Annotated in this window: 216 protein-coding genes, 2 pseudogenes and 1 riboswitch (2 of these 219 cut by a window edge); of the genes and pseudogenes, 111 read left to right on the top strand and 107 right to left on the bottom strand. The window is 68.8% G+C overall.

Translation table 11 applies throughout. The annotated features are described in order from the left end of the window. The 12 genes from FOH10_RS11805 to FOH10_RS11750 all read right to left on the bottom strand — a co-directional run. Positions 1–569, bottom strand: partial view of an O-methyltransferase gene (locus FOH10_RS11805; RefSeq protein ID WP_143980736.1) — the 5' portion only. 100 nt of this gene lie to the left of the window's left edge; 569 of the gene's 669 nt are visible here — the first part of the coding sequence; it begins with the start codon at positions 567–569; the stop codon falls past the left edge of the window. A gap of 47 nt (positions 570–616) precedes the next feature. Continuing rightward, a complete protein-coding gene (locus FOH10_RS11800; protein WP_143980735.1) occupies positions 617–2338 on the bottom strand; it encodes an urease subunit alpha in 1722 nt (573 codons plus the stop codon). Then, positions 2338–2649 (bottom strand): urease subunit beta, encoded by a 312-nt coding sequence (locus FOH10_RS11795; RefSeq protein WP_143984032.1) that lies wholly within the window; start codon positions 2647–2649, stop codon positions 2338–2340. Before FOH10_RS11795 ends, FOH10_RS11800 begins: the two co-directional genes overlap by 1 nt. A gap of 2 nt (positions 2650–2651) precedes the next feature. Then, on the bottom strand, positions 2652–2954 hold the full coding sequence (locus tag FOH10_RS11790) for an urease subunit gamma (protein WP_029930591.1): 303 nt from the start codon (positions 2952–2954) through the stop codon (positions 2652–2654). Between the two features lie 72 nt (positions 2955–3026). Further along, the gene (locus FOH10_RS11785; RefSeq protein ID WP_143980734.1) at positions 3027–3473 is read right to left on the bottom strand and encodes a PaaI family thioesterase; all 447 of its coding nucleotides are present in this window, start codon (positions 3471–3473) and stop codon (positions 3027–3029) included. Between the two features lie 48 nt (positions 3474–3521). Continuing rightward, positions 3522–3824, bottom strand: coding sequence for a hypothetical protein (locus FOH10_RS11780; protein ID WP_143980733.1), 303 nt, complete (start codon positions 3822–3824; stop codon positions 3522–3524). A gap of 181 nt (positions 3825–4005) precedes the next feature. Beyond that, positions 4006–5160, bottom strand: a complete 1155-nt coding sequence (locus FOH10_RS11775; protein WP_221937954.1) for a DUF418 domain-containing protein — start codon at positions 5158–5160, stop codon at positions 4006–4008. A gap of 192 nt (positions 5161–5352) precedes the next feature. Continuing rightward, complete coding sequence (locus FOH10_RS11770; protein WP_143980731.1) at positions 5353–6036, bottom strand: hypothetical protein; 684 nt, start codon at positions 6034–6036, stop codon at positions 5353–5355. 103 nt (positions 6037–6139) lie between these two features. Next, a complete protein-coding gene (locus FOH10_RS11765) occupies positions 6140–7330 on the bottom strand; it encodes a thioredoxin family protein (RefSeq protein ID WP_186000801.1) in 1191 nt (396 codons plus the stop codon). 115 nt (positions 7331–7445) lie between these two features. Next, entirely contained in the window at positions 7446–8180 is a 735-nt protein-coding gene (locus FOH10_RS11760; RefSeq protein WP_143980729.1) for a hypothetical protein, read from the bottom strand. Next, complete coding sequence (locus FOH10_RS11755) at positions 8177–8572, bottom strand: hypothetical protein (RefSeq protein ID WP_143980728.1); 396 nt, start codon at positions 8570–8572, stop codon at positions 8177–8179. The genes FOH10_RS11760 and FOH10_RS11755 overlap by 4 nt, the downstream gene beginning before the upstream one ends. Positions 8573–8660: 88 nt before the next feature. Beyond that, positions 8661–9368 (bottom strand): hypothetical protein, encoded by a 708-nt coding sequence (locus FOH10_RS11750; RefSeq protein WP_244961904.1) that lies wholly within the window; start codon positions 9366–9368, stop codon positions 8661–8663. Between the two features lie 230 nt (positions 9369–9598). Between FOH10_RS11750 and FOH10_RS11745 the strand changes: the two genes are divergently transcribed. The 7 genes from FOH10_RS11745 (at position 9599) to FOH10_RS11715 (ending at position 18083) form a co-directional block, all read left to right on the top strand. Next, positions 9599–10006, top strand: coding sequence for a BlaI/MecI/CopY family transcriptional regulator (locus FOH10_RS11745; RefSeq protein WP_029930603.1), 408 nt, complete (start codon positions 9599–9601; stop codon positions 10004–10006). A 50-nt stretch (positions 10007–10056) separates the two neighbouring features. Continuing rightward, positions 10057–10998, top strand: a complete 942-nt coding sequence (locus FOH10_RS11740; protein ID WP_029930604.1) for a M56 family metallopeptidase — start codon at positions 10057–10059, stop codon at positions 10996–10998. Then, positions 10991–12613: a DEAD/DEAH box helicase gene (locus FOH10_RS35555; RefSeq protein WP_308212879.1), complete on the top strand. Its 1623-nt coding sequence runs from the start codon at positions 10991–10993 to the stop codon at positions 12611–12613. The genes FOH10_RS11740 and FOH10_RS35555 overlap by 8 nt, the downstream gene beginning before the upstream one ends. 394 nt (positions 12614–13007) lie before the next feature. Continuing rightward, the gene (locus FOH10_RS11730; protein ID WP_143980727.1) at positions 13008–14444 is read left to right on the top strand and encodes a GuaB1 family IMP dehydrogenase-related protein; all 1437 of its coding nucleotides are present in this window, start codon (positions 13008–13010) and stop codon (positions 14442–14444) included. Positions 14445–14738: 294 nt separating this feature from the next. Continuing rightward, positions 14739–16109: a hemolysin family protein gene (locus FOH10_RS11725; protein WP_143980726.1), complete on the top strand. Its 1371-nt coding sequence runs from the start codon at positions 14739–14741 to the stop codon at positions 16107–16109. Continuing rightward, a complete protein-coding gene (locus tag FOH10_RS11720; protein ID WP_143980725.1) occupies positions 16102–17166 on the top strand; it encodes a hemolysin family protein in 1065 nt (354 codons plus the stop codon). Before FOH10_RS11725 ends, FOH10_RS11720 begins: the two co-directional genes overlap by 8 nt. Continuing rightward, positions 17163–18083, top strand: coding sequence for a 3-methyladenine DNA glycosylase (locus FOH10_RS11715; RefSeq protein ID WP_244961903.1), 921 nt, complete (start codon positions 17163–17165; stop codon positions 18081–18083). Before FOH10_RS11720 ends, FOH10_RS11715 begins: the two co-directional genes overlap by 4 nt. On the opposite strand, the gene FOH10_RS11710 is transcribed toward FOH10_RS11715, so the two are convergent. Beyond that, entirely contained in the window at positions 18046–18636 is a 591-nt protein-coding gene (locus FOH10_RS11710) for a DUF4386 family protein (protein ID WP_143980724.1), read from the bottom strand. The two genes, FOH10_RS11715 and FOH10_RS11710, sit on opposite strands and share 38 nt — an antisense overlap. A gap of 299 nt (positions 18637–18935) precedes the next feature. Here FOH10_RS11710 and FOH10_RS11705 point away from each other — a divergent pair, with 299 nt between their 5' ends. The 3 genes from FOH10_RS11705 (at position 18936) to FOH10_RS11695 (ending at position 21964) form a co-directional block, all read left to right on the top strand. Next, the gene (locus tag FOH10_RS11705) at positions 18936–20513 is read left to right on the top strand and encodes an LVIVD repeat-containing protein (RefSeq protein ID WP_143980723.1); all 1578 of its coding nucleotides are present in this window, start codon (positions 18936–18938) and stop codon (positions 20511–20513) included. 56 nt (positions 20514–20569) lie between these two features. Next, the gene (locus FOH10_RS11700) at positions 20570–21163 is read left to right on the top strand and encodes a DUF305 domain-containing protein (RefSeq protein WP_143984028.1); all 594 of its coding nucleotides are present in this window, start codon (positions 20570–20572) and stop codon (positions 21161–21163) included. Between the two features lie 78 nt (positions 21164–21241). Continuing rightward, positions 21242–21964 (top strand): PaaI family thioesterase, encoded by a 723-nt coding sequence (locus tag FOH10_RS11695; RefSeq protein ID WP_143980722.1) that lies wholly within the window; start codon positions 21242–21244, stop codon positions 21962–21964. Here FOH10_RS11695 and FOH10_RS11690 read toward each other — a convergent pair whose 3' ends face one another. Further along, positions 21965–22600: an HD domain-containing protein gene (locus FOH10_RS11690; protein ID WP_143980721.1), complete on the bottom strand. Its 636-nt coding sequence runs from the start codon at positions 22598–22600 to the stop codon at positions 21965–21967. An 85-nt stretch (positions 22601–22685) separates the two neighbouring features. On the opposite strand from FOH10_RS11690, the gene FOH10_RS11685 reads away from it, so the two are divergent. After that, entirely contained in the window at positions 22686–23645 is a 960-nt protein-coding gene (locus FOH10_RS11685; RefSeq protein WP_244961902.1) for a GlxA family transcriptional regulator, read from the top strand. On the opposite strand, the gene FOH10_RS11680 is transcribed toward FOH10_RS11685, so the two are convergent. Continuing rightward, the gene (locus FOH10_RS11680; RefSeq protein ID WP_143980719.1) at positions 23642–24178 is read right to left on the bottom strand and encodes a DM13 domain-containing protein; all 537 of its coding nucleotides are present in this window, start codon (positions 24176–24178) and stop codon (positions 23642–23644) included. The genes FOH10_RS11685 and FOH10_RS11680 overlap by 4 nt on opposite strands. A gap of 189 nt (positions 24179–24367) precedes the next feature. Here FOH10_RS11680 and FOH10_RS11675 point away from each other — a divergent pair, with 189 nt between their 5' ends. Both FOH10_RS11675 and FOH10_RS11670 read left to right on the top strand, forming a co-directional pair. Further along, positions 24368–25837 (top strand): hypothetical protein, encoded by a 1470-nt coding sequence (locus tag FOH10_RS11675; protein WP_186000800.1) that lies wholly within the window; start codon positions 24368–24370, stop codon positions 25835–25837. A 45-nt stretch (positions 25838–25882) separates the two neighbouring features. After that, positions 25883–26467 carry a TetR/AcrR family transcriptional regulator gene (locus FOH10_RS11670; RefSeq protein WP_143980718.1) on the top strand — a complete coding sequence of 195 codons (585 nt, stop codon included), beginning with the start codon at positions 25883–25885 and terminating at the stop codon, positions 26465–26467. 70 nt (positions 26468–26537) lie between these two features. Here the strand turns inward: FOH10_RS11670 and FOH10_RS11665 are convergent, their stop codons facing one another. Continuing rightward, complete coding sequence (locus FOH10_RS11665; RefSeq protein ID WP_244961901.1) at positions 26538–27062, bottom strand: MarR family winged helix-turn-helix transcriptional regulator; 525 nt, start codon at positions 27060–27062, stop codon at positions 26538–26540. A 160-nt stretch (positions 27063–27222) separates the two neighbouring features. Between FOH10_RS11665 and FOH10_RS11660 the strand changes: the two genes are divergently transcribed. The 3 genes from FOH10_RS11660 (at position 27223) to FOH10_RS11650 (ending at position 31300) form a co-directional block, all read left to right on the top strand. Then, complete coding sequence (locus tag FOH10_RS11660) at positions 27223–29274, top strand: MMPL family transporter (RefSeq protein ID WP_143984026.1); 2052 nt, start codon at positions 27223–27225, stop codon at positions 29272–29274. Beyond that, on the top strand, positions 29249–29782 hold the full coding sequence (locus FOH10_RS11655; RefSeq protein WP_143980717.1) for a TspO/MBR family protein: 534 nt from the start codon (positions 29249–29251) through the stop codon (positions 29780–29782). Before FOH10_RS11660 ends, FOH10_RS11655 begins: the two co-directional genes overlap by 26 nt. A gap of 63 nt (positions 29783–29845) precedes the next feature. Then, positions 29846–31300 carry an SDR family oxidoreductase gene (locus FOH10_RS11650; protein ID WP_143980716.1) on the top strand — a complete coding sequence of 485 codons (1455 nt, stop codon included), beginning with the start codon at positions 29846–29848 and terminating at the stop codon, positions 31298–31300. A gap of 84 nt (positions 31301–31384) precedes the next feature. Here the strand turns inward: FOH10_RS11650 and FOH10_RS11645 are convergent, their stop codons facing one another. The 3 genes from FOH10_RS11645 to FOH10_RS11635 are packed head-to-tail and all read right to left on the bottom strand — an operon-like array spanning position 31385 to position 34060. Beyond that, positions 31385–32674 carry an acyl-CoA dehydrogenase family protein gene (locus FOH10_RS11645; protein ID WP_143980715.1) on the bottom strand — a complete coding sequence of 430 codons (1290 nt, stop codon included), beginning with the start codon at positions 32672–32674 and terminating at the stop codon, positions 31385–31387. 10 nt (positions 32675–32684) lie between these two features. After that, positions 32685–33317, bottom strand: a complete 633-nt coding sequence (locus tag FOH10_RS11640) for a TetR/AcrR family transcriptional regulator (protein WP_143980714.1) — start codon at positions 33315–33317, stop codon at positions 32685–32687. Continuing rightward, positions 33314–34060 (bottom strand): SDR family NAD(P)-dependent oxidoreductase, encoded by a 747-nt coding sequence (locus tag FOH10_RS11635; protein ID WP_143980713.1) that lies wholly within the window; start codon positions 34058–34060, stop codon positions 33314–33316. Before FOH10_RS11635 ends, FOH10_RS11640 begins: the two co-directional genes overlap by 4 nt. 182 nt (positions 34061–34242) lie before the next feature. Here FOH10_RS11635 and FOH10_RS11630 point away from each other — a divergent pair, with 182 nt between their 5' ends. The 3 genes from FOH10_RS11630 to FOH10_RS11620 all read left to right on the top strand — a co-directional run bounded on the left by FOH10_RS11630 (position 34243) and on the right by FOH10_RS11620 (position 38190). After that, positions 34243–36432 carry a malate synthase G gene (locus FOH10_RS11630; protein WP_143980712.1) on the top strand — a complete coding sequence of 730 codons (2190 nt, stop codon included), beginning with the start codon at positions 34243–34245 and terminating at the stop codon, positions 36430–36432. Between the two features lie 389 nt (positions 36433–36821). After that, complete coding sequence (sigK, locus tag FOH10_RS11625; RefSeq protein ID WP_143980711.1) at positions 36822–37478, top strand: ECF RNA polymerase sigma factor SigK; 657 nt, start codon at positions 36822–36824, stop codon at positions 37476–37478. After that, a complete protein-coding gene (locus tag FOH10_RS11620) occupies positions 37471–38190 on the top strand; it encodes an anti-sigma factor (RefSeq protein ID WP_143980710.1) in 720 nt (239 codons plus the stop codon). Before sigK ends, FOH10_RS11620 begins: the two co-directional genes overlap by 8 nt. 237 nt (positions 38191–38427) lie before the next feature. Here FOH10_RS11620 and FOH10_RS11615 read toward each other — a convergent pair whose 3' ends face one another. Next, positions 38428–39438 (bottom strand): fused (3R)-hydroxyacyl-ACP dehydratase subunits HadA/HadB, encoded by a 1011-nt coding sequence (locus FOH10_RS11615; protein WP_186000799.1) that lies wholly within the window; start codon positions 39436–39438, stop codon positions 38428–38430. A 284-nt stretch (positions 39439–39722) separates the two neighbouring features. On the opposite strand from FOH10_RS11615, the gene FOH10_RS34785 reads away from it, so the two are divergent. The 6 genes from FOH10_RS34785 to FOH10_RS11590 all read left to right on the top strand — a co-directional run bounded on the left by FOH10_RS34785 (position 39723) and on the right by FOH10_RS11590 (position 45458). Then, a complete protein-coding gene (locus FOH10_RS34785) occupies positions 39723–39872 on the top strand; it encodes a hypothetical protein (RefSeq protein WP_158453179.1) in 150 nt (49 codons plus the stop codon). Positions 39873–39925: 53 nt separating this feature from the next. Next, a complete protein-coding gene (locus FOH10_RS11610; protein ID WP_244961898.1) occupies positions 39926–40471 on the top strand; it encodes an HNH endonuclease in 546 nt (181 codons plus the stop codon). 34 nt (positions 40472–40505) lie between these two features. Next, positions 40506–40772 (top strand): WhiB family transcriptional regulator, encoded by a 267-nt coding sequence (locus tag FOH10_RS11605; protein WP_039813340.1) that lies wholly within the window; start codon positions 40506–40508, stop codon positions 40770–40772. 182 nt (positions 40773–40954) lie between these two features. Beyond that, a complete protein-coding gene (locus tag FOH10_RS11600) occupies positions 40955–42631 on the top strand; it encodes a VWA domain-containing protein (RefSeq protein WP_186000798.1) in 1677 nt (558 codons plus the stop codon). A gap of 57 nt (positions 42632–42688) precedes the next feature. Then, the gene (locus FOH10_RS11595; RefSeq protein WP_143980707.1) at positions 42689–43102 is read left to right on the top strand and encodes a DUF7144 family membrane protein; all 414 of its coding nucleotides are present in this window, start codon (positions 42689–42691) and stop codon (positions 43100–43102) included. A gap of 151 nt (positions 43103–43253) precedes the next feature. Next, a complete protein-coding gene (locus tag FOH10_RS11590) occupies positions 43254–45458 on the top strand; it encodes a WD40 repeat domain-containing serine/threonine protein kinase (RefSeq protein WP_143980706.1) in 2205 nt (734 codons plus the stop codon). Positions 45459–45601: 143 nt separating this feature from the next. Here the strand turns inward: FOH10_RS11590 and gcvP are convergent, their stop codons facing one another. The 7 genes from gcvP to FOH10_RS11555 form a co-directional block, all read right to left on the bottom strand. Continuing rightward, complete coding sequence (gcvP, locus tag FOH10_RS11585) at positions 45602–48439, bottom strand: aminomethyl-transferring glycine dehydrogenase (protein WP_143980705.1); 2838 nt, start codon at positions 48437–48439, stop codon at positions 45602–45604. A 155-nt stretch (positions 48440–48594) separates the two neighbouring features. Then, positions 48595–48687: riboswitch (glycine riboswitch) on the bottom strand. Between the two features lie 98 nt (positions 48688–48785). Continuing rightward, complete coding sequence (locus FOH10_RS11580) at positions 48786–49349, bottom strand: MerR family transcriptional regulator (RefSeq protein WP_029930634.1); 564 nt, start codon at positions 49347–49349, stop codon at positions 48786–48788. A gap of 183 nt (positions 49350–49532) precedes the next feature. Then, on the bottom strand, positions 49533–50006 hold the full coding sequence (locus FOH10_RS11575) for a bifunctional nuclease family protein (protein ID WP_029930635.1): 474 nt from the start codon (positions 50004–50006) through the stop codon (positions 49533–49535). Between the two features lie 306 nt (positions 50007–50312). Next, on the bottom strand, positions 50313–51074 hold the full coding sequence (gene ftsR / locus FOH10_RS11570) for a transcriptional regulator FtsR (RefSeq protein ID WP_085996412.1): 762 nt from the start codon (positions 51072–51074) through the stop codon (positions 50313–50315). Between the two features lie 44 nt (positions 51075–51118). Further along, positions 51119–51583 (bottom strand): oxoglutarate dehydrogenase inhibitor Odhl, encoded by a 465-nt coding sequence (gene odhI / locus FOH10_RS11565; RefSeq protein WP_029930637.1) that lies wholly within the window; start codon positions 51581–51583, stop codon positions 51119–51121. A gap of 191 nt (positions 51584–51774) precedes the next feature. Next, positions 51775–52173, bottom strand: coding sequence for a glycine cleavage system protein GcvH (gene gcvH / locus FOH10_RS11560; RefSeq protein ID WP_143980704.1), 399 nt, complete (start codon positions 52171–52173; stop codon positions 51775–51777). A 59-nt stretch (positions 52174–52232) separates the two neighbouring features. Next, the gene (locus FOH10_RS11555; RefSeq protein ID WP_029930639.1) at positions 52233–52844 is read right to left on the bottom strand and encodes a CDP-alcohol phosphatidyltransferase family protein; all 612 of its coding nucleotides are present in this window, start codon (positions 52842–52844) and stop codon (positions 52233–52235) included. 156 nt (positions 52845–53000) lie between these two features. Between FOH10_RS11555 and FOH10_RS11550 the strand changes: the two genes are divergently transcribed. The 3 genes from FOH10_RS11550 to FOH10_RS11540 all read left to right on the top strand — a co-directional run bounded on the left by FOH10_RS11550 (position 53001) and on the right by FOH10_RS11540 (position 57157). Next, positions 53001–54695 (top strand): GMC oxidoreductase, encoded by a 1695-nt coding sequence (locus tag FOH10_RS11550; protein WP_143984024.1) that lies wholly within the window; start codon positions 53001–53003, stop codon positions 54693–54695. Positions 54696–54760: 65 nt separating this feature from the next. Next, positions 54761–56134 carry a DUF2252 domain-containing protein gene (locus FOH10_RS11545; protein WP_143984023.1) on the top strand — a complete coding sequence of 458 codons (1374 nt, stop codon included), beginning with the start codon at positions 54761–54763 and terminating at the stop codon, positions 56132–56134. Positions 56135–56269: 135 nt separating this feature from the next. After that, positions 56270–57157 carry an NERD domain-containing protein gene (locus FOH10_RS11540; RefSeq protein WP_244961892.1) on the top strand — a complete coding sequence of 296 codons (888 nt, stop codon included), beginning with the start codon at positions 56270–56272 and terminating at the stop codon, positions 57155–57157. A gap of 12 nt (positions 57158–57169) precedes the next feature. Here FOH10_RS11540 and FOH10_RS11535 read toward each other — a convergent pair whose 3' ends face one another. Next, positions 57170–57850, bottom strand: coding sequence for a phosphatase PAP2 family protein (locus FOH10_RS11535; RefSeq protein WP_244961890.1), 681 nt, complete (start codon positions 57848–57850; stop codon positions 57170–57172). A gap of 516 nt (positions 57851–58366) precedes the next feature. Beyond that, a complete protein-coding gene (locus FOH10_RS11530; RefSeq protein ID WP_143980702.1) occupies positions 58367–60295 on the bottom strand; it encodes an acyl-CoA dehydrogenase family protein in 1929 nt (642 codons plus the stop codon). A 68-nt stretch (positions 60296–60363) separates the two neighbouring features. Between FOH10_RS11530 and FOH10_RS11525 the strand changes: the two genes are divergently transcribed. Beyond that, the gene (locus FOH10_RS11525) at positions 60364–61830 is read left to right on the top strand and encodes a threonine/serine exporter family protein (protein WP_143980701.1); all 1467 of its coding nucleotides are present in this window, start codon (positions 60364–60366) and stop codon (positions 61828–61830) included. Positions 61831–61949: 119 nt separating this feature from the next. Here FOH10_RS11525 and FOH10_RS11520 read toward each other — a convergent pair whose 3' ends face one another. Then, the gene (locus FOH10_RS11520) at positions 61950–62135 is read right to left on the bottom strand and encodes a hypothetical protein (protein WP_039813309.1); all 186 of its coding nucleotides are present in this window, start codon (positions 62133–62135) and stop codon (positions 61950–61952) included. A gap of 180 nt (positions 62136–62315) precedes the next feature. Between FOH10_RS11520 and FOH10_RS11515 the strand changes: the two genes are divergently transcribed. Beyond that, positions 62316–63203, top strand: a complete 888-nt coding sequence (locus tag FOH10_RS11515; protein ID WP_029930647.1) for a helix-turn-helix domain-containing protein — start codon at positions 62316–62318, stop codon at positions 63201–63203. After that, on the top strand, positions 63193–63399 hold the full coding sequence (locus FOH10_RS11510; protein ID WP_143980700.1) for a DUF397 domain-containing protein: 207 nt from the start codon (positions 63193–63195) through the stop codon (positions 63397–63399). The genes FOH10_RS11515 and FOH10_RS11510 overlap by 11 nt, the downstream gene beginning before the upstream one ends. A 48-nt stretch (positions 63400–63447) precedes the next feature. Here FOH10_RS11510 and FOH10_RS11505 read toward each other — a convergent pair whose 3' ends face one another. The 3 genes from FOH10_RS11505 to FOH10_RS11495 form a co-directional block, all read right to left on the bottom strand. Beyond that, entirely contained in the window at positions 63448–64176 is a 729-nt protein-coding gene (locus FOH10_RS11505; protein WP_143980699.1) for a TetR/AcrR family transcriptional regulator, read from the bottom strand. 46 nt (positions 64177–64222) lie between these two features. Beyond that, positions 64223–65449, bottom strand: coding sequence for a cytochrome P450 (locus FOH10_RS11500; protein WP_039813304.1), 1227 nt, complete (start codon positions 65447–65449; stop codon positions 64223–64225). Positions 65450–65538: 89 nt separating this feature from the next. Continuing rightward, positions 65539–66900 (bottom strand): sugar transferase, encoded by a 1362-nt coding sequence (locus FOH10_RS11495; protein ID WP_244961889.1) that lies wholly within the window; start codon positions 66898–66900, stop codon positions 65539–65541. Between the two features lie 671 nt (positions 66901–67571). Between FOH10_RS11495 and FOH10_RS11490 the strand changes: the two genes are divergently transcribed. Genes FOH10_RS11490 through FOH10_RS11475 form a run of 4 tightly spaced genes read left to right on the top strand, consistent with a single transcriptional unit; the run spans position 67572 to position 71282 of the window. After that, positions 67572–68816 (top strand): class I SAM-dependent methyltransferase, encoded by a 1245-nt coding sequence (locus FOH10_RS11490; RefSeq protein ID WP_143980697.1) that lies wholly within the window; start codon positions 67572–67574, stop codon positions 68814–68816. A 5-nt stretch (positions 68817–68821) separates the two neighbouring features. Then, entirely contained in the window at positions 68822–69604 is a 783-nt protein-coding gene (locus tag FOH10_RS11485; RefSeq protein ID WP_029930653.1) for a sugar phosphate nucleotidyltransferase, read from the top strand. Then, positions 69601–70245: a PIG-L deacetylase family protein gene (locus FOH10_RS11480; RefSeq protein ID WP_143984021.1), complete on the top strand. Its 645-nt coding sequence runs from the start codon at positions 69601–69603 to the stop codon at positions 70243–70245. Before FOH10_RS11485 ends, FOH10_RS11480 begins: the two co-directional genes overlap by 4 nt. After that, a complete protein-coding gene (locus tag FOH10_RS11475) occupies positions 70245–71282 on the top strand; it encodes an NAD-dependent epimerase/dehydratase family protein (protein ID WP_143980696.1) in 1038 nt (345 codons plus the stop codon). Before FOH10_RS11480 ends, FOH10_RS11475 begins: the two co-directional genes overlap by 1 nt. Here FOH10_RS11475 and FOH10_RS11470 read toward each other — a convergent pair. Continuing rightward, a complete protein-coding gene (locus tag FOH10_RS11470) occupies positions 71257–71820 on the bottom strand; it encodes a dTDP-4-dehydrorhamnose 3,5-epimerase family protein (RefSeq protein WP_143980695.1) in 564 nt (187 codons plus the stop codon). The genes FOH10_RS11475 and FOH10_RS11470 overlap by 26 nt on opposite strands. Positions 71821–71909: 89 nt before the next feature. Here FOH10_RS11470 and FOH10_RS11465 point away from each other — a divergent pair, with 89 nt between their 5' ends. Both FOH10_RS11465 and FOH10_RS11460 read left to right on the top strand, forming a co-directional pair. After that, complete coding sequence (locus tag FOH10_RS11465; protein ID WP_244961888.1) at positions 71910–72926, top strand: methyltransferase domain-containing protein; 1017 nt, start codon at positions 71910–71912, stop codon at positions 72924–72926. A gap of 81 nt (positions 72927–73007) precedes the next feature. Next, entirely contained in the window at positions 73008–73631 is a 624-nt protein-coding gene (locus tag FOH10_RS11460) for an MspA family porin (protein WP_039813291.1), read from the top strand. A gap of 95 nt (positions 73632–73726) precedes the next feature. On the opposite strand, the gene FOH10_RS11455 is transcribed toward FOH10_RS11460, so the two are convergent. The 5 genes from FOH10_RS11455 to FOH10_RS11435 form a co-directional block, all read right to left on the bottom strand. Beyond that, positions 73727–74566: a glycosyltransferase family 2 protein gene (locus FOH10_RS11455; protein WP_143980693.1), complete on the bottom strand. Its 840-nt coding sequence runs from the start codon at positions 74564–74566 to the stop codon at positions 73727–73729. Between the two features lie 57 nt (positions 74567–74623). Further along, a complete protein-coding gene (locus tag FOH10_RS11450; RefSeq protein ID WP_244961886.1) occupies positions 74624–75955 on the bottom strand; it encodes a polysaccharide pyruvyl transferase family protein in 1332 nt (443 codons plus the stop codon). Positions 75956–76166: 211 nt separating this feature from the next. Then, a complete protein-coding gene (locus FOH10_RS11445) occupies positions 76167–77300 on the bottom strand; it encodes a serine hydrolase domain-containing protein (RefSeq protein WP_143980692.1) in 1134 nt (377 codons plus the stop codon). Positions 77301–77384: 84 nt separating this feature from the next. Continuing rightward, complete coding sequence (locus FOH10_RS11440; protein ID WP_244961884.1) at positions 77385–78875, bottom strand: serine/threonine-protein kinase; 1491 nt, start codon at positions 78873–78875, stop codon at positions 77385–77387. A gap of 155 nt (positions 78876–79030) precedes the next feature. Then, complete coding sequence (locus FOH10_RS11435) at positions 79031–79825, bottom strand: SGNH/GDSL hydrolase family protein (RefSeq protein WP_143980691.1); 795 nt, start codon at positions 79823–79825, stop codon at positions 79031–79033. A gap of 330 nt (positions 79826–80155) precedes the next feature. On the opposite strand from FOH10_RS11435, the gene FOH10_RS11430 reads away from it, so the two are divergent. The 13 genes from FOH10_RS11430 (at position 80156) to FOH10_RS11370 (ending at position 96825) form a co-directional block, all read left to right on the top strand. After that, entirely contained in the window at positions 80156–81214 is a 1059-nt protein-coding gene (locus tag FOH10_RS11430; RefSeq protein WP_244962067.1) for a glycosyltransferase family 4 protein, read from the top strand. Next, on the top strand, positions 81211–82368 hold the full coding sequence (locus tag FOH10_RS11425) for a glycosyltransferase family 4 protein (RefSeq protein ID WP_143980690.1): 1158 nt from the start codon (positions 81211–81213) through the stop codon (positions 82366–82368). The genes FOH10_RS11430 and FOH10_RS11425 overlap by 4 nt, the downstream gene beginning before the upstream one ends. A gap of 619 nt (positions 82369–82987) precedes the next feature. Then, the gene (locus tag FOH10_RS11420) at positions 82988–84262 is read left to right on the top strand and encodes a lipopolysaccharide biosynthesis protein (RefSeq protein WP_143984017.1); all 1275 of its coding nucleotides are present in this window, start codon (positions 82988–82990) and stop codon (positions 84260–84262) included. Further along, entirely contained in the window at positions 84259–85266 is a 1008-nt protein-coding gene (locus tag FOH10_RS11415) for a CgeB family protein (protein WP_143980689.1), read from the top strand. The genes FOH10_RS11420 and FOH10_RS11415 overlap by 4 nt, the downstream gene beginning before the upstream one ends. An 81-nt stretch (positions 85267–85347) precedes the next feature. Beyond that, entirely contained in the window at positions 85348–86727 is a 1380-nt protein-coding gene (locus FOH10_RS11410) for a hypothetical protein (protein ID WP_143980688.1), read from the top strand. After that, entirely contained in the window at positions 86718–88028 is a 1311-nt protein-coding gene (locus tag FOH10_RS11405) for a Wzz/FepE/Etk N-terminal domain-containing protein (protein WP_143980687.1), read from the top strand. Before FOH10_RS11410 ends, FOH10_RS11405 begins: the two co-directional genes overlap by 10 nt. Then, positions 88025–89383: a glycosyl hydrolase family 28-related protein gene (locus FOH10_RS11400; RefSeq protein WP_143980686.1), complete on the top strand. Its 1359-nt coding sequence runs from the start codon at positions 88025–88027 to the stop codon at positions 89381–89383. The genes FOH10_RS11405 and FOH10_RS11400 overlap by 4 nt, the downstream gene beginning before the upstream one ends. After that, entirely contained in the window at positions 89380–90711 is a 1332-nt protein-coding gene (locus FOH10_RS11395) for a GNAT family N-acetyltransferase (protein ID WP_186000797.1), read from the top strand. The genes FOH10_RS11400 and FOH10_RS11395 overlap by 4 nt, the downstream gene beginning before the upstream one ends. Beyond that, positions 90711–92042: a glutamate-1-semialdehyde 2,1-aminomutase gene (locus FOH10_RS11390; protein ID WP_143984016.1), complete on the top strand. Its 1332-nt coding sequence runs from the start codon at positions 90711–90713 to the stop codon at positions 92040–92042. The genes FOH10_RS11395 and FOH10_RS11390 overlap by 1 nt, the downstream gene beginning before the upstream one ends. After that, entirely contained in the window at positions 92039–93184 is a 1146-nt protein-coding gene (locus FOH10_RS11385) for a glycosyltransferase (RefSeq protein WP_143980684.1), read from the top strand. The genes FOH10_RS11390 and FOH10_RS11385 overlap by 4 nt, the downstream gene beginning before the upstream one ends. Before the next feature lie 46 nt (positions 93185–93230). Next, complete coding sequence (locus tag FOH10_RS11380; protein ID WP_143980683.1) at positions 93231–94856, top strand: HNH endonuclease signature motif containing protein; 1626 nt, start codon at positions 93231–93233, stop codon at positions 94854–94856. Positions 94857–95206: 350 nt separating this feature from the next. Then, positions 95207–95947 (top strand): SDR family NAD(P)-dependent oxidoreductase, encoded by a 741-nt coding sequence (locus FOH10_RS11375; protein ID WP_039814019.1) that lies wholly within the window; start codon positions 95207–95209, stop codon positions 95945–95947. A gap of 14 nt (positions 95948–95961) precedes the next feature. Further along, positions 95962–96825: an amidohydrolase family protein gene (locus tag FOH10_RS11370; protein WP_186000796.1), complete on the top strand. Its 864-nt coding sequence runs from the start codon at positions 95962–95964 to the stop codon at positions 96823–96825. Here FOH10_RS11370 and FOH10_RS11365 read toward each other — a convergent pair. Beyond that, the gene (locus FOH10_RS11365; RefSeq protein ID WP_186000795.1) at positions 96810–97370 is read right to left on the bottom strand and encodes a Uma2 family endonuclease; all 561 of its coding nucleotides are present in this window, start codon (positions 97368–97370) and stop codon (positions 96810–96812) included. The genes FOH10_RS11370 and FOH10_RS11365 overlap by 16 nt on opposite strands. A 371-nt stretch (positions 97371–97741) precedes the next feature. On the opposite strand from FOH10_RS11365, the gene FOH10_RS11360 reads away from it, so the two are divergent. Further along, a complete protein-coding gene (locus tag FOH10_RS11360; protein ID WP_143980680.1) occupies positions 97742–99754 on the top strand; it encodes an SDR family oxidoreductase in 2013 nt (670 codons plus the stop codon). A gap of 104 nt (positions 99755–99858) precedes the next feature. On the opposite strand, the gene FOH10_RS11355 is transcribed toward FOH10_RS11360, so the two are convergent. Continuing rightward, positions 99859–100512, bottom strand: a complete 654-nt coding sequence (locus tag FOH10_RS11355) for a cutinase family protein (protein WP_143980679.1) — start codon at positions 100510–100512, stop codon at positions 99859–99861. Positions 100513–100781: 269 nt separating this feature from the next. Here FOH10_RS11355 and FOH10_RS11350 point away from each other — a divergent pair, with 269 nt between their 5' ends. Beyond that, positions 100782–102185, top strand: a complete 1404-nt coding sequence (locus tag FOH10_RS11350; protein ID WP_143980678.1) for a WS/DGAT/MGAT family O-acyltransferase — start codon at positions 100782–100784, stop codon at positions 102183–102185. A 13-nt stretch (positions 102186–102198) separates the two neighbouring features. On the opposite strand, the gene FOH10_RS11345 is transcribed toward FOH10_RS11350, so the two are convergent. The 3 genes from FOH10_RS11345 to FOH10_RS11335 all read right to left on the bottom strand — a co-directional run bounded on the left by FOH10_RS11345 (position 102199) and on the right by FOH10_RS11335 (position 105281). Beyond that, the gene (locus FOH10_RS11345; RefSeq protein ID WP_143980677.1) at positions 102199–103137 is read right to left on the bottom strand and encodes an alpha/beta fold hydrolase; all 939 of its coding nucleotides are present in this window, start codon (positions 103135–103137) and stop codon (positions 102199–102201) included. A gap of 85 nt (positions 103138–103222) precedes the next feature. After that, positions 103223–104125 carry an expansin EXLX1 family cellulose-binding protein gene (locus FOH10_RS11340; protein ID WP_143980676.1) on the bottom strand — a complete coding sequence of 301 codons (903 nt, stop codon included), beginning with the start codon at positions 104123–104125 and terminating at the stop codon, positions 103223–103225. Positions 104126–104282: 157 nt separating this feature from the next. Then, positions 104283–105281, bottom strand: coding sequence for a zinc-binding alcohol dehydrogenase family protein (locus FOH10_RS11335; RefSeq protein ID WP_039814092.1), 999 nt, complete (start codon positions 105279–105281; stop codon positions 104283–104285). A gap of 168 nt (positions 105282–105449) precedes the next feature. Between FOH10_RS11335 and FOH10_RS11330 the strand changes: the two genes are divergently transcribed. Then, entirely contained in the window at positions 105450–106442 is a 993-nt protein-coding gene (locus tag FOH10_RS11330; RefSeq protein WP_143980675.1) for a TIGR03557 family F420-dependent LLM class oxidoreductase, read from the top strand. Between the two features lie 24 nt (positions 106443–106466). On the opposite strand, the gene FOH10_RS11325 is transcribed toward FOH10_RS11330, so the two are convergent. The 11 genes from FOH10_RS11325 to FOH10_RS11275 all read right to left on the bottom strand — a co-directional run bounded on the left by FOH10_RS11325 (position 106467) and on the right by FOH10_RS11275 (position 116210). Next, entirely contained in the window at positions 106467–107282 is an 816-nt protein-coding gene (locus FOH10_RS11325) for a TetR/AcrR family transcriptional regulator (protein ID WP_143980674.1), read from the bottom strand. Next, positions 107279–107809 carry a TetR/AcrR family transcriptional regulator gene (locus FOH10_RS11320; RefSeq protein WP_143980673.1) on the bottom strand — a complete coding sequence of 177 codons (531 nt, stop codon included), beginning with the start codon at positions 107807–107809 and terminating at the stop codon, positions 107279–107281. The genes FOH10_RS11325 and FOH10_RS11320 overlap by 4 nt, the downstream gene beginning before the upstream one ends. Before the next feature lie 110 nt (positions 107810–107919). Next, entirely contained in the window at positions 107920–108555 is a 636-nt protein-coding gene (locus tag FOH10_RS11315) for a hypothetical protein (protein ID WP_143980672.1), read from the bottom strand. Between the two features lie 30 nt (positions 108556–108585). After that, a complete protein-coding gene (locus FOH10_RS11310) occupies positions 108586–109533 on the bottom strand; it encodes an MlaD family protein (RefSeq protein ID WP_052373733.1) in 948 nt (315 codons plus the stop codon). Beyond that, positions 109530–110546: an MlaD family protein gene (locus FOH10_RS11305; protein ID WP_143980671.1), complete on the bottom strand. Its 1017-nt coding sequence runs from the start codon at positions 110544–110546 to the stop codon at positions 109530–109532. Before FOH10_RS11305 ends, FOH10_RS11310 begins: the two co-directional genes overlap by 4 nt. Next, positions 110543–111463 (bottom strand): MCE family protein, encoded by a 921-nt coding sequence (locus FOH10_RS11300; protein ID WP_081872961.1) that lies wholly within the window; start codon positions 111461–111463, stop codon positions 110543–110545. Before FOH10_RS11300 ends, FOH10_RS11305 begins: the two co-directional genes overlap by 4 nt. Continuing rightward, positions 111464–112477, bottom strand: coding sequence for an MCE family protein (locus tag FOH10_RS11295; RefSeq protein ID WP_244961882.1), 1014 nt, complete (start codon positions 112475–112477; stop codon positions 111464–111466). Then, entirely contained in the window at positions 112474–113481 is a 1008-nt protein-coding gene (locus tag FOH10_RS11290; protein ID WP_029932344.1) for an MCE family protein, read from the bottom strand. Before FOH10_RS11290 ends, FOH10_RS11295 begins: the two co-directional genes overlap by 4 nt. Beyond that, complete coding sequence (locus FOH10_RS11285) at positions 113478–114506, bottom strand: MlaD family protein (protein WP_143980670.1); 1029 nt, start codon at positions 114504–114506, stop codon at positions 113478–113480. The genes FOH10_RS11290 and FOH10_RS11285 overlap by 4 nt, the downstream gene beginning before the upstream one ends. A gap of 2 nt (positions 114507–114508) precedes the next feature. Next, complete coding sequence (locus FOH10_RS11280) at positions 114509–115378, bottom strand: MlaE family ABC transporter permease (protein WP_029932342.1); 870 nt, start codon at positions 115376–115378, stop codon at positions 114509–114511. A 1-nt stretch (position 115379) separates the two neighbouring features. Then, entirely contained in the window at positions 115380–116210 is an 831-nt protein-coding gene (locus FOH10_RS11275) for an MlaE family ABC transporter permease (RefSeq protein WP_029932341.1), read from the bottom strand. Positions 116211–116417: 207 nt separating this feature from the next. Between FOH10_RS11275 and FOH10_RS11270 the strand changes: the two genes are divergently transcribed. After that, a complete protein-coding gene (locus FOH10_RS11270; RefSeq protein ID WP_143980669.1) occupies positions 116418–117350 on the top strand; it encodes an alpha/beta hydrolase fold domain-containing protein in 933 nt (310 codons plus the stop codon). Between the two features lie 206 nt (positions 117351–117556). Here the strand turns inward: FOH10_RS11270 and FOH10_RS11265 are convergent, their stop codons facing one another. The 4 genes from FOH10_RS11265 to FOH10_RS11250 are packed head-to-tail and all read right to left on the bottom strand — an operon-like array spanning position 117557 to position 120315. Next, on the bottom strand, positions 117557–118732 hold the full coding sequence (locus tag FOH10_RS11265; protein WP_143980668.1) for an NAD(P)/FAD-dependent oxidoreductase: 1176 nt from the start codon (positions 118730–118732) through the stop codon (positions 117557–117559). Next, on the bottom strand, positions 118729–118914 hold the full coding sequence (locus FOH10_RS11260) for a rubredoxin (protein ID WP_029932338.1): 186 nt from the start codon (positions 118912–118914) through the stop codon (positions 118729–118731). The genes FOH10_RS11265 and FOH10_RS11260 overlap by 4 nt, the downstream gene beginning before the upstream one ends. After that, the gene (locus tag FOH10_RS11255) at positions 118910–119095 is read right to left on the bottom strand and encodes a rubredoxin (protein WP_143980667.1); all 186 of its coding nucleotides are present in this window, start codon (positions 119093–119095) and stop codon (positions 118910–118912) included. The genes FOH10_RS11260 and FOH10_RS11255 overlap by 5 nt, the downstream gene beginning before the upstream one ends. Further along, on the bottom strand, positions 119095–120315 hold the full coding sequence (locus tag FOH10_RS11250; protein ID WP_143980666.1) for an alkane 1-monooxygenase: 1221 nt from the start codon (positions 120313–120315) through the stop codon (positions 119095–119097). Before FOH10_RS11250 ends, FOH10_RS11255 begins: the two co-directional genes overlap by 1 nt. Positions 120316–120421: 106 nt before the next feature. Here FOH10_RS11250 and FOH10_RS11245 point away from each other — a divergent pair, with 106 nt between their 5' ends. Then, positions 120422–121018, top strand: a complete 597-nt coding sequence (locus tag FOH10_RS11245; RefSeq protein WP_029932336.1) for a TetR/AcrR family transcriptional regulator — start codon at positions 120422–120424, stop codon at positions 121016–121018. A gap of 204 nt (positions 121019–121222) precedes the next feature. Beyond that, the gene (locus FOH10_RS11240; RefSeq protein WP_143980665.1) at positions 121223–123616 is read left to right on the top strand and encodes an MFS transporter; all 2394 of its coding nucleotides are present in this window, start codon (positions 121223–121225) and stop codon (positions 123614–123616) included. Between the two features lie 373 nt (positions 123617–123989). Here the strand turns inward: FOH10_RS11240 and FOH10_RS11235 are convergent, their stop codons facing one another. Together FOH10_RS11235 and FOH10_RS11230 are read right to left on the bottom strand one after the other, a co-directional pair. Next, positions 123990–125123: a nitric oxide synthase oxygenase gene (locus tag FOH10_RS11235; RefSeq protein ID WP_244962066.1), complete on the bottom strand. Its 1134-nt coding sequence runs from the start codon at positions 125121–125123 to the stop codon at positions 123990–123992. Positions 125124–125346: 223 nt separating this feature from the next. After that, on the bottom strand, positions 125347–126747 hold the full coding sequence (locus tag FOH10_RS11230) for an ABC1 kinase family protein (protein ID WP_244961880.1): 1401 nt from the start codon (positions 126745–126747) through the stop codon (positions 125347–125349). Positions 126748–126986: 239 nt separating this feature from the next. Here FOH10_RS11230 and FOH10_RS11225 point away from each other — a divergent pair, with 239 nt between their 5' ends. Continuing rightward, positions 126987–128537 carry an acyl-CoA carboxylase subunit beta gene (locus FOH10_RS11225; RefSeq protein ID WP_143980663.1) on the top strand — a complete coding sequence of 517 codons (1551 nt, stop codon included), beginning with the start codon at positions 126987–126989 and terminating at the stop codon, positions 128535–128537. Between the two features lie 65 nt (positions 128538–128602). Here FOH10_RS11225 and FOH10_RS11220 read toward each other — a convergent pair whose 3' ends face one another. Beyond that, positions 128603–130003 carry a lipase family protein gene (locus FOH10_RS11220; RefSeq protein ID WP_244961876.1) on the bottom strand — a complete coding sequence of 467 codons (1401 nt, stop codon included), beginning with the start codon at positions 130001–130003 and terminating at the stop codon, positions 128603–128605. A gap of 220 nt (positions 130004–130223) precedes the next feature. Here FOH10_RS11220 and FOH10_RS11215 point away from each other — a divergent pair, with 220 nt between their 5' ends. Next, complete coding sequence (locus tag FOH10_RS11215; protein ID WP_143980662.1) at positions 130224–131348, top strand: baeRF2 domain-containing protein; 1125 nt, start codon at positions 130224–130226, stop codon at positions 131346–131348. 29 nt (positions 131349–131377) lie between these two features. Beyond that, positions 131378–131569, top strand: a complete 192-nt coding sequence (locus tag FOH10_RS11210) for a hypothetical protein (protein ID WP_143980661.1) — start codon at positions 131378–131380, stop codon at positions 131567–131569. 484 nt (positions 131570–132053) lie between these two features. Here the strand turns inward: FOH10_RS11210 and FOH10_RS11200 are convergent, their stop codons facing one another. From FOH10_RS11200 to FOH10_RS11170, 7 genes are all read right to left on the bottom strand, one after another. Then, complete coding sequence (locus FOH10_RS11200) at positions 132054–132866, bottom strand: RNA polymerase sigma factor SigF (RefSeq protein ID WP_143980660.1); 813 nt, start codon at positions 132864–132866, stop codon at positions 132054–132056. Next, the gene (locus FOH10_RS11195) at positions 132856–133287 is read right to left on the bottom strand and encodes an ATP-binding protein (RefSeq protein ID WP_051037248.1); all 432 of its coding nucleotides are present in this window, start codon (positions 133285–133287) and stop codon (positions 132856–132858) included. Before FOH10_RS11195 ends, FOH10_RS11200 begins: the two co-directional genes overlap by 11 nt. Positions 133288–133551: 264 nt before the next feature. Then, complete coding sequence (locus tag FOH10_RS11190) at positions 133552–134232, bottom strand: PAS and ANTAR domain-containing protein (protein ID WP_143980659.1); 681 nt, start codon at positions 134230–134232, stop codon at positions 133552–133554. A gap of 87 nt (positions 134233–134319) precedes the next feature. Then, positions 134320–134640, bottom strand: coding sequence for an STAS domain-containing protein (locus tag FOH10_RS11185; RefSeq protein ID WP_244962065.1), 321 nt, complete (start codon positions 134638–134640; stop codon positions 134320–134322). Positions 134641–135281: 641 nt separating this feature from the next. Further along, on the bottom strand, positions 135282–135539 hold the full coding sequence (mbp1, locus tag FOH10_RS11180) for a microaggregate-binding protein 1 (protein WP_143984012.1): 258 nt from the start codon (positions 135537–135539) through the stop codon (positions 135282–135284). Positions 135540–135626: 87 nt separating this feature from the next. Then, on the bottom strand, positions 135627–136133 hold the full coding sequence (locus tag FOH10_RS11175) for a DUF6328 family protein (RefSeq protein WP_143984011.1): 507 nt from the start codon (positions 136131–136133) through the stop codon (positions 135627–135629). An 11-nt stretch (positions 136134–136144) separates the two neighbouring features. Continuing rightward, entirely contained in the window at positions 136145–136600 is a 456-nt protein-coding gene (locus tag FOH10_RS11170; protein ID WP_143980657.1) for a ChaB family protein, read from the bottom strand. Between the two features lie 100 nt (positions 136601–136700). On the opposite strand from FOH10_RS11170, the gene FOH10_RS11165 reads away from it, so the two are divergent. Beyond that, positions 136701–138212 (top strand): FAD-dependent oxidoreductase, encoded by a 1512-nt coding sequence (locus FOH10_RS11165; protein WP_143984010.1) that lies wholly within the window; start codon positions 136701–136703, stop codon positions 138210–138212. A 108-nt stretch (positions 138213–138320) separates the two neighbouring features. On the opposite strand, the gene FOH10_RS11160 is transcribed toward FOH10_RS11165, so the two are convergent. Next, a complete protein-coding gene (locus FOH10_RS11160) occupies positions 138321–139514 on the bottom strand; it encodes an RNA-guided endonuclease InsQ/TnpB family protein (protein WP_186000791.1) in 1194 nt (397 codons plus the stop codon). Positions 139515–139870: 356 nt separating this feature from the next. Here FOH10_RS11160 and FOH10_RS11155 point away from each other — a divergent pair, with 356 nt between their 5' ends. From FOH10_RS11155 to FOH10_RS11140, 4 genes are all read left to right on the top strand, one after another. Further along, positions 139871–140236, top strand: coding sequence for a hypothetical protein (locus FOH10_RS11155; protein ID WP_228807664.1), 366 nt, complete (start codon positions 139871–139873; stop codon positions 140234–140236). 78 nt (positions 140237–140314) lie between these two features. After that, positions 140315–140752, top strand: coding sequence for a hypothetical protein (locus tag FOH10_RS11150; RefSeq protein WP_143980656.1), 438 nt, complete (start codon positions 140315–140317; stop codon positions 140750–140752). Further along, on the top strand, positions 140752–141072 hold the full coding sequence (locus FOH10_RS11145) for a hypothetical protein (protein ID WP_143980655.1): 321 nt from the start codon (positions 140752–140754) through the stop codon (positions 141070–141072). The genes FOH10_RS11150 and FOH10_RS11145 overlap by 1 nt, the downstream gene beginning before the upstream one ends. 154 nt (positions 141073–141226) lie before the next feature. After that, positions 141227–141532: a hypothetical protein gene (locus FOH10_RS11140; protein WP_085996423.1), complete on the top strand. Its 306-nt coding sequence runs from the start codon at positions 141227–141229 to the stop codon at positions 141530–141532. Between the two features lie 181 nt (positions 141533–141713). Here FOH10_RS11140 and FOH10_RS11135 read toward each other — a convergent pair. After that, positions 141714–142600: pseudogene (locus FOH10_RS11135) on the bottom strand (helix-turn-helix domain-containing protein). A gap of 87 nt (positions 142601–142687) precedes the next feature. Continuing rightward, positions 142688–142918, bottom strand: a complete 231-nt coding sequence (locus FOH10_RS11130; RefSeq protein ID WP_029932310.1) for a DUF397 domain-containing protein — start codon at positions 142916–142918, stop codon at positions 142688–142690. 316 nt (positions 142919–143234) lie between these two features. Here FOH10_RS11130 and FOH10_RS11125 point away from each other — a divergent pair, with 316 nt between their 5' ends. From FOH10_RS11125 to FOH10_RS11115, 3 genes are all read left to right on the top strand, one after another. After that, complete coding sequence (locus tag FOH10_RS11125; RefSeq protein ID WP_228813851.1) at positions 143235–144056, top strand: SAM-dependent methyltransferase; 822 nt, start codon at positions 143235–143237, stop codon at positions 144054–144056. Positions 144057–144241: 185 nt separating this feature from the next. Next, a complete protein-coding gene (locus tag FOH10_RS11120) occupies positions 144242–144454 on the top strand; it encodes a hypothetical protein (RefSeq protein WP_039813970.1) in 213 nt (70 codons plus the stop codon). Positions 144455–144553: 99 nt separating this feature from the next. Further along, the gene (locus FOH10_RS11115; RefSeq protein WP_029932308.1) at positions 144554–144847 is read left to right on the top strand and encodes a hypothetical protein; all 294 of its coding nucleotides are present in this window, start codon (positions 144554–144556) and stop codon (positions 144845–144847) included. Positions 144848–144920: 73 nt separating this feature from the next. On the opposite strand, the gene FOH10_RS11110 is transcribed toward FOH10_RS11115, so the two are convergent. Both FOH10_RS11110 and FOH10_RS11105 read right to left on the bottom strand, forming a co-directional pair. Then, positions 144921–145706, bottom strand: coding sequence for a GntR family transcriptional regulator (locus FOH10_RS11110; RefSeq protein WP_143980654.1), 786 nt, complete (start codon positions 145704–145706; stop codon positions 144921–144923). A gap of 158 nt (positions 145707–145864) precedes the next feature. Next, positions 145865–146206: a winged helix-turn-helix transcriptional regulator gene (locus FOH10_RS11105; protein WP_029932306.1), complete on the bottom strand. Its 342-nt coding sequence runs from the start codon at positions 146204–146206 to the stop codon at positions 145865–145867. Between the two features lie 81 nt (positions 146207–146287). Between FOH10_RS11105 and FOH10_RS11100 the strand changes: the two genes are divergently transcribed. Then, positions 146288–147019, top strand: coding sequence for an SDR family oxidoreductase (locus FOH10_RS11100; RefSeq protein WP_143984007.1), 732 nt, complete (start codon positions 146288–146290; stop codon positions 147017–147019). A gap of 191 nt (positions 147020–147210) precedes the next feature. Continuing rightward, on the top strand, positions 147211–147516 hold the full coding sequence (locus FOH10_RS11095; protein ID WP_143980653.1) for a hypothetical protein: 306 nt from the start codon (positions 147211–147213) through the stop codon (positions 147514–147516). Between the two features lie 9 nt (positions 147517–147525). On the opposite strand, the gene FOH10_RS11090 is transcribed toward FOH10_RS11095, so the two are convergent. Both FOH10_RS11090 and FOH10_RS11085 read right to left on the bottom strand, forming a co-directional pair. Continuing rightward, positions 147526–148869, bottom strand: a complete 1344-nt coding sequence (locus tag FOH10_RS11090; protein ID WP_143980652.1) for an oxygenase MpaB family protein — start codon at positions 148867–148869, stop codon at positions 147526–147528. Positions 148870–148872: 3 nt separating this feature from the next. After that, entirely contained in the window at positions 148873–149892 is a 1020-nt protein-coding gene (locus FOH10_RS11085) for an oxygenase MpaB family protein (RefSeq protein ID WP_221937953.1), read from the bottom strand. Positions 149893–149957: 65 nt separating this feature from the next. Between FOH10_RS11085 and FOH10_RS11080 the strand changes: the two genes are divergently transcribed. Beyond that, complete coding sequence (locus FOH10_RS11080; protein WP_228813845.1) at positions 149958–150608, top strand: TetR/AcrR family transcriptional regulator; 651 nt, start codon at positions 149958–149960, stop codon at positions 150606–150608. A gap of 40 nt (positions 150609–150648) precedes the next feature. On the opposite strand, the gene hpnE is transcribed toward FOH10_RS11080, so the two are convergent. Next, positions 150649–152019, bottom strand: coding sequence for a hydroxysqualene dehydroxylase HpnE (gene hpnE, locus FOH10_RS11075; RefSeq protein ID WP_143980651.1), 1371 nt, complete (start codon positions 152017–152019; stop codon positions 150649–150651). 603 nt (positions 152020–152622) lie between these two features. On the opposite strand from hpnE, the gene FOH10_RS11070 reads away from it, so the two are divergent. After that, on the top strand, positions 152623–152826 hold the full coding sequence (locus tag FOH10_RS11070) for a hypothetical protein (RefSeq protein ID WP_143980650.1): 204 nt from the start codon (positions 152623–152625) through the stop codon (positions 152824–152826). Positions 152827–153626: 800 nt separating this feature from the next. Here FOH10_RS11070 and FOH10_RS11065 read toward each other — a convergent pair. Next, complete coding sequence (locus FOH10_RS11065; protein ID WP_143980649.1) at positions 153627–155255, bottom strand: Clp protease N-terminal domain-containing protein; 1629 nt, start codon at positions 155253–155255, stop codon at positions 153627–153629. 95 nt (positions 155256–155350) lie between these two features. Between FOH10_RS11065 and FOH10_RS11060 the strand changes: the two genes are divergently transcribed. From FOH10_RS11060 to FOH10_RS11035, 6 genes are all read left to right on the top strand, one after another. Further along, positions 155351–156877: a Clp protease N-terminal domain-containing protein gene (locus FOH10_RS11060; RefSeq protein WP_143980648.1), complete on the top strand. Its 1527-nt coding sequence runs from the start codon at positions 155351–155353 to the stop codon at positions 156875–156877. Positions 156878–157343: 466 nt separating this feature from the next. Then, on the top strand, positions 157344–158699 hold the full coding sequence (locus FOH10_RS11055; RefSeq protein ID WP_143980647.1) for a toll/interleukin-1 receptor domain-containing protein: 1356 nt from the start codon (positions 157344–157346) through the stop codon (positions 158697–158699). 72 nt (positions 158700–158771) lie between these two features. Then, entirely contained in the window at positions 158772–159155 is a 384-nt protein-coding gene (locus tag FOH10_RS11050; protein ID WP_143980646.1) for a TIR domain-containing protein, read from the top strand. Then, entirely contained in the window at positions 159152–159616 is a 465-nt protein-coding gene (locus FOH10_RS11045; protein ID WP_143980645.1) for a RipA family octameric membrane protein, read from the top strand. The genes FOH10_RS11050 and FOH10_RS11045 overlap by 4 nt, the downstream gene beginning before the upstream one ends. Continuing rightward, entirely contained in the window at positions 159613–159918 is a 306-nt protein-coding gene (locus FOH10_RS11040) for a DUF7701 domain-containing protein (protein ID WP_143980644.1), read from the top strand. The genes FOH10_RS11045 and FOH10_RS11040 overlap by 4 nt, the downstream gene beginning before the upstream one ends. Before the next feature lie 209 nt (positions 159919–160127). Next, complete coding sequence (locus tag FOH10_RS11035; RefSeq protein ID WP_143980643.1) at positions 160128–162953, top strand: TIR domain-containing protein; 2826 nt, start codon at positions 160128–160130, stop codon at positions 162951–162953. Between the two features lie 89 nt (positions 162954–163042). Here FOH10_RS11035 and trxA read toward each other — a convergent pair whose 3' ends face one another. Beyond that, the gene (gene trxA, locus FOH10_RS36135; RefSeq protein ID WP_342355921.1) at positions 163043–164506 is read right to left on the bottom strand and encodes a thioredoxin; all 1464 of its coding nucleotides are present in this window, start codon (positions 164504–164506) and stop codon (positions 163043–163045) included. Positions 164507–165644: 1138 nt separating this feature from the next. Here trxA and FOH10_RS11020 point away from each other — a divergent pair. Continuing rightward, positions 165645–166526 carry an IS3 family transposase gene (locus FOH10_RS11020; RefSeq protein ID WP_143980641.1) on the top strand — a complete coding sequence of 294 codons (882 nt, stop codon included), beginning with the start codon at positions 165645–165647 and terminating at the stop codon, positions 166524–166526. Then, positions 166439–166830: pseudogene (locus FOH10_RS36260) on the top strand (tyrosine-type recombinase/integrase). The gene FOH10_RS11020 and the pseudogene FOH10_RS36260 overlap by 88 nt, the downstream one beginning before the upstream one ends. Positions 166831–167009: 179 nt before the next feature. On the opposite strand, the gene FOH10_RS11005 reads toward FOH10_RS36260, so the two are convergent. After that, a complete protein-coding gene (locus FOH10_RS11005) occupies positions 167010–168179 on the bottom strand; it encodes an acyl-CoA dehydrogenase family protein (protein WP_143980639.1) in 1170 nt (389 codons plus the stop codon). A 137-nt stretch (positions 168180–168316) separates the two neighbouring features. Between FOH10_RS11005 and FOH10_RS11000 the strand changes: the two genes are divergently transcribed. Both FOH10_RS11000 and FOH10_RS10995 read left to right on the top strand, forming a co-directional pair. Beyond that, positions 168317–168904: a TetR/AcrR family transcriptional regulator gene (locus FOH10_RS11000; RefSeq protein ID WP_029932297.1), complete on the top strand. Its 588-nt coding sequence runs from the start codon at positions 168317–168319 to the stop codon at positions 168902–168904. Between the two features lie 100 nt (positions 168905–169004). Next, the gene (locus FOH10_RS10995) at positions 169005–169427 is read left to right on the top strand and encodes a DUF7144 family membrane protein (RefSeq protein WP_143980638.1); all 423 of its coding nucleotides are present in this window, start codon (positions 169005–169007) and stop codon (positions 169425–169427) included. Between the two features lie 7 nt (positions 169428–169434). On the opposite strand, the gene FOH10_RS10990 is transcribed toward FOH10_RS10995, so the two are convergent. The 3 genes from FOH10_RS10990 to FOH10_RS10980 form a co-directional block, all read right to left on the bottom strand. Next, positions 169435–170400, bottom strand: a complete 966-nt coding sequence (locus FOH10_RS10990; RefSeq protein ID WP_143980637.1) for a DUF389 domain-containing protein — start codon at positions 170398–170400, stop codon at positions 169435–169437. Between the two features lie 10 nt (positions 170401–170410). Then, a complete protein-coding gene (locus FOH10_RS10985) occupies positions 170411–170617 on the bottom strand; it encodes a hypothetical protein (protein WP_039813945.1) in 207 nt (68 codons plus the stop codon). Positions 170618–170770: 153 nt separating this feature from the next. Further along, on the bottom strand, positions 170771–173284 hold the full coding sequence (locus tag FOH10_RS10980) for a winged helix-turn-helix domain-containing protein (protein ID WP_143980636.1): 2514 nt from the start codon (positions 173282–173284) through the stop codon (positions 170771–170773). A gap of 268 nt (positions 173285–173552) precedes the next feature. On the opposite strand from FOH10_RS10980, the gene FOH10_RS10975 reads away from it, so the two are divergent. Together FOH10_RS10975 and FOH10_RS10970 are read left to right on the top strand one after the other, a co-directional pair. Further along, positions 173553–174650 (top strand): AI-2E family transporter, encoded by a 1098-nt coding sequence (locus FOH10_RS10975; RefSeq protein WP_143980635.1) that lies wholly within the window; start codon positions 173553–173555, stop codon positions 174648–174650. An 86-nt stretch (positions 174651–174736) separates the two neighbouring features. Continuing rightward, entirely contained in the window at positions 174737–175111 is a 375-nt protein-coding gene (locus tag FOH10_RS10970; protein ID WP_143980634.1) for an SHOCT domain-containing protein, read from the top strand. 75 nt (positions 175112–175186) lie between these two features. Here FOH10_RS10970 and FOH10_RS10965 read toward each other — a convergent pair whose 3' ends face one another. The 3 genes from FOH10_RS10965 to FOH10_RS10955 all read right to left on the bottom strand — a co-directional run bounded on the left by FOH10_RS10965 (position 175187) and on the right by FOH10_RS10955 (position 177412). After that, positions 175187–175846 (bottom strand): GAP family protein, encoded by a 660-nt coding sequence (locus tag FOH10_RS10965; RefSeq protein WP_143980633.1) that lies wholly within the window; start codon positions 175844–175846, stop codon positions 175187–175189. A 244-nt stretch (positions 175847–176090) separates the two neighbouring features. Next, entirely contained in the window at positions 176091–177035 is a 945-nt protein-coding gene (gene ligD / locus FOH10_RS10960; protein WP_143984004.1) for a non-homologous end-joining DNA ligase, read from the bottom strand. 188 nt (positions 177036–177223) lie between these two features. Next, on the bottom strand, positions 177224–177412 hold the full coding sequence (locus FOH10_RS10955) for a hypothetical protein (protein WP_143980632.1): 189 nt from the start codon (positions 177410–177412) through the stop codon (positions 177224–177226). A gap of 157 nt (positions 177413–177569) precedes the next feature. Here FOH10_RS10955 and FOH10_RS10950 point away from each other — a divergent pair, with 157 nt between their 5' ends. Beyond that, positions 177570–177998 carry a LapA family protein gene (locus FOH10_RS10950; RefSeq protein WP_143980631.1) on the top strand — a complete coding sequence of 143 codons (429 nt, stop codon included), beginning with the start codon at positions 177570–177572 and terminating at the stop codon, positions 177996–177998. 9 nt (positions 177999–178007) lie between these two features. Continuing rightward, complete coding sequence (locus FOH10_RS34775) at positions 178008–178163, top strand: DUF6131 family protein (RefSeq protein ID WP_085996422.1); 156 nt, start codon at positions 178008–178010, stop codon at positions 178161–178163. Here the strand turns inward: FOH10_RS34775 and FOH10_RS36045 are convergent. Further along, positions 178160–178291, bottom strand: a complete 132-nt coding sequence (locus FOH10_RS36045) for a hypothetical protein (protein WP_255056090.1) — start codon at positions 178289–178291, stop codon at positions 178160–178162. The two genes, FOH10_RS34775 and FOH10_RS36045, sit on opposite strands and share 4 nt — an antisense overlap. On the opposite strand from FOH10_RS36045, the gene FOH10_RS10945 reads away from it, so the two are divergent. After that, on the top strand, positions 178290–179204 hold the full coding sequence (locus FOH10_RS10945; RefSeq protein ID WP_143980630.1) for a 2-hydroxyacid dehydrogenase: 915 nt from the start codon (positions 178290–178292) through the stop codon (positions 179202–179204). The genes FOH10_RS36045 and FOH10_RS10945 overlap by 2 nt on opposite strands. A 31-nt stretch (positions 179205–179235) precedes the next feature. On the opposite strand, the gene FOH10_RS10940 is transcribed toward FOH10_RS10945, so the two are convergent. Then, positions 179236–179829 (bottom strand): Rv1733c family protein, encoded by a 594-nt coding sequence (locus tag FOH10_RS10940; RefSeq protein WP_143980629.1) that lies wholly within the window; start codon positions 179827–179829, stop codon positions 179236–179238. 95 nt (positions 179830–179924) lie between these two features. Next, positions 179925–181385 carry a carboxylesterase/lipase family protein gene (locus FOH10_RS10935; RefSeq protein WP_143980628.1) on the bottom strand — a complete coding sequence of 487 codons (1461 nt, stop codon included), beginning with the start codon at positions 181383–181385 and terminating at the stop codon, positions 179925–179927. Positions 181386–181509: 124 nt separating this feature from the next. Between FOH10_RS10935 and FOH10_RS10930 the strand changes: the two genes are divergently transcribed. From FOH10_RS10930 to FOH10_RS10915, 4 genes are all read left to right on the top strand, one after another. Further along, positions 181510–182301, top strand: coding sequence for an SAM-dependent methyltransferase (locus FOH10_RS10930; RefSeq protein WP_143980627.1), 792 nt, complete (start codon positions 181510–181512; stop codon positions 182299–182301). 20 nt (positions 182302–182321) lie between these two features. Continuing rightward, positions 182322–183113 (top strand): M50 family metallopeptidase, encoded by a 792-nt coding sequence (locus FOH10_RS10925; RefSeq protein WP_143980626.1) that lies wholly within the window; start codon positions 182322–182324, stop codon positions 183111–183113. 145 nt (positions 183114–183258) lie between these two features. Then, entirely contained in the window at positions 183259–184068 is an 810-nt protein-coding gene (locus FOH10_RS10920; RefSeq protein WP_143980625.1) for an SAM-dependent methyltransferase, read from the top strand. Between the two features lie 41 nt (positions 184069–184109). Further along, complete coding sequence (locus FOH10_RS10915; RefSeq protein ID WP_244961874.1) at positions 184110–185390, top strand: sensor domain-containing diguanylate cyclase; 1281 nt, start codon at positions 184110–184112, stop codon at positions 185388–185390. Positions 185391–185397: 7 nt separating this feature from the next. Here the strand turns inward: FOH10_RS10915 and FOH10_RS10910 are convergent, their stop codons facing one another. Continuing rightward, positions 185398–185952, bottom strand: a complete 555-nt coding sequence (locus FOH10_RS10910) for a TetR/AcrR family transcriptional regulator (RefSeq protein ID WP_039813926.1) — start codon at positions 185950–185952, stop codon at positions 185398–185400. Between the two features lie 53 nt (positions 185953–186005). Further along, entirely contained in the window at positions 186006–186797 is a 792-nt protein-coding gene (locus tag FOH10_RS10905) for a phosphatidylethanolamine N-methyltransferase family domain-containing protein (protein WP_143980623.1), read from the bottom strand. A gap of 133 nt (positions 186798–186930) precedes the next feature. Between FOH10_RS10905 and FOH10_RS10900 the strand changes: the two genes are divergently transcribed. Then, positions 186931–187917 (top strand): TY-Chap domain-containing protein, encoded by a 987-nt coding sequence (locus tag FOH10_RS10900; protein ID WP_039813920.1) that lies wholly within the window; start codon positions 186931–186933, stop codon positions 187915–187917. Positions 187918–188002: 85 nt separating this feature from the next. Here FOH10_RS10900 and FOH10_RS10895 read toward each other — a convergent pair whose 3' ends face one another. Then, the gene (locus FOH10_RS10895) at positions 188003–188908 is read right to left on the bottom strand and encodes an oxygenase MpaB family protein (RefSeq protein ID WP_186000790.1); all 906 of its coding nucleotides are present in this window, start codon (positions 188906–188908) and stop codon (positions 188003–188005) included. Between the two features lie 61 nt (positions 188909–188969). On the opposite strand from FOH10_RS10895, the gene FOH10_RS10890 reads away from it, so the two are divergent. Then, positions 188970–189683, top strand: a complete 714-nt coding sequence (locus FOH10_RS10890; RefSeq protein ID WP_143980621.1) for a TetR/AcrR family transcriptional regulator — start codon at positions 188970–188972, stop codon at positions 189681–189683. Here the strand turns inward: FOH10_RS10890 and FOH10_RS10885 are convergent. The 3 genes from FOH10_RS10885 to FOH10_RS10875 all read right to left on the bottom strand — a co-directional run bounded on the left by FOH10_RS10885 (position 189656) and on the right by FOH10_RS10875 (position 192237). Then, positions 189656–190507, bottom strand: a complete 852-nt coding sequence (locus FOH10_RS10885) for a hypothetical protein (RefSeq protein WP_143980620.1) — start codon at positions 190505–190507, stop codon at positions 189656–189658. The genes FOH10_RS10890 and FOH10_RS10885 overlap by 28 nt on opposite strands. Before the next feature lie 75 nt (positions 190508–190582). Continuing rightward, positions 190583–190771: a ferredoxin gene (locus FOH10_RS10880; RefSeq protein ID WP_143980619.1), complete on the bottom strand. Its 189-nt coding sequence runs from the start codon at positions 190769–190771 to the stop codon at positions 190583–190585. After that, positions 190768–192237, bottom strand: a complete 1470-nt coding sequence (locus FOH10_RS10875) for a cytochrome P450 (protein WP_143980618.1) — start codon at positions 192235–192237, stop codon at positions 190768–190770. The genes FOH10_RS10880 and FOH10_RS10875 overlap by 4 nt, the downstream gene beginning before the upstream one ends. A gap of 92 nt (positions 192238–192329) precedes the next feature. On the opposite strand from FOH10_RS10875, the gene FOH10_RS10870 reads away from it, so the two are divergent. After that, positions 192330–192980: a TetR/AcrR family transcriptional regulator gene (locus FOH10_RS10870; RefSeq protein ID WP_039813911.1), complete on the top strand. Its 651-nt coding sequence runs from the start codon at positions 192330–192332 to the stop codon at positions 192978–192980. Between the two features lie 7 nt (positions 192981–192987). On the opposite strand, the gene FOH10_RS10865 is transcribed toward FOH10_RS10870, so the two are convergent. Continuing rightward, positions 192988–193872, bottom strand: coding sequence for a hypothetical protein (locus FOH10_RS10865; RefSeq protein ID WP_228813843.1), 885 nt, complete (start codon positions 193870–193872; stop codon positions 192988–192990). 109 nt (positions 193873–193981) lie between these two features. Between FOH10_RS10865 and FOH10_RS35535 the strand changes: the two genes are divergently transcribed. The 3 genes from FOH10_RS35535 (at position 193982) to FOH10_RS10855 (ending at position 195907) form a co-directional block, all read left to right on the top strand. Further along, positions 193982–194278, top strand: coding sequence for a hypothetical protein (locus tag FOH10_RS35535; protein WP_244961872.1), 297 nt, complete (start codon positions 193982–193984; stop codon positions 194276–194278). Beyond that, positions 194167–194976 (top strand): pyridoxal-phosphate dependent enzyme, encoded by an 810-nt coding sequence (locus tag FOH10_RS10860; protein ID WP_244961871.1) that lies wholly within the window; start codon positions 194167–194169, stop codon positions 194974–194976. Before FOH10_RS35535 ends, FOH10_RS10860 begins: the two co-directional genes overlap by 112 nt. Before the next feature lie 76 nt (positions 194977–195052). After that, the gene (locus FOH10_RS10855; protein ID WP_143980617.1) at positions 195053–195907 is read left to right on the top strand and encodes an NAD-dependent protein deacetylase; all 855 of its coding nucleotides are present in this window, start codon (positions 195053–195055) and stop codon (positions 195905–195907) included. Positions 195908–195963: 56 nt separating this feature from the next. On the opposite strand, the gene FOH10_RS34770 is transcribed toward FOH10_RS10855, so the two are convergent. Further along, positions 195964–200094, bottom strand: coding sequence for a BTAD domain-containing putative transcriptional regulator (locus FOH10_RS34770; protein ID WP_186000789.1), 4131 nt, complete (start codon positions 200092–200094; stop codon positions 195964–195966). Between the two features lie 295 nt (positions 200095–200389). Between FOH10_RS34770 and FOH10_RS10845 the strand changes: the two genes are divergently transcribed. Further along, a complete protein-coding gene (locus tag FOH10_RS10845) occupies positions 200390–201268 on the top strand; it encodes an alpha/beta fold hydrolase (protein ID WP_143980616.1) in 879 nt (292 codons plus the stop codon). Here the strand turns inward: FOH10_RS10845 and FOH10_RS10840 are convergent. Next, a complete protein-coding gene (locus FOH10_RS10840) occupies positions 201265–201852 on the bottom strand; it encodes a TetR/AcrR family transcriptional regulator (RefSeq protein WP_143980615.1) in 588 nt (195 codons plus the stop codon). The genes FOH10_RS10845 and FOH10_RS10840 overlap by 4 nt on opposite strands. A gap of 98 nt (positions 201853–201950) precedes the next feature. Here FOH10_RS10840 and ilvD point away from each other — a divergent pair, with 98 nt between their 5' ends. Both ilvD and FOH10_RS10830 read left to right on the top strand, forming a co-directional pair. Beyond that, on the top strand, positions 201951–203834 hold the full coding sequence (gene ilvD, locus FOH10_RS10835; RefSeq protein ID WP_143980614.1) for a dihydroxy-acid dehydratase: 1884 nt from the start codon (positions 201951–201953) through the stop codon (positions 203832–203834). A 143-nt stretch (positions 203835–203977) separates the two neighbouring features. Next, complete coding sequence (locus FOH10_RS10830) at positions 203978–204568, top strand: hypothetical protein (protein ID WP_221937952.1); 591 nt, start codon at positions 203978–203980, stop codon at positions 204566–204568. Between the two features lie 84 nt (positions 204569–204652). On the opposite strand, the gene FOH10_RS10825 is transcribed toward FOH10_RS10830, so the two are convergent. The 3 genes from FOH10_RS10825 to FOH10_RS10815 form a co-directional block, all read right to left on the bottom strand. Beyond that, a complete protein-coding gene (locus FOH10_RS10825; protein WP_143980613.1) occupies positions 204653–206614 on the bottom strand; it encodes an MFS transporter in 1962 nt (653 codons plus the stop codon). Positions 206615–206797: 183 nt separating this feature from the next. Continuing rightward, entirely contained in the window at positions 206798–208297 is a 1500-nt protein-coding gene (locus FOH10_RS10820) for a hypothetical protein (protein ID WP_143980612.1), read from the bottom strand. A 155-nt stretch (positions 208298–208452) separates the two neighbouring features. After that, positions 208453–209073 (bottom strand): LysE/ArgO family amino acid transporter, encoded by a 621-nt coding sequence (locus FOH10_RS10815; protein ID WP_244961869.1) that lies wholly within the window; start codon positions 209071–209073, stop codon positions 208453–208455. Between the two features lie 73 nt (positions 209074–209146). On the opposite strand from FOH10_RS10815, the gene FOH10_RS10810 reads away from it, so the two are divergent. From FOH10_RS10810 to FOH10_RS10790, 5 genes are all read left to right on the top strand, one after another. Then, positions 209147–210055: a LysR family transcriptional regulator ArgP gene (locus tag FOH10_RS10810; protein ID WP_143980611.1), complete on the top strand. Its 909-nt coding sequence runs from the start codon at positions 209147–209149 to the stop codon at positions 210053–210055. A gap of 165 nt (positions 210056–210220) precedes the next feature. Beyond that, positions 210221–211441, top strand: coding sequence for an AI-2E family transporter (locus FOH10_RS10805; protein WP_143980610.1), 1221 nt, complete (start codon positions 210221–210223; stop codon positions 211439–211441). Between the two features lie 101 nt (positions 211442–211542). Then, positions 211543–212628, top strand: coding sequence for an S-(hydroxymethyl)mycothiol dehydrogenase (locus tag FOH10_RS10800; RefSeq protein ID WP_143980609.1), 1086 nt, complete (start codon positions 211543–211545; stop codon positions 212626–212628). After that, a complete protein-coding gene (locus FOH10_RS10795; protein ID WP_143980608.1) occupies positions 212628–213254 on the top strand; it encodes an MBL fold metallo-hydrolase in 627 nt (208 codons plus the stop codon). The genes FOH10_RS10800 and FOH10_RS10795 overlap by 1 nt, the downstream gene beginning before the upstream one ends. 43 nt (positions 213255–213297) lie before the next feature. Beyond that, positions 213298–213567 (top strand): helix-turn-helix domain-containing protein, encoded by a 270-nt coding sequence (locus FOH10_RS10790; RefSeq protein WP_039818523.1) that lies wholly within the window; start codon positions 213298–213300, stop codon positions 213565–213567. 40 nt (positions 213568–213607) lie between these two features. Here the strand turns inward: FOH10_RS10790 and FOH10_RS10785 are convergent, their stop codons facing one another. After that, positions 213608–214708: a glutamate--cysteine ligase 2 gene (locus FOH10_RS10785; RefSeq protein ID WP_143980607.1), complete on the bottom strand. Its 1101-nt coding sequence runs from the start codon at positions 214706–214708 to the stop codon at positions 213608–213610. Between the two features lie 201 nt (positions 214709–214909). On the opposite strand from FOH10_RS10785, the gene FOH10_RS10780 reads away from it, so the two are divergent. Then, a complete protein-coding gene (locus FOH10_RS10780; RefSeq protein ID WP_143980606.1) occupies positions 214910–215245 on the top strand; it encodes a TfoX/Sxy family protein in 336 nt (111 codons plus the stop codon). A gap of 3 nt (positions 215246–215248) precedes the next feature. Here FOH10_RS10780 and FOH10_RS10775 read toward each other — a convergent pair whose 3' ends face one another. Then, positions 215249–215854 (bottom strand): TetR/AcrR family transcriptional regulator, encoded by a 606-nt coding sequence (locus tag FOH10_RS10775; protein WP_143980605.1) that lies wholly within the window; start codon positions 215852–215854, stop codon positions 215249–215251. Positions 215855–215956: 102 nt separating this feature from the next. On the opposite strand from FOH10_RS10775, the gene FOH10_RS10770 reads away from it, so the two are divergent. The 3 genes from FOH10_RS10770 to FOH10_RS10760 all read left to right on the top strand — a co-directional run bounded on the left by FOH10_RS10770 (position 215957) and on the right by FOH10_RS10760 (position 218402). Continuing rightward, positions 215957–216826: an alpha/beta fold hydrolase gene (locus tag FOH10_RS10770; RefSeq protein ID WP_186000788.1), complete on the top strand. Its 870-nt coding sequence runs from the start codon at positions 215957–215959 to the stop codon at positions 216824–216826. Positions 216827–216991: 165 nt separating this feature from the next. Beyond that, positions 216992–217504 (top strand): L,D-transpeptidase, encoded by a 513-nt coding sequence (locus FOH10_RS10765; RefSeq protein ID WP_143980603.1) that lies wholly within the window; start codon positions 216992–216994, stop codon positions 217502–217504. A 178-nt stretch (positions 217505–217682) separates the two neighbouring features. After that, on the top strand, positions 217683–218402 hold the full coding sequence (locus FOH10_RS10760; protein ID WP_029932252.1) for a Mut7-C RNAse domain-containing protein: 720 nt from the start codon (positions 217683–217685) through the stop codon (positions 218400–218402). A gap of 28 nt (positions 218403–218430) precedes the next feature. Here the strand turns inward: FOH10_RS10760 and FOH10_RS10755 are convergent, their stop codons facing one another. Beyond that, a complete protein-coding gene (locus tag FOH10_RS10755) occupies positions 218431–220506 on the bottom strand; it encodes an alkyl/aryl-sulfatase (protein ID WP_244961865.1) in 2076 nt (691 codons plus the stop codon). 46 nt (positions 220507–220552) lie between these two features. Between FOH10_RS10755 and FOH10_RS10750 the strand changes: the two genes are divergently transcribed. Then, a complete protein-coding gene (locus tag FOH10_RS10750; RefSeq protein ID WP_143980602.1) occupies positions 220553–221134 on the top strand; it encodes a TetR/AcrR family transcriptional regulator in 582 nt (193 codons plus the stop codon). Here FOH10_RS10750 and FOH10_RS10745 read toward each other — a convergent pair whose 3' ends face one another. Both FOH10_RS10745 and FOH10_RS10740 read right to left on the bottom strand, forming a co-directional pair. After that, positions 221135–222157 (bottom strand): alpha/beta hydrolase, encoded by a 1023-nt coding sequence (locus FOH10_RS10745; RefSeq protein ID WP_143980601.1) that lies wholly within the window; start codon positions 222155–222157, stop codon positions 221135–221137. It abuts the gene before it with no gap. A 110-nt stretch (positions 222158–222267) separates the two neighbouring features. Continuing rightward, the gene (locus FOH10_RS10740) at positions 222268–223029 is read right to left on the bottom strand and encodes an SDR family NAD(P)-dependent oxidoreductase (protein ID WP_143980600.1); all 762 of its coding nucleotides are present in this window, start codon (positions 223027–223029) and stop codon (positions 222268–222270) included. Positions 223030–223182: 153 nt separating this feature from the next. On the opposite strand from FOH10_RS10740, the gene FOH10_RS10735 reads away from it, so the two are divergent. Beyond that, complete coding sequence (locus FOH10_RS10735) at positions 223183–224379, top strand: MFS transporter (RefSeq protein ID WP_143980599.1); 1197 nt, start codon at positions 223183–223185, stop codon at positions 224377–224379. A 54-nt stretch (positions 224380–224433) separates the two neighbouring features. On the opposite strand, the gene FOH10_RS10730 is transcribed toward FOH10_RS10735, so the two are convergent. Further along, the gene (locus tag FOH10_RS10730) at positions 224434–225936 is read right to left on the bottom strand and encodes a flavin-containing monooxygenase (RefSeq protein ID WP_143980598.1); all 1503 of its coding nucleotides are present in this window, start codon (positions 225934–225936) and stop codon (positions 224434–224436) included. A 208-nt stretch (positions 225937–226144) separates the two neighbouring features. On the opposite strand from FOH10_RS10730, the gene FOH10_RS10725 reads away from it, so the two are divergent. Next, on the top strand, positions 226145–226724 hold the beginning of the coding sequence (locus FOH10_RS10725; RefSeq protein WP_143980597.1) for an AIM24 family protein. It continues 812 nt past the right edge of the window; only the first 580 of its 1392 coding nucleotides appear in the window; it begins with the start codon at positions 226145–226147; its stop codon lies off the right edge, out of view.

Here is a 226724-nt window from a genome sequence, read left to right as displayed (position 1 = left end):
CAGAATTCGATCACCTCGCGACTGGCGCGAATAGCGGGATCGGCCGAATCCCCGTCCGCCACCCCACCGTCGCGCACCACATTGTCGACCATGATCACCGCGCCCGGCCGGGTCAGCCGCAGCGCCCAGCGCACATAGTTGGCGTTGTTGACCTTGTCGGCGTCGATGAACACCAGATCGAAGGCTTCGGGCCGCTCGTCGGCCAGCACGGGCAGGTTGTCGAGGGCCGCGCCGACCCGGATGTCGACCCGGTCCCCCACACCCGCGCGGTCCAGATTCTCCCGCGCCACCCGCGCATGCTCCGGATCGTATTCGAAGGTGACCACCTGCCCGGACTTGCCGACCGCCCGCGCCAGCTGAATCGTGCTGTATCCGCCGAGCGTCCCGATCTCCAGCACCCGCCGCGCGCCCGTGGACAGCGCGGTCAGGCGCAGGAACGCACCCTGCGGCGGCGAGACGTCGATGGGTGGGAGCCCGGCGGCCGCATTGGCCGCCAGCACATCCGCGTCCCGGTCTCCCACCAGGGTGTCCACGAGGTAGCGATCGACGTCCGTCCAGTCTGCGCTCATGTCCGTAGTCTGCCACCGGAACGCGGTCCGGCGCTGCGCCGAGAACGCTAGAACAGGAAGTAGCGCTGGGCCATCGGCAGCTCGACGGCCGGATCCTCCGCCCACACCTCGCCGTCGATACGCACCGTGAACGTGTCCGGATCGACCTCGATGCGCGGCATGGCGTCGTTGTTGGGCAGATCCGCCTTGGTGCGGCGGCGCACATTCGCGACCGGCACCAGCCTGCGGTTCACCCGCAGCCGGTCCGCGAGACCGTCCTCGATCGCGGCCTCCGATACGAAGTGCAGCGAGGTGCCCGCCGCCACGGTCGGCGACGCGCCGAACATGGGGCGCGGCAGCACCGGCTGCGGGGTCGGAATGGAGGCATTCGCGTCACCCATGGCGGCCCAGGCGATGGCCCCGCCCTTGAGCACGGCGTGCGGGCGCACACCGAAGAAGGCGGGCTCCCACAGCACCAGATCGGCCAGCTTGCCCACCTCCACCGAACCGATCTCGTGATCGAGGCCGTGCGTGACCGCCGGACAGATGGTGTACTTCGCGATATAGCGCCGCACCCGGTTGTTGTCGGCGGCGCCGTCGCCGGGCAGCGCGCCGCGCCGCTTCTTCATGACGTGCGCGGTCTGCCAGGTGCGCATCACCACCTCGCCGATGCGGCCCATGGCCTGCGCGTCGCTGCCGATCATGGAGATCGCGCCCAGATCGTGCAGCAGATCCTCGGCGGCGATGGTGGAGGGCCGGATCCGGCTCTCCGCGAAGGCCAGATCCTCCGGAATCGACGGGCTCAGGTGATGGCACACCATCAACATGTCGAGGTGTTCGTCGAGGGTGTTGACCGTGTGCGGCCGGGTCGGATTGGTCGAGGACGGCAGCACATTGAGATAGGAGGCGACCGTGATGATGTCGGGCGCGTGCCCGCCGCCCGCCCCCTCGGTGTGATACGAGTGGATGGCCCGCCCGCCGATGGCGGCGAGGGTGTCCTCCACGAATCCGGCCTCGTTGAGCGTGTCCGAGTGCAACGCCACCTGCACGCCGGAGGCGTCGGCCACGGTCAGGCAGGCGTCGATGGCGGCCGGGGTGGTCCCCCAGTCCTCGTGCAGTTTGAAACCGCCCGCGCCGCCGCGCAATTGCTCCCACATGGCCTCGGCGCGCACGGTATTGCCCTTGCCCAGCAGCAGGATGTTCACCGGCCAGGAGTCGGTGGCCTCCAGCATGCGGCCCAGATGCCACGCGCCCGGGGTGACGGTGGTGGCCTTGGAGCCCTCGGCGGGGCCGGTGCCGCCGCCCACCATGGTGGTGATGCCGCTGGCCATGGCCTCGTCCAGCAGCTGCGGGCAGATGAAGTGCACATGGCAGTCGATGGCGCCCGCGGTGACGATGCGGCCGTTGCCCGCGATGATCTCGGTGGACGGACCCACCACCAGATCGGGATGCACCCCGCTCATGGTGTCGGGATTGCCCGCCTTGCCGATGCCACAGATGCGGCCGTCGCGAATCCCGATATCGGCCTTGATGATTCCCCAGTGGTCGACGATCACCGCGCCGGTGATGACGGTGTCCGGGGTGCCCTCGGCGCGGGTGGCGCGGGCCTGGCCCATGGATTCGCGCAGCACCTTGCCGCCGCCGAAGACCGCCTCGTCACCGGCGAGTCCCGGTCCGCCGCTGCGGTCCTCGGTGATCTCGATGAACAGATCGGTATCGGCGAGGCGGATGCGGTCGCCGACGGTGGGTCCGAACAGTTCGGCGTAGCGGGCGCGGGACAGTTCGGTCATCAGGCATCCAGCTTTCCGGGTGGGGTGAGACTGATTCCGTGCACCTCACGGGTCCCGCCCAGCGGCACCAGCGAAACCCGCTGGCCCAGGCCGGGTTCGAAGCGCACCGCGGTGCCGGCGGGGATGTCGAGGCGGCGGCCGTGCGCGGCCGCGCGGTCGAATTCCAGGGCCGCGTTCGCCTGCGGGAAGTGCACATGCGATCCGACCTGCACCGGCCGGTCGCCGGTATTGACCACATCCACCTCGATGCGGTCGGCACCCGGGTTGATCTCGATCGTGCCCTCGGCACAGTGGTATTCGCCGGGAATCATCGTCATCCGATCGGGTGGTGGACGGTGACGAGCTTGGTGCCATCCGGGAAGGTGGCCTCCACCTGCACGTCGTGGATCATCTCCGGCACTCCCGCCATGACGTCGTCGCGGGTGAGCACGGTGCGCCCGGACGCCATGAGTTCGGCCACGCTGCGCCCGTCCCGCGCGCCCTCGAGCACATGGTCGGTGATGAGCGCGACCGCCTCCGGATGGTTGAGCTTGAGTCCGCGCGCCTGTCGCCTGCGGGCCAACTCGGCCGCGTAACTCAGCAGCAGGCGTTCCTGCTCATGCGGCGACAGTCGCATTCGGGCTCCTCACCGAGGTCGTGGGCGGATCGTCGGTCATTCTGACACGCCCCGTATTACCCGGATGTTTCGTCAGTCCCGCGCGGCGAGATTCTGCAACCGCACCTGCCCGCGCGCCACCGTCCGCTCCTGCTCATCGGTGATCACCACGACCCACAGTTGCTGCGACCGCCCCCGGTGGATCGGCGTCGCGACCCCGCGCAGCGTCCCCTCGCGCACCGCCCGCAGGAAGTCGGTGTTGTTGTTGACCCCGACCACGGTCCCCTTCTCCCCCAGCCACACGCTCGCGGCCACACTGGCGAGGGTTTCGATGACGGTGCAGTACACGCCGCCGTTCACGATCCCGGCGGGCTGGAACTGCTGCGGCGTCACCACCCACTCCGCGCTCACCCGATCCCCGGTCAACTCGGTGAACTTCAGCCCGATGAGATCGGTGAAAGTGCCCTCGCTGAACCGGTTCATCAACTCGGGCGTCACATCCGCCATGGACTGCACCGACGAGAAATCTTGCTGCGTCATGCCCTCACCCTGGCACCTCGCCGCCGCCGGGGCGGCACCGGGGGCCGATCACGGGCGCGACCGCCGCGGGCGAGCCTTCTTGCCGCGCAGCACCGTATCGGTGGCGACGGCCAGCGGGTCCCAGTCGCTCCCCCGATCGGGCAGCTGATCCGTATTGCCGAAGACGGCTCCCGCGCGGATGTCGGCGAACAGGTCGCGATCCAGCACCGCACCGGCCGCGCCGACGCCGACGCCGGAGAGCATGACGCCCTCCACGCCCGGACCCCAGCCGAGACTGGCCCCGGCCAGGTAGAGGCCGGCGATTTCGGTGCGGGGGCCGGGACGCAGCGGACCGATCTGAGCCAGGTTCATCTCGATGCCGTAGGCACACAGACGAAGCGGCGGGTTCCCGGTGACGACCATCATCGAGAACCCGCCGCGGTGTTAGGTCGGGGGTCACTGCAGCCCTCAGGACACTCGCTCGACCCTAACGCCGGTTACGAGTGTAGGTCAGGCTTACCTAACAAATCAAGTCCTCTCGTCGACATCGGTGTCATTCGCGGGCGAGCTTGCGGTACGACCAGGTCCAGAGCAGCTCGAACGGGCCGCGCGGGAAGAACCGCAGCCAGAGACAGGCGAAAGCGATCAGCACCGCCGATACGCCGAGGAAGGCCGCCCCGGTGAGCAACAGCGGATCCAGCACCGCCACCTCCGGACGGGTCAGCACCGTACGGCTGGCGATGACGCCGAGAATGTTCTGTAACAGGTAGCAGCTCAACGCCATTCGACCGACGCACGAGAGTGGCCGCCCCACCGGGCCCGGCCGCTCCCTTCGCACGAAGTACTCCGCTACCAGGGCGAGCAGTGCCAGCGCCACCCCGGCCGCCGAACCGTAGCGACCGAACACGGCCAGCTGCGGGGGAACCATCGAGGTGATGCCGATCAGGAAGTCGATGGGCAGCGCGATGCCGAACCCGAACAGCATGATCGCGTAGCGCAGTGCGCGACGCTCCGGGCCGAAGATCCCCATCCGGTAGAGGTTCGCGCCGAGGAGGAACAGTCCGAGACCCAGGAACAGGACCAAGGGGAACTCCGAATGCAATCCGAAACCCGGCCCGAAGTTCTCGAAGCTCACGGCGACCGTTTCCCAATAGCCCGCGCCGACCGGGCCGCCGGGCCGCAGACCGGTCATCTCGCCTTCGCGTGGGATGCGCACATCGGCGGCCCGCATCGACGCGACGATCGGCAGCAGCGCGCAGTGGACGGCCAGAAAGCCGACGGTCAACCACCACCGCACCCGTTCCCGAGCCAGTAGCAGGTAGGCGATCACCAGCCCGATCACCGCGTAGATGCGCAGCACGTCGAAGGTGACCACGAAGATGTAGTTCAACGCGCCGTCGGCGAACAGCAGCGCCGCACGAATCGGGTACTTACCCGGCCAGGGCTTGCCCGCGCGCACGGCGGTCTGCCGCTGGATCTCCAATCCGATGCCGAACATGATGGTCAGCAGGCCGAGAAACTTTCCGTTGGGCAGCCACTGCCAAAACGACGTCCACCACCCCGAGCACCCGCGCCCACCCGCGACGATCGCGGCCGCGGTGAACAGCCAGATGTTACTGGCGAAAGTCCCGAGAATGGCGATTCCCCGGAGCACGTCGAGTGCGGGTAGGCGCCGCGGGTACGACGCGATCGGCACGGCTTTACCCACGATCGTCACCAGCTGGCGAAGAGCAGGAAGAACATCGCCAGCGGGCTCAGCACGATGGCGGCCACGACGGCGGCGATCACGGCCCGACGACGCCAATTCGGCGCGGCCACTTGGTTGTTCATCCGAGTTCACTGTCCTTTCGTCATACGGTCGGGCACTGCCCCGGACCGTCGGCGACGGCCGGAGCGGTGGTCACCGCGGCAGTGGGAGGACCTGGAAGGCCCAGACCACCAGGGGGCGCACCGCATGCCCGATCGGTTCGGGCAGAGAGCGGAGGAAGGATTCCGCATACTCCGGCAACGGTGTCGGCGGTTGCGCGGGCGGCTGCGTCGGACTGGGCGCGGACTGCGGGGCGGGGCGCGGCGCCGGGCGGGGAGTGGTGCGCGGGCCGGGCCGCGGCTTACCGTGTCGATCCACTCCGGCCCGGTTGTAGCCATCCCTGCCGTAGCCCTGCCGATCGAAACCCTGCCGGTCGAAGCCCTGGCGATCGAGCCCCCTGCCATCGAACCCCTTGCGGTCGTATCCGTAGCGGTCGACACCGTGCCGGTTGTAGCCGTCCCGGTCGTAGCCGTCCTTGTCCCGGCCGTTCTTGTCGTAGCCGTCGCTGTCCCGACCGTTCTTGTCGAGGCCGTTCCGGTCCGGGCCGTCCTTGTCGACGCCACGGGCCTCGCCCCCGTTCGCCTCCTGCCCGGGCTTGCCACGGTCGGTGCCGTCGGCGCGCTGTTCACAGCCCGCGGCCGCGCCGGGACACGATCCCGAGGCCGGATCGGCGGCCGCCACACCCGCGACGAGCCCGTGTCCGGCCAGCATGCCGGTGACCGCGACGGCGGACAGGAGGGCGGATTGGCGCTGTCGTTTTCTCTGCGTTTCACTCACGGAATTAATTGTTCCAAAATTGCAACGCGATCGGCAATGCAAATTTGGGACATTCTGGGTGATTATTGCAACACATATCGCGTGCCGATCGGCCGCGGCGACATCAGGAACGGTCGAGCTCGACGGCGGCCCCGAGCAGGGCCGTGATGTCCCGTTCCGAGCGGACACCCACGAACCGCAGCACCTCCCGGCCACCGGCGAAGGCGATGACCGTGGGCACGCTGCGCGAGTCGAAACGCTCGGCCCACGGCGATCGGTCGATATCGACCACCACACCGGTGACCCGCCCGGAGAATCCCGCCACGACCCGTTCGAGGATGGGCTTCAGGTGCCTGCACGGCCCGCACCAGGTCGCGGTCAGTTGCACCAGCACCGGCACCCCCTCGGCGAGGACGGCGTCGAACTCGGCCGCGTCGGTGATCGACCGCAGACCGGCGAGGCCGGACGACTCGGGCGCCTCCGCCCCGCCGACATCCTCGGCGACGGCCAGCTCCGCCGCCGTCGCCGCCAGTTCCGCGGCCCCGGCGCGAATGCCGTTGACCTGGCGGCCCGCGGCTAGCAGGCGGCCGAGATCCCGCGGCGACAGCGGTGCGGGATCGAACTGCTCCAGTTCGATCGAGCGCAGCTGGGGTACGCCGAGCAGCGCGTCGATCCAGTCCGCGTCGATCCGCTCGGGCTTGACATACAGTGCGGTCACACCGGTCTCGGCCAGTCCGGCGAGGTGTTCTGCCCGCAGCGCGCGGCCGGTGATTCGAACCTCCTCCAGCTCCGGAGCCGCGGCCAGCGCGGCCAGCCGGGCACCGGTGAGCGCCGGACCGGCGATGTCGACCGTGAAGGGATTCTTCGCGGCGACCGCGTCGAAGACACCGTCGTCGATCCGGTCACCGCGAATCTCGATCACGGAGACGGAGGCACCGGGCAGGCGGAGGTCGGGACCGATGTGCGGCGAATCCAGCTCCAGGGCGAACATGTCCGTGGTCCAGTCCAGCGCTCGCATTCCCGCATCGGTGAACTCCCCACACAGGCTCAGGTGGTAGATATCGGTCATGGTCGCGACCACGCCGAGCAGTTCGTCGTCGACGCCGGTCAGCAGCATGGTCGCGAAGGCGTCGCGGCTCACCCGGGCCAGATCGGTGGGGCGGCAGCGGTCGGCGGTGAAGATCAACAGCGCGTTGTCGGGGATGTCCACGGTGCCGCGGCCGGTGATGTCGTAGCGATCGAGCGGCTCACCGGTTTCCTCGTCGGCGATGACACATTCGATGCCCCCGGGCAGCCCGAGTTCCGGGAATCGCATTCGTCGCATGGTGTATCAGACCCTTCCTGTCGACCACTCATGCTCCGGCACCACCCCGCCCGATGCAACCTGTTTTTGCAACAAACTGTGTGAACATTGCAACGCTTGGCTGATTTCAGCGCACCGCACGCTCGGATTCGCCGACCACCCGCCCGTACGCGATGTGCCCGATCAGACCGGACAGCGCGTAGAGCACGATCATGGCCACCGACAGCTGCCAGCCCACGATGTCGCGCGGCGCGGCGAGAACACCGGGCGCGATATGGCTGCCGATGCGCAGCAGACTCTCCGACACCCCGAGCAGCGCGGCCAGTCCGAGCGGGATCAGCGACAGCCGCATACCGCGCGGTAGGCGCGCCGCCACCACCGACAGCAGTACCGCCAGATTCGCCACCAGCACCAGACCGGCCGCCACATACGAGTACACCTGCGCCGCCCCGCCCAGGTAGCCGACATATTTCGTCTGGGTACGCGGCGCGTCGGACACGGCCCACAGCACCACCATCACCATGCCGCCGGCAGTGAAGACGCGGACGATCCACGGCCGCAGATCCTCCCGCCCCCATGCCCGCGCCACCACCGTGAACAGGTATGCACCGGCCGCGACGATCAGCAGATCACCGACCAGATCGGTGAAGTTCGTCAGGTAGGTGCCCGCGAAGGAGTCCTGCGGCAGCCAGTCCCGCTCGAGCAGCAGCGGGTGTCGCAGTACGATGCCGGGCAGGAGCAGACTCAGCGCGATCGTGAACGGCCGCGACCCGTGCCGGGTACGCCATACGGTGAGCCGCAGCGCGATGGTGGCCAGGGCGACGACGCAGGCGAGGAGGTACTCGACCACACCGGCGCTCATGTGAGCAGTCCTTCCCCGAGGTCGCGCCGCCAACGGCGGCGTTTCGGCGGCGAATCCCCGGTCTCACGCTCGGCGTGCACGCGCTCCCTCTCCCGTCGGGCCAGTTCCTCGAGTAGTTGCAGAGCCGACGCGGTGCGCAGCGGTTCACTGGCCGCCGCGCGCAGGGCCTCGTCGCGGGTGAGCAGTCCGGCCGCGACGAGCCCGTCCACCGGGTTCGCACCGTAGGCGCGGGCGAAGTCGATCACGGTTTCGGCGACCGGTGGATCGCTCTCGCGCAGATGGCGTCCGACCCGGTTGTTGCCGATACCCATCCGCGCCGCGATGGCGCGCTCGCTGTCACCATCCGCGATATCGTCTCGCCACCGAAGGAACCGCTCCATACGCTCGCTCACGGGTCATAGTATTGCAGAGTTGGGACACCGCAGGTAGGAGGGCGGATCCGCGCCCGATTGAGGCGTCGGTTCGGTAGCGGCGGGCGCGTCACCTGATGAAGCAGGTTTTACGGACCGGCAGCCCGCGTTCCTCGAGGGCGGCCAGCAGGTGCTGGCCGCGGCAGGCCCCCATGGTCGAGGAGGTGCCCGCGAGGGCCGGGACGTAGGTGGCCGCACCGACGATGGATTCGCCGACCAGGGTCCAGAACCGGCGGGCAGGGAGAGCGGCGCAGCGCGCCAAGGCCTGCTGAACGAGGTCGAGGGCGGGTTCGAGGCGGTGCGCGAGCCAGACGTACAGCGCCCGGTCGCAGGGCAGCGTGACCACGCCGCGCTCACCGTCCAGGCCGTCGCCGTCGACGACGCGAATCGTGGTGTCGGCCAAGCCAGCCCAGTCGATGCCGCCGTCGTTGTCGGTGTGGATCCAAAGGTTCTCCAGACCCGGATCCCAGGCACGGCCCTCGGCCACCAGCAGGGCCACCACCCGGCCGACCACGGCATGGATGAGGGCGGTGGCGACGACCTCGGCGGCGATGTCGGCGTTCGTCATCTCGGCGGCGTGGCGGCGGTACATGAGTTCGATGCGGCCCTCGCGAACACCGTCGGTCAGGCGCCACCAGCGCCGCTTGCCCTGATCGGCCATGGCCGCCACGGCGTAGACACGCGGGTGTTCCGGTTGCAGGGCGCGCAGCCGAGCGCAGGTCCGCTCGAAGACGAGCTGGGAATCACGCAGCGGGCATACGGTCATGGGTTCGGGCACGCGAACCTCCTCCTCCGTGAACAAACAGGCCGAATCGAAAAGATAGGTTAGGCTTACCTAGTTAGAGAATGCAATGCTCGAAGCCGTAATGCCAGTAGTTCGGCGCCGTCGTGCGCATGGGACGCGGTGCGACACAGGGCGAGCCGGTATGACCAATACCACACCGGCTATCACCCGGTTACGACAACCTGTAGTACGCGTGCGCGTCGTTGACTCCGTAGAATCGGGGAATGGCAGGTCTTGGTGAACTCGAGAAAGCGGTCATGGACCAACTGTGGTCGGCCGATGAACCACAAACGGTGCGGCAAGTCCACGAAGCTCTCGCGCAGCGCCGCGAACTCGCGTACACCACGGTGATGACGGTGCTCCAGCGATTGGCGAAGAAGAGCCTGGTGGTGCAGCAGCGCGACGACCGCGCACACCGCTACGCCCCCGTGCATACTCGCGACGAACTCGTGGCCTCGCTCATGGTGGACGCATTGCAGCAGGCCGACGAAGTAGGTAGCCGCCGCGCGGCTCTCGTACACTTCGTCGAACAGGTCGGTAAGGATGAGGCTGCCGCATTGCGGGACGCACTCGCTAAGCTCGAAGCGAACGAGGCAGCACGCGGGAAGCCGACCGACGATACGGGAGTCTGATCGCCGCACCTGCCTCGGCGCCTAGCCCCCACAACGTAGTGAGCTGAGGAATGGATGTAACCGCGCCGGTTTTCGCCGGTCTCGCGTTGTTTCTGGCGGGACCGGCTCCGGCGCTGCTCAGCAGAGCCACCTGGCCGTATCGCAATCCCCGTGCGGCACTGGTGCTCTGGCAGGCCATCGCGCTGGCCGCCGTGCTCAGCGCCTTCGGCTCCGGGCTGGCCATCGCCAGCCGACTGCTGGTGCCGGGCCCGGACGGGCGGCCCACCACGTCGCCCTACGCCGAGATCGATGTGCTGGGGCTGCCGCTGTGGCTGGCCTATGTCACCGTCTTCGCGCTGACCCTCATGATCGGCGGTCGGCTCATCTGGTCGGTGATCCGCGTCGGCATCCACACCCGCCGCCGCCGCGCCCGCCACCGCATGCTCGTCGACCTGCTCGATCAGCCCAGCGTGCAGCGCAAGGCCGCGGATATCCGGGTACTGGCCGCCGCCGAGCCGATCGCCTACTGCCTGCCGGGCATCCGCCAGCGCGTGGTGCTCTCGCAGGGCACCGTGACCAATCTCTCCGATGCGGAGCTCACCGCCATCGTCAGCCATGAGCGCTCGCATCTGCGCGCCCGCCACGACCTCGTGTTGGAGGCGTTCACCGCCGCGCATGAGGCGTTCCCGCGGGTGGTGCGCTCCAAATCCGCGCTCGATTCGGTGAAGCTGCTCATCGAACTGCTGGCCGACGACTCCGCCGTGAAGGTCACCGGGGCGACGCCGCTGGCGCGCGCACTGGTGGCCTGCTCGAATTCGGTTGCCCCGCAAGGTGCGATGGCCGTCGGCGGACCCACCACGCTGATCCGCATTCAGCGCCTCGCCGGACCGCTCGGCAGCGTGCGCGAGGCCGCCGCCGCGTACCTGGCCGCCGCCGCCATCCTGGTGGTGCCCACCCTCGCGGTCGCCATTCCGTGGCTCACCGAGCTGCACAGGCTGCTGATCAGTGCCTGACCCCGCCGCGTCCGACGACACCGCCGCCCGGGATCGAAATCCGGGCTTCGCGCGGGCCGAGGAGACCGTGCGTTACGCGGTCGTCTCCCGGCCGCTGACCTTCGCCGATCTGGGTCTGCCGCCGGTGCTCGTGCACGCGCTGCGCCGCGACGGGATCGAGCGGCCGTTCCCCATCCAGGGTGCGGTGATCCCGGATGTGCTGGCCGGACGCGATGTGCTGGGCCGGGCCGCCACGGGTTCGGGCAAAACGCTCGCCTTCGGTGTACCGATGCTGGTTCGACTGTCCGGGGCACCCGCCCGTCCCGGCCGTCCACGCGGTGTGATCCTCGCGCCCACAAGGGAATTGACGCAGCAGATCGAAGCCGCGCTGGACGAACCCGCCCTGTCGCAGGGCATCCGCCTCGCCTCCGCCGTCGGCGGCCTGCCGATCAAACGCCAGGAGGAGCGCCTCGCCCGCGGCGTCGACCTGCTCATCGCCACCCCCGGCCGCCTCACCGACCTGATCGGCCGCCGCGCGGCGGACCTGTCCGAGGTGCGCGCGATCACCGTGGACGAGGCCGACCACATGGCCGAACTCGGCTTCCTCCCGCAACTCACGGCCGTCCTCAACCGGATCCCCGAGGACGCGCAGAAACTGCTGTTCTCCGCCACCCTGGACCAGGCCGTGGACGGACTGGTCGCGCGCTACCTGCGAGATCCCGTGCGGCACACGGTCTCCGGGCGGCCCGGGGAAACCGCGCGGGGCGACCTTCCCCCACACCATTTCCCGGGCACCGGCGACGAAGGTCGCGCGGTGGGCGCGTCGGATACACCGAACCCCCCAGGTGAGGAAGCCGATTCCGCGGCCGCCGTCGCCGCCCAGGAGACGGGCGACGCCCCCCTGCCCGGACGATCGCGAGCGACGGACGACATTCGGGTACCGACCGGCCGTCCCGGTGACCGTGCGGTCGGCCATTACGCCGTGCGGGTGCGCCGCGGCGACAAGTACGCGGTCGTCGCCGAGATCGCCGCCCGCGCGGGTCGCACCCTGCTGTTCGTGCGCACCCAGTACGGCGTCGACAAACTCGCCCGCCGCCTGCGCGAGGCGGGCGTCGCTGCCGCCGCGCTGCACGGCGGCAAGGCGCAGAACCAGCGCACGCGCACCCTGGCCGCCTTCGCCGACGGCACCGCCCCGGTGCTGGTCGCCACCGACGTGGCCGCGCGCGGCATCCATGTGGACGGCATCGATCTCGTCGTGCACGTCGATCCGCCGGCCGACCCGAAGGACTACGTGCACCGTGCGGGCCGCACCGCCCGCGCGGGCGCGACCGGCACCGTGGTCACCATCGTCACCCCCGCCGACCAGGAGCCGTGGGCCGCGATCGTGTCCGCGGCGGGCGTTTCCGTCACCGATATCGACGCCCGCCCCGGTGACCGCCGCCTGGCCGAACTCATCGGCGCGCGCCGCCCGTCCGGCGTCCCGGTCCCGGACCCGGCCTCGCACATCGAACCCGAAACCACCGCACCCCAACAGGTTTCACCCGGCGAGCCGCGCCGCCCCCGCCCCACCTCGCGCTCGGGCAGTCGCGTCCACACCAAGAAGCGCAAGCCCGGGTCCGCTCGCCGGAGCCGCTGACGGCACCGGCGCGAGCGCCATACCTGCGGTGACGGACGCGCCGTTCCGGGTGCGTCGTCGCCACGCCCGGCAGCACCCCCGCTCGCCCGGCCCTCCGCGCCCCACACCACCACCCCACCCGGGTGGGTCGTTCAGGGTGTCGCGGCGGCGGTCGCACGAATCGTCACGAACCGAGCACCGACACCGGCCGGGGCGGCGACCCGCGCGTCGCCGATGCGATCCGCGACGTGTCACATGGCACAGCCGGAAACGCGACCATCACCCGGTACACTGGACCGCTGCATGTGTGACATCAGGTTGAAGCACCGCCAGCGTGATTTGTGCCCCAAACCTGCCTCCGTAGCATGGCCACGACCGCAAATCCCGACGTCAAACCTATGAGGCGAACAGAACCGTGCAGTTCCTCCCCGGGCATAACCCGCCCTACGACTTGACCTACGACGATGTCTTCCTCGTCCCCAGCCGGACGGATGTGACGTCGCGATTCGATGTCGACCTGTCCACCAGCGACGGGACCGGCACCACCATTCCCGTCGTCGTCGCCAATATGACGGCCGTCGCGGGCAAGCGTATGGCCGAGACCGTGGCGCGCCGCGGCGGACTGGTGGTGCTGCCGCAGGATCTGCCGATCCCGGCCGCCGCCGAGACCATCGGTTTCGTGAAGAGCCGCTCGCTCACCGCCGACACGCCGGTGGTGCTGAGCCCGGAGCATTCGGTGTCCGACGCGCTCGGCCTCATCCACAAGCGCGCACACGGCGCGGTCGTGGTGGTCGAGGACGGCAAGCCGGTCGGTGTGGTCACCGAGAGCTCCTGCGCCGACGTGGACCGCTTCGCGCGGCTGCGCACCGTCGCCGACACCGATTTCGTCACCGCCGACGCCGCCACCTCGCCGCGCGACATCTTCGATCTGCTCGAGCACAACCACTCGACCATCGCCGTGCTGGTCAACGGCGACGGCAGCCTGGCGGGCGTGATGACCCGCACCGGCGCCGTCCGCACCGGCATCTACCAGCCCGCGGTCGACGCGCACGGCAAGCTGCGCATCGCCGCCGCCGTCGGCATCAACGGCGATATCCCGGCCAAGGCCAAGGCCCTGGTCGACGCCGGCGCCGACGTGCTGGTCATGGATACCGCGCACGGCCACCAGGGCAAGATGCTGGAGGCGCTGCGCTCGGTCTCCGGACTGGATCTGGGCGTGCCGATCGTGGCGGGCAACGTGGTCTCCGCGGCGGGCACCCGCGACCTCATCGAGGCGGGCGCGGACATCATCAAGGTCGGTGTCGGCCCCGGCGCCATGTGCACCACCCGCATGATGACCGGCGTGGGCCGCCCGCAGCTGTCGGCCGTGGCCGAATGCGCCGCCGCCGCCAAGGAATTCGGCAAGCACGTGTGGGCCGACGGCGGTGTCCGCCACCCGCGCGACGTGGCCCTGGCGCTCGCGGTCGGCGCGGCCAACGTGATGGTCGGCTCCTGGTTCGCGGGCACCTACGAATCGCCCGGCGATCTGCGCATCGACCGCGACGGCAACCGCTACAAGGAGAGCTTCGGCATGGCGTCCAAGCGCGCCGTCGCCGCCCGCACCGCCGCGGACTCCGCCTTCGACCGCGCCCGCAAGGCGCTGTTCGAGGAGGGCATCTCCTCCTCGCGCATGCGGCTGGATCCCGAGCGTCCCGGCGTGGAGGATCTGCTCGACCACATCACCTCCGGTGTGCGCAGCTCCTGCACCTACGCGGGCGCGAGCAACCTGGCGGAGTTCCACGAGCGCGCCATTCTGGGCGTGCAGTCGGCGGCCGGTTTCGCCGAGGGACGCCCGCTGCCGTCCGGCTGGTGACAGCGCGCCCACGCACCTGAGCCGGGTGGTTCCGGAGACGAACTCCGGGACCACCCGGTTTCGCGCGTCCGACGCGCTCACCGGCCCGTGCTGCCGGTAGCATGAGGGCAGCCGGGGTCGCCGCGGCGGCGATCTCGCATATCCGCACCGGCCCCGCACCCCGTATTCGATCTGCGAAAGGAACCAGTTGTCACCCGCGTCCGAGGGCGCCGCTCAGGAGGGCTCGTCTACCGAGCCGGGTGACAAACCCGGCGCCATCGCTCTCCCAGCACCGACTGCTCGGTGGTGCTGACCGTGTCCACCGTGTTCACCCTGCTCGCTCTGCTCGGCTTCCTGGCGTTGACCGCCGGGACGGCCTTGTTCGTGGCCGCCGAGTTCTCGCTCACCGCTCTGGAACGCTCCACCGTGGAGGCGCACGCCCGCGAGGGCGACCGCCCGGCCCGGCAGGTGCGCCAGGCGCATCGCACCCTGTCGTTCCAGCTCTCCGGCGCACAGCTGGGCATCACCATCACCACGCTGATCACCGGCTATATCGCCGAGCCGGTGCTGGCGCGGCTGCTGGAACCGCTGTTCACCGCCATCGGCCTGAGTTCGGGTATCGCGCACGGCATTTCGCTGGCGCTGGCGCTGATTCTGGCCACCTCGCTGTCCATGATCTACGGCGAGCTGGTGCCCAAGAACATCGCCATCGCCGCACCCTTGGAAACCGCGCGCTTCACCGCCGGGCCCATGGTGGCGTTCTCGGCCGTCTTCCGGTGGATGATCAATTTCCTGAACGGCACCGCGAACTGGGCGGTGCGCCGGATGGGCATCGAACCGGCCGAGGAGCTGCGGTCGGCGCGCTCACCGCAGGAACTGGGGTCGCTGGTGCGCACCTCGGCCCTGCACGGCGCGATCGACCAGCGCACCGCGCAGGTGGTGGACCGGTCGCTGCGTTTCGGTGAACGCTCCGCCGAGGAGCTCATGACCCCGCGCGTGAAGATCGAAACCCTGGACCAGGACGACACCATCGCCGACCTCATCGCCGCCGCGGGCCGCACCGGCTATTCGCGGTTCCCCGTCATCGACGGCGATCTGGACAACACGCTCGGCATCGTGCACATCAAACAGGCGTTCCTGCACCCGGTGCGGGCCCGGCGCAGCATCCGGCTGAAGTCCATCGCGCAGCCGGTGCCGATCGTGCCCGCCTCCCTGGACGGCGACGAGGTGCTCGAACGCGTGCGCGCCGACGGTATGCAGGTGACCCTGGTGGTCGACGAGTACGGCGGCACCGCGGGCATCGTCACCATGGAGGATCTCATCGAGGAGATCCTCGGCGATGTGCGCGACGAGCACGACGAGGAGGAACTCGACGTGCGCCGCACCGCCGCGGGCTGGAACTGCTCGGGCCTGCTGCGCATCGACGAGGTCTCGGCCACCACCGGATACCACGCGCCCGAGGGCGAGTACGAGACCCTGGGCGGGCTGGTGCTGACCCAGCTGGGCCGGATACCGGCGGCCGGGGACGAGGTGCTGCTCCCCCACTCCGACAACGCCTTCGAACCGCACACCCGCGGCGGCTGGATCGCCAAGGTGGAGCGGATGGACGGCCATCGCATCGACCGCGTGCTGCTGCGCCCGGTCGACGCCGAGGGCCTCGCGAACTGGGAGCAGCGACATGGGTGATTGGCTCGCGGTCCTGCTCACCGTCTTCCTGCTGCTCGGCAACGCCTTCTTCGTCGGCGCCGAGTTCGCGCTCATCTCCGCCCGCCGCGACCGGCTGGAAGCCCTTGCGGCACAGGGCAAGCGCAGCGCCACCACGGTGATCGAGGCGGCGCAGAATCTGTCCATGATGCTGGCGGCGGCGCAACTGGGCATCACCATCTGCTCCATTCTGCTGGGCCGGGTCGGTGAACCCGCGGTGGCGCATCTGCTGGAGCGGCCGTTCCACCTGATCGGCGTCCCGGATCAGCTGCTGCACCCGATCGCCTTCGCCGTGGCGCTCACCGTCGTGGTGGTGCTGCACATCCTGCTCGGCGAGATGATCCCGAAGAACATCGCCCTGGCCGGGCCGGAACGGATGGCGCTGCTGCTGGTTCCGGTGCATCTGATGTGGCTGCGGCTGGCGCGTCCGCTCATCGCGCTCTACAACCTGGCGGCGAATCTGACGCTGCGGGCGCTGCGCATCGAACCCAAGGACGAACTCGACGCCACCGTCTCCTCGGTGGAGTTGGCGGAGATGTTCGGCGAATCCCACTCCGAGGGGCTGCTGGACGAGGAGGAGCATCGCCGCCTCACCCAGGCGCTCGGCTCCAGCGACCGCCTGGTCGCCGATGTGATGGTGCCGCTGGCCAAGGTGCGGTCCGCCCCGCTGCGCGGCGACGGCACCACCCTCGGCGATATCGAATCCGCGGTGGCCGAGACCGGCTACTCCCGCTACCCGGTCCGCGCCACCGACGGCTCGCTGGTCGGCTACCTGCACGTCAAGGATGTCCTCGACCTGGTCGCCGACGACAAGGCCGGACCCGACACCCCGATCCCGCGCACCGATATCCGGCCGCTGCCCAGCGTGAGCAGCGGGGCCACCCTGTTCGAGGCGCTGGCCCGGTTGCGGCGCACCAACTCCCACCTCGGCCGGGTGGTGGACGGGCGCGGCACCACGGTCGGCATCGTGGCCCTGGAGGATCTGGTGGAGGAATTCGTGGGCACCGTCCGCGACGCCACCCACCGGCTCGCGGAATGAGCATGTCGGACGGTGAACTACGGGTGCTCGGGCCGCGGATCCTGCCGCGAACCGAGTGGCGCGACCGCGCCGCCGCCCACCGGGACCGGGTGGACGCGCTGATCGGGCCGTATCTGCGGCAGCGGGCGGCCGGTTCCACCCATCCGGTGATCGACTTCCTGTTCACCTATTACGGGCACAAGCCCGCGCAGTTGAAGCGATGGCATCCGGGCTACGGGGTGGCGCTCGCCGATGCCGTCGAGTACGCGGATTACCGCGGCTACCAAGGGATTCCACTATCCGCACCGGACGGTGACGGCACCGCGTGGACCGCGGCCCCCGCCTTTCTCGCCAAGCGCCGCGACACCATCGCCTTCGTCGCCGACCTGCTGGCGGCGACCGCCGCCCGCCCCGCCCAACTGTCCTGCTTCGGCCTGCACGAATGGGCCATGGTGTACCGCACCGACGACATCCGCCACCAGCAGGTCTCGCTGCGCCTCGGCACCGCGGGCACCGACGCGGTCGTCGAATCCATGCAACTGCGCTGCACTCACTTCGACGCCTACCGCTTCTTCACCCCGGACGCCGCCCCCCGCAACGCCGAACACCTCACCCGCGCCGACCAGATCGCCCGCGAACAACCCGGCTGCCTGCACGCCAACATGGACCTCTACAAGTGGGGCTTCAAACTCACCCCGCTCATCGACTCCGACCTCCTCTTCGACTGCTTCGCCCTGGCCTGCGCCGCCCGCGAACTCGACATGCGGGCCAGCCCCTACGACCTCACCACCTACGGCTACACCCCGATCCCCATCGAAACCCCGTCCGGCCGCGCCGAATACGTCCGCCAGCAGGCCCAGATCGCCCAGCGGGCCGAAACGCTGCGGACCAGGCTGACGGCTACCTGTCGAACGCTCCTGACAGCGGCCGATCGGTGAGCCGCCGGGCCGTCAGCGGCGCGAGGGCGATCGCCAGACCGATACCGGTGACGGGCAGCAGATCGAGGGTCAGGCTCGGCAGCAGGAAGCCGACCGCCACTACGAGCGGGCTCCAGCGGGGTAGCAGGCGGTGGTGGGCGAGCAGCGCGGCGAGGACGATCAGCCCGATGAAGAACAGTTGCGGGCCAACGGTGTAGACGGCGGGTCGAATGCCCGGCAGATCGGCGAAGTCGTCGGCCCGGCGGGACAGGTCGGCCTTGTCGGCGGCCAGCGCCGCGAGGGCGATATCGGCGCAGAACTGGACCACGGCGGCGGTCAGACCGATCAGAGTGGCTGCCGTCGTGGCGGCGCGCACGCGTGATCGGGGTAGCAGCCGAGCCATGGCCAGCACGATCGGGACGAACAACAGCATGCCGAGCAGTCCGGCCAGGTGAGCCGCCTGCCAGTCCGGTCCGGGGCCGTACTGGCCATCGGCGCGACCGATCAGACGCAGCACGCCGTAGCCGGAAATACACAGTGACGCGGAAACCAGCAGCGCTCCAAAGAATTTCACCGCAGTATCGTGACAGCTCGATTGCGCCGCGACCTCCGGGAAAACCCCGGTTCGACACCTGAGAGTGCACCGCTGCGGTCCCGGCCGCACGACCGCTGCCACGCTCTGCCGGCTATACGGCACCTCCCACAGCACGAAGGAGTCGACGGTGGGCTGACCGGAGTCGCCAATCCTCGCCAAACCCTACCGGTCGGTCAGATTGTCCATTAACTTATGACCGTATCCGGGGCCACAGTCCGCACTCGCGTGTGCCCCGAATCACTGACACTGATGTCCGGGAGAAGGTCGGGGTGACCGCAATGTCGCGGTGGACGAATGTGCGTCGGTCCAAGCCTGTCGTCGTGGTGGCGGCGGCGCTGCTGGCGGCGGCCGTGCTGCCGATCGGGGGTGCGTCGGCGGATCTGCAATCCGATATTCAGAATGCGGTGCGGGAGTTCCTCGATGTGGGGCGCACCGCCGTGCCGCGTGCCGACTGCGGGCCGGGGGCCATGCCGGAGCCCGGATTGCAGGGCGATGTTCCGGCCGCCGATCGCAGCAGCGGACGCAGCGCGCAGGGGTACCGGTGCAATATGACCTTCGTCGGCGGGTACGTCGGGCGGGGGGCGGGGATCACCTCGGCCACCTTCGAGCACTGCTCGTACACCGGGTCGTTCTTCCCCGGCAATATTCTCGGGCCGTCGCAGGGCGTGCAGGTGCTCGACGTCTCCGATCCGACCAACCCGGTGGTGACCGCCACCCTCACCGAACCGGCCATGCTGGCCGGGACGTGGGAGTCGCTCAAGGTCAATGCGGAGCGGAAGCTGTTGGTGGGCACCGGGGTTCCGATCGGTGAGGGTGCGGGGTACCTGTCGGTCTACGACATCTCCGACTGCGCGCATCCGCGCCTGCTGAATCCGGGACCGGGCACGAATCTGCTCATGCCGCTGCCGATCACCACGCACGAGGGCGGGTTCTCCCCCGACGGGCGCACCTACTGGGCCTCCGGTATCGCGCCCGGCTTCGTGAGCGCCATCGACCTGACCGACCCCGCGAACCCGCATGTCATCTGGCAGGGCCTGACCGGTATCGAGGCGCACGGGTTCGGCATCAGCCCAGACGGCAATCGCATGTACCTGTCCGCGCTCGGCGGTTTCACCGTGCTCGATATCAGCGCCGTGCAACGCCGCGACCCGAATCCGCAGGTACCGCATCTGGGCCGGGTGTTCTGGACCGACGGCTGGGCGACCCAGCACAGCGTGCCGGTCACCTACGACGGACACCCGTTCCTGTTCACGGTGGACGAAGGCGGTTCCGGCGGTGTGAAACTCATCGACATCGCCGACGAGACCGCGCCGACGGTAGCCGCCAAGATCAAGCTGGAGATCAACCTGCCGCAGCATCAGGATTCCCTCGTCGCGTCGTCGATGGGCGGTTCGGTGTTCTCCTACGACGCCCACTACTGCGCCGCCGACCGGCCCGCGAATCCCACCGCGCTGGCCTGCGGCTGGGAGTCCTCCGGCATCCGGGTCTTCGATGTGCGCGATCCGTTCGCCATTCGCGAGATCGCCTACTTCAACCCGCCCGCCCGCACCGGCCGCAATCTGGAGCTGTGGAACTCCCCGCACGCGCTGGCCTCGCTGATCGGCGTGCCCGCCATGGAGTTCCCGTCGGCGGCGCGCGCCATCCTGGAGGGGCAGTTCGACCTCGGGCAGGCGCTGTCGCAGCGCTCGGGCATGCTGGCCTTCGGCGACCTGTCCACCGACTGGTGCTTCGCCCCGCCGGAGTGGCACGGCAGCCACCTGTGGACCAGCTGCAACGACAACGGGTTCATGGTGTTGCAACTCGACGAGCGCGTGTACACCCCGCCCGCCGATCAGCAGTCCGTGGTCGGCTCGTGAACCGGCTGCGTGCCGTCGCCTACGTGGCGGCGGCGCTGCTGCTGGTGGCGATCGGTATGGCGCTGCGCCCCAGCCTGATTCCCGACGACCGGACCGCACCCCCGGTCCTGGATCCGGTCGAGATCGGGTTCACCCGGGATATGCTGACCCACCACGAACAGGCGCTGCTCATGGTGCAGCGCCTGGATCCGGCCGCCGATCCGGTGATTCGGCAACTGGCGCAGCAGATCTCCGACACTCAGCGGGTGGAGATCGGCACCATGCTGGGCTGGCTGCGGCTGGCCGACGTCTCCCCCGGCGGTCGCGAGCCGATGGCTTGGATGCACGACGGCGACACCACTGCCGCCCATCATCATTCGACCGCCCCCACCACCACGGCCACGAATTCCGACGGACTCATGCCCGGTATGGCCACCTGGGGCGAACTCGACGCCCTCGCCGCCGCTCGCGGGGCCGACGCCGAAACCCTGTTCCTGCAACTGATGCTGCGCCATCATCTGGGCGGCGTCACCATGGCGAAGGCCGCCGACGAACTGCTCACCTCGGGCCCGGTGAAAGAGGCGGCGCGGGCGATGATGACCGCCCAGAACCAGGAGGCGGGCATCATGACCATCATGCTGGCCCAGCGCGGCGCACAACCACTGCCCTGACTCCGCGCCCCACCGGCCCGTCGGTATCGTCGATAGCGTTCGACGGCCCACCGGGGCCGGGAGAGGTTGATCGAGAGCATGGCCCAGCCGCAGACCCTCACCATTCCGGAACATATCCACGGCTATCCGCGGGTGGCGTTCGGCGGCTATGTCGCGGGCATGCTGGCCCGGCACGCCGGGGCCGATACGGTCCGGGTCGACTTCCGCCGGGCGGTACCGGTCGGCGCGCCCGTCACCATCGCCGCCGACCCCGACCGCACCGCGCTGTCCGACGCCGACGGCCTGCTGCTGGCCGAGGCCGCGCCCGCGGCGCTCACCCTCGCTCCACCGGACGCGCCGTCCTGGTCGGAGGCCAAACGCGCCACCGAAGCGGCGCTGTCCTCTCCCGATCGCCAGGTCACCGACTGCTACGGCTGCGGCGTGCTGTGCGAACCCGGCCACGGACTGCGGCTGTTCCCGTGGGCCACCCCCGACCGCCGGGTCATGGCCGCCGCCTGGACGCCCGATCCGGGCCTGGCCGACGAGCACGGGGAGCTCCCGCCCGAAGTGGTCTGGTCCACCCTGGACTGCCCCGGCGGCATCGCGGCCTGGGTGTTCCAGGGCATGGGCCAGGGCGCGGTCACCGCGGCCCTGACCGCCACCCAGACGCAGCCCGTCCTCGCCGGCGCCGAATACATCGCCTACGCCTGGGCCCAGCACCGGGACGGCCGCAAACACACTGTCGGCGTGGCACTGTCGACCCCGGACGGGCAGCCGTGCGCGGTCGCCGAGGCGCTCTGGGTCGCCCCGCGCACCGCCTGATCACTCCGGCCAGGCCGAGCCCTCGATCACCGCGACGAAGTTCGTTCGCGTGAAGCCCGGCGAGAACCGTTCCAGCACATCGGCTTTCACATTGCCGAAGGTGGTGGCCGGACGGTGCGCGATGCCGTCGGTGAAGGCGGCCAGGATGCGTCGTTTGAATTCGGGCCGCGGATGCGCGGCCACCACCGCGGCCCGCTGCTCGGCGCTGATGTCGTGATAGCCGATGCCGAGCACATCCAGTTCGACTCCCGCTGTCACCAGCGCGATCTCGGGTGCCATGCGGGTCGGGATCTCCGGGGTGGTGTGCAGTGCGATGGCGGTCCACACCAGATCGGCGCGCTGGTCGGCGATCCCGTGGGCGTGCAGGAATTTGCGCGCCTCGTCCGCGCCGTCGATCTCGAACCGCTGGTCGTCGGTGCGGTAGCGGTCGGTGAGGCCGAGATCGTGGAACAGTGCGCCGATGTAGAGCAGTTCGGCGTCGAAGTCGAGGCCGCGGCGGCGGCCCTGGAGCGCGCCGAACAGGAATACCCGCCGGGAGTGATCGTAGATCAGCGGCGCGGCGGCGTCGCGGACGAGTTCGGTGGCCTCGCGGGCCAGGGCGCTGTCGGGGATGGCGATATCGGCGATCGTGGTCATGGATCGAGCTTCGCCCGTCCGCCCGCACCGCCACCATGGCCATCCGGCCGCGAACCCCTCGGATTCGGCCATTAAGCTCGCGGGGGTGAGCCGCACGATCGCGGTGGCGGTGTACGACGGCGTCCGCCTGCTGGACGCCACCGCCCCGATGGAAGTCTTCAGCACCGCACTGGCATTGGGCGGCGGATACGAGCTCGTGCTGTGTTCGCCGGACGGCGGTCCGGTCACCACCTCGGCGAGGACGAGTCTCACGGCGCACACCTCCTACGCCGATGTCCGGGGCGCGCACACGGTGCTGATTCCGGGCTCCGCGCGGTTGCCGCAGGCTCCCGCACCGCCCGAACTAATTTCCGCCATACCGGATTTCGCCGCCGGTGCGCGCCGGATCGCGTCGGTGTGCACCGGCGCCTTCGCCCTCGCGCAGGCGGGCGTGCTCGACGGCCGCCGCGCCACCACACACTGGCGGCACGCCGCCACGCTCGCTCGCGCGCACCCGCGGGTGACGGTGGAGCCGGACGCCATCTACGTGCGCGACGACACGGTCTACACCTCGGCCGGTGTCAGCGCCGGTATCGATCTGGCGCTGGCACTGGTGGAGGCCGACGAGGGTGCGGAGCTGGCCCGGGATGTGGCGCGGGACCTGGTGGTCTTCCTACAGCGGCCGGGCGGGCAATCCCAGTTCTCGGTGGCCGCGCGGCTGCCCCGCCCCCGCCACGATCCGCTGCGCGCCCTGCTCGACGACGTCCTCGCCGATCCCACCGCCGACCATTCCCTGCCAGCCATGGCCGACCGCGCCGCCCTCAGCGTCCGGCATCTGACCCGGCTGTTCCGCGAACATCTCGACACCACCCCGGCCGCCTTCGTGGAAGCGGTCCGGCTGGAGGCGGCGCAGACCCTGCTGGAATCGGGCGAATCCATCGCCCGCACCGCCCACCGCTGCGGCCTGGGCAGCGAGGAATCACTGCGCCGCGCCTTCCTGCGCCACCTCGGCGTCACCCCCTCGGCCTACCGCACCCGCTTCCGCACGGCGCTGCACCGGGCCTAGGCGGTGCGCAACTCCGCCGCACCGAAGGACACATTGAACCGGTCGCACCAGATCGACACGCTCCGCAGTGTCGACAGGTCGACGTCGGCGGGAATCTCGTAGTTCTGACTCCCCTTGTTGCCCTTCAGATTTCCCAGACTCACGAACGCGCCGTCGTCGAAGACACCCCACCCGTCACGCCCGGGCAGCACCGGGGCGTCACTGAGCCACACGAACAGCGCGGGCCCGTCCGAGGTGTCGAGGTCCTCCAGCCGCAGCACGCGCTGACCGTTGCCCAGGTCGAGCACCCGCAGCGTGCCGCTGGTGGCGTGCTCGTGCGAGATGAACTCGCCGGTGTAGAGCGTGCGCGGCCGCGCGGGCGTCGCACCGGGGGTGACCGGGGCGTTCACCGTGGGCGCCGCCTCCTCGACCGTGGTGTTGGTGAACAGCCGCCAGGGCTGGAACAGCGCCAGCCCGATACCGAGCGCGACCACCAGGACCGCCACCACCGCCCAGGCGATGGGGGATCGAGTGAGCCTGCGTACCGACACCATGTTTCATCCTCCGAGTTCCGTGTTCGCCGTCGCTGTCTCGATTCAACCTGGTCCGCGTGGCCTGGTCGCCCCGCCGGGACACACCGTCACACCTTCGTCACACCTCACGCGAACCCACTCTTAGAAACCGTTGCGTAGCTACGTTACCGTAGCTACCCTGAGGGCGTTCCCCCCGAAAGGATTCCGGCGATGTCCGCTGCCCTCCCTCTCTCCATCGACTGGACCGCTACCCGCGGCACCTCATGCACCACCTTGACCACCCACGTCTGGACCGCACCGCCGCTGCGACGCGGTGAACCCCTACACGACAAGGCCTTCGCCGCACTGCGCGCACTGGAAGCCGATTACGTCCGGCTGCTGCCCTGGTTCTCTTCGCCGAAACTGTCGGTGCCCGAGCTGTATCCGCCCGTCGACGGCCACACCTCCTGGGACTTCGCGCAGCTCGACCAGTTCATGGACGACTGCCTGTCGGCCACCGCGGGACGGCCCGTGGTGGCGAACTTCGCGACCATCCCCACCTGGATGTTCCACACCGCGCAACCCGTCGCGCCGCAGGATGATCCGGCGGCAATCCACTGGGATTACGAGCAGGGCACCGAATTTCGCGACCCCACCCTCACCGAGGTCGCCGACCACTTCGAGCGCATCGGCCGCTGGTATCTGGCGGGCGGATTCACCGATCAGTTCGGCGTACGCCACACCTCCGGGCGCCGGCACCGATTCGCCTACTGGGAGGTGCTCTGCGAACCCGATATCGGTCACCGGCTGTCACCGCAGGTCTACACCCGCCTCTACGACGCGGTGGTGGAGCGGCTGCGGGAACTCGATCCCGAGATGAAGTTCGTCGGGCTGTCACTCAGTCCGGTGACACAGGATCCGGAGTACTTCTGGCATTTCCTGGATCCCGCGAACCACCGGGCCGGCATTCCGGTCGACGCCGTGTCGTATCACTTCTACGCCACCCCGGATATCCTCGATCCCACCAGCGCCGAACGGAATCCGCCGTTCGAGGAATGGCGCGGCACCTTCTTCGCCCAGGCGGAGGGGTTCATCACCCAGGTGCTGCTGATCGATTCCATACGCCGCAGACTGTCTCCGCACACGAAGACCTTCATCAACGAGATCGGGTCCTTCGCACCGGACGTGATGAGCACCGAACCCGATATCCCCCAGGACTATTGGACACTCGGCGGTGCGGTGATCGCATACCTGTGGTCGCGGCTGACCGAGCTGGGCATCGATATCGTCGGCGTGGCCGAGTTCATGGACTATCCGGGCATGATCGCGGGAACGTCACTGCTGGACTGGAACACCGGCGAACCCAACGCCCGCTACCGGGTGCTCCAGCTTCTGCTGGAGCATTTCGGTCCGGGCGACGAGCTGTTCGACACCGCGATCGGACACCCCATGGCACCGGAGGGCCGCCTGCACGCGCGAGCCTTCCGGACCGCGGCCGGTGAGCGGAAGGTCCTGCTGGTGAACAAGTACCCCGATCCGATCGCGGTCCGCTGCACCGCACCCGACCGGCCGCGGTCGATGGCGGTCGTGGACACCGGGACCGGTGCGGGCCCGGCCGCCGTCCGCGACAATCCGGGTGACGTCCTGGAGCTCGGCCCGTACGCGACCGCGGTCGTCACCCTGGCCACCACCGCCGACTAGTCTGCATCGGAACGTACCTCCCGACCCGACGAAGGACCGACAACCATGCCGAGCACGCGCGGCCGCCGCAGCGACGCCGAGGTGGTGGCGGCGATTCGCACCGCCGTCATCGAGGAGTTCGACGAGGTCGGCCTCGGCAGGCTCACCATGGAACGCATCGCCCAGCGCTCCGGCATCGCGAAAACCTCGCTGTACCGGCGCTGGGACAGTCCGCAGGCGGTATTGCTGGATGCCGTCCGCTCCGCATTCCCGCACGAGACGGTCTCGGCCACCGACGATCTCCGCCACGATCTGATCGCGGCACTGAAACTGCTGGTCGACTGGATGGATACGCCGACGGCGCGCGCCGTCGCGGCGATTCTGCTGGACCGCGCCCGCTATCCGGAGCTGGCCGAGGCCGTCTACTCGGATGTCTTCGAGCCCGCGGGCGGCCGCTTCACCAGCACGGTCCTGCATCACTACGCGCGCATCGGGCGAATCGATCCGGCGCGGCTCACCCCCGTGGTCCTCGATATCGGTGAGGCGCTGGTACTCAAGATCGCGTTCGACACCGGCGCGCTGCCCGGCGAGCGGACCCTCGCCGATATCGTCGACCAGGCCATCCTGCCCGCCGTCGGACTCACCCCCTGAGCCCGGACGGGGCCTTGACTTCAGCTGGACCTGATGATCGGGTTGTCGCTTGCCGGTGTCCGGGCGCTGTTCACCGGGCCGCCGGATCGGTCACGGCGTCGAAATGCGCACGCAGAGCGTGGATTACGGCGGTGAGCACGCGGTGGGTGGCGTACAGGTCGGCGTCGGAGAACTCGGCCATGGCCGCGCGGGTGCGCTGGCCGAGTGGCAGGAAGAAGTTCTCGGCGGCCGCGCGGCCGGAGTCGTCGTGGTGCAGGATCACTCGGCGACGGTCACTCGGGTCGTCGGCGCGGCGCAGATAGCCGGATTCACTCAGCCGCTCCACCAGGTAGGTGACCGCGGGTGAGGACATGCCCATGAGCTTGCCGAGCTGGCCGGGGGTGAGCGGGCGATCGGCGAATTCGGCGGTGGCGACGTGCAACAGCGCCCGAAAGTCGTTGGGGCGCAAGTTCTCCGATCGCGCGAAGGCATGGCCCAGCTGCTCGGACACGGCGGTCAGGGCGCGCAGGTCCGCGCCGATCTCCGTCTCCAGCGCCGCACGGTCCTCCGCCGCGGCCGATCCGCGCGGGATGGCGGTCGAATCGCTCTCACTCACGGAGTCAGCCTAAACCGCTCACCAGTTCTCTCGATTGCTTAATAATTAAGAATCTGAGATATTTGGTCGAGTGGGTATCTGGGATCGCTACGCGACACTGGTCACGGCACGCCGGTCATGGCTGTTGCCGATACTGCTCATCGCCGTCGGCGGAGCGCTCATGGCGGGTATCGGCAAGAACGACACGGCGGGCAGCGCCCCGCAGTCACTGCCCGCGAGCGCGGAATCCGCCCGCGCGGACCGGGCACTGGAGCAGTTCCCGGATGCGGACACCGCCGCCGCCATCGCCGTGGTGACCCGCGCCGACGGCGGCGCGCTGACCGAGTCCGATCGGGCCGCGGTAGCCGATGCGGTGGCCCGCACGACCGCCTCCGGCGCGCCCCCGGCCGATGCGCTCGTCCCCGCCCCCGACGGCGCGGCCGTTCTCGCCTCGATCCCGGTGCCCGCCGACCTGAGCGGCACGGAGCTCTCCGACCGCGTCGATCGGCTGCGCCAGGACGCCCGCGCCGGACTGCCCGACGACCTGGTCCTCGAGGTCACCGGCGGCCCCGCTTTCGCCGCCGACATCTCCGACTCCTTCGCGGGCGCGAACACCACGCTGCTGGCGGTGACCGCGAGCGTGGTCGCCCTGCTGCTCATCCTCACCTACCGCTCCCCCGTGCTGTGGCTGGTTCCGCTGCTGGTGATCGGACTCGCCGACCGGGTCGCGATCAGCGTCGCCACCGGCCTGGCCCGCTGGACCGGGCTCACCTTCGACGGCTCCACCTCCGGCATCACCAGCGTGCTGGTGTTCGGCGCGGGCACCAACTACGCACTGCTGCTGGTCTCCCGCTACCGCGACGAACTACGCCGTGAGCCCGACCACCGCGCGGCGCTGCGGCGGGCCGTCGGCCGCGCCGGACCCGCCATCCTGGCCAGCAATCTGACCGTCGTGACCGCCCTGCTCGTCCTGCTGTTGGCCGCCGCGCCCAGCACCCGCAGCCTGGGCGCGCTGGCCGCGGCCGGACTGCTGGTGGCGCTGGCCTTCGTCCTCGTCGGGCTGCCGCCCGCGCTGGCCCTGTGCGGGCGGCGGGTGTTCTGGCCCTTCGTCCCGCGACCCGACGGCACCGATCTCGCCGAACGGGGCGCGTGGCACACCCTCGCCACCCGCGTCACCGACCGGCCGCTGCCGGTGCTGGCGGCGACCACGGCGCTGCTCGCGGTCTGCGTGGCGGGGCTGTTCACCGTCGAGGTCGGCCTCTCGCAGACCGAGCAGTTCCGGGTGCGCGCGGAATCCGTCGACGGATTCGACACCCTCGCCCGGCATTTCCCCGCGGGAGCGTCGGACCCCACCGTGGTGGTGGTCCGCTCCGAGGCCGACGCGGCCGTCGGCGAGGTGCTGACCGGGACCCCCGGCGTGGTGCGGGCGACCCCGACCGGCACCGCGCCGACCGGCCTGACCCGCTGGTCGGTGGTGCTCGACGCGCCACCCGCCTCGGACCGCTCGGCCGAACTCGTCCGCACGCTGCGCGCCGGGCTCGCCGACATCCCCGACGCGCAGGCGCTGGTCGGCGGCAGCGACGCCGAGGCCCTGGACACGAGTACGACGGCGGGACGTGACCGGCTCGTCGTCATCCCGCTCATCCTGGCCGTGGTGCTGCTGATCCTGTTCGCCCTGCTGCGCGCCGTCCCGGCCGCCCTGCTGCTGGTCGCGGTGACGGTTCTGAGCGCGCTGGCCGCCCTGGGTCTGGGCAGCTGGCTCGGCACCCACGTGTTCGGTTTCCCGGCGCTGGATACGAACGTACCGCTGTTCGCGTTCCTGTTCCTGGTGGCGCTGGGCGTCGACTACACCATCTTCCTGGTCACCCGGGTTCGCGAGGAGACGCCGGAGTACGGCACCACCCGCGCCATGGTGCGCGCGGTCTCGGCCACCGGCGCGGTCATCACCAGCGCGGGCATCGTGCTGGCGGCGGTGTTCACGGTGCTCGGGGTGCTGCCGCTGATCACCCTGACCCAGCTCGGCATCGTCGTCGGCATCGGCATCGTGCTCGACACCTTCGTGGTGCGCACCGTCGTCATCCCGGCGTTGTTCCGGCTGATCGGTGCGCGCATCTGGTGGCCGAGCCGCCCGGACGCGCACACCGCCCGGGTTTCGACCACCACACCGAGGGAAGCCGCCGTAGGAGCGGTGACAGAACGGAGTGATCATGAACAGCCGAGCGGGAACGAGTGATTCGACCGTGCGTCGATCCGGACCGGCGCACTACGGCACCGGCGCGCAGGTGGCCGGGCTGGCGGTGATCGCGCTGCTGGTCGCCGCGGCGGCCGCGGTCGGGAATCTGTCGGCGGTCTCGACCGCCGACAAGTACGAAGCCCTGGAACAACCGGCCTGGGCACCGCCCTCGTGGCTGTTCGGTCCGGTGTGGACGCTGCTCTACTCGCTCATGGCGATCGCGGCGTGGCTGGTGTGGCGCGCCGCGCCGTGGCAGCGGGTGCGTGTCGCCCTCGGTGTCTTCGTGGTCCAGCTGATCCTGAACGCGCTGTGGACGCCGCTGTTCTTCGCGGCCGAATGGCGCGGGGTGGCCTTCGCGGAGATCCTGGTCCTGCTGGTCGCAATCGTCGCCACCATCGTGCTGTTCGCGCGCCACCAGCGGTGGGCCGCCGGAATGCTCGTACCCTATCTGCTGTGGACCGTCTTCGCGGCGGCGCTGAATCTGGCCGTCTGGCAGTTGAACACCTGACGGTGCACACCTGAGCCGAACGACCGACCGTGCGGAGTACGACCGACCGGAAGAGGTGAGCGCGTGCGCTGTGTGATCTTCGGGGCGACCGGATACATCGGCGGCCGACTGGTGCCGGAGCTGCTGAGCCGGGGCCACAGCGTGCGGCTGCTGGTCCGCAGTCCGGAGAAGCTCGCCGAGGTGCCGTGGCGGGATCGGGTGGAGGTGCTCACCGGTGATGTCACCGATGCCGAGGCGGTGGACGGCGCGCTCGCGGGTCAGGACGTCCTCTACTACCTGATCCATTCGCTCAGCCGCACCGATTTCGAGGAGGTGGATCGGCGCGCCGCCGAACTCGCCGCGGCCGGGGCGGGCCGGGCCGGGCTGCGGCGCATCGTCTATCTCGGCGGCATCACCCCGGATGGTCAGCGGCTGTCGCGGCATCTGCGCTCGCGCGCCGAGGTCGGCGATATTCTGCTGGCCGGGTCGACGCCGGCGCTGGTGCTGCGCGCCGGGGTGATCATCGGATCGGGTTCGGCCAGTTTCGAGATGCTGCGGTATCTGACCGAGCGGCTGCCGGTTATGGTGACCCCGCGCTGGGCCCGCAACCGCATCCAACCCATCGCGGTCCGCGATGTTCTGCACTATCTGGTGGCCGCCGCCGAGCTGCCGGTCTCGGTGTCGGGCGCGTTCGATATCGGCGGTCCCGATGTGCTGACCTACGTGGACATGATGCACGGCTACGCTGCCGTCGCCGGACTCACGCGGCGGGTCATCGTGCCGGTACCGGTGTTGACGCCGTGGCTGTCGGCGCAGTGGGTGAATCTGGTGACCCCGGTCCCCCGCTCCATCGCCGTCCCGCTGATGGAGTCGCTGATCAATGACGTGGTGTGCCGTGACACCGCCATCGACGAGCACATTCCGCCGCCGCCGGAGGGCCCGACCGGCTATCGCCGTGCCGTCGAACTGGCGCTGGCCCGCATCAAGGATCTCGACGTGCCCACCCGCTGGTCGGATGCCGGTGCGCCGTCCGATCCGCTGCCCACCGATCCGGAGTGGTCCGGCGGCACCGTCTACACGGATGTGCGCGAACTCGCCACCACCGCCGACCCCGACGGTGTCTGGGCGGTGATCGAGGCGATCGGCGGGGAGAACGGGTGGTATTCGTTCCCGCTGGCGTGGTCGCTGCGCGGCTGGATCGACCGGCTCGCGGGCGGGGTGGGGCTGCGGCGCGGCCGTCGCGATCCGCACCGGCTGCGCCCCGGCGAGGCCCTGGACTGGTGGCGGGTCGAGCACATCGAGCGTCCGCGGCTGCTGCGACTGCGCGCCGAGATGCGGGTGCCCGGGCGCGCCTGGCTGGAGCTGTCGGTCGCACCGGGGGCCGACGGCGGTGCGGTGTACCGGCAGCGCGCCGTCTTCGAACCGCACGGATTCGCCGGACAGCTCTACTGGCAGTCCATCGCCCCGTTCCACGCGGTGATCTTCGGCGGCATGGCCCGCAATATCACCGGGACCGCCGAGCGCGCACCGGTGGCGTGACCGGCCCCGCTGACGAGAACCCTTGTCCGCCAGCCGTTCCCGTCGACGGGCTTCGGTCGGCGGGGTTCGGTCAGCGGGATGCGCTCACAGGTTCCCGACGGTGTGTTCGAGCCGCTGCACCACCAGTTCCCGCGCCTTCTCCCGCAGCGCCGGGCGGTAGCCGCTCGGGTACACCGGATCGCCGGGCTCGTAGGTCTTCAGGATCTCCTTGGCGAGGGTGATCTTGTGGACCTCGGTGGGCCCGTCCGCGATGGCCATGACCTGGGCGTAGTTCATCATGTCCACGAACGGCAGATCGGTGCTGACGCCGATGGCGCCGTGCAGGTGCATGGCGCGCTGGGCGATATCGTGCATGACCTTGGGCATGGCCACCTTGATGGCCGCGATATCGTGGCGGACCTTGCGGTAGTCCTGCTCCTTGTCGATCCGCCAGGCGGTGCGCAGCACCAGCAGCCGGAACTGCTCCATCTCGATCCAGGCTTCGGCGATCTTCTCCTGCGTCATCTGCAGACCGCCGAGCACACCCTTGCGCATGGGCCGGGAGACGGCGCGCTCGCACATCATGTCGAAGGCCTTGCGCACCATGGCGACCGTGCGCATGGCGTGGTGCACGCGACCGCCGCCGAGGCGGGTCTGGGCCACGATGAAGCCGAGTCCCTCGGTCCCGAGCAGCGCGTCGGCGGGCACCCGCACATCGGTGAAACGCAGATGCCCCTCGTTCTCGCTGAATCCGGGCACCGTGAAGTTCTTCACGATCTCCAGGCCGGGGGCGTCGGCGGGGACGATGAACATGGACAGCCGCCGGTGCGGTTCGGCGTCCGGATCGGTGACCACCATGACGATGTGGAAGGTGGCGAATTCGGCGGCGGAGTTGAACCACTTCTCGCCGTTGATGACCCAGTGGTCGCCGTCGCGCACCGCGCGCGTCTTGAAGGCCGTCGGATCGGAGCCGCCGGTGGGTTCGGTCATCACATAGCAGGAGCCGATCTCACCGTCGAGCAACGGTTGCAGATACCTGGCCTTCTGCTCCGGGGTGCCGAAATGGGCGAGGATTTCGGCATTGCCGGAATCCGGTGCCTGGCAGCCGAAGACCAGCGGTGCCCACTTGGAGGTGCCGATGACCTCGTTGAGCAGGGCCAGTTTGAGCTGGCCGTAGCCGGGGCCGCCGAGTTCCGGGCCGAGATGGCAGGCCCACAGGCCCTGCGCTTTCACCTTCTCCTGCAACGGTTTCATCAGCGCCCGGATCTCGGGGTTGGTGCGGTCGTAGGGTTCCGGGTACAGCAGGTCGAGCGGCTCGACCTCGTTCCGCACGAAATCGGCCACCCAGTCCAGCTTCCGCTGGTATTCCGGGTCGGTCTCGAAATCCCAAGCCATGGTCAGCCTTTCACTTGTTTCCGGCCGGTGCCGCGACACCGTCGAGGATGGTGGTGGTGAGAATGTCGGCGATCTCGTCGGGGGTGCGCGCGCCGTCGGGGCGGTACCAGCGGCTGACCATGTTCAACATGGCCACCACACTGTTGGTGACGACGTGGTCGTTGGTGCCCAGCGCTCCGGCGCGGTGGCCCTCGTCGAAGACCCGCTGCCAGCAGCCCTGAATGGCCTCGCGCAATTGCTGCAGGTCGGCCTCGCGTTCGGGGGTGAGCGCCCCGGCGTCGCGCAGCGCGATGGTCACCTCGTGCTGGTGTTCGATGATCAGGCGGACATGGTCGCGAATCAGGGTGCGCAGCTTGTCGATCGGTGCGGCGTCGCGCTCGGCGACGGCCGCGGCGGCGTCCAGCATGAGCTGGGTGTAGTTGCGCCGGATCTGGAAGAGCAGTTCTTCCTTGGATCCGATGTGGTAATACAGTGCGCCGCGCTGGATCCCGGCCCGGTCGCCGATCTCGCCGACGCCGGTGGCATGGAATCCCTTCTCCGCGAACAGTTCCATGGCCGCGCGCATGATCCGCTCCCGGGTCTCCCCCGGGCTCGCCGCCGAGGCGGGTGGCCGTCCGCGCCGCCGGGCCGGTGCCGCGGTCATCGCCAGCCGCCGTCCAGGGCCAGGGTCGCCCCGGTGCAGAAGGCCGACGCGTCGGAGGCGAAGAACAGTGCGGCCCCGACGATATCGGCCGGGACGCCGATCCGCCCGAGCGCGTTGTGCTGGGCGAGGTGATCGCGCATCTCCTGCGGCCACGCCTTGGCGATATCGGTGTCGAAGGCCCCGCAGCGAATGGTGTTGACCCGCACCGCCGGGCCGTAGGTCTGCGCCAGCCCGCCGGTGAGCGCCTCCAGTCCGGCCTTGGCGGCCGCGTAGGGCACCGCGAGGGGTTCGGGTTTCGCGGCCTCGATGGAGGAGATATTGATGATCGAGCCGCCGCCCGCGGCCGCCATGCGCGGACCGATGCGGGCCGACAACCGGAACGCACCCTTGAGGTTGGTGGCGATCACCTTGTCGAACATGGCCTCGGTGACCCGGTCCAGACTCGGGTACAGCAGGGACATGCCCGCGTTGTTGACCAGCACGTCCACCCTGTCGAATTCCGCGTACACGGCGTCGACCAGGGCGTCGCACTGCTCCCAGACGCCGACATTGCAGGCCACCGGCAGCGCCCGGACACCGTACTTCGCGCGCACCTCGGCGGCCAGGGCCGCGCAGGCGTCGAGTTTGCGGCTGGCGATCACCACGTGGGCCCCGGCGTCGGCGAAGGCGTGCACCATCTCGCGACCCAGCCCGCGGCTGCCGCCGGTGACCACAACGACCTTCTCCGACAAGGACTTTCCCATGCACCCACACCTTCGTGTCCGGGAACGGCAGAAATGTTCCGATCAGTACATTAAATGTACCGCCCGATACAATCAAGACCGGTGACCCATCCGGAAGTGCAGGCCGCCGCCGCCCGCCACATACCCGCGAGTAACATGACGGGCGTACTTTTTCCACCCGGCTTCTCGAAATGAGGCATTAGATGACAGAGCGGATTCAGGTCGGCGGGCTCCAGGTTGCCAAGGTGCTCCACGATTTCGTGGAGAACGAGGCCCTTCCCGGCACCGGCGTAGATTCCGCCGCGTTCTGGTCGGGTGCCGAGGCCGTCATCAACGACCTCGCTCCCCGTAACCGTGCTCTGCTCACCGAACGCGACGACATCCAGGCCAAGATCGACGAGTGGCACCGTGCTCACCCCGGCACCGGCTACGACAAGGCTGCCTACAAGCAGTTCCTCACCGAGATCGGCTACCTGCGTCCCGAACCGGCCGATTTCCAGATCGGCACCGAGAACGTGGACGCCGAAATCGCCACCACCGCGGGCCCGCAGCTCGTGGTGCCGGTGATGAACGCCCGCTTCGCCATCAACGCGGCGAACGCGCGCTGGGGCTCGCTGTATGACGCCCTGTACGGCACCGACGCCATCTCCGAGGAGAACGGCGCGGAGAAGGGCACCGGCTACAACAAGGTCCGCGGTGACAAGGTCATCGAATGGGCCCGCAACTTCCTCGACGACGCGGTGCCGCTGATCACCGGCTCGCACGTCGGCTCCACCAAGTACTCGATCGAAGACGGTGAGCTCGTCGTCGGGCTGGAGGACGGCACCGACATCGGCTTGGCCGACCCCTCGGCGCTGGTCGGGTACCTGGGTGATCCGGCGAACCCGACCTCGGTGCTGCTGAAGCACCACGGCCTGCACATCGAGATCCAGATCGACCCGTCCTCGCCAATCGGCTCCACCGACACCGCCGGTGTCAAGGATGTGGTGCTGGAGTCCGCGGTCACCACCATCATGGACTTCGAGGACTCGGTCGCCGCGGTGGACGCCGAGGACAAGGTCCTCTGCTACCACAACTGGCTGGGCCTGATGAAGGGTGATCTGGCCGAAGAGGTCAGCAAGGGCGGCAAGTCCTTCACCCGCACCATGAACCCCGACCGGGTCTACACCGCCCTCGACGGCTCGGAGCTGGTGCTGCACGGCCGCTCGCTGCTGTTCGTGCGCAATGTCGGCCACCTCATGACCTCCGACGCCATCCTCGACGCCGACGGCAACGAGGTGCCCGAGGGCATCATGGACGGCCTGCTCACCGTGCTGATCGCCAAGCACGCGCTCAATGGCGACACCAAGCTGAAGAACACCCGGACCGGCTCCATCTACATCGTGAAGCCGAAGATGCACGGCCCCGACGAGGTCGCGTTCACCAACGAGCTGTTCGGCCGGATCGAGGAGGTGGTGGGTCTGCCCGCCAACACCCTCAAGGTCGGCATCATGGACGAGGAGCGGCGCACCACGGTGAACCTGAAGGCGTGCATCCACGCCGCCAAGGACCGCGTGGTCTTCATCAACACCGGCTTCCTCGACCGCACCGGCGACGAGATCCACACCTCCATGGAGGCCGGGCCCATGGTCCGCAAGGCCGAGATGAAGGGCCAGCAGTGGATCCTGTCCTACGAGGACTTCAATGTCGACACCGGTATCGCCACCGGCCTGCCCGGTAAGGCGCAGATCGGCAAGGGCATGTGGGCCATGCCGGACCTGATGGCGGACATGCTGGTCCAGAAGGTCGGCCACCCCAAGGCCGGTGCGAACACCGCCTGGGTGCCCTCGCCCACCGCCGCCACCCTGCACGCCACCCACTACCACCTGGTGGACGTGTTCAAGCGGCAGGCCGAGATCGCCAAGGGCGGTGCGCGCGCCAGCGTCGATCAGATCCTGGAGATCCCCCTCGCCGCCGACACCAACTGGTCGGCCGAGGAGAAGCAGCAGGAACTCGACAACAACTCCCAGGGCATCCTCGGCTACGTGGTCCGCTGGATCGACCAGGGCGTCGGCTGCTCCAAGGTGCCCGACATCAAGGACGTCGGCCTGATGGAGGACCGCGCCACCCTGCGCATCTCCTCCCAGCTGGTGGCCAACTGGCTGCGCCACGGAGTGGTGTCCGAGGACGAGGTCATCGCCTCCCTCGAACGCATGGCCCCGGTCGTCGACCGCCAGAACGCCGGTGATCCGAGCTACCGCCCGATGGCCCCGGACTTCGCCTCCAGCATCGCCTTCCAGGCCGCCAAGGAACTCGTGCTCGAGGGCACCGAGCAGCCCAACGGCTACACCGAGCCCATCCTGCACCGCCGCCGCCGCGAGGCCAAGGAGTACAACGCCAAGTTCGGCGCGTAATCGCGGACAATCCGCGCGCATCCCCCTGGTCGATCTCGGTCGACCGGGGGGATTCGTGTCTCCGGAGTGGGTAGGCTGCGCGGCGTCAGTCGTTCCCCAGCAGAGGAAAGCTCCATGGGCAGTACCGTTCTCGATGTCGTCAATCTGATCATCGCCCGCGTGAACGCGGCCTGGTGGTGGGCCTCCAGCGGCTCTTCCGGCCCGATGCCGCTCTAGCGGGTCCGCTCCTATGCCTCGGGCGGCCGCGAGCGTGCGTTCGGCGGTCGTCCGAGCCGGCGGATTCGCGGGGGAACCGCGGTGCGCGAGAATATCCGGCGTGCCGCGGCACCGGCCGCTAGGCTGCGAGGTACCCGTACCGGCGAGCTATCCGACCAGGAAAGACACCGCATATGGCCGATGAAGGCCGCACCCTCTCCGCTGATGCCGGCGACAACCGGGTCGAGCGGTCCGAGAGTTGCCCGGCCGTCCGGCCGACGCCCGATCCGGAGCAGATGCGCCGCCTGGCGGCGCTGTTGCGGGGTGTCGCCGCGGGCGATCGGGACGCCTTCACCGCCTTCTACCGCTCGACTCACGACCGCGTGTACGGTCTGGCGCTGCGGATTCTGCGTCGTCCCCCGGCCGCCGAGGAGGTCACCCAGGAGGTGTACCTGTACGTGTGGAACTCTGCCGACCAGTACGATAAGCGGCTGGCCAGTCCGATCGGCTGGCTCATGATGCTCACCCATCGGCGCGCGGTGGATCGCGCCCGTACCGAATACTCCCGGGGACACCGCGATTTCGCTTACGGTCAGCGGCATCTGGGCCGAGATCACGATATCGTCGCCGAGACGGTGACACAGCGCTCCGAGGAGCGCGCCGTGCTCGACTGCCTGGCCACCCTCACCGATATCCAGCGGGAAACGGTGGCGCTCGCCTACTACGGCGGCCGGACCTATCCGGAGGTGGCCGATGATCTCGGTATCCCGTTGTCCACGGTGAAGACTCGCATTCGTGACGGATTGCGCCGACTGCGCAGCTGTTTGACAGGATCGGTGACCGATGCCTGACCACTCACCCGACACCGATCTGCTCGACCTCGCCTACCCGTACGCACTCGACGCGCTCTCCGACGACGAGCGCGCGGCGGTGGAGGAGCGGGTGCGTACCGCCGACGCCGCGGCGGCGACCGCCTTCCGCGACTCCGTGCGCGATATCCGCGAGACCCTCGCGGCGCTCACCGTGGTCGACAGGCATCCCGCGCCCGACCACGTCGAGGCGTCCGTCCAAGCCGCCCTGGACCGCCAGTTGGCGGCCACCGCACCGGCGACCCGGACCTGGCCGGTGCGCTGGCTGGCCGCCGCGGCGGTGCTGATCCTCGCGATCGGGGTCGGCACGTTCCTGGCGATCGACCGTGCGCAGCAGCGGGATTCGGGCGCGGTGACCGCGCAGCGGGTGCTCGCCGAGCCGGATGCGCGGCAAACGCGCGCCCCGGTCACCGGCGGCGGCGATATCGTCGTCACCACCTCGGCACGCTTGGACGCCGCCGCCGTGTCCTTCGACGCGGTGCCCGCCGCGCCGCCGAACCACACCTATCAGCTGTGGCTCATCCCCGAGGGCGGCCAACCCGTCTCGGCCGGTGTGCTCGACGACCTCCCCGCCTCGGACGATCCGGCGGTGGTACCGCTGGACCACGCCGACCTGCTCGCGCTCTCGGTGGAGCCCACCGGCGGCTCGGACCAACCAACCACCGACCCGGTGGTCGCGGTCCCCCTCGACTGACCGACCCGCGCGGCCGACCGACCCGCCCGGCCAACCAACCAGCGCGATCAACCGACCCGCGCGGCCGACCGACCCGCCCGGCCAACCAACCAGCGCGATCAACCAACCCGTGCGACCGCCCCACCCATCCGGCCTACACACCCACCCGGCCGACCGACCTGCACTGTCGACCTCCCGCCTGACCGAACCGGTCAGTTCACTGCGCGGACCGATCCGCCTGTGCCGCGGATACTTTCGTCAGGCGAGCGCTACGGTGGCGGTCGCCCCGCCGAAGACCCGGCGGCCGTCGTGGGTGGCGGTGAGGGCGATGGTGGCGGTCCGGGTCGCGGTGTCGATCTCGCTGACCCGGCCGCCGAGTTCGATTTCCCCGGTCGTGCCGGGCAGCACCCGCACCGGGGTGGACAGCCGGACCCGGTAGCGGCGCAGGGCGGTCGGATCGCCGGTCCACGCGGTGAGGTAGCCCGCGCCCAGACTCATGGTGAGCATGCCGTGCGCGAGGACGCCGGGACCCATGCCGACCGCCTCGGCGCTGGCGGGATGCCAGTGGATCGGGTTGGGATCCCCGGCCACTCCGGCGTAGCGCACCAGATCGCCCAGGGTGAGCCGGTAGACGCGGGACGGCAGCCGGTCACCGACCGCCACCGCGGCCAGGTCGCGGCCGCCGGTCACCGGCCGGGGCGCGGGGTGGACGGGCGAGACCGCCTCGACCTCGTCGAAGGCGGGCGGTTCGGCGTCGAGCAGGCCGTGGTGCAGGACGTTCTCGCCGATCGCGGCGAATCGCTCGTCCGGCCCGCCGTCCGCCCGCGCCACCAGTCCGGTGGTCGCGGTCAGCACGGCGCCGCCGTGCGCGTCGGTGACCTCGTTGCCCACCACCATGAGGTCCCCGCCGAATGCCTTGCGGCGCGACAGCAGTCCGATGTGGCTGGTGAGCCGGTCGCCGACCAGGATGGGCCGATGGAAGTCGAAGGTCTGCTCGGTCTGCACCGTGGAGGTGAGGTCGCAGTCGGTGAGCAACTGCCCCAGGGCCGCCTGCACCCTGCCGCCGAGCAGAGCCGCGAAGGTGGGCGGGGCGGGCAGTGTCGCGCAGCCGTAGCCGGCGGCCACGTCCTCGTGCAGGTGGGCCGGATGATCGTTCTGGACCGCGCGGGCGAATTCGCGCACCTGCTCGCGACCGACCTCGTAGTGGTCGCGCAACCGGTAGGTGCGCCCGACCAGCGTGTGCGGATCGGCGAGGGTGGCATCTAGCACGGACTTCTCCTCCAGGACCGGGAATGAGTTACCAACTAGTCGGTACCCGCTGGGCCGCCGGATTGCCCTCGGCACGCTGGTGTGATCTACAACACATTCGCCTGCTCGGCGTTCGCGCGCGGGTGCTCGGGCAGTGGCACTCGCCTCGTTGCGAATCCGTAATCGGTTTCGGTGAAACAAATCCGGCCACTCCACCGTTGTAGAGGTACGGCGGGGGTGGAGATCCGCACGACAAAATCCGCACGACAAAATCCTCACGACAACGGCAGGTCCGTTGTGCCACCATGAGTTTCGACGATCATCCCGACCGAGCGGTCGGCGACCCAGGGAAGGAGGAGGCGGCTTTGCATCCGGAGTACTCGCAGCACGGCAGTGATATGGACAAGCTCGAACGGCTGGGCCGGAATATCGGCCGCCTCGCCGCGCGGGCCTGACCCGCCGCTTCCTCTCGTCCCCTCCTTCCTTTTCACGAAACATGGTGACACCCATGCTGTTCCGTCACGCCGACGACCCGCCGGCGATAACCGTCGACAACTGGATACACACGGGAGTGCTGCTCCTCAACGCCTCCTACGAGACGCTGACCGAGATCCGCGCCGAGCGCGCCGTGGTGCTGCTCATCAGCGGTGCCGCCGAGACGGTGGTGGATCGGGACCCGCACTTCCCCATTCGCTCGAAAAGCCTGGAGCTGGCACTGCCGGAGACCATCCGACTGCGGCGCTACGTCTACCTCGAGCACAGCGTGACGGTCACCGACGGCAGCCGGGCCACCCTGCCCGCCGTGCTGCGGCGCGACGCCTACCGCTGCGGGTACTGCGCCGGATGGGCCCGCACCGTCGACCACATCCGGCCCCGCAGCCGAGGCGGCCCCAACACCTGGGACAACCTCATCGCCGCCTGCGGACGGTGCAACACCTACAAGGCGGACCGGACTCCCGAGGAGGCCGGCATGCGCCTGCTGTGGGAGCCCCGCGCTCCCCAGGACATGGCGAAGAAGCAGCGGCGGATCTGGAAGGAACTGGCCGCATCGTAAACCACGTGATCGGACATGAAAGGAGCGAGATCCGATGACGAAAACAGCAGTTCGGGAGCTGAGCCTGGCGGATCTGCTCCCCATCTCCGACTCGAAGGACTACTGGGCCCGCGCGGCCTGCAAGGGCGACCCGAACCACGACGCCTGGTTCCCCTACCCCTCGCAGGACTTCGACTACGCGCGCACCATCTGCGCGGCCTGCCCCATCCGGCGCGAATGCGGTGACTTCGCCGCCAGCACCGGGCAGTCCGGCGTCTGGGGCGGGCACGAGTACGACCGCGGCACACTGATCCGCGATTGACTCGCCCCGAGGCCGCCGTCGTGCCCCGCACGACGGCGGCCTCCTCGCGTACCCGCCGATTCGTGTCTCGGGCCGGTTCCGGGCAAGATGGTGACCCGTGATCGCCTCGCCTCCGCCCCGGTGCCGTCGCAAACCCCGCCTGACCTGCGAGGCGAATTTCGCGTGAACATAGACTGACGATCGTGGGAACTCATCGCGCCCGAGGCCGGTCACGTGGGGTCAGCAAAGGTCCGGTCATCGCTCTGGTGGCGGTGGTGGTGCTGGCGGTGGCGGTGGTCGGCTGGAGCTGGCTGGCCGAACGGGCCAAGGATCGGGATGCGGCGGCGGCCGCCGCCTGCGCCGAGGGCACCACCACGCTGCATGTCACCGTCGATCCGGATATCGCGGAACCGGTGCGGGCGGCGGCGCAACGCTACAACGCCACCAACCCCCGGGTGCGTGATCACTGCGCGCAGGTCGAGGTGACCGCGCGGGCATCGGCTGCCGTGGTCGCCGCGTTCACCGCCGACGCACCGTGGAATCCGGAGCTGGGGCCGCAGCCCGCACTGTGGATTCCGGATTCGTCGCGTTCGGTGGCGCTCATGCGGGTGCCCGGACTGGTGGAGGGCACGCCCGCGCCGGTCGCGGTGAGCCCGATCGCGCTGGCCGTCCCCGACCAGCTCCGGCGGGCACTGGAGGCGGCCCAGACCACCTGGGCGGATCTGCCCGGACTGCAACAGGGTTCGCTCGCCGAGGTGGGGCTGGGCGGCTGGGGCGGACTGCGGCTGGCCATGCCACCGGGTGACGACAGTCTGGCCGCCGCGCTCGCGGTCGGATCGGGGGTGTCGGGCTCGGATCCGCTCACCGCGGAGGCCGCGTCCTCCGGTCAGGTGACCTCGGCGATCTCGCGGCTCGCGGCGGGTGCGCCCGAGGCGACCGATCTCGGCCGCGCCCTGCTGGATGCGGCCGGCGCCGACGATCTGCCCGCGGCGACCGTGCACGCGGTCACCGCCACCGAGCAGCGCATCAAGGCCAATCGCGGCCTGACCGCCTTCCGCCCGCTGGGCGCGACCCCGGTGGCCGACTACCCGGCGGCGCTGCTCACCGGCGACTGGGTGGACCAGACCCAGAATCTGGTGGCGGGCCTGTTCGCCGACTATCTGCGCGCACCCGAACAGGCGAAGCTGTTCACCGACAACGGTTTCGGCGCCGCACCGCCCGCCGGGCCGCCGGTGCCGGAACAGGCGGTGCTGCTCCGCGTCCAGGAGGTGCTGGCGAATCCGGTGCTGGGGGTGAGCGCCACCGCACTGGTGGACGTGTCGTCCTCGATGGCCACCACCGAAGGGGCGGCCACCCGCCTGGCCAACACCCTCGCCGCCCTGCAATCGGTGATGAACGTGATGCCGCCCGATTTCGGGCTGGGCGTCTGGACCTTCGGCAAGAACCTGGACGGGAACCAGCCCTACCGGGTGGTCTCGCGGACCGCTCCGCTCACCGACGCGCATCGGGCCGAACTGGTGCGGGAGCTGTCCGATATCTCGGCGACCAGCACCCAACCCGACCGCGCCTATCCCACCCTGGAGGCGGCCTACCGCGACGCCGTCGCGAATTACGCGCCGGGACGGACCAATTCGATCCTGCTCGTCACCGACGGCCCCGACGACGACTCCCCCGTCACCGGCGACCAACTGCTGGCGACTATCGCCGCCCTCGCCGATCCGGCCCGCCCGGTGCGGATCGACGTCATCGCGATCGGCGGCCAGGGCCCGCAAACCCTGCGCACCCTCACCGAGCAAACCAATGGCACCTTCACCCAGGTGCCCACCACCGACGAGCTGGCCTTCGGCAGTGCCATGAATCAGGCCCTGACCACCCCCTGATCAACTCCTTCGGCATGTCGTCGCACACTGTCGGCTAACTCGTGGGAGATTGCGGGAATGGCGCATACGACGAGCACCGACAGTTCGCTCAAGCAGGGTTTCGCCGCGGGCACCTCCATCGCGGCCGCGGTCCTGCTGCTGGTGGTCGGCGTGCTCTCGATCCTCGAGGGCATCTCGGCCGCGGCATCCGACGATCTGGTGATCGTGGATGTCAACGACTACGTCTACAAGCTCAACACCACCGGGTGGGGATGGATCCACATCATCCTCGGCGCGATCGTGGTCATCGCCGCCATCGGCCTGATGGCGGGCACCACCTGGGGCCGCGCCGCCGCCATGATCCTGGCGGCGCTGTCGATCATCGCCAACTTCCTGTGGCTGCCCTACTACCCGATCTGGTCGATCGTCATCATCGCCCTGGACGTGGTGATCATCTGGGCCGTCGCGACCTGGAAGCCCGACGCCGTCTGACCCGAGCCCGACGGTGCACGGCGCCCCATCGATCCGCGCGATCGGTGGGGCGCCGTCGCGTGTTCGGGGGGTGCGCCATTAACGCGAACGGATTCACACTGGATACCAGGAGACCGGCGACCACGCCGGGCGGGTAGCACAGGGAGGACCCGTGACTCTCCACCAGGGTGCGATATTCGCCGGATACGCCATCCAGCGCGTGATCGGCGTGGGCGGCATGGGCACGGTGTATCTGGCCCGCCATCCCCGGCTGCCCATGGATGTCGCGCTCAAGGTCCTCTCGGCGGATCTGGGCCGCGATCCCGCGGCGCGCGCGTACTTCGAACGGGAGGCCGAGATCGCGGCACGCTTGCAGCATCCGAATATCGTGCGGGTGCACGACCGCGGCACCGAGGGCGACCACCTGTGGATCGCCATGGACTACGTGGACGGCCCCGATATCGGGCAGGTGCTGCGCGACGGGCCGCTGGCGGCCGAGGTCGCGGTGGAGGTGATCGCACAGGCCGCCGACGGTCTCGATCACGCGCATCGGCGGGGGGTGCTGCACCGCGATGTCAAACCCGCGAATCTGCTCACCACCGCGGTCCGGCAGCGGCGGCACGTGTACCTGACCGATTTCGGTATCGCCCGCAGTCTGGACGACACCACCACCGTCACCACCTCGGTGCGCGCGACCTTCGCCTACGCGGCCCCCGAACTGCTCACCGGGCATCCGCTCGACCGGCGCGCCGATGTGTACGCGCTGGGCGCGACGCTGTACCGGCTGCTCACCGATACGGTGCCCTATCCCCGCGACACCCTCGCCGCGGTCCTGCACGCCCATCTGCACCAGACTCCGCCGCAGGCCACCTCGTGCCGACCGGATCTGCCGGCCGGGGTGGACCGGGTGATCGCCACCGCCATGGCCAAGGACCCGGCGGACCGCTACCCCACCTGCACCGCCTTGGCGGAGGCCGCGGTGACGGCGCTGCGCGAATCGGCCACGCTCCCCGCCCCGCGACCGCTCCCCGACTCACCGCCGCTCCCCGCCCCGCAACCGCTCCCCGACTCACGGCCGCTCCCGGCACCACCAGCGGTTCCCGCATCACCGTCGACCGACGCCGGCCAGACCATCGCCGGCCAGACTGACGCGGGCCAGACCAACGCCGGCCAGACCAACGCCGGCCAGACCGACGCGGGCCCGGCCGCCGCGACCACGCCACCACCCGGCTGCCCACCGATGGACGGGAGCTGGGACACTCCCACCGCGCCCGCACCACCGCCCAGCCGCGAACCCACCGAACCCCCTGTCCCCCAGGCGAAGTCGCCGGCCATCACGCGGCGACGCCTGCTCTCGGCGCTCGGGATCGTGGCACCCGTCGCCGCCGTCGCGACCGCCGTCGTACTGCTCACCCAGGAGGATTCGTCCGGCCGGTCCGATGCGCCGGGGCAGCGCGATGCGCCCCGTGCGGGTTCGCGGCTGCGCACGGTGCTCACCGGCCACACCGGCCTGGTGCACGACGTGCGCTTCAGCCCGGACGGGGCGCTGGTGGCGACGGCGAGTTTCGACAAGAGCGCGCGGCTCTGGGATGTCGGCGCGGGCGGTCCGGCAGGCGAACCGCTGACCGGTCATACCGATCGGGTGCGTTCGGTCGCCTTCGCCCCCGACGGCGCCACCCTCGCGACCACCAGCGCGGACACCACCGCGCGACTGTGGGATGTGCGCACCGGGCGACCACTCGGTGAACCGCTGTCCGATGCCGCCGGGTCGATCAATGCCGTCGCCTTCGCCCCCGACGGCGTGCTCCTCGCCACCGCGGGCAGCGACAGCCTGATCCGGCTGCGCGGGGTGGACTCCCGGCAGCAGGTCGGCGCGCCGTTGCACGGCCATACCGCCGCGGTCAACGCGGTCGCGTTCAGCCCGGACGGCACCATGCTGGCCAGCGCGGGCTTCGATATGACGGTGCGACTGTGGGACGTGCGCACCCGCCGGCAGCTGGGTGCGCCGTTCCTCGGGCACACCGACCGGGTGCGTACGGTGATCTTCAGTCCCGACGCCAGCCTGCTGGCCACCACCGGCGCGGACGGTACCGCGCGGATCTGGGACACCGGCACCCATCGCCAGCTCGGCGATGCCATCCCCGGCCACACCGGCGGCGTCCGCGCGGTGGCCTTCGCACCCGACGGCGCCACCCTGGCCAGCGGCGGCGACGACGGCACCGTGCGGCTGTGGGATGTCACCACCCGCCGCCAGCTCGGCGAACCGCTCACCGGCCACACCGACGCCGTCTACGCGGTCACCTTCAGCCCCGACGGCCGCCTGCTCGCCACCACCGGCAGCGACGCCACGCTGCGCCTGTGGGAACCGGCGGTGTGACACCGCACCGGCTCCACGCGGGAACCGGTGCGGCACAATTTCATTCGGTGCAGGCACTCATTCGGTGCAGGCACTCATTCGGTGCAGGCACTCATTCGGCGCAGGCACTCATTCCGGTGCAGGCACTCATTCGGCGCAGGTGCTCATTCGGCGTAGGCGTCCAGTGGCGGGCAGGAGCACACCAGGTTGCGGTCGCCGTAGGCCCCGTCGATGCGCCGCACCGACGGCCACACCTTGGCGCGGGCGTGCTTCACCCCGCGCGGATACACCGCGGTCTCTCGACTGTACGGGTGATCCCACTCGCCGACCAGGCACTCCGCGGTGTGCGGAGCCCCGCGCAGCGGGTTGTCGTCGGCGGGCCAGACTCCGGCGGCCACCTGGTCGATCTCGGCCTTGATGGCGATCATGGCGTCGATGAAGGCGTCCAGCTCCTCCAGGTTCTCGCTCTCGGTGGGCTCCACCATGAGGGTGCCCGCCACCGGGAAGCTCATGGTGGGTGCGTGGAATCCGTAGTCCGCCAGGCGTTTCGCCACATCGTCGACGGTGACGCCGGTGCGCTTGGTGATCTCGCGCAGGTCCAGGATGCACTCGTGGGCGACCATGTCGTTGTCGCCGGTGTAGAGCACCGGGAAGTGGTCGTTGAGGCGCTGGGCGATGTAGTTGGCCGAGGCGATGGCGGTCAGGGTGGCGCGGCGCAGCCCGTCGGCACCCATCATGCGAATGTAAGCCCAGGTGATGGGCAGGATGGAGGCCGAACCGAATTCGGCCGCCGACACCGCGTACGAATCCCGCTCCAGCGGATTGCCGGGCAGGTACCGCGCCAGGTGCTCACGGACCGCGACCGGCCCGACGCCGGGACCACCGCCGCCGTGCGGGATGCAGAAGGTCTTGTGCAGGTTCAGGTGGCTGACGTCACCGCCGAACTTGCCCGGACGGGCCAGGCCGACAAGGGCATTGAGGTTCGCGCCGTCCACGTACACCTGACCGCCCGCCTCGTGCACCAGGGCGCACAGCTCGGCCACCTCGTGCTCGTACACGCCGTGCGTGGACGGGTAGGTGATCATGATGCAGGCCAGCCGCTCGGCGTGATCGGCGATCTTGGCGCGCAGATCGTCCAGGTCCACGTCACCGTTGGCGCGGCACTTCACCACCTCCACGCGCATGCCGACCATGGCGGCCGAGGCGGCGTTGGTGCCGTGCGCGCTGGACGGGATCAGGCAGGTGTCGCGGTGGGTGTCGCCGCGGTCCAGATGGTAGCGGCGGATGGCGAGCAGACCCGCGTACTCGCCCTGGCTACCGGCGTTGGGCTGCAACGAAACCCGGTCGTAGCCGGTGACCGCCGTCAGCCAGCCCTCCAGATCCGCGATGAGACGGCGCAGGCCCGGGGCGTCCTCGACGGGGGCGTACGGGTGCACGCGGTTGAAGCCCGGCCAGGTGATGGACTCCATTTCCGCGGTGGCATTGAGCTTCATGGTGCACGAGCCCAGCGGAATCATGCTGCGGTCCAGCGCGATGTCCTTGTCCGACAGCGCGCGCAGGTAGCGCAGCATGGCGGTTTCGGTGTGGTACCTGGTGAACGCGGGGGCGGTGAGGAACTCCGAGGTGCGGTTCTCGATGTGCGGGCGCTGCGCACCGTGCAGCAGCGCGCCCTCGGGGCCGACCGGGATCTCCGCGCCGAAGCAGTCGAGCACCGCCACCACGTGCGCGTCGGTGGTGGCCTCGTCGCAGGCGATGCCGACATGGTCGGCGTCCACCAGGCGCAGGTTGATGCCCGCGCCCTTGGCCTTGGCCACGATGGCCTCCGCGCCGCCCGGCACCTTCACCAGCACCGTGTCGAAGAAGCGCTGGTGCACCACGGCGTCGCCGAGTCCGGCGGCCAGCCACTGCGCGTGCCCGTGCACCCGGCGGGCGATGGCGCGCAGCCCGTCGGCGCCGTGGTAGGAGGCGTACATGGCGGCCACGATGGCCAGCAGCACCTGGGCGGTGCAGATATTGGAGGTGGCCTTCTCGCGGCGGATGTGCTGTTCGCGGGTCTGCAACGCGAGGCGGTAGGCGAGGCTGCCGTCGGCGTCCACCGAGACGCCGACCAGTCGGCCCGGCAGCTGACGGGCGTGCGCGGAGTGCACGGCCAGATATCCGGCGTGCGGGCCGCCGAAGCCCAGGGGCACGCCGAAGCGCTGGGTGGTGCCGAAGCAGGCGTCCGCGCCCTGTTCGCCGGGCGGGGTGAGCAGTGTCAGGGCCAGCAGGTCCGCGCCGATGCCCACCAGTGCGCCACGCTCGTGGGCGGCGTCGATGAGCGGCTGCCAGTCCACGATGCGGCCCGACGCGCCCGGCAGTTGCGCCAGCACGCCGAAGAAGTCGCCCTCGGGCAGTTCGCCCGCGGCGAGGTCGGCCTCCACGATCTCGATCCCGAGCGGTTCGGCGCGGGTGTACAGCACGGTCCGGGTCTGCGGGAACAGATCGGTGTCGATGAGCAGTCGCGACGACTTCGACTTGCGGTTGGCGCGCTGCAGCAGCGTCATGGCTTCGGCGGCGGCGGTGGCCTCGTCCAGCATGGAGGCGTTGGCCACCTCCATCCCGGTCAGATCCGACACCATGGTCTGGAAGTTGAGCAGCGCCTCCAGGCGGCCCTGCGAGATCTCCGGCTGATACGGGGTGTAGGCGGTGTACCAGGCCGGGTTCTCGAGCAGGTTGCGCACCAGCACCGGCGGAGTGAGGGTGTCGTAGTAGCCGAGGCCGATCATGCTGGTGGCGACGGTGTTGGACGCGGCCAGCGCGGCCAGTTCGGCGAGTGCCTCGTGCTCGCTCATCGCGGGCGGCAGCGCGGCCAGGCCGTTGGTGGCGGCGGCGTCGAGAATGCTGGCGGGCACGGCCCGTTCGGCCAGCTCGTCCAGGGATCCGATGCCGATGGCGGACAGGATGCGGTCGGTTTCGCCGCGATCGGGTCCGATATGGCGGTCGGCGAAGGATCGATTCTGCACGGCAGCTCCAAGGTTCGGGCGGGTCGACCGACGGGGTCGACAGTCGGGTGCCCTCCCCCTCTGTCGTGGAGCCTGAGAGATTCGGGTCCGCCGGGTGAGCGGTGCCCTTTCCCCATGGGCGGGTGGTCGCGGACCACCGCTTTCCAGAGGCGTCGAATCTCCGTACGGTCCCTGGTGCCTGAGAGATTGACGGGGAGGTGCTGCTCCTTCGGCGTCCGGTGGTCCCGGAACTCTCCCGCACGGCGGCGACGCACCGCCCAGTGTATGCCGACCCTGGTTACAGGATTGTTGCCTGGGCCGATTTCACACCTGGGGCGGCGCGTCGCGCGATGCCGCTATCGAATCGCTAACCGGTCTTGGCGTTGAGGCGGGCCTTGCGCCGGAAGGCGAGTTCGTCCTCCGGGCGGTCGGTGGCATTGCCCTCCTCGGCGCGTTCGGCCGGGAAATTGGCTATCGCGCCGGTCAATTCGCGCATGGCGCCGCTGACGGCGATGCCGAAGACGCCCTGGCCGCCCTGGAGCAGATCCACGACCTCCTCGGGCGAGGTGCACTCGTAGACGGTGGTGCCGTCGGAGAAGAGCGTGATGCCCGCCAGATCCTCGACACCGCGGCTGCGCAGATGGTCGACCGCGATGCGGATGTTCTGCAGCGAGATGCCCGCGTCGAGCAGGCGCTTCACGATCTTGAGGACCAGGATGTCCTTGAACGAGTACAGGCGCTGGCTGCCGGATCCGGTGGCGGTGCGAATGGACGGAGCGACCAGTCCGGTGCGTGCCCAATAGTCGAGTTGGCGATAGGTGATTCCCGCCGCCTGGCACGCAGTGGGAACTCGGTAGCCAACCAGATCATCGGGCACCGTGTCATCGGGGAACAGCCCTGGCTGTACCACGTCTTGCGGTTGATCTCCCACTGACTACTCCCTCACTACCGTGGCCTATCAGGGCTCGTCATCAATACTGGAGCGAATGGCCTAACTATCGAGGCTACTCTCCCGATTGTCCCGGCAGTATCGGCATCCGACCAAGCCTGCTCGACCGCGTGTTTCTCACCCTAAACCTGAGGTCGAGACACGTTTCCGTATCGGATCGGCCACTCAGCTGTCGGTCGCCTTGAAGTCGTCCGGCGAAACCGATTCGAGGAATTCCTTGAACTTCTCGACCTCGTCCTCGCGCTCGTCCGGCATGACCAGCCCGGCCTCCTCGAGCACCGCCTCCTCGGCGTAGATCGGGCAGCCCACCCGCAATGCGATGGCGACCGAGTCCGACGGCCGCGCCGAGATGCGCGGACCGTTCTCGAAGACCAGATCGGCGTAGAAGGTGCCCTCCTGCAGATCCACGATCCGCACCTCCTTCAAGGTGTGGCCCAACTCCTTGATGAGGATCTTGACCAGATCGTGGGTCAGCGGACGGATGGGCGTGACGCCCTCCTGTTCGAGCACTATCGCCGTCGCCTCGGCCTGCCCGATCCAGATGGGTAGGTATCGGTCGCCGGATACCTCGCGAAGCAACAGCACGGGCTGGTTCTGTGGCTGCTCGACACGGATGCCGATCACACGCATTTCGCTCATGGCACGCCTCCCATAAACTCGCCCGGCTGCCGCCCTGCCGCTCGGTGCCGTATCACCGAGTCTAAAGCGCGTCGGCCATTTTCCTCCGACACCACCCTTCTCGGGTGTCCCCACACCGAATCGGTGCGGATTCCTGCTTCGCCGAGTCCGGTTCCACCAGTCCCCGTTGGGAACTGGCCGGCGCCCGACTCTCCACAGGCATTGATGACCCGGCCACCTGCTGGGCGGTCCGGAACGCCATTGCTGACGTAAGAGCCACAATACGCGTCGGCACCGACACCGTGCCCGACACACAGGGCGAGGATCTCAGCCGCCGAGGGAAGCGCGCACGGCGGTCTTCACCAGGCAGGTGTGCAGGGTCAGCGACAATGCCGCCAACTCCCGCACCGTCTCCTCCGCGCGGGCGCGCGCGTCCTCGTCCCGACTCTTGGCGATCGGGGCGGCGATCTGGGCCACCAGCGCCGCCTCTCGATCCGCCGCCAGCTTGAAGGCGCGCAGATGCCGTGCCTCCAAACCGAATTCACTCAATGCCTGCGCGGTGCGGGCCAGCGTCACCGCGTCGGTGTCGAAGAAACCGGCCGCGCCGGGGGTGATCAGTCCGGCGCGGATCAGCTCCTGAAGGAACTTCTCGTCGATACCGGCCTGGTCGATCAGGTCCGCCCGAGTAACCCGGATCTCGTGATCGAACCGGAGTTCCTCGGGCGATACCTCACCGGGCACGACCCCGAGCCGCCGCAGGCGGCCCGCACCGTCGGTGGGCGCGGATCCGTTCACCGCGTCGACTCCCCCGCCGCCCGCTCGGGCGCGAGCTTCCCGCACCCCGAGCGTGGCGGCCCCCTTGTCGATCGCCTCGAGTTGTTCCTTGATCACCTTCAGCGGCAGGTACTGGTCCCGCTGCGCGGTCAGCACGAACCGGAGCCGCTCCACGTCGTGCACCGCGAACCTGCGGTAACCCGACGGGGTGCGCTCCGGGCTGATCAGTCCCTCCGATTCGAGGAATCGGATCTTCGAGATGGTGATGTCCGGAAAGTCCGGACGCAGGAGATCCAGCACGGAGCCGATCGACATACCTCCGCGCGTCCACTGCGCTGCGCCTGTCATTCCGCTCGGTCCTATAGCGCGCCCGCGTCACTCGATTGCGGACGCGGACCGGTCAGGAAGACCAGCCGGAACTTGCCGATCTGCACCTCGTCGCCGTTCTGCAGCTCCGAGGAGTCCACCGGCTCCCGATTCACATACGTGCCGTTCAGGCTGCCCACATCGACCACCTGGAAGGTGTCGTCGTCCTGCCGGAACTCGGCGTGGCGGCGGCTGACGGTGACATCGTCGAGAAAGATGTCGCTGTCGGGGTGGCGCCCCGCGGACGTGGTGGGCTGATCCAGCAGAAATCGCGAACCGGCGTTCGGGCCGCGCTTCACAACCAGCAGGGCCGCCCCCGCGGGCAGACCCTCGACCCCTACCGGCTGCTCGCCGGTCTGCTCGGTGCGAGGTTCGACCTCGTTCAGGAAATCAGCGCGGAACACCGATGTGGTCTCAGCCGCGCTCTCCCCGTAAACCGGGTCTTTGTGCTCGCTCACCCTTGCTCTCCTCCTCGAACCGAATAATCCATGCAAGCAGTTGATGCCTTCAGCTACTCGGCCACCGGGGCCGCTCTCGCCCTCGGACGGGTGAGGTGCGAAAACTCCGAGCACCGGCTGCCGGATCATCTGTTGGCATTGACCGTACCCTGCCGGGGCGTGCCCGTGCAGGTAGAACTGTGAAGGCTCCTTCAGCCCCCGATAACTCCTTGATAACCTGCGGCATCCAGCAGCTCGCCGAGTACCGCGTCCACACCGTCGGCATCATCGAGCTCGAGTTCGAACATCCAGCCGTCGCCATAGGGATCGGAATTGATCGTCTCGGGCGAGGACACCAGATCTTCGTTCACGGCAACGACTTTGGCGGCCAGCGGCGCGTAGATGTCGCTCACGCTCTTGGTCGACTCCACCTCCGCGATGCTGTCCCCGGCTGCCACATCCTTGTCCACCTCCGGCAGCTGCACGAATACGACGTCACCGAGCTGTGACTGCGCGTAGTCGGTGATGCCCACCCGCACCCGGGTCGGGCCGACCTTGGCCACCCATTCATGTTCCTCGGTGTAGCGCAGATCCTGGGGTAGGTCGGTCACAGGCGTCCTTTCAACAGATGTACTCCCGAGTTGTCGTTGTGTCGGCAACACCCTAGCCGCTACGGGGTGACCCGTGGCACGGCCGGTACGGCGCGGGCCACGGCAACCGCCTTGCCGACGTAGAGGATGCCTGTCCACACGTAGACCACCGTGCCCCAGACCAATAGTGCCCCGCCGAAGGCCGCCCCGAAACCCGCGGCCGCCCAGTCCATCTGACCGGCCAGCAGCCACGGCAGCGCCGACATGAGCGCGAAGGTGGCGGCTTTGCCCAGGTAGATCACCTCGGGCGGGGGCAGGTCGCGCCGTTTGTACACCCCCAGCGTGACCGTCAAGATCACATCCCGGCCGATCAGTATCGCCACCACCCACCAGGGCAGGATGCCGCGAATCAGGAAGCCGCCCAGCGTCGCCACCAGGTAGAGCCGGTCCACCAGCGGGTCCAGCAGCGCGCCCAGCCGGGAGGACTGGTCGAGAAGGCGCGCCAGCTTGCCGTCCAGGAAGTCGGTGACCCCGCTGACCACCAGCAGCGCGAACGCCCACCCGTCGGCCTCCCGCACCAGCAGCAGCCACAGGAAGACCGGAACGCCGACCAGCCGGATGACGCTGAGCACGTTCGGCACGGTCAGAATGCGGTCGCCGAACACCGATTCGGCGTTCCGTTCGGATGTCACAGGCCGTGCATACCTCAATCACGGTGTTATCGCCATCCGGGCACGCCGACCACCGGGCGTGGTTGGATCACAGTATGGTCGCTGCCATAGTCTTCGAATGAGAGAATGAGTTTCGATTCGTCTCATTTCCACTGGGTGCTGCGCGAGAGGAAGAGCATGCCCGACTTCGACTACGACGTCGTTGTGATCGGTTCCGGATTCGGCGGCAGCGTGAGCGCGCTGCGGTTGACCGAGAAGGGATATCGGGTGGCGGTGCTGGAGTCCGGCCGCCGCTGGACCCCGGAGAACCTGCCCAAGACGAACTGGAATGTGCGCAAATCCATCTGGGCGCCACGACTCGGGATGACCGGAACCCAGCGGATCAGCGTGCTCGGCAAGTGCGCGGTGTTCTCCGCCTCCGGGGTGGGCGGCGGCTCGCTGATCTACGGCAACACCCTCTACGAGCCACTGCCGGACTTCTACGCCGACCGGCAGTGGGCGCACATCACCGACTGGCGGACCGAACTCGCGCCCTACTACGACCAGGCCCAGCGCATGCTCGGGGTGGAACCGAATCCGCGCCTGACGCCCGCCGACGACGTGATCCGTTCCGTCGCCGAGGATCTCGGGGTCGCCGACACCTTCCACCCCACCCGGGTGGGCGTGTTCTTCAACGAGGAGAATCCGGGCGCGGAGGTGGACGACCCGTACTTCGGCGGCGTCGGACCGCGCCGCAGCGGCTGCGTGCACTGCGCGCGCTGCTTCACCGGCTGCCCGCACAACGCCAAGAACACCACCGTGAAGAACTACCTCTACCTGGCCGAACAGGCCGGGGCGCACGTCTTCGAACTCACCACCGCCACCCGGGTGCGGCCCATCGCGGGCGGCGGGTACGCCATCGAGACCCAGCGCTCCGACCGCTGGATCCGCAAGGGGCGCAAGGTCTTCACCGCCGAACAGGTGGTGTTCGCCGCGGCCGCGCTCGGCACCCAGAAGCTGCTGCACCAGATGCGCGACGAAGGGGTGCTGCCCCGGCTCTCGCCGCGGCTGGGTGAGCTGACCCGCTCCAACTCCGAGGCCATTCTCAATGTGGTCAGCAAGGCGCGCGACGATTTCGCCCAGGGCATCGCCATCACCTCGTCCATCCATCCCGAGCCCAACACCCATATCGAGGTCTGCCACTACGGCAAGGGGCAGAACGGGCTGTTCCCGCTGTCGGTGCCCATCGTGGACGGCGGGGCGTTCCGCTTCCTGCGCTTCCTGCTGGCCATCCTGCTGCACCCGATCGTCTTCGCGCGCAGTCTCAACGCCCACCGCGCCTCGGAGAAGTCGGTGATCCTGCTGGTCATGCAGTCGCTGGACAATTCGCTGACCTCCTTCCGCAGATGGGGGCAGCTCAAGACCCGCCAGGGCACCGGCGAACCCAACCCGACCTGGATCCCGCTGGCCCACGACGTGGGCCGCCGCTTCGGCGAGAAGGTCGACGGCGATGTGCACTCGCTGATCATGGACGTGTTCAATATCCCGGCCACCGCCCACTACATCGGCGGCTGCGTGATCGGCACCGATCCGAACACCGGCGTGGTCGATCCGTATCAGCGGGTCTTCGGCCATCCGGGCCTGCACATCGCCGACGGTTCGGCGGTGACCGCGAATCTGGGCGTGAACCCCTCGCTCACCATCACCGCGCAGGCGGAGCGGGCCATGGCGTTCTGGCCCAATCGCGGCGAGCCCGATCCGCGCCCGGAACTGGGACAGCCGTACCGGCGCATCGCCCCGGTCGCGCCCCGGCGTCCGACGGTGCCGGACACCGCGCCCGGCGCGCTGCGACTGCCCATCTTCCCGACCGATGCGCCGGTGTCGGGGCACTGACCCCGGGGCGGCCGGGATGACGCGGCGAGTGGGCGCGGGTAGGTTGGCATCTCGTGTGCGCCAACATGATCGACTTCCGCTCCCCCGTCGCGGCGGATGAGGTGCTGGCCCGGGGCCGGGCGCTGCGCGAGCGCACTCCGCTGTCCGCGCGGGACCGGGATGCCGTCGCTCCCGACCGCCCCGGCGTGCTCGACTTCCTCGAGGCCAGCAATCGCGGTCGGCTCGACCATCTGATCCCGCTGCGGATGGGCCGCATGGTCGCCTCGCCGTTCGCGTTCTTCCGCGGCTGCGCCGGTCTGATGGCGGCGGATCTGGCGCCCGCCCCGGTGAGCGGTCTGGACGCCCAACTGTGCGGTGACGCGCACGCCGCCAACTTCGGCCTCTACGGCGGTCAACGCGGTGAGATCGTCATGGACATCAATGATTTCGACGAGACCGTGCGCGGTCCGTGGGAGTGGGATCTGGAGCGGCTGGCCGCCAGCCTGGTGCTGGCCGGACGTGAGGGCGACGCGAGCGAGGACGACTGCCGCATCGCGGCACGCGATGCCGCCCGCTCCTACCGGCTCGCGGTGGGCGCGCTGGCCGAGATGCCGTTCCTGACCTCCTGGACCGCACTGGCCGACGAATCGGCGATCGGCCGCACCCGCGCCGACGCCCTGCTCGACGATTTCCAGCGGGCGGCCAAGAAGGCGCGCAAGAACACCAGCGCCAAGGTGGCGCGCAAGTGGACCGAGATCGAGGATCACGAGACCGGCATCGGCAAGCGCACCTTCGTTCCCGACCCGCCGGTGCTCAGCACGGTGGATCCGGCGGTGGCCGAGGCGGTGATCGACGGCCTGACCGGATACGTGGGCACGCTGCGCGAATCGCGGCGGCGGCTGATCACCCGGTTCTCGGTCTCGGATATCGCCTTCCGGGTGGTGGGCACCGGCAGTGTGGGCTTCCACAGCTATCTGGCGCTGCTGCACGGCAATGGCGACGAGGTGCTGGTGCTCCAGCTCAAGCAGGCCGCGCCGGCGGCTCTCGCGCCCTACCTGCCCGCCGTCCCGGCGCGGCACGAGGGTGAGCGAATCGTGCAGGGGGCCAGGGCCGTTCAGGCCGAGACCGATATCCTGCTGGGCTGGACCACGCTCACGCTGGACGGCCGCGAGCTCCCGTTCATCGTGCGGCAGTTCCGCAATCTCAAGGGCGGTATCGATCCGTCGGCGCTGGAACCGGACCACCTCGACGACTACGGCCGCCTGGCCGGGGCGCTGCTGGCGCGCGCGCATGCGCGCTCGGTCGATCCGCGGCTGCTGGCGGGCTATCTCGCGAACGGGGAGGAGTTCGATGACGCGGTGGCCGCCTTCGCGGTGCGGTACGCGGACCGCGCCGAGGCCGATCACGCCGAATTGGCGACCGCGGTGCGGACCGGTCGGATCGCCGCGGAGACCTCCTGACCACCCTTCCGACACCGTCTGACCTGCCGCTGGGCGACACACGGCCCACGGCAAAATCCGTCCGGGAGGGTCCGTCCCTCCGTACCATTTCGACTATCGATCGACGAGAAGGGTGCGAAGCCGATGCTCGTTCGAGTGCAGAACACCGCCGGCACCCATGCCGAGAAGGTGCTGATCGACTGGTTGCGCACCTGGAAGGGCCGCGGCGATCCGCACGGCGTGGCCACCGTGAATTGCAGCCTCTTCCACGGGGATCGGCTCTACCCCTTCGACGCGGTGGTGTGGACGCCGACCAGCTGCGTGGTGATCGAGGCCGAGGCGCTGGTGGAACGGCTCGAGGGTGAGCTGGAGGTGCCGCTGAGCGGTCCCTGGCGTGGCGCCGACAAGATCATCAACTTCGAGGGCGGCGACCGCCGCACCCCCCTGGACAAGTCCCGCGATCACACCTTCGCCCTGCAGAACTGGTTCGCCGAACGCGGGCTGGGACAGCGCGTGGTGCACGGCGCGGTGCTGGTGGTGCCGCCGCCCGGTTCCCAGGTGCGGGTGCGCCAGCTGTGGAGCGACCCCAGTTTCGAGGTGCTGCTCGGCGACGACCCCGCCCGCCTGCGCGAGTACTTCGACTCCATCGCCTCGCGCGGCCGCCCGCAGTGGTCGGCCAACGATGTGGCGTGGGCGTTCCGCGGGCTCGGCATCCTGCCGTATCTGCCCGCCCCGCAGGATCTGCTGAACGAGGGCTTCCTCGGCCCGGTGGACGTCACGCTGTGGCACGGCGGCCCGCAGCAGGCGCAGGCCGAGGCCTACGCCGAGGAGCAGGCCCGGCTGGAACGCGAGGCCGAACGCCCGCACCGCCGGATCATGTCGGTGCCCGCGCCGTGGTACAGCCCCTGGAAGCTGTATCCGCGCCGGTCCGGTGAACTCGATGTCGGCGGCAGCGTCATGCGGGTGCTGCTGACCATCGGCATGGTGGTGGCGGCGGTGTGGGTGATCTGGTTCGTGCTCGCGGCGCTGCTGACCTACGGCTGAGGCGCTGCTGACCTACGGCTGAACGGCCGGGTCGCCGGGCGCGCGTGGCGTACCGTCGGCGCGCAGCGCGATGCGGCGCACCGGGAGATAGCGGCGCACCGGGATATAGAGGACAGCCACCAGCGCGACGGCCGCGGCGGCACCGCCGACCACATCGGTGACGTAGTGGTACCCGAGTCCCACCATGCCGACCGTCACCCCGGCCAGCACCACCGCACCGACCCCCACCGCCGCCACGCGGAAGCCGCGATGGTCGGCGGCGAGTGCGACGGCCGTGACCGCGGCGACCAGGTGCACGGTATGCCCGCTGGGATAGGCGAGATAGTCGTGCAGCGGCCGGTCCCACAGCGGTTTGAGCACCCAGGTGTTCACGACGACCGCGAATTCCGGTGCGAGCAGCACGAATCCGGCCCGCCACCACAGCCGCCGCCGCGCGAACCACAGCGCCGCGGCGGCCAGGAGCGGCAGCACCGCCCAGGCGGTGCCGGGAAATGCCAGCATCTCGTACAGGTCGGCCCGGTCGGGCAGCCGCGCGGCCAGCCAGCTGTCCAAACCGGTCGGTCCCTTTCCAGCGGGGAACGTCAGCGGCACGACCACGGTGAGCAGCGCCGCACTCAGCGCCAGCAGCGACAGCGCCGCCCCGCCCGCCGTGCGAACGACGGGCGGGCCGGCGGATGGAGACTCAGCGGACACGAATCCGCACCCTAGCCCCGGCGCTCGCGGCCATGGTGTCGCCCCGGCCGCTCCCGGCGCGCCCGACGCGCGCTGAGAGCCGCGCGGCCCGTCTCGACACCGACCCGGCCCGAGCGCGACCCGGTCCGAGCACAACCCGGTCCAAGCACGATTCGGTCCAACCCGGTCCAAGCACGATTCGGTCCGAGCACGATTCGGCCGCGGCACACGCGACTGAGCCGTGCCACACACGATCCCGCCGCGCCACACACGATCCCGCCGCAGCACGCACGATCCCGCCGCAGCACCCACGATTCAGGCCGCAGCACGCACGAGCCGGGCCGCGGACAGCCCCAGCCGTCCACGCGTGCCAGCGGCCGGAATCCGCCGCCGCGGCGCATGCGGCCACCGTCGCGACCGCCCTGGGCGCGGTGACGCCGCTGGCCGCATGCAGGATCCGACTCCGCGCACAATCCGACTCCGCGCGCGATCCGACTCAGTGCGCGATCCGACTCCGCGCGCGATCCGCGGTCCGGCTCAGTTCGATACCGCCGCCGGATCGGTGAGCATGGCGGCGCGCAGCATGTACTCGGGCACGCCGAGGCCGCCCACCAGGGTGGTCGCGTGCGGCCGCAGCCGGTCGACGAGTTCGTTCACCCCGCGGCGCACCGCCTTGGCCCGCTCCACCGACATGAAGCGGTGCATGATGAACCACGCCTGGTTCTCCTCCAGCACGGTGTACACGAACAGATCGCATACCGAATCGGCGAGCGCGCGGGCCTGTTCGTCCTCGATGGCGGCGATGCCCTCGATGAACGCCTCCAGCACGATGCGGTCGATATGCGCGGTGCCCGCCGCCAGAATGTGGTCCTGGGCATTGTTGAACGCTTCGAACGGTCCGGTGTCCGCGGCACGCGCCCGCAGCCGGTGCGCGGCCGTGCGGGTCAGGTAGTCCTCGCGATCGGCGAACAGCTGCAGCTGCACGTCGCGGCGGGCCAGGTCTCCATCGTCGACGCCCTGGTCGGAGCGGTCGCGCAGGCGCTGGATGAGCTGGCGCACCCCGGTCACGTCGCGCACCACGTCGCGGGTCATGGTGGCGGCGAAGCGCACCCAGCCCAGCGCGTCGAGATCGCGCACCTCATCGGAGTAGGCGGTGAGCAACTCCTTGGCCACCAGTTGGGTGAGCACCACGTTGTCACCCTCGAAGGTGGTGAACACGTCGGTGTCGGCCTTCAGGGTGACCAGTCGGTTCTCGGTCAGGTAACCCGCTCCGCCGCATGCTTCGCGGCACTCCTGGATGGCGCGGGTGGCGTGCCGGGTCTGCGCGACCTTGAGTCCGGCCGCGCGCTTCTCCAGCGCGCGCTGCGCACCCGGATCGACGTCCTGTCCGGTCTGCACCAGATGCATGCGCCGCACCAGGTCGTTCTGCGCGAAGGCCAGCGCGTAGGACCGCGCCAGCAGCGGCAGCAGGCGGCGCTGATGGCTGCGGTAGTCCAGCAGCAGGGTCTCCTCGCCGGTATCCGGATCGTCGAACTGGCGACGCCGTTCGGCGTAGCGCACCGCGATGCTCAGCGCCACGCGCGCACCGGCCGCCGCCGCGCCGCCCACGCTCACCCGGCCGCGCACCAGCGTGCCCAGTGTGGTGAAGAAGCGGCGGCTCGGATTCTCGATGTCGGAGTGGTAGGTGCCGTCCGGCGCCACGTCGGCGTACCGGTTGAGCAGGTTCTCGCGCGGAATCCGCACCTGGTCGAACATGATCCGGCCGTTGTCGACGCCGGGCAGGCCGCCTTTGAGGCCGCAGTCGGAGGTGGTCACGCCGGGCAGGTCGTTGCCCTGGTCGTCGCGGATGGGCACCAGGAAGCAGTGCACGCCCCGGCTCTCACCGCCGGTGATCAGCTGCGCGAAAACCGCTGCCATACGGGCGTGTTCGGCCGCCCCGCCGATGTAGTCCTTGCGGGCGGCGGGAGTCGGGCTGTGCACCACGAACTCCTGGGTCGCCGGATCGTAGGTGGCGGTGGTCAGCAGATTGGCCACATCGCTGCCGTGACCGGTTTCGGTCATGGCGAAGCAGCCCAGCAGGTCCAGGGTGATGAGCTGTTCGACGTAGGTCTGGTGCCGCTCGGTGCCGAGGTTCTCCACCGCACCGCCGAAAAGTCCCCACTGCACACCGCATTTCACCCACAGCGACAGGTCGGTGTAGGCCAGCATCTCCAGGGCGGTGACCGCCCCGCCGGGATCGTTGCCGCCGCCGTGCTCGAGCCGGAAGCCCTTCTCGGCCCAGCCGAAGGTCGAGACCAGGCGCATCTGCTCCAGCACGCGGGCGCGGGCGGCCCGCATATCGAGGGAGGGATCGCCGTAGAGCCGATCGTCGTCGAGGTGTTCGCGTGCCTTCTCGCGGATCTCTCGCCAGGGGCCGTCCAGGGCCGCGCGTAGTTCGTCCACTGTCCGATCGTCGTCGGTCGCCATATTCGCCACCCTACTGTGGCGGTTACGCTCGACCGGGTGATCTCCCGCACCGTGTATTTTTCTCCATCATGAGCAACGATCTGGCAACCAGAGCGGAGGATGCGCCCGTGCGCACCGCCTGGTGGCAGCGCCGGTTCGCGGCGGCAATAGATCGCCTGCTCGCCGACCGGATCGCCACCGTCGACGCGGTGGTCGAGGCACCCTCGCCACTGCAGCCGATCGATCTCACCGACGACGCCAGCGTCACCGAGGTGCTCGACCTGGCCGAGCGGGTGGGCGAGGTCGTGCTCGCGGCAGGCACCAGTGTCATGGACACCACGACGCAGATCGAATTCATCGCCGCCACCTACGGCCTGTCCCAGATCGATGTCGACGTCACCTACAACTCCATCCGCATCTCCGTCGATCGCGGCCCGAAGCTGCCGCCCGCCAGCACCATGCGGGTGGTGCACTATCGGTCGCTGGACTTCACCCGGCTCGCGGCCGTGGACCGGCTGACCCGGCGCATCCGCCGGGAACTGGTGCCGCCGGAGGAGGCCCTGGCGGCGCTCGAGGCCATCACCACCGCGCCGCACCCCTACAAGCGCTGGGTCTCCACCTTCGGCTGGGCGCTCATGGCGGCGGCGATCGGGCTGCTGCTGGGCGGCGGCTGGCTGGTCTGCGTGCTGAGCTTCGCCGCCACCACCGCCATCGACCGCACCAACCGGATCCTCAACCGCAAGGGTCTGCCCTTCTTCTTCCAGCACATGGTGGGCGGCTTCATCGCCGCGATTCCCGCGATAGCCGTCGCCACCTACGCCGGTCATCTGAAGATGGATCCGTCGCTCATCATCGCCGCGGGGATCGCGGTGCTGCTGGCCGGTCTGCAACTGGTCGGCTCGGTCGAGGACGCGATCACCGGCGCGCCCATCACGGCGGCGGCCCGCATGCTCGAGGTCATCATGATGACCTGCGGCATCATCGGCGGCATCGTGCTGGCGTTGCGTCTGGCCGAGATCCTGGGCGCGACGGTGCCGGCGATCGATACCACCGCGACCCGCGATATCACCAACTGGCCGCTCAAGCTCGCGGCGGGCGCGATCGCCTCGGTGGCGTTCTCGTTGGCGTGCTACGCCGAACGCCGGGCGCTCACCGCGGCCGCCTTCAGCGGTGCCGCGGCGACCATCTGCTTCCTCCTCGTCCAGAACTCGGGTTTCGGACCGATCATCTCCTCGGGGGCCGCGGCCACCGTGGTGGGCCTGGCCGGTGGTCTGGTCGCCCGCCGCGCCCTGACTCCGCCCCTGGTCATCGCGGTGGCCGGCATCACGCCGCTGCTGCCTGGCCTCAAGGTGTATCGCGGCCTGCATTCGCTGCTCAACGATCAGCAGTTGTTCGGCCTGAACCAGTTGTTCACCGCCTTCGCGGTGGGCGGCGCCCTCGCGGCCGGTGTCACCCTCGGTGAATGGTTCGCCCGCTCGCTGCGGCAACCGCGAATTCTGCAGCGTTTCGGCACCATTCGCCGCCCGCGCATCCGACCGCGGCGTCCGGTGGCCTGACCCGGAAAACCCCCGGAGCCGTACGACCGATCCGACGACAGGATCGTGCTCCGGGGGTATTTCCTTGCCCACCCGGCCTTTTCACGTCGACCGCGGCCGGAGCGGGAGGTTCGGGCGGATCAGGCGGGTGCGGACGGCGCACCCGCCGGTATCAGGTGTTTGGCCTCCACCAAACGGGACTTGGCCTGGCGTTTCACCGGGCAGGCCAGACTGGGGCAGTCGATATGGGTCTGCATGATGAGGTGGGCGTAGCCCACGGTCATGACGGGCACGGCGCTGTGGTTGGTCGGCGGAATGCCGTACATCCTTGTCGCCCCTTCCCTTTCGTGTCTGACGGGTTGCCGGTCCGTGGGCACACTTCCAGTAGACACCGCGGTGTCGCGTGCTGGAAGATTTCGGTGTCGGACATTGGCGAAGACTTCCGCGGTCTTCCAATCCCGCTGCGAAAATCATTCCAAAATCGCACACCCTCATGAGGTTCGCTAATGACCGAAGGTGGTTCCGGCTCCACAGTTCCCCGCCGCATGCTGGGCCGACAGCTGCGCCGCCTGCGCGAGGACGCGGGCGTCTCGGTGGCCGCGGCCTGCCGCACCATCGAGGTGTCCGCGCAGACCATGTGGCGGCTCGAGGGCGGGCAGTCGGTGAAGCTCAAGGACATCTACATCCGGGCCCTGTGCGTGCTCTACGGGGCCTCCGACGACGATACGGCGGCGTTGCTGGGACTCGTAGCAGAAACCAAGCGAACCGGATGGTGGCATTCCTACGGTGACGCCGTGCCCGGTCACTTCGACCTGTACATGGGTCTGGAGGAAGCGGCCAAGCGCCTCACCATGTTTCAGCTCACGCTGCTGCCCGGCATGGTGCAGACGGCCGACTACCGGCGCGCCATGGTGTGGACCGTCCACCCGCAGATGCCCACGGCCGAGGTGGAGCGGCGCGTCGAACTCATGACCAAACGACAACAGCGCCTGCACGATTCGGGTTTCGAGCTGAACGTGCTGCTGTCGGAGTCCGCACTGCACCATCAGGTGGGCGGTCCGGGAGTGATGGCCGACCAGCTCGCGCACTTGCTGGAGATTGGCAGGCGTCGAAACGTATCGATTCGGGTAATCCCCTACAGCGTCGACAGCTGGATCGGGCTACAGGTGGGCCACTTCGTATTCCTGGAGTTCCCACTGCACCGGGAGACCAAGTGGACCGAACCCCCGGTTGTCTACGTGGAGGGATACACCGGCGCTCTATACCTGGACCGCGACAACGAGATTCAGCAGTACAGAGCGGCTATTGCAGAGATACGACGCGTCGCGTTGGATGAGAGCGACACCAGAGATCTGGTAACCCACACAGCAAGGAGCAAGCAGCGTGAGCAATGACCTGTCCGCGGCACGGTGGTTCAAGAGTTCCCGCTCAGCGAACCAGGAAGCGTGCGTCGAAACCGCACACCTGGCAAACGGCGCGGTCGGCGTCCGAGACTCCAAAGACCCGACCGGCCCCGCCCTGATCTTCGCCCCCGTCGCCTGGGACGCCTTCGTCACCGGCGTCCGTTCCGGCGAGTTCGACCGTCTGTAACCCATCGGCGAGAGGTACTCGGGAATCCCTTGCCCCCGAGTACCTCTCCTATTCGTTCAGCAGGCCGATGCTGCGGCCGATATCGGCGAGGGTGGCGTCGAAGAGCACGTCCGGGTGGGTGACGTGGATGGGGTAGTTGCCGAAGGCTTCCAGGGTGACGTGGCCGTACAGGCGGGCCCAGAACTGGATCATCACGTAGCTGACGCCCAGGTCGAGCTTCTCGGCCGGGAATTTCTGGCCCGATTCGGCGAGTACCGCGAGCAGATCGGTCTGGAAGCGGATCAGATCGTCGCGCAGTTCCGCGGGGATGGCCGCCACGGGCGGGGTGACGACCTCGTAGTCGGCGAGCAGGCGACCCGCCGCCTCCAGAAACAGGCGACCGACCGGTTCACCGAATTGCCGCATGGCACTGGGCGCTCCGGCTCCGGTGGGAGACGCGAAGACCAGCGTGAACTCCCGCGGATGGGTGAGGGCCCAGCGCCGGAAACCGCGGCAGACGCCGAAGAACCGCACCATGGCGTCGTCGGGCTCCCCCTCGAGCGCCGCGGCCATATCACGGGCCAGATCCGCGCACACGTCCAGGCGCACCGCCGCGATCAGATCGTCGCGGCTCTCGTAGTAGCGGTAGAGCGCGGGAGCCGTGATGCCCAGCTCCCGCGCGATCGCCCGCAGCGTCACCGCGTCGGGCCCCTGGTCGACCAGCAGTGACCGCGCGACGCGGCGGATGTCGGCGTCGCTGACCGCGGGCACCCGGCCGCGGCGTCGCGTGTCGGTCATGCTGTCTCCCAATCGAACCGGGTGGCCGGGCGCGCGGTCCGACCGCTCACTCGTAGGCGACCTGCCAGCTCTTGATTCCGTTCAGCCAGCCCGAGCGCAGGCGGACCGGTTCGGAGATCTGGCGCAGGTTCGGCATCACATCGGCGATGGCGTTGAACATGAGGTCGATCTCCAACCGGGCCAGGTTGGCACCTACACAGTAATGCGTCCCGGTGCCGCCGAAGCCGACATGTGGGTTGTTCGTGCGCAGCACGTCGAACTGGAAGGGATTGTCGAAGTGGTCCTCGTCGAAGTTGGCGGCCGAGTAGAACAGTCCGACGCGCTGGCCCTTCTTGATCTCGATACCGCTCAGCACGGTGTCCTCGAGAGCGGTGCGTTGGAAGGACACCACCGGGGTGGCCCAGCGCACGATCTCGTCGGGCGCGGTGCGCGGGCGCTGCTCCTTGTAGATCTCCCACTGGTCCGGGTGGTCGACGAACGCCTTCATGCCGTGGGTGATGGCATTGCGGGTGGTCTCGTTGCCCGCGACCGCGAGCAGGATGACGAACCAGGCGAATTCGTCGGAGGCCAGCGCCTCACCCTCGACATCGGCCTGCAGCAGCGTGGTCACGATGTCGTCCATCGGGCATTTCTTCTTCTCCTCGGCCAGGTTCCAGGCGTAACCCATGACCTCGGCGGTGGCCATCTTGTGATCGCCCTCGAACTCGGGATCGTCGTAGGAGATCATCTGGTTGGTCCACTGGAAGATCTTGCCGCGATCCTCCTGCGGCACGCCGATGAGTTCGGCGATGGCCTGCAGCGGGAGTTCGCAGGCGACCTGCTCGACGAAGTCGCCGCCGCCGGTCTTCTTGGCCTCGTGCACGATGCGCTCGGCGCGCTCCCGCAGGGCGGCGCGCAGCGACTCCACCGCGCGCGGGGTGAAGCCCTTGGAGATGATGCGACGCAGCTTGGTGTGGCGCGGCGGATCCTGGTTCAGCAGCAGGTGCCGCTGGATCTCGATCTCGTCCCGGGTGATGTCGGAGTTGAAGCGGATGACGGCGGTGTTCTCCTCCGAGGAGAAGATGTCGGAGCGCTTCGAGATCTCCTTGATGTCGTCGAGCTTGGTGACCACCCAGTAGCCACCGGTGTCGAACCCGCTGACCCCGTCGGGCTGCGGGTTCCACCAGATGGGCGCGGTCTTGCGGAGTTCGGCGAACTCCTCGATGGGCAGTCGCCGGGCGAACAGCTCGGGGTCGGTGAAATCGAAGCCTGCGGGGATGGACGGCGCGGACACGGAACCTCCTCTGGAACACGTTCCCAAGGAGTGAACCACACCACACCCGATTTGTGAACGGGTATTAGTAAATACCGTTCACCGAATTCTCAGTACGCGCCCTCGCCCCTGGTCACCGCGCCGATCGTCCTGGCGACCAGCAGCAGGTCCAGCAGCATGGACCAGTTCTCGACATAGGAGAGATCGAGCCGCATGGCGTCCTCGGGCGCCAGATCGGACCGGCCGCTCACCTGCCACAGGCCGGTGACGCCCGGCTTGACCAGCAACCGCCGCCGCATGACCCCGTCGTAGGAATCCACCTCCCGCCGCACCTGCGGACGCGGCCCCACGATGCTCATCTCACCGCTGAGCACATTGAAGAACTGCGGCAGCTCGTCGAGCGAGTACTTGCGAATGAACCGCCCGACGGGGGTGATCCGTGGATCGTCACGCATCTTGAAGAACACCGGGTTGCCGCCGTTCGATTCGATGAGCGCGTGGATGTGCGCGTCGGCGTCGACGTACATGCTGCGGAACTTGATCATGCGGAACGGCCGTCCGTCCCGCCCGATCCGCTCGGACAGGTAGAACACCGGACCGCGGCTGCCCACCTTGACGGCCACCGCGATCGCCACCAGCACCGGGGCGATGAGCACCACGGCCGTCAGTGCGAAGCAGAGGTCGAAGACCGCCTTGCGAATCGACTTGGCGCGGTCGTAGCGCGGCTTCTCCACGTGCAGCATGGGCATATCGGCCACCAGCCGGTGGGTGAGCCGGGTGCCCGCCATATCCACCAGGCCGGGCGTGACGATCAGCTCCACGCCGAGCGGATCCAGCTCCCAGGCCATGCGGCGGAAGTCGGCGGGGCCGAGCTTGTCGGTGGCGGTGACGGCGACGGTGTCCGCGCCGGTGCGCCGCACCGCGTCCAGCACCGACCGGTCGTCACCGACCACGGGTATGTCCAACTCGCCGACTTCCAGTGCCGGATCGGGCAATTCGCCGTCGTGCGGGGTGCAGACGCCGATCACGTTGTAGCCCCAGCTGGGATCGCGCGAGAAGGCGGTCACCATGGCCCGCGCCGCGTCCCGGCTGCCGACCACGAGTACGCCGATCCGGTACCCGCCGCGGGCGCGACGGCCCGACACCCAGCGCCGCCACAGCCGCCGCTGCAGCATCAACGTCAGCACACCGAGCGGAAGGGCGATGGCGAGATAGCCGCGCGCGATATCCACGCGCAGCACCAGCGACACGATGGCGATGACGCCGAACAGCCGCAGCGTCGCCGAGATCAGCCGCCGGTATTCCTCTGTGCCGGAACCGATCACGCGCGGCGACCGAGCGCCGCTCAAGCCCAGCGCGGCATACCAGGCCAGGGCGAGCACCACCGACACGACGGTGTAGCGAACCTCGAGCGGCAGGGTGGCGGCCAGCGGCGGATCGGCGGGTCCGCCGAACCGAATCACCTGTGCCACACCGACGGCCAGGCATACGCATAGCAAATCGGTGAACCGCAGTCTGCGGACATAGTCGTCTTGCCAGCGCTCTCTGTCCGAGCGTGGCAGGGGCCGCGGCGGCCGGGCCGTACGCAGCGCACGCCCGGCGGAAACCTCGAAACTCATGAAACGAATGCACCTCCCCCACGGGAGAACTCGGTCCCGATCCCCACTGATCAGTTCCACTCGGCTCCACACGGACTGACGCCGGTTCCCCAAGGGCTTTCACTGCATGACAACCGATGAGGCCACCGATTGTTTCGGCGGCCAGAAGCCGAATGTTACACACCCCACCCACGGCGGTCACCGAAACCGCATGGGTACCAATGTATCCGAAAATTTGCGGGAACCGGCACGACCGGTTTCCTGGAATTCCCCTATCGTTCCCCTAACGGTGGAACAAGCAGGTCAGACGTAACATATCACCCGAAAATCGGTGCGAAACACTTAATTTGCACGACTCCCACGTTTGCCGACCGAACGCTCGGTTCTGTGGGCCGCAGAAATTTACTCCCTAATAACCCCCAAGCCCTCTGAACAAACACTCGGACCCCCTCGATCCTGTTGTAACGTAACGACGGATCGAGCCGACCCTCTGGGCAGATCGGGCGTTGCCGGTCGCCGGTGTCGGTGAAAGGTGGGGAATCTGCGTGCAATGTCGTTTGTGTGACTCCGAAAGATTGGTCAGTGTGCTCGATCTCGGAGCCACTCCGCCCTGTGAGAAGTTCTTGACGGCGGCTGAACTCGATCTTCCCGAGCCGACCTTCCCGCTGCATCTGCGGCTGTGCGAAGACTGTCTGCTACTACAGATCCCGGCGCTCATCACGCCGGAGGACACCTTCACCGAGTACGCCTACTACTCCTCGTACTCCGACAGCTGGGTGCGTCACGCCCGCGACTTCGTGGCGGCGGCGACCGAGCGACTCGGGCTTGGCCCCGGCTCCTTCGTGGTCGAGGTGGCCTCCAACGACGGCTACCTGCTCCAGCACGCGGTGGCGGCCGGCATCGACTGCCTCGGCATCGAACCGTCGGTGAACGTCGGCGCGGCCGCCCGCGAGAAGGGCGTGCCGACCCACACCGGCTTCCTCGACGAGGAGTTGGCGGCCAAGGTACGCGCCGAACACGGTCCGGCCGATCTCGTGGTGGCCAACAACGTCTACGCGCACATCCCGGATCTGCGCGGGTTCACCCGCGCCCTGCGGGAGCTGCTCGCCGACGACGGCTGGCTGTCCATCGAGGTCCACCATGCGCTCGAGCTGGTCACCCATGGTCAATTCGACACCATCTATCACGAACACTTCCAGTACTACACCGTGCTGTCCGCGCAGCGTGCCCTGGCGACCGCCGGGCTCACCGTCGTGGACGTGGAACTGCTTACCACACATGGTGGTTCATTGCGGCTCTGGGCGCGACCCGAAGCGGTGGCGCATCCGGGCGAGCGGGTCGACGAGGCGCTGCGGCGGGAGGCCGACGCGGGCCTGCACACCGTCGCGGGCTACCTGGAACTGCGTCCGCGCACCGAACGGGTGCGCCAGGATCTGCTGCGCTTCCTGCTCGACTGCCGCGCCGCGGGCAAGCGGGTGGTGGGCTACGGCGCGCCCGGCAAGGGCAACACCCTGCTCAACTACTGCGGCATCCGCACCGATCTGCTGGCCTACACCGTGGATCGCAATCCCTACAAGCATGGGCGGTTCACGCCCGGCACCCGCATCCCGATCCATCCCCCCGAGCGCATCGACGCCGATCGCCCGGACGTGGTGCTGGTGCTGCCCTGGAATCTGGAAACCGAGATCACCGCGCAACTGCGCCATGTCACCGGCTGGGGCGGACAGCTCGTCTACCCGCTGCCGGAACTGCACACGACCGTGGCCGCGCTGGATCAGTCCGAGAGGTAAGCGAGATGAAGGTTGTGCTCTTCTGCGGCGGCTACGGCATGCGCATGCGCAACGGCTCCGAGGACGTACTGCCCAAGCCCATGCAGATGGTGGGCCCGCGCCCGCTGATCTGGCACGTCATGCGCTACTACGCGCACTTCGGACACAAGGATTTCATCCTGTGCCTGGGCTACGGCGCGGCGCACATCAAGAACTTCTTCCTGACCTACCAGGAGTCGGTGTCCAACGATTTCGTCATCCGCGGCGGCCGGGTGGAGTTGCTCCAGTCCGATATCAGCGACTGGTCCATCACCTTCGTCGACACCGGCGTGGAATCGCCCATCGGTGAACGCCTGCGACGGGTGCGCAAACATCTCGAGGGTGAGCACTACTTCCTGGCCAACTACGCCGACGTGCTCACCGACGCGCCGCTGGACGAGGTGATCACGAAGTTCCAGCAGTCCGGTGCGGCGGCGTCGATGATGATCGTGCCCCCGCAGTCCTCCTTCCACTGCGTGGATGTGAACTCCGCGGGCGAGGTCAAGAACATCACCCCGGTCTCACACCTGCCCATCTGGGAGAACGGCGGCTACTTCGTGCTCACCCAGGAGGTCTTCGAGCATCTGCCGCGCAACGGCGATCTGGTGGAGGACGCCTGCGGCGCGCTGGCCGCGCAGGGCCGGCTGTTCGGGTATCAGCATCACGGCTTCTGGAAGCCGGCCGACACCTTCAAGGAGCGCGCCGAACTCGATGCCGGATACCACCAGGGCGACCGCCCGTGGATGGTGTGGGAGCGGCCCGCCTCATGATCCGGCTCGATACCGGGTCGGTCCGCGAGATCGCACTACTGGCCGCGCACTGCGACGACCTCGCCATCGGCCTGGGCGGCACCCTGCTGACCCTGGCCCGGCGCGGATTGCGGGTGCGCGCGCTGGTACTGAGCGGGGCCGGCACCGACCGGGCGCGCGAGGAACAGGACGCCCTCGAATCATTCTGCCCTGGAACCGATCTCGAACTGGAGGTGCTCGACGTCCCGGACGGCCGCGCCCCCGCGCACTGGGAGCCCGTCAAGGACGCGGTGGCCCGGCTACGGCGCGGCGGCGATCCCGACGTGGTCTTCGCCCCGCAGCGCGAGGACGCCCATCAGGACCATCGGTTGCTGGCCGAACTGGCCCCCACCGAGTTCCGCGACCATCTGGTGCTGGGCTACGAGATCCTCAAGTGGGAGACCGACACTCCCAAACCCACTGTCTTCCATCCGCTCTCGGCCGAGGTGGCCGCACGGAAGGCGGAGCTGCTCATGAAACATTATCCGTCCCAGCGGGATCGGGACTGGTTCGACGAACTGTCCTTTCTCGGACTGTCCCGGCTGCGGGGCGTGCAGTGCCGCGCCCCGCACGCGGAGGCATTCGTCCTGGAGAAGGCGGCCATCACATTCGGAGGTGCGTAATGCGTGTACTCGTCACCGGACATCAGGGCTACCTGGGCACCGTCATGGTGCCGGTGCTGCGGGCCGAGGGACACGAGGTGGTGGGCCTGGACAGCGGCTTCTTCGCCGACTGCGTCCTCGGCGATGCCCCGCAGGATCCGCCGGGGCTCGCGGTCGACCTACGCGACGTGACCGCGGCGCAGCTGGCCGGATTCGACGCGGTGATCCATCTGGCCGCGCTGTCCAACGATCCGCTCGGCGCGCTGGCCCCGAGCATCACCTACGACATCAACCATCACGCCTCGGTGCGGTTGGCGGAGTCGGCGAAACAGGCCGGGGTGCGCCGTTTCCTGTACGCCTCCACGTGTTCGGTGTACGGGGCCGCCGGGGACGGCCTGGTGACCGAGACCGCGCCCCTGCGCCCGATCACCCCGTACGCCGAATCCAAGGTCCGGGTCGAGGACGATGTGGCGGCGCTGGCCGATTCCGGCTTCTCGCCGGTGTTCCTGCGCAATGCCACGGCGTTCGGTTTCTCGCCGCGGCTGCGCGCCGATATCGTGCTCAACAACCTGGTCGGTTACGCGGTGCTCACCGGTGAGGTGAAGGTGCTCTCCGACGGCACACCGTGGCGGCCGCTGGTGCACGCCCAGGACATCGCACGCGCCTTCGCCACCTGCCTGACCGCGCCCGTGGAGGCCATCCACTGCCGGGCCTACAACGTGGGTTCCGAGGCCAACAACCGCACGGTCGCCGAGATCGCCGGGGCCGTGGTGGACGTGGTGCCCGGATCGCGCTTGGTCATCACCGGTGAGAGCGGCGGCGATCCGCGCTCCTACCGGGTCGACTTCTCGTATGCCCGAAGGGAATTGGGCTTCGAGGCGCAGTGGCGCATTCCCGACGGCGCGGCCGAGCTCTACACCGAGTATCTGCGCCACGGCCTCACCGAGGAGCGGTTCTTCGCCGCCTTCACCCGGCTGGCGCGGCTGAAGTCGCTGATCGCGGCCGGTGCGCTCGACGACGAACTGCGCCGGATCAGGATCGGGGCGGCAGATGGGTGAGCAGGTCCCGCCAGGATCCCGCGGCGGCGTCCCGGCCGGAGACCACGGTCACCGGCCGCGGCCACGCGATGGCCAGGTCCCGATCGTGATAGGCCACGCCGAGATCCTCGCTCGGATCGTGCGGCCGGTCGATGCGGTAGCAGACGTCGGCCACCGCGGTGAGCGCCTGGAAGCCGTGCAGGAAGCCGGGCGGTACGTAGAGGTGCCGAAACTCATTGTCGTCCAGGAGGAATGCCTGTTGTCGCCCGAAGGTCGGCGAGTCCGGCCGGATATCCACCAGCACGTCGTGCACGGCCCCGTGCGCACAGCGCACCAGCTTGGCCTCACCGCGCCCGGATCGCCCGTGCATCCCGCGCACCACGCCCAGCACCGAGCGGGACTGCGAGTCCTGCACGAACGCCGCCGCCGCGCCGGGTACGCCCAGGTAATCGTCGAATTCCGCGGCGTCGAAGGTGCGGGTGAACAGCCCGCGGTCGTCCCGGTGCGGCTCGGGGGTCAGCACCAGCACGTCGGCGAGTTCGGTCGGTTCGATGCGCACCGGGCCATGGTGCCATGAGGACGGCGACGGCGCGCGGGTGTCGCGGTTGCGGGGGCACGGAGTTGGCCCGGGTCCTCGATCTCGGGAAAATGCCCGCCGCGGACGACTTTCCGATGCTGGCGGCGACACCGGAGGCCGACGAGTCCGGCCATCCGCTGGCCATGGACCTGTGCGCGGCCTGCGGGCTCGCCCAGTTGGCCGAGGACGACACCCATACCGCCGAACCGCGCGGCGTGGAGCCGCTGGCCCTGCGGGAGCAGGCGGCCGACGCCCTCGCCCGGGTGGCGGCGGCGGGCTGGTTGGGCGGGCGCACGGTGCGGGAGTTCGGCAGCCCGCACGGCGGCAGCTGGCTGCCGATGCTCGCCGAACGCGGCTTCACCGAGACCGACGGCCCGGCCGATCTGGTGATCGACTGTTTCGGCATCATGCACGAACCCGATCAGCTCATGGCCTTCGCCCAGCGCGCGGCGGCCACCGCGCCCACCGGGGTGCTGCTGCTGCAATTCCATTCGCTGCGCACCATTGTCGAGCAGGGGCAGTGGAATGCCCTGCGGCACGGGCACTTCGCGTACTACTCGCTGACCGCGCTGCGCCGATTGCTCGACGCGGCCGGGATGAGCGTGGCGACCGCCTGGGAGTTCGATCTCTACGGGGGCACCATCCTGGTCGCGGCGGTGCACGCGCCGATCACGCCCGACGAGTCGGTGGCGGCCATTCTGGCCACCGAATCCACGCTCGGCGACGCGGACGCGGTGCGACACTTACAGCGTGACGCCGATCGCCAGGCCCACGCGCTGCGGGTCTGGCTGGAACGCGAGCACGCGCGTGGGCACCGGGTGTACGCCTACGGTGCTGCCTCCCGGGCGATTTCGCTGCTGCACCTGGCGGGCGTGCACCGCGGCCTGCTGGCCGCGGTCGCCGACGCCTCGCCCGCGAAGCAGGGCCGCCGCATGTCCGGAACCGATGTGCCGATCATCGCGCCCGCCGAACTCGTTGCCGCCCAACCGGATCAGGTACTGCTGACCGTGGCGGACCTGCTGCCGGAGGTGGCGACGCTCTGGCCCGAACTGGATGGGAAGTGGGTGGTGGACATACCGGAACCGTAATGAGACACCGGAGTTCGTCTTGGCTTCAGTTGTGAGAGCGTCAGTTTCAGCCGCACCACCTGATGAGGGAATTGGGGAGAGATGAAGGTTAAGCATCGCGCCACCGTGCGCACCATGGCCGTCGCGGCCGCTGTCACCATCGGTCTGGCGTTGGGCTCCGGTACCGGCCTCGCCGGAATCGACAGCAGCAGCTCCATTCTGGACCGGCAGGATCGCACCGTCGAGGCGATCCAGTCCGATACACGCATCGACTTCGTACCACCGCTGGACGGAAACCCCCTGACCCGGGAGTGGTTCCACCACGGCACGGCCAGCTACCGCATCAGCGGGCCGCACGCCGAGGACTGGGAGGGGCACATCACCATCGGCTACCAGGTCGGCTATCCGGCGACGCTGGACGGCAAGATCCGCTTCCAGTGGTGGACGCCCAGTCTCGGTGTCGAACTCGACGATTCACCGGGCGTCAACCTCGGCGGTTTGATCCCGCAGGCGGGGATCGAACTCGCGGTGGGCTTCGGGCCCGGCATCCAGACGGTCGAGGCGGCCGGGGGCGATGTGTTCGGCTCCGAGGGCTTCATCCGCATGTCCGGTATGCACGCGACGGTGAGCGGTGTGATCGGGCAGGTCACCATCCGGCCGTGGGTCCGGGTCGTCAGCGCGGGCGGCGATGCGGTGATCACCTACGGGCCGCTGTGGACGATCTGAGCCCAGCGGATCCGAGCTCGGTCACGGTGTGATCTCAGCGCGTCCCGGCCGTCCGCGGCCGGGACGCGCTCACGTGGAAGCCGGCCGAATACCTTTCAGCGCACCATATCCGGGCGGTTGCGCAGCGTCGCCACCGTGCGGATGCGCAGCCGCTCGAAGGCGGCCCGCGCCAGGCGCAGATCTCCGGCCAGCACATCCCCGCGACGCACCAGGTGGGGGTATTCCGCCCCGAGCCGGTGGTGAAACCGCAGCATCTCGGTCAGTTTGCTGACCGTCGAGGTGCTGCTGCACAGATTGAAGCTCGAATTGCGCCAGGCCGCGGTGAGCTGCGGCATTCCGTAGAACGCCCCGAAGGCGCTCACCCGCGCGAACAGATCCACATCCATCGGGAAGACGAGATCACCGCGGAAGCCGCCCACCCGGTCGAAGTCGGCGCGCCGGAAGGTGGCCGCGGCCGTGGGGCCGAATTCGGCGGGCCCCCTGCGCACGATCACGCGCATGAGGGTGCGAGCGCTGTGCTCGCCGAGCAGGCCGGGCAGGCCCAGATCGGTCTCCTCCACTCCCCCGGCCTCGTCGATCACCTGGAATTTCGACGAGCAGATGGCAATGCTGTTGTCGGCCATGACCGCCTCCTGGGCGGCCAGCGCGCCGGGCAGCAGGATATCGTCGGCGCACACCACCTTCACCAGTTTCCCGGTGGACAGCGATACCACCCTGTTCCAGTTCTCGCCGATGGGCAGCGTCTGCTCGTTGCGGTGCAGGCGTGCCCGCGCGTCGTCGAACGACTTCGCGATGGTGGAGGTTTCGTCGGTGCTGGCGTTGTCCAGGACGACCACCTCCATCTCGACATCCTGGTCGAGTATCGACCGCAGGGTCGTCTCGAGGGTGCGTGCGGAGTTGTACGCCGGAACGCACACCGAAAGTTGAACCACCATTCCCCCTGAGCAGTAGTGACCGATGCCGTGGTAACCGGGTCGCGGTGGCCGCGCCGGTTACTCCTCGACGAGGCGGAACACGCGCTCGAGTCCCGCCCGGCTGGCGTCGATCTGCTCGACGGCCTGGTGCCGCAGGGTGTCGCGCAACTCCGGTGCGGCCGCCCACAGCTCCCGCACCTGTTGGGTCAATTCCCGCTCGAGATCGGTGGAATCCAGGTGCACGACCCGCAGCCCGGCCCCGAACATATCGGCCAGTCCGTAGAACTTGTCGTCATAGTACTGCGACGCCGTTACGCCGATGGCCGGAATTCCTTGGGAGAGCGCGAATACCGCCAGATGGTAGGCACTGGTCACCAGTACCCGGCACCGCGACACCTGGCGGGCCACGTCGGCGGCCGTCCCGGCGCGGCCGATGACCGGACGGGTGCGCTCCGCGCCGGAGAGCAGCGGCAGGGTGGAGCGGCGGTCCTCGGAGTCGTATTCGGAGATGATGAGCGGTGCGAGCGCGGCATCGAATTCCCGGGCGCAGGAGCGCACCACCGCGCCGAGGGTGTCCCGGGCGGAGTCGCTGACCTTGGAGTAGTCCGCGACCCGCAGGCACAGGCCGAGGTCGGCTCCGATCTCGGGCCGCCGCACGCGGTAGGCGAATTCGACGGCGTCGTCACCGGTGACCAGCACTCGATCCGCGGCCACCCCGAGTTCGGTGAGCAGCCGCGGCCCGCGCACGCCTTCGCGCAGCGCGATCACATCCACATCGGGCAGTATCGCGGCGGCGCGTTGCAGCAGGCGCGGATCGGCCATGGGCCCGAGGCCCTGCCCGAGCATGGCGGTCGGGATCCCCCGGGCGCGAGCACGTTCCAGCAGATTCAGCGTGCGGTGCGCCTGATACAGGTCGATATCGGTCATATAGCCGCCCCCCTGGGCGATCACCAGGCTCGCGGTGTCGACGGCGGCGGGTACGGGTGGCTCCGGGAGCCTGTCCGCCGCCGAGTCGGTGTCCCGCCCCAGCATGCCGCGCGCACCGCGCACCGCCCACGCCTTCACCCCGCGCAGATGCGATTTCGGCACATCGGTCGACGCCCGCCAGGCCACGGCGGCCGGACCGGTCAGGTTCGCGCCCACCGCGCGCTCGACGCGGCCCGCGAGTCCCCCTCTGCCCCACTGGCCGCCGCCCCGGGCGTAGACCGGCTCCGCGGTGGGCAGCAGCCCGCGCAGGATGGCCGGTTGGTCGGTCAGCACCCCGATCCGGGCGTGCGGCCAGCGCTGGCGCAGCCGTTCCACGGTCATTACCATCATGGCGATATCGCCCCGATTGCGCAGCCAGTACTCACCGTTGTCGATGAGCACCCGGAAGTCACCGGCACCGGCCCCCGCGCCAGAGTTCCCCACTGTGGTTGTCCTTCCGCGAGTCCGGCGCCGCGCCGGCGTTGACGTAGGGAGGGGCAGCTCTGCCGCATGCGCCCGGCCGCCCCTGGCGGGTCCCCTCTGCCGAGCATAAATCCGCAGCGAATGTAGCGCACCGCGTACGGTTGGCGCTACATGGGATCGAAATGGTGAAATCGGTTCTTCCACAAGATCATCCGTCCAGCTCAGCGGCAGGTCACGGGGTGCACAGCGCGGCGTCGACGACGGCGTTCGGATCGATGCCCGCACCGTGAAGGTTCAGAATGTCGGGTAGCTGGTTCATGCTCACCGTCACCGCCCGCTCCGGGGTGGCCGCCCCGTAGACGAAGAAGCCGTGCATGGCCCCGCCGTGTCCCCACACCTCGGTGCCGCAGGAGGTGGTGCGGCGGAACAGCCCCAGTCCGAAATCGTCGGACCGGCGCGGATCGCCGCTGGGCACGGTGGCCCGCATCTGCTCGAGCTGCGCGGGGCCGAGGATCCGGCCCGCGAGCAGCGCCCGGAAGAACCGGTTCAGATCCGCTCCCGTGGACACCATGGCCCCGTCCGGCAGGCCCCAGCCGGGATCGATATCGGTGATGTCCACCAGGGTGTCGCCGAATTGGTGATACCCGCGCGGATGGGGGCCGCGGATGACGTTCTCCACCGGGTAGAGCGGCCAGTAGGTGCCGCGCAGGTCCAGGGGGATCAGAATCCGCCGCGTCACCTCCACCCCGATCGCGACGCCCGTCACCGCCTCGACCAGGCGGCCCGCCAGCAGATAGTTGGTATTCGAATACTCCGCCCGCGCACCGGGTTCGAACGCGGCCGGTTGGTCCAGTCCGAGGCGGATCAGCGCGTCGGCGGAGCGGGAGCGCCGCAGCGCGTCCACCGATCCCAGCTCGATCCGGGTGAGATAGTCGGGGATCCCGCTGGTGTGCTGGAGCAGATTCCGTACCGTGATCCGGTTTCCCTCCCCACCGGGCCCCGAGACGACCCCGGGCAGATAGCGCTCCACGGGCGCGTCCAGGTCGATCCGCCCCTCACCCACCAGCAACAGCACCACGGTGGCGACGAACGCCTTGGTATTGCTCGCGATGCGCACGGCCGCGGTATCCGGGAAGGGCACACCGGTCCCGAGATCGCCGACACCGCTGGTGATCTGGATATCGCGATCGCCGGCGGACTCGACGAGCTGGGCGCCGGGCACATCGGCGGCCCGTACCAGAGCGTCCAGCTCGGTCCGCACCTCGGCGGTGGCGGCGACGGCGGTGTCGGAGCGGGCGGCGGTGGTGCCGCCGGTGAGCACGGCGAGGGCGACCACGGTGACCGTGGCCAGGGCGATATGTCGCATCGGCTGCTTTTCGTCGAGGGGATCCGGCCTGCCCGGTGATACGAGCGGGCGGCGCGATCCGTTCGATCGGATCCGTGCGCGAAATCAGTTGGGCAGCACGTCGGTCGACCACATACTGCACAGCCAGCGACCGTCCACGTAATCCATGGCCATGGCGATACTGCGGGTCTCGGTGGTCTCCGGTTTGCCCTCGACCCGGTGGATCTCGGTGACGTTCGCGGTGATCTCGTAGTGGGTGCCGTTACCGGAGGTGGCCGTGCAGTGGGCATCGCCCGCGCGGGTCTTCTCCGGATCGGCCGCCATGATCAGGCGCAGGGCCGGGAGCAGCTGTGCCGCCTGGACTTTCCAGGTGCCGGTCGCGCCCTCGTGCACCCGGGTCTCCCAGGCGGACGGGGTGTCGTAGTCGTAGGTCGTCATGAGCTTCGCGTAGTCGCAGGCGGCCTGTTCGGCGGCGGCGCGGGTGGCGTCGGTGGCGACCTCGCCGGGCCCGCTCGCCGCACCGAAGATGAAAGTCAGTGCGCCGGTGGCGAATCCCACCCCGATACCGAAGGCGACCAGCAGCGCCAGCAGCGCCGCCAGCAGCAGCGCCGGACGGGGACGACGGGAACGGACCTCGACCGGCCCGGTGTGACGCGGGGCGAATGCGGTGGGCGCGTACGCGTTCGAGGACGCGGCGAACTCGTCGGACGGCTGGGTCGGGGCCGGGTTCGGGACGGGGTGTCGCGGCGCGGAACCGTGCGCCCCCGTGAGCGCGCGCTGCGCCGCGTCGGCCAGTTCCCCGCAACTGCCGTAGCGCCGGTCCGGGTCCTTGGCCAGCGCATGGGCGACGACATCGTCGAACGCCGTCGGCACGGCGGGATGTCGGAGACTGGGCCGGGGCACCGGCATATTCAGGTGCCCGTTGATCACCTGCGCGGTGCTTGCCCCCGGATAGGGCAGTTCCCCGGTGAGCATGTGGAACAGCGTGCAGCCCAGCGCGTACACGTCGGCGCGGTGATCCACCGGCCCGAATTCGAACTGTTCGGGAGCCGCGTATTGGAAGCTGGCGTACATCTCGCCGGTGCGGGTGAGCCCGCTGGTGTGGTCGAGGGCCTTGGCGATGCCGAAATCGGCCAGGTACACCTGTTGGTGCGGCCCCCAGGCGAGCAGGATGTTGGCGGGCTTGACATCCCGGTGCAGCACACCGGCGCGGTGGGCGTGGTCGAGGGCCTTGGCGGTCTCACCCATGATCCGGACGGCGTGGTCGGGCCGCAACGGCCCCTCGCGCAGCACCGCCGCCACATCGGTGCCCTCGACGTACTGCATGGCCATCCAGAGCCGGTGCTCGTCGCGGCCGCGCGCGTAGACCGCGACGATATTCGGGTGGGAGAGCCGCGCGGCGGTATCGGCCTCGCGCAGGAAGCGCTCGCGCACCTCGGGATCATCGGCGACGGCCGCGCCGAGCAGTTTGAGTGCGACGGGCCGGGGCAGGTCGCGGTCCTGCGCGAGATACACCTCGCCCATTCCCCCCACGCCGAGCAGCCGTTCGATCCGGTAGCCCGCGAACGTCTGTCCCCGCGCCAGCGTCCGTATCACCGTATCGCCTCCGACCGCCCGCCTTACTGCCGATCACCATAACGCACCCCGGACCCGAGCAGAGGCCCCGAAGATCGACGGCAGGAGCGCCGCCGCCGGGGCGCACGCCCGGGTCGCGAGTTCCGGATTCGACGCCTGCGGAGGGCGATCCACGCTCAGCGCACGGGGGCGAGGTCCGGGCGCTTGGGTGCCAGGCCGTCGCCCGAGGATCGGCCGGTCAGCCGCCGCTGAATCCACGGCAGCAGGAATTCCCGGGCCCAGTGCAGATCCTCCTGGCGCGCCGTCGGCCAGGGCTTGGGCTCCTCCGGCCCCCACGGTGCGCGCCAGTCGGCGGCCACCGGAACGCCGAGCACCTCGCAGGCCCGCAGCGCCAGCCGCTCGTGGCCCGCGGCGGACAGGTGCAGCCGGTCCCAGCTCCAGGCCCGGTGGTCCTGCAGTGTCCGCATACCCCACAGATCGAGGACGGGGCAGTCGAATTCGTCGGCGATGGCCCGCAGGTGCATGTTGTAGGTGGCGATCTTGCCGCGCAGATGGCGCATGACCGGCTGGAAGCCGGTGTCCATACCGGTGACGACCACGACCGTGGCGCCGGTGCCGCGCAGTCGGATCAGCGCGTCGCGGTAGATCTCGGCCAACTGGTCGGGGTCGCCACCCGGGCGGATCAGATCGTTGCCCCCGGCGCAGCAGGTGATGAGATCGGGGCGCAGTTCGAGCGCGCGCGGCAGCTGATCGTCCACGATCTGGCGAATGAGCTTGCCGCGCACCGCGAGATTGGCGTAGCGCACCTCGGTGTGCTCGGCGAGATGCTCCGCCAGCCGATCCGCCCAGCCGCGGTAGCGACCGTTCGGTGTGGCATCGCTGTCGGGGTACGGGTCGTCGAGCCCTTCGGTGAAACTGTCGCCCAGGGCGACGAAGGTCAACTGGTCGCTGTCGAGATTCAGTTCCGGCACAGCCTGCGATCTTGCCCCGCTATCTTCGGGTTACGCGACCGTCGGTTGTCCGGCCCGATCGCATCCGTCCAGGTGATTCGGCGTATTCCCGGGCGCGGCCCGCACTTTCTCTCATAGTCCGGCCCTGCCGCATGCGGTCCGGATCACGGTGTGGCGCGGCGATCTTCCGCGTTTGTCGAACCGACCGACCACCCCCTTCGGTTGCCTCGCAATAGCCGACCTACCTGCGCGGATTGACCTACACTGACCGAGAGGGCGCGCGGATCGCGACCGCGATTCGTGACGGAGTGGACTGACCCGGGGGTGACGGTGTTGGTGGGGTCGCTGCGGGTGCATATGACCGGATCGGAATGGTTCGCCGCCGCCCCGGGCGGATTGAACCGGTACTTCACGGATCTGTACCGGGCGCTGAACGACCACCCGGATATCGCGGTCACCGCAACGGCTTTCGGAGACGCCCCGGCCGGTCCGGGGGCCGGGTCGTGGGGACCCACGGGCGGGTCCACCCTGCACCGCGCTCGTACGGCCTATCTGGACCGCGCGGAACTGCTACCCGGTACGGTGCTGGACCGGCACTTCTGCCTCTACGGCCCGTCCACGCGCGGGCGCAATCCGCTGGTGGTGCACTTCCACGGGCCCTGGGCGGCGGAAAGCCGGATGGCCGGCGAGAGCGACCGGGCGGTTCGCGCCAAATACCTGGTGGAACGGCTGCGCTACCTCGGGGCGGACCGATTCGTGGTGCTGTCCCAGCACTTTCGCCGACTGCTGGTCGCCGACTATCGCGTGTCCGCGGACAAGGTCCGGGTGATTCCGCCCGGCGTGGATCTCACCCGCTTCCCGATGCCCACCCGCGACCGGTCGACCGGCACGGTGCTGTGCGTGCGGCGACTGGAACGGCGCATGGGAATCGACGTCCTGGTGCGGTGCTGGCCCGAGGTCAGCGCGGCGCACCCCGACGCTCGACTGGTCGTCGTCGGAACCGGCACGGCCGAAGCGGAACTCCGGGACCTGGCGCGGACCCAGGACTCGATCCACTTCACCGGCACGGTCACCGACACCGAACTGACCGACCTGTACGCACGCGCGGACCTCACCGTGGTGCCGTCCCTGGCGCTGGAGGGTTTCGGTCTCATCGCGCTCGAATCACTGGCCGCCGGACGCGCCCCGATCGTGGCAGACTGTGGCGGACTGCCGGATTCGGTGCGGGACCTCGATCCCACCCTCATCGTGCCGCCCGGCGACGGCGACGCCCTCGCCGCCCGCATCATCCGCGCCCTCTCCGGCGCACGGCCCGACCCGTCGCAGTGCCGGGCACACGCCGAAACGTTCTCCTGGTCGGCGGCCGCCCGCCGCCACCTGGACCTGTATCGGGAGCTGGTCACCGCATGAGAGCGGTATTCCTCGCGCACACCGCCGCCCCCTCCGGGGCGGAGCTCGCGACCCTGCGGCTGGTCTCGGCCTTGCCCGCCGGAACGGTCGCGGTGGTGTACACCGAGGACGGACCGATGCTGCACCACATGCGCGAGCGCGGCATCGAGACGCGGTCGGTCACCACCGATTTCGACTCCCGGGCCCTCACCATCGACAAGGCCGACGTGCGAGCACTGCTCACCGGTGCGCTGGGTCTGATCCGACTCGGCTGGCGGCTCGGCGACACCGTGCGGGAGCTGGGGGCCACCGTCGTGGTCGCCGGGAGTACCAAGGCGCTGCTCATGGGTGCGGTGGCGGCCCGGCGCGCCCGCGTCCCGCTCGTCTGGCATGTGCACGACCGGGTTTCGGCCGACTACTTCGGCCGCCGGCTGGCGCCGGCACTGCGGATACTGGGCTGGCTGGTGGCGCGCGGGGTCATCGCCAACAGCCGGGGCACCCTCGCCTCGCTGTACACCTGGCGGCGACCGGCCGTCGTGGCCTATCCCGGTGTGGAATTCCGCCACGACCACGCCGAACCGGACCGCGAGGAGCAGCGCGACCCGGCGGAGACGGTGGTGGCCGTGGTCGGCCGCCTCGCCCCGTGGAAGGGCCAGGACGTCTTCCTGCGCGCCCTGGCCGACGTGCGCGTCCTGCCGCGCGAGGTCTTCCTGATCGGCGGCACGTTCTTCGACGAGGAGCACTACCGCACCGAATTGGAGAATCTCGCCACCGCGTTGGATCTGCCGGTCACCTTCACCGGGCACGTGGACGATCCGGAACCCTATCTGCGCTGCGCGGATGTGCTGGTGCACTGCTCGGTACTGCCCGAACCCTTCGGGCAGGTGGTGGTGGAGGGCATGCGGGCGGGCTGCGCCGTCATCGCCAGTCGCCCCGGCGGCCCCGAGGAGATCATCGAGACCGGCCGCGACGGTCTGCTCGTGCCGGGCGGCGACCGCCATCAGCTCACCCGCGCCCTGGACACCCTGCTCGGGGATCGGGAACTGCGGGTGAAACTCGCCGCCGCCGCCCGGCTGCGCGCCCGCGATTTCGACATCGACGAATCCGCGCGCACGGTCGAGCGGTTCCTCACCACGGTCACCGCCCGCCACCGGAAGTGGTGGCGGCGTGGATGATTCCAACGATCCGCTACCCGGCGCGGACCCACCCACATTGCCGCTGCGGCCGGTGCGCCGCCGGGCGGCCGGGCGAGCACGCGAGCCCGATCGGATCTCCGACGCAGATCGGCTCTCACTGCGCCGCTTCGGGGTTCCGCTGCGCGCGCGGTACCGCCGCTTCGACACCGATCCCCCGCCACCGGAATCCCCGTACGCGGAGCGGGAACAGCGCAGCATCCCCCAGTGGGCGGGCCGGGCCGATCACTATCCGATCTCCTGGTCACCGCGCCGCGCCCCGGACGGCTCCTACGCGCACAGCGCCGAAACCTTCGCACGCGGTGCTGAAAGCCTCCCGCACGGTACTGATAACTCCGCACGCCGTGCCGAAAACGCCGGTCCCGGTGCCGAAAACGCCGAGCGCCGGGCCGAAAACGCGGGTCTGGGTGCCGAAACCACTACGCGCGGTGCCGAAAACGCGGGGCGCACCCCCGAACACACCACGCACGGTACCGAGAACGCTACCCACAGCAGCGCGGATGCCGGGCGCGGTGCCCACGCCGCCGCCCACCGCGACAGTGCCTCCCCGCCACGCACAGTCGGCGGCCGCCATCGCAGACGGGCCGCGCCCAAACACGGGCTGGCCGGCGTGGTCCGCGATATCGTCCTGGTCACCTTCGGCAAGTACGGCCAGTACGCCATCACGGTCATCACCCTGCCGCTCATCGCGCGCATCCTCGGCCCGCACGGTGTCGGCCTGCTCGCCATCGGCATGAGTTCGTACTTCATCGGTTCGCTCGTGGTCGATCTCGGCGTCACCCAGTTCCTGGCCGCCCGCGTGCACGAGGCGGACAGCAGTCCGGGCGAGGTGAACCGGCTGCGCGGCACCTATGCCGCGCTGCGCGTCACCACGGTGAGCGTGATCGGCGCGGCACTGCTGACGAGCCTGCTGGTGGGCGTGCCCCCGGCCCTGCACATGGTGCTGCTCGGACTGTTCACGGGCGGGTTCTGGTCGTTGTCGGAGGACTGGCTGCTCATCGGCCAGGGTCGCTTCGGATCCTCCACCATCTACCAGGGCGTCGGCCGGATCGGGTACCTGATCCTGTTGCTGGTGCTGCTCCCCCAGTTTCCGACCGCGTCGACGGCCATCGTCTGCCTTCTCGTCTCGTCCGTGCCCACGGTCGCGCTGACCTGGTGGGATTCGATGCGCCACTTCGGCCGCCCGGCGCGGCCGAGCGGGGTGCGCGCCGTGCTGCGCCTGGCCGCACCGGTGTTCACCTCCCGGCTGCTGGTCACCGGGTACGGACAGGGTTCGGCCGCCATCTACGGCGCGATCCTGTCCGCCGCCTCGCTGGGGCTCTACTCGGCGGGCGACCGGTTGGTCCGCGCCATCCAATCCACCCTGGACCCCATCGGTTTCGCCCTGCTGCCCCGGATGGCCCGGCGCACCGACCGCGAGGACTTCTGGCGCACCTCGATCCAGGCGCTCGCCGGCTGCGTCGCCATCGCCACCGTGGCGACGGTGACCGTCTGGGTGAGCGCACCCTGGCTCATCCACCTGGTCTTCGGCCAGGAGTTCGCCGAGGCGGTGCCGCTGCTGCGCTTCGAGGTGCTCATCCTGCCCGCCACCACGGTCACCTCCTATGTGACGACCGCGGTCCTGACGGTGCGCCAGGACACCACCGGTGTGCTGGTGGGCGCCATCGTCGGCACCTGCGTCGCGGTGGCGGCCATGGCGGTGGCGACCCGCACCCAGTCGGTGTGGACCCTGGTCTACGGAACCGTTTTCGCGGAAATCTCGGTCGCGGTGTGGTACATCATCCGCATGCGGTGGCTCATCGTCCGCGAACGGACGATGCGACGGGGGGCCGTCGGACCGGCCACCGTCCTGATGCGCAAGGGGGAAACCGCGTGAAGATCCTCTTCGTCGGCGACGACTGGGTGGGCAGCAACGCCCGCTCGCTGGCCGACGGCTTCCGGCAGGCGGGTCACGAGGTGGTGGTGGTCGACACGACCGCGGTCACCCTGCCCGCCCGGCTGTCGCCGCCCTGGGTGTACAGCAAGGCGGCGCGACGGCGCGCGCCGTGGACCGTGGACCGGCTGCACCGCGAGATCGACACCGCCGCCGCGGAATTCGTACCGGACGTACTGTTCGCCTTCAAGGGTGTCCACCTCGATCAGCGGCGGCTGCTGAGCACCTCGGCCGGTATGCGGGTGCACTACAGCGCCGACGATGTATCCAATCCGTACAACACCACGCCGGAATACCTGGCACACGAATCGGAATGGGATCTCATCGTCACCACGAAAGCACACAATGTGGCCGAACTACGCGACCGCGGCGCGAAGAATGTGAAATTCGTTCGTAGTGCTTACGATCCGGCCTGGCACCATCCGTGCGCCCGACGCGGCGCCCGGGACTTCCTGGTCGGCTTCATCGGCGCGGTGCGCCCCGACCGCCGCGACCTGCTCGTCGATCTGGCACGCGAATACGGCCCCCGCATGCTGCTGCGCGGTCCGGGCTGGCGACGGCTGCGACCGCTGTGGCGGACCGGCGCGGCGGTGGGCGGCCCGGTCTACGGTGAGCACTTCTCCGCGGCGGTGGCCGGGGTGACCGCGAACCTGGTGCTGCTCAATTCCGACAATCGTGATACCCACACCTGCCGCACCTTCGAAATCCCCGCTGCCGGAGGGCTTTTCGTCGGCCAACACACCGACGAACACGCCGACCTGCTCGACGACGGCACGGAGTGCTTCCTCTTCTCCGATCCGGCGGAACTGCGCGAGGTGCTGGCCCGTTGCGCCCGCCGCCCGGACGAGGCCGCCAAGGTCGCCGAGGCGGGCCATCGCCGCATCGTCGGCGGACGACACCGCTATGTGGACCGGGCTCGCGAGATCATCGATGCGCTCGCCGGATAATGGCCGAAAACGGCTGCGGAAAAAGGGTAACGGCGAACGGGTCCGCGCGGACATAGTGGTGATGGTGAAGGACGTTCGCTGATGGGGGCCGCACAGTCCGAGGTATTTCTCGTCGCCGGTGCGCTGGCGACGATTGTCGGCGCTGCCCTGTTCCTACCCGGTGTGGTACGGATATTTCTCATCGCGCAGGTGGCGCATTGGTCGCTGTCCTATGTCGCGCGACCGGTGGTGCTGCTGTGGACCCGGCCCATGCCGCACTACGGCGACAATGTGCCCGATCCCCGGCTGGCCGAATTCGGATACGACGACGGCATCGCGCTGGTCCTGGAGCCCGTCGTGTTCGGACTCTGGTTCTACGCCGCGCTGGTGGTCGCCTATACCGTGTGGACCCGGTACCGCGGCGGCGAAACGGCCGCGGCCACACCGCCACTGATCGACAATCCGGTCTTCGTCCCCACCCTGGTGGTGCTCTACGTCCTGGGCACGCTGGGCCGCCTGGCGGCGGTCGCCACCGGCACCACCGGCAAGGCCGGTGAGCTGGAGAGCCCGAATCCGATCATCAACCTGATCACCATTCTCGCCACGCTCGGCGCGGTCGGGCTGCTGGTCTATTTCCGCTCCGACAACTCGCGCACCGTCCTGTTGGTACTGGGCGCACTGTGTTTCGGCGAACTGCTCTGGACGGCCACCGTGCAGTCCAAGACCCCGATCATGGGCGCGGCCCTGGCCATCGCGGTCCGCTGCGCCATGACGGGCTGGACGCGCGCCAAGGTGGTCGGCATACTCGCGCTCTCGGCGCTGGCGGTGACGGCCTTCGGCTGGTTGCAGTCGCTCAAGACCACCGCGGCGGCCAAGGCCGACGCGGAGCGCATCGACGCCAACTATCCGCCGATCGTGCGACCGTTCCTGAGCCTGCTCCGGCGTTTCGACCTGCTCGAGGCCGCCACCGACGCCTACTGGGCCGGGCCCGGATCCTGGCTCACGCCCGCGGAGGTGCTGCGGCACGCGTTCGAGAGTCTGATTCCGACGCAACTGCTGGGGCAGGAGAAGTTCCGGGCGGGCGCGGCCTGGGCCGAACAGGTGCGCGGCGCGTCGGTGGACATGTCGACGGTCTCGGTGTCGCTGGCCGAGGGCAATATCAACGAGGGCTATGTCCTCGGCGGCTACACCGGTGTGGCCGTGGGCGTTTCGTTCACCTTCATCCTGCTGCTGCTCTGGCGGCGGGCTCTCTACAGTCGGCACCTGGCCTTCGCCGTGCTGGGGCTGGCGCTCATCGAGGTACCGGTGCTGTTCGAGCGGGGCATTCTCGGCAGCATCGAGACACTCGGCAAATACCTCCAGGCGGTGGTGCTGACCTGGATGGTCTATCTGGTCGTCGGGGAATATCGCAGACGGGTGACGGAGCTGGCGGGCTACCCCGCGGCGCCGCCCGGGAAAAAGAGGACAGCGCAATGGGTTTGACCGACTACCTGCATCTGTTTCGGCGGCGCTGGCCGGTCATCGTGGCCGCGGTGGTGCTGTGCGTGGTCGCGGCGGCCGGGTACGCGCGCAGCCAGCCGACCACCTATTCGGCCTCGAGTTCGGTGTACGTCTCCATGGCCACCGGCACCTCGGTCAACGATTCGTATCAGGGCGGACTCGCGGCGCAGCAGCGGGTGCGCTCCTATATCGACCTGGCCACCAGCGTCACCGTCGCGCAGTACGTGAAAGATCAACTCGGCCTTCCGGATTCGGTGAACGACCTGCGCGGTCGGATCACCGCGGCGGCCCCGCCCGCCACCACCATCATCATCGTGTCGGTCACCGACGACACCGCCGACGGGGCGCGCATCCTGGCCGACGAGGTGGTCTCCCAACTCCGGGCGCTCATCTCCCGGCTGGAGTCCATCCAGGCCGACGCCGCGCCCGCGGCGCGGGCGGTGGTCATCGACAAGGCCCAGACGCCCACCCAGGCGAACGGGCCGCAGACCACCCGCATGCTGGCGCTCGGCGTGATCGCCGGACTGCTGCTGGGACTGGGCGGGGCGCTGGCCTGGGACCGCCTCGACAAGCGGCTGCGCACCTCCACCGATCTGGAAGCCATCCTGCCGGTGCCGATTCTGGGCATCATCGACGACGGGCGGCCCGGTGCGGCCGGGGAGACCCGCCGCCTGCGCACCCGGCTCACCGCCGACCCCGAACGCACCAGCGTGCTGTTCACCGCGCTGTCCCCGCGCTCGGAACCGGAGGTGGCACTCGGTCTGGCCCGCAGCCTCGCCGATACCGGCGCGCGGGTGGTGCTGGTGGACGCCGACACCAGCGGCCGCGGCTCCTCCCGCCGCATTCCGGTGGGCGCGGCCCCCGGTCTGGCGGAACTGCTGCGCAACAGTTCGTCCACCGCCGAGGCGGTGGTGCTGTGGCCGGAGGTGGGGATCAGCGTGCTGCCGCTGGGCGTCGTCGATCTGCGCACCCCGGATCTGCTGGCCTCGGAGCGCTTCGCGGAGATCATGTCCAAGCTGCGCACCGAATACGACCACATCATCGTGGAGGCGGCCCCGGTCACCGCCGCCGCGGACGCCATCGCGCTGGCGCGGCGCTGCGACGCCACCGTCGGCGTGGTCGAACTCGGCCGCACCACCTCGGCGCAGGTGCGCGGGGCGCTGGCCACGTTCGGCGCGGACGATCCGCGGCTGGCGGGCGTGGTGGTGTTCTCCCGGCCGGGCGGTGGCCTCCAACGGCTGCTGCGGCGGACGCCGACCCCGGGCACAGCGGTGAGCCGATGACGGATGATCCGGTGCGGCGGCGTCATCTGCTCGCCGCCTCGCTCGGCGCGGCGGCCTTCCTGCCACTGACGACGGCCTGCGCGTCGGGGGACGACGAGCCGGGGACCGAATTCCGGTCCCCGCACGTCACCGATCAGCCCGCCGCCCGCAATGTCCGGGATTTCGGGGCGGTGGGCGACGGGAACGCCGATGACACCGCCGCATTCGCCGCGGCGGCCGATGTCGGGGACCGACCGTTCGTGCTGTACATCCCGGCCGGGACCTACCGGGTGACCGCCTTCCCCCCGCTGCCCGACTACGCCACCGTGCTCGGCGACGGCGGCGACGCCACCACCATCGGCTACGAGGGTGACGGCACCCTCATCGTGCTGGAGCGCAAACAGCGGGTGCGGTTCTCGCGCTTGGGTTTCTACCTGTCCGGTCCCGAGGCGACGGCGGTGCGGCTGTCGGAGTGCTTCCGCTGCTCGTTCGACGGCGTGGTGCTGCGCGGCAACCATCTCTCCGACAACTACCCACGCTATGTGGAGCAGCGCGGGGTGGTGCTGGACCGCAATACCGGCGGCACCGCCTTCGTCAACTGCGATATCAACAATTTCGGCTACGGCATCGTCACCTCGTGCATCCAGAACTATGTGACCTCCTCCAAGCTCACCAACAATCGCGTCGGCGTCCTGGGCACCGGTGACAACCACAATGCCGGACTGGCCATCACCAACGTGGAGTTCGTCTCCGACTCCGATCCGCGCACCACCGACCGGCACATCTTCGTCGATGGCGCGGCCAACGACTGGTGGCTGACCAACGTGTGGTTCGAGGGGTCGGAGATCGCCCTGGCCATCGGTGTGCCGGGCGGGGGTCCGGCGCAGTTCGGCATGGTGAACTGCAAGGTGGCCGCCCGTGCGGTCTGCCTGGACCTGGTGCACTGCCGACAGCCGTATCTGGCCAATGTGCAATTCGATCCGGATCTGCGCACGCCGCCGGTGGAGCTGCGCATCGACGGCGACGGCTGCCCGGAGGGCACCGCCGTCAACCTCATCTCGGGCAGCTACGAGGATGTGGATCCGCGCGCCTTCCCCGACGGCTGGCATGTGATCGGCCGCGGGCGGATTCACGGGGCGCGCTTCTCCGGCACCATGGTCGCGCAGGCCGGGAAGCCCGACACCGATATCTTCCAGGCCCAGGACCGCGACGGCGGCATCGTGGCCGCCGTGCTGCCCAGTGGCGCGCTGCTGTCCGACCGCGCGGCGGGCGGGGTGGTGCTCCGCGACGAACAGGGCGGCTACTGGCGGCTGTCGGTGGACGCGACCGGTGCGGTCAAGACCTCGTCGCTGGGTCGACAGCGACCCACCACGTGAACGCCGGGACGGCGCGGGTACGGCTCGGACCCGTGCAGCTGCTCGGCAGCACCCTGCTACTCCGTCCGCCGCGCTTCGCGGATTTCGCGGAGTGGCGGCGCATCCGGCTGCGCGACCGGGACCTGATCGAACCGTTCTGGCACACCTCCCCGCTGGCCTGGGAGCAGCGGCACACCGCGGCCCACTGGGTGCGGGAATGTCTGGAGGCCGCCACCCACGCCCGCACCGGTCTCGCCGTGTCCACCGTGATCGAACTCGACGGCCGGTTCGCCGGGCAGGTGGAGATCGGCGGTATCGACCGGCGCGCCCGCCACGGCGAGATGGGCATCTGGATCGACGCGCGGCAGGCGCGCAACGGTTTCGGCGGACTGGCGGCGTCGGTGCTGCTCGACTACGGCTTCGAGGTGCTCGGTCTGCGGCGCATCGTCGCACCGATCTCGGTGGGCAACAAGGCCGCCGCCCACGGCGCCCGGCAGGTGGGGTACGTCTGCGAGGCGCGGATGGCGGCGCTGTTCGACGTCGGCGGCGCCCGCACCGACCACGATCTGTGGGCGGTCACGGCCGATCGGATGCCCGCCGCCGGATTCACCCGATCCTGGATCGAGCACGTGAGCGCCCGTCAGGGCGACGCGTCGGCGCGAGCACATCATGGGGAAGGGGCGCCGTCGGGGGCGGCCTCGCCCACCGGTCCCGGGGCGACGGCCCGGGCCACCGGTTCCGGCGTGACGACCCCGCCCACCGGTCCCGGCGTGACGACCGTGCTCGCCGTCTCGACCCGCTACCGTGCGGGGCAACTGCGGCGGGCCCTGCGCCGGGTGGTTCCCGCCGCCCCGATCACCGTGCCGGTCTCCGGCTACGAGGAGGTCGTGCTGCGCACCCCTCGGGCCGCCGACGCCCGCGCGTGGCGGGCTGCCCACCCCGGTAACGAAAGCGCGTGGTATCGCGAATTCATCAGCAGCAGAACCGGTTTCCACGCATCGGCCGGCCTGCTGCTGATACTCGACGTCGGCGGCGAGTACGCCGGTGAGTGTCGGCTCTTCGATGTCGACCTGTTCGGACGCAACGCTCGGCTGCGTCTCCGGGCAGATCCCGCCCACGCCGACGACGGTGTCCGCGCGGCGGCCATCCGAGCGCTGGTGGACTTCGCCTTCACCCGCCTCGGCCTGTACCGGGTGTCCACGGAGATCCCTGTCGCGGACACCGAATCCGCCGCGGTCGCCGCGAACGCGGGACTGCTCGAGGAGGGCACCATGCGCGCTTTCACCGGACCCACCGGGGTCCGTGCCGACCACACCCTGTGGGCCAGCACCCAGAGGAGCCGGGGATGATGCGAAACTTCCAGCTCAGCAATGCGATCCAGCACCGCCTGCACGATCTCGTCCCGGGCGGGGCGCACACCTACGCGCGCGGCGCGGACCAGTACCCCGAGTTCATGACCCCGGTGCTGGTGCGCGGCAGCGGCTGCCGCGTCTGGGACTGCGACGGCAACGAATTCGTCGAGTACGGCATGGGGCTGCGTTCGGTCACCCTCGGACACGGCTACCGTCCGGTGGTCGACGCGGTCACCCGCACCATCGCCGAGGGCGTCAATTTCTCCCGCCCGACCGAGCTGGAACTCCTTGCCGCCCAGGACTTCCTGGACCTGGTGCCGGGCGCGGACATGGTGAAGTTCGCCAAGAACGGTTCCGACGCCACCACCGCCGCGGTCCGCCTGGCGCGCGCGGCCACCGGGCGGGAGACGATCGCCATCAGCGACAGTCCCTTCTTCTCCGTGGACGACTGGTTCATCGGCACCACACCCATGAACGCCGGTATCCCGGAAACGGATACGGTGCGCTTCCGCTACAACGACCTACCGTCGCTCGCGGCGGCCCTGGAGGCCCATCCGGTCGCCTGCGTATTCCTGGAAGCGGCCACCGCCCTGCACTCCCCCGCGCCCGGATTCCTGGAAGGCGTTCGCGCCCTGTGCGATCGGCACGGCGCGCTGCTGGTCTTCGACGAGATGATCACCGGCTTCCGCTGGTCCGCCAGCGGCGCGCAAGGCGTCTACGGCGTCACCCCCGACCTGTCGTGCTGGGGCAAGGCCATGGGCAACGGCTTCCCCATCTCCGCCCTGGCCGGGAAACGCGAGTACATGGAACTCGGCGGCCTGCGCACCGCCGCCGAACGTGTCTTCCTGCTGTCCACCACGCACGGCCCGGAAACCGGCTCCCTCGCCGCCTTCCGCGCGGTGGTCCGCGCCTACGCCACCACCGATCCCATCGCCCGCATGGAGGCGGCGGGCCGCCGTCTCGCCGACGGCGTCAACGCCATCACCGCCGAACTCGGTATCGCCGACCACCTCCAGGTGACCGGTCGGCCATCCTGCCTGGTGTTCCTCACCAAGGACCCCGACGGCAACCCGTCCCAGCCCTACCGCACCCTGTTCCTCCAAGAACTGCTCGACCGCGGCGTCCTGGGCCAATCCTTCGTCACCTCGGCCGCCCACACCGACGCCGATATCGACCACACCATCGAGGCGTGCCGCGAGGCCGCCACGATCTATCGCAAGGCACTCGAGAACGGCGGCGTCGACGGCCTGCTGAACGGACGCCCGGTGGCACCGGCGATCCGCCGGTACGCCGAGCCCCGCCGCATCGCGACCAGGACGGAACCATGAACGCGCGCATCGCGATCGTGCACGAACGCTTCACCGAATACGGCGGCTCCGAGGCGGTGGTCGCGGAATTCATGCGAACCTGGCCCGGAGCACCGGTATTCGCGCCCATCCTGGAGACAGACTGCGTCCGCTCGGTCGCCGACGCGGCGGGCACCTCACCCGCCGCCGCGAATATCCGTGCCAGCGCCTGGCTTTCGCGGCTCTACGCCGCGACGGGACGACGGTCGCACGCCCCCCTGCTCCCCCTGGTCCCCCGCGCCCTGCGCGGCCTGCCGCTGCGCGCGGACTACGACGCGGTCGTGGTGAGCCACCACGCCTTCGCCAGCTCGGCCGCACTCGCGACCTCAGCCCCCGTGATCGCGTACGTGCACAGCCCGGCTCGCTGGGCCTGGGACAGCGCATTCCGAACCCGGGAGGCCGGCGGCTGGGCGGGCCAGCTGGCATTGACCGCCCTGGGCGGCCTGGCCCGGCGCGCGGAATTGCGTGCCGCACCCCGCATCTCCCATGTCGTCGCGAATTCCTCGGCCGTGGCACAGCGGGTGCGGGAATGGTGGGACCTGCCCGCGACCGTCGTGAATCCACCGGTGCGCGTGGACAGCTTCTCCCTGGACCCGACCGTCGAACGCGAGGACTTCTTCCTCTTCGCCGGACGCCTGGTCCCCTACAAACGAGCCGATGTGGCGATTCGCGCGGCACAGCAGGCCGGTGTGCGTCTGGTGATCCTCGGCGACGGTCGAGCGCGACGACACCTGGAAAGCATCGCCGGACCCGAGACACTCTTTCTCGGCGCCGCCGACGACGCCGTCCTGCTGGATATGTACCGCCGCTGCCGTGCCCTCCTCATGCCCGGTGTAGAGGATTTCGGCATCGTCCCCGTGGAAGCCATGGCATGCGGGGCCCCCGTCATCGCGGTCGGAACCGGCGGCGCGGTGGACACCGTACTGCCGGATATCACAGGAATACATATCGAATTCGGCCCCGACGACGAAGTTATTCAGTCGTTCGCTCGCGTAATGAAGGATTTCCCCAGCCAGAATTTCGACGGGGAACGAATCAGAAAGCACGCATTGGACTTTTCGCCCACCGTTTTCAGAGAGCGAATGTCGAACGTTGTCGACAACTGCTTACAGAACTTGACATAATATATTTACCCTTCTGCCACAATAGAATTCGCGGTAGAATAAATGCATGATTCCGGAGGGGGAAACGCGAGGCGGTGATACCGCAGCCGGTCTGTCGGCCGCGATGGACACCCTGCTCGCGACCGATCTCACCGGACTGTCCGACACCGCTCTCGTGGACGTCATGCGGGAAGTGGAATCGGTGCGGTGTCGGATGGCGGCACTGTCGCACCGCATGATCGCCGAAGTCGAATCCCGGCATCTGTGGGAACGCGCCGGAGCCAAGGGCATGCGCGGCTATCTGATCGATGTGTTGCGGCTGTCGGCCGCCGAGGCCGGGGCGCGTGTGCGGGCGTCGGTCCCGTTGCGGCCGCGTGCGTTCTGCGGGGAACCCGGACCGGCGTTGTTGCCGACCACCGCGACCTTGCAGGCCGAGGGCGCGATCTCACCCGAGCACGCGCGGGTGATCATGCGGGTGATGGACCGTATCCCGGCGGCGGTGCCCGCCGAGACGCAGGCCGAGGCCGAGCAGCAGCTCGCGCACGCGGCGGTGCAGATGCCGCCGGAGTATGTGAGCAAGGTCGGTCACGTGCTGTTGTCGTGCCTGGATCCCGATGGGGTTCTCACCAATGACGACGACCGGGCGCGGCGCCGCGAGCTCTGGGTCGGCAAGCAGCGTGTGGACGGTATGAGCGAGATCAAGGGCGTGCTGGATCCGCAGTTGCGGGCGTTGTTGGATGTGGTGTTGGCGAAGTGGGCGCGGCCGGGCATGTGCAATCCCGAGGACCCCGACAGCCCCCGCATGGGGCCGGGCGCGGTCGATCAGGACACCGTGGAGGCGGCGGCGCGGCGGGATCGGCGTAGCGCCGGGCAGCGGAACCACGACGCGCTCAAAGCCTTCCTGGCCGCCGGGGGTGGTCCGGAGCACCTGGGGAGTCATCGGGGTGTGCCGGTGTCGGTGGTGTTGACGATGAGTGTGACCGACTTGCAGGCCGGAACCGGGTACGCGCACACCGCATCGGGATCGGTGATGTCGATCCCCGACGCGTTGCGGATGGCCGAGGGCACGTATCCGTTGTTGATGCTGTTCGACGGCAAAGGACTGCCGTTGCATCTGGGTCGGGGGAAGTATCGGTTGGCGTCGCCGTGGCAGCGGTTGGCGTGTATCGCCGCCGACCGCGGCTGCACCCGCCCCGGGTGTGAGGCTCCCGCGACGATGTGCGCGGTGCACCACATGATCCCGTGGTTGCGGGGTGGTCGTACCGATATCGACAATCTGACGTTGGTGTGCGATCGCTGCCATGCCCAGATCCCCGAAGACGGCGACGACCCGACCGGGTGGGCCACCCTCGGACGCGGCAACAGCAACATCAGCGGCGGTGTCGGTAGCGGCGGCAGCGGCAACCGCAGCAGCGGTGTTGGTAGCGGCCGGTATCCGGGTCGTGTCGTGTGGGCACCCCCGACGCGGATCGATCCGGCGCGGGTTCCCCGGGTGAATCTGCATCATCACCCGGAGCAGTGGCTCACCGATACCCCGACCCGGCACGGTGCCGACCATCTCGACCGACCCGGTCACCGTCACCGCGACCACCGAACAGCCGATCGACGACCCACCGGCCCTCACGACCGGTCGTCGGCAGACCACCGCACCCAACTCCCGGGCCCGACCCGAGGCGATCACTTACGCCAATAACCCGCCACCCACACAAGGCCCATCTCGAGAACGCAACCCCAGCCAGTCCGTGGGCTGGGATGGACGCGCGCGGCACCTGACCCGGCGTCAGCGAAAGCCAGGTAAGGCACCCAACGCCACCACACAAATTTCTCTTCAACCCCACGCAACCAGATCCCAACCCCCGCAACCCATGTCGAATTGCCCCGAATGCTGTATTGATAGTCCCAACCCCTGATCGACAACGCCACCCCGATCAACAACCCACCCCGATCGACAACCCCATCACCGATCGACAGCCCCACCGATAGACCACCCCACCCCCGATAGACAGCCCAACCCAGAACACCCGCGATAGCGAGCCCCCCACCATGGCCGACCCCTTCGACGAAAGCCGAGCCCTGATCACCGGCGGCGCCGGAGATATCGGCCGCGCAGTAGCCCACCGTCTCATAGCCGCCGACTGGGACGTGGTCATAGCCGACCTCGATCTCACCTCCGCCAAACAACTGGCCGAAGACCTCGGCCCCAAAGCCACCGCCGTCCACCTCGACCTGGCCAGCCCCGACAGCATCGCCCGCACCGCGTGGGCCGTGCAGGGCACCGTCTCCGCCGTCATCCACTGCGCGGGCCTGGCCATCGTGGAACCCTTTCTGGTCAGCTCCGTCGACCACTGGGACGCCATGCTCCAGGTCAACCTGCGCGGCCCCATGCTGCTGACCAAACACCTCCTCCCCGGCCTGCTCGAAACCGATTCCGCGCGCGTGGTATTCGTCTCCTCCGACGGCGCCCGCGCCGGAGCCGGTGGCGAAGCCGCCTACGCCGCATCCAAATCCGGTCTCTTCGGCTTCGCGAAATCGCTGGCCCGCGAGGTGGCACGGCATCAGGTCACCGTGAATGTGGTCTGCCCCGGCCCGATCGAGGGCCAGATGGTGTCGCAGACCATGCGTCGGCACCGGGGCAATCTCGCCGCCATCGAGAAGGCAATCCCCATGAAGCGCCTGGGGCGACCGGAGGAGGTCGCCTCCCTCATCGCCTGGTTGGCGAGCCCCGAGGCCAGTTACATCACCGGCCAGCTGATCAGTGTCAGCGGCGGCATCACCATGTCATGAAGGAGTCGCGTTCCATGCCCGCCCAATCCGTCGTCGATGCGCACCTGCACCTGTGGCAGCCCAGCCGCCACGACTGGTATCCGCAGCTGGCCGACTTCGCAGCGCACACCGGAACACCCGCACTGGCCGACGACTTCCTGCTGCCGGAGTACGACCGGGCCGCGGCCGCGACGACCGTGACCGGACTGGTGCACGTCTCCGCCACCACCGACCGCCACGCCTACCTCGACGAGACGCGCTGGATCGACGAGATGGCCGCGACGACCGAGCGGCCGATCGCCATCGTGGGCGCGGTCGACCCCACCCTCGACGGTCCGGACCTGCTGCGCCATCTCGAGCAGCAGGCCCGCAGCCCCCGCCTGCGCGGAATCCGCGTCTTCCAGGGCCTGTCCCCCAACACCCCGGCCGCCGACACCATCGCCTCCTGGTTGCAGGAGCGCGACGCCGTCTTCGATCTGGTCGCCCATCCCGGCGATATGCTCGACTGGATCGACTTCCTCGCCGGGTATCCACGGCTGCGGGTGGTATTGGAACATCTCGGCCTGCCCACCGGCACCGATCAGGCCGCCCGCACCGCCTGGCAGAATGCGCTGTCCCTCGCCGCCAAGGAGACCGGATGGCAGTGCAAGCTGTCCGGACTCGGCATGATCTGCCCGGATTTCCGCTGGCCGACCCTCGAATACTGGTTGGAGACGAGTATTCAGCTCTGGGGCTGGCAGCGGCTCATCTTCGGATCGAATATGCCGATCGACACGATGGCCGGATCGTTCGGGGAACTGCTGGCGGCCGTGGACCGGGCGGTGGCCGCCGATGCCACCGAGCAGGAGGCCGAACTGTTCTACGGCGGCACCGCCGCGGCGACCTACGCGCTCGGCTGAACTGCCAGTTCGGAGACCAGCCGGCTGCCGGTGAGGCGGTATTCGCCCGCTGCCAGTTCGTACATGCTGATGTAGCCGTCGAGGTCGGCGGAGTCGGTGTCGCCGCGAATGATCCAGTAGTGCGGAACGCCGAGCCCCGCGTAGATGCGGAGTTTCTCGATGGCGTCGTGCACCTGGGAGTCCTGGCAGACGGCATCGACCACGGCGTGAATATGCGCGGCGTCGTGGCTGGTGCTGTATTTGAGCGGCAGATGGCCGGGCCGAAAGACGATGCCGTCGGCGAGGAAATTGTTCCGGCCGAGGCTGCCGCGCGCGAATCCGCTGTCGGCGACGTACTGGTTTCCGGCGATTTCGTAGCCGAGTTGCTTCCACAGTTCCAGCACCTGGAAGACGATGCGGTAATACCAGAACGTGACCGGCATATGCGTCAGCTCCAATCGTCCGGATCGCAGCTCCCACGCCCAGCCCCGAGGTACGACGGGCAGGGCTTCGAATTCGGCGCGGGTGCGAATCCCCGTGGACGGCAGGTCGAGCTGTGCGATCACGGCCCCTCCGGGAGACGTGCCAACAGGACTGGAACACCTTAACCTCAGTCAACCGACCAGGACGTTCACCCCGGTCGGCTCCGCGATTCGGTTTGCCAACAAGTAACCAAGTGCATCCGACGGTTACACGAAAATCCTTGTTACACATACCAACTCGATATGCCCCGAGGTGACCATTCCCACAGCGTCGCGACTTGCCGCGTCAACCGAGGTCGCCGTAAAGTTACTCACCAGTTAGGCACGAAGGTGTTCCTACCTCGGCCCGACTTTTGCTAGGGGGCCGATTCAACGTACTCACGTCCGCATCCACCGCCGCATGTCGGACGAACACCGTTGGTTTCCAACAGGTTCGAATCGATAAGGAGGGGGCGATGGTTTCCTACATCGTCACGGGCGGAACGGGTTTTCTCGGGCGACGGGTGCTCGCCGAACTGCTGAGCCGCGACTCGGAGGCCGTGATCCACGCATTGGTGCGGGAGGCGTCGGTCGCCAAGCTGCGCGAGCTGGCCGAGAACTGGGGCGCGCAGGATCGCGTCTTCCCGCTCATCGGCGATCTCACCGCGCCGGGACTGGGCCTCCAGGACGAGGCTCCCCGCGCCGACCACATCATCCACCTGGGCGCGGTCTACGATATGACCGCCGACGAGGCCACGGCCCACGCCGCCAATGTGAACGGCACCCAGGCCGTCGTCGACCTGGCCGTCGAGCTGGACGCGGTGCTGCACCACGTCTCCTCGGTCGCCGTCGCGGGCGACCACCGCGGCAAGTTCTTCGAGGACGATTTCGACCTCGGTCAGAATCTCACCTCGCCCTACCACCGCACCAAGTTCGCGGCCGAGAAGTTGGTGCGCGAATCCGGGGCGCGCTGGCGGGTGTACCGTCCGGCCATCATCGTGGGCGATTCCCGCACCGGCGAGATGGACAAGATCGACGGCCCCTACTACTTCTTCCCGGCCATCGCGAGTCTGGCCGGACTGCCCGCCGACCTGCCGCTGCCGCTGCCCGATCTGGGCGCGACCAATATCGTCCCGGTCGACTACGTCGCGCAGGCGATGGTCCAGCTCATTCGCAAGCCGGGTCTGGCCGGGCGCACCTTCCACCTGGTGAATCCGGAGCCGCAGCCGTTCTCCGACATCTACGCCGCACTGGCCGAGGCCGCCGGTGCGCCCACCGGTATCGGCACGCTGCCGGGCAGCCACAGCGCCCTCGACGCGCTCGGCCACATTCCCGGCGTCACCGCGGTGCGGGACTTCCTGCTGGAGCGCCTCGGGATTCCGGCCGAGGTCGCCCCGCACACCTCCTTCGAATCGGAATTCGTCTCCGATTCCACCCGCGCCCAGCTGCGCGGCCTGGAGGTGCCGTCCTTCGACTCCTACGCTCGCACGCTGTGGGACTACTGGCGCGCCAATCTCGATCCCGATCGCGCCCGCCGCACCGAGGGCACCGCGCTCGACGGCCGCATCGTCCTGATCACCGGGGCCTCCTCGGGTATCGGCCTGGCCACCGCGCACGCGGTCGCCCGCCGCGGCGCGACCGTGCTCATGGTGGCTCGCACCACCGAGGAGCTGGAGGCCGCCGCCGCCCAGGTGCGCGCGGAAAGCGGTGCGGCACAGGCATACACGTGCGACATCACCGACGAGAAGTCGGTGGAGCTGCTGGTGAAGCAGGTGCTCGCCGACCACGACCACGTCGACTACGTGGTCAACAACGCGGGCCGCTCCATCCGCCGCGCGGTGATGAACTCCACCGACCGCATGCACGATTTCGAGCGGACCATGGCGGTGAACTACTTCGGCGCGGTGCGGCTCATCCTGGCGCTGCTGCCCTCCATGCGGGAGCGCCGCTTCGGGCACTTCGTGAACATCTCCTCCATCGCGGTGCAGACCAAGGTGCCACGCTTCGCCGCCTATGTGGCGTCGAAGTCGGCGCTGGACAACTTCAGCGAGATCGCCGCGGTCGAGAACGCCGACGCCGGAATCACCTTCACCTCGGTGCGGATGCCGCTGGTGCGGACCGCCATGATCGCGCCCACCGATCTGTACAAGTCGATTCCGGTGCACAGCCCGGAGCAGGCGGCCGCCATCGTGGTACGCGCCCTCGAGCACCGGCCCGCCCGCATCGACACCCCGATCGGCACCTTCGCGCAGTTCGTCGACACCGTCATGCCGTCGGTGAAGAAGGCCATTCTGCACCAGGGCTTCCGGATGTTCGGGGAGTCCAAGGCCGCCAAGGCGGGGGCCGCCGAGGCCGGGGCCGCGGAGGTGGGCAAGACCGCGCCCACCCGCAGCCCGCTGCTCGCCCTGGCACCCGTCGTGCAGCCGCTCATGGGCCTACCCGGTTCGGCGGCCCGCATCACCAATGTGATTCCGGGACTGCACTGGTGATGCTCGACGAATAAGTCCCGCAACGCGATTCGGCCCCCGGTGGATGTCTCCACCGGGGGCCGATACCGAGGGGAGCCCCTCCCCCGGTCCCGTGCGGCCTCGGCTCACAGCCGACCGGCCGCGAAGTTGGCCGCCGCCACGAAGCTGTGCCCGTAGGACACGTGCGAGGCCGCGTTCATCCCGCCGCCGCAGATGGGATCGCCTCCGGTGCACCAGTTTCCGGTCCGCCAGGCGTATTCGCCCGGTACGCCCGCGCCGACCGCGCGCAGCGGGTCGCCGAACAGCAGCACCGACGAGATCCGCCAGGCGAGGTCACCCGGCAGCTGCACCCTCCCCGGATACCAACTCACATTGCCGGTCCCGAGCGCCGCGTGGATGACCGCCGCGCCCTGGGAATAGCCGGCCAGGATGATGCGCTGTGCCGGGCACACCCCGGCCTGATGGGCCAGGTGTCCCACCAGATCCGCGGTGCCCGCGCCGAGATTGAAGGAGTGGTCGGCCGGATAGGCCACCGGATAGGCGCTCAGCGAGACGGGCAACCGTTGCTGCAGTTGGCCGTAGAGTGGATTGCCCACCACATCGCCCAACCAGCCCGGTTCGCCCGTGCCCCGCACCACCACCACATCGATATCGGCACACCAGGTGGCGTGCGCCCGTGGGGCCTGTAGCGGGTAGAGCACGCTCACCAGCACCAGCAGTGCGGCGAACAGCCAAGCAATACGCCAATTTCCAGGCAGCAACACCTTCCGGCCGCGCATAGTTCTCACCCTTCTCACGCCGTTGTGAGAAGCCCGGTGACTCTTGTCAGTGACAAGTGACACTCACCGGGCTATGAGCTCCAAGGTAGGGAGGGGGAACACGGACGACAACATATTCCACTGTATGGATACCCAGCCGGGACCCAACCGTAGCCATCCGAATCGCGTTATCCAGCAGCTATTTTCAGGCAACGAATCGGCATCGACCGGTCGGCGACGAGCCCGCCGAACCCGGCCCGAAGTAGAACGCGTTTCCATAGTGTGTCGATATGGAAAGACTCACCGGACTCGACGCCAGCTTCCTCTACCTCGAAACCGACAGTCAGCTGCTGCACGTCTGCGCACTGCTCATCCTCGATCCGAACGCCGACGGCGCGGGATACGACTTCGACGAGCTGAAGGCCGAACTGGGCCGTCGCCTGCATCTGGTCCCGGCCATGCGCCGCCGCCTGCACACCGTACCGCTGAATCTGGATCATCCGGTGTGGGTGCGGGATTCGGCCTTCGACCTCGATCACCACCTGCACCGCGTCGAGCTGCCCGCACCGGGCGACGACCGGGCGCTCGCCGACCTGACCGCCGAGATCGCCGGGCGGCCCATGGACCGCGGCCGTCCGCTCTGGGAGATGTGGGTGGTGGAGGGCCTGCCGGACGGCAAGATCGCGATGATCGCCAAATACCACCACGCCATCGTCGACGGCATCACCGGCACCACCATGATGATGCACCTGTGCGATCTGGAACCCGGGATGCGCTATCCGGAACCGGATCCGGCCGAGATCCCCGGGCCCGAGCGCGAACCCCACGATCTGCTGCTGGCCGCCGAGGCCGCGCTGCGGTTCCCGGGGAAACTCGGCATGGTCGGCCTGGTGCCCCGGACGGTGGGCATCCTGGGCGATCTGGTGCGGCGGCGGCGCGAGCAGTCCTCGGGCATGCCACTGCCGTTCACCGCGCCCCGCACCCCATTCAACAGGGCCATCACCGCGCACCGCGCGGTGTCGTTCGTGGCCGCCGACTTCGCCGATATCCGCGAGATCAAGGACGCGTTCGGGGTTAAGGTCAACGATGTGGTGCTCGCCGTGGTCGGCGGCGCATTGCGCGGGTATCTCGAAACCCATGGCGCGCTACCGGACTCCACCCTCATCGCCTCGGTGCCGGTGTCGGTGCACGAGACCTCGCGGCATACGGAGGGCACCAACAAGGTCTCCACCCTGTTCGCCCGCCTGCGCACCGATATCCCCGATCCGGTGGAGCGGCTGCTGCTCATCGCGCAGGACAATCGCAGCGCGAAGGAGGAGCACAATCTCATCGGCGCGGACTTCCTGCAGGACTGGGCGAAATACGCTCCGCCCAACATCTTTCAGCTCGCCGCCCGCGCCTACTCCGCGCTCGAGCTCGCCGAGCACCATCCGGTCGTGCACAACCTGGTGGTGTCCAATGTGCCCGGACCCAGCTTCCCCATGTACTTCCTGGGCCTGCGCATGGACGCCCTGTACCCGTTCGGGCCGGTCTTCCACGGCGCCGGGCTCACCAGCACCGTGCTCACCTGCGACGGCACGATGGACTTCGGCTTCATCGCCTGCCGGGAACTGGTCCCCGACGTACAGCGTCTGGCCGACCTGGTGCCCGAGGTGATCCGCGAACTGCTCAAGGCCGCCCGCGAACGGCATTGAGCCGCAACGCCCCTCAGCGCCGCTCGACGACCGACTCCAGTGCCTCGAGGAATACCGGGACGAAGACGTCCGCCTCGAGTACGCAGGCCGCGTGCCCGGCGGGAGCGAGGAAGATCTCCGCTCCCGGAATCATTTTCGCCATCTCCAGCTGCCGGTAGACCGGCAACGCCCGATCCCGGGTGGTGATCACCACGGCGGTCGGCACCCGCAGCGACGGCAGCCACGGCGAGGAGTCGAAGTGCCCCAGCGTGGCGATCACCTGGGTCAGCGCCCAACCGCTGAGACTGCGCATCTGCCCCATGGCCCACCGGTCCATCCGCCCCACCGGCCAGGTCGCCTCGGGCAGCTCCGGCAGCCGGGTGGCCTTGAGATGCGCTCGCCGCCAGGACAATTCCGAGACACTGGTGGCGAAGGCCGCCATGGCGCGGTGAAAGGCGCGCTCGCGCCACTTCTCCTGGAACCGGTAGGTGGTGGCGGCCAGCACCAGCCCGCCCGCCCGGTCCGGATGCCGGTGCGCGACGAGTTGGGCGGTGATGCCGCCCATGGAGTAGCCCGCCATGATCGGCCGGTCCACGGCCAGGACGTCGGCCAGGGCGACGACGTCATCGGCGACCTCGTCGAGATCGAACGTCTCGGACCGGATGCCGTGCCCGTGCCAGCGCTGGTCGAACAGCACCACCCGGTACCGCTCGTTGAGCTCCTTCAGCGATGGGAACCAGTTCAGCATGGCGGTGGTGGCCGCGCCGTGCAGCAGGAAGACCGTCGCCGCGTCCGGGGTCGGGCCGGGCAGGTCCACCACGTAGGTGCGCCCGCGGCCGGGCAGCTCCACCATCGATCCCGCGGGAACCTCGGTCAACCTGGATATCCGCGAGGACAGCCGCCGGGAGCGCGGGCGCTGCCCGACATCCCCGGACGGATCGCGCTCGGACAGTTCCAGTGTGGGGTCCGTCATCGAAAGCCTCCCGACGCACCGCTCCCCGGCGGTCAAATTGGAACACGTTTCACCATGAATGATGCCACACTCCGGAAACGGATCCTCAGTCGCAGGACCGCGGCCCCGGGACCACGGTGGTGACCAGCGTGGTCACCGGAATGGGTGTCGGCGCGGCGGGCAGCGGCACCGTGGGCAGCTCGTAGAGCGCGATATCGGTATAGCGCACCCGCGCCGGTTCCAGGACGATGCCGGGCACCAGCACATCGTGCCCATAGATATCGGACACCATAGCGGTGAACGGGCCGGGGCCGAGGCCGGAGGCGGACCAGTAGTTGTCGTATCCGCGCCGCAACGGCCGCCAGTCGCCACCGGATTCCGGCCGCAGCGCCACCTGCCGCAGCGGATTGCCGGTATTGGCGAACAGCAATCCCAGCCAGTCCGCCGAGACACCCTGCTGCACCCGGTACGACAGCGGCGGCGGCGGAGTCGGATTGCGCACCTTGCTGATCCGAATCCGCGCGACCCCGGCGGCCGGGTCGGCGACCTGCGCGAAGGCGGCGGCGCTCAGGTCGTACTGATGCGGTGCGCACCCCGGGCAGCGGTCCACGATCTGGGCGCGCACACTGCCGAGCGGACCGTCGATGTCGACGTAGGTGCCACACGCGGCGGAGCTGTCGTACTCCCCCGTGGGCACCCCGATGTAGAAGCCGTCGAGCGGCAGATCCGGGAAGGAGCAGGCCACCCCCTGGGCGAAATGATAGAAGCGCGCCTCCCGCGACTCCTCCGGCAGCCGTTCCTCCAGCGTCGGAAGCTGTTCGGGTGCAATCGGACTCGGTTGCACGATGGGCGGTACGACTTTGACGGTGGTGATCGCCGTGCTGGTCTGGCAGGCGGCGGGCTGAGGGCGCGCGATCCACATGGCCCCCGCGACAACCGTCAATCCCGCCAGCGCCGTCCACAGCCAGGGTCTGCTGCTCCGGACCTCTTCGTGTCCCGTGCGGTGCATGGCCGCTCCCCAACCTCCGAATCAGGTTTGCTGCAATGATGCTGAACACTTTCAGGAAAGCATCAGTGCAGCTGACGCATGACTTGAATCGGAAACTCGGAATGGAAGACTCGGCGTGTCGACGGCGTGTCCGGTGGTATCTCCCCCGCCCGACCGGTCAGGGGACCAGGACCGCCGCGCCGGCGAAGCGCCCGTGCGCCAGATCGGCCAGCGCACGGTCGGCCGCATCGAGCGGATAGGGGTGCACGGAGACCTCGAGCCGGTGATCGGCGGCGAATGCCAGGAATTCGCGGGCGTCGGCGCGGGTATTGGCGGTGACCGAACGGATCTCCCGCTCCTGGAACAGGTGCCGCTGATAGTTCAGCGGCGGGATGTCGGACAGGTGGATCCCGGCGATGGAGAGCACGCCGCCCCGGTCCAAGGCCGCCATGGCCGGGAGTACGAGCTCACCCACCGGAGCAAAAAGGATTGCCGCGTCCAACTTTTCCGGCGGCGGGTCGGCCGCGCCCTGCGCCGAGGCGGCACCGAGTTCCAGGGCCAGTTCCCGCGCCGCCGAATCCCGGGTCATCACATGGATTTCCGCGCCACGCGCCAAGGCGACCTGGGCGGCGAGATGGGCGCTGCCGCCGAAACCGTAGATCCCCAGCCGACCGCCCGGGGGCAGCGCGGCGCGTTCGAGGGCACGGTAGCCGATGATGCCCGCGCACAGCAGCGGCGCGAGCTCCCCGTCGCTGTAGCCCTTCGGCAGCGGATGGGCGAAATCCGCAGGCACCGTAGTGTATTCGGCATAGCCGCCGTCGGCGTCCCAGCCGGTGTAGCGCGAGTTCGGGCAGAGGTTCTCCGCGCCGCGCAGGCAGTACCGGCAGCGACCGCAGGTATGGCGCAGCCAGGCGATGCCGATCCGATCTCCGACCGCGAATTCCCCTGCCCCGCCGCCGGTTCCGACCACCTCCCCCACCACCTCGTGGCCGGGGACGACCCGGGGGCGGTGCACCGGCAGATCACCCTCGGTCACGTGCAGATCGGTCCGGCACACGCCGCAGGCCAGCACCCGCACCAGCAGCTCCCCCGGCCCCGGTGCGGGTACGGCGTCCCGCTCCCACCGCAGCGGTCGACCGTCGATCGGACCGGGCCGCTCGACCCGCCACGCCGCCATGTACCCCGTGCCGCCCATACCGCACCGCCTTCCGCCGCCGTACGCCGACTCCGCCCGTATGCCGAGCTTAGTGCGCGGGCCGATGCCGACGCCCGCGCCCGCTCGGGTTCACCGCGCTCACACCGGGTAGCTCCCCCATATCCCGGTAGCCGACGAAAGGAGAACCCTGTGACTCGCTTCGGATACACCCTCATGACGGAGCAGAGCGGACCGCGCGAACTGGTGCGCTACGCGGTGGCGGCGGAGGAGGTGGGATTCGATTTCGCCGTCATGAGCGACCACTACTTCCCCTGGCTGGCCGAGCAGGGGCACGCGCCGAACGCCTGGACCGTGCTGGGCGCGGTGGCGCAGGCGACGCGGCGGATCCCGCTCATGACCTATGTGACCTGCCCGACCATCCGATACCACCCGGTACTGGTGGCGCAGCAGGCGGCGACGCTGCAGATCCTGGCGGAGGGCCGCTTCACGCTCGGGTTGGGCAGCGGTGAGAATCTGAACGAGCACGTGGTGGGTCAGGGGTGGCCCGCGCTGGCGGAGCGGCACGACCGGCTGCGGGAGGCGATGCAGATCATTCGGGAACTGCACACCGGCCGCACGGTCGAGCGGCAGGGCCGCTGGTACCAGGTGGATTCTGCCAAGATCTGGGACCTGCCGGAGCAGCCGGTCCCGATCGCCGTGGCGGTGTCGGGATCGCGCTCGGTGGACCGCTTCGCGCCGTTGGCCGACGAGATGGTGACCACCAGCCCGGACGCCGATCTGGTCGAGCACTGGCATCGCACCCGGGAGCGGGTGCTCGGCGAGGCGGTGCCCGCCCGGGTGACGGGTCAGATACCGATCAGCTGGGATACCGACCGGGAGGCCGCCGTGCGCCGGGCGCACGAGCAGTTCCGCTGGTCGCTGGGCGGTTGGCCGGTGAACAGCAATCTGCCGACGCCGGAAGCGTTCAGCGCCGCCACCGGGACCGTGCGGCCCGAGGATGTGGCCGGGCAGATCCCGTGCGGACCCGACCTGGACGCCATCGTGGCGGCGGTGCGGCCCTATCAGGAGGCTGGATTCACCGATATCGCCCTGGTGCAGATCGGTGACGAGCGCCAGGAGGAGTTCCTCGCCAAGACGGCGGGTCCGCTACTGGAGGCGCTGCGCGCGGCGGATTCGCCGTGAGCCGCGGCACGCGGAGGTCACGGCTCACGGCCCCGCGCTCTCGGCTCCCAGCCCCGCGGTCTCGCCCTCCAGCCCCGCGGTCTTGGCTCCCAGCCCCGCGGTCTCTACCTCCAGCCGCCCGGCTTTCCGCACCGTGGTCTCGACCTCCAGCCCCGTGGTGTGGGCTTCCGGCCCTGCCGCCTCGGCTTCCGGCCCTGCCACCTCGGCTCCCAGCCCTGCCGCCTCGGCTCCCAATGCCGTGGCGAGGAAGTCGGTGAGCTGTGTGCGTACCCGGTCGCGGGTCAGGCCGTGCCGTTCCCCCTGCACCGCGGTCAGCAGCGCCGACATGAGCACCGACACCAGCACCTCACCGCCGACGCGGGTGTCCAGCCGGTCGTCCAGATAGCCGTGGGCGATGCCGTATTCCATCTCCCGCGCCGCGGTGTCGCCGTCGGTCTGCGCATTGCGCATGATCCGGTCGAGCACCCGGTCGTCGATCGAACTCGCTTCCAGCAGGAGGAAGTTCACCAGCCCGGGTTCGCTCGCCACCAGGTCGTAGCAGCGGTCGACGATGCGGCCGTAGCGGGCACGGAATTCGTCGAGGGTGGCGGGCGTCGGCTCGTCACCCATCAGGCGCTCCCGGATCACCGCGAAGCAGTGGTCGATGACCGCGTCCAGGATGTCGCGCTTGTTGGCGAAGTAGTTGTAGAAGGTGCCGTGGCTGACGCCCGCCAGACTCGCGATATCGTCCACGCCGATGGTGCGGTAACCCCGGCTGGTGACCAGCGCGTAGGCCGCGTTCACCAGTTCGGCGCGGCGACGGGCGGAGTGGGCGGCGGGGCCGGGCCGGTCCGCGCTCATCCGTCGACCGCCCGGACCCGCAGCGCCTTCTCCACCATGATCAGCACCATATCCGTGCTCTGCTTGCGCACGCGCGGTGTTCCGGTGCCGAGGAGTTCGCGCACCACATCCGGCAGAATGAGCATGACGATGGTGTGCGAGAGCACGTCGGCGTCGATATCGGGACGCAACCAACCCCCGTCCATGCCGCGCTGGAGCTCCCCGGCCACCCAGGCCGCCACCATCGCCTCCAATCCCAGCAGCCGCCGCGCCAGTTCGGGATCGACGGCACTGGCTTCGACCAGCAGCAGCCGCAGCAGTTCCGGCTCCCGCTCGACGAGGTCGTGCAGCCGGTCCGCGCCCGCCCGCACGCCGTCGATGAGTTCGACGGCGCTGCCCGCCACCCCGATGAAGGTCTGCGGCTGCCATGCCTCCATGAGCTTGTCGACGCCGAAATCGAGGACGTGGTCCAGGATCTCGCGTTTGCTGTGGAAGTAGCGGTACACCGTGCCCTGGGCGATCCCGGCCTGCGCGGCGATCGCGGACACGGTGGTCGCCTCGTATCCCCGGGCGGAGAACACCGCGTAGGCGGCTTCGACTATCTGCCGACGCCGCCGCAGTGGGAGTCCCGACTGCGGCGGTCGGCCGCGGCGCGGAACTATTTCGCGGTCCCGTCCTTGACCACGGTGTCCTTGGGCCCGTAATCGACGACCTGCCAGGTGCCGTCGTACTCGGCGACGGTCACGGTGAGCAGGTTCGGCTTGGTCACCGGCTCGGGCTGCTGCACGTTCTGGGTGCGCTGGGTGGCGAAGACCGTGACCACGAACTGATCGTTGCCGGTGGCCTCCACCGAGGTGCCGAGCACGTTCCCGGTGGCGACCACCTGCGCCTCGGTCATGATGGTGGCGAGCGTGTCGTGCACGTCGTCGTAGCGCTGGGTCAGGCCCGCCGAGGCATCGCGGCGCACCGCGTCGAAGAAGGCGGGCAGCTCCCGGTAGTCGTAGGTCAGCGAGCGCAGGGTGTAGTCGCGGGCCACCTCGGCCGCCCGGGCGCGATCGGCCTGATCGTCGCGCAGGGCGTTCAGGTCCCCGGCGGCGTGCTGCCAGCTCACCCCGAAGGCGACGGCCAGCACGCCGAGGACGGCGGCGGCCACCCCGATCAGGTAGTGCAGGCGGCGGATGCCGTTGGCGGGCAGTGCGGTCGGCGGCTCCGACCGGCTTTCGGCCCGTCGCGCCGCGGCGCCGGTCTTCTCCAGTCGCACCGTCGGTTCGGGGGTCTTGTCGATATCACTCACGGTGTGTCCTCTGCTCTCGGTGTCGAGTGGTCAACGGGGACCGACGGTCACATGGGCGGCGCCGTCGCCCGGGAAGACGGTCGCCAGCAGGTCGATGATCGAACCGGCGTCCACACGTACGGGTTTGATGCTGCTGGTCGCCGGTTTCAGGACCGTCGCGATATGGCCCAGATCCGGGCCCAGCAGGGCGATGTAGTCGTCGATGCGCTGCACCAGCGGCCCGATCGGGTCGGTGAACACGTGCTCGCCGACATAGGAGAAGTCCTGGAAGGAACGAATGATGTGCAGCAGTTCCGGCAGCGCCGCGGTCACATCGCCGGCGGTGGCGCTGAGCGTGGGTGCGCGACCGTCGAAGTTGTCGCCGAGGGTCTGCACATTGGCGTAGAGCCGGGCGATGGCGTCGCGTTTGTCGCGCAGCATGCCCGCGGTGAGGGTGAGCGCCCGGGTCAGATTCGCCACGTCGGCGTCGCGGCCCTCGAATCCGGCGGCGACGGTGGTGGCCAGCCGCTCCAGCTTCAGCGGGTCGATCTGCGCGGTCAGCGCGTCCAACTTGGCCAGGGCGTCGCCGACGGTGGTGGCGATGCGCACCTGCCGGGCGGGCACGATGCTGCCGTCGCGCAGATAGGGGGCCGCGGTGCCGGTGGGCCGGAAGTCGAGGAACTGCTCCCCCGCCGCCGACAGGTTCGAGACCCGCACCTCGCTGTCCACCGGAATCCGATAGCGCGCATCGAATTCCAGCCGCACCGCCAGCCCCACGGAGGTGGCCTCGATGGAGCGGACGCGCCCGATGGGCATCCCGCGCAGCGTGACCTCGGAGGTCTTCATGAGACCGCCGGAGGTGTCCACCAGCACGGTGACGGCGTACGAGTCGCGGCGCGGGTCCAGGTTCAGCACGCCGACGGCCATATAGCTGCCGCACACCAGCGTGAGCACCAGCAGCAGCACCAGCGACATCGGTCCGGAGAGTGAGAGTTTCACGGCACCATCCCCATCGAACGCAGCACCGTGACCAGCTCGTCGGCGTCGGCCTGGGCATCCACCCCGCGGAGGTGGACATCCGGTGCGTGCAGAAACGGAATCAGCTTGTCCCGCAACAGCGTGTGGAACGCCTCGAGGTTCGCGGGCACGGTGATGTCGGCGTAGGCGACGGTCAGCGCCGTCGGGGCCAGAATCGACACGATGCTGCGGAAGTCGCCCGCGAGCGGCAGCAGCAGCTCCCCCGCCTCGTCGGCCAGCACGCCCGCACCCGCGATCAGGCGCACCACATTGAACAGCACGTCCGCCAGTCCCGCGGCCCGATCGGGACCCAGGGTGAGGATCTGGTCCACCGCGGCCCGCCCGGACTCCAGCTTCCCGGTGATCTGCTGCGCCGCGACCAGAATGCGGTCCAGTTCCGGGGTGTGCGAGGACAGATCGGTCAGCGCCGCCCGGCCCGCCCGGGTGATGCGGTCGATCTCGGCCGGATCGGTCGGGAAGGCGGCGTTCACGTCGGCGACCAGCTGTTGCATATCCGACCAGCGTCCGCCGGTCACGATATTGGACAGCGCCCGCAGGATGTCCTCCACATTGGTGGCGGGCACGGTCTGCCCCACCGGGATGACATCGCCGTCCTGGAGGAAGGCGACCTCGCTGTCCCGCGGCGGTTCCAGGGCGATGTGGATATCGCCGAGGATGGTGCTCTGCCGCAGTTCCGCGGTGGTGGTCTTGGGCAGTCGCGCATCGGTTTTCAGCTCCACGGTGGCCACGGCGGTGGTGCCGACCAGGTCGATGCGGTCGAGCATGCCGATCTCCACGCCGTCGGCGATGACCTTGGCGCGATCGGGCAGGTTGAGCACCGAACCGAATTCGATACGCACCGTGTAGGTGTCACCGCTCGGATAGGTGCCCGGAATGGGGATGTCGGTGGCGCGCACGCCACAGCCGCTCAGGGTGAGCACCAGGGCCGCCGCCAGTGCGGGCAGCAGCCTCCGGCGCAGCGTTCGACGGGTCATCGCGCACCCGCCTGCGGTAGTTGCGCCGCCAGCGGCGGCAGTTTCGACAGCAGGTCGCCGATATCGCCCTGGCTGTTGATCAGCTGTTTCACCTGTGGCAGATACTGGTCCAGCAGGGCGTACACCTGCTCGTCGTATTTGCCGACATTGCGGGCGATCACCGGCAGGAACTCCACCGCGAGGTCCACCGCCCCGGCGAACTCGGCGGAGAACTCGCCGAGGAGCTGAATGCCCTGGCGCAGATTGTCCAGCAGCAATGCCATATCGGGCCAGTTGCTCACGAACATGGTGGTGAGGGTGTCGAGGTTCTCCACCAGCCGCCGGAACACCACATCGCGCTGGCCGGGATCGCCGACCACCTGTGACAGCTCCCGCAACAGCAGGTTCCACTGCTGGCCGGTATCGGCCAGCGCGCCGTCGGCGGCGGTGAGGGTCTGGTCGATGAGGGTGTCCTCCGGTGAGCCGCCACCGGTGAGGTCCCCGGCGATGCGGCCCATGGCATCCAGGGCCTCGCTGATGCCCACCGGAGTCTTGGTGCGCTCCAGTGGAATACAGGATGCGGTGTCGAATTCCGGCCCGCCGGTGTGCGGCTTGGTCAGTTCCACGTGCCGGTCGGTCACGATGGAGCTGGACATGGTGACCGCCTGGATATCGGCGGGCAACCGCACGTCCCCGTCCACGGTCATAGTGACGCGCATGTGGTCACCGCGCGATTCGATGGTCGACACCGTGCCGACCTCGACGCCGAGCATGGTCACGCTGTTGCCCTCGTACAGCCCCACGGTGTCGGTGAAGTCGGCGCAGACCCGCTGTGCCGACTCGGCGCGCACCGAGTTCACCCATGTCACCCCCGCCACACCGGTCGCCACCGCCACGGCGGCGGCCCCGGCCACGAGTGCTGTTCTACCCCAGTTCATTCAGCACGCCTTGCCTTCGTAGGGAACGCACACCCGCACACCGTTCTCCGGCCGGTCGACCGCCACCTGGACGCCCAGCATGGCGGAGAGTTTGTCGACGACCTCCCGGATGCCGGCGACCACGGTGTCGATGCGGCTCGGATCGGCCATCACCTTGGAGAAGATCTGCTCGATCTCGGTGATGGGCGGTTCCAGGGTGTCGCCGTAGGCCATGAGCGGCCGGTGCAGGATGAGGAAGAGTCGCTTGATCAGACCGAAGACCCGTACGATCTGGTCCTTTCGATTGCCGAGCTGGTCGGCCACCGTGCCCAGCTGCTGCACGAAACCCGCCAGCATGGCCTTGTCGGCGGCGATGGCGGCGATGTACTCGTCCGACACCTGGAGGGCGGTGTCGAGCTGGCGGGACCGGTCGGCGAGTACGTCGGTCAGCTCGGCCGCATTGCCGATCACGCCGCGCAGCGCGTCCGGCTGGCCGGTCAGCGCGGTGTTCAGCTCGGCCATGGTGGCGCGCAGGGTCTGCGCGTCGATCTTGCCCATGACGGGCGTCGCGTGGTCGAGGATATCGCTGAGTTCGAACGGGACGGTGGTGCGCTCCGGCGGAATATGCTTGTCCCCCAATGCTTTCTCGCCGGTCGGTGTGAGCGAGAGGTAGTGCCCGCCGATGGGGGTCAGCATCTTCACCTCGACGCTGGCCAGCTCGCCCACGCGCACCGCGCGGTCCACCCCGAACCGCACCTCGACGTGGTCGCCGACCAACTCCACCGATCGCACCTCACCGACATTGATCCCGGCGACGCGCACCTCGTCCCCGGGGCGCGCGCCACCGGACACCCGGAAGTCGGCGGTGTAGGTCCGCTCGCCGATCGGTATCACGTACAGCGCGCCCGCGATCAGCAGCAGTATCGCGCACACCACGACTCCCGCCGCGCCCCAGCGCAATTGACTCGGCTGATCGCCGCGCCCGGTCACCAGTTCACGGAGCACCCCCGCGACCATGTCCATATAGCGTTTCACTCGCACACCACCAGGTTCTGACTGCCGAGCACCACACCGCCGATATCGGGCACCACCGCTTCCCCGCTCGAACAGGTGATCCGGGGGCGGTAGCCCTCGCCGGGCACCGCGTTGTTCAACCCGGACACCAGGCCCGGGGTGAGTGCCAGCAGTTGGGTGAGTGTCTCGGTCTGCGGTACCAGCCGACGCAGCAGTCCGTCGATCGGCCCGTAGGCCACGTCGTAGGCGTCCCGGCCCTCCTCCAGGATCGGAATGAGCGGGGTCAGCACGCGGTCCCCCTTCTCGATGGCGGCGATGACGCCCTGCATCCGATCGGTGAACTGGCGCAGGATCTCCGAGAGCTGGTCGACCAGCGCCCCCACGGCGTCGGATTTGCCGCCGATCTCCTGCGACACCACCCCGAGGTTCTGGATGAGCAGCACGATCACCGCCTCGCTGTCGCGGGCGTGCGCGGTGATCCGGTCCAGATCGGCGAGTACCGGGCCGATTCCGGAGCCGTCGCCCTGGATCACTCGCAGCAGATTGGTGCCGAACTGGTTGAGCTGCTCGGGCTCCAGGGTGTCGAACAGCGGTTTGAAACCGTTGAACAGCTTGGACACATCGAAGCTGGGAATGGTGCGTTCCACCGGAATCACACCGCCCGCGGGCAGTTTCACGGCGCTCGGACGCTCGGTGAGCAGTTCCACGTACCGCTGGCCGATGAGGTTCTGATAGCGCACGGCGGCCTGGGTGGTGTCGTAGACGGGCCGGGTGCGGTCGACGGTGAAACGTACCCGGGCCCGATCCCGGTCGAGGTCCACCGATTCCACCTTCCCGACCGCGACGCCGGACATGCGCACCGAGTCACCCTCGTACAGGCCCGAGACATCGGTGAACACCGCCTGGTAGACGACCTTGTCGCCGGGAACGGGGGTGCGCAGCGCGGTCACGATGAATCCCGTGCAGGCGGCGACGATCACCAGGAATACCGCGAGTTTCGCGGCGGCCGAGCCGATTCCGTTCATCGCGTGCCCCCTGTCAGCGAATCGGCCAGGTATGGCATGGTCTCCACGATCAGCTCCAACTGCATCTGCACCTTTCCGTCCACCACCGGGAACGCACCGTCCACCGCGGCGAGCAGGGCGGGAATCCGGTGATAGGCGGGGGCGACGGTGCCCAGCGACACGCTGATCGGCACGGCCAGATCCAGCACCGCTCCGAGAATCCGTTCCAGATCGGGGTTGTTGCGGTCGAGCAGTTCCGCGATGCCGACGAGCACCTGGGTGTACGCACCGTCGGTGGCCTGGTTGGTGCGTTCGCGGTTGGTCTCGTCGCCGAAATAGGCGCTCTGCTCCAGGATCTGGAGGACGGCCCGACCCACCGGTGGGGTGAGATCGGCGAACGCCTCGGTCATGTCCGCGCCGATGGCGAGGTAGTGGGCCAGCGGCGCGCGCTGGCCGTCGGCCATCATGCGCGCGGTCTCGAAGAACGAGCTCAGCGTCGGGCCGATGGCGTCGGCATTGTCCAGCAGCAGATCGAAAAGCCTGCGCACACTGTCGGAGTCGAGCACCGCGGTGAGCCGGGCGGCGCGGCGGAAGACCCCCGCGACCGTGGCGTTGGCGGCGTTCTCCCCGATGGACAGGGTCGCACCCTCGCGCAAGGGGCCGCCGTCGCCGGTGGTCACCAATTCGATGGCGCTGGAACCGAACACGTTCGACGAGGTGAAGCGGGCGGTCACATCGTCGGTGAGCGCCCGCGCCTGGGCGCGGTCGAGTTCCACCTCGATGCGCTGCTTGCCGTAGCCGACCGTCTCCACCGCGCGCACGGTGCCGATGGCCAGCCCGCGGAACTTCACCTCCGCCCCGGGGGCCAGCCCCTCGCCGAGGGTGGCCGCGTCGATGGTGAGTTCGAACCGGTCGGCGAAACCACCCTTGGCGTAGGTGGTGACGACCGTGGCCGCCACCGCGATGACGACCGCCACGACGAGTCCGCGCAGGCGCAGCGCCCAGCGTCCGGCGCTGCGGCCGGAATGGTCTACGAATACCGGCATGACTACCCCGAAATCCTGATGCCGACATCCAGGCCCCAGAACGCGATCGTCATGATCATGTCCAGGATCACCACGCCGACCAGGCTGGCGCGGATGGCGCGGCCGGAGGCCCGGCCCACCCCCTCCGGGCCGCCGCTGGCGTAGAAGCCCTGATAGCCGTGGATGAGAATGATGACCACCACGAAAACCGTTGCCTTGACCAGTGATGCGAGCACGTCACCGGGTTGCAGGAAGGCGTCGAAGTAGTGGTAGTAGGTGCCCGAGCTCTGCCCGTGCAGCACATTCACCACCGTCGCGCAGGACAGATACGACAGGATGAGGGTGAGCAGGTGCAGCGGCACGATGGTGATGGCCCCGGCGATCACGCGGGTGGTCACCACGAAGGACATGGGCCGGATGCCGATGGCCTCCAGCGCGTCGATCTCCTCCGAGATGCGCATGGCCCCGATCTCGGCCGTCATCCGGCAGCCCGCCTGGGCGGCGAACCCGATGGCCGCCACCATGGGGGCCATCTCGCGGGTATTGGCGTAGGCGGAGACGAATCCGGTGAGCGGACCCATGCCGACCATGTTCAGCGCGGTGAAGCCCTCCACCCCGATGGAGCCGCCGACCGCGATGCCGAGGAAGGCCAGCACCGCCACGGTGCCGCCGCCGACGATGATCGCCCCGGAGCCCCAGGTGATATCGGAGAGGATGAGCATGGTCTGCCGCCGGTACACCCGCAGCGTGTGCGGGATGGCGGTCAGCACCTGGTAGACGAAAGTCGCCTGGTGCCCGAGGGATTCGAACAGCGAATTCGGCCCGTCGACGGATTTGCGGGCCGCGCGGCCGACCGCGCCGAGCGGTTGGTAGCGAGCTGGTGCCTGGGTCATCTCACCCCACCTGCTGCGGTAGGAACATCGACACCAGCTGGGTGATCACCAGATTCACGCCGAAGGCGGCGATCACGCCGATCACCACGGCGGCGTTCACGGCATTGGCGACGCCCTTGGGTCCGTGGGTGGCCTCGAGTCCGCGTTGACAGGAGACGATGAGCACGATGATGCCGAAGATGACCGCCTTCACGATGGCCACCGCCAGATCGCTCATCTTGGCGAAGGCCGCGAAGGCGGACAGGTAGCTGCCGGGCGTGACGCCCTGGAAGCCGACCGCGATGACGTAGCCGGTGAAGACGCCCATGAAGATGATGAGCATGCACAGCAGCGGCGTGAGCGTGATCATGGCCGCCAGCCGCGGCGCGACCAGTCGGCGCACCGGGTCGATTCCCATGGTGCGCAGGGCATCCACCTCATCGCGAATGGTGCGCGCCCCCAGATCCGAGGCGATGGCCGATCCGGCCGCGCCGCCGAGCAGCAGCGCGGTCACCATGGGCGCGCCCTGCCGGATCACCCCCAGGCCGCCCGCCGCGCCCGATACCGAGGTCGCGCCCACCTGCTGGGTGAGGCTGCCGACCTGCACCGCGACGATGACGCCGAACGGAATCGCCACCAGCACAGCGGGAATCGCCGTCACGCTGACGATGAACCAGCCCTGCTGTACGGTATCTCGCCACGGATGCCGCAGCCGGACGATATCGATGAACAGCCACCGGAAGGCCGCCACCGCCAGTTGCAGTGTCCGACCGAATGTCCGCAGCCCCGAGAGTACGAATTCGAGCACCTCCCGAACCAACGGTTCCGGTGCACGAAAAGCCCTGTCGACCAATGTTTACCACCCCACAGCCCCACTGCTTGGTCGATATCGCTCGGCCCCACAGCCGATGGCGTGACCCTATAACAGTTTGGTGACTGACGTGTCAGTCGTCACGAAGTTTGGCGGAATACATCACTGCCCGCTTTCATGACGGCCACCACAGTAACCGCGCGGCTACCGACCGGGAGGTTCGGCGCGATCGAGACGTATGGTCGATCGATGGAGCCGAGTTTCCTCAGCCGCGTGGTCCTGCCCGGATTCCTGCGCGTCACCCGCCGCAACCGCCCCTTTCGCACCGCCGAGGGGGCTCGCCGTCACATTCGCGAGCGCACCCTGCGGCCGCGGCCCTACGGTCCGCCGCGTCGACTGCGGGCGGATGTGACGGTGACGGTGGACCGTGCGCCCGGGTGGCCGGTGTACACGCTGACGCCGCGGTCCGGCACCGTGCACGGTTGCGTGGTGTATGCCCACGGCGGCGGCTGGGTGAACGAGATCGCGTCCCAGCACTGGGCGCTGGCCGCCGATATCGCGGCGCGCGCCGGTGCCGCCGTCGTGCTGCCCATCTATCCGCTCATCCCCTACGGCACCGCCGGGCAGGTCGTCCCCGCCATCGCGAAACTGGTGCGGGACAAAGGCTCCGAGTACGGCGAGGTATGCCTGGCCGGGGATTCCGCGGGCGGCCAGATCGCCCTGTCCACCGCCCTGCTGCTGCGCGACGAGCACGACGTGGTGCTCCCGCGCACGGTATTGATCTCCCCCGCCCTGGAACTGTCACTGAGCAATCCGGAGATCGACGCGGTGCTGCCGCGCGATCCGTGGCTGGGCCGCCACGGCTCGCGCGTGCTCACCGAACACTGGCGCGGCGATCTGCCCTTCACCGACCCCCGCGTCAGCCCGCTGGCGGGCGAGATGTCCGGCCTCGGCCCGCTCACCGTCTTCTGCGGCACCCACGACATCCTGGTGCCCGATACCCGGCTGCTGGTAGCGAAGGCCCGTGCGGCCGGTGTCGAGGTCGACTACCACGAACAGCCCGGCCTGGTGCACGTCTACCCGCTCACCCCGACACCGGAGGGCCGGGCGGCACGCGAGGTGATCGTCGATCGACTGCGAGCGGCGCTGACGCCGAAGCAGATCCGGCAAGCCGAATCCTGAGCGACTCTTTCGCACCCACGCGGCCGGTATCCCCCGAGATGTCGCGAATCAGGGCCTGGTGATCCGGTCCCTGCCGCGGAGAACCCGAGCACCGCCACCACGACGCACCCGCGCTGGTGAGTTCCGCGCACAGGCCAGTCCCGCGCACAAGCGAGTCCCGCGCACAAGCGAGTCCCTCGCGCGATGCGCGGAACCCGCCAGCGCCCTCAGGGCGACGCACCCGTTCCAGATTCCCGCCCGGCCGCGAGTCGGGCTCGGGCCGAGCGGAATTCGGCGGCGCGGCCGATGGCGGCCACGCCTACCGGCCGGTCGGCGCACGTGGCCTGGATCAGGACGCTCGGGGGGTCGAGGCTGCCGTCGACGACGATCTCCTCGGCCCGGTCGAACCGGCCCGCGAATTGCAGGTTCACGCCGTACTGTGTCGACCAGCCCCAGGCCGCCTCGAGGGGCGGCGGATCGACGCCGAGCATGGCTTTCGCGGCTGCGGCCCCCTGCGACTGGGCGCTGTTCCAGTGCTCCTCGCGGCGGTGCGTGCCGAGCGCCGGGTCGAAGCGGGCGGCGGCGTCACCGGCGGCGTAGATGCCGGGCACGGAGGTACGGTGGCGGTCGTCGACCAGGATGCCGTCGGCGACGGCCAGCCCGGCGGCCGCGGCCAGATCGGTGTTCGGGGTCGCGCCGATGGCGACCAGGGCGGTGGGGGTCGACCAGGTTCGGCCGTCGGCGGCGGTGGCGAGCACGCCGGTGTCGGTGTCGTCGAGGCGGTCGAGCAGGACGTCGGTGTGGATCCGGACGCCGTGATCGGCGTGCAGCCGCCGGTAGTACTCGCCGACGACCGCGGGGACCACCCGGTCCAGCGGCGTGGGTCCGGCGTGCAGCACCGTGACGCGCACGCCCAGCCCGGCGAGCGTGGCGGCGACCTCGCAGCCGATCAGTCCGGCACCGACGATCAGCAGCGAACCGCCGTCGAAGGCGGCCGCGCGCAACGGGTTCACATCGGCCACACCGCGTAGGGTGTGCACGTTGCGCGCGGCACCGGGCAGGCGGCGCGGCTGCGCGCCGGTGGCCAGCAGCAACCGGTCGTAGCCGAGCATGGTGCCGTCGGACAGGCGCACCTTGGCAGCGTCGGGTTCGATGGCCTCGACGCCGGTGTCGGTGCGCAGGTCGATCTCCAGGGCGGGCCAGGTATCCGCCGATTCCAGCAGCGTGCGGGGTTCGGCGGCGGTCGCGGCGAGTATCTCCTTGGAGACCATCGGCCGCCGGTACGGCGGGCCGCACTCGGCCCCGACGAGCACGACCTCACCCGAATAACCCTCGCGGCGCAGGGTTTTGGCCGCCGTCGCCCCGGCCACGCCCGCACCGGCGATCACGATGCGTCCGCTCATGCGCGGCTGACCTCGACCATCTCGAAATCGGCCTTGGCCGCCCCGCAGTCCGGGCAGGACCAGTCCTCGGGAATGTCGTCCCAGCGGGTGCCGGGTTCGATGCCGTCCTCGGGCCAGCCCAGCGCCTCGTCGTATTCGAAACCGCACTGGATGCAGCGGAAGAGTTTGTAGTCGTTATTAATGGGCGGGTCCTGTTGGGGTGGAAAGGGATTCGAAGTCGATCTTTTCGCGCACCCCGCAGTCCGGGCAGCACCAGTCGTCGGGCACCGCGGACCACGGGGTACCGGCCGGAAAACCCTCGCGGGGCGCGCCGGCGGCCTCGTCGTAGACGTACTCGCACACGGGACAGCGGTAGGCGGACATCAGCTCGCTCCGTACCGCGCCAGCACGCGCTCGCGCTTGCCGGGCTGGATGTTCGCGCGGGTGATGTCACCGCCGTAGTGCGCGAGCACCCGATGGTCCATGACCTTGCGCCACAGCGGCGGGAAGTAGGCCAGGCCGATCATGCTCGCGTAACCGCTGGGCAGATTGGGCGCGCCGTCCATACTGCGCAGAATCTGGTAGCGCCGAGTCGGATTGGCGTGATGGTCGCTGTGCCGCTGCAGGTGGTACAGGAAGATATTGGTGACGATGTGGTCGGAGTTCCAGCTGTGCTCCGGCGTGCAGCGCTCGTAGCGGCCGGACGGGGTCCGCTGCCGCAGCAGCCCGTAGTGCTCCAGATAGTTCACCGTCTCCAGCAGGGAGAACCCGTAGACGGCCTGGATCACCAGGAACGGCAGCACCATCGGGCCGAAGACGGCGGCCAGCGCACCCCACAGCGCCACCGACATGAGCCAGCCGTTGAGCACGTCGTTGCGTATCGTCCACGGCGACTTGCCGAGTCGGCGCAGTCGCGTCTTCTCCAGCTCCCACGACGAGGTCAGGCTGCCCCATACGCTGCGCGGCAGGAAGCTCCAGAACGATTCGGCGAAGCGGGCGCTGGCCGGATCCTCGGGAGTCGCCACCCGCACGTGGTGGCCGCGGTTGTGCTCGATGTAGAAGTGGCCGTAGAAGGTCTGCGCGAGCGTGATCTTGGACAGCCAGCGCTCGAGTTCGTCCTTCTTGTGGCCGAGTTCGTGCGCGGTATTGATGCCGACACCACCCATGACGCCGATGCTCAGCGCCAGCCCGATCTTGGAGATCGGACTCAGCCCGCCGTCGATCCCCAGCCACGACAGGTTGTCGGCCGTCCACAGATAGGCCGCGAACACCAGGCTCAGCAGCTGGAACGGAATGTAGGCGTAGACGCAGTAGCGGTAGTACCGGTCGGCCTCCAGCCGCGCCATCACCTCCTCGGGCGGGTTCTGCCCGTCGGGGCCGAAGAACCGGTCCAGCAGCGGCAGCAGCACGTAGACCAGCACCGGGCCGATCCACCACCACAGCGGGGATACGGCCTGCCAGCCCAGTTGATTGAACGCCCACACGAAGCCGGTGGCCAGGAAGATGGCGGTCGGCGCGACCAGGCCGAACAGCCAGAGGTAGCGCTTGCGATCGCGCCACTGCGGGGTCGCGTCCAGGGACTCGGGGTGTCGAGATGTCGTCATTGTCGATCTCCTATTTACACTTCATGACGAAGTGTATTCATTACATACACATCACATACATCTGTCAATGATCGAACGCTCGACCTGCTCATGTACGATCAGGCCCGTGGCTGAAGCGGCGAACTTCCAGACCGAAATGCGCCAACTCCTGCGCGAGCGCGTGCTCGACACCGCGCGCCGCCTGGTCGTCACCGAGGGCTGGGGCGCGGTGAACATGTCGCGGGTGGCCAAGGAGGTCGGCGTCAGCCGCCCGGTCCTCTACAAGGAGATCGGCACCAAACAGGATCTGGCCGATGTGGTCATCCGCCAGGAGGTCGACACCTTCCTCGTCGGCATCGCCGACTGCCTGGCGGCGCATCCGGACGATCCGGTCGCGGGAGCCACCGCCGCCGTGGACTACACGCTGCGCACCGGAGCCGACAACACCCTGCTCAAGGCCGTGCTGTCCGGACGATCGGGTGCGGACACCACCCTGCTGCCGACGCTGATGACCGAAACCGAACCGGTCCTCGGCCGCGCGGTCGCGGCGGTGGCGCTGACTCTTCGCACCCGGTACGGCCTCCCCGATCTGTCCGACACCGAACTGGCCGACCGCACCGAAACCCTGGTGCGCCTTGCCCTCAGCCACCTGTTCCAGCCCACCGGCCCCACCGAGCGCGCGGTCGAACAGATCCGTCCGGTTATCGCACATCTCTTCGCCTAGAAGCGGCGGTTGTAACTCCGGATACGCCAGGGGTTAGTATTCGATCACGCCGACCCTGGATTTCCGTGGCCTCGTGCCGGAATCACGTGGGTCCCAGCACGGTTCGGGCAGGCACGCGCGCTGCCCGAACCCGTTTCACCGGCTCGACTCTCGTATCGCGAAGTTCCACCACGGATTGCCGACGATTTGAAACAGGGCCCTACGATGACGAATTCGACTCTCGCGACGGCGGCGGACGCCGACGGCGCGGCGGCGGCACCGCTGTCGCACCGCCGGATCCTCACGATCCTGTCCGGACTGCTGCTCGCGGTCTTCCTGGCCGCGCTCGACCAGAACATTGTCAGTGTCGCGATCGTGAAGATCGCCAACAGTCTGCACGGTTTCGAGGAACAGGCGTGGGCGACCACGGCGTACCTCATCACCGCGACCATCGCCACCCCGCTGTACGGCAAGCTCGCCGATATCTACGGCCGTAAACCCTGCTATCTCATCGCCATCGGGGTGTTCGTCATCGGTTCGGCGGCCTGCGCCTTCGCCACCTCCATGTACCAGCTCGCGGGATTCCGCGCCGTGCAGGGCATCGGCGCGGGCGGCCTGATGTCCTTGGCGCTCACCATAATCGGCGATATCGTGCCCGCCCGGGAACGGGTGCGCTACCAGGGCTACTTCATGATGGTGTTCGGCATCGCCACCGTGGTCGGGCCGGTGCTGGGCGGATTCTTCTCCGACTACGAACGACTCATCGGCCTGGACGGTTGGCGGTGGGTCTTCCTGGTGAACGTGCCCATCGGGGCGCTGGCACTGCTGGTGGTGGCCAAATGGCTGGACGTGCCCTTCGTCCGGCAGCGCCAGCGCATCGACTGGCCGGGCGGGCTCGCGCTCACCGCCGCCGTGGTGCCGCTGCTCATCGTGGCCGAGCAGGGCCGGGACTGGGGCTGGGATTCGCGGCGGGCGCTGCTGTGCTACGGCATCGCGGCGGTGGGCGCGCTGGCCTTCCTGCTCATCGAGGCGCTCATGCGCGAGGCGGCGCTGATCCCGCTGCGACTGTTCCGCAGCGGCACCTTCGGCATCGCCATCCTGGCCGGATTCATCGTGGGCATCGCCATGTTCGGCGGCATCACCATGGTGCCGCTGTATCTGCAAGTGGTGCGCGGCTATTCACCCACCACGGCGGGCCTGCTCATGCTGCCGCTGGTGCTGGGCATCATGGTCGGCGCGCAGGGGGCCGGACTCGTCACCAAGTACACCGGGCGCTACAAGGTGCTGCCCGTGCTGGGCACCTTCGTCATGGCCGTCGGCGCGGGACTGTTCGCCCGCGTGGAATTCGACAGCCCGATGTGGCAGATCATGGTCTACACCACCGTGATCGGCTTCGGACTCGGCGGCTGCATGCAGACGCTGATCATCGCGGCGCAGAACGCCTGTCCCCCGGCGGATATGGGCGTCTCCACGGCGGCGGCGACCTTCTTCCGCCAGATGGGCGGCACCCTCGGCGTCGCGGTCTTCCTCACCATCCTGTTCAATCTGCTGCCCGAGCGGATCGTGCGTGCCTTCGGCGGGCAACTGCCGCCCGGACTCGACGGCGCGGGCCTGGAACGCATTCAGAGCGACACCACCGCCATGGCGGCGCTGCCCGCGCAGCTGCGCGAGCCCATTCTCATCGGCTTCACCGAATCGGTGCAGGGCGTGTTCTGGGTGGCGACGGGGGTGTCGCTGCTGGCCTGCCTGGTGCTGATGTTCATGAAAGAGATTCCGCTGCTGGAGGATCGGCCCGCGCCACCGGTCGCGACGCCCGCCGCCGGGACCGTCCTCGACGCCGACGAGCTGCCGCTCACCGGCCGCGTTCGCGACCGCGACGACAATCCGGTACCCGAGACCGTGCTCACCCTCATCGACCAGCACGGGCATCAGGTGTCGCGCAGCACCGGGAACTCGCACGGCGAGTACACCATCGGCGCACCCGAGCCCGGCGCGTACGTGCTCATCGTGGCCGCGGGCGGCCATCAGCCCAGTGCCGTGAGCGTCACCGTCGGCCATCGCCCGCAGCGCCTGGACCTGACGCTGCCGGGCGCGGGCGAACTGACCGGCGTGGTGCGCTCGGCGCTGCGCGGCGATCCCCTGGCCGGGGCCACCATCACCCTCACCGATCCGCGCGGCGATGTGGTCGGCACGGCCGTCACCGCCCCCGACGGGGGCTATGTGTGCCACGGCGTGGTGTCGGGCACCTACACCCTGGTCGCGGTCGCCGACCACATGCGCCCGCGCGCGACCACGCTCACCGTGCCCGACAGCGGCCTGCTGCGCCACGACGTGGAGCTGGCCCCCATGGCGGTGCTCACCGGATTCGCCTGGGCCGACGAGGGCCGCCCGGTACCCGACGCCCAGATCACCGTCCTGGACGCGGCAGGCGACGTCACCGCCACCACCCGCACCGACACGACCGGCCACTACACCGTGCCCGACCTCCCGTCCGGCGAGTACACGGTGGTGGCGCGCGGCTACCCGCCCATGACCGGTCGCGTCGCGGTGGACAGCGGCGAGGTCACCCACGACGTCCGACTCGGATACTTCAGCGACGACGTACCCAGCCCGGCCTGACCGACGGCGTGTTCCGCTCGGACTGACCGACGACATGCCCCGCCCAGTCCGGACAACGGCATATTCCGCTCGGCCGGCCAGACGGCGTGCCCCTCCCGGCCCCGACCGGACCGCGTGCCCCCGGTCGCGCGTTGCAGGCTGACAGCGGGTTGCCGCGACAGCACGGGTTGTCCGGACCACGCGGGCAGAGTGCGAATTCGCCTGGGCGAGCGCCTACCCGATTCTCCGGCCGCGTCGAGTGCGCCGGGCCGACTCCCGCCGCTGCGCCTGTCGCCCCGGCGGGCCGGTCGGTGCCAGCGTCCGGGCCTGGCGGTCCGGGCCGTGCCGGGCTGGGCCGGATCAGGCCAAGTCCGACCGGGACACGGCGATCCGATCAACCCCGCAGTAGGCGCCACAGCGACCGCCGTTTCGGCGGCGCGTTCACATCCATCGGAATATCTTGTGGTGCAGCCGGTCTCATCGCGTCGCGGTGTACGAACGCGGGTCGCAGTTGCGGGTCCGGCGGGTCGTAGTAGCGGTGGAAGGTCGGGGTCAGGCTGGCGGACAGGGGTGGGTTGATCCAGCTCCAGTCGGCGGGGCAGGCGCGGCCGGCGGCGTTCTCGCGGTCGACGTGGTCGACGAACTGCCGGGCCACGGTGTGGTGGTCCACCAGGTGCACGCGGGATCGCTTGTAGCTGTGCAGGATCGCGCGGCTCAACTCCACCAGGGCTCGGTCCCGCCAGAGCGTGCGGTCGCTGCTGCGATCCAGGTCCATGCGGTCGGCGATCTCCGGCAGGGTGTCGTAGCGGTCGCTGTCGCCGAGATCGCGGCCGATCTCCGAGGACACGTACCAGCCGTTGAACGGCGCGCACACATAGTCGACGCCGCCGATCTCCAGATCCATGTTCGAGACGGCCGGAACCGCGTACCAGCGCAGCCCGAGTTCGGCGAACCAGGCGTACTCGGGATGGTGCAGCGGCACCTCGAGCACCAGGTCGCGCGGCAGGTCGAAGCGGTGCACCGCGTCGTCGGGGGTGTGGATCAGCAAGGGCAGCAGGTCGAATCGCCCACCGGCCCCGCGCCAACCGAGTTCCTGGGCGAACGCCGTCAACTCCACGGTGGCGGGGTCGCCCACCACCTCACCGCCGACCCGGTATCCGGCGTAACGCACCAGTTGCGGATTGAGAATGCGGAAACCGCGCCCGCTCGGCCGCGCGGGCGGGCCGATGGTGATCACCGAGCGCACCGCCCCGCCGTTGGTGGCCCGCCGCAGATGTGCGAAACACGCCTCGGCGATCTCGGCGGGTGTGCTGGCGGTGCGCGCGTCGAGCACCTCCAGCGCCCGCCAGTGCTTGCGGCCCACGCACCGATCGTGATTGCGCCAGGCCAGTTTCGCGCCGATGCTCAATTCCTCCGGGGTGTGCCGGTACATTCCGGTGCGCCGCAGTCCGGCCAGTGCGTCCGCGCACCGCGAACCGGGCAGATGCGCCAGTTCGGGTTGGCCGAAGAATCGCTCGCAATCCCGCATACGCTCCTCGGTCGAGGGGCGGCGGCCCGATGGGGTCACCGCCGCGTCGCCGCGCTGTACGCCCGCGACCGCAGAGAGAATCGTCATGAAGTTGTCGCCTCCGTGGATACCGTCGCTGATCGCCCGAGAGCCCCGCGTGCATCCCCTTGCCCGCTGACCAATATCGCACGATCACGGGCCGGATTTGCTCGGAATCAGCGAGGAGGTCCGATTCGGCGGCGAATCAGTCGGTCGGCATCCCGGTACCGGCCTCGGCGGCCTTGGCGGCAACCTCATTCGGAAAGATGTTCCGGAACAGGTAGAGATCCTTGCCGAGCTTCCAGCCCGGCGCCAGGGCTACCGCATAGCGTTCGAAGTAGCCGAGCTGTTTGCCCATGAGTATGAGCTGCTGCGGACCGGAAGCCCCACGGCGCTTGCCGAATTCGAGCAGCCGCGCCGACACCACGCCCAGGTCGAGCTTGTCCAGGCTGCCCGACAGCACCGGGCCGAGCGCGACCGCCAGCTGACGGCCGATGGTGGCGTCGTCACCGCTGTCGTCGGAGACCAGGTCGAGGGCGCGCAGCGCGCGGGCCACCGGACGGAAGTCGTTGTCGATGGCGGAGGCGTAGAACAGTGCGCGCACGAAGTCGCGCCACTCGTTCTCCATCCGCCCGACGATGCCGAAGTCCAGCATGGCCACCCGGCCGTCGTCGAGCAGCCACAGATTGCCCGCGTGCACGTCGCCGTGGAACAGGCCGTGCACGGCCACGCTCTCCATCCACGCCTTCACCAGGCGGCGGATCAGCAGTTCCGGTTCGGGGTGGGCGGCGCGGATATCGTCGAAACGATCCAGGGGCAGCCCGCGCATGCGTTCCATGCACAGCACCCGGGGGGCGCAGTAGTCCCAGTACACCTCGGGGACGGCGACATTGGCGTTGTCGCCGAAGGCCGCCAGGTTGGCGCGGGCGCGGGTCTGGTTGTCGGCCTCGATGAGGAAGTTCAGCTCCGCCACGGTGGCCTCGTAGAGATCGCGCACCATGCCCGAGGCATTGGCCACCCGGGCGTTCTCCGACCGCTTCTCCATGGCCTGGGCCAGGCGCAGCGCGGCGCGCAGGTCCACGATCATGCGGCGGGCGATGTCGGGGCGCTGCACCTTCACCACGGCCGGGCGGCCGTCGGCCAGCACACAGCCGTGCACCTGAGCCATGGAGGCCGCCGACAGCGGGACGTCGTCGAACTCTCGGAACAGCTCGGAGATCGGCTTGCCCAGCTCGGCGGCGATGATGGCCTTGGCCTCGGCGGCCGGGAAGGGCTTCATATCGTCGAGGCAGCGCAGGCAGGCGTCGGCGAATTCGCGCGGGAAGGTGCCGGGCGAGGAGGCGATGAGCTGGCCGAGCTTCACGAACAGCGGGCCGAGGTGTTCGAAGCCGTCCACCATGCCGTCGGCCACGGCGCGCTTGCGCGCGGCGGGCCGCAGCCCGTGCCGGACCACCCGCTTGAGAATCGAGCCGCTGAGCACGGTGCCGATGGTGACGGTGCGCTTGACCTCGGAGAACCGGAAGGTATCCAGGTTCGGGCGGATCACCTCGTACGGGTGCGCCGCCGCCTCGCCGACCACGTGATCACCTACCACTACCGCACTCACCGTCGTAGCCGCCCCTTGCTCTCGTTTCGATCCGGCGCTCGCCGCCGCTACTCGTGTTTCGCACCGAAGTGTACGACCGGATGGCCCCTGCCGACCGGTCGGCAGGCCGCAACCGCACGCGATCACTGGTTCGGCACGGGTGCGGCACTGTACCGTGGGCGGTCGGTAGCCGCGATCCGGCACGCCGACAGTGACCGGTTCGGGTCGCTGACCTGATGGTGGAAGGGCAAGACCGAGGTATGACGGGCACACAGGAGAAGCTCGCCGAACTGCGCAAGCTCCTGGAGATCGCCGAAGAACCGGCCGGTGAGGCCGCGATCGAAAAGCGTAGGAAGAAGGGCATTCCCAGCGCCCGAGAACGGGTGGGCATGCTCCTGGACCCCGGGACCTTCGTGGAACTGGGCGCGCTGGTTCGGCAGCCCGGCGTCGCGAACGCCACCTACGGTGACGGCGTGGTGACCGGCCGCGGCTATATCGACGGCCGCCCGGTGGTGGTGATCTCCCACGATCAGACCGTGTACGGCGGCTCGGTGAGCGAGATGTTCGGCCGCAAGGTGCGTGCCGCCATGGACTTCGCCTACAACAACGCCTGCCCGGTGGTCTGCATCAACGACTCCGGCGGCGCGCGCATCCAGGACGGCGTGGCCTCGCTGGCCTGGTACGCCATCATGTGCCGGTTGCAGGAGGATCTGTCCGGGTACGTGCCCATGGTGGCCGTCATGCTCGGCAAATGCGCCGCCGGATCGGTGTACGGGCCGATCAATATGGACGTCCTGGTGGCCACCGAGGATTCGTACATGTTCGTCACGGGCCCGGAGGTCATCAAGGCCGTGACCGGCTCGTCGGTCACCGCCGAGGAGCTGGGCGGCGCGCGGGCCCTGGAGCAGAACGGCACCGTGCACCACGTCGCCAAGACCGAGGCCGACGCCTTCGCCTGGGTGCGCGACTACCTGAGCTACCTGCCGACCAGCTGCCTGGAGCAGCCGCCGATCGTGAATCCGGGCCTGGAGCCCGAGCTCACCGATACCGACCGCGAACTGGACCGGATCATCCCGGATTCCGACAAGGTCGGCTACGACATGCACGACATCCTGCTGCGCATCTTCGACGACGGCGAATTCCACGAGATCAGCGCCAAGACCTCGGCCAATCTCATCACCGGTTTCGCCCGCGTGGACGGCCGGCCGGTCGGTGTGATCGCCAATCAGCCGCTGGTACTGGGCGGCGCGCTGGACGCGGCCTGCTCGGACAAGGCGGCGCATTTCATCCGCCTGTGCGACGCCTTCGGACTGCCGCTGGTGTACGTGGTCGACACCCCGGGCGTGCTGCCCGGCGTGGACGAGGAGCGCAATCACGTCATCAAGCGCGGCGGCCGCATGTTCCGCGCCCTCATCGAGGCCACCGTGCCGATCGTGACCGTGGTGACCCGCAAGGCGTACGGCGGCGGCTACGCGGTGATGGGCTGCAAGCAGCTGGGCGCGGATATCAGCCTGGCCTGGCCGACCGCCCGGCTCGCGGTCATGGGCGCGGAGTCCATGGTGTCCATCGTCGGCCGCCGCCAGCTGGCCGCCGCCCCGGAGGACCAGCGCGAGACGATCAAGCAGCAGATGATCGACTTCTACAACGCCACCGTGGCGACGCCGTGGACTGCGGCGGAGCGGGGCTACATCGACGCGGTCATCGAACCGTCGACCACGCGCCTGGAGATCCGCAAGGCGCTGCGGCTGCTGCGCGACAAGGGCGCGGTGCGCAAGCCCAACCCGCGCAAGCACAATCTGTACCCGATGTGAGTCGCGATCGTCCCGGCCGTACGCGGCCGGGACCGGTCATGGGCGGCCGCTTCGCCCCCACGGCGTCAACACTCACTGATCGCGGGCACGCCCCGCAGCCGCTCGTCCAGCCACAGCACGGCCTCGGGATAGCCGGTCAGGGCGGCGACGATGTGCTCGCCGAAAACGCTGCGGTACACCACGTTCGCGCCCAGCGCGCACTGCTCGTGGACCAGATCGCGCGCGCCCCGCACCGGCACCCAGAACTCCTGCTCACCGTGGTAGACGAACAGCGGCACCGGTGATCTGCGATCCTCCAGACGCGTGATGCGGTAGATGTCGCGGGCCAGGTCGCTGTGCAGCGGGTCGGGGATGTTCGCGGCGATATCCATGGGCAGCAGGAAGACGCCCGGGAGCGCGAAGACGTCCACGCACTGATTCTTCATGAACGAGGTCCCCACCCAGCGGGCGAGATTGTTCATGCGCGCGAGGATCTCGGGCCGCTCCCGCCCGACGGCGAAGGTCGCCCCGAGGAACACCCCGGATGCGAGATTGGCGTTCATGCTCCCGGCGAGGATCTCGTAGTCCACCGGTACGCCCCCGAGTGCCGCCCCGACCACCACCTCCGCCAGCTCCGGCGCGTACTCGCCCATGAGTTTGGCCGCGGCGTTGGTGGCGATGGCGCCGCCGGAGTATCCGATCATCCCGAACCGGCTGTCGCCGAACTCGTCCGACAGCCATCCCCGCACCGCGCGCATGGCGTCGAGTACCGCGTGCCCGGCCACATACGGCTCCGCGTACGCCATGCGCGGACCCTCGTGGTCGGGAATCAGCACCGCGTACCCGCGGGCCATGGCCAACTGGGTGGTGGGCGGAATGAATTCCGACAGGTTCGTCTTGAAGCTGATCCCGTGCGTCAGTGTGTAACTCGGACTGCAATCACGGCCGAGACCGTTGATCGGCACATTGTTCACCACGATCGGACGGTCGCCGTCCCCCGTCCACGCCGCCGCCGGGATCACCAGGGACGCCACGGCATAGGACGGCAGCCCGCGCGAATCGGTGGTGCGGTACTTGAGCTGAAGCACCTGCCGCACCGGGAGGAACAGCAGCGGCGCGGCCGTGGCGCTGACATCGCGCCAGGCGACGAGAGCGCCGGGGGCGAGGTCGTCGAGCCGCTCGGGCCAGTGGTCGATGAAATGATCGCCGATGGGGTCCGGCAGCACCGCCGCGCGCAGCGCCGCCAGCTCCGGCGGCAGTCCGCCGCCGTCCACCAGCGGAGTCGACGGGGCGGGCGGCAGCGCCGGGGCGGGAATGACCCGGTCGATCCACTCGTGCGGCCCGGGCAGCTGGACACCGGGCAGCGCGGGTGTCGAGGGGCCGAGCACCGGCTCGGCCGCGGCCGGATGCCCGCCGTGGATCTGACCGGCGAGGGCGGCGCACCCGACCACCAAGGCCGCCACGACCATTCGCGCACTACGGCTCACAGCTGACCCCTACGCGTACTCGCTCGCTCGACCCTCTCGGCCCCGACGGCCGGGCACTTGCAGGCTAGCGGCGGGACCGGGCGCGACACGGCGGAGCGGACCCCTCGAAGCCACATCGAGACCAGGCCGCAGCCGGCCCGCAATGCGCCTCACCGGGCCTTCCGCCGGGGGATGATCCGGTCGCGCGATTGCCCGGGGGATGCGCGGGTAACACCCCGATATGGTCAGGACAAGTCTCCGGGAACTGGTCGACCGCACCGGTCCGTTCGCCTCGGTGTACTTCGACAGCAGCCATGACAGCGAGGCGGCGGCCCGGGAGTTGACGGCGCGCTGTCGGTCGATGCGCGAAAGGCTCGACCGCGCAGGCGCTTCCGCCGCCACCCTGGCCGCCCTGGACATCGCCTTCGTGGCCGGACCGCGCAGCGTCGGACGCTGCGGTCGCGCCCTCGTCGCCGACGCCGCCACCGTGCTCGTGGACGAACAGCTGCCGGCACCGCCGGCGGCGCAGGTCGTGCGGGTGTCCCCGCTGCCCTACCTGCTGCCGCTGCTCGAACAGCGCGCGCCCCAGGTACCGCACATACTGGTCACGATGGATCGGGTGGGCGCGTACATCCGCGGGGTGAACGGGCACGGCGACGTCACCCACACCAGGTACGGCACCGGCCGTCCGCTTCGTACGCGGCACAGAAGCCCCGGTCATCGGCTCGGGCCACGGCGAGCCGCGGATGCCGCGGGCCGGGACGCCGCCGAGGTGGCTCGCCAGGTGGTCGAGATGGCCGACCGCTCCGGCGCGGTGACCATCGTGCTCACCGGCGAGTGCACCGCGCGCACGGCCCTGCGCGCCGCCATCGAGGCGCGCTCCCGTCTCACCGCCCGCACACCTGTCGCGGCGGCGCACACCCACTCGCGCCGGATCGTCGAACTCGACACCGCCGGTCGGACACCCACAGGCACGGATACGGAGTGCGGCACCGCCGTCGACGAGGTGCTCGCCGATGCCGCCGACCGCTGGCGGCGCGAGGTCCTGGCCCACTACGCGACAGCCACCGACCGGGCCGACGGTGCGGCGACCGGCGGTCTGCCCGAGACCACCGCCGCGCTGCGCGACACCGCCGTGGCGCAGCTGTTCGTGGACAGCGCGGCCCTCGACGACCGGGAGGTGCTCACCGGCGCCGCGCCGACCGAGGTGGCCACCGACGCCGCCGACCTGCGCGACGCCGCGCGACCGCGCCGCGCCGACGAGGCCGTGCCGGTGGCGGCCATCGCGGGCGACAGCGACATCGTGCCGGTGTCCGGTGAGCTGTCGCTCCCGGACGGCGTCGGCGCACTCCTGCGCCGGCGATAGCACGACACTCGACACCCGAGGAGGTTCGGATGCAGAGAGGTAACACCAAGCACGGGGCCGCTCGCGACGACCAGCTCGCGCACGAGCTGGAGGACACGCTGCGCGGCAACCGTGCCGAGGACACCCGCGATCCGGAACTGCCCGCCGAGGACGATCCGCGGCTGCGCGGCCGCCCGGAGCGCGGCGAGCAGCAAAGCGAGCAGAGGGAGACGCCGTCATGACCGAACCGATTCCCCCGCGGCCGGAACCCGTTCCGCCCCAACCGACTCCGGACCCGGTACCGCCGACGCCCGAACCCCGGCCGTTGCCCGAACCGGAACCGCTGCCCTATCCCCCGCGACCGGAGCCGACACCCCCGCTGCCGGAGCCCGAGCCGCCCGCACCGCCCTATCCGGGCAAACCGGAGCCCAAACCGCCCTACCCGGGCAAGCCGGAACCGAAACCGCCGTATCCCGGGAAACCGGAGCCGAAACCGCCCTACCCGGGGACGCCCGATCCGAACCCCTCGGATCCCACGCGGCCGGTGGGGCCGCCCGACCTCGGCTGCACCACGACCTCGGCTGACATCGCGCCCCGGCATCGGCTGACATCGCGATATCGGCTGACATAGTGCGAGGTCGGTCGCGTGCGTCCGGGCGCGGCCGACCTCGGTTCCGCAGCGGCGGTGGCCCGTGATCTCGATGGCCCGTGATCTCGTGGCCCGTGTCAGTCCCGCAACGCCTGCTCGCGCAGCCAGGTCAGCGTCTTGGCGAGTATGCGCGAGACATGCATCTGGGAGATGCCCAGCCGTTCGGCGATCTGGGCCTGCGTCTTGGCCTCGAAGAAGCGCATGATGAGCACGCGTTGTTCGCGATCGGGCAGTTCGGCGATGAGCGGCCGCACCGCCAGGTACTCGTCCACTCGGTCGTAGCGCGGTTCCACATCGCCGAGCACCTCCATGAGCGACAGCGGCGTGTTCTCGCTGTCGTCGCCGGTGACGGCGTCCAGGGAGGAGAGCTGGTACGCGTTGCCCGCGATGAGGGCCTGGGTGACCTCCACCAGATCGACACCGAGCTTGTCGGCGATCTCGCGGGCCTTGGGCATCCGCCCCAGCCGCTGTGCGAGTTCGTCGATGGTGCCGCCGATGCTCAGCTGAATCTCCTTGGTGCGCCGCGGCACCCGCACCGCCCAGGTGTTGTCGCGGAAGTGGCGGCGCACCTCGCCCATGATGGTCGGCACCGCGAAGGACAGGAACGAGGAACCGCGCGTCACATCGAAGCGGTCCACCGCCTGCACCAGCCCCACCCGTGCCACCTGCAGCAGATCGTCGAAACTCTCACCGCGCCCGGAGAATCTGCGCGCGATATGGTCGGCCAGCGGCATGCATCGACCGATCAGCTTCTCGCGCACCACTTCTCGCCGCGGGTCGGCCGGATCGACGGCGGCCAACTCCTTGAACATCGGCTCGATATTGTCGTAGCTGTCGCCGCGGCTGCGCGATCTCGCGCCCGGCCGACGGCGTCGGACCTCACCCGACATCCGCTTCCCCCCGCAGTCGGCTGAACTCCACGGTGGTCGGATAGCCACCCGTCTTGTCGTCGAACGTGCCGCGGTGCGCCTCAATGGTTTCGGTGAGGGTCTCCAGTACGTGCCAGCCGAATCCGCCCTCGTCGAAGGTGTCGGCGTCGACGGTGACGGCACACACGCGGACCCGCATGCGCTCCCGGTCGTAGTCGAAGTCACAGTCGATCGCGCTGCCCGGCACCGCCGCGATGATCAGCGAGGTCGCCACCTCGTCCAGGGCCACCCGGATATCGGTCACCTCGTCCAGCGCGAAATCCGCGATGAGGGCGACGGTCTCCGCCAGCGCCCGCAGCATGGTGAGCTGTCCGAGATCCGCCGGTACCCGGATGCCGATCGCCGTGGTGTCCGTCGCCGCCCGAGAAATCCATTCAGTCATGCGCCTCTCCGCCTGTCCGTCGCCGAGCCATCCCGCGGCAACCCGCTGCGCCCGGCCGTTACCCCATCCGTTCCGATCCATCATCGCCGAACACTCGCCGATTCGGCGGACGGCGATCGGCGTGCGACAGTCGCGAAGAGGCACCGGGGAGATGCGCGGCATATCGGGGCCGTCGACGTTGTCACGGGTCGGCCTTCCTTCCGAGGACGTGTCCGCTACAGCACGTACCCGGTCCGCATCGCCCGAAACCCGGGGATTCTCGAACTAGCCTTCCTCGACCCGCTCATGCGCGGTCAGCAGCAGATGATCGAAGCCGGTACGCAATTCGACCGCCGCGCCGCCCATCTCGGTGACATCCGCGACGAGGCGCTGGGCCAGGGTCCGGAGCTTGGTGTTGGTCTCCTGTGAACGCCAGGTGAGCACCCGGAACGCCTGGTCGGCATTGATGCCGTAGACCAGCATGAGCGCCCCCTTGGCCTGCTCGATGACCGCGCGGGCCCGGTACAGTTCGGGCAGCGTGTCATCGAGCGCCTCGCGCCGGTGTTCGGCGAGGGTGTCGGTCACATCGACGTAGTAGCCCGACGAGCCGACGACCGTGCCCTCGTCATCGACCATATGATCACCCACCACGATCACGTGGCGTACGGTGCCGTCCACGTCCACGACACGGTGGCGGCTGCAGAACGGTGCCCGGTTCTCGACGGCCCGGGCGATGGCGCTGGCGACCTGCGCTCGATCCTCCGGATGCTTGTGTCGCAGCAAGAGATCGGTGGTCGGTACCACGGTGTCGGGCGCGTAGCCGTACATGGCGGCCACCTCGTCCGACCACTCCCAACGCTGATCGGAGTACCAGAACCGGAACGACCCGACGCTCTGGGCCCGGCCGCTGCCCACGACCTGCTCCAGTGTCTGTTCGTCCTCGGACACCTCGCCACTTCGCGTCACTCCACGAGTATCCGTCGCAAGGATGTGAAACGCGAGCGGATCGGTGGGACCGAGCGCGTGTCGGCCCCACCCGGATCCACTGGGCGATCATGCCTCCAGCGCGGCCTGAACCGATGGGTAGACATGGAACAGCGGACGCACGCCGGTCACGTCGAGCACCCGCTCGACCTCCCGCCGCGCGGCCACCACGCGGAGATCGACGCCGCCGGCGACGGCGGCCTCCTTGGCCCCGGCCAGCTTCAGGGCACTGCCGATGCTCAGGAAGCGGGTCTGCCGGAAATCGACGATCACCGCCCGGGAACTGGATGTCACCGCCCGTTCCAGCGCTTCGGAGAATTCGGGGAAGATGGCGGCATCCAATTCGCCTTCTACCCGCACGATCGTGCACGTGCGCTGATGACTGTCCATCGAGGGCAACAGGCGGTCGGAACGGTCGCCACGCGACCCGTTCGTCGGGGTGTCGGCATCGACACCGCGCTGGAGTAGAGCTATGGCAGACATGTGACTAGACCTCCCATGTCAGGGGGATATTCCAGTTCTGCGCGGAGGCCCCTCGGCAATGAGGCCGGATGACATGCGAGGCGGGGCGTACTACGCGCCCGACGCTCGGTCCTCCGCGAACGGTCCCGTGCTCGAACCGGGTCGGCTGTAGTCTCAACCTGGAACCAGTCTTTCACGCGATATGGAATATGTCACTGCCTCACCGCGATCGGCGCGACGGCGCATCGTTTGCCCGCGACACCGAATTTCCGCACCTGATTTCTTCGGTGCAGGCCAGCCGTCCGCCACGAAGGTTTGCCACGCACGACGAATGGTCGGCCGAATTACGGGTATCGACGCGGTATGGAACTACTCGTGATCATCGGACTGGCGGTACTGGTGGGCGTGGTGCTGCTACGCCGCAAACTCACCGGACAACCCCCGTCCGATCCGGAAGTGCCCGGCAACGACGGTCGGTGACGGGACCGGCCCACCGACGACACGAAACGCCCGGCGAAATCTCGCCGGGCGAATCGTCGTCTATTCGTCAGTGTGAACTGCTACGGCAGTCAGCGGTCGCCTTGTCCCTGCTGATATGCCTGCTGACGCTTTTCCTCGACCTCGGCCTTGGCGCGTTCCTTCTCGGCTTCCGCTTCCTTGCGGGCCGCGTCACGCTGCGATTCGGCACGGTCCTGCTGTGCCCGGCCCTCGTCGCGCATGTCCTCGTTGCCGAAGACCGTACCCGCGGCTTCCTTGGCCTTGCCTTTGACATCTTCGACGGTGCCCTCGACACCTTCGCGGAATCCGCCCTTATCGTGCTCGGACAAGACATTCACCTCCAGAATGTCGGTATCAATCACTGACAGTCCGGCGGTACCCGGTACCACCGGTTCGAAACACGCACGCGTCGAAAGTTATTGTGGCTCAGGATATTCGGAGCGATCTTCGGATTCCGGCCCGTGCCCGCGCCGGTACCACGGGTAGATGCCCCAGACCAGCGTGAACAGCGCGGCGAAGCAGCATCCGGCGATCACCCCCGCCGTGTTGCCGAGCACCACGGCGAAGATCAGCACGGCGACGCCCGTCAGCGCCACCCCCAGCAGGACCACCCCGACCAGATCGAAGGTATGCGCGGCCCGCACCACCTCGTCGAGTCGGCGACGGCGAAACAGCAGCCGATGGGTGGAGACCGGGGCCACCAGGAAAACCGTCGCGACAATGGATGCCGACACGGTCACCAGATACAGCCCGCGCATCGGATCGGACAATGCGTCGAACCGCGATTGGAACGGCAGTATCAACAGAAATCCGGTGAGCAGCTGCACCCCGGTCTGGACGATGCGCGCCTCCTGCACCAGACTGTTCCAATTCCGGTCCAGCCGTTGCGCCTCGGTTTCCCCCCGTGCTTCCCAATTCCACATCTGCTCGTCGTTCACCGCTGACTGCCGGACGCCTCCGGTGTTGTGCGGCCCCCCGCCCGGCGACGCGCCCGCTCGTTGTATTTGCGAATGGCGTCCACGAGTTGATCCTTGGTCATCTTCGAGCGACCGGAGATCTCCAGACGCGTGGCGATCTCCCGCAGATGCTGTTTGGACGCATTGGCGTCCACTCCCTCGGCGGTCTCCCCGCGCGGATTCGGCCCACCGTGTTCGGCCCGCTCATCCGACGGCCCCCGGTGCTGTTTGGCCTCCCAGTGATCGCCGACCTTCTCGTAGGAGTGCTTCAGCGCGGCATAGGCGACGCGATGCGCGCGCTGCTCGCTGCCGTACTGCTCCAACGCCGAATCGTGCGCCTCGGCGAAGATCTCCTGGGCATGCTTGTCGGAGCGACGCAGCGTACCGGGCAGCTCCGAACTCTTGGGTTCCCCACGCTTATCGGTCTTGGGCATGGTCGCGACCTCCTTTCGTACCGTCGCCATACCCCACGCCATCGCGGCCAATCACGCGCTCACGCCGTTTGACGAGGTGGGTCACGGCAATCCGGACCGTATGACGTCGATTTGGTTGCACGATGCCCGGCCGCCGACCTTCCCACCGCTCGATCCCGGCCGCCGGATCGACACCGCGGTGGTCGGCGGCGGCATCACCGGGCTGGTGACGGCGCTGCTGCTGGCCGAGGAGGGGATCGAGGTGGCGGTCCTCGAGGCCGACCGGCTCGGTGGCGTGACCACCGGCCACACCACCGGGAAGATCAGCCTGTTGCAGGCCACCCGGGCCAGTCGCATTCGCACCGTCCACGACGATCGCGTGCTGCGCGCCTACCTGGACGCCAATCGCGAGGCCAAACAGTGGTTGCTGCGCTACTGCGCCGATCACGACATCCCGGTCCAGACCGCCCCGGCCTACACCTACGCCCAGACCGAGCGGGCGGTGCCGATCCTGCGCGCGGAACTGGAGGCTACCCGCAAGGCGGGCCTGCCCACGGAATTCGTCACCGACCTGGACGTCCCGTTCCCGCACTGCGGCGCGGTACGGCTGGACGGGCAGGCGCAGTTCGACGCGATGGACGCCATCGCCGCGCTCGCGCGCGATCTCGCGGCCCGGGGCGTGCCCGTCTTCGAGCACACCCGGGTGCGCGGGCTGCGCCGCGAGGGCGACCGCCAGATTCTGGACACCGAGCACGGCGACCTCAGCGCGCACACCGTCGTACTGGCCACCGGCACGCCGATTCTGGACCGCGGCGGCTTCTTCGCCCGGCTCGAGCCGCAGCGCTCCTACGCCGCCGCCTTCACCGTGCCGGGCGACTTCCCGACCGGCATGTACATCAGCGCGGACGCCCCCGTGCGCACGCTGCGCCCCATCCCCACCGATCGTGGCGACCTGCTGCTCGTCGGCGGCACCGGGCACGGGGTGGGCCGCACCGAGCGGGCGCGCGCCCACGCCGACGACGTGGTGCGCTGGACCCAGCGCCATTTCCCCGGGGCCGAGCCGGTCTTCCGGTGGTCGGCTCAGGACTACCATCCGATCGCCGAACTGCCCTATGTCGGACCGCTGCTGCCCTGGAACGATCGGGTGCTGGTGGCCACCGGATTCGCCAAGTGGGGCCTGACCAACGGCGTCGCGGCCGCCCGCGCGCTGGTGGGCCGCCTGACCGGCAAGCCGCCGCACTGGGCGGACACCTTCGCCAGTTGGCAGCCGCGCGAGCTCGCGGGCACTCTGACCGCCATGAAGGCCAATGGTGCTGTCGCACTCCAGCTTTCCTCCGGCTGGCTGGGTTTCGGCATCCGCGACGCGCTGCGCCGCGACGGACCGCCCGCCGACGGCGAGGGCCGGGTGGAGCGCAGCGGGCTCGCGCCCGTGGGGGTGTGCACCGCCTTCGGCGCCACCCACCGGGTGTCCGCGGTGTGCCCGCATCTGGGCGGCATTCTCACCTGGAACGATGCCGAGATGTCCTGGGACTGCCCGCTGCACGGGTCGCGATTCCGGCACGACGGCGCGCTGCTGGAGGGCCCCGCCACCCGCTCGCTGCGCGCCGCCGACGAGCCCCGCGACCATGATTGACCGCGCGCCTGCCGGGTAGGTCCCGAATATGGTCGTCGCCCCCTGTACTACTACTGCGGGAACAGACGTCTTGATTCCTCCCCTGCCTGGCGGTAGGGGATTCCTGGCTCATGCTGCCGGAGCGCTCGGCGAGCGCCCTGGTCTTCCGCACTCAGCACCAGCAGGGTGGAAACCAGCCCTGTTCAGCATCACGTACGCGGAGTTCTTATCCCTAGGGGATGCCTGTCCGCAGTGTTCACACCGGTAGGTGCGTTCGGACAGCAGAAGGCGGTGATTGGCTCTCTCCCCGCACAACCGGCAATCCATCGTCGTATGTTTCGGATTCACCAACACGACTTTCCGGCCGTGTTTGCGCACCATCTCCAGCAACGCCGTCTTCGTCGCACCGATCGCCGCGTCCTGAGCTTTGCGGGCCATCGTCGTCGCAGCGAGGAACTTCGGCCTGAAGTCCTCCACCGCGAGCTGATCGAACTCCCGCACAACGGCTTTCGCCCACTTGCGGGCGGTGTCCCGGCGTTGACGGGCGATCTTCTTGTGCAGCTTCGCCGCCCTCCGCTTCGCGTCCCGGTACCCCTTCGAGCCCGGTCGCCCCTTCCCAGGCTTGCGACGCGCCATCATCCGCTGATAGCGGGCCAGCTTCACCGCAGCGGACTTCCCGTACCGCGGGTGCGGAAGATCGTGGGCGTCGCTGGTCGTTGTCGCGATCTGCTTCACCCCCCAGTCGATACCGATCGCCCGTCCGGTCGGCGGTAGCGGCTCCGCAGCGGCGGGGACGACGAAGGAGCAATACCAGTGGCCGCAGCTGTCGCGATAGATCCGGACCGAAGAGGGTGCGGCGGGCAACTCCCGCGACCACACCGGCCGCACCACGATCCCGCCCGCGAGATGCAAGCGACCGTCCTTCAGCCGGAATCCGCGCAGGGTGTAGTTGAGTGTCGGGTCCGCGAGGGCCTTCTTCTTGAACCGGGGCATCCCCGCCCGCCGGTGTTGCCGGACACGGTCTTTGATGTCGGTCAACGCCTTCGTACGCGCACGCCCGAAGTCGCGGATGATCTGCTGCTGCGGAACCGACGCCCCAGCACGCAACCAGTCGCGCTCGGCCCGCCAGCCAGTCAGCTTCCTGTCCAGCGCGGCGGGGCCTATCGCCTCCCCAGCCTGGTGGGCAGCCTTCGATTCCGCGACGCACGCATTCCACACCCACCTGACGCGGTCCCACTCACCCAGCAGGGCACGGTGAGCCGTTGCGGACAGGCGCAGGCGGTACGTGTACCGCACGCTCCCGATCTCCCCCACCTCGCTCACACGTTCGATCCTAATCGGTTTCGTGCGTAATCCGAGCGGTTTCCGCACAGGCGGACATGCGGTTCGAGTACCGGCAGGGTGTCCGACTGTGGTCGGGTCATCTTTCGACGCTCGGCCGGCTCAACACCGATCAGTGCTGTCCACCGGTATATCGAGCAGCAGTCCCGACCGCCCGTACGAGCGATCGCGTCATGCCCGGAGTTGACGCGGTTCCTCCCGCCAAGTCCGCCCCGTCATGAAGGGGTCAAGCATCCACGCAACGTTCTCAGGTGATCGTCACTCCCGGCGATTGGCCGGGGCCGCCCCGGGTATCCGCGCGGTATCACCCCGTCCGACAGCACAGGAGGCCAGACATCATGCCTGCCGGAAACGAGTCGCCCGACATCCACGGTCAGCCGTCCGGCCCCGTCGCGGGCTCCGGCGTTCCGGAGCAGCGGGGCCGGGGCGACTACGACCCCGATATCACCCGTACCACCCGACACCACGCCGGTGAATCGGTCCAGAACTCGCGCAACTGGCCGGGTCTGATCCTCATCGCGATCGGCCTCGTCGCCCTCGCGGGGACGCTGACCGCCGCGGCGTACGGCTTCCCCGGCTGGGCCATCGCCGCCGGTGTGATCGCGGTGCTGTGCCTGGGCTTCGGCATCGGCGCGGTGACCGCCGAACACCGTCGGGTCAAGTCGCGCGAAGGGCTGCGCCTGTCCGACCAGCAGGGGCATTGACAGCAGCGAGCACTGGACGACAGAAAGCACCGGACAGCAGAAAGTACCGGGCAGCAGAGAGCACCGACAGGAGATGCCATGGAGACGCCTTCCGCGGCCGGAGCCCGGCGGCACGGCGGTCGCGCCGCGGCGGTGCTCGCCGAGGTGGCCCTGCTGCTGACGGCCTGCTCCGATTCCACCGAGACCACCGTGCCCGGCAACTCCGCGCCCGAGCGCAGCCTGGTGATCAGCTCACCGGGCGTGCTCGCGGTTTCCGACGCGGCCGCCGACCAGCTGTGCGACATGATGCGCGGCGATATCCCCGGCTGGCGCGATCAGGGCCCGGATCTGGGCAAGGTGGCGTTCAACGGGACGGTGCACAACTGGGCACTGCGAAACAGCGGCGTGAACGCCGCCGTCGTCGACAATCGCGGCGTCGTCGACCAGATCACCACCGCGCGCTGTCCGGACGTCCGAGCGGACGCGCTGCGGGTCCTCCAGATCGAGAGCTTGGCCGAAGGATTGGCGGGATTCTGATGTACACACACCGTATCGCGGGCGCGGCCGCCGCTGCCGCCGTCGCCGCCGCACTGATCACCGCGGGCTGCGGGACGGCCGAGGAGGTCGTGAACAAAGGCGGTGACACGCCGTGCAGCGAATTCGTCGCACAGGACGGTGAAAAGCAGCGGGTGACCGTCCGCAAATTCCTGGAACAAGAACAGAGTTCCACCACCGAACCGAGCGCCGACACCGTCGATGCGGCCATAGTCAGCATCAAGCTCATGTGTCAGGCCCAGGCCAATCCCGAAACCCCCATCAAAGAGGCGGATCTCACCGGGATTTTCGTCCCGAAGTAACTCCGATGATGATCTCTCGCAAACCTTTGGCATACTGAAATCCCTGCTCCCCCTGCATATTCGAGGTTGCAGATGTACTTGCATCTGTGCGGAGCAGGGTCATAGACTCATGCCTGTAAGGCAAACAGGGGACTACCAGACAGCCGTGCGGTGAATGGTCGGCGATTCTTCGCCGACGATTAGCCGGCGGCCTGGCGTCAGGGGCGTTCGCATGAATCAGCCAATCAACCTCAGCCGACTCGGGTTCGCCGACGACAGTCGGCACGAACAGCACTATTCCCGTGAGACGGCAACGGCATTCGTGATCGATAAGGTCGAATCCACCGGAGCGGCCACTCGGTACGATTTCGATATCGAGCGAATCGTCACCACCGCACACGCGATGGTGAACGATTGGGATCTACACCTGATGCAGCCGGAAGCATTCTGGCGCATCGCCTCGAGCTTCATCCGGCAGTAGATCCCGGCTCATATGCCGCAGGGTTCGACCCGCTCCGGGTCAGGCCCGAACACGCCGGAGGGGCCGCCACCTGGGTGGCGACCCCTCCGGCGTGAGCCTTGTTTGCCGGGACCAGCCCGCGCACGAACTCCGGGGCCGCCGCTAGGCCCCGGAGTTCCGCTGTCTCACAGGCTTTCCGCGCTCACAGCCGCTCGGCGATCTCCAGCAGCTTCGCCCGCGACCGTTCCGGCGCCTCGGCCTGCACGCTCAGCTGGTCCATGACCTGCCGGTACAGCTCCAGATCCTGACGACGGTCCAGGTAGAGGGCGCTGGTCAACTGCTCCAGATAGACGATGTCCGGGAGTTCGGGCTCCGCGAAGCGCAGCATGGTGAACGAGCTGCCCGCCGCGGCGTGGCCGCCGGCGGTGTAGGGCAGCACCTGAATGGTGATATTGGGCAGCTTCGACATCTCCACCAGATGCTCGATCTGCTCGGCCAGCACCTTCTCACCGCCCACGGGGCGATGCAGCACCGCCTCGTCCAGCACCGCCCAGAAGCTCGGTGCGCCCGGTGTGCGGTCAGCAGCTCCTGCCGACGGCGACGCAGCGAGACCCGACGCTCGGCATCGGCGTCGTGCCCGAGCGCCACCACCGAGCGGGCGTAGTCCGGGGTCTGCAACAACCCCGGCACCAGCTGGCCCTCGTAGGTACGAATGCTCTTGGCCGCGTGCTCGAGTCCGAGATAGGTCTCGAACCAGGGCGGCAGCAGATCTCCGAAGCGATGCCACCAACCGGGCTGGTTCGCCTTGCGCACCAGATCCAGGAATGCCTCGCGTTCGCCGGGATCGTTGACACCGTAGAGCGTCAACAGATCCCGGACGTCGCGTTCCTTGAATCCGGTCCGCCCGAGTTCCAGGCGGCTGATCTTCGCGTGCGAGCCGCGGATGTGTTCACCAGCGGCTTCGCGCGTGATGTTGTTCGCCTCGCGCAACTTGCGCAGCTGACCCCCGACGGCGATGCGCAGGGCAGTCGGGCCACGCTCGGCGACAGTGGAATCCACCCGACCGTGTACAGCCGATTCTGCGATCATTGGGTCTCACTCCGATGCTCGGGTTATGCCGGCAGTGGACCACAACCCATCGTCGCGAACCACCGCGCCGATTGCCAATGCTACCTTTCAGCGCGCCAAATCGTCGAACTCTCCGCTCTTCGCGCCGCGCAGGAACGCATCGATCTCGGGGCGGGTGTACACCAGCACCGAGCCCAGCGGGTCACGCGAGTTCCGCATGGCCACCAGACCGTTGGACAGTTCCGCCACCTCCACGCAGTTTCCGCTCGGATTGCTGAAAGTGCTCTTGCGCCAGGCGAGTTCCGAGGGATCGATACGGGTTGCCGATGTGCGTGTCATTTCCGACTCCTTGCCAAGTACCGCCCGCAGACGGTGTGCCCAGTACTTGCAAACGTTCGATCAGATGTTCTTACAGTTGCAACCGCAACCAGAACGATAGCACGCAGATTGCTCGCGATCGATCCCCTTGCGCATACCTGATCCTTTGCAACACAACAGCTTTGATCTTGATGAAGCACGCACACTGCGAAGTTGCAAACCGAAACAGACATTAACGACTGGTCGGTACGTTTAATCCCCGAGGCGAATCCCCCGTCCAGCAAGTCCGGATTTGCCGAATCTTGTACTGTCACTGGGCAGATCAGCATCCGTTCGCATGCGCACTCTCGTCGAGGAGAACCTCATGTCCGAAACCGATCCCGCGATCCGAACCGACATCCCCCACTCCGCACGGATCTGGAACTATTGGATGGGCGGCAAGGACAATTACGACATCGACCGGGTCGTCGGCGACGCCAGCCTCGAGATCGACCCGGATATCTCCGCCATGGCCGTGCAGTCCCGGCAGTTCCTCATCCGCGCCGTGCGCTTCCTCGCCGGGGAGGTGGGTCTGCGCCAGTTCCTCGACATCGGCACCGGCCTGCCCACCATGCAGAACACCCACGAGGTCGCGCAGGGCGTCTCTCCCGAGGCCAAGGTGGTCTACGTCGACAACGACCCGCTGGTGCTCGCGCACGCGCGGGCCCTGCTGACCACCACCACCGAGGAGGGGGTCACCACCTATGTCGACGCCGATTTCCACGAACCGGAGAACATTCTGGTCTCGGCCCGCCAGGTGCTGAATTTCAGCCAACCGGTCGGTGTCATGTTTATGGGGGTACTCGGCCACGCGCGCAGTTACGAGGATATGCGCCATATCGTCCGCACCGTGCTCGACGCCGTCCCCTCCGGCAGCTATCTGGTCTTCTGGGATGGCACCGTCGACAACCCGAATTACGTGAAGCTGTGCGAGGAGTACACCAAGTCCGGCGGAGTTCCCTACGAGCCCCGCACCCAGGAGCAGCTGGCGGCCGTCTTCGAGGGCCTGGAGTTGGTCGAACCCGGCTTCGTTCCCATCACCCGGTGGCGGGTCGACCCGGCGCAGGTGGGTTCGATCCAGGATGTCTCCGCATACGGGGGCGTGGCGCGTAAACCCTGACGCCACAACAACACCGAACCGGACGAAAGCCGCGCAACACCTAGGCCCGATCGTGCAGATGTACTTGCATCTGCACGATCCGCCACCTTAAACTCGTGATGACGAACAGGCCGGAATGTCCGGGCGGTACAGGAAGCGCCGAGCCAGCGTCGCCATCCGATATCTCAGCGGCCAGAGGCGTCCCCATGACTCAGATGCTTCAGCATTCCGGTACACCTCGCTCCATCGGGTCCGGAAAAGCTCATTTCACCGATATCAACGGTGACTGCTCGGTGGAGCCGCGCGCTCTCACCTATCGACAGGCACGGGCCGTATTGCGCGCCCATGACCAGCACTTCGCCTGCAGACAGTATCTGGCGGCGGTGGCCTTCCTCTCCGCGGACTGCGACGACGACTGACCCCAGCGCCGACGTCGTCGGCGGGATTCCCTTGCGTACCAGCGCATGCGGCGGGTACCCCCGATAGAGGGAACGAACGCCACTGGAACGAGCGCCGAGATGATAGTGACTGTCGCACAGGATTTGATCACCGCCGACCTGTACGCACAGGTCTTCAATCCCACGCCGGAGACGCCACCGGTAGCGGACAAGCTACTCAAGCTGGTCCGCTACTTCACCTGGTTCGTACTCCTGGCCGGCACCCTCGCGATTATCTACGCGGGCGGTAAGTTCGCCTGGGAGAAATGGCAGGGCGGGCCGCTCGAATCACCCAAGCGGGTGGCGGCCGCGCTCGTGGGCGGCATTGTCGCCACCAGCGCGGGCACCATCATGAACGCCGCCATCGGGCAGTAATCGCGAACGACTCACCGGATTTCCGACATTTCCGGCAGTCGGGAATTCTCGTCCCAGACAATGAGACCGAGCGTTATGCGGTGGCGGCGTGCCGCACCGACCCCCCGGTCGCCGCGGCGGTGTCCACACCGACGAGTTCGACGAACTTCGCCACCACCTTCTGGTGGTACATCCCGAACAGGTCCTCGAACAACGCCAACTGCGCCTCGCTGGGGCCGCCGTCGGAATCCCACACCGCCACCAGCGCCCGCCAGACCAGCACGTGCAGATCCGGTGAGGCCGCGAAGTACGCCTGCACCGCCTCCGGCACCTCCAGGACCATATCGCCGATGGAGTTCAGTACGGCGCGCTGCATGGTGTGACCGAGGGCGGTCTGCAACCGGCGCAGCAGCGCGAGCTCGATGGTGAGCATCCGCCGGGGGTCCGGATCCTTGCTGCGCGCAATGGATTCCAGCTCGTCGATATCGGCCTTGAGCACCGCGGGATCGAGGCGCCGCTCCCCCTCGGTGTAGTCGAGCAGGGTGTCGAGCACGATGGCCCGCTCCTCGTCGACAATGCTGCCGAACATCTCCAGGGCGACCTCCGGCATGGGCATGGACAGCCGGAACAGGCGGCGGTACACCTCCACCCCGCCCTCGGTGCGCACATCCCGAATCGTGAATCCCTTGCCGCGGTGCGCATCGACGAAACCGTAGGATTCCAGGCGTCCCAGAATCAGCTGTGCCGTCGCACGATTCATCTTGAACTCGTCCGCGACCTGTCGGACGGACGGCATCAGCTCGCCGGGGGCGTACTGCCCGAACGCGACGCGCCGCGCGAGCTCATCCGCGACGTCCGCGACGACCGTCCGCTCTCCCATCTTGGCACCTTCCATACCCGTATTACGTCCCAGACAGCTTAAGTGTTAACCGGGCAAACCGCACATGCGTGCGGAATCGCGGGATTTGCCGGGAATCGCCTCGTGGCGCGGCGGGCGCACGGCACGGCAGGCGGCGCGCCGACGCGCCCGGAGTTCGCTCACGCGTCGTCGGCGAGCGCCCCCGCCCACCGGCGCGACCACGCCCACAGCGGCTCCAGCGCGGTCGCGAGTTCCCTTCCGGCGGGGGTCAACTCGTAGCTCCTATCGGTTTGCTTGACCACCGCGCCCGCACTCTGTAACCGCTGCAATCGCACCGAGAGCATGCTCGACGAGCAGTTGCCCATCCGGCGGCGCAGCTCCAGAAATCCGAGCGGACCGGGCTCGAGTTCCCACAGCACCCGCAGCACCCACCGCTGCCCCACCAGATCCATCACCGCCAGCAGGGGCAGATCCGCGGCATCGGCGCGGCTGGCGGCGGGAGGTTCGCTTGCACTTCTCATTTAGAAGCAGGATAGTGGTTCTGAATCAGAAGCATTGGCGCGGGGGCCAGGACGAGCGGACGGAGTGGGCGCGTGCAGCGAATCGTGTTGATCACCGGGGCATCCCGGGGCATAGGTGCCGAAACGGCCCGGGTGCTCGCGGCGCGCGGCGATCACGTCGTGATCAACTACCGGGAGAAGCGCCGACGAGCCGAGACGGTCGCGGCGGAGATCGCGGCCGCGGGCGGCAGCGCGTCGGTGGCGGGGGCCGATATCACCGATGCCGAGGCGGCGGCGCGGCTCATCACGGAGGTGGTCGCGGAGTGCGGGCGACTGGATGTACTGGTGCTCAATGCCTCCGGCGGACTGGAACACGGCGCGGCGGCCGATTACGCCATGGCCGTCAATCGCGACGCGCAACTGCGGCTGACGCGACTGGCACTGCCGCACCTGCGGCCCGGCGGCCGCATCGTCTTCGTCACCAGCCACCAGGCCCACTTCTCCGAAACCCGCCCGGTACCCGGCGGCTACGAGCCCATCGCCCGCAGCAAACTGGCCGGAGAGCGGGCACTGCGCGAGCTGTGCGATGAATTCGCCGGGCGGGGAATCGATTTCGTGGTGGTATCCGGCGACATGATCGACGGCACCATGATCGTGCGCCTGCTCGAACGACGCGACCCGAACGCCGTCTCCGACCGCCGCGACCACGGCGCACTACCGACGGTGGCGGAGTTCGCCACCGCCGTCGCCGACGCCACCGCGGTCACCACCCCGCCCGGACACACCGTCTACGTTGGCGGCGCAGACTTCCTGACCCCGACGCAGACCACCTGACCCCGACGCGGACCTCCCGACCCCGACGCAGACCTCCCGACCCCTGACCGGACCCCCACGTCTTCGGCACGGATGTGCCACCCGGGCGAGTGCACATACCCGCACAGGTCCGAGTCGTGGGCGCTCAGCCAAGGCAGACCGGCCGGTACCGAGTCGTGTGTATCGCGGCGGGGGGCGGGAACTCCCCTCATATGGTGAACGACGTCGAGAAGCGGTGGTCGGACCCGAAGATGTTCCGGCATGCGGCCTGGTACGTCGGCGGCGTGGTCGTGCTCACCGCCCTCGCGGTCGCCGTGCTCGAGCTGGCGACCGACCCCTCGCGGGCGGTGATCGCCCTGGTACCCGGGGCGGTGCTGCTGGTGGGTGGCCTGGGCGCCTTCGTGCTCACCTTCCGGGCCTGGCGGCGGCGCGGGGCGTGGCCGATCTGGCAGGGGGCGGGCTGGTTCCTGCTCACCCTCATGGTCGTGTACCTGGCCATCGCGGGTGGCACCGCCTAGCCGACCCGCTCAGCGGACCGGGCAGCGCGCCGCGCCGTCGGCCGTGCCGTCGTGCTGGTCGTAGGGGGTGCCGCGAATCCCGGCGCGCGCGGCGAGCACCCGGGCTACCCGGGTGTTCACATCCCACATGGGGTCGACGCGCTGCGAGCGGCGCAGCATCCGCCGCCGGGCTCCGGGCAGCCGGTCGTCGAGGGCGCGCCAGCGCACCGCGGCGGTGGCCGCGACCCCGGTCAGCTCCCGCCACGGGTGGATCGGGACCGAGCGCAGCGGGGTGTCGGCCAGCAGCGTCCGCACCAGCCCGTTACTGCTGTAGTACGCGAACAGCCCGACCAGCGGCGCGGTCGCCAATGCCCGCGCTCGATCGCCGACACCGGTGCCCGCGAACCGTTTCGTGGCCGCACCCGCCATGGTCGCGGTCCACTCCGGAGCGGTGCCCGCGGTCGCCACCATATAGTCCGCCATCTCCATCCCCTCTCGCGCCGACCGCGGAATCAGCTCCTCGGCGACCCCGAACACATAGGCGATATAGGCCCAATAGTGCATGACCGCGTCGAGTTCGGCCGTCCCGCACCGCCGCCCGTGCACATGGTCGAAGCAGATCGGCGAGATGCCGAAGGTGACCGCCGCCCCCATGGTGGTGGCGTTGGAGATGGGGTTGCCGTGCAGCGCGAAATGCTCGTCACCCCAGCGGCGGCGCAGCCCGGCGCGCACCTGCGCGTGCATGAGCCGCACCCGCACGGTATCGGCGAACACCGGCGACCAGCGGTCGAGCGCACCGGGCAGGGTGACGCTGCGGAACCAGTTCGCGGTCTCCAGATTGCGCCGATACGGGTCGTTGACGAAACGTCCGGTGGCCCCGGTGGCCGAGGCCACCTCCGCGCCCACGAAGGTGCCCATGAAATCCTGCACCCCCATGGCCAGCTTCCCGGCCAGGGAGACATTGATCCAGCGGCGGCGTCCGTACTCCCACAACTCGGGATCGAACCAGTCCGGCGGCTCGTCCAGGTGCGCGAAGAGATTTACCAGCTCCGGCGGCGGATCGTCGAGGCTGTCGATGCCGTGCGCGAGAGCCTGGTCGAGCAGGGCACGGCAGCGGGTGTTCCCGATCCGGGAGAAGGCCCGCACCACCGCGTCCATCGGCTCGTCGCCCTGCCACAGGTGGTCGGCCATGAGCCGGGTGCGCGGGGTGTCGACGGGTTCGGGCCGGACGTCGATCCACGGTCCGAGCATGGCGCGGCGCGGCTGGTACCACAGCTCCGACGGCACCGCCCGGGGCGGCGGCGGGCGCAGCGGCATGCCGGGCCGATAGTAGTAGTCGTAGGGATGCGAGCGGATATCGGTGCGTGAGCGCATGATTCAGAACCCCGTGAGCTGCCGGAACCGCGTGGTGGCGGTGCTGCCCCGGTCGGCGTGCACCGGGCAGTAGTGCTTGGCCTCGCCGCGGTGTTCGGGCGCGGGCCAGAGCATCTCGGGAGCCTCCGGCGGAGCCAGCCACGCCGGGCGCTTACCCGCGACGCGGCGGCGTCCGGCGCGGATGCGCGGGAAGAAGTACTTCACCTCGTCGGGGGTCACCCGGTTCATGGCCGAGAGCGCGACGCACAGCCGATCGAAGCGGACCTGATCGCGGGCGGTCCAGGTGAACCCCATGGTGCGGCGAATGGGCGGATCGCACAGCCCGATGGTGACCCACTGGTAGAAACGCGCACCGGCGGGACGAATCAGATTCTCCCACAACGGTTTCGGCATCCACCGCACTACCGGGAACGGCGGCACGGGCGCGTTATCGGCGAGATGGTAGACATCCCAGGCCGCCCGGGTGGGCTCCAGACCGGAGTCGACCATCTCGTCCCAGTACCGCTGGAACTCCGGCCAACTGCGCGGCACCACCCGCATGCTCATGCCGTACATCTCGTACCACTGATAATGCTCACGCCACAGCTGTTCGCGCTGTTCGGGCGACAGCCCGCCCATGAACAGCTCGGCGGCGCGCAGGGTCTGCACGAAGAACACGGCGTGCGCCCAGTAGAAGGTGCCCGGATCGAGGGCGTGATAGCGCCGCCCCTGCCCGTCCACCCCCTTGATATCGCGGTGGTAGCCGACGATCTCGCGGGCCGTGCGCCGGGCGCGCGGACCGTCGAAGACCACGCCGACGATGGGATAGGCCGAGCGCAGCACCCGCTGATAGAACTCGTCGGCGATCTCGGAGTGGAATTCCACCCCGGCTCCCAGGCCCGGATGCATGTTCTGCACCATGCCGAGGAACAGACCGGTGGGCGCGAAGTACAGGGAGCCGAAGATCTTCCAGGTCAGCGAGTCGGGGCCGAGCGGTTCGGGCTCGGGACGCGGCTCGTGCTCCACCACATTGTGTAACACCATGCCCTACGCTGACACGAATAAACGCTCGCATTCAATTCGCGTCCAGCAGCTGAGGCCCAACCGTCATGCCACCGAGAAGACAGCGACCCGCCACCCCCGCGCCACCGCGCAAGACCCCGCGCCAGGAGCGGTCACGGGCCATGGTCCGCCGGATCGTGGACGCCGGGGAGGCCGTGCTCGTGCAGCACGGCTACGACGGGGCGTCCACCAATCGGATCGCGGCGACGGCGGGAATCAGTCCCGGTTCGCTGTACCAGTACTTTCCCGACAAGGACGCCATCGTCTCGGCGGTGATCGAGCGCTACACCGCGGCGGTGGCCGACCGGGTGCGCGCGCACGTCGTCAGCCAGCTGGCGACACCGCCGGAAGTGGGTGTGCCGGAGGCGATCACCGTCCTGCTGGACGCACTCGGCGACCACCCGGAACTGCTGCGGGCGGTGGTCGAGCAGACACCGCGGCTGACCTCCGGCACCGCCGTGGTCGCCTTCGAACAGCAGATCGGCGAACTGGCCCGGGTGGCGCTCACCCTGCGGCGCGAACAGGTGCCCGCCGATGTCGATTTCGATGCCGCCGCCTGGCTGCTGGTGCGCGCCGTGGAGCATCTCACCGTGCGCTATGTGCTCGACCGACCGCCGATTCCGCGCGCCGTATTCCTCACCGAGATCACGCGTCTGGTGCTGAACTACTTCCGGCCGCGAGCAGAACGCGAGCGGTGACCGGACCGGGCCGGGGCCGCCCGAACGCCACCGCGCCCGGTCAGGCCACCGGCGCGGCGGCGGGCAGGGCGAGCAGCAGATCGACGGCGCGGGCGGCGCTCTGGGCGGCGCTCTCCATGGTGGCGCTCCAGTCGGTGCGGGTCCAATCCCCCGCCAGCACCAGGGAGGGCACCGAAGTGCGCTGCTCGGGGCGCATCCCGTCGGTGCCGACCACCTGGGAGAAGGTGGCGCGCGGCATGGGCACCACCTGGGCGTGGCGCACCTGGGCGTGGCGGGCGGCCGGATAGTAGCGGCGCAGCAGCGCCAGCTGTTCGGCCACCACCTCGTCGTGCGGTCTGTGGATCTGCTCGTACGCGCCGCTGGTGGTCAGGCAGTAGAGCCAGCCGTGCGCGGTATCGCGGCCGTGCATGCGCTGGCGGTCGAACACCTCGTCGATGACACCGGTGCCGCCGATGAGGGCCTCGAACTCCCCCTCGGTGCCCAGCGGCCGATCCAGGTACAGATTGGTGCTGACGATCGGCGTGTACCCCAATTTGTCGGCGGCGGAGTAGATCTCGTCGTGCTCGGGCAGTTCGTCCAGCAGTCCCGCGACGGCCGAGTTCGGCACCGCGCACACCACGGCGTCGGCGGGCACCTCGCTGCCGTCGGCCAGCAGCACCCCGGTCACCGCGCCGTCGCGAATCCCGATGCGCCGCACCACCGCCCGATACCGCACGTCCACACCGTATTGGGCGAACACCCGCCGTGCGCCGGTGACGAAGAGGGTGTCCAGATCGGTGGTGGGATAGCCGATGGTGACCGCCCGCCGATGCCGGACGCCGAGCCGGATACCGGTGGCCAGCACGTCGGCGAACACCTTCGCCGACTCCTGCTCGACCGGTTCGGCGGCGATGCCGAGCGCCAGCCAATCCCACAGCGCCTCCCGGGCGGTGGCGGGCATGCCGACGCGCTCGAACCACTGCGCGGTGGACAGGTCGGCGAGGTCCGCGGGCTGGTGCAGACATTCCCAGCCCAGCCGCGCGGTGGCGATTCCGGCGCGGATCCGGTCGACCGGACCGGCATCCGGATGCGCGCCCAGGAAGGTGCGGATCGCGCCCAGGCCCTTCGTTCTCATCACCGTCGCCCGGCCGCCGGGCCAGCGCAGCACCCCGCGGTGCGGGAACGCCACCTGGTCGCGGGTGCCGACACTACTCAGATATCGGAACAGGTGCTCATATCCACTGGCGATGACATGCTGGCCGTTGTCAGGGATGTCCCGCATCGGCGCGGCCTGCAGGGCGTGGGTGCGGCCGCCCAGCCGACCGCGCCGTTCCAGCAGCGTGACCCGCTTGCCCGCCTCCGCCAACCAGACCGCGGCGGCGAGCCCGGCGAGCCCGCCCCCGACCACCACGTAGCGCCGCGGATCGTCCATGAGAGCTCCCGAACCAGAACCTGTTCCTACTCGGCTTCCGTTCGGGGACGTTACTCCGGACAAACCAAGCACCGCACGGTAATTCGCGCACCCGGGCGAGATCCCCGCCGGACGGCGCACGGGCTCACAGGGAAGGGAGATGATCTCCTTCATGATCTCAGGCGGTTTGGGAGACTGCCGATCAGAGTCGGCTTCTTGCCTCCACCTGCACAAAAATACCTCCGACAGGTCTCACCCTGCCCGGCGAGTCTCGATAATTCCCATCGAGCGACCGGACGGCGACGGGATCGGACGCATACCGATACGGGGTATGAAGCCGTGCGGACCAGAAAGTAGCCGCAGCCATCTGCGGAGAGCGTCATACTTTGCTCGTGTCCACCGACATCGATTCAGACGGCGGTGCCGACGACCGCGACCTGCTCACGAGAGTGTGGCACCGCATCGATACAACGAAGACCCAGACCCCGAAATGGGTGTGGCCCGACGTCGACCTGAAGGCACTCCCCGCCCAGCCCCCAGCGATTACACCCACCTATTCCCCACCCCCGCGGGCCTACCACCCTCCACGAATGGTTTCCAGAGCTGGACGCCGACGAGGTAACCGTGTCTGCCGAGCAGTTGTTCGAACTGATCGACCGTGCTCCGCCGGATATCAGCCGCACCGAGTGGTGGACCAACAATCCGCGGCATGCCTACGCCCGCGCGTGGCTCAGTGCCGAATTCAGGATCGCATCCCAACTGCCGGAGAATGGTGATGGCGATTCATCCGCGGCGAGCGACAAATGCGGTGTCGTGCGGAATGTATAGAGCAACGGCTGATGTGGCTTGCTCACATCCGCGAGTGCTCCAGCACATCGCACAGCGGACTGCACATTCAACCCGCGGCGGTCTACCTCCTGCGTTTCCCCACAGTCGGTCTGTACAAGGTGGGTGTCACCGCCGCCAGCGATCCCATGCGAAGAATCCGAGACAACAATACGGCCGCGATCCCGAGATCATCGAGATCCTCCGAACGCGGCACCGCTGGTGCGCGGGTGTAGTCGAAGCCGTAATTCTCAATCTCACGGAACCCTGGCGCACCTTCGACGATCCCTGGCACTCCGACGGTTACACCGAGACATGGTCGGACGACGGCCCATGTCCGCAGCTGCGCGGAAACCGATGCCGCATCAATCCAGCGATGTAACCCGTCCGGCGATTCCGGGCGATCCGAACAAATCACGCCTCGGCGATGCCCGAAAACCAAGCCGCGCACAAGCGCATTTCCAGAGGCGCTGCGGCGTGTCGCACACGCGACACACCGGCGACTTCCGAGGCTTTTGAAGTGTCAGCTACCAGTTCGCAACTAATCCTGTGATCCGAGAACGGCGATGCCAATACAGTGGAGACCAGCGCTGTCCTGTCTGCGGGTGAATCCACCGGAGAAACGCACCTTCTACGAAGGTGAACGTCACCGCTAGCCGAGCGCAACCCCACCGCCGGATTCATCCGCCACCAGCGACCGTGGCCGTAACTGGGTTCTCGTCAAGGATCGACCCGGCTACTAGATGCCCTAGCCTGCTCGGCAGCTGCCTTAACCCACTCTCACAGTCAAGCAAACAATCTTGCTACGTGGGTTCCTCCAAGCTGTTGCGGGCTTCTGCGACGATCTGGGCTGCTGCAGCGTTTTCGGTGTTGCCCGCAGGCCCATACTTTTCGCGTGCGGTTTCGCGCCACCGGGCGGCCGAGGCGAGATCCTTGTTTCGACTGTGGACGCGTGCGAGCTGAGCAGCCGTCCACGCTGCGGTCTCGTCGGTCCCATACCTCGAGCGGAACTCGTATAGGCATTCCAGTGCAGCAATCTTTGCCGCATCGTCCTCGCTGCTCCGCTCATCGGCGACCTTCCACAGGCCGTAGAGCGCGTCGTCGACGACCTCGATGGGATCTATACTCGGCGCGAACGCTGCCCAGGTGATTGTCGGTGCGGAGCGAAGTGCTGCGGCGGTCGCGAATGCGTTGTGCGCCTCATCGATTCGCCCGAGTGCCAAGTACGAGTCGCCGATCTGAACCTGCGCGAAGGCTCGTAGCGTCGAGATGCCGGATCGTTCGGCAAGCGCAACAAGTCGTTGCCCGCATTCCAAGGCGCCCTCGTGATCACGAGTGTCTTCCTTCCGGCCGATGTCGCGCATCGTGCTTGTCAGCCCGATCGCGATGGTGAAGCTAAGCTTCCGTTTGCCCACCCTGATTCGTTCTCGTTCCGGCCACCGTCGTTTACTCGCCCACGCTTCGAGCCGCGGCCGACTCACGTCGAGTTGGCGTTTCACCGAGTCGTAGTCCGCACCGAATCGTTCCATTAGCTGTCCGACAGGGGTCTCGGAGTCGATCAGCACTGCGAGGAGTAGGTCGTCGGTCCCGATTACCTCGCGACCTCGCTCGCGCGCGATCGACTTTCCACGGGCAAGCATGCGTTTGAGGATGATTGCGGAGGGAGCGTGCCGCTCCGGTTGGGCCACCGGTTCAGCCTCGGGTGCTTGCCCGCCGCGGCCTATCCATTCTGCTGGAGAAGGGGAGTCGCCGATGTACTCGGCACCATGTGGGCATGAGATAGTCGCCGGAGATCCCCACAGTCCCTCGCCAGTGTCGTCCGGTTCGGGCAGGTGAGTGATCTGAGATTGTTCGCGTAGCTGGTCGTGGATCCAGGCGGGGGCCCCGTGCGCGAGGTTGTGTGCGCACACCCGACGCGCGATATCGAGAGCGATCGCGGCGGTGTCCACGGGGCCGTCGAACTCGATCTCGACGTAGTGGCTCCACGAGCCGAGATGCTTGACCGGGAAGTCCTCGTGCATCCAGACTTGGAGCATCGGTCGCTTGAACCTACCAAGCCGCGGCCGCCATACAACCGCGTCGATCCACGGGTACCGGACGTGGCCGACTATGCGCTCATTGGGGTTCTTTACCTTGTCTTGGACGAACGCGACTCGAGCATCGGTAACGTACATCGTGGACTCGGTGCAGATCGTACGCAGGTCTCGTTTGCCGGCGGAGAGGATCGCGAAGGTGAGGTCGTCGTTGTCCTCGAAGGTGCTCACCCACTGTGCGACCTCACGCACCTTCACTGATTCGATTCGACTCCCGTCGACGTCTCCGAAGGCGATGGAACCATCCCGAAACAGTCGGGGAAGATACCGGTCGTACTTGGTGTCGGCGTCTCCGAGGGTTGAGATGCCGAACAGCCCAAACGATTCGGAGAGTTTCATGCTCGACGGGTATCAGCTTCGTCGGGTCGGCGCAAGGGAGCGTTCTATAGTTCGTTCCTGAGAGGTGGGGCCGGGATCAATATGTAGGTGACACAGTGCTCATTGTCGTAACGCTCGCCGCGCTCGCGGTGCTGGTCAACGTGGTGTCGTACTTGAGGTCGCCCGACTTCAGGCTACGACGATGGACGCACAAGTGGGGCATCCAGCACTACGTCGCGTTCGCTCACGCCGAGGCCGCAGGTGTCCGGATCCGGCCTGTCGACCACCCAGCCATGGGCAAGGTCCGCCGTCTTGCGGTAGTCCGATCGGTGGCCTTGCCCGCCGTGTTGGTTGCGATGGCTGTGGTTCTGCTGAGCCGAGGGACGTCATGGTGGCTGAGTTCGCTGGTGCTGTGGTCGTTCCTCTTGCCGCAGCTCAGTCCCCACCTTGTGGTCGGTCAGATCACGAATAGCATTCAGTCCGGCAAAGTCGGTACCGCCGTTCGGGGTGGTATCTACGCGGTGATCGGTTTGGGTTCGCTATTCGCCAGCGCTACGACGATCTGGTGGGCCGCACGGCTCTCCAATTCCGGTGCCAGCCTGTGGCAGTCGGCGATACCGCTGGCGTCGGGACTTGCATTGCTCGTCGTAGCGGGACTTACGACAAGTACCGCGAAGCGCACCCTGGCTGCGGGCATCCCCGCGCGGTTCGGGCGGGACGCCACCTATGAAGACACTTTGTTCCTCCGCTCGTTCAATGACGACGCGATGAGGTTCCGCGCGCCTAACCCGACTGTGGGCATTATCGGCGTGTTCGGCGGCCTGACCGTTAGGTTCGAGGAGCTCCTAGCCGCTCTCGTGGCGGGCGAGTCGCCGCTCATCGCGATCGGCAAGCCCCGCGAGCCGCTGCCCGAGCTCGGCGCAGTGCGAACCTACGTCGCAGACGACGAATGGCAGTCAGCGGTCGAGGAAACCGCGAAACGCGTCGACAGCATCGTGCTCGTCGCCGGAGTTACCGATGGATTGAAGTGGGAGCTCACCCATCTGCGTAAGTGGGGACTCGTGCAGAAGGCGACGGTCCTACTGCCGCCGGTCGACGAATCGCAGGCCTGGAATCGCCTACACCGTGTACTGAGCCAACTCGGGATCGATTTTGAGGAGGTGGAGCAGGAGAAGGAGACCGGCTCCTGGCTTGGCGTGTTGCTGCGGACGGTGACTGCGATCGGTGTCGACGAAGAAGGGCAACCGTGCTTCTACGTCTCCGACCGGCGGGACTGGGTGTCGTTCGGGGCCACGATCGTTATGAGTCAGCAGATCGTCCGCGGGATCATGCTGCCCCCGGAGCACGGTTCGATCGCAGAGTTCATCGGGCTAGATGTGCGCGATTCAGTGCTGACACCCGTTGCGTCCCACACCGACGACCCGTTGGCGCTGAGCGGCGTGAGTGCCCATGCGCGTCGAGCCATCACACAGGCCATCGAACTGGCCGACGCGAGCAACGCCAATGAAGTGGCAGCGGAACACCTGCTCGTGGCACTGCTTGCCAATGACCACGAGGCGACTGCTGCGTTGTCAGCGTTAGGCGTCGACATGTCCCCGCTCAGGAGTGCAGCGGACGAACTCATGCGCCATCGAGCCGACTGATCGAAGTCCTTGGCCACGTCTACCCGGGTAGGCAGGTTCTATTGAGTCACTCTGCAGCCGCCAGGTTTGCGTCGAGCATCGGCCAAGCCGGGTTCGAAGCCCAGATATGCTTACGCGCGAACCCGATGTGGCGCTGGGCTTCCCCCGTCAATTGCCATGCACCGGCCGCGTGCCATCCAAACTAGTTGCGGCCCAACTGGATCCGGCGTCCGAACCGCGATTCGGCTATTGAGCCAATTCCGCGTGTCGGATGCGGCGAGATCATGAGGTCTATACACCTAGCGGATCCCGCGTGCGCTACAACGCGATCGGGCAAAATCTTTCGAGCAGCGCCACAACTATTAGACCGGTCAGTCGATATCGGACTATTTGGTCGCCAACCAATTCTGGTCGAACTACCATTCTGCGGTGAGGACTGTGGTCGGCTGTAAGTTCACCGCGTGACCGGCGAGAGTATGGATCTGGAATGAGCGCAGACGCAGGGTCGGACAAGCCCGTGATCTTCATCAGCCACACGGAGTCCGACAAGGCGATCGCCGATGCTGTGCACGATGCGGTCAAGGCATTGTTTGGCGTCGGCGCCGTCGCAGTCGTGTATTCGACGAGTCGCGAACTGGGCAGTGGCGTCAAGTTTGGTGAGGACTGGTTCCAATGGATCGCCAAGCATGTTCGAACCGCAACGGTGACTCTCGTGCTGCTGACACCGACTTCGGTACGCAAACCGTGGGTGCTTTGGGAGGCCGGCGCCGTCTACGGGGCTGTGCTGACTGCTCCGGAGTCTCGACTGCGCAACGTTCGCCCGATCACCTTCCAGGTCGGCATGAACGATGTGCCGTCTCCGCTCGCGAACAGCCATGCTCACATCGCACGTGGTGACTCCCTTTCTGACGTGAAGCTCCTACTCAATGAATTCGTAGAGCAGTTCAGCAGTGACAGGACTGCAACGATCAGGGCCGCTCAAAGCGTCGACGCCGCCGCGGCGCGCTGGCTCGACACGGTGGCCGAGGCACTGCGGACCGCTCCGCTGACGCCGAGTGAACCGATCGTCAGTGAATGGTGTGAGCGACTTGATGTTCTGGGAGCTAGTGGTAGGTCCTCGGAGGTCAAACAGCTTCACGAATGGCTGCTCGTCGCGTTCGGCCAAGGGCCCGGTATCGAGCAAAGTCCTATCGATATCCGCCTTCATCGAAGACTTGCGGAACTGTATCTGGCCACCAAGAGCTATCGGAAGGCAGCCGAGCAGTTCGAGTTGGCGCGCAAGCTCTCGCCGCGGGACTTGTTCGTCCTGCGTTCCCTCGGCCAGACCTACTTGGCCGACCGTAACTACAGGGATGCGGACAAGATCCTCCAGAGCATCTCCGGGCTGGCACCAGACGCCTTCGCGACGAATGTGGAATGCGCAGCGCTCAAAGGTCGATGGCTCAGAGAGCAGGGCGAAGACCGCATACCCGAGGCCCGGGATGTCTATGAGACAGCTTTCGCCAAGAACCCGAACTCTTACTACCTCGCTGATCTACTCGGGATGTCGGAGCTGCAACTCGGCCATAAGACGGAGGCAGTAAGTGCGTACGGGAAAGCGCTCGAGATCATCAACCGGATCGCTGAACGGAACCTCTGGACCGAAGCCACGGCCGCCACCGCTGCCGTCGTCAGCGGTGATCTGATGGCAGCGCAGGTTCACCTCACTGCGGTTCGCGCCTACAAGCCGACCGCAGCCGAAGTAGAAAGCATCGTCCAAGGCCTGCAGCGCTTGCAGGACCCGTTGGAGATCGGCGACGAACAGATGGCCGCGTGGAGCAGGATCCTCCGAGATCTTCCGTAACGACTAGAGGCGATTTGACGATACCGACCTCGACACTGGCTCGTGAGTTGCACTGATGCTCAAGGGGATTGGATGGCCAAGCGTGTGTTCGTCAGCTTTGACTACGACTACGACATGTTCCTGAAAGAAGCCCTGATCGAACAGGCTCGGAAGCCTGACTCACCGTTCGACGTACAGGACTGGTCGATCAAAGAACCTTCCCATGACTGGCAGACCAAAGCACGTCAACGGATCCGAGCCTGCGACATCGTCGTGGTCATGTGTGGCGAGAACACCCACACCGCAAAGGGTGTCGCGATCGAGCTGGAGATCGCACGGGAGGAATCTATCGGCTACTTCCTGCTGCGGGGTTATGGCACAAAGGTGTGCACCAAACCGACCACCTCGACAGCCGGCGACAAGATGTACGACTGGACCTGGCCCAATCTCAAATTGCTCATCGGTGGAGCCAGATGACCCAACCTCCGGAACCCGCGCCCTCGGCGCAGGTGATTGATCTCTACAAGTTGGCCGTCGAGATGGCCGACCGTGTTTCCGCACGACGAGGTACAGCGAACTCATTCTTCCTGTCGATGCAGACTGCGTTCGTCGCCTTACTCGGGCTCACCGACCCTCGTCTCACGAAGTCGTTATGGGCCTCGATCGCTGTCGTCCTCGCCGGGATCGCACTGTCTGCGACGTGGTGGCTACAACTCAAGAGCTATCGCGACCTCAACCGCGCGAAGTTCGAGGTGATCAACAAGATCGAAGAACAGTTGCCCGTACAGGTCTTCACAGACGAATGGACGGCTCTCAAGCGCGACCCAGTACGCTCGTGGCGTGCACGCTACGCTGAGTTGGGTGTCAGCGAACGCCGTGTCCCGTTTGTGTTCATGGTGGTGCACGTCCTGCTCTTCATAGGGAGACTTCGAGGATGACCTATCTTGACGAGATTGCGAGTCAGATCCGAGACAACCTCCCAAACGATGCCACGCCCCCAGATGGTGCAGAACCGTTGTTCGTCCTCTACGCGGTTCTTACCAGAGCCAAGGGCGAATCGACCACGGCCGAGGATGTCCATGATGCGTGGACTGCGTGGATGCAGGCGCTGAACCCCGAGCATGTCGCCCTGGTGCCGTACGACGAACTTGCGCCATCCGTGCAGGCCGAGGACTCTCCCTTTCTCAAAGCGATCCACCGAACGGCAGCACAATTGCGTGCTTCCCAACGGGTGACGTAATCGACTGGACAGTCGAGTCAATTACTTCGGTACCTGATCGCACGCAATCGATTCAGGACATTCACTCAATCCTGAAACTTCCTTCTGTCCAGTTTGTTGTGAACAGTCAGCCGAAGTGGCTTCGGCGGCACACAAGATCATATAGCCGGTACACTTTCCTCGTTGCGATTCGCCAATCATAATTCGATATCTGAGATACCCTGATCAGTGTGGTGGGCGAGAACAACCCAATACGAGCAAACCAAGACCTGAGCGCCCGGACGACGGACGCGAGCAATCTCGACAAACGTGACAGACCGACTGGTCCCACTGGCCATCCGGGATCGAGGCAGACCATCGATGTGTTCATTTCTTACAGCCATGCCAGCGACAGTTTGCTAGCGCCAGCAGTTCAACGGAGTTTGGCGAGAATTGCGAAGCCGTGGAACAAGCCTCGGGCTCTCAATGTGTTTCGCGACAAGTCCGACCTCTCCGCGGCATTCGATCTCACCGCTGAGATTCTCTCCGCCCTGGAGCGGTCAAGATATTTTCTGCTGCTGAGCTCGCCTGAATCCGCAGCCTCGGTCTGGGTCCGGCGGGAGATTGCGTACTGGCAACAGAACAAAACGCCCGACACGCTACTTCTCGCTATCACCGACGGTGAAATTGTCTGGGACGAAACCGCTTGCGATTTCGCGTGGAACGAGACGAACGCGTTGCCGCCGCAGTTGAGCCGGTACTTTCCACGTGAGCCACTCTGGGAAGATCTGAGGTTTGCCCGCAGCGTTGATCAACTCTCGCTGCGCCACTCCGAATTTCGCAGCGCTGTCGCGTCGTTGGCATCCAAGCCCCGTGGGCAGGATAAATCGCTACTCGACAGCGAGGATGTCCGCCAGCACCGGGTCGTTATCCGATTGCGCAATGCCGCGATTGCTGGACTAGTCGGTTTGCTGGTGATCTCACTCCTGGCGGGCGCCGCGTTTCTGCTGCAGCGGAACGAGGCCCGCCAACAGCGAGATCTCGCCAGCACACGTCAGTTGATTGCGGAGTCACGCAGCGTGGCCGACGAGCAACCTGCACTGTCCCGGCTACTGGCTGTGGCCGCAAGCGAAATCGCTCCGGAGAGCCAACACGCGAGCGCGAGCGCGGCGGTTCGGGACGCGATGATGAATCCTCAATTGCAGGTGATCCAGGCTCACACCCGCGGTGTCAGCGAAATCGCCTTCACTACAGGGGGCGACGAGTTCATCACGGGCGGTATCGACGGCTCGGTGAAGGTCTGGGATACAGCCACCCATCACCTACTTCGGGAAACGCCGGACGCACATCGCGGCGGTAGCGTGCTGGCGGTGTCTGCCGGTGCGGACCGATTTGCAACGGGCGGGACCGACAGTACTGTTCGGATCTGGGATGCTTCCGACCTCAGCCGACCGGTGTTCACGCTGACCGGGCACCAGCGCGACATAGAGACTGTCGCTGTCAGCGCGTCAGGGATCGTGGCGTCGGGTGACCTCAGCGGAGGTATTCGACTGTGGGATATCGCCACCGGTGACTCGCGCGGCGTACTGCGAGAGTCCGGGGACGACAATCCTCCCGTAACCTCCGCAGTGTTTTCCGACAATGGGTTGCTTGCGATTGGTCTGGCCGATGGAACCTTCACGGTGTGGGATCCGATATCGGGCCGCCAGGTGGGCGAGCCGGTCAATGTCGGGGCGGAATGGATCCATAGCCTGGCATTCGGCCCAGGTGACCTGCTCGCGACCGGTGACAGCGATGGCCGAATCCGCTTCTGGCATGCGAGAACCGGGGAGTCCTCGGGCTCGGATCTCACGGGGCATTCAGGTGCGGCCGGACGGCTTCCGATGGCACTCGCCTTCGGGAAGAACGGGCTGCTGGCATCGTCCGGCGACGACAGCACGGTACGTCTGTGGGATGTGATCACCGGAGACAAGCGGGGAGAACCGCTGACGGGACATCGCTTCCAGGTGCCGGGTCTGGCGTTTGCGCCTGACGGGCTTCTCTACTCGGGCGGCAGCGACGGCACTGTCCGAGTATGGGATGCCACAACCACCGGACCGACCGGTTTGCCTTTGATTGGCCATGAAGGAGATGTGATGGCTGCCGATTTCACGCCTGGTGGGCAGATTGTCACTGCAGGTGAGGACGGCGATCTCCGGTTGTGGAACGCTAAGTCCGGGCGATCGACCGCCGAGCCGATCGATACCGGTCAAGGATCGGTCAGCGCCCTTGCCATCTCGAACAACGTCCTCGTCACTGGGAGTTTCGGCGGAACCGCACAGTTGTGGGATGCGAATACGATCACACGTCGCGACGCCCAATGGGACACCGACCAGGAGGGCGTTTTTGCGGTCGCTTTTGGCCCTGGAGATATTCTCGCGACTGGGGGCCATGACGGGACGGTCAAGCTCTGGGACATTGCCGCGCGCACTCAACACGGGCCGACTCTCAAGGGGCACACCAACAACGTGGTGTCGATCGCGTTCGGGCCAGAAGGACGGATGGCCACCGGGGACCGCAACGGCAACATCAAGATGTGGGACTCTGCCTCAGGCATGGAACTCTGGTCGAAACGTGGCCACTTCTACGCGGTGTGGGGTCTGGCATTCGGAGCGGATGGAACTCTTGTCACGGGCAGCGTGGACCGCACCGCTGCTGTTTGGAATACCGACACCAGCGAAGAAATCGGCAAACGGATGGTCGGCGCGGAGGGATTCATCTACGCGGTCGAGTCCGGGCCTGGCGATACGTTCATCACAGCCGACAGTGCGGGTGCCCTGCGTATCTGGGACCGCGAAACACGACTGCAACTCGGCCCGGCGATAGTCGGTCATGGCAGCGCTATCTACGCTATGGCCGTCCATGGCGCCCAGCTGGTAACCGCAAGCTTCGATGGCACCGCACGGCTTTGGGATATGGGCTACCTTGCGCACGATTCGATAGAGAGAGTATGCGAGCAGGCCGGAACGGTCCTCACCGCTGAACAGCGCGCCGAGCACCTGCCCGATCACGATGACACGAAAGTCTGTGGGCAGTAGCAAGTAGTGCAACGGCATCTGGGTGAGTTGCTGCTGGGAAGACGCGCTGTGCGGTGTCGATCATGCGGTGGCATCGTTCCCGTGTGGCCTCATGGGGCGAGGCGACGTCTGGTAATCGCAAGTACCTCGTCCCAGGTACGCAGTGAAATGTCGCCGAGCGTGCTCTCCAGACGGCGACGGGCCAACGGGTCCAGCAGGCGGGATCGACCAATAATGACAAACATCTTCGGTCTGAAGACAGTCAGACCGTGATCGTCCTGGATGCGGAGCCGATTGCGCTCTTCCTCGAAATAGTCTCGGTAGGCGCGAATTCGGGCCACCGCCTCTATGACGACCTCGCTGAGCATCGTCACACCGTTGACGATCGTGGCGATCTCGTGCTGCGGCGGTTCCACTTCGAGCAGGTCGCACAGTTCTCCGGCAATCGGCTGCAGCAAGAAATTGGGAGCGAGATTCCCAGTCTCATGACGTAACAGTATCTGAGAATGGGCGGCGGAATATCCGCGCTCAAGTATGAGCTGGGGGTTCGCTTCCAAGAAGCGAACCAGCTCCTTTCGTGATAGGTAGGCATCATTGAGAAGCTCTTCGAACTGGGCCGTTACTTTACGTTCGTGTTCGGCTGCTACGGTGTTCACATAGACCAGGCCGAGCCTCTGATCTGTTTCATCGATGTAACTGTAGGTGCCATCAGGTCTTATCTTGACAACTCTGATCTTCCCGCGATGGAAGGTCAGGGCGATGCTGTCCTGTTCGACTGCCCTGACCTCGTCCACTTCGCTAATGAGTGGCTGGAGCTCCCGGAGCAGCGCTGCCTTGCCCTTCGCTCCAACGAGCTTGTTCCGAGCTTGGCCGTTTCGGAAAGCAATCATTGTTGGAATGGCGCGGATATTATATTCGCCCGCGATGGCTGGCGAATTGTCCACATCAATTTGAATAACATCGACCGATTCCCCGTACTCACTCGCAATATTCTCGAGGACAGGTGCGACCATCTTGCAGGGTCCACACCAATCCGCTCGAAAATTTACAAGTTTCACCCGATTGCCTTCGAGCGACGAGATAGTGCGGCGAAACGAGGAGTCGTCGACATCGATTACTGTTCCGCCGGATTTAGGTCGCGGCGCAGGAGTGACGCCATGAGGACGGGGGCGGACTTCACCTGGTGAAGCACGTCGCAGTTCGCCTTGAATATGGCTCACGAGCGACTCGATTCCAGCATTGTATGATTCTACGGTTCGAAAGTCGATCGACAACTTCCCGCGCAAATATGTAGGCATCGCGTCATGAGAGGATCCGCTGCGGAGAATCGGAATGAACTTCCGTTGATCGCATCCATAGAAGATTTCGGTGGACACGATCTGCGCCTCGTACCCAGTGCCTCCTGTCCTGGCGTCGGCCTTCTTCGCAAAGCTAGGCGTACAGACCAACACGACGAAGTCGCTGTCCCGGACCGACGCCTCCATGAACTGGGTGATACTTGTGCCTGCATCAACGAAACCGTCGAACCTTACATCGATCTCGCGCTTCACAAGATCGGCGGCGAGTTGCTTCACCCAGTCCTTGTGCTGTTGGCTGTCCCACGAATAACTGAGGAAGCAGGTTGGACTCACCGCGCTAACGCCTCCCCTCAGCCCATCGTCCTGCGATGGATACAGGCTACTCATCGGCCACTTTGCGCACAATGCACCGAAGGCTCAATGTTTCGGCTGCCGAGTCGATGCCAACTTCGCGGGCGATCGGCGATCATGGCGGCCGTGACTGTGTCGAGGCCCTATCGAAGCCGGTGTGACCGGTCCGAGCCCTAGAGTTCGAGAGTCAGGCGCTGGTTAGGAGGCTCGACGGACGACCGGTTGGCACCAGCGGGCTTTCGGCGGGCATACGGTCCACCCGTTGCCGTTCGAACAGGACCTGCGCGTCCAGCGCGCGGTGGGTTTCGCAGTTCGGTGTTCGGGCCCAGGTAATCCTCACGGACTGGTTCGATTCGCGAAAGGCGTTCGGCTGGCAGGTATTTCGTCGACCGTGAGGCAAACGAAGACTATCGATCAAGGCCCGATCGGTGCCGCCGACTCACTCGGCGACTTCCTGGTGGGAACACTGATGGCACCGAGGGTTCGACCGTGGCCAGCTTCCAGTTCTGGTTCGCCACCCAATCGCTGGGAATGGGTCTCCGCAGCTGTACCGGATGCACGGCTATCGCTCCGGCGAGGTCGAACCCACAACCGAACTGCTCCCATCGCGCAAACATCCCGATGTCCAAGGCCGACGGCGCCGAAGCCATCGCCCGCCCCCTCGAACACGGCCACCCATTCTCCAGCCATCAGATCGCGCTTCGGCGTCGAGGATTGGTTTGGTACGACTCTCATCTTCAAGGCTCTGCCTGCCCGTCGGCCCGCGGATCGAGCGCGTGCGATCCCATCGATATTGGTCGGTTCGAATACCTGCCTCCACTGCCGATCGATCTCAAGGCCGCGCATGACCTCAAGCGTCAGGTCATCGGCCCGTCACTCACGATTCGGATGTTACGCCGGCGGCGACAGCCTCTGAGGAAGGTATGGAGGTGGCGAAAGCGGACTGGGCGTCCGGTGGGCACCGCCGCGCGTTCGCGATGTAGTCTGACGTTGTCTGGTCTTCCCCGGCTCTTCCGAAGTTGCGTTGCTAGATTCTTGTGCCACCCCGATGTGAAGGAGTGGGATGGGACGGCACGGGTATCCGCCGGAGTTCGGCGTAAGGTCCTGGATCGGGTCGAGGCCGGGCGTGCGGTCGCTGACGTCGCGCGCGATCTCGCGATCAGTGATCTACACGTGGCGGCGTCAAGACCGGATCGACCGCGGCCTGGAGTCGGGGCTGTCCAGCGTCGAGAAGGCCGAGCTGGCCGCGGCGAAGCGGCGCATCGCTCAGCTGGAGGCCGAGCTGGCGGTGCACCGGCGCGCGACCGAGCCGTTGAAGGGGGCGGTGCGCCCAAAAGACCGATACGCCGCGATCGCGGCGATGGCTGAGGAAGGACTGTCGATCCAGATCGCGTGCCGCGTACTGGAAGTCTCCGAATCCGGCTTCTACGACTGGCGTTCGCGACCGCCGTCGCAGCGGTCGATCCGGCACGCCTGGCTGACCGACCTGATCCGGGAAGTCTATCAGGGCACTCGCGGTGCCTACGGCAGCCGGCGAGTTCACGGCGAACTACGACTGGGCCGCGGCATCGTTGTCGGGCACGGTGTGGTCGAGATGTTGATGCAACGCGCTGGGCTGGGCGGCGCGATCGGCCAGCCCAGATGGAAGCACGCAAAACCCGATCAGATCGCCAAGGATCTGGTGAACCGTGACTTCACCGCCGAGGAGCCAAACCGACGGCACGAAATCCGTGACCCAGTTGCTCACCGTCGACCAGGTGTGGGCGCTCATCGGCAAGACGAACAAACAGACCGGATGCATGATGCTGGTCTCGGTTGCAAACCGGGTTACGTCCGAGTGAAGTCGCCGGCTTGCGTGTGCGCGACGTCGCTTTCCTGCGCCGAGAGATTCATGTCGTACAGCAGGCCAACCACTTTCACGGAAAGCCTCCCACGGCTCGACTGAAGACGCGTACAAGCAAACGGACGATCCCGCTTCCTGCGGACGCTCACGAAGCACTCAGTGCGTTCCTGGCCACAGTGCAGAGGGAGCGGCACGACCTCGTATTCCGAACCAAGCGGGGAATCCATGGTGTGCGGACGGGATGGGCGAGCGCTTTCGCGCAGTTTCCAAGCAGGCGAAAGTGCCGACCTGCTTCACGTGGCACGATCTGCGTCACTTCTACGCGTCAGCGCTCATCCAGAACGGCGCCTCGGTCAAGACCGTTCAAGTCCGATTGGGGCACGCCGACGCCGAGACCACATTGTAGCTTTACACGCATCTGTGGCCCGATCAGGACGCCCACACCCGAACCGCGATCGAGTCCGTCTTCACCCGCCCGGAAAGGGATCCCCCCGAGGAGTACCCGTTGAAACGATCGAATTTCACACCCGAGACGGGAGCCAGACGGGAGCGCCGCCGCTTCCTGAGCCGGGAAACCGCCTCTGATCAGGACAGTTTCAAGCTACGCCCGATGATCTCCTTCATGATCTCGCTGGTGCCGCCGTAGATGCGGTTGACGCGGGAACCGGTGTACATATTCGCGATGGGGTATTCCATCATGTAGCCGTAGCCGCCGAACAGCTGCAGGCACTTGTCGACCACCTTGTCGGCGGTCTCGGCGGCGAAGAGTTTGGCCATGGAGGCCGTGGCCGGGTCGTTCTTGCCGTCGATGTACTGCGCGATGGCGTGGTCGACCATGGTCTTGATGGCCAGTGCCTCGGTCTTGGCCTCGGCGAGGGTGAAGGCGTTGTGCTGGAACTTGCCGATGGGGCGGCCGAACGCCTCCCGTTCGCGCGAGTACCGCAGCGCCTCCAGCACCGCGGCCTCGGCCAGGGCCGAGCAGATGCTGGCGATGATGAGGCGTTCGCGGGCGAGCTGCTCCATGAGCTGATAGAAGCCCAGACCCTCCTGTGCGCCCAGCAGATTCGCCACCGGCACCCGCATATCGGAGAAGAACAGTTCGCGGGTGTCCTGGGCGTGCTGGCCCATCTTCTCCAACACACGGCCACGTTCGAAGCCGGGCAGATCCTTGGTCTCGGCGACGATGAGCGAGACGCCCGCCGCGCCCTGGCTGGGATCGGTCTTGGCCACGATCACCAGCAGATCGCAGTGGGTGCCGTTGGAGATGAAGGTCTTGGAGCCGTTGACGACGTAGTGGTCGCCCTCGCGAACGGCGGTGGTGCGCACCGCCTGCAGGTCGGACCCGGTCCCCGGCTCGGTCATGGCGATGGCCAGCACCAGGTCGCCGCTGATGATGCCGGGCAGCCACTTCGCGCGCTGCTCGTCGTTGCCGTACTTGTAGATGTAGTGCGACACGATCGGCGAGTGCACCGAGAAGCCGAAGCCGTTGTCGTGCGCGTAGACCAGTTCCTCCTGCACGACCGCCTGCAGGCCGAAATCGCCGCCCGCGCCGCCGAATTCCTCGGGCAGGTCGAGGCCGAGCAGGCCCGCGTCCCCGGCCTTGTTCCAGAATTCGCGGTCCACCTGGTGCTCGCGGCTCCAGCGCTCGCGGTTGGGCACGATCTCCTTGCGGAAGAACTCCGCCGCGTGCTTGCGCAGTTCGCGATGCTGATCGGTTTCCCAGGTGGGGCGGTAGTCGGGGAAGAGTTCGGACATCGTTGTGCTCTCTACTTTCCGATGGGCGGGAGGTGATACCAACGCCGGACAATACGATTGTATAGCCTGCATGTCTACCGTATCGGTGGCTGATACGCGCCGTAGACTGCTCGGGATATCCGACGAACCGAGGGCAGATGCTGAATCCACGGGCCACCGCCGACGACCTGACCGCCAAGGCGCGCATCCGCAATGCCGCCATGGACCTGTTCGCTCAGTACGGCGAATCCCGGGTCTCGCTGCGCGCGGTCGCCGCCGAGGCCGGTGTCACCCTCGGGCTGGTGCAGCACCACTTCAAGACCAAGGCCGGTCTCATCGAGGCCGTGGACCAGCTGATCGTCGACTACTTCGCCGCCGCGGTCTCATCGGTCCCGCCCACCGGCACCACCGCCCAGGTCGCCACCGCCCGCGACGAGGCGGTCCGGCGAATGCTCCACGACAATCCCGCCGTGGTGAACTACGTCCGCCGCGCCGTGCTGGAACCCGCCGAAACCCAGCTGCGCCTGCTCGAATCCCTCGTCGACCTGACCCGCCGCGAGATCACGGGCCTACGCGAGGCGGGCCTGGCCTCCACCACCCGCCGCGAACCCACCCAGATCGTCGAGGTCATGGTCCGCCAACTCGGCGAACTCCTACTCGCCCCCATGATCGACGCCGTCTGGGAGCGCGTCGCCGACCCCACCGACACCGCCAAACCCCGCCTCACCATCACCGTCCGGGACTGAGGGACGCGGCCGGACCTCACCCGCATCGGATGATGCGGGGCCGCGGGCGCGACGGTGAGGATGACCTCCGATACGCATCATTCGTTCGGAAGGAGTCGTCATGACCTCCCCGTCTCAGGAGCAGCCGGTCGCGTCTCAGCAGCACTCGGTTCGGCACGGCGTCGCCGCGGTGACCTCGATCGGCGCCGGGGTTCTCCTGTTGACCGTCGGTACGGTGTCGCTGTTGCAGGGCATCGCGGCGGTGATCGACGACGAGATCTTCGTCGTGGGCGTCGAATACGTCTATCGGATCGACACCACCTCGTGGGGGTGGATACATATCGTGCTGGGCGCGGTGCTCATGCTGTGCTCGGTGGGGCTCATGATGGGTACCGCGTGGGGGCGCGGGGCCGCGATCGGGTTCGCGGCACTGTCGATCGTGGCCAACTTCCTGTGGCTGCCGTACTACCCGTGGTGGTCCGTGCTCATCGTCGCGCTGGACGTGGTGGTCATCTGGGCCGTGGCGACCTGGAAGCCGAGGTGACCCGGGGTCAATCGCCGACGCGGCTGCCGACGGTGTGCACGATCACCACCCGCGGGTTCCACGGCACCAGCCGATCCACCCGCTCCTGGAGCTCGCTCACCGGCGGCAGCTCGTCGGGGGCCAGCACCTGGATGGTGGCGGTATCGCTCTGCAGCGACACCTCCGTGACCTGCGCCCCGTCCACGCCGGTGAGCCAGGCGCGCGCCGCGTTCGCGATGCGGTCGGCCCACAGCGAGGACAGCGAATTCACCACCATGGGCACCGCCACCAGGATCAGCGCGGCGGCCAGCACCGCGTAGGCGCGACCCCGGCGGGTGGCCCCCACCCCGGCCTCGCGCGCGTAGCCGGTGGCGACCAGCACCACGGTGGCGGTGACGATCATGGCGACCATATTCGAGGCGAACAGCACGAACGCGCCCAGCGCCAAACTCGGTGCGTGCGAACCGAGACAGACCCCTACCACGCCGAGCGGCGGCACCAGGGAAATGGCGATGGCCACGCCCGGCAGCACATCGCCGACATCGCGGCGGATCATGGCGATCACACCGACCAGGCCGGTGGCCAGGGCCGCCGTCAGATCCATGAGCTTCGGTGAAGTACGGCCCAGCACTTGGGAATTGGCCAGCACATCGGTCGGATTGGGCAGAATCTTGGCGACCACGAAACCGATGGCGACCACCAGAGCGACACCCGCGACCACCAGCGCCAGGCTGCGCGCGATCAACGCGCCCCGGCCGGTGGCGATGCCCAGCGCGACGCCCAGGATCGGAATCGACAGTGGCGCGACGATCATCGCGCCGATCACCGTGGCGGTGGAGTCGCCGACCACACCCGATACCGCGATCACGCTCGACAGCGTCAACATGATCCAGAACGCGGAGCGCTTGGGTCCGGTGTCACCACTGCTCAGATCGAGCCGGTCCACCAACTCGTCCAGCGTCCGCCGTTGACTTTCCGGTGCCAGCACAGCCATGGGACGCTCCTTAGTCCGGTAGTTGCCGCATCTCCAGCAGCGTGAGTCCGAGATTGTCGATGCGGGCGAGGATTCCGCGCATCGCCGTGGGGTCGATGACCGCGCCGAACAGGGTCGTCGTACCGTGTCGTCGCGGTGCGGCGGACAGTTCGGGGAAGGCGGCCAGCGCACGCTCGGACAGTTCACCGTCGAGCACGAACTGGTACCGGGTCGGCATTGTCGCCACGCCTCCTCTCCCGAGCCCGTCGCCGTCGACGCTCACCGTCACGGCGGCTACCGCCATACGTGATTCGAGTCTGCGCTCGCCGCAGCCGACGCCACCTCATCCGCCAGGGGTGAACCGGGCGCGTCGACAACCGGGCGCGTCGACTCAGAGCAGACCGCTGCGCCGGGCCTCACTCAGCACCGCGACCCGGGAATTGCTGCCGAGTTTGGCGTAGATGCCGCGCAGATGCGTCTTCACGGTATTGATCGACACACCGAGATCGTCCGCGATCTGCTGAGTGGTCCGGCCCGAGGGCAGCTGCCGCAGCACCTTCAACTCGGTACCGGTCAGGCCCGGATGCGCGGTGTGCCGGCGCATCAGGGGATGACGGCGCAGGGTCGCGGCGTAGGCGTCCAGATGCCCGAAGCTGCCGTCGAATCGGTCCAGCAGGCCGAGTGCGCCGGGCACGTCCAGGAAGGGGCGGAAGACGCGCTCGCCGGCGGCGTGGCGCAGCGCGTGCTCCAGCCCATCGCGGGCCTGGACGGCGCCGCCCAGCTCGTCGTGCGCGACCGCGTACAGCAGCCACGCGGTGACCCGGTGCACCGGATGCACCGGCGTCGCCGCGTCGCACAATGGATCGACCAGTTCGAGGACCGCGCGGGAGCGGTGCGCGGTGACGGCCAGCGCCGCGCGCGCGACGCGGACCTCCGGCACCTCGCCCAGCACCGACCGCGCCTGTTCGACCACGAGCTGCGCCTCGTACGGTTCCCGCACCTGGAGCAACGCCCACACCACGAAGGGCACCAGCCCCGCACTCGTTTCCGGAACCGGATGGGCGTCGAGTACCCGCACCAGCCCGGTGCGCAGCAGCTCGGCGGCGGCGCTCTTGTCCTCGGCGGCGGCGAAGGACACCAGGGCGCCGATCAGGTGGGCGTGCCAGCCGCCGTTCGCGCCCACCGACCCGTCCACCAGGGTGTGTTCGGCGAGCATGCGCGTCACGTAGTCGATATCGATGGCATCGCCCTGCAGGTAGGCCCCGAGCGCGACCAGCGCCGTCGCCTGCGCGGTCTCCGGAGCCGCCAGCAGATGGTGTTCACGCGCCACGTCCAGCGCGTGCTCGGCGCGGCGGCGCATGGTGGTGAGCGCGCCCGCGAGACCGGCCGAGACCGCGAGCCGGGTCAGCGCCCGCACCCGCAACTGCGGATAGGCGTTCACCTCGGCGACGGCCAGTCCGCGGCGCAGCCGATCCTCCCCCTCCACCGGGTCGCCGAGCACGAGCAGCGCGGTGCCGGTCTCGATGGCGGCGTAGCAGTCCAGGTCGGGGTACCCGGTGCCGGGCGGCAACTCCGCCCAGCCGTCATCGACCGGCATCCCCGCCACGACCGCCAATTCCGCGGTGACGGCGGCGGTGAGCGCGGTGCGCATATCGGCGGTGGCGAAGGATTCACGTCCGTCGCGGCGATTCCGGCAGGCGTCGAAATGCGCACGCGCACCAGGAATGTCACCGTGCACCAGAGCGTCGACCACGCGGAGCGACAGCAGGTAGGGATCCTCCGACAGCGCCGGATCGGCCGCGGCCACGGCGTCGAACAGCGCCGTGCCGTGTCCGGCGACGGTCAGACCGAGCGCATGCTCGCCGAGGAAGGCCAGCAGCGGCCAGCGCGGCAGGCCGAGCACATGGGGCAGCGCCGCCGCCGGTTCGCCGATGGACTGCAGATGCAGCGAGGTGCGCAATCGCAGTTCCTCGGCGAGCTGCGGACCGAGCCGGTTCAGTTCGGCGAGGAAGTAGGCGCGCAGCATCGGGTGGTAGGCGAACCACTCCCGGTCCTTGCGGACCACGGAGGTGAGCGGATAGTTCAACCGCTCCAGCTCGTGCAGCCAGTGTCCGGCGCCGCCGCCGATCAGATCGTCGGCCAGCTGTTCGGTGAACTCGGCCGGGACGCTGGTGTGGGTGAGGAACAGCCGCAGGCCGGGCGACAGAGTTTCGATGAGTTCCCCGGCCAGCAGATCGGAGATCGACGCCGGGAGCCGCGCGAGCGCGGTGAGCGCGGCCGCGGCGGGCTCGGAGCGGGTGGACAGGAAGATGGCGGCCATCCGCACCAGCGCGGCCCAGCCGCGGGTGAGCTCCATCAGCAGTTCGAGTTCATCGTCGGCGAGCGAGCAGCCCTGATCGCGGCACAGCCGCGCCACCTCGTCGGGTGTGAACGCGAGCCGGTCGGCGCCCCATCGCCGCAACCGCGAGCCCAGTTCGAGCGGATGCCAGCGGATGGGCGGTTCGTAGCGGGCGGAGACGACGACCGTGACGCTCGGCGGCACCGACAGCAGGAAGTGCTCGAATCCGGCCAGGGTGAGCGGATCGGTGATGAGGTGGGCGTCGTCGATGACCAGCAGAATCCGCCGCGGGTCGCGGGCCAGCGCGTCCGCGAGTTGCGTCGCGTCGGCCAGCGGTGTGCTCAGCGGGCCGTGCGCGGGCGCCGCGACGCCGAGGCGGGCGCGCAGGCTTTGCCAGAGCTGTCCGGCGGGAGCGCGTTCGTCCACGCGCAGCCACACCACCCGGTCCCGGCCGTGGGCTTCCGCCCATTGCACCAGCAGGACGGTCTTTCCGCTCCCCACGGGCGCACACATCAGCACCACGACACCCTCGGGCGTTTCGGTCAGGGCCTGCAATTGCGCGAGCAATCCACCCCGGGGTATGGGAATGAATGCCAGGTGTGGAATTCCCGGGTCGGCAGGTATCGAATTTCGGTCCGGTCCAGGAATTTCGAGGCCGTGCGCTGCAGTCATCGTGCCTCCCGAGGCGTACCGACTTCCTGTCTCTCACCGTGCTCTGCTCGCGGAGTTTAGTGGACGTGACTCCTCGATCCGGGAACTGAGATGACCTTGTTGCCGCGTCACCCGAAACGGGTGAGGAGATCCGGCCGGATGCCATTCAGAATTACACCCGCCCCTGTCCGGATCGCGGGCGACCGCACCGAGGAAAGGACGCGCCTCGCAGCACCCCTGGTCCATTCCTCGCGGCCTCATCGTCCTGCTGGCGACGGCCGCCGCCGTCATATCCATCGCCGGGGTCAAGGCATTCGCGGGAATTGTCGGGCCGACATTCCTGGCCCTCATGCTCACCGTCGCCGTGGCACCGATCCAAGCCTGGGTGCGGCGGCGCGGCTGGCCCGCGTGGCTGGGGATGGGGCTGGCATTGCTCGCGGCGTACGCGATCGTGCTGGGATTGTTGTTCGTTTTGATCCTGTCGGCCGCTCGGCTGGCGACCGAGTTGCCGAGCTATTCGGCGAATTTCGACGATCTGATGGACGGTATCCGATCGATGCTGCACGGCCTCGGCGTCGGCGGCGATCAGATCCAGGACATGTTGAGCGGACTCAGTTTCCAGCAACTGGTCACGCTGCTCGATACCGCGCTCAGCGGACTCGCGGGAGTGCTGTCGAATCTGGCCTTCGTACTGGCGCTGCTGCTGTTCATGGCCTTCGACGCCATGTCGATGGATCGCCGGGTCGCGATCGTGTCCCGGATGCGCCCCGATATCGCCTACGCCCTGAGCAGCTTCGCCGCCGGCACCCGCCGGTACCTGGTGGTGTCCACGGTTTTCGGCCTGATCGTCGCGGTATTCGATGGAGTCGCGCTGTGGTGGCTCGGGGTGCCGCTGCCGCTGCTGTGGGCGCTGCTGTCGTTTATCACCAACTTCATTCCGAATATCGGATTCGTCATCGGGCTGGTACCACCGGCGCTGCTGGCTCTGCTCGAGGGCGGGCCGAGTCTGATGCTGTGGGTGATCCTGCTCTACTGCGTGATCAACTTCGTGATCCAGTCGGTGATCCAGCCCAAATATGTCGGCGACGCGGTGGGACTGAGCGTGACGATCACCTTCCTGTCACTCATCGTCTGGGCCTGGGTGCTGGGCGCGCTCGGCGCACTGCTGGCGATTCCGCTCACGCTGCTGCTCAAGGCGGTGCTGTTGGATATCGATCCGTCGACCCGGTGGGTGAGCGCCCTGATCAGCACCGCGCCACAGCGCGATTCTTCACCCGAATGAGGTGATCCCCGACCGCGGAGCGCGAAATAGCGTGGCGGCAGTCGTCTTGCCGAGGCGACGTCCGTCCTAGACAACCGAGGTGCGATATGTCGTTCTGGGAAGTGCTCTGGCTGATTCTGGTGAGCTTCGCGTTCATCGCCTATCTGCTGCTGTTGTTCTACATCATCGGCGACCTTTTCCGTGACAAGGAGACCTCCGGTTGGGTGAAGGCGGTCTGGATCGTCTTCCTCATCTTCCTGCCGCTGATCACCTCGCTGATCTATCTGATCGTGCGCGGCGGCGGAATGCAGGAACGCTCGGCCGCCGAAGCCAAGCAATGGCAGGCGGCCGAACAGGACTACATCCGGAAGACCGCCGGAACCAATCCGGCGGCCCAGATCGCCGACGCCAAACAACTGCTGGCCGAGGGCGCCATCACCCAACAGGAATTCGAGCAGTTGAAAGCGAAAGCGCTTTCCTGAGCCGCGGTTCGGCCGATTCGGAAGCCTGCGCCCGGGCGTCGCCGCCTGGGCGTTTCCGGCACATCACGGTCTCGGCTACAGTCCGCCGACGCCCTTGCCGAGCACCACCGATCCCATCACAAGCAGCACGATGGCCATGACCGCGTGATTGTTGGCCTGCAACCACTTACGGGTGCTGTCGAGAGCGGGACCCAGCCGATCCGCGGCCAGCAGATAACCGACCACCACTGCCAGCACGCCGCAGGCGGCGAGCACGGTGAAGACGGCGACCGCGACCACCTGCCCGCCCGCGCCCAGCCCGCTGGTGCCGACGGCCACCCCCGCCGACACGCACAGCAGCAGATTCTTGGGGTTCACCGCCGACAGCAGTACGCCCAGACCACTCGCCCGCATCGGGGTGAAGTCGTCGAGGGAGCGCATCCAGCCGGGCGGTTCGGTCTCGCCGCGCCGCCGCCACTGTCCGACCGCCAGCACCAGCAGCAGCCCGCCCAGCCCGATCTTGACCCAGGACACCGCGGCGGCCTGTTCGTGTGTCCCGCCGCCGCCCACCGCGCCCGCGATAAGCAGCACCACGGTGGTGGCCACGGCGATCCCGGCGACCCAACCGGCCGCGAACCCGACCGCCGCCCCCGAGCCATTGCGCGACAGCATCATCAGAATGGCCGCGACCAGGGGTATCGGCGAGATCGCGATACCGACGGCCAGCGGCAGCAATTCGCCCAGGACGGTGCCCATGCGCTCACGCTACGTCCGGGCCGCGCGGTGCCCCTCACACGCGGCGGGTGAAATGCTCAGGTCCGGCAGCTGACCGCCATCGCAGCCAGCCCGGCACGGATCGTCCGCGCGGCAGGGCGACGACGCGGAACCGACACGGGTCGTGGCAACGACGAGGATGCGACCCGGTGCCAGACCACGACTCGGTGGCCCTGCGTGCGCGCCTCGGCGACCGCCCGCCTCCGGCGCGCCCGTCGGTCGCCCCTCACCCATCCGGCGTGGTCGCCGTCTCGGGCAGCAGCACCTCGGCCGCCGTCTTGTCCGAACGCAGGCCCTTCCAGCTGGGCATGCGCAGGCGGTCGGTGAATTCGCGGTACTCGACATCGCCGACGAGTACCGGGCGCACCCAGTGCCAGCGCCCGGACAGCGGTGGCGCGGTGGCGAACGGGCTTGCGGGCAGGGCGATGTCGTCGAGGGCGGCGCGCAGCACGCGGCGCACCGCCTGGGTGAAGCCGGTGCCGACATTGCCGATGTAGACCAGCGTGCCGGTGGCGTCGTGGGCGCCGAGGACCAGGGAGCCGAAGGTGTGCTGGTGTCCACCGCTGCCCGGAGTCCAACCGCAGACGATCACTTCGGTACTGCGGCGCAGCGGCGTCTTGATCCAGGCGGGCGAGCGACGCCCCGGCAGGTACGGCGAGTCGACGCGCTTGGAGACGATGCCCTCCAAACGATGCTCCCGCGCGACCGCGAGCAGCTTTCCCGCTTCCACCCCGAGCCAGTGCGGCGGCGCGGAAAGCGGTGCGGTGAGCGGCAATTCGGCCAGCAGTCGGCGTCGCTCCAGATAGGGCAGCCCGGTGACATCACGTGCGCCCACGGCGAGGACGTCGAAGGCGAACAGCTGGACCGGCACCTCGGCCACCAGTTGCTCACCGGGCCGGGCGACATGCATCCGCCGTTGCAGGCGGCCGAAGGAAGGCGCGCCGTCGGCGTCGGCGGCGATCACCTCGGCATCGAGTATCAGGGTCCGCTCCCCCGCCAGCGCCCGCAGCGCGGCCACGAGTTCCGGATACGACCCGCCGACATCCCTGCCGTTGCGGCTGTAGAGCCGACACTCCCCCGCCGCGCACACCGCCATGATGCGGGCACCGTCCCATTTCATCTCCACCGCCCACCCCTGCACGTCCGGCGGCGGCCCCGCCACCGCCAGCATGGGCGCGGGAATCTGCCGGAAGGGCGCGGCCACCGGGTGCCGCTACCCGCGGGGGCAACCAGGCAAAGGGGACATGCCCCGAAGTTTGCCTCAATGTTGCCCACGGGTAGGCGCGGCTCGCCGTGCATCCCGCCGCCGTGGTCACGCGCGTCCCCGCGCCGTCGCGCACCCCGGCATGCCGTGCGGGCTCAGCGTGCCGAGATGCCGCTGTCTCGGATCACCTCGAGCACCTCGCCGTAACTGAGGTCGGCGGTCACCACAATGGACTCGGAAGCGTTGTCCCGGTTCACCGAATGGACCGAGTTCATCCCGAGCAGTGCGCTCTCGGCGAGATCCACCTCGCGCGCGTAATTGGGGAGCTGATAGGTGTAGGCCATGGCGGCCACCCCTCTCGAAGGCAGTACATCGTCGCTTCTCGCGTAACCGCACGCGGCCGCACCAAACCGCTTCGCGTGTCAAGGAACACGCGCGGCGTGTCGCGAAAACCGCGGCTCGTGACGGTTTGGGTGGCGGCGTAGCGGGAATAGCCGCGATATGTTGACCATCATCGGGCTCATCGCCCTCCTCGGCGCCGTGGCCGTGGGCGTTGCCGGTGTCCAGGAGAACAACGGCGAAAACAACACGCTCTCCAACGGTTTCACGGTTTTCGGCCAGAACTACGAGCTGTCCTCCGGGGCGGTGTTCGGTTACGGCATGCTCGTCGGCGCCATCGGCGCGGGCGGGCTCATCCTGCTCCTGACGGCGGTGTGGACGGCATCGCGGCGCGGCAGCGCCGCACGGCGTGAACTCCGCAAGTCGAAGCGCGAGATCGCGGCGGCCCGTAAGGAATCGGCCACACCGGCGGACGTGAACGAGAAGGCTCCCGGCCCGCGCTCCACCCCGGATTCCACGCCCACCTGGTCGTTCAATCGATTCCTGCACCGCCCGACCACCGGCAAACCGGCCTCGCCCGCATCGAAATAGGACCCGATCATGATTATTCTCGGCCTCATCCTGCTCGTCGCCGGATATTTGCTCGGCATTCCGATCCTCACCACCCTCGGCGTCATCCTCGCCGTCGTCGGCGTGGTGCTCGCCCTCCTCGGCTCCGCCGGACGCACCATCGGCGGCCGCAGGCACTACTACTAGGCGACCAAGCGCACCACCACGAGACCAGCCGCGCCGTGGCCGTGGCCGCCGTCCGCACCAGCGGGCGGCGGCCGCGTCGTATCGTCCGCACCAGGGCGCCGCAGCGGCCGGACTACCGTGACGCTCATGGCGACGACTGTGTTGATTCCCGACGATGACGGGCTGCGAGCGGTGTCGGCACTCGACGGGGTGCGGGCGGTGCGCTACGAGCCCGGCGGTCCGGTGCCTCCGGGCGGTGCCGACGCCGAGATCTTGGTGCCCGGCTTCCTCGCCGGATCGGCCGCTGCCGCCCTGGCCTGGGAGCTGCCGAAGCTGCGCCTGATCCAACTGCTCACCGCCGGTGCCGAGGCGTGGGTCGGACGGATCCCGGAGGGGGTGCTGCTGTCCACCGCGCGCGGCGCGCACGGGGCCAGCACCGCCGAGTGGGCGCTCACCGGGCTGCTCACCGTCTACCGCGAATTCACCGAGTTCGCGGTGGCGCAGCGCGAGCACCGGTGGACCCAGCACCGGACCGACACCCTGCACGGCAAACGCGTCCTGATCGTCGGCGCGGGCGATCTCGCGGCCGAGATGCGCCGCAAGCTCGCCCCGTTCGACACCCCGGTGACCGTGGTGGGCACCCGCGCCCGCGACGGTGTGCACGGGGTGGACGAACTACCCGATCTGATTCCGCACGCCGACGCGGTGATCCTCACCGTCCCGGTCACCAGCCGCACCGTGGGCATGGTGGACGCGGATTTCCTGGCCCGCATGCACGACGGCGCGATCCTGGTCAATGCCGCGCGCGGACCGGTGGTGCGCACCGACGCGCTGCTCGCCGAACTGACCGCCCGGCGGCTGCGCGCCGTCCTGGACGTCACCGACCCGGAGCCGCTGCCAGCCGACCATCCACTCTGGGACGCGCCCGGTCTGCTGCTCACCCCGCACGTGGGCGGCAGCAGCCGCGGCAGTGTCGAGCGCGCCTACGCGGTGGCGGTGGGCGAGATCCAGCGGTATCTGGCCGGCGAACCGCTGCGCAATCTGGTCGACGGCGAATACTGAGTCCGGCTGTTCGCGGAGGGGTGTCGCGTCCTCAGAGGGTGTCGCGCCCGATCGAATGATTCATGGTGCGCCACTCCTGATCCCAGCGCGCATTGCGGCGCACGGTGAGCGCGGTATGCGTCACCCACACCAGTGCGGCTGCGGCACACCAGGTTTCGACCAGAATCGCCAGCCCGGTGCCCACGCCCTCGGCGGCGGCCGATCCCGGCTTGGCCGGTGGCGCGGTGGGCGTGCCGTCGGCGCCGAGCCAGACCTCGGCATCGGCCCCGGCGACCGCGGGTGTGGAGAGGTTGACATCGGCCTCACCGGTGCGGCCGTCGGCGTCCCAGCGCACGGTGGCCGGGAAACGTTCCACCCGCACCCCGCCGCCCGCACCGGTCACATCGTCGGGCATACCCACGACGGTGGCGGTGACCAGGGTCTTACCGGCGTCCTCGGCGGCGATGCGCGCCGCCGCCCCGGTGTAGGCCGTGGTGCCGATGGCTCCCGCGAGCGGCACCGCCACCAGTGCCGCGAGCACCGCGACGAGCCAGATCAGCGCCTCCCACCGATCCGATGCGCGCATGAGCGGATTCGGGTTCCACGGTTGCACCCGCCACAGGCGCACCGGCAAATTCGCCGACACCTGGACCACCTTCTTCCACGGCGTCGCTGACACCGATTACATCGGAGCCCATACCCGTTGTGATACTCCCGCAAACCCGATATGTCCAGTGACCACTACCTTTGCCGTGTCGGCACGCCGAATCCCCGGACCTCGGCGGCGCCGTCACCGCGGTAGGGCTGCCAGGTCTCCAGACCGGATCCGTTCGGCGATCCGGTGGCGACGAAGGCGGCCAGCGCACCGCCGAACGCCGTGGCCAATTCCCGGTCGTCCGCGCCGATTTCGCCCAGCATGGGAGCGTTGGGGAAGGCGTCGAAGGTGCCGAACAGGAACGGCAGCTCCGCGCAGTGGCAGGCCCCGATACCGTCGGGATCGACGGCGGGGCCACGTTCGAACCGATACAGATGGGCCGGATTGTCCTGGGCGGCAAGCGTATCGGCGATTTCCCGGGCCCCGGCGGCGAAATAGTGCTCGCCCAGCGCGAGCGACACCGCCTGCGCCGGGGTCGCCCCCGGATAGTCGACGTCCGCACGTTCCCGCGTGACCCCGAACGCCGCCGCCTTCTCCCAGCTCAGCAATTGGATCGCCGGATTGAAAGCGAAGAACGCCCCCATCTCCGCGGCGGTCCAGCCCAGCAGCACCTGCTTCCCGCGCAGTGCGCCCGCGGCGACGGCCTGGTCGAACGGTCGCGGCGTTCCCGGCCCGCCCAGCACCGGCCACATGGGCGGTTCCATGGATCCGGGCCGCCCCGTCTCGGCCATGAGCCGGGCGTAGGCGGCCAGCAGCCGCCCCACCGGCAGTTCGCGCAATCGATCGGCTACCTGCCCGTCCGCGGCGATGCCGAGAATCCGCAGATAGGACTCGGTCATATCGCGCGCCGCCAGCGCGTCCATCGGCGGCATCCGCCACGGGCCGGACTGCGCGATCACCCGTCGCACCAGCGCGCCGGTCGACGGATCGGTGGCCAGGGCCAGTGCCGAGAACGCGCCCGCCGACTGCCCGCCCACGGTGATGCGCTCCGGATCACCGCCGAAGGCCGCGATATTGTCGGCCACCCAGCGCAGCGCCGCCGCCTGGTCCAGCGCGCCGAGATTCGCGGCCCCGATCTCGGGCAGATACAGGTAGCCGAGCGGTCCCAGCCGGTAGTTGGCGGTGACGACGACGATATCGCCGAGCGCCGCCAGGCGGGCGCCGTCGTACCAATCCCAGCCGCCGCTGCCGCTGGTGAATCCGCCGCCGTGGAACCACAGCAGGACCGGGCGCGCCGCGGCAGGATCCACGTCGCCCGGGGTCCACACCGACAGGTTCAGGCAGCCGTCCTCGTCCCAGTCCGGAACCCGGGTTCCCAGCACCGATTCCAGCCGCGACGGCCACTGCGGGGCGGCGGAGCCGGGGCGAACGCAGGCCCGCTCCCCCGTCCAGCCCGGATGCGGTCGCGGCGGCGCGAATCGCGAACCACCCACCGGCGACGCGGCGAAGGGAATGCCGCGAAACACGCTGCCGCCGTGACCGTTCGGCGCACCCCGCACCTTCCCCGTCGCGGTCTCCACCACCGGATCCACTGTGTCGCTGCTCATTCGCGCAGTCTGGCGCGAATCCGCGGCGCGGTCCAGCGCGACTCCCGATCACAGGTCGGTGAAATGCCCGCGAGACGGCGGTGTACGGCGTAGATTCCACGCCGAGCGTCAGAGGAGATCGAGTATGTCCCACCCGCCGCAACCGCGGATACGCACGGATATCCCGCATTCGGCCCGGATCTGGAACTTCTGGATGGGCGGACGCGACTACTACGAGGTCGACCGGATCGCGGGCGAGGCGGGCATCGATGCCTACCCCGGCATCCGCACCATGGCCGTCGAATCGCGGCGCTTCCTCATCCGCACGGTGCGCTATCTGACCGCCGAGGCCGGGATCCGCCAATTCCTCGATGTCGGAACCGGTTTGCCCACCATGCAGAACACGCACGAGGTTGCCCAGGGCATCGCGCCCGAGGCGAAGGTCGTCTACGTCGACAACGACCCCATGGTGCTCGCACACGCCCGCGCCCTGCTCACCAGCACCACCGACGAGGGCGTCACCACCTATATCGACGCGGACTTCAACCACCCCGAGGACATCGTCACCGCCGCGCGGCAGGTCCTGAACTTCACCAAGCCGATCGCGGTCATGTTCCACGGCGTTCTCGGCCACGCCCCCACCTACCGGGACGTGCGGCGCATCGTGGACACCTTCATGGCCGCCGTACCGTCGGGCAGCTACCTGGTGCTCAACGACGGCACCACCGACGATCCGGCCTACGTCCGGCTGTGCGAGAACTACGCGCAGACCGGCGGCGCTCCCTACCATCCCCGCACCCCGGCCGAGGTCGAGGGCGTGTTCGAGGGACTGGAGCTGGTGCCGCCGGGCATCGTCCCCATCGACCGCTGGCGGGCCGACGAGCCACCCGAGGGCGAGAGCACCTCGGTGCGCGGCGGCATCGGGCGCAAGCCGTGATGCGCGGGTAAGGTGCGGCGGTGCAGATCGCCGAATTCGTCGAACGCGGGAACTCGATCGTCGACCGCCTCACCGGTACGCAGACGCCGCCGCCGTGGTGGCTGGTGCTGGGCACCGCAATCGCGGCCCTGCTGATCGTGCTCTACCGCCCCACCTGGCGGCTGACCCGCAATGTGGTCACCATCGCGCACGAGGGCGGCCACGCGTTCGTCGCCCTGCTCACCGGGCGACGGCTCAACAGCATCCGGTTGCATTCGGACACCTCGGGGCTCACGGTGTCCAGCGGCAAGCCGTACGGCCTCGGGATGGTACTCACCACCATGGCCGGATACCCCGCTCCGGCGCTGCTCGGCCTGGGCTACGCGGCGCTGCTCGGCGCGCACCGGATCACGCTCATGCTGTGGGCCACCATCGCCCTGCTGGCGGCGGTACTGCTCAAGGTGCGCAATGGTTTCGGGCTGCTGTCGGTCTTCGTCACGGGCGGCGCGGTATTCGCGGTCTCCTGGTTCGGCACCGACGACCTCCAGGCCGGGTTCGCCTACTTCGCCGCGTGGTTCCTGCTGCTGGCGGCAGCGCGCCCGGTGGTGGAACTCCAGCGCAATCGCGCGCACGAGCCCAATTCCGACGCCGACCAGCTGGCCCGGCTCACCCGGATCCCGGGCATCGTGTGGGTGCTGTTCTTCGGAGCGGTGGCGCTGGCGGCACTGGTGATCGGCGGGCGGCTGCTGCTCGAGGACATCACCGGCGTCTGCGTTCCCCTCGTCACCGACAGCACCTGCCCGGCCCCGGCCGCACCCGGCCCCGGCCGATGAGAAACATGTCGCTGCAATAGTTCTGGAGTACGCGGGCTACCATTCGCAGAGCACGGCCCGGGTGATCATGAACACGGAGCATCCGGCAGCGGATCAGCCCGCCCGCGGCGTGGTCCGAGATCGTTGGTTCGCAGGAGGGTTTCGAATGGACAGACCGGCGTGGGCCCCGGAGGGCGTGGACATGACCCAGGCCAGTCCGGCACGCATGTACGACGCGCTGCTGGGCGGCTCGCACAATTTCGAGGTCGACCGGCAGGCGGCCGAGATGGGCAAGAAGCTGGTCCCCGACCTGCCCCGGCTGGCGCTCAGCAACCGGGCGTTCCTGCGGCGGGCGGTGCGGTACCTGATGGACGCGGGGGTGCGGCAGTTCTTCGACGTCGGCTCCGGCATTCCGACCGCGGGCAATGTGCACGAGATCGCCCAGGAGATCGACCCCGCCGCGCGGGTGCTGTACGCGGATATCGACCCGGTGGCGGTGGCGCATGCCAAGGCCATTCTGAGCGGTAACGAGCGCGCCGGGGCCATCGAGGCCGACCTGCGCAAACCCGCCGACCTGCTCGAGCGGGCCCGCGCGACCGGACTCGTCGACTTCTCCCAGCCCGTCGGCATCCTGCTGGTCGCGGTGCTGCACCTGGTGGGCGACGAGGACCGGCCCGCGGAGCTGGTGTCGGAGTTGCGGGCGGCGGTGCCGGGCGGCAGCTACGTGGCGATTTCGCACCTCACCTCGGCGCAGCGTCCCGAGGACGCCGCCAAGTTGGGCGCCAATGCCGAGAACGAGAATAAGATCGGTATTCACTTCCGGTCCCGCGAGGCGATCACCACCATGTTCGACGGCTGGGAACTGATCGAACCCGGCGTCGTCGAGCTGCCGCTGTGGCGGCCGGAATCCGAACGCGACCAGCACGAGGCACCGGGGCGCTCACTGGGTCTGGCGGGCGTGGGTCGGAAGCCCTGACTCGACGGACTCGACAGGGGGTTGCGGTGGGAGCGCGAGATGTGGCCGTGCGATGGGCCGAACTTCTCGACGGCGCGGTCGCGCCGACGCTCACCCGCGCCCAGGTGGAGGTGCTGCTCGGGCAATACACCGGTGGTCTGCTGGCGGCGATCCGGGGGACGGGCGATCCGGCGGTCGCGGGTGCGGCGGCCGCCGCCCTGGTCGACGCCAACTACCGCGACGCCCGCGCCGTCCACCACTCGGTGCTGCTGATCTGCGGGGAGATGTTCGACGCCGAATACCCCGACCCCACGGCCGCCGACTACCACCCGGGCCGACAGCGGGCCGCCGCGGTGGCGGCCGAATTCGCGGCCGCGTTCACCGACCGACTACGCCAGGCCGCGCTGGCCGAACAGGAGACCACCCTCGCCGCGGCGCTCACCGCGGCCCGGGAGGCGGAGGCGCGGCGACAGCTGTCGGAGGCGCGGTTCGAGGCCATCTTCACCGCCGCCTCGGTCGGTATCGGCACCATCGACATCAGCACCGGCCAGGTATTGGACGTGAACGCCGCCATGGCCGAAACCCTCGGTGTGCCCGCGAAGGAGATGCCGGGCCGTTCGGTGGCCGACATTCTCGGACCGCAGAATATCGGCGACGCCTTCGACCAGTTCCAACGGCTGCTCACCGGCGAAACCGACCGCTTCCGCACCGAGACCGTGCACGAACGCCCCGACGGCAGCTGCAAGACCATCGACCTGTCCATGTCGGTGGTACGCGACGGCGACGGGCGGCCGCGTTTTCTGGTGGGTGTCACCGTCGACGTCACCGAACGCAAACAGCTCTCCGACCGGCTGTGGCACGACGCCCACCACGATCCGCTCACCGGCCTGCCCAACCGGCTGCTGTTCTTCGACCGGCTCGGCGCGGCCGAGCCGCCGGTCGGCGTCTGCTATCTGGATCTGGACGGCTTCAAGGAGATCAACGACGAGTACGGCCACGCCACCGGCGACCGGGTGCTGCGGGAGGTGGCGACCCGGCTGCTCACCACCGTCTCCGCGGTGGGCGGAATGGCCGCGCGCATCGGCGGCGACGAGTTCATCGTGCTGGTCGAGCGATGCGATGCCGACGAGCTGGCGAAGCTGGCCGAGGAGATGCTCGCGGCCCTGGGCGCGCCGTTCGCGGTGGACGGACATCCGGTGACGCTGGGCGCGAGCATCGGCACCGCCGTCGCCGAGAGCGCGCCGACGGCGGTGGACGATCTCATGCACACGGTGGATACGGCCATGTACCGCAACAAGTTCGAGCGCGGGGCGCGGGACTCGTACGGACCGCGCGGCCGTTAGCGCCGGATCAGGCGACCACGTGCGCGTGCGAGAACACCAGGCGCACGAACTCGTCCAGCAGCGGGGCGAAGTCGTCGCGGTGCCCGGCCGCCGAGAGCTGCTGATAGCCGACCAGCATGGCCATGCCGAGCGAGGTGAGATGGGCCGCGGCGGCCCGATCCCCCACCACCCCGGCGATCGCCTTGCCGAGAATCCGGCGCCGGGCGTCGTCCACCCGGCGCAGCACCGTGCCGACCGAGGCGTCGTTCGCGCCCCACGCGCGGATGGCGGCCTCGGCCCGGTGGTGCAGCCCCAGCGTCAGTTCGCGCAGTTTGTCCACATCGGATTCCGGTGTGCCGCTGCCGAACTCCAGCTCGCGCAACCGTCTGGCCTGCTGCCCCTCCCAGTAGGCCAGCAGGGCGTCCACGAATCCCTGCCAACTGCCGAAGTGGTGGTAGAAGGACCCGCTCGTGACACCCAGCGCCCGGCACAGCACCCCGATATTGAGCCCGGCGAAACCGGCCTGTGCCAAAACGTCGAGGCCCTGGTCGAAGTACTGTTCTTTACTCACCAGACGCGCCATGCGATTACCGTAGCCCAATCCCGTCCCTGGGGAATTCCGTGTCGGACAATTTCTCATATCACGAAGGGAATGAGGGCTTTTCGCTCCGCCGGGTAGTCGGCGAACTTCTCCCGGTACCAGCGATGCGTGGCGAAGGCGCGCGGCACCAGATTGCCCACGGTGATCAGCAGGATCACCACACCGGGCAGCGCCCAGGTCAGGATGGCGAATCCGGTCCAGGCGATCAGCTCGCCGAGATAGGTGGGGCTGGTGACGAATCGGAAGCCGCCGCCGTAGGGGATCTTGTATTCCGTTGCGCCCGGATCGTTCTTGTCGCGAAGATTGCGAACAATGCTCTCGGAGTGGACCAGTAGCGCGAAGCCGCACAGGTAGACCACCAGACCGATCAGGAAGCGCGGGTCGGTGAGCCAGTCGGTGTCGTACCGGTCCAGGTAGTCGTGGCTGAACAGGGTGCCGTTGAGGTAGCCGTGCAGGGCGGTGACGAACATGCCCATGGCCAGCACCGAGATGTTGAAACTGCCGCGTTTGCCCGGCACCTGGCGGATGGACAGCGGGAAGAACCAGCCGCGATTGCCGTAGTGCAGCACCCAGATGGCGGCCAGCACCAGCGCGGTGGGTTCGAATCGGTTCGGCCCGGCCAGGAAGCAGACCGCGAAAACCACGGTCGCCGGAATCTCCATGAGCCACCAGCCGAGTTTCGGGTTCAGGTTGAGACCCAGCTTCGCCGTCGCGAATCGACCGTACGGACTTTGTCCGAAAAGCCCGCCGATCAGCACGAATGCCGCGAATGCGAAGCCGATGGCGAGCACGGTGTCGTAGGTGGTATTCCCGGTGTACCAGTTCATCGAGATCCTTCATCGAGCGAAAACTAGAACACGTTCTACCATGCTGTGCTCCACTGTGCACCGGCAACCCTTGCCGGGCAAGGTGATTGCCGCCCCCGGTAACTTAACCGCCGGGAATCGGGAGGAGAGGGAGATGGGTGAGGACAGGTGGGACGGACTGTTGCGCAGCATGCCGCACTTTCTCGAAGAGGAGGACCTCGAATCCGGCCTGGACTGGAATCCGCGCTTCCTGCAACTGCGTGACGAAAATACCGGGCGGTGCGTTCATTTCGCGCAGCAGGGCTGTGCCATCGAAGTCCTGCTGCCCGTCCCGGATGACGCCGCCGCCGCCGAACACCTGCTGACCGTGCTGCGCGACCAGCCGGACGGACTCTGGGAGCCCTGCCCGCTACCCCTGGAATCGGATGCGACACAGCCCAATCCGGAGCTACGCGCGGTGGAGCGGGTATGGCGGCGACCGGAGCTGGCGCGCGCCTGGCACACCGGCTGGCGACGCGGCGAGGCGGTCGAGGCGCGGCGGCGGGTGGCGGCCTCGGTGGTGGCGGTACTGGACGCCGGGCTGGCCATGGCCCCGCGCCGACTACGCTGCGCCACCTGGAGCCTGGACGCTCCCGGCACCGATTCCTACGGCCTGCCCGCCGAACGCCCCACCGCCCGCGCCGCCGCCCCGGCGTGTGACGACTGGGCCGACTTCACCGTCCGGCTGGCCTGGGCGCTGACCACGCTGCCCTGGGACAGCGTCCTCAGCCTCAGCACCCCGCACCCCGGACCGGATCCGTGCTTCGTGCAGTTCCTGCACGGCCGCCGCCTGCACAACGAGGCCAGCGGCTGGGATGTGGCCGGACTCGGCGCGGGTGAATTCGACCGCCGCATGACCGCCCTCGGCTGGACCTTCGCCCCGCAGAGCGGCGCACTCATCTGGGAGGGTCCCGAGGCCCACACCGGCTACCACCCGCGCCTGGCGGGCATCCCGCACCGCACCGTCGCCACCTTCCGCGACGTCTTCGCCGTCCACCACCCCCAGGACCTGGTCTTCCGCGCCTTCCGCAACGGCAGCCGCGACGACCCCGACCTGCGCTACCTCGACCGCGAACTCGGGGTCCCCCGCGACGTCCGCTAGCCCGCCGCCGATCAGGCCACAGCGCACCCGGTCGACAAGGCGGGAGAGGTCGGCCACCTCTCCGCGGACGCGGGGCACGACAGGTCTATGCGACGTGCGTCCTCGCGGCTGCCTGCCGGGCCGTGGCGATGATGGCGTCCTTGCGCCACAGCGCGACGGTGCGGCCGATCTCGCGCACCGGACGCGGCAGCACTCGGTCGACGGTTCGCACCAGCACCGCCCAGCCGCGGAGCAGCGCTTCGTCGCGCGCCGTCCACTCCAGGCCGAGCAGGTCGCGCACCCGGGGCGGCAGGACGCCGGTGTTCACCCAGGCCGCGAACGGTCCGACGATGCCCCACATGATCGGCCGCCACAGCAGGGCGGGCATACCGGCCGGGGCCGGTGGGCGGCGCAGGGTGGCGAGCACGTCGTCCACGCTCGGGTGATGCTCGAGTCGCTCGGTCAGGATGCGTTCGAAGAATCGGTCGAAGTCGGCCACCTCGGGCGGCGCGTCGCGCTCGCGCAGGCCCGCGAGCAGGCTGGCCTGCCGCCAGCCCGCGTACAGGTCGGCCTTCTCGGTGCGGGACAGTCCTCGTCCGAAGCGTTCGGCCACCACCGTGCAGGCCCAGTACGCGGTGCCGAGCACCCAGAAGTACGCCTCCGGTTCCCAGGCGTGGTAGCGGCGGCCCGCGTGGTCCACGCCGGTGATGCCCTTGTGCATGGCGCGGATGTCGCGTCCGTAGGCGGCGGTGTCGTCCCCGTAGAACGCCAGGGCGATGGTCGGCCAGTAGGAGCGGTCGAAGCGGCCCAGCGGGTCGGTGGTGTAGACCGAGTGCTGCGCCACGCCGGAACCGATGACTGGGTGGGCGACCTGGAGCAGCAGGGCGCTCGGGGCCAGCATGATCAGTCGCCAGTCGGCGGCGTAGCGGGCCGTCGGCGAGTCCGGCGCGACTCCCCGGCGCGCGGGTTCGGGGTCGTCGGTCGCGTAGATTTCCGACACGGGGCTGGCCATGGCAACGCCTCCACATTGAGGAATCATTTGTGTCTAGAAAGGTAGGTTTCAGGAAACAAATGTGTCAACATTCGGCGGCAGTGACGCGGACCACCATGTCGGAGCCGCGTCGATGAAGGCCGCCCGGCGCTACGGCGGGATCGCGGCCGACGAGCGGATGCGCGGTCGGCGCGAGCAGCTGGTCGACGCCGCCATCGTGGTGATGGCACGCGAGGGAGCGGGCGCGCTGACCGTGCGGCGCGTGGCCGCGGCGGCGGGCCTGTCGACCCGGTTCGTCTACGAGAGCTTCGCCGATCTGGACGAACTCACCGCGGCGGCATTCGACGCCGCGGCGCGCGAGCTGGCGCAGACGGTGCACGCCGCGGTCCGCGACACCCCGCCCGACCGGCACGCCCACATCACGGCGGTGGTGGAGGCCATCACCGACTTCTTCCTCGGCCAGCCCGCCAAGGGCAAATTCCTGTCCACCAAGGCATACGGCCATCCCGGCAGCGCCCGGCGCAGACTGGAGCGGTCGGAGGACTATGTGACCGCCTTCGCGACCATCCTGGCCGGACTCGTCGCGGGCGCGCGGGCCGAGGACCGGGCGGTGGTACTCACCGCACGCTTCCTGGTGGCGGCCTTCGGCGAGACCACGACCGCCCTGGCCTACGGCGAAACCCCTTATGCCCGAGACGAATTCGTCCACGACAATGTGGAGCTGATGCTGGGCGCGCTCGACGGGCTGGACCGGATCGCCGCGCGGGGTCAGTCCTCGACCAGCACCAGCTCGTAATCGCGGAAGTGCGCGGCCAACTCCAGTCCGGCGTGCTCGAGGGCCGCGCGCACGGTGGCGTCGTCGAACTCGAAGACGCGCAGCATGGCGACGGTCGGGAAGCGATCCTGGATCTCGGCCAGCAGCGCCACCACGAGACCGGCCAGGCGGTCGGAGTCGACGTCGGCGTAGGAGATCTGTTCGCCGGTGTTGATGTAGGCGATGTCGTCGATGATGGTCGCGGTGATGGTGGCGATCGGATCGGTGGTCCCCTCACCCAGCAACGCCACGATGAACAGATTGCCGGGCGGCTCGGTGGACTCGGCCTCGGCGTGCAGAATCCACTGGTCGGCGGCGATGGCCCCGGCCCCCTCCGGCGGTTCCCAGCTGCCCAGCTCGGCGGTCCACAGCCGGGCCACCTCACCGATGACATCGGCCTCCAGCAGTGCGGCGGCCTGCCCCTCCGGACCGGTGTCGGACCCCTCCCAGCGCAGCACGCGGTAGCCCGCGCCCTGGGCGTGTCCGGCGGCGGAGGCGATGAGGGTGGCGAAGACCTCGGTCTCGTCCGGCGTGGCGGGCGTGTCGTCGGTGTGTCCCAGGCGGATGGAGCGTACGAGCCGATCGGCGTCGATGACCTGGACCCAGGCGTCGCGGGGTCCGGCGGCGCGTAGCTCCGCCCAGCCGAGCAGGCGGCCGTCCGAGCGGGCGGCAATGGTGCCGAGCAGGTCGGATGGCTGGTCGAGGGCGACGTCCTCCAGTTGGAACAGTCCCGCCGCTCCCGCTAGTTCATTCGCCAGGCGCAGGCCGGTACCTGGGTGCCGGTCCCACTCGAGTGCCATATCCATAGCCGCACAGTAGACCGACCAGTAGCTGTTGAGTAGCTACCGCGCGGTCGGTATTACATTTCGAGACCCGCGTGATCAGGCCGAACGCAGCGCCCGAGTGGGGCAACTGTCCACCGCCAACAGGGCCACCTCCCGCTCGGATTCGGGCACCTCGGCACACCGCACGGCCACCCGCTCGTCATCGCCCACCCGGAACAGCTCGGGTGCGACGGCCTCGCACATGCCGTGCCCCGCACAGCGGGTGAGATCGGCCTCGATCCTCATGCGCCGAGCCGTTCCAGCCGCATGGGCAGCCCGTCGGCGGGCAGCGGTCCGGTACCCGCGATGAGCGGCACCCGATACCCCGGCGGCACACTCCAGCGGTACGCCAGCAGCATGCGGTGCAGCACCGCCTTCACCGTCATCCCACCGAAGTAGAGGCCGATGCACTTGTGCGCCCCGCCGCCGAACGGCGCCCAGGCGAAGCGGTGTGCGGAGTCCTCGCGGTGGTCGGCGTCGAAGCGCTCCGGCTCGAAGGCGTCCGGATCGCGCCAGAACTCCCGCTGCCGCATCATGGTGTACGGCGCGGTCATGACGAGCGTGCCCGCGGGCACGTAGTGGCCCGCGATATCGGTGTCGGCAATGGTCTCGCGGGCCTGCTGAGCCACCGGCGCGTACATCCGCAGCGCCTCCTTGAAGGCCAGGTCCAGACTCGGCAGCCGGGCCAGGTCGCCGTAGTCGAGCTCGGCCTTGCCCAGTGCGCGCGACTCCGCTCGCAGCCGCTCCTGCCAGTCGGGGTGCCGGGCCAGCTCGTAGGCCAGCATGGCGATGGAGATGGCGCTGGTGTCGTGCGCGGCCATCATCACGAAGATCATGTGCGCGATCACGTCGGCATCGGTGAGCCGGTGCTCGGGCATGGTCGCCACCCGGGCGAGCACGCTGAACAGATCGGCAGCCTCCCCCGCGCGCCGCCGCGGCAGCTCGCGCCGGAAGTACTCCTCGAGCATGCGCCGACCGCGCAGGCCGCGATGCCACACGCCGCCGGGGACATCGGCCCGGATCATGGCGGTGCCGCCGTGCACGGCGTCCTCGAACGCCCGCGACAGCCGGTTGCTCTCCGGACCCAGTTCCGCGCCCGCGAAGACGGCGGTCGCCTGCGCCAGCAACAGCCGTTTCACCGCGTCGTAGAGCCGGAAGTCCGGCCCCGGCCGCCAGTCCGCGATGCCCCGGGCCAGCAGTGGCGAGGTGAGTTCGAGATAGCCGTCCAGGCGCGGCCGGGTGAAGACCTGCTGCAGGATGCGGCGATGGTAGAGGTGATCGTCGAAATCGCGCAGTAGCAGGCCGCCGCGGAAGAACGGGCCGATCAGGAATTCCCAGCCGCGCTGCGCCGAGAACACCCGGTCCCGGTCCAGCATCACCTGCTCCAGCGCCTCCGGGCTGCCGACGCCGACGATCGGACGTCCGAAGCCGCCCGCCCAGTTCACCGGCCCGTAGTCCCGTAATCGCCTGCGGGAGAAGTCGATCGGGTCGGCGAGCGAGCTGAGCATATAGCCGATCCAGGGTGGCCCGAAATCACCCATGACCGGTTTCAGGCCGCTGCCCGGCGGGGGTGTCGCCAGCGGGCGGGGCGGTGACGGGTAGCGCTCCGCCACCCCGCCGACCGCGCGCTGTAACCGCTGATTGAGCCGGGCCCGCACCTGGCGGGCATGGCCGACCGGATCCCGGAAGTCCCGGGGCACAAGGAGATTCATCGTCGGTCTCCCTTCGAGATGAATCTCACAGTACCGGAAACGATGGTTTCCGTAAACAGTCGTTTCCCGATAAGTGTGCCAAGCTGGTCGGTGTGAGGCGGGAATTCGGCGGGACCTATCGCGGAGCGACCACCGACGAACGGCGCGAGCAGCGCCGTCGCCGCCTACTGGACGCCGCGCTCGACATCATCGGCACCCAGGGGCTGTCCGCCCTCACCGTGCGCGGGGTCTGTGAGCAGGCCCGGGTCGGGCCGCGGTTCTTCTACGAATCCTTTCCGGACCTGGACGCGCTCGCCGGCGATCTGCTCGACGAGATCCAAGGCGCGGCACTCGATTCCGCGCGCGCCGCCATCGCCGACACCGAGGGCGACCAGGCGGACAAGATCCGAGCCGGGGTGGCGGCGCTCATCGTGGCGCTCACCGACGATCCGCGCCGCGCCAATATCGCGCTGGCGCAGGCGCACGGCAGCGAGGGCCTCATGCGACGGCGCTTCGAGGGGATGCGGCGGGTCGCGGCGGTGATCATGCAGGAGGCCCGGCTGCTGCTCGACATTCCCGAGGGCGAGGACAACGCGCTCACCGCCCTGGCCCAGCTGATCACCGGCGGCGCGGCCGAACTCATGCTGGTGTGGCTGGACGGCGGGCTGAAGGTGGAGCGGCCCGTCATGATCGACGTGGTCGCCGACTATGTGGTGGATATGGTGGACCGGCTGCCCGCGCTGGCCGAGAAACTGGAATCCTGAACGGTTTTCAGCAGCGCACCCCGGTGACCGCGAAGCGCTCCACATCGGTGACATGGCCGCCGGTCGCGACCGCCACCGTGAGCGTGCCCGGACAGGAGGCATCGACGGGGACCGTCGCCGACCACGGCGTATCCATACCACCGGCGGGAATCCGGCCGACCGTGCCCACCGGCTGCTCGCGGCCGAGCTGGCGGACCTGGATGTCGAGGCTCTCGTCCACGCCGGAGATGCGGCCGCCCACCGTGATCGGCGAACCGACCTGCGAGCCGTACGGCGGGGTGGTGAGGGTGAGGGTGCGGTCCTCGGTGCCGACCACCTCCCACGGCGCGTCCGGACCGCTGCCGAAGCGCACCAGGTGCAGCATGGCGGCGGGCAGTCCGACATGGCCGGGATCGTCGGGGCGGGCGTAGCCGACGGTGATCCACGCTTCGTCCTCGCGGTACTGGGTGTTCACCACCCGGTCGACACTGCCGTAGCCCAGGTACTGCTGGGTGAACATGAGGGCGACGGCGGGGGCGTCGAGATGCCACGGCTGATGGCCGCCCTCGCGGTAGGCGCGCTGCCAGTCGGCGGCGTCGGCGGCGGTGGCGAAGGGCCACAGTGGCTGATAGGCGAAATGATCCGGGTCGGACGGAGTGGTCGGGGCGGCCGGGTCGGACGCGGAAACTCCGGGCTGCGACGTTCCCGACCCGACGCCTCCCGTGCCGGGTGCGGTGGTCGGCGCGACGGACGCCGTTCCCGGGGTGGGCCGCGCCGACGTCGCGCCGTCACCGGAATCGAGTCCGTCCCGACTCACCGCGAACAGCACCGCCGCCGCCGCGAGAACGACCGCCACCCCGGCGATCGCCAACGCCAACCCCGCACGGCTCCCGCCGGAATTGTTCGTGCTCATGATTCAGCATGCGCCCGATTCGCCGGAAATGCTCATCATTCCGCCCTTCGCCGGGGCCGGGGGGTGCTGGGCTCGCCGGAGCGGCGCGTGGCCGGGATACGCTGCGCGCGTGACTCCTCTGCTGCACCGATTGCATCCGGAACTCTCGCGGACGCTGCCGCATCTGGCGCTCGGTACCCGGCCGACACCGGTGCGGAGGCTGACGGCGTTGGGGGCCGGGGCGGACCTGTGGGTGAAGGACGACAGCGCGTTCGGGGACGGCGGGTGGGGTGGGAACAAGGTGCGCAAACTCGAATGGCTGTTGCCGGATGCGCTGCGGCGGGGGCGGCGCACCATCGTCACCGTGGGCGGGCTGGGTACCAACTGGGGTTTGCGACCGCGCTCTACGGGCGCGAGCACGGGCTGAAAACCGTACTGGCGCTGGTGGATCAGCCGGTGGACGACCATGTGCGGCGACAGTTGGAGCGGCTGCGCGCCTCCGGGGCGGAGCTGCGCTTCACCCACACCAGGGCGCGGATCGTACTGGCCGCGCCCCTGCTCCTCGCGCGGCACTTCTCGGGCATGCGCCCGCCGTATCCGCTCCCGGCGGGCGGTTCCTCCCCCGTGGGCGCGCTCGGCTATGTGGAGGCGGCGCTGGAGCTGGCCGAGCAGGTGCGGTCCGGGGAGCTGCCCGAGCCGACCCATCTCGTCACCCCGGTGGGGTCGGGCGGGACGGTGGCCGGGCTGGCCCTCGGCCTGCGGCTGGCGGGCCTGTCCACGCGCGTGGTGGGCGTGGTCGTGAACGACACCCTGCGCCTGGACCACCGATCGCTCACCCGCCTGACCCACCGCACCGCACGCCTGCTCCGCCGCCGCGGTGCGCGCCTACCCGAAAACGTCACGCCCACAGGCAATCTGGAGATCGTCACGGACTGGCTCGGCACTGGTTACGGCCACCCCACCGCCGAGGGCGAGGCGGCCCGACGGCTTGCCGCCGACCTCGAACACCTCGAACTGGAACCCGTCTACACCGCCAAGGCCCTCGCGGCCCTGCTGGCACTCGACGCCCGCGGCCACTTCGACGGCGGACCGGTCGTCTACCTCAACACCAACGGCCCGCGCTGAGCGATACGAGCACCGGACACAATCACCCGCACGGCACGCGTGTACTCGCCGACGGGCGGGCTCGTACCCTGGGTGCATGTCGGACGAGGCGGTGGTTCCAGGGCTCGGTGCGCTGGTCGAGATACTGGCCGGGCGGCGGGTGGCGGTGCTGACCGGGGCGGGCATCTCCACCGACAGCGGGATCCCGGACTACCGCAGTCCGGACGCGCCGCCCCGCAATCCCATGACCTACCAGCAGTTCGTCGGCGATCCGGTCTTCCGGCAGCGCTACTGGGCCCGCAATCACGTCGGCTGGCGGCGCATGGACGCCGCGCGGCCCAATGCCGGGCATCGCGCGCTGGCGCGGCTGGAACGCGCGGGCGTGGTCACCGGGCTGATCACCCAGAACGTGGATCTGCTGCACACCAAGGCGGGCAGCCGCGCCGTCATCGACCTGCACGGCACCTACCTGCGCGTGCGCTGCCTCAACTGCCAGGGCCTCATCTCCCGCCTGACCCTGGCCGACCGGCTGGAGGCCGCCAATCCGGGCTTCGCCGACACCGTCACCCTCGACGGCCTCGAGGTGGCCCCCGACGCCGACGCCGTACTCGACGACACCTCCGCCTTCCGCATGGTCGACTGCCACCGCTGCGGCGGCATGCTCAAACCCGATATCGTCTACTTCGGCGAATCGGTCCCCAAAGACCGTGTGGCAGCGGCCTTCTCGATGGTCGACGCCGCCGACGCCCTCCTCGTCACCGGTTCCTCCCTCACCGTCATGTCCGGCCTGCGCTTCGTCCGCCACGCCGCCAGAACCCACCGCCCCGTGGTGATCGTCAACCGCGGCCCCACCCGAGGCGACGAGCTGGCGACGCTGCGCATCGACGCCGGATGCGCCCCGACCCTCACCGCACTGGCGGACGCGCTCGGCACCGCACCCGTTCCCGCATAGCGCCCCGATCGACGCCGCGTTGCCCACACCACAGCATCCGCCGTCCGCACCGGGTGTCAGGGCCGGTCACCACCGACCTCCGGGTCATCGAGGAAGTTCGCGACCGGGCCCAGGGTGAGCAGGCCGGTGCCCGCGCCCGCGAGTTCGCCCGCGGCGGGGGCCAGTCGGTCGCGCAGTGTCGCCAGCACGGTGTGTTCACCGAGGTCGCGGGCGGCGCGGGCGAGCAGGCACAGGCGCAGTTCCAGCAGCAGGTCCGGTGGGGGTGCGGGGGCGGCGTGCAGTGCGCTGCGGGCGGCGTCCGCGCGGTGCTGGCCGAGCAGGAGCAGGGGGCGCACCCAAGGCTCGTGCGGGCCGAAGTCCTGTCCGGGATCGGTGTCGAGCGGCAGGTCGTGGCGGAGGCGCACGCTCAGCAGGGCCAGGGGGAGCAGACCGTGCCGGAGGCCGGGCATGGCCGCGCCGGGGTGGGCGGCGGCGGTGGCGCGGTAGGCGGCCTCCGCGTCGGCGGGTGGCAGGGTCAGTGCGTCGCGCAGGGTGGCATACCAGCGGGTGAAGAAGGCGACCAGCCGTAACCCGTACTTCTCGCCCAGCGCGTCGGCGGCGGCGGCATGCGCGTCGGCGGCGGCGAAATCCGCGGTGGCGCTGAGTGATTGCACGGCGATGAGGTGGCCGAGCACCTCGAAGCTCACCAGTTCGTGCGCCTGCGACACGGTGATGAGTTCGTCGGCGATCCGGGCGCGTTCGGGGGCGAGTCCGGCGCGGTGGAAGCTCTGCATGAAGCGGCCGTTGAGCGCGAATGCCAGCAGGGCCGGGTCGTCGAGCCGACGCGCGATCCGTTCGGCCTCGGCGGCCGCCGCCCGCCCGCGTGCACTGTCGGCGGCGCGCAGCTCGAGTGCGATAGTGGTGAGCAGGCGGGCACGCAGCGCCTCGATGTCCTCGGACCTACGCGCCGACTCCACCGCCACGTCCCCGATCCCACCGACCGACCCGACCGCCGCGCCCCCGATCTCACCGGCCGACTCCTCCGCCGCGCCCCCGATCCCACCGGCCGACCCGACCGCCACGCCGTCCATCGCACTCTCCGACCCGACCGCCGGATCTGGCCCGCTCTCGGACACCACCTCCGCGCCTTCGGTCCCACCGACCGACTCCATCGCCGGATCCCCTACCCCGCTCTCGGACACCACCTCCGCGTCCCCGGGCGAACCACCGGCGCGAGGCGCCGAGTTGTCGGAACGATCGACCGAGGCGCCCGCGCCGCTGTCCGGGAGTCGAGGCAGGAGGCGTTCCGCGATCGTCACCACGTGGCGGGCCAGTTCCGGATCGTCGGTGTCGGTCCAGAGGGCGGGGACGTCGAAGGCGGTGATGACGCGGGCGGTGAGTTCCGGATCGTCGAAGCGGTCGGCGGCCCGGACGGCTTGCGCGCGTTGCCGTCTCGATTCCGCGAGATCTCCGGTGAGCGCGGTGGCGCGCCCGAGCCCCAGGGTGGCTTCGAGGCTGCCGCGCGTATCGCTGTCCCGGTCGCAGGCGGTGGCGGCCGCGGCGAACCAGCGCGCCGCCTCGTGCGGCGCGAAGGCCCGTTCGGCGGCACGGGCGGCGGCGAGGGCGTAGCGGGCGGTGCGTGCCCCGCCGACTCGGCCGCCCGCGCGCACGAAATGGTCGGCGAGTTCGGCGGGTTCGCTCGTTCCGCGCCGTTCGAGGTACTCCCCCGCGTCGGCGTGCCATGCGGCGCGGCGCGGTGCGCCGATCTCGTCGTACAGCACGTCGCGCACCACCGCGTGCGCGAACGACACCTCGCCGTCGGGTGTCTCGACCAGAAAACCGTCTCGCAGTCCGGCGTCCAGCGCATCGAGTACCGCCGCGTCATCGCCGACCAGCGCCGTTACGGCCTGCTGGTCGACCGATACCCCGAGCACCGCGGCCCGCCGCAGCACTGCCCGCTCCGCCTCCGGCAGCCGAGACAGCCGCTGCCGCACCACATCCCGCACCCCCGCCGGTATCTCCCGCAGCGCGACCTCCCCCGCATCCGCGGCCAACCGGGCCAGCTCCCGGGTGAAGAACGGATTTCCGTTGCCGCGCCGGTGAATCCGCCGCGCCAGCCACCCGTCGACGGCCTCCCCCGCCACCGCGCGCACCAGCGCACCGGTCTCGGACTCGCTCAGCCCACCCAGCGGAATCCGCTCCGGCTCAACCCGCGCCCACCGCGCCAATCCATCCCGCAGCGCGTCCCCCACCTCGGTATCGCGGTACCCACCGATCACCAGTACCGGCCCCCCGACCCGCTCGGTCACCAGGGCGGACACCAGCTCCAGCGTCTCCGCCCCCGCCTGGTGCAGATCGTCGAAGACCAGCACCACCGGCGCCCGCCGCGCGACCGCGCGCACGAGCCCGAGCGTCCGCTCCCGCACAGCGAACCGCGCCACCGCCGGATCGGCAGCGACCACCCCACCCACCACGTCCGCCCCACCCACGACATCCGCCGCGCCAGCCACTTTCGTCCTGCCCACCGCGTCCGCCCCGCCGACCACGTTCGCCCCGTCCGCCCTGCCCGCAGTGTTCGCCCCGCCGACCACGTTCCCCCCGCCCGCCACGTCCGCCCCGCCCGACACGTTCGCCATACCGACCACGTTCGCTTTGCTCGCCACGTCCGCCCCGCCCACGTCGGTCCCGCTCGCCATGTTCGCCCCGCCCGCCTCGCCCGCCACGTTCGCCGCGCCCGCCACGTTCGCCCTGCCCACCTCGCCGGCCGCGTCCGCCTCGCCGCCCGCGTCCGCCCCGTCGGCCACGTTCGCCCTGCCAGCCTCGCCCACCTCGCCAACCGCGTTCGACCCGGCCATAGCGTCCGCCCCGCCAACCGGCGAGCCTCCTGCCGCGGCCAGCTCCGTCACGATCCGCCGCCAGGCCCAGTTCGGCGGAACCCCCCGGCCCGCCGGGCTCGGCCCCCAGGCCGTCGTCCAGCCACGGGCGGCCAGGGTTGCCGAGAATGCTTCGGCGAGTGCGGTTTTGCCGGCTCCTTCCATGCCCGAGATCAGTACCAGCTCCGACGAACCCCGTGCGATCGCCGCTGCGGCTGTTCGCTCCAATCGCTCGAGTTCGGCTGCTCGGCCAAGGAAGAACCGCTTCGAGAAATGGTGTGCAACAGGCGTTCCGGCGGCCGTCGCCGCTTCGCCGATACCCGACGCCGATCCGGATGCGGCCGAGGACATTCGCGCTGGCGCATACGGCCCGGACGCGGCTGTGGCATCCACGCGGTCGGCCGATTCCGGCGCCCCCTCGCCCCCGGCCGCCGATTCCGGCGACGTCCCGCCCTCGGCGGCAGCTGCCATTCCCCGAGCCGCTGCATGCGCAGCCATCGTGTTCGGCGCGCGCTCCGGCCTCCCACTCCGAGGGCTGGCGGCGGCACTGCCATCCTGCGGATGCCTCGACTCCAGCGACGGGTCCTGCGCGAGCATGGCCGCCTCCAGATCGCGCAGGTCGGGGCCGGGGTCCACGCCCAGTTCGTCGCGCAGGCGAGCGCGCACCGTGCGCAGGGCCGTGAGCGCGTCGGCTTGGCGGCCGCCACGGTAGAGCGCGAGGGCCAGCAGCCACCAGGCTCGTTCGCGCAGGGGGTGCTCATGCAGGTGCGCTTCCAGGGCGGCCACCGCCGCGGCGGTGTCGCCGGAGTCGATGTGGGCGCGGGCTCGCTGCTCCACGGCCAGCAGCCGCAGGTCGTCGAGACGGTTGATTTCGGCTCGCGCCCACGGGAATTCGGCGAATTCGGCGTAGGCGGGACCCCGCCACAGCGCCAAGGCGGCGTCGAGGGTGGTGGCCGCGCCGGTGGCGTCTCCGGCGTCGAGCAGTTCCCCGCCCGCCCGTACGGCCAGCTCGAAGCGCCCGGCGTCCACCTGCGCGGGGTCGATGCGCAGGGCATAGCCGGGCGGTTCGGTGACCAGCACCCGGGCGGGTCGGCGCGGCCGCCGGTCGGGTTCCAGGGCGCGTCGCAGCGCCGCGACGAAGGTCTGGATCGCGCCGACCGCCTGCTCCGGCGGATCGTCCCACAGATCGTCGATCAACCGCGCTACCGGCACCACCCGCCCCCGCGCCACCAGCAACCGCGCCAGCACGGCCCGATGCCGCGGCCCCTTGAGCGGCAGCCGCCCACGCTCATCCTCGGCCCACAGCGGTCCGAGCACGCCGAAGGTCAGGGCCATGGCATCGCCGATCCGATCACGCCCACCGATGCTACGACCCCGCCCCACGCGCGCGCCCGACCCACGCGCAGTCACCACCGAACACCCACGCGCGGCCACCACCGAACATCCGCGCGCAGTTATCGCCGAACATCGCGCTCAGTCACCACCGAACACCCACGCTCAGTCACCACCGAACACCCACGCTCAGTCACCACCGAACACCCACGCGCCGAACATCGCGCTCAGTCACCGCTGACCGACTGCTCAGTGCCGCCCCCGAGGCTGGGTGCCGTCTCCGATCGAAAGGATCTTCATGTCCCCCCGTATCCCCGGTTTCGACTATCAGCGGGTCCGTGTCGCCGACGATGTCTCGCTGCGGGTGGCCGTCGCCGGTTCCGGTTCGCCCGTGGTGCTGTTGCACGGTCTGCCGCAGACCCATCTCATGTGGCGGCATGTGGCCGCAGATCTGGCCGCCGACCACACCGTCATCTGTCCGGATCTGCGCGGCTACGGTGACAGCGACAAACCGGTCGCCGTCGACGAGAACGTCTACTCCAAGCGCACCATGGCGGCCGATATCGTCGCTGTCGCACGCGCTTTCGGGCACGACAGGTTCGCGCTGGCGGGCCACGACCGGGGTGCGCTGGTCGCCGTGCGCGCCGGACTCGACCACCCCGGGGCGGTCACCCACCTCGCCTGCCTGGACGTGCTGCCGACCCTCGACATGTGGGAGGTCATGCACGGGGTGTCCGCGGCGGTGGGCTTCCACCTGTATCTGATGGCGCAGCCGCCCGGCCTGCCCGAAGCACTCATCGGCGCGAGCCCGGACGTGTTCTTCGGCCATCTGCTCGACACCTGGCTGCAGGATCCGGCCGCCATCCCCGCCGACCTGCGCGAGGTCTACCTCGCGGCGAGCCGCGCGGCGGTGCCGTCGATCGTGGCCGACTGCCGCGCCTCGGCAACCGTCGATATCGAGCACGACCGCGCCGACCGGGCAGCCGGCACGGTTCTGCCCATGCCGACCACCGTGCTGCAACAGGATTGGGGCAGCGCCCTCGGTTTCGACGCCGCGGCGCGCTGGCGCGCCTGGGCACCGGAGCTACGGCACGAGACGGTCGGCTGCGGGCATTTCATGGCCGAGGAAGCGCCCACCACGGTCGTCGCCGCACTGCGGGAACTGTTGCGGCGCTAGGTCGCGGGGCCGGTCTCGAGGCGGCGGACCAGCGACACGAGCGCTGCCCGCTGGGCGATCGGGTCGTCGGCGTCCGCGCCGAGGATCATGCGCACGACCTGCGGTGCCGCGAACCACCAGGCGGCCAGGGCCGCGACCGCGTACAGCAGGTAGCCGGGTGCGACGTCGGCGGGGAGGGCTCCGGCGCGTTGGGCGGCGGCCAGAGCCGCCACCTTCTCGGCGTAGTGGGCGGCGCGCGCGGATTCGGCGGTCGGCTGGCCGGATTGCAGTCCCTCCCAGTGCAGCAGGCGCAGGAATTGCGGGTGGGTGCGGTGGTAGTCGTAGACGTGTCCGGCGTAGTCGGCCAGTTGTCCGGCGTCGGCGGCCGACAGCGGACTGGCCGCGGCGAGCTGTTCGAGCTGATCGGTGAGCACCGCCTCGAACAGGCCCTGCTTGTCACCGAAGTACTGGTAGATCCGTTCCTTGTTGATACCGGCGCGGGTGGCGATGGCGGCCACCCGCGCACCGGCCGGTCCGCGCTCGGCGAACTCCTGCACGGCCGCCTCCAGTAGTCGCCGCTTGGTGCCCTCGGTATCCCACGCCATGGCCCCATCCTAGTAATTCCAACCAAACGGTTGCAGTTGTGCGCCCGAACGTGCCAAACTCCAACCAAACGGTTGTAGATTGCTCGGGAGGTGGCGAGATGCCGGAATTGCGGTCACGGACGGTCACACACGGCCGGAATATGGCGGGCGCGCGGGCGCTCATGCGCGCCAGCGGCGTGCCGTCGGCGGATATCGGCCGCAAGCCGGTGGTCGCGGTGGCGAACAGCTTCACCGAATTCGTGCCGGGCCACACCCACCTCCAGCCGGTCGGCCGGATCGTCACCGACGCCATCCGCGCGGCCGGTGGCATCGCCCGCGAGTTCAACACCATCGCGGTGGACGACGGCATCGCCATGGGCCACGGCGGCATGCTCTACTCGCTGCCCTCGCGCGACCTCATCGCCGATTCCATCGAGTACATGGTGAACGCGCACTGCGCCGACGCTCTGGTGTGCGTCTCCAATTGCGACAAGATCACTCCCGGCATGCTGATGGCCGCCCTGCGCCTGAACATCCCGACCGTGTTCGTCTCCGGCGGCCCCATGGAGGGCGGCACCGCGGTGCTGGTGGACGGCACCGTGCGCAGCCGCCTGGATCTCATCGCCACCATGGCCGACGCGGTCTCCCCGCTGGTGTCCGACGCGGATATGGACCGCATCGAGGAGAACGCCTGCCCCACCTGCGGTTCCTGCGCCGGCATGTTCACCGCCAACTCGATGAACTGCCTGACCGAGGCGCTCGGGCTGGCCCTGCCCGGCAATGGCACCACCCTCGCCACCCACACCGCCCGCCGCGCCCTGTACGAGGCGGCGGGACGCACGATCATGGATCTGACGCGCCGCTGGTACGACAACGGCGACGCCGGGGTGCTGCCCCGGAACCTCGCCTCCCGCAAGGCTTTCGACAATGCCATGGCCATGGATATCGCCATGGGCGGATCCACCAACACCATCCTGCACCTGCTGGCCGCCGCCCAGGAGGCCGAACTCGACTACACCCTGGCCGATATCGAGGCCATGTCACGGCGGGTGCCCTGCCTGTGCAAGGTGGCGCCGAACGGCCCCTACCTCATCGAGGATGTGCACCGCGCGGGCGGCATCCCGGCCCTGCTGGGCGAATTGGACCGGGCCGGACTGCTGCATCGGGATGTGCGCGCGGTGCACGCGCATTCGCTGCGGGAGTGGCTGGATGCCTGGGATGTGCGCGGCGACAACCCGATTCCGGAGGCGGTGGAGTTGTTCCACGCGGCTCCGGGCGGGGTGCGCTCGGCGACGGCGTGCTCCCAGTCGCGGCGCTGGCATTCGCTGGATCTCGATGCGGCGCAGGGCTGTATCCGCGACATCGGCCACGCCTTCACCGCGGACGGCGGCCTGGCGGTGTTGCGCGGCAATCTCTCCCCCGACGGCGCGGTGGTGAAATCGGCGGGGGTGCCCGCGGCCCTGCACACCTTCACCGGACCGGCCGTGGTGGTGGAATCGCAGGAGCAGGCCGTCGAGGCGATTCTCGCCGACCGGGTGCGGCCCGGGGATGTGCTCGTGGTGCGCTACGAGGGGCCGCGCGGTGGGCCGGGCATGCAGGAAATGCTGTACCCCACCGCGTATTTGAAGGGGCGCGGCCTCGCCGACAGCTGCGCCCTGATCACCGACGGCCGCTTCTCCGGCGGTTCGTCGGGCCTGTCCATCGGCCACGTCTCCCCCGAGGCGGCGGCGGGCGGCCCCATCGCCCTGGTCCGCGACGGCGACACCGTCACCATCGACATTCCCACGCGCGCGATCACTCTCCATGTCGACGCCGGCGAACTCACGGCCCGCCGTGCCGCCCTGGTCGCCGGCCCCGGCTACCGCCCCCGCGACCGTCAGCGCCCGGTGTCGCTGGCCCTGCGCACCTACGCGCTGCTGGCCACCTCCGCGGACCGGGGTGCGGTGCGTGACGCCGCCGCACTCGAGGCCCGGCAACCCGATCGCGCCGGGGCGACCGGGTAGTCACCGGGCACGGCCGGACCACGGATGGGTGGTTTGCCCGCCCGGCGGGCTCGCGCCTCGAACGCCCGGATGCGGTCGGTGCGCCCGTCCCGACCGGCGAATTCTCGGCTGCGACCCAGCCGCGGTATTTGTAGTCTGCTGCTGTGTATCAGCAGGCAGCGGAACCGATCGTGATCGATGTGGCGCGGGGTACGAAGGGGCGGGCCTTGGCCGGGATGCTGGTGGCGGGCGGTTTCGGCCTGGTGGTCGTGGTCAGCGCGGCCACCGGCGGGGTATCCGGAGGCCGCGTCGCCGAGGTGGCCGCCATGGTGTTCGGAGCCGTGCTGCTCATAATCGCGGCGGTCGGCCTGCTGGGCTGGCGAATGCTCACCCGACCGCGTCAGCTGATCCTCGACCGGAGCGGTATTCGCTGGCACGATCCACAGGGCGCGCCATGGGCGGTCGGCTGGGCCGAACTGTCCGCGATCGCGGTATCGCGCACCGTGAATCGTGCGCCCGGGCGGCCTCGGACCACCATGGTCCGACTCGACCTGTTCCCCATCGATCCCGAGTTTCGGAACCGGCACCCGGAGATGGATCACCTGTGGGAGTTCCACAAGGGCCGCGACGGCTACCGGTTGCCGTTCGGTTCCGCGGGTGAGCTGGTCGCCCCGCTCGACGCGGCACTGCGGCAGTGCGCGGGCCCGCGTTACCTCGGCATCCGGGACGAGGGTTACACGGTCGGACTGTTCTGACGGCGGCACCGCTGCGCTCGGGTGCGGCCGACTGCGGCGAGCGCCGCGACGGTCGGGCACCGCATCGCGTGCCTCGGCCGCTCGCTACCGCTGTTCCATCGTCTCGAGTTCGCGTCGCACCCGCTCGTCGTGTTCGGCGGCCTCCTCGGCGGCGCGCCGGGGACTCCAGTGGCCGGACATGAAGAACACGAACGGAATGAAGATCACCTGCGCCGCCAGGCAGATCCACCACCAGGTCTCCCACTGTTCGGGCGAATCCGCGCGGGCCTGCTGCACCTCGGTGCCGTGCTCGGCCAGGTAGTCCCGGTCTTCCTCGGGAATGTCGGCGACGGCCTGCAATTCGGCGCTCGCCTCGGTCAACTGCGGCCCCACCCGGCTGGCGACGGCCAGATCGGTCGGCGGCACCCGCTGTGCCGCAACCAGTCTCGCGGCGGCCTGCTCGGTGGGGATGCCGAACTCGCGGGCGATCTGCTCCACCGCGGACTGCCGCGCCGCCGTATCGTCCGGATCGACGAAAACGGCGGTGAGCGTGGCGGTGTCGACCGCCTGCAGCGTCGCCAGCTCCTGTGGGAACTCGGCATTGAGCGTGAGGGCGGTCTCGATGTCCTCGGCGTCGGCTCGGGTGAGTGCGGTCAGCGCCCGCACCTGGGCGTCCATATCGTTCGGATCGCGGCCGAGTTCGGCCATGGTGTCGGCCCCGACGGTCTGGATGGTGGCGATCTCGGCGCTGTAGCGCTGCTGGATCTCCTGAAGCCGCGGCCCATGGTTGACCAGCGTGCCCGCCGCGGTCACCACGAACAGCAGCCCGAGCAGGACGAAGGTGACCACCGTGCGCAGAATGCCGCCCCACACCGCGAGTCCCACCGCCGTGGCGGCCGGATTCACCTTCTCCACCGTCTCGGTGAATCCGGCCATCCAGGTCGAGTAGGCGATACCGGTGCCGACCGCGATGACCACCATGACCAGTGCGAAGGTGTAGTAGTCGGTGCCCGCGATATCGGTGAGCTGGATGAACATGAACAATCCGATGATGCTCACCACGGCCCCGATGAGCATGAACGGTTTGCGCACCTTCATCCGGTCGGAAATGATGCCGGTGCCCACCAGGGCCACACCGCTGGCGATCCAGTACCAGTTGCCGAGGGCGTTGGCCCGCGCCGGGGTGAACCCGAAGTTCGTGGCCATGTACACCGGCAGGAACGAGATGATGGTGTAGAAGAACGCCAGGAACAGCGCGATGGCCAGGGCCGAACCGAGGATGTCGAAGCGCATCATCTGCTTCCACTGATTGCGTTCCAGCCGTTGCACATCGAGCCCGCGGGCCCGTGCCTCGACCAGTGCCCGATCCCGCAGGCTCACCATGATCTGGTCGCGCAGCGCCGGACTGAGTTCCCGCAGCCAGATGAGCGCCACCACCGCGACGACCAGACTGATCACGCCGCACAGCCGGTAGTGGTACTGCCAGTCCGGATGGGCGTCCAGGGTGCGGGAGGAGATCTGGGTGGTCACCAGCGCGCCCAGTACCGGCCCGAGCGTCCAGAATCCCATGGCGGAGGCGCGATCCAGCTGCGGGGAGAAGTCGCGCACCAGCGCGGGCGTCGCCACCAGGACCGCACCCTCGACAATGCTGATCAGCGTGTAGACCACCAGGAAGGATTCCCTGGTGGTGGTCGCGGGTACGGCGAACAGGGTGAGCAGGGTGCAGATGATCGCGCCCCAGGCGACGATGTTCGCCCGGCCCCAGCGATCGATCACACCGGCCACCACCGAGGCCACCGCGCCGAAAGCCGCTCCGATGATGAAGATTCCGATGAAGTAGCGGAAGGTCAGGCCGAAGTACGCGATGAGTTCATTGCCCACCGCACCGGCCACGAACAGCTGGTAGTACAGCACCACCGAGGTGACGACCACGACGGCCAGATACCAGTATCGGGGTCCGGTGTCGGGATAGTGCGGTAGTTTCCGGCGCCACAGCCCCGTGACGAGGGTCGGGGCCGGTTCCGCGACGGGTGGCGACGGGGGGACGGCGGTGGGGGTCGTGCTCATGATCCGTATCCCTTTCTGGCCACGGCAATCCGTGGTGTGAAACAGGGTACGACCAGAACGTGATCCACATCACTGTTCCGCGGAATGAAGACCAACCGGTTGCGGCCGGGGTGGGCTCGGTGACCAGCGCCGCGCTCCGGGCGACCGCGACGCGCGGCACTGAACGCCCGACCACCTACGTGGTCAGCGGTCGCGGCGGAAGTACAGGATGTGGTCGCCGTAATCGGTGAGCGGTCCGGCCTCGGCGGCTTGGCGGATGCCACTGGCGGGCAGCCGGGTGAGCTTGGCGAACATCGGGGTGTTGCCGAAGGCCGCGCGCACCTGGGTCTCGGAGGCGTAGTCCGCGCCGTATTCGGCCAGGGCGGCGAAGTTCAAGGGAGCCAAAGGAGTGTCGAGGGACGCCGGACCGGCCGGGCGGCCCAGGGCGGCGTACTGCGTGGCCGCCCCGTCGTCGTACCAGCACAGCTCGTAGGCGAGATTCTCGGTGGTGGTCACGCTCACCACCGGCCAGTACTTGGACAGCCGCAGCGCCAGTGGATGCCGTCCGACCGGCGCGACCTCCCATTTCAGGCTCTTGACCGAAATCCAGTGCTCGGAGCTGCGTTCCAGGAGCACCACATCGTCGCCGAGGGTCTGCTCCGGATTCGATCGCGGCTCGGGAATACTCCAGTGCTGCTGGCTGACACCGAGGAAGGCGGTGGAGTCGACGACGTGGGCGCCGTCGGCGGTGTAGGCGGCCAGCACCGCGGCCCGCACCTGCTCGAGGGCGTCACCGTCGGAACAGCGCACGCTCAGCGCGCCGAAGGAGTCGGCGATCTCCACCGGTTTCGACGGCAGGTCCGGAAGCGCCCCGGGCGCAAGGGGTTTCAGCCCCACCAGGGCCAGTTTCCAGTTGATCTCCTCGATGGTGGCGAGGTCGCCGGAGGTCTGGTAGAGGATCTGCTGCTGGGTGAGGTAGCCCGCGCGATCCAGGGTGAGCGCGTCCAGTTTGGTCAGCGCGGTGACGGTCTTGCTGGTGAAACCGATTTCCTCGATCCGCATCTCGCGCAGCCGGGCGGTCATGGCCGGGGAGGTCACCGCGGTGTAGAGCTCGCGGTACATGGCCAGCGCCGGTTTGCGCTGGCGTCCGACCATGTAGGTGCGCAGCACCATATCCAGACTGGCAAGATACCGACCGGCCTGCTCGGAATCCTGGGCGAACAGCGCCGCCCGAATCCGCACCGCGTCGGATCCGGCGGCCACGGCGGCGTCCGGATCGAGCCGACACAGCCACACACCGCATTTGGACAGCGAGTCCGCACAGGCCGCGGCGGCGTTCGGATAGGTCTGCGCCACATAGCGATACGCATTGCAGGCGTCACGAATGGTGTGCGTGGCCAGCTGCCGGTGCCCGATGGTGCGCGCGGCCTGTTCGAACAGCCGCAGCGCGTCCTGCACCTTGCCCGCGAAACGCGCGTCGACGCGTCCGGCGGTGAGCCAGCGCAGCCGGATGTGCACCGCCTCCTGCGCCGGTTCCAGCGCACCGGGCGATCGGTCCCGCACCGAGTCGTCGTTCTTCGTGGCCAGCAGCGCCGTGGCGAGTTCGTACAGCGAGTCCGCCAGTCGCAGTTCGGCTTCCGCCGATCGGTCCGCGGCTTCCCGCCGATCCGCTGCCACCCGACGCTCGATGGCGCTCAGATCCATCGCGATCCCAACTCCCGCATCACCTCCGCGTCCGGTCGACCCGCGACCGGGCGCGCATCTGTCGCCCGAGTCTGCCACAGGTCGCGCCCACACCGCGCCGGACCGCGGCAATCACCCGTTCCGACCAGCATCGCGCCAGCGACCGGGCCGGGCGGCTAACTCAGCAGCAGCCCCACCGCCAGTCCCGCCATCACCAGGGCGATCACCGAATCCAGTACCCGCCAGGCGGTTTTGCGGGCGAACAGCGGGGCCAGATACCGCGCGCCGAAGCCCAGTGCGAAGAACCACAGCAGGCTGCCCAGCATCGCCCCCGCGGCAAGGAACCAGCGATCGGGTGTGGCGAAATGACTCGCGTAGGAGCCGAGCAGCACCACGGTGTCGAGATAGGCGTGCGGATTGAGCCAGGTGACGGCGAGGCAGGTGGCCACCGCCGCGCCGAGCGCCATGGAATTGCCGGTGGCGTCGCCGACCAGCGAGCCGCCGCTCAGGGCTCGCCGCGCGGCGAGCGTCGCATAGCCGAGCAGGAAGATCGCCCCCGCGTAGCGCAGTACGGTCAGCACCCCGGGCGCGGACTGCACCAGCGCGCCCACCCCGCCGACTCCCGCGGCGATCAGCGCGATATCCGAGAGCGCCGCTACCGACACCACCACGAGCACGTGCTCCCGGCGAATGCCCTGTCGGAGGATGAACGCGTTCTGCGCGCCGATCGCCACGATGAGCGACAGCCCGAAACCGAGACCCGAGAGTGCGGCCACCGCCGCCGATGAAGCGTTCACATTCCACGACGGTAGCCAGCCAGCAATCATCAGACCAGCTAAGTATTCTTGCGTATCATTAAAATCTCTAATCATGGATCTGCAACTGGACCAGCTGCGCGCACTCGACGCGGCCGTCACCGAGGGCACCTTCGAGGCCGCCGCCCGCCGCCTGCACGTCACCCCGTCGGCGGTGAGTCAGCGCATCAAGGCGCTGGAGGACGCGGCCGGGCGCATCCTGCTGCGGCGCACGAAACCGGTGCAGCCCACCGAATCCGGACTCGCCATGCTGCGCCTGGCCCGCCAGATCGAACTGCTCGCCGGTGACACCGCGCGCGAACTCGGCGACTCGGCCCGCGAACCCGGTGACACCGCGCAGCCCGCGCCGCCGCCCATCCGGATTCCCATCGCGGTCAACGCCGATTCCCTGCAGACCTGGGTGATGCCCGCCCTGGGCCGCGTGCGGGCGGGCGTCTACCTCGAGGTCCACCGCGAGGACGAGGAGCACACCACCCGGCTACTGCGCGACGGCACCGTGATGGCCGCCGTCACCGCCACCGCCACCCCGGTGCAGGGCTGTATCGCACAACCCCTCGGAGCCATGCGGTACCGGCCGGTGGCCAGCCCGGACTTCGTGGCGACCTGGTTCGCCGACGGCCCCACCGCCAAGGCGTTCGCGGCGGCCCCGGTGGTGCAGTTCGACCGCAAGGACGATCTGCAGTACAAGCTCATCCGCCGCCACAGCCGCAAACCGCTGGACCCGCCCTGCCACTACATTCCGTCCTCGACGGGTTTCGGTGCGGCCATCCGCCTGGGCCTGGGCTGGGGCATGATGCCCGATATCCAGGCCGCCGACGATCTGGCGGCCGGCCGCCTGATCGCCTTCGACCCGCGCGGCGTGATCGACGTACCGCTGTACTGGCAGCAGTGGCGGCTCGACTCCCCCACACTGCGCGCCATCGCCGACAGCATTGCCGAGGCCGCCGCCGTCGCCCTGCGGTGAGCCCGGACGCCGGTGCGTGATGTGTGCCGCTCCCGGCGGAATCCGACTCCGCGCCACCGCCGATTCCGACCGGTCTCGTGCCAAACTCGACGGCATGTGCGAGCGATCAGAAGACACCGCCGAGCTCTCGCTCGTGACGTTGCCGAGCGCCGGCGAGGGGGCGGCATGAGCGACCGAAGTGAGCGAGCGGACGACACGGCCGGGCGAGCGGACGATACAGCCGGGCTTCGCGAAGACACCGCGGGGTCAGCTGCCGGCAGGAAACCGAAGCCGTCGGTCGGGGTCCCCGACCGCGGCGAGGTGATCGGCCGGGGTCTGCTGTGGCTGGCCAAGTGGTCGCTGTGCATCGTCGCCATCGCCGCCGGTGCGTGGGTGCTGGGTTGGATCACCGCCAAGATGTGGGTGGCCGTGCTGCCGATGGCGCTGGCGGTGGTGATCGCCACCGTGCTGTGGCCGCCGACGCGCTGGCTGACCCGGCGCGGCTTGCCCCCCGCCGCGGCCGCCTCGCTCACGGTGTTCGGACTGCTCGGTGTGCTGGCGGGCATCATCGCGCTCCTCGTGCCGTCGGTGGCCGACCAGGCCCCGGCGCTGGCCGATCAGGCCACCGAGGGCGTCAACCGGGTACGCGACTGGCTGCGCGGCCCGCCGCTGAATATCCAAGAGGAGCAGATGAATTCGGCCGTGGACGCGATCGTGTCCCGGTTGCAGTCCAGCGCCGAGCGCATCGCCACCGGCGTTTTCACCGGCGTCAGCACGGCCACCTCCGCCATCGTCACCCTGTTCCTGACGCTCGTCCTGGCGTTCTTCTTCGTCAAGGACGGCCCCCGGTTGATGCCGTGGCTGCACGGTCTCACCGGCAGCCGCAGCGGTCGCCACATCGAGGAGGTGCTGATCCGGATCTGGGACACCCTGGGCGGATTCATCCGCACCCAGGCGTTGGTCAGCCTGATCGACGCGGTGCTCATCGGCGCCGGTCTGGTGATCCTCGGAATCCCGCTGGCCCTGGTGCTGACCGTACTCACCTTCCTGGGCGGCTTCATCCCGATCGTGGGCGCGTTCGTGGCGGGCGCGCTGGCGGTGCTGGTCGCCCTGGTCGCCAAGGGGGTCCCCACCGCGCTCATCGTGCTGGCCATCATCATCGTGGTGCAGCAGCTGGAAGGCAATGTGCTGCAACCGGTGCTGCAGAGCCGGACCATGCGGATGCACGCCGTGGTGGTACTGCTGGCGATCACCGCGGGCGGTTCGCTGTGGGGCATCGTCGGGGCCTTCCTGGCGGTGCCGGTGGCCGCGATCGTCACGGTGGTAATGCGCTACATCGGTGAACAGATCGACGCCGCCACCGCGCCTCCGCCGGTGCCCGAGGAGGAAACTACCGACCAGGCATGACAATTCGTGCCAGGCGGCCGGATCGGCGGTCAGGCCACCGCAGGGACTCATGCGAATATGCGAAGGTGTGAGTCGTATCAGGTGATAGGAAGGGAAACTCCGTGGCACAGACGGTGCGCGGCGTGATCGCACGCTCGAAGAACGCTCCCGTGGAAGTGACCGAGATCATCGTGCCGGACCCCGGCCCGGGCGAAGCCGTGGTCCGGGTGCAGGCCTGCGGGGTGTGCCACACCGATCTGCACTACCGCGAGGGCGGTATCAACGACGAATTCCCCTTCCTGCTCGGTCACGAGGCCGCGGGCGTGGTGGAATCCGTGGGCGCGGGCGTCACCGACGTGGAACCCGGCGATTTCGTCATCCTCAACTGGCGCGCGGTGTGCGGCACCTGCCGCGCCTGCCGCAAGGGCAAGCCGTGGTACTGCTTCTCCACCTTCAATGCCGACCGACCCATGACGCTCACCGACGGCACCCCGCTGACCCCGGCCCTGGGCATCGGCGCGTTCGCGGAGAAGACGCTGGTACACAGCGGCCAGTGCACCAAGGTGGACCCGACGGCGTCCCCGGCCGCGGCCGGACTGCTCGGCTGCGGTGTGATGGCCGGGCTCGGCGCGGCGGTGAACACCGGCGCGGTGGGCCGCGGCGACAGCGTGGCCGTCATCGGCTGCGGCGGCGTGGGCAACGCGGCCGTCGCGGGGGCGCGGCTGGCCGGGGCCACCACCGTCATCGCGGTCGATATCGACGAGCGGAAGCTGAAGTGGGCCACCGGTTTCGGCGCGACCCACACGGTGGACGCGGCCGCCGAGGACGCGGTGGAACGGATTCGGGAGTTGACCGACGGCTTCGGCGCGGATGTGGTGATCGACGCGGTGGGCCGCCCCGAGACCTGGAAGCAGGCGTTCTACGCCCGCGACCTGGCGGGCACCGTGGTACTGGTCGGCGTACCCACCCCGGATATGACGCTGGAGATGCCGCTCATCGACTTCTTCTCCCGCGGTGGATCGTTGAAGTCGTCCTGGTACGGCGACTGCCTGCCCTCGCGTGATTTCCCGTACCTGATCGAGCTGTACAAGCAGGGACGCTTCGATCTGGACGCCTTCGTCTCGGAGACGATCTCCCTCGACGACGTGGAGGCGGCGTTCACCAGAATGCACCGCGGCGAGGTACTGCGCTCGGTGGTGATGCTGTAGTGGCCCGTATCGACCACACCGTCACCTCGGGCACCTTCAGCTTGGACGGGCAGACCTTCGATGTCGACAACAATGTCTGGGTCGTCGGCGACGACCACGAATGCGTCGTCATCGACGCGCCGCACGATGTGGCGGCCATCCTGGCACTGGTCGGCGATCGCCGCGTGACGGCCGTCCTGGCCACGCACGCCCACGACGACCACATTCGGGTCGCGCCCGAATTGGCCCGGGAGACAGGCGCTCCCATCCTGCTGCACCCCGACGACCTGGTGCTGTGGCGGCTCACCCACACCGACCGGATGCCCGACGGCGAACTCGTCGACGGCGCGGTGATCGAGGTGGCGGGGACCGCGCTGCGGGTGTTGCACACCCCGGGCCACGCTCCGGGCGCGTGCTGCTTCCACGCTCCCGACCTCGGCGTGGTCTTCACCGGCGATACGCTGTTCCGCGGCGGTCCCGGGGCCACCGGCCGCTCCTACTCGGACTTCTCCACCCTGGTCACCTCCATCGCGGACCGGCTGCTCATCCTGCCGGACGACACCGTGGTGCACACCGGACACGGAGAATCCACCACCATCGGGGACGAAGCGCCGCACCTGCGTGACTGGTTGCGCCGCGGACAGTGAAATCGCCTGTGCGCGATCTCATATCAGAGATACCGTGGATGATATGACCGAAGGCATCGAGCTACTCGGATCCGGGCAGACGGCGCTGCGGCGCATGACCGACGACCGCCGCCGACTACTCACCGATCTGGTGGCGGCGCGGCGGGCGGCGCGCCTGTCGCAGACCGAGATCGCCGCCCGCATGCACACCTCGCAATCCGCGGTGGCGCGCCTGGAGGCCGGGCAGGTGGATGTGCGCATCTCCACCCTGGAGCGCTACGCGGCCGCCATCGGCAGCCGCATCACCTGGGAACTCGACCCCGGGGTGGGGTGACCACGGCACGGTGAAATTTGCTGCCGCGCGGGAATTGTCGTCAGCGGCAGGTGGACAGGGTGGCCTCGGCCAGTACGTCCAGCACATCACCGAGGTCGCCGCGCACGCGCAGGGCCGCGCGCTGACGACGCGCCCCGTTGCCCCGATCCAACAGGGCGGCGACGGTTTCGTCGACGAAGGCGCGGTCGCCGAGTTCGTCCAAGGCGGGCGCGAGGTGATCGACGAAGCGGCACAACAGTTCCCGCATCGGAAGCGGCTGGCCGCACACCGGATCGATGCCGTCACCGTCCAGACCCGAGCGGGCCGCCCACCAGTAGGCCGCGCGCAGCACGTCGTCGGGGACGACGGGCGCGCACCGCCCGGCCTCGAGATGGCGGTGGGCCGTCATGACGGCGGCCCGGATCAGGGTCGCCAGCAGGGCGGTCTCCTCGACGGTGGCCGGAACATCGCTGACGCGGATCTCGACGGTGGGAAAGCGAGCCGAGGGGCGGATGTCCCAGTAGACCATCTTGCGGTCCAGGATCACGCCGAGCGACAGCATCCTCGCCACGGCGGCGTCGTAGTCGGCGGCCGAGGCGAAACGCGGTGGCGCACCCGCGCTGGGCCAGCGCCGCCACAGCACGCTGCGCCAACTGGCGTATTCGGTGTCGAGGCCGTGATAGACGGACGAGTTGGCGGTGAGCGCCAGCAGCAGCGGCAGCCAGGGCCGCAGGTAGTCGCTCACCCGCAGGGCCGCCTCGCGGTCCGGGACCGCCACGTGCACATGGCAGCCGCACAGTCCCTGCTCGTGGGCGAGCAGGCCGAAATTCGCGGCGATGCGCCGGTACCGCGGCGTGGCGGTGACCGGCTCGTCCGGCGGCACGGTCGGCGGCACCGCCACCGCCAGCAGCAGCGCGTCGTTCTTCTCCGCGCACGCCGACACCCCGCGCCGCAGCTCGCGCAGCTCCCTCAGCAGCTCCGGGGTGGTCGAATGCACGCGGGTGTTGATCTCCACCTGGCAGCGGGTGAGCTCCAGTTGCAGATCGATGCCGAGATCCGCGGCGGTCCGGGCGACGTCGGCGTTCCTGCCGACGGGAATGCCCGTGCGCGGATCCACCAGCAGCAATTCCTCTTCGACACCTACCGTCGGCGGGGTTTTCACAATGACCGAGTACCCCCTGATCACGTCCTGTGACACCGACGCCGCAGGACTCGGACCCGATTCAGCATGACGGGTGGCATCCACCGGCCACAAGGTGCGACCGGTCGGCACCAACGCCTTCGACCGCCGAGCAAACCCGAGCCCCGCACCCCGTGCGCGGCGGCCGCACGTATCTGTCGGTGCCTCGGTCCACAATGCGGTATGGCGTATGACGAGGTACTCGCGGAACGGATACGGGACGCCCTCGGCCCCGTACTACCGGATGTGACCGAACGGAAGATGTTCGGCGGTCTCGGTTTCATGGTCAGCGGAAATATGGCGGTCGCCGCCAGCGGTCAGGGCGGACTGCTGGCGCGGGTGGACCCCGCCGAGACCCCGGAGCTGCTGCACCGCGACTTCGTCGCGACCATGGTGATGGGCGGACGCGAGATGCGGAACTGGCTCCGCGTCGACGCCGCCGCACTGGAAGATGATGCGGCACTGGAGGAATGGGTGAGCCGCTCGGTGGCCTACGCACGCACCCTGCCGCCCAAGTAGTGCTCAGTCCGCGGGGCCGAAAAACCGGTCCAACAACCGGTCGAGGAGGACCACCGCTTCGTCGCGATTCGGGTAGCCCCCGGCCAACCCTTGACTGAGGCCGCCGACGGCCATGACGATCACCGCCGCGTCGACCTCCGGGTCGACGGGTAGATCGGGGTCGAGCCGAAGTGTTCGCTCCAGTTGGGCGGCGACCAGGTCGACCAGGAACTTCGGCGCGCCCACCAGGTCGCCCAGGGCGATGTCCCGACCCGACATCATGGCCTGGTTGAACGCCCCGAGCACCACGGTGTCCGCGCGCCGCCGCTCGTCCATCGGCAGCAGCGACAGCAGGATCGCTCGGGTCGCCGCACGCGGTGAGGCTCCCTCCGCCAGCTGTTCCAGCGCCGCCGCGAACCGCTTCCCGCCGTCCTCGACCACCGCCCGGTGGGTGGCGAGCAGGAACTCCCTCTTGGTCCCGAAGTAGTACTGCACCAGGCGCACCGAGATCCCGGCCTCGGCCGCCACCGATTGGAAGGTCGCGGCCTCCAACCCGCGTCCGGCGATCACCCGACGCACGGCGTCGGTGATCTCCCGCCGCCGCTGCTCATGGTCGACCAACCGAGGCATATCCGCTACCACCCCTTCTCGTGCGAGCCGGAAAGACTTCATGGTACGCCCATATCATTTTTATGGTACGTTCATATCATCAAAGTCGATGAAGGGGTGGCGATGGCCAAGATCGGACGATTCAAGAACGACCGGGCACGCGCGGCGTACCTGGCGGTGTACGACGAGATGGCGGCGCGGTCACCGATCCCGTTCGACGAACAGCGGGTCGAGACCTCCTTCGGGACGACCCATATCAGCCGATTCGGTTCCGGGGACGCCACCCCGCTGGTCCTGCTGCACCCCGTCGGCGGCAACGGCGCGGGCTGGGCCCCGGTCATCGAGGGGTTGAGCGCGGACCGGATCGTCTACGCCCCGGACACCATCGGCACCCCAGGCAAGAGCGTGCAGACCGCGCCCATCACCGCGGCGGCCGATTTCGGCGCCTGGCTCGACGAGACGCTGGCCGGACTCGGCGTGGACCGGGCGCATCTGCTCGGCTACTCCGACGGCGGCTGGCAGGCGGCCGTGGCGGGCTTGCACAATGCCAAGCGGCTGGCCAGCGTCACCCTGGTGGAGACCGGCGGCGTGCTGAGGATCCGCTGGAGCGTGCTGCTGCGGATCATGCGCTTCGCCGTCGCGCCGACGGAGCGGAACATGCGGCGGCTGAACCGGTGGCTGATGCCCGGGGTGGAGGTCTCCGAGCTGGATGCGCGGGCGGCGCGGGCGTCGGTCGGCTATCGACGGCAGCTGCCCTGGGGGACGGTGCTCACCGACGCCGAACTCGGATCGTTCACCATCCCCTCGCTCTGGGTGTTCGGAAGCGAGTCGGTGCTCGTCCGCCCGGCCGCGGCCGCCGCCCGCCGCGTGCGTGAGCGGGTGCCCGCCGCCGAGGTCGAGGTGTTCGACGGCCTGGGCCACGGGCTGTTCTTCGCCAATGCCGACATCGTGGTGCCGCGCATCGTGGACTTCCTGCGGCGACACGACGGCTAGTGCGCCGAATTCGACCGTCACCGCGTGTTTTCCCCGCATATCCCGGGGCGCTCAGGCAAGAATGACCCCTACACCTCCAGGTGGTAATGCTCGACGAGATGGTCCCATCACCCCGACCGGCGTCACTCGGGGCGATGGGGCACGGGTAGAGAGGTCACGGACTTCATGAGCAGTAACCGCAGTATCGGTCAGGCCACGCGATGCGCCGTCTATCTCGGCATCGCTTCCGCCGGACTCGCCCTGGCGGCGCCCGCGCAGGCGGAGCCGCTGTGGCCCGGTGGGCCCGACGTCCCGGGCGTCCCCGCGATCGTGCCGCCGGCGCAGATCACCGCCCCGTGCACGATTCCCGAGGCGCGCGCCTGCGTTCGGCTCTCCACGAACGAGGCATGGTTGATCGACAATCGCAAGGTGACCTTCGGCCCGACCCCGATCTCCCACGGTATGGCGGGCTACCGGACGCCGCCGGGCGCCACGCGCGTCTTCATCAAGAAGGAGTTCCACTGGAGCACAATGCATCACGCTCCCATGCACTACGCGATCTTCTACAACGGCGATATCGCCTTCCACGTGGGTCCGATCGAGCGGGAGTCGCACGGCTGCATCCGCATGACCTGGGATGGGGCGCGCGCGTTCTACGACTACCTGAATATCGGGGATCTGGTCGAGGTGGTGCCGTAACCGGCAACACCGGGCACACACCGGGGCGGGTTCGCGACACCGCGAACCCGCCCCGCCCGTATCCGCACCCGAGCGCCGACGGCACGACCGCGCCGCCCGGCATCCGCAGGGGACCGCCCCGTGTCGGCATCGCCGCAATCCGCTGGCCGCGTCCCCGCCGCGCTGGCATGCTGACCGCGTGGACACCTCGGGGATAACCGTCGATTTCGCGCCGGAACTGGGACCGTTCCTGCCCGCCCGCCGGCGCGGCGCGCCGATGACGGCGCGCGTGGACGGCGTCTCCACGCTCGGGCACGTGGTGGAATCGCTCGGTGTACCGCTCACCGAGGTCGGTGAGCTCCTGGTCGACGGTGCACCGGCATCCGCCGCCCACATTCCGACCATCGGGCAGACCGTGACGGTGCGCGCGGTGACGCGTCCCCAACCCGTCGCGAGCCCGCGCTTCCTGCTCGATATCCACCTCGGCACCCTGGCCCGCCGCCTCCGCCTGCTCGGCGTGGACGCCGCCTACGAGAATCCGGATATCGGCGACGCGGCGCTGGCCGCCCGCTCGGCCGCCGAGCGGCGCATCCTGCTCTCCCGCGACCGCGGTCTGCTGCGGCGTCGCGAAATCTTCGCGGGCGCTTACGTCTACAGCCACCGGCCCGCCGAACAGCTCGACGACGTGCTGTCCCGCTTCGCGCCGCCGCTGCGCCCCTGGACCCGCTGCACGACCTGCAACGGCCCACTGCGCGAGACGGATCGGGAGTCGGTGCGGGCGCTGCTGCCCGCGCACACCGATCACTCCTACGACACCTTCGCCCAGTGCGAGGACTGCGGTCAGCCGTACTGGAAGGGCGCGCACCACGCCCGCCTCGACGCGATCGTCGAGCGCGCCCGACAGCGTTACGGGGCCTGAACTCGCACCGCCGCCCCGGCACCGCGACTCAGGGCGTGACGATGGCGAACTCCGGGTCGGGTGTGTCGAGCACGTCCCGCAGCTGCTGGAGCCGCAGCGGATCGCCCGCGACCCGGACCTCGCCGGACTTCACCGCATCGATCATGGTCACGGCACCGGTGAGCACGCCGACGAGCGTGGCGCGGGTGAGGGTGAAGGTGGCGTCGGCGGGGACGCTGTCCGGTTCACCGGGGACGGTGTCGTAGTGGACGAGCACGCCGTTGCGCAGATCGGCACGGTGCGTACGGTTCTCGTCGGTGACCACCCAGTCGGTCACCAGCCTCGTATCCCATGCCTTCGGACCGTCGACGCGTAGGGCCACGGCGTCGAACACCTGCTCCACGGTGAGCGCCGCCGCCACGCCCGCCGCATCGGCCTTGGTCGGGGTGCCGAACGGACCGTTGCGCAGTTCGTGCGCTCCGGAGAGGTAGAAGTTGCGCCAGGGCCCGTTCTCGGATCCGTACGCGAGTTGCTCGAAGGTGCTGGCCTGCAACATCTTCGCCGCCTCGTGCGCCGGCTCGGCGAAGATGAGGTAGTCGAGCACCTGTGCCGCCCAGCGGTAGTCGCCCTCGGCGTAGGCGGCCCGCGCGGTCCGCAGCACTCCGTCGGCGCCGCCCATGGCGGCGACGTGCCGCTTGGCGGATTCGACCGGCGGATGCTCCCACAGATGCGCCGGATTGCCGTCGAACCAGCCCATGTACCGCTGGTAGATTGCCTTCACATTGTGGCTGACCGAGCCGTAGTAACCGTGACTCGACCAGGCGGTTTCGAGAGCGGGCGGCATGGTCATCAGCTCGGCGATCTCGGCGCCCACGTACCCCCGATTCAGCAGCCGCAGGGTCTGATCGTGCAGGTAGCCGTAGGTATCCCGTTGCAGCCCCAGCCATTCCACGATCCGCTCCGACCCCCAGGTGGGCCAGTGGTGGGAGGCGAAGGCCACCTCGGACCTGCCCCCGTACAGCTGGATGGCCTCGGTCAGATACTTGGCCCAGACGTGTGCGTCGCGCACCAGGGCACCGCGCAGCGTGACGATATTGTGCAGGGTGTGGGTCGCGTTCTCCGCCATGCAGAGTGCGCGCCGATCGGGGAAGTAGAAGTTCATCTCGGCGGGAGCTTCCGTACCGGGCGTGATCTGGAAGACGACCCGCACGCCGTCGATCGTCTCCTCCTGCCCGGTGTGGGTGATGTCGCGGGTCGGCGGAATCAGGCTCACGGTGCCGACCGAGGTCGTCATGCCCAATCCGGTGCCGACCTGCCCTCGATCGCCGCGCGGCAGGGCCGCACCGTACATGTAGGCCGAGCGCCGGGCCATGGCCGTTCCGGCGTAGACGTTCTCCGCCACCGCGTGTTCCAGGAAGCCGCGCGGCGCCAGCACCGGCACCCGGCCCGCGCGCACGTCCTCGACGGTGACGACGCCCTGCGCGCCGCCGAAGTGGTCGACATGTGAATGGGTGTAGATCAGACCGGTGACCGGCCGATCGCCCCGGTGGGCGCGGTACAGCGCGAGCCCGGCCGCGGCGGTCTCCACCGAGATGAGCGGATCGATCACCACGATGCCGGTATCGCCCTCCACGATGGTCATATTCGACAGGTCGAGCCCGCGAATCTGATAGATCCCCGGCACCACCTCGTAGAGCCCGCGCTTGACCACCAGCTGCCCCTGCCGCCACAGGCTCGGATGCACCGAATTGGGGCAGCCGCCCTGCAGGAAGTCGTAGGAGTCGCTGTCCCACACCGTCTTTCCCTCGGCGTCGGCGATCACTCCGGATTCCGGCGCGGCCAGGAAGCCGCGGTCGGCGTCGGCGAAATCGGCGGTGTCGGTGAACGGCAAGGTGTCCCGCGCCTGCCGCTGGCGCGTGAGCACGTGGTCGCTGGGGTCGACCGGATTCCGGCTGGGCCGCTCCTCGGCGCTCGCCCGCGCGTCGTCGCCGCAGGCGGTGGCCGCGGACCCGACACCCGCCGCCATCAGCGCGGCGGCCCCGGCGCCCAGTACGCCGCGCCGGGACAGCGCGAGGCGTCCGGTGCGGCGGGTGTCGTCGGTGTCGGCACGGTGGTCGTCGACCATCACTGCTCCCTTCGCTATTGCAGTGAGACTGCAATATACTCACACCGTGACGACCCGCGCCAGACGCCGCCGCGACCCGGAGCAGACCCGGGCCGCGATCATCGCGGCCCTGCTCGAATCGGCCCAGCGGGGTGAGTTCACCCCGACCACCAAGGCGCTCGCCGAACGCGCGGGCGTCTCCGAACGCAGCATCTTCGTACACTTCCCGACCCGGGAGGATCTGCTCGTCGCCCTGACCGACGAACAGTCCGAGCGCGTCGAGGCCCTCATCACCACGGTGGACCCGGGCGCGCCGCTGCCGGACCGGGTGGAGGCGGTGGTGCGGCAGAGCGCGGCCGTTTTCGCACTGCAGCGCAAACCCCGAGTGCTCGGCCTGCTGCTCTCCCCCACCGTCGCCGCCGTGGACGATCGAATGCGCTTGGCCGACACCCGCATTCGCGACGGACTGGCGCGGGTGTTCGAACCCGAACTCACCCGCGACGGAACCCGCGACGAACAGCTGCTCGACCTGATCGAAGCGGCCGCGGCCTGGCCCGTCCACCATCACCTGATCGAACGCCGAGGCGCCGCCGCGGACGAGGCCGCGGCGGCGGTGCGACGAGCGCTGCTCGCGCTGTTGCGGACGTGATCAGGCGGGCAGGCCCAGTCCCGCCGCCAGCACCGGCCAGGACTTCTCCAGGGCGTCCTGCCAGTACCCCCACGAATGAGTGCCGGTCGGCGTGAAGTCGTAGGTGGCCGGGATGCCCAAATCGTTCAGCCTGGTCTGCAGGTTGCGCGTGCAGTAGTCGGTCGCGGCCTCGAGGCCGCCGCCGACCACGACCTGATTGGCCAGGCCGCCCGGCCCCGGTAGGGCGTACTGCCCGTCGAGCGTGTCGTAGCGGCCGGGCATTCCGGTCCCGCTGGAGATGAACAGATTCACCCCGCGCAGCTGATCGGCGCGCACGTAGGGATCGTTCGCGGTCCACATCGGATCACCCTGCGGGCCATACATGTTCTTCGCATCGCCGCCGCCCGCCGCCACCACGGTATTGACGAAGTTGTAGCCGATGGGATCGCTGATCTGCGCGCAGCCGCTGTAGGAGGCCACCGATCCGTACAGCCCCGGCGCCGCGATGGGCAGTTGCAGCACCGAGGTGCCCGCCATGGACAGTCCGGCGATGGCATTGCGCCCGGTGGTGTGCAACGCACGGTCGACGAGCGGCGGCAACTCCTCGGTGAGGAAGGTCTTCCACTTGTTGACGCCCAGCGCGGGGTCCGGTGCGCGCCAATCGGTGTAGTAGCTGAACCCGCCGCCGATCGGCTGCACCACATTGACGTCCTTGGCCGCCAGGAAGCCCAGCACATCGGTCTGCTTGTTCCAGGTGGCGCTGTCCTCACCGCCGCCCGCACCGTTGAGCAGGTAGAGCGTCGGCGCGGCGGCCGAGGTGTCGGCCGGTCGCTGCACATCGACCTCGATGTTCTTGTCCATGGCCGCCGAGTACACCTGGAGGGTCAGATGCCGGTCGTCGACGGTGCGCACCGAGACGATCCGCGACCCGTCCGCCGAGGTGCCCGCCGGGGACACCGCGGCGGGTGCGTCGACCGCGAGGGCGGGTCCCGCCGCCGCGACCGGAAGGAGTGCGGCGGTCGCCGCCACGGCCAGGGCTGTCATGGTTCGATGTCTCGGTAAGCGCACGCGACCCACCGTGCCGCAGTGAACTGAGAATTTGCTGGATGCGAGCTGGCACGGCGCTGAGAGGCCAGCTCAGCGGGGCGGCCGGCTCAGCGGGCCGCCATGCGAATGCCGCCGTCCAACCGGATCACTTCGCCATTGAGCATGGGATTGCTCACGATATGCGCGACCAACGCGGCGAACTCGTCGGGATCACCCAGCCGCCGCGGATGCGGTACCTGCTGCCCCAGCGATTCCCGCGCCTGCTCGGGCAGCGCGGCCAGCAGTGGCGTATCGAACATGCCCGGCGCGACGGTGACCACCCGAATCTGCCGCTCACCCAGATCGCGCGCCAGCGGCAGCGTCATTCCGGCCACCGCCGCCTTGGAGGCCGCGTACGCCGCCTGGCCGATCTGCCCGTCGAACGCGGCCACCGAGGCGGTGTTGACGATGACCCCTCGTTCACCGTCGACGGCCGCCAGGCGCGCCATCCGCTGCGCCCCGAGCCGCAGCACATTGAAGGTCCCGACCAGATTCACGTCGACCACCACCTGGAAGGCGTGCACGGGAATCACGCTGTCCCCGGTCAGGATTCGGCCCGGCAGCCCGATTCCGGCGCAGTTCACCACCATGCGCAGCGGACCCAGCGCCGCGGCGGCGTCCAGCGCGGCCACCACGTCGGCCTCCTCGGTGACATCCCCCGGCGCGAAGACCGCGCCGTCACCCAGCTCCCGCGCCACCGCCGCCCCCTCGGAGTCCGCGAGATCGAACAGCACCACGCGCCCGCCCTCGGCCAGCACCCGCCGCGCGGTGGCCAGGCCGAGCCCCGAGGCGGCTCCGGTGACGAGGGCGACCTGGTCGCTGATCTGCATGGGCGCGGTTCCTTCCGAGCGTTCCGAACGACCACCATGAGTATCAGAATTAGTTCTTGTTATCAACAAGAGATCTTTTCCATTGTCTACGACGGCTACCGCGACCCGCGCGTCGGCGGCATGATCGGCGCAGACCGACAGGCGGAGGCCCCCATGCGCGATTCCACCGTTCGTCCCCCGCTCGGTGCGTGGCGATTCGTCTTCGGCTTCGGGGCGGTGAGCCTGTGCGCCGATGTGGTGTACGAGGGCGCGCGCTCGGTCACCGGCCCGTTCCTCGCCGCGCTCGGCGCGTCGGCGGCGCTGATCGGCATCGTCACCGGGGTCGGGGAGGCGGCGGCGCTGGCACTGCGCCTGTTCTCCGGCCCGCTCGCCGACCGCACGCAGCGCTTCTGGGCGTGGACCATCGCCGGGTACGCGCTCAGCGTGCTGTCGGTCCCGCTGCTCGGATACACCGGATTGCTCTGGGTCGCGTGCGCACTGGTCGTCACCGAACGGGTCGGCAAGGCGGTCCGCAGTCCGGCCAAGGACACCCTGCTGTCCTACGCGACGGCCGCGGCGGGGCGCGGGCGCGGCTTCGCCGTCCACGAGGCGCTCGACCAGATCGGCGCGCTCGCGGGGCCGCTGCTGGTGGCGGGCGTGCTGGCCGTCTCGGATACGAACTACCGCACCGCCTTCGGCGTGCTCGCGGTGCCCGCCGTGGCCACGCTCGCCCTGCTGGCCTGGCTGCGATGGCGCGTCCCGCACCCCGAACGCTACGAGGTGGCGTCCGAACCGCCCGTGACACGCTCGGCATCCGCTGTGCGGGAACGGCTTCCGGCCGTGTTCTGGCGCTACTCGGCCTTCACCGCCGTCACGCTGAGCGGATTCGCCACCTTCGGCGTGCTCTCGTATCACCTGGTGACCGCGGGTGGCATGACCACGGCCGCCGTCGCCGTGCTGTACGCCGCCGCCATGGTCGTCGACGCCCTCACCGCGCTGGCCGTCGGCTGGACCTACGACCGCGTCGGCGCGCGGGTGCTCACCGCCCTGCCGCTACTCGCCGCACTGGCAACGGTATTCGCCTTCGCCGCCGATATCCGGTGGATGCTGCTCGGGGCGCTGCTGTGGGGCGCGGCCCTCGGCATCCAGGAGTCGACCATGCGCGCCGTGGTCGCCGATCTGGTTCCCCCGCACCGCCGCGCCACCGCCTACGGTCTCTACGCCGCCCTCGGCGGGGTGGCCGCGGCGCTGGGCGGCGCGCTCACCGGCCTGCTGTACGAGGTGTCGATCGCGGCGCTGGTGGGTACCGTGCTGGCCATCCAGGTGGTGGCGCTGGCCCTGCTCCCCCGCCGGGCCGCCGCCGCGCGATGACCGAATCCGAAACGGCCGCCGGGTATCACCCGGCGGCCGTCACTCGAAGTACCTTCAGGCGGAGCGGGATTCGGCGGCCACCGGTACGCGGCGGGCGGCACCGCGGGTGAAGCGCAGCACGCCGTCCTCCAGCGCGCCCTTGCGCAGCAGCGCGCGGTCGCGGAAGTAGTTGTTGATGACCAGCCAGGGGCCGCGGGTGCCCTGCCGGGGCATGACGCCGTCGCCGCGCTGGATGTAGCCGGAGGTGAGCGCACCGCCCATGAGCGACGCCTCCGACTTGTCGCCCTCCTCCGGTACCGCGACCACCTTGGTGAATCCCTTGTCCCGCATATGGTTCAGCAGGCGGCAGAAGTACTCGGCGGCGAGATCGGCCTTGAGGGTCCAGGAGGCGTTGGTGTAGCCGAGCACCACCATGGCATTGGGCACGTTACCCAGCAGTGCGCCCTTGTAGGCGACCAGGTCGCGGGTGGCGAGGGTTTCGCCGTCCACCACCAGGCTCGCGCCGCCGAGCATCTGCACGGTCAGGCCGGTGGCGCTGATGATGATATCGGCGGGAATCTCGTCACCGGACTCCAACTGGATGCCGGTCTCGGTGAAGGTGGCGATGCGATCGGTGACGATGGACGCCTTGCCGCTGCGCAGCACCCGGAACAGATCACCGTTGGGCACCACGCACAGCCGCTGATCCCACGGGTCGTAGCTGGGCGTGAAGTGGCGCATGTCGATGCCGGGGCCGACCTGGGCGCGCACGGCCGCCAGCATGAGCTTGCGCGAGAGCGCCGGATTGGTGCGCGAGAGCTGGTAGCTGGCCCGCTGCAGGGCGATATTGCGGGCGCGGCCCACCTTGTAGGCGAGTTTGGCGGGCACCTTCGCCAGCTTCATGCCGACGGCGACCGGATCGTCGGCGGGCAGGGCGGCGATATAGGTGGGCGAGCGCTGCAGCATGGTCACATGTCCGGCGGTGTCGCTCATGGACGGAATGAGGGTGATGGCGGTCGCGCCGCTGCCGATGACCACCACCCGCTTGCCGGTGTAGTCCAGATCCTCGGGCCAGTGCTGCGGGTGCACGATCGGCCCCTGGAACCGCTCCTCACCGGGGAAGGTCGGCCGGTAGCCGTTGTCGTAGTCGTAGTAGCCGGTGCAGCCGATCAGGAAGTTGCTGGTGTAGATCTCGGTCTCACCGGTGCGCTCGTCGTGCGCCCGCACCGTCCACAGCTCGGCCGCACTGTCCCAGCTGGCCTCGACCACGCGGCGGCCGAAGCGGATGCGGTCGGTGACGCCGTATTCGGCGGCGGTGTCCTCGATGTACTGCCGGATGTGCGGGCCGTCGGCGAGCACCTTGGTGCCGATCCACGGGCGGAAGCCGTAGCCGAAGGTGTACATATCCGAATCGGAGCGAATGCCCGGGTAGCGGAACAGATCCCAGGTGCCGCCGATGGCGGTGCGGCGTTCCAGGATCAGATAGCTGCGCCCGGTCCCCTCCTTGCCGAGGTGGCAGGCCATGCCGATTCCGGACAGGCCCGCGCCGATGATCAGTACGTCGACATGCCGCGTCATTGAGGTACTCGCTTCGTCTGGTCGCGCCCCGTACACCGTCGTCGGAGCCTCACCGCATAATAGGTGTTATTACCAGTTACGTCTACTCTGGCGGGAGAACGCCCGGTCCCACGGCACGCCCGCCGAGTCGACCTTGCTGGCGCGGCACGCGCGGTCACGACAGACTGGAGACCGTGAATGCCATGCAGGACCTTCGAGGCGGCCCGCGATGACCACACTCGCTCGCGGCGAGAACCGCCCCGCACCCGGCGACCGCATGACCGTCACGGTGGCCTGCCACGCGCCGGTCGACGTCTCGGCCCTGCTGCTGGGGACCGACGGGCGGGTGCGATCCGACGGCGACTTGATCTTCTTCAACCAGCCGGCCGGGCCGGGCGTCACCTACCGCCACGGGCAGGGCCGCGGCGACATGGTGGACGTGCACACCGGCATGCTGCCGCCCGATGTCGACACCGTGGTCGTCACCGCCAGCCTGGACGGGCGCGGACCGGCGAACTTCGGTGGTGCGGGAGCGCTGACCGCCACCATCCAATCACCCACGGGCGCATTGACCTTCCCCGTCGGCGGACTGTCCACCGAGACCGCCGTGGTGTGCGTGGAGATCTACCGGCGCGGTGATGGGTGGAAGGTGCGCGCGGTCGGGCAGGGCTACGACAACGGCCTGGCCGGAATCGCCACCGCCTTCGGGGTGCACATCGACGACGAGCCGGATACGCCGCCGCCCGCGCCGAATCCCGCTCCCGCGCCGAATCCCGCCCCCGCGCAGCACCGTCCACCGCCACCGCCGC

This window comes from Nocardia otitidiscaviarum (assembly GCF_007362295.1).
GTDB lineage: Bacteria > Actinomycetota > Actinomycetes > Mycobacteriales > Mycobacteriaceae > Nocardia > Nocardia otitidiscaviarum.
The sequence above is the reverse complement of the archived record's forward strand: the minus strand, read 5'-3'. Positions and strand labels throughout refer to the sequence as shown.

What these genes read in the sequence shown, in the direction of transcription:
- FOH10_RS11800 (WP_143980735.1), bottom strand. Translation starts at nt 2,338, where the DNA reads ATGACCGAACTGTCCCGCGCCCGCTACGCCGAACTGTTCGGACCCACC.
- FOH10_RS11795 (WP_143984032.1), bottom strand. Translation starts at nt 2,649, where the DNA reads ATGATTCCCGGCGAATACCACTGTGCCGAGGGCACGATCGAGATCAAC.
- FOH10_RS11790 (WP_029930591.1), bottom strand. Translation starts at nt 2,954, where the DNA reads ATGCGACTGTCGCCGCATGAGCAGGAACGCCTGCTGCTGAGTTACGCG.
- FOH10_RS11785 (WP_143980734.1), bottom strand. Translation starts at nt 3,473, where the DNA reads ATGACGCAGCAAGATTTCTCGTCGGTGCAGTCCATGGCGGATGTGACG.
- FOH10_RS11780 (WP_143980733.1), bottom strand. Translation starts at nt 3,824, where the DNA reads ATGAACCTGGCTCAGATCGGTCCGCTGCGTCCCGGCCCCCGCACCGAA.
- FOH10_RS11765 (WP_186000801.1), bottom strand. Translation starts at nt 7,330, where the DNA reads ATGCGATTCCCGGAACTCGGGCTGCCCGGGGGCATCGAATGTGTCATC.
- FOH10_RS11760 (WP_143980729.1), bottom strand. Translation starts at nt 8,180, where the DNA reads ATGAGCGCCGGTGTGGTCGAGTACCTCCTCGCCTGCGTCGTCGCCCTG.
- FOH10_RS11745 (WP_029930603.1), top strand. Translation starts at nt 9,599, where the DNA reads ATGGCAGGTCTTGGTGAACTCGAGAAAGCGGTCATGGACCAACTGTGG.
- FOH10_RS11740 (WP_029930604.1), top strand. Translation starts at nt 10,057, where the DNA reads ATGGATGTAACCGCGCCGGTTTTCGCCGGTCTCGCGTTGTTTCTGGCG.
- FOH10_RS11720 (WP_143980725.1), top strand. Translation starts at nt 16,102, where the DNA reads ATGGGTGATTGGCTCGCGGTCCTGCTCACCGTCTTCCTGCTGCTCGGC.
- FOH10_RS11715 (WP_244961903.1), top strand. Translation starts at nt 17,163, where the DNA reads ATGAGCATGTCGGACGGTGAACTACGGGTGCTCGGGCCGCGGATCCTG.
- FOH10_RS11705 (WP_143980723.1), top strand. Translation starts at nt 18,936, where the DNA reads ATGTCGCGGTGGACGAATGTGCGTCGGTCCAAGCCTGTCGTCGTGGTG.
- FOH10_RS11700 (WP_143984028.1), top strand. Translation starts at nt 20,570, where the DNA reads ATGGCGCTGCGCCCCAGCCTGATTCCCGACGACCGGACCGCACCCCCG.
- FOH10_RS11695 (WP_143980722.1), top strand. Translation starts at nt 21,242, where the DNA reads ATGGCCCAGCCGCAGACCCTCACCATTCCGGAACATATCCACGGCTAT.
- FOH10_RS11690 (WP_143980721.1), bottom strand. Translation starts at nt 22,600, where the DNA reads ATGACCACGATCGCCGATATCGCCATCCCCGACAGCGCCCTGGCCCGC.
- FOH10_RS11680 (WP_143980719.1), bottom strand. Translation starts at nt 24,178, where the DNA reads ATGGTGTCGGTACGCAGGCTCACTCGATCCCCCATCGCCTGGGCGGTG.
- FOH10_RS11675 (WP_186000800.1), top strand. Translation starts at nt 24,368, where the DNA reads ATGTCCGCTGCCCTCCCTCTCTCCATCGACTGGACCGCTACCCGCGGC.
- FOH10_RS11670 (WP_143980718.1), top strand. Translation starts at nt 25,883, where the DNA reads ATGCCGAGCACGCGCGGCCGCCGCAGCGACGCCGAGGTGGTGGCGGCG.
- FOH10_RS11660 (WP_143984026.1), top strand. Translation starts at nt 27,223, where the DNA reads ATGGCGGGTATCGGCAAGAACGACACGGCGGGCAGCGCCCCGCAGTCA.
- FOH10_RS11655 (WP_143980717.1), top strand. Translation starts at nt 29,249, where the DNA reads ATGAACAGCCGAGCGGGAACGAGTGATTCGACCGTGCGTCGATCCGGA.
- FOH10_RS11645 (WP_143980715.1), bottom strand. Translation starts at nt 32,674, where the DNA reads ATGGCTTGGGATTTCGAGACCGACCCGGAATACCAGCGGAAGCTGGAC.
- FOH10_RS11640 (WP_143980714.1), bottom strand. Translation starts at nt 33,317, where the DNA reads ATGACCGCGGCACCGGCCCGGCGGCGCGGACGGCCACCCGCCTCGGCG.
- FOH10_RS11635 (WP_143980713.1), bottom strand. Translation starts at nt 34,060, where the DNA reads ATGGGAAAGTCCTTGTCGGAGAAGGTCGTTGTGGTCACCGGCGGCAGC.
- FOH10_RS11630 (WP_143980712.1), top strand. Translation starts at nt 34,243, where the DNA reads ATGACAGAGCGGATTCAGGTCGGCGGGCTCCAGGTTGCCAAGGTGCTC.
- sigK (WP_143980711.1), top strand. Translation starts at nt 36,822, where the DNA reads ATGGCCGATGAAGGCCGCACCCTCTCCGCTGATGCCGGCGACAACCGG.
- FOH10_RS11620 (WP_143980710.1), top strand. Translation starts at nt 37,471, where the DNA reads ATGCCTGACCACTCACCCGACACCGATCTGCTCGACCTCGCCTACCCG.
- FOH10_RS34785 (WP_158453179.1), top strand. Translation starts at nt 39,723, where the DNA reads ATGAGTTTCGACGATCATCCCGACCGAGCGGTCGGCGACCCAGGGAAG.
- FOH10_RS11610 (WP_244961898.1), top strand. Translation starts at nt 39,926, where the DNA reads ATGCTGTTCCGTCACGCCGACGACCCGCCGGCGATAACCGTCGACAAC.
- FOH10_RS11605 (WP_039813340.1), top strand. Translation starts at nt 40,506, where the DNA reads ATGACGAAAACAGCAGTTCGGGAGCTGAGCCTGGCGGATCTGCTCCCC.
- FOH10_RS11595 (WP_143980707.1), top strand. Translation starts at nt 42,689, where the DNA reads ATGGCGCATACGACGAGCACCGACAGTTCGCTCAAGCAGGGTTTCGCC.
- FOH10_RS11575 (WP_029930635.1), bottom strand. Translation starts at nt 50,006, where the DNA reads ATGAGCGAAATGCGTGTGATCGGCATCCGTGTCGAGCAGCCACAGAAC.
- ftsR (WP_085996412.1), bottom strand. Translation starts at nt 51,074, where the DNA reads ATGTCGATCGGCTCCGTGCTGGATCTCCTGCGTCCGGACTTTCCGGAC.
- FOH10_RS11550 (WP_143984024.1), top strand. Translation starts at nt 53,001, where the DNA reads ATGCCCGACTTCGACTACGACGTCGTTGTGATCGGTTCCGGATTCGGC.
- FOH10_RS11545 (WP_143984023.1), top strand. Translation starts at nt 54,761, where the DNA reads ATGATCGACTTCCGCTCCCCCGTCGCGGCGGATGAGGTGCTGGCCCGG.
- FOH10_RS11530 (WP_143980702.1), bottom strand. Translation starts at nt 60,295, where the DNA reads ATGGCGACCGACGACGATCGGACAGTGGACGAACTACGCGCGGCCCTG.
- FOH10_RS11525 (WP_143980701.1), top strand. Translation starts at nt 60,364, where the DNA reads ATGAGCAACGATCTGGCAACCAGAGCGGAGGATGCGCCCGTGCGCACC.
- FOH10_RS11520 (WP_039813309.1), bottom strand. Translation starts at nt 62,135, where the DNA reads ATGTACGGCATTCCGCCGACCAACCACAGCGCCGTGCCCGTCATGACC.
- FOH10_RS11515 (WP_029930647.1), top strand. Translation starts at nt 62,316, where the DNA reads ATGACCGAAGGTGGTTCCGGCTCCACAGTTCCCCGCCGCATGCTGGGC.
- FOH10_RS11505 (WP_143980699.1), bottom strand. Translation starts at nt 64,176, where the DNA reads ATGACCGACACGCGACGCCGCGGCCGGGTGCCCGCGGTCAGCGACGCC.
- FOH10_RS11485 (WP_029930653.1), top strand. Translation starts at nt 68,822, where the DNA reads ATGAAGGTTGTGCTCTTCTGCGGCGGCTACGGCATGCGCATGCGCAAC.
- FOH10_RS11480 (WP_143984021.1), top strand. Translation starts at nt 69,601, where the DNA reads ATGATCCGGCTCGATACCGGGTCGGTCCGCGAGATCGCACTACTGGCC.
- FOH10_RS11475 (WP_143980696.1), top strand. Translation starts at nt 70,245, where the DNA reads ATGCGTGTACTCGTCACCGGACATCAGGGCTACCTGGGCACCGTCATG.
- FOH10_RS11465 (WP_244961888.1), top strand. Translation starts at nt 71,910, where the DNA reads ATGCCCGCCGCGGACGACTTTCCGATGCTGGCGGCGACACCGGAGGCC.
- FOH10_RS11460 (WP_039813291.1), top strand. Translation starts at nt 73,008, where the DNA reads ATGAAGGTTAAGCATCGCGCCACCGTGCGCACCATGGCCGTCGCGGCC.
- FOH10_RS11455 (WP_143980693.1), bottom strand. Translation starts at nt 74,566, where the DNA reads ATGGTGGTTCAACTTTCGGTGTGCGTTCCGGCGTACAACTCCGCACGC.
- FOH10_RS11445 (WP_143980692.1), bottom strand. Translation starts at nt 77,300, where the DNA reads ATGCGACATATCGCCCTGGCCACGGTCACCGTGGTCGCCCTCGCCGTG.
- FOH10_RS11425 (WP_143980690.1), top strand. Translation starts at nt 81,211, where the DNA reads ATGAGAGCGGTATTCCTCGCGCACACCGCCGCCCCCTCCGGGGCGGAG.
- FOH10_RS11410 (WP_143980688.1), top strand. Translation starts at nt 85,348, where the DNA reads ATGGGGGCCGCACAGTCCGAGGTATTTCTCGTCGCCGGTGCGCTGGCG.
- FOH10_RS11405 (WP_143980687.1), top strand. Translation starts at nt 86,718, where the DNA reads ATGGGTTTGACCGACTACCTGCATCTGTTTCGGCGGCGCTGGCCGGTC.
- FOH10_RS11400 (WP_143980686.1), top strand. Translation starts at nt 88,025, where the DNA reads ATGACGGATGATCCGGTGCGGCGGCGTCATCTGCTCGCCGCCTCGCTC.
- FOH10_RS11390 (WP_143984016.1), top strand. Translation starts at nt 90,711, where the DNA reads ATGCGAAACTTCCAGCTCAGCAATGCGATCCAGCACCGCCTGCACGAT.
- FOH10_RS11385 (WP_143980684.1), top strand. Translation starts at nt 92,039, where the DNA reads ATGAACGCGCGCATCGCGATCGTGCACGAACGCTTCACCGAATACGGC.
- FOH10_RS11380 (WP_143980683.1), top strand. Translation starts at nt 93,231, where the DNA reads ATGATTCCGGAGGGGGAAACGCGAGGCGGTGATACCGCAGCCGGTCTG.
- FOH10_RS11375 (WP_039814019.1), top strand. Translation starts at nt 95,207, where the DNA reads ATGGCCGACCCCTTCGACGAAAGCCGAGCCCTGATCACCGGCGGCGCC.
- FOH10_RS11370 (WP_186000796.1), top strand. Translation starts at nt 95,962, where the DNA reads ATGCCCGCCCAATCCGTCGTCGATGCGCACCTGCACCTGTGGCAGCCC.
- FOH10_RS11360 (WP_143980680.1), top strand. Translation starts at nt 97,742, where the DNA reads ATGGTTTCCTACATCGTCACGGGCGGAACGGGTTTTCTCGGGCGACGG.
- FOH10_RS11355 (WP_143980679.1), bottom strand. Translation starts at nt 100,512, where the DNA reads ATGCGCGGCCGGAAGGTGTTGCTGCCTGGAAATTGGCGTATTGCTTGG.
- FOH10_RS11350 (WP_143980678.1), top strand. Translation starts at nt 100,782, where the DNA reads ATGGAAAGACTCACCGGACTCGACGCCAGCTTCCTCTACCTCGAAACC.
- FOH10_RS11345 (WP_143980677.1), bottom strand. Translation starts at nt 103,137, where the DNA reads ATGACGGACCCCACACTGGAACTGTCCGAGCGCGATCCGTCCGGGGAT.
- FOH10_RS11340 (WP_143980676.1), bottom strand. Translation starts at nt 104,125, where the DNA reads ATGCACCGCACGGGACACGAAGAGGTCCGGAGCAGCAGACCCTGGCTG.
- FOH10_RS11335 (WP_039814092.1), bottom strand. Translation starts at nt 105,281, where the DNA reads ATGGCGGCGTGGCGGGTCGAGCGGCCCGGTCCGATCGACGGTCGACCG.
- FOH10_RS11325 (WP_143980674.1), bottom strand. Translation starts at nt 107,282, where the DNA reads ATGAGCGCGGACCGGCCCGGCCCCGCCGCCCACTCCGCCCGTCGCCGC.
- FOH10_RS11305 (WP_143980671.1), bottom strand. Translation starts at nt 110,546, where the DNA reads ATGACCCGTCGAACGCTGCGCCGGAGGCTGCTGCCCGCACTGGCGGCG.
- FOH10_RS11300 (WP_081872961.1), bottom strand. Translation starts at nt 111,463, where the DNA reads ATGAACTGGGGTAGAACAGCACTCGTGGCCGGGGCCGCCGCCGTGGCG.
- FOH10_RS11290 (WP_029932344.1), bottom strand. Translation starts at nt 113,481, where the DNA reads ATGAACGGAATCGGCTCGGCCGCCGCGAAACTCGCGGTATTCCTGGTG.
- FOH10_RS11285 (WP_143980670.1), bottom strand. Translation starts at nt 114,506, where the DNA reads ATGCCGGTATTCGTAGACCATTCCGGCCGCAGCGCCGGACGCTGGGCG.
- FOH10_RS11280 (WP_029932342.1), bottom strand. Translation starts at nt 115,378, where the DNA reads ATGACCCAGGCACCAGCTCGCTACCAACCGCTCGGCGCGGTCGGCCGC.
- FOH10_RS11270 (WP_143980669.1), top strand. Translation starts at nt 116,418, where the DNA reads ATGGAGCCGAGTTTCCTCAGCCGCGTGGTCCTGCCCGGATTCCTGCGC.
- FOH10_RS11265 (WP_143980668.1), bottom strand. Translation starts at nt 118,732, where the DNA reads ATGAGCGGACGCATCGTGATCGCCGGTGCGGGCGTGGCCGGGGCGACG.
- FOH10_RS11255 (WP_143980667.1), bottom strand. Translation starts at nt 119,095, where the DNA reads ATGTCCGCCTACCGCTGTCCCGTGTGCGAGTACGTCTACGACGAGGCC.
- FOH10_RS11250 (WP_143980666.1), bottom strand. Translation starts at nt 120,315, where the DNA reads ATGACGACATCTCGACACCCCGAGTCCCTGGACGCGACCCCGCAGTGG.
- FOH10_RS11240 (WP_143980665.1), top strand. Translation starts at nt 121,223, where the DNA reads ATGACGAATTCGACTCTCGCGACGGCGGCGGACGCCGACGGCGCGGCG.
- FOH10_RS11235 (WP_244962066.1), bottom strand. Translation starts at nt 125,123, where the DNA reads ATGCGGGATTGCGAGCGATTCTTCGGCCAACCCGAACTGGCGCATCTG.
- FOH10_RS11225 (WP_143980663.1), top strand. Translation starts at nt 126,987, where the DNA reads ATGACGGGCACACAGGAGAAGCTCGCCGAACTGCGCAAGCTCCTGGAG.
- FOH10_RS11215 (WP_143980662.1), top strand. Translation starts at nt 130,224, where the DNA reads ATGGTCAGGACAAGTCTCCGGGAACTGGTCGACCGCACCGGTCCGTTC.
- FOH10_RS11210 (WP_143980661.1), top strand. Translation starts at nt 131,378, where the DNA reads ATGCAGAGAGGTAACACCAAGCACGGGGCCGCTCGCGACGACCAGCTC.
- FOH10_RS11200 (WP_143980660.1), bottom strand. Translation starts at nt 132,866, where the DNA reads ATGTCGGGTGAGGTCCGACGCCGTCGGCCGGGCGCGAGATCGCGCAGC.
- FOH10_RS11195 (WP_051037248.1), bottom strand. Translation starts at nt 133,287, where the DNA reads ATGACTGAATGGATTTCTCGGGCGGCGACGGACACCACGGCGATCGGC.
- FOH10_RS11185 (WP_244962065.1), bottom strand. Translation starts at nt 134,640, where the DNA reads ATGGACAGTCATCAGCGCACGTGCACGATCGTGCGGGTAGAAGGCGAA.
- FOH10_RS11175 (WP_143984011.1), bottom strand. Translation starts at nt 136,133, where the DNA reads ATGTGGAATTGGGAAGCACGGGGGGAAACCGAGGCGCAACGGCTGGAC.
- FOH10_RS11170 (WP_143980657.1), bottom strand. Translation starts at nt 136,600, where the DNA reads ATGCCCAAGACCGATAAGCGTGGGGAACCCAAGAGTTCGGAGCTGCCC.
- FOH10_RS11165 (WP_143984010.1), top strand. Translation starts at nt 136,701, where the DNA reads ATGACGTCGATTTGGTTGCACGATGCCCGGCCGCCGACCTTCCCACCG.
- FOH10_RS11155 (WP_228807664.1), top strand. Translation starts at nt 139,871, where the DNA reads ATGCCTGCCGGAAACGAGTCGCCCGACATCCACGGTCAGCCGTCCGGC.
- FOH10_RS11150 (WP_143980656.1), top strand. Translation starts at nt 140,315, where the DNA reads ATGGAGACGCCTTCCGCGGCCGGAGCCCGGCGGCACGGCGGTCGCGCC.
- FOH10_RS11145 (WP_143980655.1), top strand. Translation starts at nt 140,752, where the DNA reads ATGTACACACACCGTATCGCGGGCGCGGCCGCCGCTGCCGCCGTCGCC.
- FOH10_RS11140 (WP_085996423.1), top strand. Translation starts at nt 141,227, where the DNA reads ATGGTCGGCGATTCTTCGCCGACGATTAGCCGGCGGCCTGGCGTCAGG.
- FOH10_RS11130 (WP_029932310.1), bottom strand. Translation starts at nt 142,918, where the DNA reads ATGACACGCACATCGGCAACCCGTATCGATCCCTCGGAACTCGCCTGG.
- FOH10_RS11125 (WP_228813851.1), top strand. Translation starts at nt 143,235, where the DNA reads ATGCGCACTCTCGTCGAGGAGAACCTCATGTCCGAAACCGATCCCGCG.
- FOH10_RS11120 (WP_039813970.1), top strand. Translation starts at nt 144,242, where the DNA reads ATGACTCAGATGCTTCAGCATTCCGGTACACCTCGCTCCATCGGGTCC.
- FOH10_RS11115 (WP_029932308.1), top strand. Translation starts at nt 144,554, where the DNA reads ATGATAGTGACTGTCGCACAGGATTTGATCACCGCCGACCTGTACGCA.
- FOH10_RS11110 (WP_143980654.1), bottom strand. Translation starts at nt 145,706, where the DNA reads ATGGGAGAGCGGACGGTCGTCGCGGACGTCGCGGATGAGCTCGCGCGG.
- FOH10_RS11105 (WP_029932306.1), bottom strand. Translation starts at nt 146,206, where the DNA reads ATGAGAAGTGCAAGCGAACCTCCCGCCGCCAGCCGCGCCGATGCCGCG.
- FOH10_RS11095 (WP_143980653.1), top strand. Translation starts at nt 147,211, where the DNA reads ATGGTGAACGACGTCGAGAAGCGGTGGTCGGACCCGAAGATGTTCCGG.
- FOH10_RS11090 (WP_143980652.1), bottom strand. Translation starts at nt 148,869, where the DNA reads ATGCGCTCACGCACCGATATCCGCTCGCATCCCTACGACTACTACTAT.
- FOH10_RS11085 (WP_221937953.1), bottom strand. Translation starts at nt 149,892, where the DNA reads ATGGTGTTACACAATGTGGTGGAGCACGAGCCGCGTCCCGAGCCCGAA.
- FOH10_RS11080 (WP_228813845.1), top strand. Translation starts at nt 149,958, where the DNA reads ATGCCACCGAGAAGACAGCGACCCGCCACCCCCGCGCCACCGCGCAAG.
- hpnE (WP_143980651.1), bottom strand. Translation starts at nt 152,019, where the DNA reads ATGGACGATCCGCGGCGCTACGTGGTGGTCGGGGGCGGGCTCGCCGGG.
- FOH10_RS11065 (WP_143980649.1), bottom strand. Translation starts at nt 155,255, where the DNA reads ATGAAACTCTCCGAATCGTTTGGGCTGTTCGGCATCTCAACCCTCGGA.
- FOH10_RS11055 (WP_143980647.1), top strand. Translation starts at nt 157,344, where the DNA reads ATGAGCGCAGACGCAGGGTCGGACAAGCCCGTGATCTTCATCAGCCAC.
- FOH10_RS11050 (WP_143980646.1), top strand. Translation starts at nt 158,772, where the DNA reads ATGGCCAAGCGTGTGTTCGTCAGCTTTGACTACGACTACGACATGTTC.
- FOH10_RS11045 (WP_143980645.1), top strand. Translation starts at nt 159,152, where the DNA reads ATGACCCAACCTCCGGAACCCGCGCCCTCGGCGCAGGTGATTGATCTC.
- FOH10_RS11040 (WP_143980644.1), top strand. Translation starts at nt 159,613, where the DNA reads ATGACCTATCTTGACGAGATTGCGAGTCAGATCCGAGACAACCTCCCA.
- FOH10_RS11020 (WP_143980641.1), top strand. Translation starts at nt 165,645, where the DNA reads ATGGGACGGCACGGGTATCCGCCGGAGTTCGGCGTAAGGTCCTGGATC.
- FOH10_RS11005 (WP_143980639.1), bottom strand. Translation starts at nt 168,179, where the DNA reads ATGTCCGAACTCTTCCCCGACTACCGCCCCACCTGGGAAACCGATCAG.
- FOH10_RS11000 (WP_029932297.1), top strand. Translation starts at nt 168,317, where the DNA reads ATGCTGAATCCACGGGCCACCGCCGACGACCTGACCGCCAAGGCGCGC.
- FOH10_RS10995 (WP_143980638.1), top strand. Translation starts at nt 169,005, where the DNA reads ATGACCTCCCCGTCTCAGGAGCAGCCGGTCGCGTCTCAGCAGCACTCG.
- FOH10_RS10990 (WP_143980637.1), bottom strand. Translation starts at nt 170,400, where the DNA reads ATGGCTGTGCTGGCACCGGAAAGTCAACGGCGGACGCTGGACGAGTTG.
- FOH10_RS10985 (WP_039813945.1), bottom strand. Translation starts at nt 170,617, where the DNA reads ATGCCGACCCGGTACCAGTTCGTGCTCGACGGTGAACTGTCCGAGCGT.
- FOH10_RS10970 (WP_143980634.1), top strand. Translation starts at nt 174,737, where the DNA reads ATGTCGTTCTGGGAAGTGCTCTGGCTGATTCTGGTGAGCTTCGCGTTC.
- FOH10_RS10965 (WP_143980633.1), bottom strand. Translation starts at nt 175,846, where the DNA reads ATGGGCACCGTCCTGGGCGAATTGCTGCCGCTGGCCGTCGGTATCGCG.
- ligD (WP_143984004.1), bottom strand. Translation starts at nt 177,035, where the DNA reads ATGCTGGCGGTGGCGGGGCCGCCGCCGGACGTGCAGGGGTGGGCGGTG.
- FOH10_RS10955 (WP_143980632.1), bottom strand. Translation starts at nt 177,412, where the DNA reads ATGGCCTACACCTATCAGCTCCCCAATTACGCGCGCGAGGTGGATCTC.
- FOH10_RS10950 (WP_143980631.1), top strand. Translation starts at nt 177,570, where the DNA reads ATGTTGACCATCATCGGGCTCATCGCCCTCCTCGGCGCCGTGGCCGTG.
- FOH10_RS34775 (WP_085996422.1), top strand. Translation starts at nt 178,008, where the DNA reads ATGATTATTCTCGGCCTCATCCTGCTCGTCGCCGGATATTTGCTCGGC.
- FOH10_RS10945 (WP_143980630.1), top strand. Translation starts at nt 178,290, where the DNA reads ATGGCGACGACTGTGTTGATTCCCGACGATGACGGGCTGCGAGCGGTG.
- FOH10_RS36045 (WP_255056090.1), bottom strand. Translation starts at nt 178,291, where the DNA reads ATGAGCGTCACGGTAGTCCGGCCGCTGCGGCGCCCTGGTGCGGACGAT.
- FOH10_RS10935 (WP_143980628.1), bottom strand. Translation starts at nt 181,385, where the DNA reads ATGAGCAGCGACACAGTGGATCCGGTGGTGGAGACCGCGACGGGGAAG.
- FOH10_RS10930 (WP_143980627.1), top strand. Translation starts at nt 181,510, where the DNA reads ATGTCCCACCCGCCGCAACCGCGGATACGCACGGATATCCCGCATTCG.
- FOH10_RS10920 (WP_143980625.1), top strand. Translation starts at nt 183,259, where the DNA reads ATGGACAGACCGGCGTGGGCCCCGGAGGGCGTGGACATGACCCAGGCC.
- FOH10_RS10910 (WP_039813926.1), bottom strand. Translation starts at nt 185,952, where the DNA reads ATGGCGCGTCTGGTGAGTAAAGAACAGTACTTCGACCAGGGCCTCGAC.
- FOH10_RS10905 (WP_143980623.1), bottom strand. Translation starts at nt 186,797, where the DNA reads ATGAACTGGTACACCGGGAATACCACCTACGACACCGTGCTCGCCATC.
- FOH10_RS10900 (WP_039813920.1), top strand. Translation starts at nt 186,931, where the DNA reads ATGGGTGAGGACAGGTGGGACGGACTGTTGCGCAGCATGCCGCACTTT.
- FOH10_RS10895 (WP_186000790.1), bottom strand. Translation starts at nt 188,908, where the DNA reads ATGGCCAGCCCCGTGTCGGAAATCTACGCGACCGACGACCCCGAACCC.
- FOH10_RS10885 (WP_143980620.1), bottom strand. Translation starts at nt 190,507, where the DNA reads ATGGATATGGCACTCGAGTGGGACCGGCACCCAGGTACCGGCCTGCGC.
- FOH10_RS10880 (WP_143980619.1), bottom strand. Translation starts at nt 190,771, where the DNA reads ATGAGGATCGAGGCCGATCTCACCCGCTGTGCGGGGCACGGCATGTGC.
- FOH10_RS10875 (WP_143980618.1), bottom strand. Translation starts at nt 192,237, where the DNA reads ATGAATCTCCTTGTGCCCCGGGACTTCCGGGATCCGGTCGGCCATGCC.
- FOH10_RS10865 (WP_228813843.1), bottom strand. Translation starts at nt 193,872, where the DNA reads ATGAGCACGAACAATTCCGGCGGGAGCCGTGCGGGGTTGGCGTTGGCG.
- FOH10_RS10860 (WP_244961871.1), top strand. Translation starts at nt 194,167, where the DNA reads ATGGCTGTTGCCGGATGCGCTGCGGCGGGGGCGGCGCACCATCGTCAC.
- FOH10_RS10855 (WP_143980617.1), top strand. Translation starts at nt 195,053, where the DNA reads ATGTCGGACGAGGCGGTGGTTCCAGGGCTCGGTGCGCTGGTCGAGATA.
- FOH10_RS34770 (WP_186000789.1), bottom strand. Translation starts at nt 200,094, where the DNA reads ATGGCCCTGACCTTCGGCGTGCTCGGACCGCTGTGGGCCGAGGATGAG.
- FOH10_RS10845 (WP_143980616.1), top strand. Translation starts at nt 200,390, where the DNA reads ATGTCCCCCCGTATCCCCGGTTTCGACTATCAGCGGGTCCGTGTCGCC.
- FOH10_RS10840 (WP_143980615.1), bottom strand. Translation starts at nt 201,852, where the DNA reads ATGGCGTGGGATACCGAGGGCACCAAGCGGCGACTACTGGAGGCGGCC.
- ilvD (WP_143980614.1), top strand. Translation starts at nt 201,951, where the DNA reads ATGCCGGAATTGCGGTCACGGACGGTCACACACGGCCGGAATATGGCG.
- FOH10_RS10825 (WP_143980613.1), bottom strand. Translation starts at nt 206,614, where the DNA reads ATGAGCACGACCCCCACCGCCGTCCCCCCGTCGCCACCCGTCGCGGAA.
- FOH10_RS10820 (WP_143980612.1), bottom strand. Translation starts at nt 208,297, where the DNA reads ATGGATCTGAGCGCCATCGAGCGTCGGGTGGCAGCGGATCGGCGGGAA.
- FOH10_RS10810 (WP_143980611.1), top strand. Translation starts at nt 209,147, where the DNA reads ATGGATCTGCAACTGGACCAGCTGCGCGCACTCGACGCGGCCGTCACC.
- FOH10_RS10805 (WP_143980610.1), top strand. Translation starts at nt 210,221, where the DNA reads ATGAGCGACCGAAGTGAGCGAGCGGACGACACGGCCGGGCGAGCGGAC.
- FOH10_RS10790 (WP_039818523.1), top strand. Translation starts at nt 213,298, where the DNA reads ATGACCGAAGGCATCGAGCTACTCGGATCCGGGCAGACGGCGCTGCGG.
- FOH10_RS10780 (WP_143980606.1), top strand. Translation starts at nt 214,910, where the DNA reads ATGGCGTATGACGAGGTACTCGCGGAACGGATACGGGACGCCCTCGGC.
- FOH10_RS10775 (WP_143980605.1), bottom strand. Translation starts at nt 215,854, where the DNA reads ATGCCTCGGTTGGTCGACCATGAGCAGCGGCGGCGGGAGATCACCGAC.
- FOH10_RS10770 (WP_186000788.1), top strand. Translation starts at nt 215,957, where the DNA reads ATGGCCAAGATCGGACGATTCAAGAACGACCGGGCACGCGCGGCGTAC.
- FOH10_RS10765 (WP_143980603.1), top strand. Translation starts at nt 216,992, where the DNA reads ATGAGCAGTAACCGCAGTATCGGTCAGGCCACGCGATGCGCCGTCTAT.
- FOH10_RS10755 (WP_244961865.1), bottom strand. Translation starts at nt 220,506, where the DNA reads ATGGTCGACGACCACCGTGCCGACACCGACGACACCCGCCGCACCGGA.
- FOH10_RS10745 (WP_143980601.1), bottom strand. Translation starts at nt 222,157, where the DNA reads ATGACAGCCCTGGCCGTGGCGGCGACCGCCGCACTCCTTCCGGTCGCG.
- FOH10_RS10740 (WP_143980600.1), bottom strand. Translation starts at nt 223,029, where the DNA reads ATGCAGATCAGCGACCAGGTCGCCCTCGTCACCGGAGCCGCCTCGGGG.
- FOH10_RS10735 (WP_143980599.1), top strand. Translation starts at nt 223,183, where the DNA reads ATGCGCGATTCCACCGTTCGTCCCCCGCTCGGTGCGTGGCGATTCGTC.
- FOH10_RS10730 (WP_143980598.1), bottom strand. Translation starts at nt 225,936, where the DNA reads ATGACGCGGCATGTCGACGTACTGATCATCGGCGCGGGCCTGTCCGGA.